220 protein-coding genes, 1 tRNA gene, 2 pseudogenes and 1 riboswitch (1 of these 224 running past the window's edge) are annotated in these 225,509 nt (G+C 71.5%); of the genes and pseudogenes, 136 read left to right on the forward strand and 87 right to left on the reverse strand.

Annotation, left to right across the window (positions count from 1 at the left end; translation table 11 throughout):
- Positions 1–93: pseudogene (locus tag ABZ215_RS00005) on the reverse strand (ion transporter); the annotation flags it as partial.
- 106 nt (positions 94–199) lie between these two features.
- On the opposite strand from ABZ215_RS00005, the gene ABZ215_RS00010 reads away from it, so the two are divergent.
- The 4 genes from ABZ215_RS00010 (at position 200) to ABZ215_RS00025 (ending at position 2,692) form a co-directional block, all read left to right on the forward strand.
- Positions 200–301 (forward strand): AURKAIP1/COX24 domain-containing protein, encoded by a 102-nt coding sequence (locus ABZ215_RS00010; RefSeq protein WP_017986394.1) that lies wholly within the window; start codon positions 200–202, stop codon positions 299–301.
- A gap of 191 nt (positions 302–492) precedes the next feature.
- Positions 493–1,518: an NAD-dependent epimerase/dehydratase family protein gene (locus tag ABZ215_RS00015; protein ID WP_020417372.1), complete on the forward strand. Its 1,026-nt coding sequence runs from the start codon at positions 493–495 to the stop codon at positions 1,516–1,518.
- 28 nt (positions 1,519–1,546) lie between these two features.
- The gene (locus tag ABZ215_RS00020; protein WP_354946622.1) at positions 1,547–2,536 is read left to right on the forward strand and encodes a lysophospholipid acyltransferase family protein; all 990 of its coding nucleotides are present in this window, start codon (positions 1,547–1,549) and stop codon (positions 2,534–2,536) included.
- 24 nt (positions 2,537–2,560) lie between these two features.
- Positions 2,561–2,692 (forward strand): hypothetical protein, encoded by a 132-nt coding sequence (locus ABZ215_RS00025; protein WP_354946624.1) that lies wholly within the window; start codon positions 2,561–2,563, stop codon positions 2,690–2,692.
- A gap of 52 nt (positions 2,693–2,744) precedes the next feature.
- Here ABZ215_RS00025 and ABZ215_RS00030 read toward each other — a convergent pair whose 3' ends face one another.
- On the reverse strand, positions 2,745–3,581 hold the full coding sequence (locus ABZ215_RS00030; RefSeq protein ID WP_223843283.1) for an HAD-IB family hydrolase: 837 nt from the start codon (positions 3,579–3,581) through the stop codon (positions 2,745–2,747).
- A gap of 182 nt (positions 3,582–3,763) precedes the next feature.
- Here ABZ215_RS00030 and ABZ215_RS00035 point away from each other — a divergent pair, with 182 nt between their 5' ends.
- Both ABZ215_RS00035 and ABZ215_RS00040 read left to right on the forward strand, forming a co-directional pair.
- Positions 3,764–5,719: an AarF/UbiB family protein gene (locus ABZ215_RS00035; protein WP_354946626.1), complete on the forward strand. Its 1,956-nt coding sequence runs from the start codon at positions 3,764–3,766 to the stop codon at positions 5,717–5,719.
- A gap of 2 nt (positions 5,720–5,721) precedes the next feature.
- Positions 5,722–5,784, forward strand: a riboswitch (guanidine-III (ykkC-III) riboswitch).
- A gap of 33 nt (positions 5,785–5,817) precedes the next feature.
- Positions 5,818–6,132: an SMR family transporter gene (locus ABZ215_RS00040; RefSeq protein WP_020417376.1), complete on the forward strand. Its 315-nt coding sequence runs from the start codon at positions 5,818–5,820 to the stop codon at positions 6,130–6,132.
- Here the strand turns inward: ABZ215_RS00040 and ABZ215_RS00045 are convergent.
- Positions 6,129–7,127, reverse strand: a complete 999-nt coding sequence (locus ABZ215_RS00045) for a DUF5667 domain-containing protein (protein WP_354946628.1) — start codon at positions 7,125–7,127, stop codon at positions 6,129–6,131. The two genes, ABZ215_RS00040 and ABZ215_RS00045, sit on opposite strands and share 4 nt — an antisense overlap.
- A 39-nt stretch (positions 7,128–7,166) precedes the next feature.
- Complete coding sequence (locus ABZ215_RS00050) at positions 7,167–7,757, reverse strand: sigma-70 family RNA polymerase sigma factor (protein WP_237336279.1); 591 nt, start codon at positions 7,755–7,757, stop codon at positions 7,167–7,169.
- 212 nt (positions 7,758–7,969) lie between these two features.
- Here ABZ215_RS00050 and ABZ215_RS00055 point away from each other — a divergent pair, with 212 nt between their 5' ends.
- From ABZ215_RS00055 to ABZ215_RS00120, 14 genes are all read left to right on the forward strand, one after another.
- A complete protein-coding gene (locus tag ABZ215_RS00055) occupies positions 7,970–9,463 on the forward strand; it encodes an AMP-binding protein (RefSeq protein WP_354710032.1) in 1,494 nt (497 codons plus the stop codon).
- Between the two features lie 7 nt (positions 9,464–9,470).
- Complete coding sequence (locus ABZ215_RS00060) at positions 9,471–9,707, forward strand: glutaredoxin family protein (protein WP_020417380.1); 237 nt, start codon at positions 9,471–9,473, stop codon at positions 9,705–9,707.
- Between the two features lie 47 nt (positions 9,708–9,754).
- Positions 9,755–11,269: a molybdopterin-dependent oxidoreductase gene (locus tag ABZ215_RS00065; RefSeq protein ID WP_354946630.1), complete on the forward strand. Its 1,515-nt coding sequence runs from the start codon at positions 9,755–9,757 to the stop codon at positions 11,267–11,269.
- A 165-nt stretch (positions 11,270–11,434) separates the two neighbouring features.
- Positions 11,435–12,217, forward strand: coding sequence for a redox-sensing transcriptional repressor Rex (locus ABZ215_RS00070; RefSeq protein WP_354946632.1), 783 nt, complete (start codon positions 11,435–11,437; stop codon positions 12,215–12,217).
- On the forward strand, positions 12,218–13,543 hold the full coding sequence (locus ABZ215_RS00075; protein WP_020417383.1) for a glutamyl-tRNA reductase: 1,326 nt from the start codon (positions 12,218–12,220) through the stop codon (positions 13,541–13,543).
- Complete coding sequence (hemC, locus tag ABZ215_RS00080; RefSeq protein WP_354946634.1) at positions 13,540–14,496, forward strand: hydroxymethylbilane synthase; 957 nt, start codon at positions 13,540–13,542, stop codon at positions 14,494–14,496. Before ABZ215_RS00075 ends, hemC begins: the two co-directional genes overlap by 4 nt.
- Before the next feature lie 55 nt (positions 14,497–14,551).
- Positions 14,552–16,087, forward strand: coding sequence for a bifunctional uroporphyrinogen-III C-methyltransferase/uroporphyrinogen-III synthase (locus tag ABZ215_RS00085; RefSeq protein ID WP_017986409.1), 1,536 nt, complete (start codon positions 14,552–14,554; stop codon positions 16,085–16,087).
- Between the two features lie 79 nt (positions 16,088–16,166).
- Positions 16,167–17,138, forward strand: coding sequence for a porphobilinogen synthase (gene hemB, locus ABZ215_RS00090; RefSeq protein WP_354946636.1), 972 nt, complete (start codon positions 16,167–16,169; stop codon positions 17,136–17,138).
- 48 nt (positions 17,139–17,186) lie between these two features.
- The gene (locus ABZ215_RS00095; protein ID WP_354946638.1) at positions 17,187–17,705 is read left to right on the forward strand and encodes a hypothetical protein; all 519 of its coding nucleotides are present in this window, start codon (positions 17,187–17,189) and stop codon (positions 17,703–17,705) included.
- Between the two features lie 3 nt (positions 17,706–17,708).
- On the forward strand, positions 17,709–18,131 hold the full coding sequence (locus ABZ215_RS00100; RefSeq protein WP_237336233.1) for a DUF3093 family protein: 423 nt from the start codon (positions 17,709–17,711) through the stop codon (positions 18,129–18,131).
- A 12-nt stretch (positions 18,132–18,143) separates the two neighbouring features.
- The gene (locus ABZ215_RS00105) at positions 18,144–18,488 is read left to right on the forward strand and encodes a hypothetical protein (protein WP_354946640.1); all 345 of its coding nucleotides are present in this window, start codon (positions 18,144–18,146) and stop codon (positions 18,486–18,488) included.
- A 25-nt stretch (positions 18,489–18,513) separates the two neighbouring features.
- On the forward strand, positions 18,514–19,815 hold the full coding sequence (gene hemL / locus ABZ215_RS00110; protein ID WP_354946642.1) for a glutamate-1-semialdehyde 2,1-aminomutase: 1,302 nt from the start codon (positions 18,514–18,516) through the stop codon (positions 19,813–19,815).
- Positions 19,812–20,438: a histidine phosphatase family protein gene (locus ABZ215_RS00115; RefSeq protein WP_354946644.1), complete on the forward strand. Its 627-nt coding sequence runs from the start codon at positions 19,812–19,814 to the stop codon at positions 20,436–20,438. The genes hemL and ABZ215_RS00115 overlap by 4 nt, the downstream gene beginning before the upstream one ends.
- Positions 20,435–21,010, forward strand: a complete 576-nt coding sequence (locus tag ABZ215_RS00120; protein ID WP_020417391.1) for a TlpA disulfide reductase family protein — start codon at positions 20,435–20,437, stop codon at positions 21,008–21,010. Before ABZ215_RS00115 ends, ABZ215_RS00120 begins: the two co-directional genes overlap by 4 nt.
- Here the strand turns inward: ABZ215_RS00120 and ABZ215_RS00125 are convergent.
- Positions 20,947–21,513: a hypothetical protein gene (locus ABZ215_RS00125; RefSeq protein WP_354946646.1), complete on the reverse strand. Its 567-nt coding sequence runs from the start codon at positions 21,511–21,513 to the stop codon at positions 20,947–20,949. The two genes, ABZ215_RS00120 and ABZ215_RS00125, sit on opposite strands and share 64 nt — an antisense overlap.
- 121 nt (positions 21,514–21,634) lie before the next feature.
- Between ABZ215_RS00125 and ABZ215_RS00130 the strand changes: the two genes are divergently transcribed.
- From ABZ215_RS00130 to ABZ215_RS00145, 4 genes are read left to right on the forward strand one after another with little or no spacing between them, the layout of a single operon-like run.
- The gene (locus ABZ215_RS00130; RefSeq protein ID WP_354946648.1) at positions 21,635–22,408 is read left to right on the forward strand and encodes a cytochrome c biogenesis CcdA family protein; all 774 of its coding nucleotides are present in this window, start codon (positions 21,635–21,637) and stop codon (positions 22,406–22,408) included.
- Complete coding sequence (locus tag ABZ215_RS00135) at positions 22,405–24,006, forward strand: cytochrome c biogenesis protein ResB (RefSeq protein ID WP_354946650.1); 1,602 nt, start codon at positions 22,405–22,407, stop codon at positions 24,004–24,006. Before ABZ215_RS00130 ends, ABZ215_RS00135 begins: the two co-directional genes overlap by 4 nt.
- Before the next feature lie 3 nt (positions 24,007–24,009).
- Positions 24,010–24,999, forward strand: coding sequence for a c-type cytochrome biogenesis protein CcsB (gene ccsB / locus ABZ215_RS00140; RefSeq protein WP_354946652.1), 990 nt, complete (start codon positions 24,010–24,012; stop codon positions 24,997–24,999).
- Positions 24,999–26,099 carry a MinD/ParA family protein gene (locus ABZ215_RS00145; protein WP_020417395.1) on the forward strand — a complete coding sequence of 367 codons (1,101 nt, stop codon included), beginning with the start codon at positions 24,999–25,001 and terminating at the stop codon, positions 26,097–26,099. Before ccsB ends, ABZ215_RS00145 begins: the two co-directional genes overlap by 1 nt.
- Position 26,100: 1 nt before the next feature.
- Here the strand turns inward: ABZ215_RS00145 and ABZ215_RS00150 are convergent, their stop codons facing one another.
- Together ABZ215_RS00150 and ABZ215_RS00155 are read right to left on the reverse strand one after the other, a co-directional pair.
- Complete coding sequence (locus ABZ215_RS00150) at positions 26,101–26,274, reverse strand: hypothetical protein (RefSeq protein WP_017986422.1); 174 nt, start codon at positions 26,272–26,274, stop codon at positions 26,101–26,103.
- Positions 26,275–26,405: 131 nt separating this feature from the next.
- Entirely contained in the window at positions 26,406–26,615 is a 210-nt protein-coding gene (locus tag ABZ215_RS00155; protein WP_020417396.1) for a BldC family transcriptional regulator, read from the reverse strand.
- 212 nt (positions 26,616–26,827) lie between these two features.
- On the opposite strand from ABZ215_RS00155, the gene ABZ215_RS00160 reads away from it, so the two are divergent.
- From ABZ215_RS00160 to ABZ215_RS00170, 3 genes are read left to right on the forward strand one after another with little or no spacing between them, the layout of a single operon-like run.
- Positions 26,828–27,301, forward strand: a complete 474-nt coding sequence (locus tag ABZ215_RS00160; protein WP_237336227.1) for an Lrp/AsnC family transcriptional regulator — start codon at positions 26,828–26,830, stop codon at positions 27,299–27,301.
- A gap of 11 nt (positions 27,302–27,312) precedes the next feature.
- Complete coding sequence (locus ABZ215_RS00165; RefSeq protein WP_354946654.1) at positions 27,313–27,594, forward strand: DUF4229 domain-containing protein; 282 nt, start codon at positions 27,313–27,315, stop codon at positions 27,592–27,594.
- Entirely contained in the window at positions 27,578–28,651 is a 1,074-nt protein-coding gene (locus tag ABZ215_RS00170; protein ID WP_354946656.1) for a PLP-dependent cysteine synthase family protein, read from the forward strand. Before ABZ215_RS00165 ends, ABZ215_RS00170 begins: the two co-directional genes overlap by 17 nt.
- Here ABZ215_RS00170 and ABZ215_RS00175 read toward each other — a convergent pair.
- From ABZ215_RS00175 to ABZ215_RS00190, 4 genes are read right to left on the reverse strand one after another with little or no spacing between them, the layout of a single operon-like run.
- Positions 28,644–29,516, reverse strand: coding sequence for a 1,4-dihydroxy-2-naphthoate polyprenyltransferase (locus ABZ215_RS00175; protein WP_354946658.1), 873 nt, complete (start codon positions 29,514–29,516; stop codon positions 28,644–28,646). The two genes, ABZ215_RS00170 and ABZ215_RS00175, sit on opposite strands and share 8 nt — an antisense overlap.
- A 23-nt stretch (positions 29,517–29,539) precedes the next feature.
- On the reverse strand, positions 29,540–29,680 hold the full coding sequence (locus ABZ215_RS00180; protein ID WP_020417401.1) for a hypothetical protein: 141 nt from the start codon (positions 29,678–29,680) through the stop codon (positions 29,540–29,542).
- Between the two features lie 31 nt (positions 29,681–29,711).
- Positions 29,712–30,860, reverse strand: a complete 1,149-nt coding sequence (menE, locus tag ABZ215_RS00185) for an o-succinylbenzoate--CoA ligase (RefSeq protein WP_354946660.1) — start codon at positions 30,858–30,860, stop codon at positions 29,712–29,714.
- A 7-nt stretch (positions 30,861–30,867) separates the two neighbouring features.
- Positions 30,868–31,791 carry a 1,4-dihydroxy-2-naphthoyl-CoA synthase gene (locus ABZ215_RS00190; RefSeq protein ID WP_020417403.1) on the reverse strand — a complete coding sequence of 308 codons (924 nt, stop codon included), beginning with the start codon at positions 31,789–31,791 and terminating at the stop codon, positions 30,868–30,870.
- Positions 31,792–31,848: 57 nt separating this feature from the next.
- On the opposite strand from ABZ215_RS00190, the gene menD reads away from it, so the two are divergent.
- The 4 genes from menD to ABZ215_RS00210 are packed head-to-tail and all read left to right on the forward strand — an operon-like array spanning position 31,849 to position 36,166.
- The gene (menD, locus tag ABZ215_RS00195) at positions 31,849–33,513 is read left to right on the forward strand and encodes a 2-succinyl-5-enolpyruvyl-6-hydroxy-3-cyclohexene-1-carboxylic-acid synthase (RefSeq protein WP_020417404.1); all 1,665 of its coding nucleotides are present in this window, start codon (positions 31,849–31,851) and stop codon (positions 33,511–33,513) included.
- 56 nt (positions 33,514–33,569) lie between these two features.
- Positions 33,570–35,069, forward strand: coding sequence for a M1 family metallopeptidase (locus ABZ215_RS00200; protein WP_354946662.1), 1,500 nt, complete (start codon positions 33,570–33,572; stop codon positions 35,067–35,069).
- Between the two features lie 24 nt (positions 35,070–35,093).
- The gene (locus tag ABZ215_RS00205; RefSeq protein ID WP_237336222.1) at positions 35,094–35,579 is read left to right on the forward strand and encodes a DUF3592 domain-containing protein; all 486 of its coding nucleotides are present in this window, start codon (positions 35,094–35,096) and stop codon (positions 35,577–35,579) included.
- A 23-nt stretch (positions 35,580–35,602) separates the two neighbouring features.
- Positions 35,603–36,166, forward strand: a complete 564-nt coding sequence (locus tag ABZ215_RS00210; protein WP_354946664.1) for a dihydrofolate reductase family protein — start codon at positions 35,603–35,605, stop codon at positions 36,164–36,166.
- On the opposite strand, the gene ABZ215_RS00215 is transcribed toward ABZ215_RS00210, so the two are convergent.
- A complete protein-coding gene (locus ABZ215_RS00215; RefSeq protein ID WP_354946666.1) occupies positions 36,163–36,558 on the reverse strand; it encodes a zinc-ribbon domain-containing protein in 396 nt (131 codons plus the stop codon). The genes ABZ215_RS00210 and ABZ215_RS00215 overlap by 4 nt on opposite strands.
- A gap of 35 nt (positions 36,559–36,593) precedes the next feature.
- On the reverse strand, positions 36,594–37,439 hold the full coding sequence (locus tag ABZ215_RS00220; protein ID WP_027932757.1) for an inositol monophosphatase: 846 nt from the start codon (positions 37,437–37,439) through the stop codon (positions 36,594–36,596).
- Positions 37,440–37,582: 143 nt separating this feature from the next.
- On the opposite strand from ABZ215_RS00220, the gene ABZ215_RS00225 reads away from it, so the two are divergent.
- The 19 genes from ABZ215_RS00225 to nuoN all read left to right on the forward strand — a co-directional run bounded on the left by ABZ215_RS00225 (position 37,583) and on the right by nuoN (position 59,315).
- The gene (locus ABZ215_RS00225) at positions 37,583–38,704 is read left to right on the forward strand and encodes a glycosyltransferase family 1 protein (protein WP_354946668.1); all 1,122 of its coding nucleotides are present in this window, start codon (positions 37,583–37,585) and stop codon (positions 38,702–38,704) included.
- Between the two features lie 4 nt (positions 38,705–38,708).
- Positions 38,709–39,815, forward strand: a complete 1,107-nt coding sequence (locus tag ABZ215_RS00230; RefSeq protein ID WP_354946670.1) for a glycosyltransferase family 1 protein — start codon at positions 38,709–38,711, stop codon at positions 39,813–39,815.
- A 1-nt stretch (position 39,816) separates the two neighbouring features.
- Positions 39,817–40,527, forward strand: a complete 711-nt coding sequence (locus ABZ215_RS00235) for a demethylmenaquinone methyltransferase (RefSeq protein WP_354946672.1) — start codon at positions 39,817–39,819, stop codon at positions 40,525–40,527.
- A 42-nt stretch (positions 40,528–40,569) separates the two neighbouring features.
- Positions 40,570–41,841 carry a geranylgeranyl reductase family protein gene (locus tag ABZ215_RS00240; protein ID WP_354946674.1) on the forward strand — a complete coding sequence of 424 codons (1,272 nt, stop codon included), beginning with the start codon at positions 40,570–40,572 and terminating at the stop codon, positions 41,839–41,841.
- A 411-nt stretch (positions 41,842–42,252) separates the two neighbouring features.
- On the forward strand, positions 42,253–43,263 hold the full coding sequence (locus ABZ215_RS00245; protein ID WP_237336219.1) for an acyl-CoA desaturase: 1,011 nt from the start codon (positions 42,253–42,255) through the stop codon (positions 43,261–43,263).
- Positions 43,264–43,585: 322 nt separating this feature from the next.
- The gene (locus tag ABZ215_RS00250) at positions 43,586–43,990 is read left to right on the forward strand and encodes an NADH-quinone oxidoreductase subunit A (protein WP_051079579.1); all 405 of its coding nucleotides are present in this window, start codon (positions 43,586–43,588) and stop codon (positions 43,988–43,990) included.
- Positions 43,991–44,002: 12 nt separating this feature from the next.
- Entirely contained in the window at positions 44,003–44,545 is a 543-nt protein-coding gene (locus ABZ215_RS00255; protein WP_020417415.1) for an NADH-quinone oxidoreductase subunit B, read from the forward strand.
- Between the two features lie 7 nt (positions 44,546–44,552).
- Complete coding sequence (locus ABZ215_RS00260) at positions 44,553–45,305, forward strand: NADH-quinone oxidoreductase subunit C (RefSeq protein WP_020417416.1); 753 nt, start codon at positions 44,553–44,555, stop codon at positions 45,303–45,305.
- Positions 45,302–46,684 (forward strand): NADH-quinone oxidoreductase subunit D, encoded by a 1,383-nt coding sequence (locus ABZ215_RS00265; RefSeq protein ID WP_020417417.1) that lies wholly within the window; start codon positions 45,302–45,304, stop codon positions 46,682–46,684. Before ABZ215_RS00260 ends, ABZ215_RS00265 begins: the two co-directional genes overlap by 4 nt.
- Complete coding sequence (gene nuoE, locus ABZ215_RS00270; RefSeq protein ID WP_354946676.1) at positions 46,681–47,415, forward strand: NADH-quinone oxidoreductase subunit NuoE; 735 nt, start codon at positions 46,681–46,683, stop codon at positions 47,413–47,415. Before ABZ215_RS00265 ends, nuoE begins: the two co-directional genes overlap by 4 nt.
- Positions 47,415–48,695 (forward strand): NADH-quinone oxidoreductase subunit NuoF, encoded by a 1,281-nt coding sequence (gene nuoF, locus ABZ215_RS00275; protein WP_020417419.1) that lies wholly within the window; start codon positions 47,415–47,417, stop codon positions 48,693–48,695. Before nuoE ends, nuoF begins: the two co-directional genes overlap by 1 nt.
- Positions 48,692–51,160 (forward strand): NADH-quinone oxidoreductase subunit G, encoded by a 2,469-nt coding sequence (locus tag ABZ215_RS00280; protein ID WP_354946678.1) that lies wholly within the window; start codon positions 48,692–48,694, stop codon positions 51,158–51,160. Before nuoF ends, ABZ215_RS00280 begins: the two co-directional genes overlap by 4 nt.
- A complete protein-coding gene (gene nuoH / locus ABZ215_RS00285; RefSeq protein WP_020417421.1) occupies positions 51,157–52,497 on the forward strand; it encodes an NADH-quinone oxidoreductase subunit NuoH in 1,341 nt (446 codons plus the stop codon). The genes ABZ215_RS00280 and nuoH overlap by 4 nt, the downstream gene beginning before the upstream one ends.
- A complete protein-coding gene (gene nuoI / locus ABZ215_RS00290) occupies positions 52,484–53,050 on the forward strand; it encodes an NADH-quinone oxidoreductase subunit NuoI (protein ID WP_017986450.1) in 567 nt (188 codons plus the stop codon). Before nuoH ends, nuoI begins: the two co-directional genes overlap by 14 nt.
- A gap of 154 nt (positions 53,051–53,204) precedes the next feature.
- Positions 53,205–54,002 carry an NADH-quinone oxidoreductase subunit J gene (locus ABZ215_RS00295; RefSeq protein WP_020417423.1) on the forward strand — a complete coding sequence of 266 codons (798 nt, stop codon included), beginning with the start codon at positions 53,205–53,207 and terminating at the stop codon, positions 54,000–54,002.
- The gene (gene nuoK / locus ABZ215_RS00300) at positions 53,999–54,298 is read left to right on the forward strand and encodes an NADH-quinone oxidoreductase subunit NuoK (RefSeq protein WP_094003768.1); all 300 of its coding nucleotides are present in this window, start codon (positions 53,999–54,001) and stop codon (positions 54,296–54,298) included. The genes ABZ215_RS00295 and nuoK overlap by 4 nt, the downstream gene beginning before the upstream one ends.
- A gap of 10 nt (positions 54,299–54,308) precedes the next feature.
- Complete coding sequence (gene nuoL, locus ABZ215_RS00305; RefSeq protein ID WP_354946681.1) at positions 54,309–56,204, forward strand: NADH-quinone oxidoreductase subunit L; 1,896 nt, start codon at positions 54,309–54,311, stop codon at positions 56,202–56,204.
- Positions 56,201–57,751: an NADH-quinone oxidoreductase subunit M gene (locus ABZ215_RS00310; protein ID WP_354946683.1), complete on the forward strand. Its 1,551-nt coding sequence runs from the start codon at positions 56,201–56,203 to the stop codon at positions 57,749–57,751. The genes nuoL and ABZ215_RS00310 overlap by 4 nt, the downstream gene beginning before the upstream one ends.
- A 1-nt stretch (position 57,752) precedes the next feature.
- Positions 57,753–59,315, forward strand: coding sequence for an NADH-quinone oxidoreductase subunit NuoN (gene nuoN, locus ABZ215_RS00315; RefSeq protein ID WP_020417427.1), 1,563 nt, complete (start codon positions 57,753–57,755; stop codon positions 59,313–59,315).
- 61 nt (positions 59,316–59,376) lie between these two features.
- On the opposite strand, the gene ABZ215_RS00320 is transcribed toward nuoN, so the two are convergent.
- A complete protein-coding gene (locus ABZ215_RS00320; protein WP_354946685.1) occupies positions 59,377–59,580 on the reverse strand; it encodes a hypothetical protein in 204 nt (67 codons plus the stop codon).
- A 151-nt stretch (positions 59,581–59,731) separates the two neighbouring features.
- Positions 59,732–61,600 (reverse strand): MDR family MFS transporter, encoded by a 1,869-nt coding sequence (locus ABZ215_RS00325; protein WP_354946897.1) that lies wholly within the window; start codon positions 61,598–61,600, stop codon positions 59,732–59,734.
- Positions 61,601–61,820: 220 nt separating this feature from the next.
- On the opposite strand from ABZ215_RS00325, the gene ABZ215_RS00330 reads away from it, so the two are divergent.
- Both ABZ215_RS00330 and ABZ215_RS00335 read left to right on the forward strand, forming a co-directional pair.
- Positions 61,821–62,840 (forward strand): polyprenyl synthetase family protein, encoded by a 1,020-nt coding sequence (locus ABZ215_RS00330; protein WP_020417430.1) that lies wholly within the window; start codon positions 61,821–61,823, stop codon positions 62,838–62,840.
- 76 nt (positions 62,841–62,916) lie between these two features.
- Positions 62,917–64,464 (forward strand): hypothetical protein, encoded by a 1,548-nt coding sequence (locus ABZ215_RS00335; RefSeq protein ID WP_354946687.1) that lies wholly within the window; start codon positions 62,917–62,919, stop codon positions 64,462–64,464.
- Positions 64,465–64,515: 51 nt separating this feature from the next.
- Here ABZ215_RS00335 and ABZ215_RS00340 read toward each other — a convergent pair whose 3' ends face one another.
- The 4 genes from ABZ215_RS00340 to ABZ215_RS00355 form a co-directional block, all read right to left on the reverse strand.
- Positions 64,516–65,580, reverse strand: coding sequence for a 2-oxoacid:ferredoxin oxidoreductase subunit beta (locus ABZ215_RS00340; protein ID WP_354946689.1), 1,065 nt, complete (start codon positions 65,578–65,580; stop codon positions 64,516–64,518).
- Positions 65,577–67,478: a 2-oxoacid:acceptor oxidoreductase subunit alpha gene (locus ABZ215_RS00345; protein ID WP_354946691.1), complete on the reverse strand. Its 1,902-nt coding sequence runs from the start codon at positions 67,476–67,478 to the stop codon at positions 65,577–65,579. Before ABZ215_RS00345 ends, ABZ215_RS00340 begins: the two co-directional genes overlap by 4 nt.
- A 141-nt stretch (positions 67,479–67,619) precedes the next feature.
- Positions 67,620–68,384, reverse strand: a complete 765-nt coding sequence (locus tag ABZ215_RS00350; RefSeq protein ID WP_354946692.1) for an enoyl-CoA hydratase — start codon at positions 68,382–68,384, stop codon at positions 67,620–67,622.
- A gap of 8 nt (positions 68,385–68,392) precedes the next feature.
- Entirely contained in the window at positions 68,393–68,839 is a 447-nt protein-coding gene (locus ABZ215_RS00355; RefSeq protein WP_354946694.1) for an Lrp/AsnC family transcriptional regulator, read from the reverse strand.
- A 73-nt stretch (positions 68,840–68,912) separates the two neighbouring features.
- Between ABZ215_RS00355 and ddaH the strand changes: the two genes are divergently transcribed.
- The 11 genes from ddaH (at position 68,913) to ABZ215_RS00410 (ending at position 79,952) form a co-directional block, all read left to right on the forward strand.
- Entirely contained in the window at positions 68,913–69,743 is an 831-nt protein-coding gene (gene ddaH / locus ABZ215_RS00360; RefSeq protein ID WP_354946696.1) for a dimethylargininase, read from the forward strand.
- An 84-nt stretch (positions 69,744–69,827) separates the two neighbouring features.
- The gene (locus ABZ215_RS00365) at positions 69,828–71,066 is read left to right on the forward strand and encodes a class I SAM-dependent methyltransferase (RefSeq protein WP_354946698.1); all 1,239 of its coding nucleotides are present in this window, start codon (positions 69,828–69,830) and stop codon (positions 71,064–71,066) included.
- Entirely contained in the window at positions 71,063–71,851 is a 789-nt protein-coding gene (locus ABZ215_RS00370) for a sugar phosphate nucleotidyltransferase (RefSeq protein ID WP_354946700.1), read from the forward strand. The genes ABZ215_RS00365 and ABZ215_RS00370 overlap by 4 nt, the downstream gene beginning before the upstream one ends.
- Positions 71,848–72,489, forward strand: coding sequence for a PIG-L deacetylase family protein (locus ABZ215_RS00375; RefSeq protein ID WP_020417440.1), 642 nt, complete (start codon positions 71,848–71,850; stop codon positions 72,487–72,489). Before ABZ215_RS00370 ends, ABZ215_RS00375 begins: the two co-directional genes overlap by 4 nt.
- 3 nt (positions 72,490–72,492) lie before the next feature.
- Positions 72,493–73,515, forward strand: coding sequence for an NAD(P)-dependent oxidoreductase (locus ABZ215_RS00380; protein WP_354946702.1), 1,023 nt, complete (start codon positions 72,493–72,495; stop codon positions 73,513–73,515).
- Entirely contained in the window at positions 73,515–74,768 is a 1,254-nt protein-coding gene (locus ABZ215_RS00385) for a DUF4910 domain-containing protein (protein ID WP_354946704.1), read from the forward strand. Before ABZ215_RS00380 ends, ABZ215_RS00385 begins: the two co-directional genes overlap by 1 nt.
- A gap of 4 nt (positions 74,769–74,772) precedes the next feature.
- Positions 74,773–76,059: a hypothetical protein gene (locus ABZ215_RS00390; protein ID WP_237336207.1), complete on the forward strand. Its 1,287-nt coding sequence runs from the start codon at positions 74,773–74,775 to the stop codon at positions 76,057–76,059.
- On the forward strand, positions 76,056–76,913 hold the full coding sequence (locus tag ABZ215_RS00395) for a glycosyltransferase family 2 protein (RefSeq protein ID WP_354710067.1): 858 nt from the start codon (positions 76,056–76,058) through the stop codon (positions 76,911–76,913). The genes ABZ215_RS00390 and ABZ215_RS00395 overlap by 4 nt, the downstream gene beginning before the upstream one ends.
- On the forward strand, positions 76,910–78,088 hold the full coding sequence (locus ABZ215_RS00400; protein WP_354946706.1) for a polysaccharide pyruvyl transferase family protein: 1,179 nt from the start codon (positions 76,910–76,912) through the stop codon (positions 78,086–78,088). The genes ABZ215_RS00395 and ABZ215_RS00400 overlap by 4 nt, the downstream gene beginning before the upstream one ends.
- Positions 78,085–78,633, forward strand: coding sequence for a dTDP-4-dehydrorhamnose 3,5-epimerase family protein (locus ABZ215_RS00405; protein WP_020417446.1), 549 nt, complete (start codon positions 78,085–78,087; stop codon positions 78,631–78,633). The genes ABZ215_RS00400 and ABZ215_RS00405 overlap by 4 nt, the downstream gene beginning before the upstream one ends.
- Before the next feature lie 5 nt (positions 78,634–78,638).
- On the forward strand, positions 78,639–79,952 hold the full coding sequence (locus ABZ215_RS00410) for a glutamate-1-semialdehyde 2,1-aminomutase (RefSeq protein ID WP_354946708.1): 1,314 nt from the start codon (positions 78,639–78,641) through the stop codon (positions 79,950–79,952).
- Here ABZ215_RS00410 and ABZ215_RS00415 read toward each other — a convergent pair.
- On the reverse strand, positions 79,924–80,592 hold the full coding sequence (locus ABZ215_RS00415) for a phosphatase PAP2 family protein (RefSeq protein WP_020417448.1): 669 nt from the start codon (positions 80,590–80,592) through the stop codon (positions 79,924–79,926). The two genes, ABZ215_RS00410 and ABZ215_RS00415, sit on opposite strands and share 29 nt — an antisense overlap.
- A gap of 98 nt (positions 80,593–80,690) precedes the next feature.
- Here ABZ215_RS00415 and ABZ215_RS00420 point away from each other — a divergent pair, with 98 nt between their 5' ends.
- The 4 genes from ABZ215_RS00420 to ABZ215_RS00435 are packed head-to-tail and all read left to right on the forward strand — an operon-like array spanning position 80,691 to position 83,365.
- Complete coding sequence (locus ABZ215_RS00420) at positions 80,691–80,942, forward strand: PqqD family protein (RefSeq protein ID WP_237336203.1); 252 nt, start codon at positions 80,691–80,693, stop codon at positions 80,940–80,942.
- Positions 80,943–80,976: 34 nt separating this feature from the next.
- On the forward strand, positions 80,977–82,035 hold the full coding sequence (locus ABZ215_RS00425) for an asparagine synthase-related protein (protein WP_354946710.1): 1,059 nt from the start codon (positions 80,977–80,979) through the stop codon (positions 82,033–82,035).
- Complete coding sequence (locus ABZ215_RS00430; RefSeq protein ID WP_354946712.1) at positions 82,032–82,442, forward strand: lasso peptide biosynthesis B2 protein; 411 nt, start codon at positions 82,032–82,034, stop codon at positions 82,440–82,442. The genes ABZ215_RS00425 and ABZ215_RS00430 overlap by 4 nt, the downstream gene beginning before the upstream one ends.
- A gap of 5 nt (positions 82,443–82,447) precedes the next feature.
- On the forward strand, positions 82,448–83,365 hold the full coding sequence (locus ABZ215_RS00435; RefSeq protein ID WP_039791374.1) for a hypothetical protein: 918 nt from the start codon (positions 82,448–82,450) through the stop codon (positions 83,363–83,365).
- Here ABZ215_RS00435 and ABZ215_RS00440 read toward each other — a convergent pair.
- Entirely contained in the window at positions 83,348–85,126 is a 1,779-nt protein-coding gene (locus tag ABZ215_RS00440) for an ATP-binding cassette domain-containing protein (RefSeq protein ID WP_354946714.1), read from the reverse strand. The genes ABZ215_RS00435 and ABZ215_RS00440 overlap by 18 nt on opposite strands.
- A 168-nt stretch (positions 85,127–85,294) precedes the next feature.
- On the opposite strand from ABZ215_RS00440, the gene ABZ215_RS00445 reads away from it, so the two are divergent.
- The 5 genes from ABZ215_RS00445 to ABZ215_RS00465 all read left to right on the forward strand — a co-directional run bounded on the left by ABZ215_RS00445 (position 85,295) and on the right by ABZ215_RS00465 (position 88,970).
- Positions 85,295–85,432, forward strand: a complete 138-nt coding sequence (locus ABZ215_RS00445; protein WP_020417455.1) for a lasso RiPP family leader peptide-containing protein — start codon at positions 85,295–85,297, stop codon at positions 85,430–85,432.
- 44 nt (positions 85,433–85,476) lie between these two features.
- The gene (locus tag ABZ215_RS00450; RefSeq protein ID WP_354946716.1) at positions 85,477–85,617 is read left to right on the forward strand and encodes a hypothetical protein; all 141 of its coding nucleotides are present in this window, start codon (positions 85,477–85,479) and stop codon (positions 85,615–85,617) included.
- Between the two features lie 103 nt (positions 85,618–85,720).
- Complete coding sequence (locus ABZ215_RS00455) at positions 85,721–86,836, forward strand: asparagine synthase-related protein (RefSeq protein ID WP_354946717.1); 1,116 nt, start codon at positions 85,721–85,723, stop codon at positions 86,834–86,836.
- A gap of 359 nt (positions 86,837–87,195) precedes the next feature.
- Positions 87,196–88,047 carry a helix-turn-helix transcriptional regulator gene (locus ABZ215_RS00460; RefSeq protein ID WP_354946719.1) on the forward strand — a complete coding sequence of 284 codons (852 nt, stop codon included), beginning with the start codon at positions 87,196–87,198 and terminating at the stop codon, positions 88,045–88,047.
- Positions 88,044–88,970, forward strand: coding sequence for a hypothetical protein (locus ABZ215_RS00465; RefSeq protein WP_354946721.1), 927 nt, complete (start codon positions 88,044–88,046; stop codon positions 88,968–88,970). Before ABZ215_RS00460 ends, ABZ215_RS00465 begins: the two co-directional genes overlap by 4 nt.
- Before the next feature lie 3 nt (positions 88,971–88,973).
- On the opposite strand, the gene ABZ215_RS00470 is transcribed toward ABZ215_RS00465, so the two are convergent.
- Genes ABZ215_RS00470 through ABZ215_RS00480 form a run of 3 tightly spaced genes read right to left on the reverse strand, consistent with a single transcriptional unit; the run spans position 88,974 to position 92,373 of the window.
- Positions 88,974–90,101: a nucleotidyltransferase family protein gene (locus ABZ215_RS00470; protein WP_354946723.1), complete on the reverse strand. Its 1,128-nt coding sequence runs from the start codon at positions 90,099–90,101 to the stop codon at positions 88,974–88,976.
- 11 nt (positions 90,102–90,112) lie between these two features.
- Positions 90,113–91,645 carry a right-handed parallel beta-helix repeat-containing protein gene (locus tag ABZ215_RS00475; protein ID WP_354946725.1) on the reverse strand — a complete coding sequence of 511 codons (1,533 nt, stop codon included), beginning with the start codon at positions 91,643–91,645 and terminating at the stop codon, positions 90,113–90,115.
- Positions 91,646–91,704: 59 nt separating this feature from the next.
- Positions 91,705–92,373 (reverse strand): phosphatase PAP2 family protein, encoded by a 669-nt coding sequence (locus ABZ215_RS00480; RefSeq protein WP_354946727.1) that lies wholly within the window; start codon positions 92,371–92,373, stop codon positions 91,705–91,707.
- 393 nt (positions 92,374–92,766) lie between these two features.
- On the opposite strand from ABZ215_RS00480, the gene ABZ215_RS00485 reads away from it, so the two are divergent.
- Positions 92,767–93,573, forward strand: coding sequence for a hypothetical protein (locus ABZ215_RS00485; protein ID WP_354946729.1), 807 nt, complete (start codon positions 92,767–92,769; stop codon positions 93,571–93,573).
- Here ABZ215_RS00485 and ABZ215_RS00490 read toward each other — a convergent pair.
- From ABZ215_RS00490 to ABZ215_RS00565, 16 genes are all read right to left on the reverse strand, one after another.
- A complete protein-coding gene (locus ABZ215_RS00490; protein WP_020417462.1) occupies positions 93,545–94,534 on the reverse strand; it encodes a GHMP kinase in 990 nt (329 codons plus the stop codon). The genes ABZ215_RS00485 and ABZ215_RS00490 overlap by 29 nt on opposite strands.
- On the reverse strand, positions 94,531–95,229 hold the full coding sequence (locus tag ABZ215_RS00495) for a nucleotidyltransferase family protein (RefSeq protein ID WP_354946731.1): 699 nt from the start codon (positions 95,227–95,229) through the stop codon (positions 94,531–94,533). The genes ABZ215_RS00490 and ABZ215_RS00495 overlap by 4 nt, the downstream gene beginning before the upstream one ends.
- Positions 95,226–96,338 (reverse strand): SDR family NAD(P)-dependent oxidoreductase, encoded by a 1,113-nt coding sequence (locus tag ABZ215_RS00500; RefSeq protein WP_354946733.1) that lies wholly within the window; start codon positions 96,336–96,338, stop codon positions 95,226–95,228. Before ABZ215_RS00500 ends, ABZ215_RS00495 begins: the two co-directional genes overlap by 4 nt.
- Entirely contained in the window at positions 96,335–97,465 is a 1,131-nt protein-coding gene (locus ABZ215_RS00505; RefSeq protein WP_354946735.1) for a glycosyltransferase family 1 protein, read from the reverse strand. The genes ABZ215_RS00500 and ABZ215_RS00505 overlap by 4 nt, the downstream gene beginning before the upstream one ends.
- A 4-nt stretch (positions 97,466–97,469) precedes the next feature.
- Positions 97,470–98,657 carry an HAD-IIIA family hydrolase gene (locus ABZ215_RS00510; protein WP_237336190.1) on the reverse strand — a complete coding sequence of 396 codons (1,188 nt, stop codon included), beginning with the start codon at positions 98,655–98,657 and terminating at the stop codon, positions 97,470–97,472.
- 67 nt (positions 98,658–98,724) lie between these two features.
- Positions 98,725–99,948 carry a membrane protein gene (locus ABZ215_RS00515; RefSeq protein ID WP_020417467.1) on the reverse strand — a complete coding sequence of 408 codons (1,224 nt, stop codon included), beginning with the start codon at positions 99,946–99,948 and terminating at the stop codon, positions 98,725–98,727.
- Entirely contained in the window at positions 99,948–101,429 is a 1,482-nt protein-coding gene (locus ABZ215_RS00520) for a right-handed parallel beta-helix repeat-containing protein (RefSeq protein WP_237336277.1), read from the reverse strand. The genes ABZ215_RS00515 and ABZ215_RS00520 overlap by 1 nt, the downstream gene beginning before the upstream one ends.
- Before the next feature lie 50 nt (positions 101,430–101,479).
- Positions 101,480–103,417, reverse strand: coding sequence for an alginate lyase family protein (locus ABZ215_RS00525; protein WP_354946899.1), 1,938 nt, complete (start codon positions 103,415–103,417; stop codon positions 101,480–101,482).
- Positions 103,417–105,588: a bi-domain-containing oxidoreductase gene (locus ABZ215_RS00530; RefSeq protein WP_354946737.1), complete on the reverse strand. Its 2,172-nt coding sequence runs from the start codon at positions 105,586–105,588 to the stop codon at positions 103,417–103,419. The genes ABZ215_RS00525 and ABZ215_RS00530 overlap by 1 nt, the downstream gene beginning before the upstream one ends.
- A gap of 9 nt (positions 105,589–105,597) precedes the next feature.
- Positions 105,598–107,499, reverse strand: a complete 1,902-nt coding sequence (asnB, locus tag ABZ215_RS00535; RefSeq protein ID WP_354946739.1) for an asparagine synthase (glutamine-hydrolyzing) — start codon at positions 107,497–107,499, stop codon at positions 105,598–105,600.
- Between the two features lie 2 nt (positions 107,500–107,501).
- Positions 107,502–109,103, reverse strand: a complete 1,602-nt coding sequence (locus ABZ215_RS00540) for a Wzz/FepE/Etk N-terminal domain-containing protein (RefSeq protein WP_354946741.1) — start codon at positions 109,101–109,103, stop codon at positions 107,502–107,504.
- On the reverse strand, positions 109,100–110,413 hold the full coding sequence (locus tag ABZ215_RS00545; protein ID WP_354946743.1) for an exopolysaccharide biosynthesis protein: 1,314 nt from the start codon (positions 110,411–110,413) through the stop codon (positions 109,100–109,102). The genes ABZ215_RS00540 and ABZ215_RS00545 overlap by 4 nt, the downstream gene beginning before the upstream one ends.
- 178 nt (positions 110,414–110,591) lie before the next feature.
- Positions 110,592–111,770, reverse strand: a complete 1,179-nt coding sequence (locus tag ABZ215_RS00550; protein ID WP_354712114.1) for a glycosyltransferase family 4 protein — start codon at positions 111,768–111,770, stop codon at positions 110,592–110,594.
- Positions 111,760–113,076, reverse strand: a complete 1,317-nt coding sequence (locus ABZ215_RS00555) for a nucleotide sugar dehydrogenase (protein WP_354946745.1) — start codon at positions 113,074–113,076, stop codon at positions 111,760–111,762. Before ABZ215_RS00555 ends, ABZ215_RS00550 begins: the two co-directional genes overlap by 11 nt.
- Positions 113,077–113,210: 134 nt before the next feature.
- The gene (locus ABZ215_RS00560) at positions 113,211–114,083 is read right to left on the reverse strand and encodes an LLM class F420-dependent oxidoreductase (protein WP_354946747.1); all 873 of its coding nucleotides are present in this window, start codon (positions 114,081–114,083) and stop codon (positions 113,211–113,213) included.
- Positions 114,084–114,110: 27 nt separating this feature from the next.
- On the reverse strand, positions 114,111–115,052 hold the full coding sequence (locus ABZ215_RS00565) for a hypothetical protein (protein ID WP_354946749.1): 942 nt from the start codon (positions 115,050–115,052) through the stop codon (positions 114,111–114,113).
- Positions 115,053–115,194: 142 nt separating this feature from the next.
- On the opposite strand from ABZ215_RS00565, the gene htpX reads away from it, so the two are divergent.
- Complete coding sequence (gene htpX, locus ABZ215_RS00570; protein ID WP_354946751.1) at positions 115,195–116,061, forward strand: zinc metalloprotease HtpX; 867 nt, start codon at positions 115,195–115,197, stop codon at positions 116,059–116,061.
- A 160-nt stretch (positions 116,062–116,221) separates the two neighbouring features.
- Here the strand turns inward: htpX and ABZ215_RS00575 are convergent, their stop codons facing one another.
- Both ABZ215_RS00575 and rfbA read right to left on the reverse strand, forming a co-directional pair.
- Positions 116,222–116,719, reverse strand: coding sequence for a hypothetical protein (locus tag ABZ215_RS00575; RefSeq protein ID WP_354946753.1), 498 nt, complete (start codon positions 116,717–116,719; stop codon positions 116,222–116,224).
- Positions 116,719–117,600 carry a glucose-1-phosphate thymidylyltransferase RfbA gene (gene rfbA / locus ABZ215_RS00580; protein ID WP_020417480.1) on the reverse strand — a complete coding sequence of 294 codons (882 nt, stop codon included), beginning with the start codon at positions 117,598–117,600 and terminating at the stop codon, positions 116,719–116,721. The genes ABZ215_RS00575 and rfbA overlap by 1 nt, the downstream gene beginning before the upstream one ends.
- Before the next feature lie 87 nt (positions 117,601–117,687).
- Here rfbA and ABZ215_RS00585 point away from each other — a divergent pair, with 87 nt between their 5' ends.
- The 3 genes from ABZ215_RS00585 to ABZ215_RS00595 are packed head-to-tail and all read left to right on the forward strand — an operon-like array spanning position 117,688 to position 119,826.
- Positions 117,688–118,554, forward strand: a complete 867-nt coding sequence (locus ABZ215_RS00585) for an alpha/beta hydrolase (protein WP_354946755.1) — start codon at positions 117,688–117,690, stop codon at positions 118,552–118,554.
- A gap of 4 nt (positions 118,555–118,558) precedes the next feature.
- Positions 118,559–119,149 (forward strand): TetR/AcrR family transcriptional regulator, encoded by a 591-nt coding sequence (locus ABZ215_RS00590; protein ID WP_027935781.1) that lies wholly within the window; start codon positions 118,559–118,561, stop codon positions 119,147–119,149.
- Between the two features lie 11 nt (positions 119,150–119,160).
- Positions 119,161–119,826, forward strand: coding sequence for a DsbA family oxidoreductase (locus tag ABZ215_RS00595; RefSeq protein WP_237336178.1), 666 nt, complete (start codon positions 119,161–119,163; stop codon positions 119,824–119,826).
- Here ABZ215_RS00595 and ABZ215_RS00600 read toward each other — a convergent pair.
- Complete coding sequence (locus tag ABZ215_RS00600) at positions 119,799–120,935, reverse strand: sialidase family protein (protein ID WP_237336177.1); 1,137 nt, start codon at positions 120,933–120,935, stop codon at positions 119,799–119,801. The two genes, ABZ215_RS00595 and ABZ215_RS00600, sit on opposite strands and share 28 nt — an antisense overlap.
- A 197-nt stretch (positions 120,936–121,132) precedes the next feature.
- Between ABZ215_RS00600 and ABZ215_RS00605 the strand changes: the two genes are divergently transcribed.
- From ABZ215_RS00605 to ABZ215_RS00615, 3 genes are all read left to right on the forward strand, one after another.
- Entirely contained in the window at positions 121,133–121,261 is a 129-nt protein-coding gene (locus ABZ215_RS00605) for a hypothetical protein (protein ID WP_020417485.1), read from the forward strand.
- 63 nt (positions 121,262–121,324) lie between these two features.
- Positions 121,325–124,177, forward strand: a complete 2,853-nt coding sequence (locus ABZ215_RS00610) for a lantibiotic dehydratase (RefSeq protein WP_354946757.1) — start codon at positions 121,325–121,327, stop codon at positions 124,175–124,177.
- A 148-nt stretch (positions 124,178–124,325) separates the two neighbouring features.
- Positions 124,326–125,477 carry a lanthionine synthetase C family protein gene (locus ABZ215_RS00615; protein ID WP_354946759.1) on the forward strand — a complete coding sequence of 384 codons (1,152 nt, stop codon included), beginning with the start codon at positions 124,326–124,328 and terminating at the stop codon, positions 125,475–125,477.
- A gap of 3 nt (positions 125,478–125,480) precedes the next feature.
- On the opposite strand, the gene ABZ215_RS00620 is transcribed toward ABZ215_RS00615, so the two are convergent.
- Positions 125,481–125,972: a YajQ family cyclic di-GMP-binding protein gene (locus ABZ215_RS00620; RefSeq protein WP_354946761.1), complete on the reverse strand. Its 492-nt coding sequence runs from the start codon at positions 125,970–125,972 to the stop codon at positions 125,481–125,483.
- 116 nt (positions 125,973–126,088) lie between these two features.
- Here ABZ215_RS00620 and ABZ215_RS00625 point away from each other — a divergent pair.
- Positions 126,089–126,170: transfer RNA gene (locus ABZ215_RS00625), tRNA-Tyr, on the forward strand.
- 330 nt (positions 126,171–126,500) lie between these two features.
- On the opposite strand, the gene ABZ215_RS00630 is transcribed toward ABZ215_RS00625, so the two are convergent.
- Complete coding sequence (locus ABZ215_RS00630) at positions 126,501–127,478, reverse strand: hypothetical protein (RefSeq protein ID WP_354946763.1); 978 nt, start codon at positions 127,476–127,478, stop codon at positions 126,501–126,503.
- A gap of 163 nt (positions 127,479–127,641) precedes the next feature.
- Here ABZ215_RS00630 and ABZ215_RS00635 point away from each other — a divergent pair, with 163 nt between their 5' ends.
- The 6 genes and pseudogenes from ABZ215_RS00635 to ABZ215_RS00660 all read left to right on the forward strand — a co-directional run bounded on the left by ABZ215_RS00635 (position 127,642) and on the right by ABZ215_RS00660 (position 132,569).
- Positions 127,642–127,911: a hypothetical protein gene (locus ABZ215_RS00635; RefSeq protein ID WP_354946765.1), complete on the forward strand. Its 270-nt coding sequence runs from the start codon at positions 127,642–127,644 to the stop codon at positions 127,909–127,911.
- Between the two features lie 393 nt (positions 127,912–128,304).
- Complete coding sequence (locus tag ABZ215_RS00640; protein WP_354946767.1) at positions 128,305–128,481, forward strand: hypothetical protein; 177 nt, start codon at positions 128,305–128,307, stop codon at positions 128,479–128,481.
- Positions 128,482–128,579: 98 nt separating this feature from the next.
- Complete coding sequence (locus ABZ215_RS00645) at positions 128,580–129,464, forward strand: bifunctional DNA primase/polymerase (RefSeq protein ID WP_354946769.1); 885 nt, start codon at positions 128,580–128,582, stop codon at positions 129,462–129,464.
- A pseudogene (locus ABZ215_RS00650) lies at positions 129,464–130,833 on the forward strand (DUF3631 domain-containing protein). Before ABZ215_RS00645 ends, ABZ215_RS00650 begins: the two are co-directional and overlap by 1 nt.
- A 171-nt stretch (positions 130,834–131,004) precedes the next feature.
- Positions 131,005–131,196, forward strand: a complete 192-nt coding sequence (locus tag ABZ215_RS00655; protein WP_354946771.1) for a helix-turn-helix domain-containing protein — start codon at positions 131,005–131,007, stop codon at positions 131,194–131,196.
- A complete protein-coding gene (locus ABZ215_RS00660) occupies positions 131,196–132,569 on the forward strand; it encodes a tyrosine-type recombinase/integrase (protein WP_354946773.1) in 1,374 nt (457 codons plus the stop codon). The genes ABZ215_RS00655 and ABZ215_RS00660 overlap by 1 nt, the downstream gene beginning before the upstream one ends.
- Positions 132,570–132,669: 100 nt before the next feature.
- On the opposite strand, the gene ABZ215_RS00665 is transcribed toward ABZ215_RS00660, so the two are convergent.
- Complete coding sequence (locus ABZ215_RS00665) at positions 132,670–133,572, reverse strand: hypothetical protein (RefSeq protein WP_354946775.1); 903 nt, start codon at positions 133,570–133,572, stop codon at positions 132,670–132,672.
- A 579-nt stretch (positions 133,573–134,151) separates the two neighbouring features.
- On the opposite strand from ABZ215_RS00665, the gene ABZ215_RS00670 reads away from it, so the two are divergent.
- The 3 genes from ABZ215_RS00670 to ABZ215_RS00680 all read left to right on the forward strand — a co-directional run bounded on the left by ABZ215_RS00670 (position 134,152) and on the right by ABZ215_RS00680 (position 136,992).
- Positions 134,152–135,669 (forward strand): molybdopterin-dependent oxidoreductase, encoded by a 1,518-nt coding sequence (locus ABZ215_RS00670; RefSeq protein WP_354946777.1) that lies wholly within the window; start codon positions 134,152–134,154, stop codon positions 135,667–135,669.
- A 69-nt stretch (positions 135,670–135,738) separates the two neighbouring features.
- Positions 135,739–136,398, forward strand: coding sequence for a fasciclin domain-containing protein (locus ABZ215_RS00675; protein ID WP_039791379.1), 660 nt, complete (start codon positions 135,739–135,741; stop codon positions 136,396–136,398).
- Positions 136,399–136,479: 81 nt separating this feature from the next.
- Complete coding sequence (locus ABZ215_RS00680) at positions 136,480–136,992, forward strand: F0F1 ATP synthase subunit B (RefSeq protein ID WP_354946779.1); 513 nt, start codon at positions 136,480–136,482, stop codon at positions 136,990–136,992.
- Between the two features lie 570 nt (positions 136,993–137,562).
- Here ABZ215_RS00680 and ABZ215_RS00685 read toward each other — a convergent pair.
- From ABZ215_RS00685 to ABZ215_RS00695, 3 genes are read right to left on the reverse strand one after another with little or no spacing between them, the layout of a single operon-like run.
- Positions 137,563–138,150 carry a DUF3618 domain-containing protein gene (locus ABZ215_RS00685; RefSeq protein ID WP_237336169.1) on the reverse strand — a complete coding sequence of 196 codons (588 nt, stop codon included), beginning with the start codon at positions 138,148–138,150 and terminating at the stop codon, positions 137,563–137,565.
- Positions 138,147–138,560: a phage holin family protein gene (locus tag ABZ215_RS00690; RefSeq protein ID WP_020417492.1), complete on the reverse strand. Its 414-nt coding sequence runs from the start codon at positions 138,558–138,560 to the stop codon at positions 138,147–138,149. Before ABZ215_RS00690 ends, ABZ215_RS00685 begins: the two co-directional genes overlap by 4 nt.
- Positions 138,557–139,195 (reverse strand): hypothetical protein, encoded by a 639-nt coding sequence (locus ABZ215_RS00695; protein ID WP_354946781.1) that lies wholly within the window; start codon positions 139,193–139,195, stop codon positions 138,557–138,559. Before ABZ215_RS00695 ends, ABZ215_RS00690 begins: the two co-directional genes overlap by 4 nt.
- A 123-nt stretch (positions 139,196–139,318) precedes the next feature.
- On the opposite strand from ABZ215_RS00695, the gene ABZ215_RS00700 reads away from it, so the two are divergent.
- The 3 genes from ABZ215_RS00700 to ABZ215_RS00710 all read left to right on the forward strand — a co-directional run bounded on the left by ABZ215_RS00700 (position 139,319) and on the right by ABZ215_RS00710 (position 143,881).
- The gene (locus tag ABZ215_RS00700; protein ID WP_354946783.1) at positions 139,319–140,506 is read left to right on the forward strand and encodes an MFS transporter; all 1,188 of its coding nucleotides are present in this window, start codon (positions 139,319–139,321) and stop codon (positions 140,504–140,506) included.
- A 640-nt stretch (positions 140,507–141,146) separates the two neighbouring features.
- Positions 141,147–141,845, forward strand: coding sequence for a hypothetical protein (locus tag ABZ215_RS00705; RefSeq protein ID WP_354712088.1), 699 nt, complete (start codon positions 141,147–141,149; stop codon positions 141,843–141,845).
- Positions 141,842–143,881, forward strand: coding sequence for a DUF2156 domain-containing protein (locus ABZ215_RS00710; RefSeq protein WP_354946785.1), 2,040 nt, complete (start codon positions 141,842–141,844; stop codon positions 143,879–143,881). The genes ABZ215_RS00705 and ABZ215_RS00710 overlap by 4 nt, the downstream gene beginning before the upstream one ends.
- Here the strand turns inward: ABZ215_RS00710 and ABZ215_RS00715 are convergent.
- Both ABZ215_RS00715 and ABZ215_RS00720 read right to left on the reverse strand, forming a co-directional pair.
- Positions 143,830–145,068, reverse strand: coding sequence for a HAMP domain-containing sensor histidine kinase (locus ABZ215_RS00715; RefSeq protein WP_354946787.1), 1,239 nt, complete (start codon positions 145,066–145,068; stop codon positions 143,830–143,832). The genes ABZ215_RS00710 and ABZ215_RS00715 overlap by 52 nt on opposite strands.
- Positions 145,065–145,721, reverse strand: coding sequence for a response regulator (locus tag ABZ215_RS00720; protein WP_020417498.1), 657 nt, complete (start codon positions 145,719–145,721; stop codon positions 145,065–145,067). The genes ABZ215_RS00715 and ABZ215_RS00720 overlap by 4 nt, the downstream gene beginning before the upstream one ends.
- A 117-nt stretch (positions 145,722–145,838) precedes the next feature.
- Between ABZ215_RS00720 and ABZ215_RS00725 the strand changes: the two genes are divergently transcribed.
- Genes ABZ215_RS00725 through ABZ215_RS00740 form a run of 4 tightly spaced genes read left to right on the forward strand, consistent with a single transcriptional unit; the run spans position 145,839 to position 149,270 of the window.
- The gene (locus tag ABZ215_RS00725; protein WP_354946789.1) at positions 145,839–146,345 is read left to right on the forward strand and encodes a hypothetical protein; all 507 of its coding nucleotides are present in this window, start codon (positions 145,839–145,841) and stop codon (positions 146,343–146,345) included.
- On the forward strand, positions 146,342–147,412 hold the full coding sequence (locus ABZ215_RS00730) for a peptidoglycan-binding domain-containing protein (protein WP_354946791.1): 1,071 nt from the start codon (positions 146,342–146,344) through the stop codon (positions 147,410–147,412). Before ABZ215_RS00725 ends, ABZ215_RS00730 begins: the two co-directional genes overlap by 4 nt.
- Entirely contained in the window at positions 147,409–148,071 is a 663-nt protein-coding gene (locus ABZ215_RS00735; protein ID WP_237336161.1) for an ABC transporter ATP-binding protein, read from the forward strand. Before ABZ215_RS00730 ends, ABZ215_RS00735 begins: the two co-directional genes overlap by 4 nt.
- On the forward strand, positions 148,068–149,270 hold the full coding sequence (locus ABZ215_RS00740) for an ABC transporter permease (RefSeq protein ID WP_354946794.1): 1,203 nt from the start codon (positions 148,068–148,070) through the stop codon (positions 149,268–149,270). The genes ABZ215_RS00735 and ABZ215_RS00740 overlap by 4 nt, the downstream gene beginning before the upstream one ends.
- A gap of 45 nt (positions 149,271–149,315) precedes the next feature.
- Here the strand turns inward: ABZ215_RS00740 and ABZ215_RS00745 are convergent, their stop codons facing one another.
- Positions 149,316–150,257 carry a pyridoxal-phosphate dependent enzyme gene (locus ABZ215_RS00745; protein ID WP_354712081.1) on the reverse strand — a complete coding sequence of 314 codons (942 nt, stop codon included), beginning with the start codon at positions 150,255–150,257 and terminating at the stop codon, positions 149,316–149,318.
- Positions 150,258–150,635: 378 nt separating this feature from the next.
- Between ABZ215_RS00745 and ABZ215_RS00750 the strand changes: the two genes are divergently transcribed.
- The gene (locus ABZ215_RS00750; RefSeq protein ID WP_354946901.1) at positions 150,636–151,571 is read left to right on the forward strand and encodes a hydroxymethylglutaryl-CoA lyase; all 936 of its coding nucleotides are present in this window, start codon (positions 150,636–150,638) and stop codon (positions 151,569–151,571) included.
- Positions 151,572–152,207: 636 nt separating this feature from the next.
- Here the strand turns inward: ABZ215_RS00750 and ABZ215_RS00755 are convergent.
- Together ABZ215_RS00755 and ABZ215_RS00760 are read right to left on the reverse strand one after the other, a co-directional pair.
- Positions 152,208–153,800, reverse strand: coding sequence for a long-chain-fatty-acid--CoA ligase (locus ABZ215_RS00755; protein WP_354946796.1), 1,593 nt, complete (start codon positions 153,798–153,800; stop codon positions 152,208–152,210).
- A 64-nt stretch (positions 153,801–153,864) separates the two neighbouring features.
- Positions 153,865–154,494, reverse strand: a complete 630-nt coding sequence (locus ABZ215_RS00760) for a TetR/AcrR family transcriptional regulator (protein WP_354946798.1) — start codon at positions 154,492–154,494, stop codon at positions 153,865–153,867.
- Positions 154,495–154,588: 94 nt separating this feature from the next.
- On the opposite strand from ABZ215_RS00760, the gene ABZ215_RS00765 reads away from it, so the two are divergent.
- From ABZ215_RS00765 to ABZ215_RS00790, 6 genes are read left to right on the forward strand one after another with little or no spacing between them, the layout of a single operon-like run.
- Positions 154,589–156,136: an acyl-CoA synthetase gene (locus ABZ215_RS00765; RefSeq protein ID WP_354946800.1), complete on the forward strand. Its 1,548-nt coding sequence runs from the start codon at positions 154,589–154,591 to the stop codon at positions 156,134–156,136.
- 11 nt (positions 156,137–156,147) lie between these two features.
- The gene (locus ABZ215_RS00770) at positions 156,148–157,281 is read left to right on the forward strand and encodes an acetyl-CoA C-acyltransferase (protein WP_354946802.1); all 1,134 of its coding nucleotides are present in this window, start codon (positions 156,148–156,150) and stop codon (positions 157,279–157,281) included.
- Entirely contained in the window at positions 157,278–158,450 is a 1,173-nt protein-coding gene (locus ABZ215_RS00775; protein WP_354946804.1) for an acyl-CoA dehydrogenase family protein, read from the forward strand. Before ABZ215_RS00770 ends, ABZ215_RS00775 begins: the two co-directional genes overlap by 4 nt.
- A gap of 13 nt (positions 158,451–158,463) precedes the next feature.
- Complete coding sequence (locus ABZ215_RS00780; RefSeq protein WP_354946806.1) at positions 158,464–159,519, forward strand: acyl-CoA dehydrogenase family protein; 1,056 nt, start codon at positions 158,464–158,466, stop codon at positions 159,517–159,519.
- On the forward strand, positions 159,516–160,298 hold the full coding sequence (locus ABZ215_RS00785) for an enoyl-CoA hydratase-related protein (protein ID WP_354946808.1): 783 nt from the start codon (positions 159,516–159,518) through the stop codon (positions 160,296–160,298). The genes ABZ215_RS00780 and ABZ215_RS00785 overlap by 4 nt, the downstream gene beginning before the upstream one ends.
- Positions 160,283–161,161: a crotonase/enoyl-CoA hydratase family protein gene (locus tag ABZ215_RS00790; RefSeq protein WP_354946810.1), complete on the forward strand. Its 879-nt coding sequence runs from the start codon at positions 160,283–160,285 to the stop codon at positions 161,159–161,161. Before ABZ215_RS00785 ends, ABZ215_RS00790 begins: the two co-directional genes overlap by 16 nt.
- 13 nt (positions 161,162–161,174) lie before the next feature.
- Here the strand turns inward: ABZ215_RS00790 and ABZ215_RS00795 are convergent, their stop codons facing one another.
- Complete coding sequence (locus ABZ215_RS00795) at positions 161,175–161,942, reverse strand: SDR family oxidoreductase (RefSeq protein WP_354946812.1); 768 nt, start codon at positions 161,940–161,942, stop codon at positions 161,175–161,177.
- A gap of 47 nt (positions 161,943–161,989) precedes the next feature.
- On the opposite strand from ABZ215_RS00795, the gene ABZ215_RS00800 reads away from it, so the two are divergent.
- The 3 genes from ABZ215_RS00800 to ABZ215_RS00810 are packed head-to-tail and all read left to right on the forward strand — an operon-like array spanning position 161,990 to position 165,506.
- Positions 161,990–163,243, forward strand: a complete 1,254-nt coding sequence (locus ABZ215_RS00800) for an acyl-CoA dehydrogenase family protein (RefSeq protein WP_354946814.1) — start codon at positions 161,990–161,992, stop codon at positions 163,241–163,243.
- Complete coding sequence (locus tag ABZ215_RS00805) at positions 163,240–164,535, forward strand: phosphotransferase family protein (RefSeq protein ID WP_354946816.1); 1,296 nt, start codon at positions 163,240–163,242, stop codon at positions 164,533–164,535. The genes ABZ215_RS00800 and ABZ215_RS00805 overlap by 4 nt, the downstream gene beginning before the upstream one ends.
- Positions 164,532–165,506 (forward strand): SMP-30/gluconolactonase/LRE family protein, encoded by a 975-nt coding sequence (locus ABZ215_RS00810; RefSeq protein ID WP_354946818.1) that lies wholly within the window; start codon positions 164,532–164,534, stop codon positions 165,504–165,506. The genes ABZ215_RS00805 and ABZ215_RS00810 overlap by 4 nt, the downstream gene beginning before the upstream one ends.
- A gap of 412 nt (positions 165,507–165,918) precedes the next feature.
- On the opposite strand, the gene ABZ215_RS00815 is transcribed toward ABZ215_RS00810, so the two are convergent.
- The 3 genes from ABZ215_RS00815 to ABZ215_RS00825 all read right to left on the reverse strand — a co-directional run bounded on the left by ABZ215_RS00815 (position 165,919) and on the right by ABZ215_RS00825 (position 167,428).
- Positions 165,919–166,599 (reverse strand): hypothetical protein, encoded by a 681-nt coding sequence (locus ABZ215_RS00815; RefSeq protein ID WP_354946820.1) that lies wholly within the window; start codon positions 166,597–166,599, stop codon positions 165,919–165,921.
- 3 nt (positions 166,600–166,602) lie between these two features.
- Positions 166,603–166,740, reverse strand: a complete 138-nt coding sequence (locus tag ABZ215_RS00820) for a hypothetical protein (RefSeq protein WP_157358430.1) — start codon at positions 166,738–166,740, stop codon at positions 166,603–166,605.
- Positions 166,741–166,807: 67 nt separating this feature from the next.
- Positions 166,808–167,428, reverse strand: a complete 621-nt coding sequence (locus ABZ215_RS00825; RefSeq protein ID WP_354946822.1) for an L-threonylcarbamoyladenylate synthase — start codon at positions 167,426–167,428, stop codon at positions 166,808–166,810.
- A gap of 121 nt (positions 167,429–167,549) precedes the next feature.
- Here ABZ215_RS00825 and ABZ215_RS00830 point away from each other — a divergent pair, with 121 nt between their 5' ends.
- Positions 167,550–168,248: an SDR family oxidoreductase gene (locus ABZ215_RS00830; protein WP_027935665.1), complete on the forward strand. Its 699-nt coding sequence runs from the start codon at positions 167,550–167,552 to the stop codon at positions 168,246–168,248.
- A 266-nt stretch (positions 168,249–168,514) separates the two neighbouring features.
- On the opposite strand, the gene ABZ215_RS00835 is transcribed toward ABZ215_RS00830, so the two are convergent.
- Positions 168,515–169,186, reverse strand: a complete 672-nt coding sequence (locus tag ABZ215_RS00835; RefSeq protein ID WP_354946824.1) for a helix-turn-helix domain-containing protein — start codon at positions 169,184–169,186, stop codon at positions 168,515–168,517.
- Between the two features lie 114 nt (positions 169,187–169,300).
- Between ABZ215_RS00835 and ABZ215_RS00840 the strand changes: the two genes are divergently transcribed.
- The 9 genes from ABZ215_RS00840 (at position 169,301) to fahA (ending at position 177,857) form a co-directional block, all read left to right on the forward strand.
- A complete protein-coding gene (locus ABZ215_RS00840) occupies positions 169,301–169,708 on the forward strand; it encodes a nuclear transport factor 2 family protein (protein ID WP_354946826.1) in 408 nt (135 codons plus the stop codon).
- Positions 169,705–170,511, forward strand: coding sequence for an SDR family NAD(P)-dependent oxidoreductase (locus ABZ215_RS00845; RefSeq protein ID WP_020416731.1), 807 nt, complete (start codon positions 169,705–169,707; stop codon positions 170,509–170,511). The genes ABZ215_RS00840 and ABZ215_RS00845 overlap by 4 nt, the downstream gene beginning before the upstream one ends.
- Positions 170,504–171,280 (forward strand): SDR family NAD(P)-dependent oxidoreductase, encoded by a 777-nt coding sequence (locus ABZ215_RS00850; protein ID WP_354946828.1) that lies wholly within the window; start codon positions 170,504–170,506, stop codon positions 171,278–171,280. Before ABZ215_RS00845 ends, ABZ215_RS00850 begins: the two co-directional genes overlap by 8 nt.
- Positions 171,277–172,683 (forward strand): FAD-dependent oxidoreductase, encoded by a 1,407-nt coding sequence (locus ABZ215_RS00855; protein WP_354946830.1) that lies wholly within the window; start codon positions 171,277–171,279, stop codon positions 172,681–172,683. The genes ABZ215_RS00850 and ABZ215_RS00855 overlap by 4 nt, the downstream gene beginning before the upstream one ends.
- A gap of 28 nt (positions 172,684–172,711) precedes the next feature.
- Positions 172,712–174,034 carry an MFS transporter gene (locus tag ABZ215_RS00860; protein ID WP_354946832.1) on the forward strand — a complete coding sequence of 441 codons (1,323 nt, stop codon included), beginning with the start codon at positions 172,712–172,714 and terminating at the stop codon, positions 174,032–174,034.
- A 36-nt stretch (positions 174,035–174,070) separates the two neighbouring features.
- On the forward strand, positions 174,071–174,604 hold the full coding sequence (locus ABZ215_RS00865) for a MarR family winged helix-turn-helix transcriptional regulator (RefSeq protein ID WP_020416735.1): 534 nt from the start codon (positions 174,071–174,073) through the stop codon (positions 174,602–174,604).
- A 63-nt stretch (positions 174,605–174,667) separates the two neighbouring features.
- Positions 174,668–175,858: a homogentisate 1,2-dioxygenase domain-containing protein gene (locus ABZ215_RS00870; protein WP_020416736.1), complete on the forward strand. Its 1,191-nt coding sequence runs from the start codon at positions 174,668–174,670 to the stop codon at positions 175,856–175,858.
- Positions 175,828–176,679, forward strand: coding sequence for a hypothetical protein (locus ABZ215_RS00875; RefSeq protein ID WP_354946834.1), 852 nt, complete (start codon positions 175,828–175,830; stop codon positions 176,677–176,679). Before ABZ215_RS00870 ends, ABZ215_RS00875 begins: the two co-directional genes overlap by 31 nt.
- The gene (fahA, locus tag ABZ215_RS00880; RefSeq protein ID WP_354946836.1) at positions 176,676–177,857 is read left to right on the forward strand and encodes a fumarylacetoacetase; all 1,182 of its coding nucleotides are present in this window, start codon (positions 176,676–176,678) and stop codon (positions 177,855–177,857) included. Before ABZ215_RS00875 ends, fahA begins: the two co-directional genes overlap by 4 nt.
- 49 nt (positions 177,858–177,906) lie before the next feature.
- On the opposite strand, the gene ABZ215_RS00885 is transcribed toward fahA, so the two are convergent.
- The 9 genes from ABZ215_RS00885 to ABZ215_RS00925 form a co-directional block, all read right to left on the reverse strand.
- A complete protein-coding gene (locus ABZ215_RS00885) occupies positions 177,907–178,848 on the reverse strand; it encodes an ABC transporter permease (protein WP_354946838.1) in 942 nt (313 codons plus the stop codon).
- Positions 178,845–179,717: an ABC transporter ATP-binding protein gene (locus tag ABZ215_RS00890; protein WP_354946840.1), complete on the reverse strand. Its 873-nt coding sequence runs from the start codon at positions 179,715–179,717 to the stop codon at positions 178,845–178,847. Before ABZ215_RS00890 ends, ABZ215_RS00885 begins: the two co-directional genes overlap by 4 nt.
- A gap of 10 nt (positions 179,718–179,727) precedes the next feature.
- Complete coding sequence (locus tag ABZ215_RS00895) at positions 179,728–180,111, reverse strand: GntR family transcriptional regulator (RefSeq protein ID WP_020416741.1); 384 nt, start codon at positions 180,109–180,111, stop codon at positions 179,728–179,730.
- A 72-nt stretch (positions 180,112–180,183) separates the two neighbouring features.
- Entirely contained in the window at positions 180,184–180,948 is a 765-nt protein-coding gene (locus ABZ215_RS00900) for an enoyl-CoA hydratase/isomerase family protein (protein WP_354946903.1), read from the reverse strand.
- Positions 180,949–180,965: 17 nt separating this feature from the next.
- Positions 180,966–181,508, reverse strand: coding sequence for a histidine phosphatase family protein (locus tag ABZ215_RS00905; protein WP_354946843.1), 543 nt, complete (start codon positions 181,506–181,508; stop codon positions 180,966–180,968).
- Complete coding sequence (locus ABZ215_RS00910; RefSeq protein ID WP_354946844.1) at positions 181,508–181,906, reverse strand: VOC family protein; 399 nt, start codon at positions 181,904–181,906, stop codon at positions 181,508–181,510. The genes ABZ215_RS00905 and ABZ215_RS00910 overlap by 1 nt, the downstream gene beginning before the upstream one ends.
- Positions 181,899–182,642, reverse strand: coding sequence for a phosphosulfolactate synthase (locus ABZ215_RS00915; protein WP_354946846.1), 744 nt, complete (start codon positions 182,640–182,642; stop codon positions 181,899–181,901). The genes ABZ215_RS00910 and ABZ215_RS00915 overlap by 8 nt, the downstream gene beginning before the upstream one ends.
- Positions 182,639–183,760, reverse strand: a complete 1,122-nt coding sequence (locus tag ABZ215_RS00920) for an acyltransferase (protein WP_354946848.1) — start codon at positions 183,758–183,760, stop codon at positions 182,639–182,641. Before ABZ215_RS00920 ends, ABZ215_RS00915 begins: the two co-directional genes overlap by 4 nt.
- The gene (locus ABZ215_RS00925) at positions 183,757–185,226 is read right to left on the reverse strand and encodes an AMP-binding protein (RefSeq protein ID WP_354946850.1); all 1,470 of its coding nucleotides are present in this window, start codon (positions 185,224–185,226) and stop codon (positions 183,757–183,759) included. The genes ABZ215_RS00920 and ABZ215_RS00925 overlap by 4 nt, the downstream gene beginning before the upstream one ends.
- 127 nt (positions 185,227–185,353) lie before the next feature.
- Between ABZ215_RS00925 and ABZ215_RS00930 the strand changes: the two genes are divergently transcribed.
- The gene (locus ABZ215_RS00930) at positions 185,354–186,190 is read left to right on the forward strand and encodes a PHB depolymerase family esterase (protein ID WP_354946852.1); all 837 of its coding nucleotides are present in this window, start codon (positions 185,354–185,356) and stop codon (positions 186,188–186,190) included.
- 66 nt (positions 186,191–186,256) lie between these two features.
- A complete protein-coding gene (locus ABZ215_RS00935; RefSeq protein ID WP_354946854.1) occupies positions 186,257–187,603 on the forward strand; it encodes a serine hydrolase domain-containing protein in 1,347 nt (448 codons plus the stop codon).
- A gap of 28 nt (positions 187,604–187,631) precedes the next feature.
- Here the strand turns inward: ABZ215_RS00935 and ABZ215_RS00940 are convergent, their stop codons facing one another.
- Together ABZ215_RS00940 and ABZ215_RS00945 are read right to left on the reverse strand one after the other, a co-directional pair.
- Positions 187,632–188,798, reverse strand: a complete 1,167-nt coding sequence (locus ABZ215_RS00940) for an MFS transporter (RefSeq protein WP_354946856.1) — start codon at positions 188,796–188,798, stop codon at positions 187,632–187,634.
- A 58-nt stretch (positions 188,799–188,856) separates the two neighbouring features.
- Positions 188,857–189,435, reverse strand: coding sequence for a TetR/AcrR family transcriptional regulator (locus ABZ215_RS00945; protein WP_354713207.1), 579 nt, complete (start codon positions 189,433–189,435; stop codon positions 188,857–188,859).
- Positions 189,436–189,608: 173 nt separating this feature from the next.
- Here ABZ215_RS00945 and ABZ215_RS00950 point away from each other — a divergent pair, with 173 nt between their 5' ends.
- The gene (locus ABZ215_RS00950) at positions 189,609–190,490 is read left to right on the forward strand and encodes a MerR family transcriptional regulator (protein WP_354946858.1); all 882 of its coding nucleotides are present in this window, start codon (positions 189,609–189,611) and stop codon (positions 190,488–190,490) included.
- Positions 190,491–190,493: 3 nt separating this feature from the next.
- Here the strand turns inward: ABZ215_RS00950 and folE are convergent, their stop codons facing one another.
- Together folE and ABZ215_RS00960 are read right to left on the reverse strand one after the other, a co-directional pair.
- Positions 190,494–191,093 carry a GTP cyclohydrolase I FolE gene (gene folE, locus ABZ215_RS00955; RefSeq protein ID WP_020416753.1) on the reverse strand — a complete coding sequence of 200 codons (600 nt, stop codon included), beginning with the start codon at positions 191,091–191,093 and terminating at the stop codon, positions 190,494–190,496.
- 23 nt (positions 191,094–191,116) lie between these two features.
- On the reverse strand, positions 191,117–191,641 hold the full coding sequence (locus tag ABZ215_RS00960) for a DUF2231 domain-containing protein (RefSeq protein ID WP_354713201.1): 525 nt from the start codon (positions 191,639–191,641) through the stop codon (positions 191,117–191,119).
- 106 nt (positions 191,642–191,747) lie between these two features.
- On the opposite strand from ABZ215_RS00960, the gene ABZ215_RS00965 reads away from it, so the two are divergent.
- From ABZ215_RS00965 to ABZ215_RS00975, 3 genes are all read left to right on the forward strand, one after another.
- Entirely contained in the window at positions 191,748–192,437 is a 690-nt protein-coding gene (locus ABZ215_RS00965; protein WP_354946860.1) for a transcriptional regulator, read from the forward strand.
- A gap of 130 nt (positions 192,438–192,567) precedes the next feature.
- A complete protein-coding gene (locus ABZ215_RS00970) occupies positions 192,568–192,756 on the forward strand; it encodes a hypothetical protein (RefSeq protein WP_354946862.1) in 189 nt (62 codons plus the stop codon).
- 35 nt (positions 192,757–192,791) lie between these two features.
- The gene (locus tag ABZ215_RS00975) at positions 192,792–193,562 is read left to right on the forward strand and encodes a crotonase/enoyl-CoA hydratase family protein (RefSeq protein WP_020416757.1); all 771 of its coding nucleotides are present in this window, start codon (positions 192,792–192,794) and stop codon (positions 193,560–193,562) included.
- A 50-nt stretch (positions 193,563–193,612) separates the two neighbouring features.
- Here ABZ215_RS00975 and ABZ215_RS00980 read toward each other — a convergent pair whose 3' ends face one another.
- The 5 genes from ABZ215_RS00980 to ABZ215_RS01000 form a co-directional block, all read right to left on the reverse strand.
- Entirely contained in the window at positions 193,613–194,353 is a 741-nt protein-coding gene (locus ABZ215_RS00980; RefSeq protein ID WP_354946864.1) for a GAF and ANTAR domain-containing protein, read from the reverse strand.
- Positions 194,354–194,405: 52 nt separating this feature from the next.
- Positions 194,406–194,612: a hypothetical protein gene (locus ABZ215_RS00985; protein WP_354946865.1), complete on the reverse strand. Its 207-nt coding sequence runs from the start codon at positions 194,610–194,612 to the stop codon at positions 194,406–194,408.
- Between the two features lie 65 nt (positions 194,613–194,677).
- Entirely contained in the window at positions 194,678–195,655 is a 978-nt protein-coding gene (locus ABZ215_RS00990; RefSeq protein ID WP_354946905.1) for a GTP-binding protein, read from the reverse strand.
- A gap of 134 nt (positions 195,656–195,789) precedes the next feature.
- Positions 195,790–196,467, reverse strand: coding sequence for a response regulator (locus ABZ215_RS00995; RefSeq protein WP_354946867.1), 678 nt, complete (start codon positions 196,465–196,467; stop codon positions 195,790–195,792).
- Entirely contained in the window at positions 196,464–198,023 is a 1,560-nt protein-coding gene (locus ABZ215_RS01000) for a sensor histidine kinase (RefSeq protein WP_354946869.1), read from the reverse strand. Before ABZ215_RS01000 ends, ABZ215_RS00995 begins: the two co-directional genes overlap by 4 nt.
- Positions 198,024–198,163: 140 nt before the next feature.
- On the opposite strand from ABZ215_RS01000, the gene ABZ215_RS01005 reads away from it, so the two are divergent.
- From ABZ215_RS01005 to ABZ215_RS01015, 3 genes are read left to right on the forward strand one after another with little or no spacing between them, the layout of a single operon-like run.
- Entirely contained in the window at positions 198,164–199,150 is a 987-nt protein-coding gene (locus ABZ215_RS01005; protein WP_354946871.1) for a tripartite tricarboxylate transporter substrate binding protein, read from the forward strand.
- Entirely contained in the window at positions 199,147–199,674 is a 528-nt protein-coding gene (locus ABZ215_RS01010; protein WP_354946872.1) for a tripartite tricarboxylate transporter TctB family protein, read from the forward strand. Before ABZ215_RS01005 ends, ABZ215_RS01010 begins: the two co-directional genes overlap by 4 nt.
- A 3-nt stretch (positions 199,675–199,677) precedes the next feature.
- Positions 199,678–201,171, forward strand: coding sequence for a tripartite tricarboxylate transporter permease (locus ABZ215_RS01015; RefSeq protein WP_354946874.1), 1,494 nt, complete (start codon positions 199,678–199,680; stop codon positions 201,169–201,171).
- A gap of 42 nt (positions 201,172–201,213) precedes the next feature.
- On the opposite strand, the gene ABZ215_RS01020 is transcribed toward ABZ215_RS01015, so the two are convergent.
- Positions 201,214–201,693 (reverse strand): carboxymuconolactone decarboxylase family protein, encoded by a 480-nt coding sequence (locus ABZ215_RS01020; RefSeq protein WP_354946876.1) that lies wholly within the window; start codon positions 201,691–201,693, stop codon positions 201,214–201,216.
- 61 nt (positions 201,694–201,754) lie between these two features.
- Complete coding sequence (locus ABZ215_RS01025; protein WP_354946878.1) at positions 201,755–202,606, reverse strand: virginiamycin B lyase; 852 nt, start codon at positions 202,604–202,606, stop codon at positions 201,755–201,757.
- Between the two features lie 44 nt (positions 202,607–202,650).
- Here ABZ215_RS01025 and ABZ215_RS01030 point away from each other — a divergent pair, with 44 nt between their 5' ends.
- Positions 202,651–203,280 (forward strand): TetR/AcrR family transcriptional regulator, encoded by a 630-nt coding sequence (locus tag ABZ215_RS01030; protein ID WP_354946880.1) that lies wholly within the window; start codon positions 202,651–202,653, stop codon positions 203,278–203,280.
- Here ABZ215_RS01030 and ABZ215_RS01035 read toward each other — a convergent pair.
- The 3 genes from ABZ215_RS01035 to ABZ215_RS01045 form a co-directional block, all read right to left on the reverse strand.
- Entirely contained in the window at positions 203,256–203,687 is a 432-nt protein-coding gene (locus ABZ215_RS01035) for a C40 family peptidase (protein WP_237336820.1), read from the reverse strand. The two genes, ABZ215_RS01030 and ABZ215_RS01035, sit on opposite strands and share 25 nt — an antisense overlap.
- Positions 203,688–204,082: 395 nt before the next feature.
- On the reverse strand, positions 204,083–204,958 hold the full coding sequence (locus ABZ215_RS01040; RefSeq protein ID WP_020416769.1) for a biotin-dependent carboxyltransferase family protein: 876 nt from the start codon (positions 204,956–204,958) through the stop codon (positions 204,083–204,085).
- A gap of 417 nt (positions 204,959–205,375) precedes the next feature.
- A complete protein-coding gene (locus tag ABZ215_RS01045; protein ID WP_020416771.1) occupies positions 205,376–206,296 on the reverse strand; it encodes a sigma-70 family RNA polymerase sigma factor in 921 nt (306 codons plus the stop codon).
- 231 nt (positions 206,297–206,527) lie between these two features.
- Here ABZ215_RS01045 and ABZ215_RS01050 point away from each other — a divergent pair, with 231 nt between their 5' ends.
- Together ABZ215_RS01050 and ABZ215_RS01055 are read left to right on the forward strand one after the other, a co-directional pair.
- Entirely contained in the window at positions 206,528–207,727 is a 1,200-nt protein-coding gene (locus tag ABZ215_RS01050) for a type VII secretion protein EccE (RefSeq protein ID WP_235716065.1), read from the forward strand.
- Positions 207,724–208,779 carry a hypothetical protein gene (locus ABZ215_RS01055; protein WP_354709573.1) on the forward strand — a complete coding sequence of 352 codons (1,056 nt, stop codon included), beginning with the start codon at positions 207,724–207,726 and terminating at the stop codon, positions 208,777–208,779. Before ABZ215_RS01050 ends, ABZ215_RS01055 begins: the two co-directional genes overlap by 4 nt.
- Before the next feature lie 255 nt (positions 208,780–209,034).
- On the opposite strand, the gene ABZ215_RS01060 is transcribed toward ABZ215_RS01055, so the two are convergent.
- The 4 genes from ABZ215_RS01060 to eccCa all read right to left on the reverse strand — a co-directional run bounded on the left by ABZ215_RS01060 (position 209,035) and on the right by eccCa (position 216,964).
- Complete coding sequence (locus tag ABZ215_RS01060) at positions 209,035–209,643, reverse strand: hypothetical protein (RefSeq protein ID WP_237336817.1); 609 nt, start codon at positions 209,641–209,643, stop codon at positions 209,035–209,037.
- Positions 209,644–209,729: 86 nt separating this feature from the next.
- Positions 209,730–211,874 (reverse strand): hypothetical protein, encoded by a 2,145-nt coding sequence (locus ABZ215_RS01065; protein WP_354946883.1) that lies wholly within the window; start codon positions 211,872–211,874, stop codon positions 209,730–209,732.
- A 6-nt stretch (positions 211,875–211,880) separates the two neighbouring features.
- Positions 211,881–212,879 (reverse strand): hypothetical protein, encoded by a 999-nt coding sequence (locus ABZ215_RS01070; protein ID WP_020416776.1) that lies wholly within the window; start codon positions 212,877–212,879, stop codon positions 211,881–211,883.
- A gap of 125 nt (positions 212,880–213,004) precedes the next feature.
- Positions 213,005–216,964, reverse strand: a complete 3,960-nt coding sequence (gene eccCa, locus ABZ215_RS01075) for a type VII secretion protein EccCa (RefSeq protein WP_354946885.1) — start codon at positions 216,962–216,964, stop codon at positions 213,005–213,007.
- A 120-nt stretch (positions 216,965–217,084) separates the two neighbouring features.
- Here eccCa and eccD point away from each other — a divergent pair, with 120 nt between their 5' ends.
- The 4 genes from eccD to ABZ215_RS01095 all read left to right on the forward strand — a co-directional run bounded on the left by eccD (position 217,085) and on the right by ABZ215_RS01095 (position 220,712).
- The gene (gene eccD / locus ABZ215_RS01080; protein ID WP_020416778.1) at positions 217,085–218,485 is read left to right on the forward strand and encodes a type VII secretion integral membrane protein EccD; all 1,401 of its coding nucleotides are present in this window, start codon (positions 217,085–217,087) and stop codon (positions 218,483–218,485) included.
- A gap of 9 nt (positions 218,486–218,494) precedes the next feature.
- Positions 218,495–219,895: a type VII secretion protein EccB gene (gene eccB / locus ABZ215_RS01085; RefSeq protein WP_354946887.1), complete on the forward strand. Its 1,401-nt coding sequence runs from the start codon at positions 218,495–218,497 to the stop codon at positions 219,893–219,895.
- A gap of 149 nt (positions 219,896–220,044) precedes the next feature.
- Entirely contained in the window at positions 220,045–220,395 is a 351-nt protein-coding gene (locus ABZ215_RS01090; RefSeq protein ID WP_020416780.1) for a hypothetical protein, read from the forward strand.
- A gap of 29 nt (positions 220,396–220,424) precedes the next feature.
- Positions 220,425–220,712, forward strand: a complete 288-nt coding sequence (locus ABZ215_RS01095; protein ID WP_020416781.1) for a WXG100 family type VII secretion target — start codon at positions 220,425–220,427, stop codon at positions 220,710–220,712.
- Between the two features lie 101 nt (positions 220,713–220,813).
- On the opposite strand, the gene ABZ215_RS01100 is transcribed toward ABZ215_RS01095, so the two are convergent.
- On the reverse strand, positions 220,814–222,088 hold the full coding sequence (locus ABZ215_RS01100) for a S8 family serine peptidase (RefSeq protein WP_354946889.1): 1,275 nt from the start codon (positions 222,086–222,088) through the stop codon (positions 220,814–220,816).
- Positions 222,089–222,168: 80 nt separating this feature from the next.
- Between ABZ215_RS01100 and ABZ215_RS01105 the strand changes: the two genes are divergently transcribed.
- The 3 genes in view from ABZ215_RS01105 to ABZ215_RS01115 are tightly spaced (at most 52 nt apart) and all read left to right on the forward strand, a layout consistent with a single transcriptional unit that may run on beyond the window.
- A complete protein-coding gene (locus ABZ215_RS01105) occupies positions 222,169–222,588 on the forward strand; it encodes a YbaB/EbfC family nucleoid-associated protein (RefSeq protein WP_027935672.1) in 420 nt (139 codons plus the stop codon).
- On the forward strand, positions 222,585–222,923 hold the full coding sequence (locus tag ABZ215_RS01110; protein WP_020416784.1) for a hypothetical protein: 339 nt from the start codon (positions 222,585–222,587) through the stop codon (positions 222,921–222,923). The genes ABZ215_RS01105 and ABZ215_RS01110 overlap by 4 nt, the downstream gene beginning before the upstream one ends.
- Positions 222,924–222,975: 52 nt before the next feature.
- Positions 222,976–225,509, forward strand: the start of a protein-coding gene (locus tag ABZ215_RS01115) for a hypothetical protein (RefSeq protein WP_354946891.1). 50,329 nt of this gene lie beyond the right edge of the window; 2,534 of the gene's 52,863 nt are visible here — the first part of the coding sequence; its start codon is at positions 222,976–222,978; the stop codon falls past the right edge of the window.

Here is a 225,509-nt window from a genome sequence, read left to right on the forward strand (position 1 = left end):
GTTTTCCGGGTAGTTGCCGGTCTCGATGACCTTGACGACCTCGTCGAGCACCGCGATGGTGATCGGTTTCTTGATGGCCAGCACGATCGGCCGGGGGCCCGCCCGGTAACCTTAAAGGCCGCTCGTGCCTGTAGCGCTTCAACTCTTTGGACGTTGCGCTGGGCAGCGTGTGAAGCAGACGAAACGTGAAGGAGCACCTGTGGGCTCGGTGATCAAGAAGCGCCGCAAGCGCATGTCCAAGAAGAAGCACCGCAAGCTGCTGCGCCGGACGCGGATGCAGCGCCGCAAGCAGGGCAAGTAAATCCTGCGCGAACGCCTCTTCACGCGGCCCGTCCAGATCCTGGGCGGGCCGTGCGCTTTTTCCGGCGATCAGTGACCAAAGTCCCTGACCTGGGTTAATAGCGTGTTAGGCCTCCTGACTCCGGCCCGGGTCCGGGGTAGCATCGGCCACTGCCGCGAACACCACATCCCACACCCTTGTCAGGGGGTTTCATGGCGTCCAACGTCGTGCTGGTCACCGGGGTCGGCGGCGAACTCGGAGGCAGGCTGCTGGTACGGCTTGGCAACAACCCGGACCTGGAGCGGGTCATCGGCGTCGACACAGCGCCACCGCCCCGCAAGGTCCTGCAGCGCCTCGGCCACGCCGAGTTCGTCCGGGCCGACATCCGCAACCCGCTGATCGCCAAGGTCATCGACTCCGCGGGCGTCGACACGGTCGTGCACTGCTCGACCACCGTGCACCCGGCAGGCCCGGCCCGTCGCACGGCGATCAAGGAAGTCAACGTCATCGGCACGATGCGCCTGCTCGCCGCCTGCCAGCGCGCGCCCCGGGTGCGCAAGCTCGTCGTGAAGTCCACCGCCGCCGTCTACGGCGCCGGGCCCCGCTCCCCGGCCGTCTTCACCGAGGACTCCGAGCTGATCCCGACCTCGTCCAGTGGCTACGCCAAGGACGCCGTCGAGATGGAGGGCTACGTGCGCGGCCTGGCCCGCCGTAGGCCCGACCTCACCATCACCACCACGCGCTTCACCAACGTCATCGGGCCGGACGTCGACACCGTGCTGGCCCGCTACTTCGCGCTCCCGGTCGTGCCGACCGTGCTCGGCTACGACGCGCGCTTGCAGTTGCTCCATTCGTCGGACGCGCTGGCGATCCTGGAAAAGGCGACCCTGGAAGACAAACCGGGCGTGTTCAACGCCGGCGGCGACGGGGTACTCACACTGTCTCAAGCGATCCGGCGCGCGGGCCGGGTCGAGCTGCCGGTGCCGCGAACCATGGTGGGCACGGTGGCCAAGATGCTGCGTGGCGCGAGGGTCGACTTCTCGCCGGACCAGGTGCGCCTGCTGAACTACGGGCGGGTCGTCGACACGACGCGGCTGACCGACGTGTTCGGTTACCGGCCGCGGTGGTCCACCGAGGCGGCCTTCGACGACTACGTCACCGGGCGCGGTCTGCGGCCCGTGCTGGACGGTGAGCAGCTGGCCGGAGCGGCCGGCAAGGTGCTGGCGGCAGTCCGATGACCGAAGAGAGGAAAGCGGGGCAAGAGAAGTGACGACCAGCGCGCAAGCCCAGGTCATCCCCCTGCACGCACCCGGACGAGAGAAGCCGGCGGACGTCGAGGCGCGCGCCGGGGAAACCCCCGCCGACGCGCCCGTCGTGGCGTTCCCGACGAGGATCGCGCCGGAGGAGCCGCCCGCACCGGAACCGGACGCGCTGAGCAGGTTCCTCGGGTTCCTGCGGCACCGGCTGACCGGCGACTACGAAGTCGACGAGTTCGGGTTCGACCCGGAGCTGACCGACAACCTGCTGCTGCCGCCGTTGCGGCTGCTGTACGAGAAGTACTTCCGGGTGACCACGCACGGCGCAGAGAACCTGCCCGCCGACGGTGGCGCGCTCATCGTGTGCAACCACTCCGGCACGGTGCCGCTGGACGCAGTTATGACGGCGGTCGCCGTGCACGAAGAGACGCCGGGGCACCGGCACCTGCGCATGCTCGGCGCGGACCTGGTGTTCCAGACGCCGCTGCTCGGGGCGCTGGCCCGCAAGACCGGGCAGACGCTGGCGTGCACGTCCGACGCCGAGCGGCTGCTGTGCTCGGGCGAGCTGGTCGGGGTGTGGCCGGAGGGTTACAAGGGCATCGGCAAGCCGTTCTCGGCGCGGTACCGGCTGCAGCGGTTCGGGCGCGGCGGGTTCGTGTCGGCGGCGCTGCGGACGCGGGTGCCGATCATCCCGTGCTCGATCGTCGGGGCGGAGGAGATCTACCCGAAGATCGGCGACCTGAAGCCGCTGGCGCGGTTGCTCGGGCTGCCGTACTTCCCGGTGACGCCGTTCTTCCCGCTGCTCGGGCCGCTGGGCGCGATCCCGCTGCCGACGAAGTGGCACATCGAGTTCGGGGAGCCCATCAGGACCGACGGTTTCGCCGAGGAGGACCTCGACGACCCGATGCTGGTGTTCTCGCTGACCGACCAGGTGCGCGAGTCGATCCAGACGACGCTGTACCGGAGGCTGGCGCACCGGCGGAGCGCGTTCAAGGACTGAGCGGATCCGTGCCATCCTGGTGGCATGGGGTTGATCAAGCGGATCGGGTACGTGGTGGGCCGCGCCGTCGGCGAGGTGCTGAAGCTGGCGAACCTGGTCACCGGCATCCCAGCCGGTGAGTCGACGCGGAACCGGCGACCGCAACGGCGGCCGTAGGTTCGCCGCGCCCGCCGCGGCGAGCCGCCGGAGCGGTGGTCGCGGGCTGGGGTCAGCGGCGGCGGTAGGCCATTCCGGCCGCCACCGCGCCGGCCAGCGCGCCCGCGCCCAGCACCGACGGCACCCCGATCTTCGCGGCCTTCCGGCCGGTCCGGAAGTCGCGGATTTCCCAGCCGCGGGCGCGTGCCACCTCGCGCAGGCCGGCGTCCGGGTTGACCGCCACCGCCGTGCCGCACACCGACAGCATCGGGATGTCATTCGACGAGTCCGAGTACGCCGTGCAACGCCGCAGGTTCAGGCCCTCCCGCGCGGCCAGCGCCCGCACCGCGTGCGCCTTCGCCCGGCCGTGCAGCAGGTCCCCGACCAACCGGCCGGTGTAGACGCCGTCCACGTGCTCCGCGACCGTGCCCAGCGCGCCGGTCAGCCCGAGCCGCCGGGAGATGATCGCCGCCAGTTCGACCGGCGTCGCCGTCACCAGCCACACCCGCTGGCCCGCGTTGAGGTGCATCTCGGCCAGCGCGCGCGTGCCCGACCAGATCTTGTCGGCCATCAGCTCGTCGTAGATCTCTTCGCCGACCTGGTTCATCTCGGCGACCGTCTTGCCCGCGACGAACGACAACGCCTGCTCACGGCTGGACTGCACGCCGCTGTGCGACTCGCGCCCGCCGACCCGGAACTTGATCTGCTGCCACGCGAACCCGGCCAGGTCGGAGGTCGTGAAGTACTTGCGCGCGGCGAGACCGCGGGCGAAGTGGAAGATCGACGCGCCCATCATCATCGTGTTGTCGACGTCGAAGAACGCGGCCGCGGTCAGGTCCGGCGGGGCGGGCGGCACGTCGAGCTGGGACTCCATGGCCACGGCGGCGTCGGCCGACGCCTCGCCGGCCATCTCGGCGAGCCGCTCGCGTTCCGGGCCGTCACCCCTGCTGCGCCACACGCACACCGCCTCCTGCGCTCGTCCCTGGGGTCAGCGTAGCGAGCACGTCACGGATCCGGATCAGGCGATCCCTCCGCGCCTGGCGCCGATGTGCTTCGATTCGGGGCAGTGACTGCGACCCCGGGGGAATCGTCATGTCGACCGTGCTGCTGGGGCTGCTCAGCGTGCCCGTCTACGTCCTGATGCTGTGGCCGCTCGTGGTCGCTTCGCGCCGCGTGCTGGGGGTGCGGATCGGGGCGTTGCGGGCGTTGCTCGGCGCGGCCGCCGGGTGGGCCGTCGCCGGGGGCCTCGCCGTCCGGATCGCGCCCCTCACCCGCGACTCCGACCCCGTCTACCTGGGCTTCCTCATCCCACTCGCCGGGTGCGCGTTCCTGGCGACGCTGATCTTCCTGTTCCTCGCCGAGATGGCGGTCCCCAGCGGCGGCGGGCTCGGGCTGCTCGGCCGTCTCCGGTCGCTGCGCGCGCGGTTCGCCCGGACCCGCCGGTACTCGCAGATCATGCGGATCGCGGTGAAGCACGGCATCGGGCCGTACCTGACCGGCCGTCGCGTCACCGACTCCGGCAGGCACGCCACCCTGGCCCGCTCGCTGCGGCGCGCGCTGGAGGACGGCGGCGCGACGTTCGTCAAGCTCGGCCAGGTCCTGTCGACGCGGCCGGACGTGTTGCCGCAGGTGTTCGTCGACGAGCTGAGCCTGCTGCAGGACCGCGTCGCGCCCGCCCCGTTCGCCGACATCGAGCGCGAGCTGGAGGCCGAGCTGGGCCGCCCGACCGCCGAGGTGTTCGCCGAGTTCGACCCCGAACCGCTCGGCGCCGCGTCGATCGCGCAGGTGTACCGGGCCCGGCTGCACAGCGGCGAGGACGTGGTCGTCAAGGTGCGGCGGCCGGGCATCGACCGGATCGTGGAGCGCGACCTGGACATCGTCTTCCGCGTCGCGCGCTCGTTGCAGCTGCGCGCGGCCTGGGCCCGGTCGCTGGGCGTCCTCGACCTCGCCGAGGGGTTCCGCGCCGCGCTCACCGAGGAGCTGGACTTCCGGGTCGAGGCCCGCAACCTCACCGCGGTCGCCGCCGCGGAGAACGGCACGGGGCTCGCGCTGCCCGCCGTGCACGCCAAGCTGTCCGGCGAACGTGTGCTGGTCATGCGGCGGCTGGACGGCGTGCCGGTGCGGGAGGGCATCGGCGACGTCCCGGCCGAGCGGCGCGCGGTGCTGGCCCGCGGCCTGCTCGACTCGCTGCTGCGGCAGGTCCTGCTGCACGGCGTCTTCCACGCCGACCCGCACCCGGGCAACGTCCTGCTCCTCGCCGACGGCAACCTCGGGCTCCTCGACTTCGGTTCGGTGGGCCGGCTCGACTCGTCACTGCGCGGCGGGCTGGCGAACCTGTTCGCCGCCGTCGACCGCGGCGATCCGGAGGGGCTGCGGGACGGGCTCTTGGAGATCGTGGACCGGCCGGACGAGATCGACGAGCAGCGCCTGGAGCGGGCGCTGGGCGCGTTGATGGCCAAGCACCTGTCGCACGGGCGGTCGCCGGACGTGGACATGTTCACCGACCTGTTCCGGATCATCGCCGAGTTCCGGCTGTCGATCCCGCCCGCCATCGCGGCGGTGTTCCGCGCGCTGGCGACGGTGGAGGGCACGCTCGGGCTGCTGTCGCTGGGGTTCGACATCCTCGGCGAGTCCCGGAAGTTCGCCGGGTCCCTGGTGGGGGAGCGGCTGCAGCCGGGGTCCCTGCGCGGCGCGGCGACCGACGAGCTGCTCGCGCTGCTGCCGGTGCTGCGACGGCTGCCCCGCCGCGTGGATCGGCTGACGTCGGCGCTGGAGCAGGGCCGGCTGACGGTGAACGTCCGCACCTTCGCCGACGAACGGGACCGCGCGGTGGTCTTCGGCATGCTGCACGAGGTGCTGCTGGCCCTGACCGGCGCCGCGACCGGCCTGATGGCGGTGCTGCTGCTCGCGAGCACCGGCGGGCCGCGGGTGCTGCCGGAGCTGACGCTGAACCAGCTGTTCGGCTACAACCTGCTGGTGGTCAGCGCGTTGCTGGGGCTGCGGCTGCTGTTCGTGGTGTTCCGCGCCCAGCGACGCGGGCCGGGGTAACGTCGGCGGCGGTGGCGCGCCACCCCGGACGAGACGTCGTACCCGGCAGGACAAGACGACGTGGGAGGACGTCGGCTTTCGTTCGGAGGTGTCTCGTCGTGGCGTGGATCGTGCTCATCGTGTCCGGGATCCTGGAAACCGTCTGGGCCGCGGCGCTGAACGCGGCGCGCGGCTTCACCAGGGTGGGGCCCAGTGTGTTGTTCGTCGTCGCGCTGGTCGCCAGCATGGCCGGGCTTTCCTACGCGATGCGGTCGATCCCCATCGGCACCGGGTACGCCGTGTGGGTGGGCATCGGCGCGATCGGCACCGCCGTCTACGGCATGGTCGCGCTGGGCGAACCGGCCACCGCGGCCCGGCTGGTGTGCCTGGGGCTGATCGTGGCGGGGGTCGTGGGGTTGAAGGTCCTGCACTAGCCGATGCCGAGCCCCGGCAGGCCGGGGATCAGCGGTGGGATCGAGATCAGCGGCGGTGGCGTCGTGGTCGTCGGGGTGGGGAGCCGGGTGCTGGTCGGCGCGCTGATCGGCGGCGGCAGGACCGTCGGCGTCCATCCGCTGCTCGACGGGGGCACCGGACCGGTCGCGGTGGGCACGACCGGGGCGCTGCTGCCCGGCGCGGTGGGCGTCGTGGCGATTTCCACCGGCGGCGGGGACACCGTGCTCACCGGCGGCAGCGGCGCGCCTGACGGGATCCCGAGCAGCGCGTCCGGCGGCACGGCGCACTCGCCGGTGGCCGGGACCGCGCCGAGGTCGTCCGCCTCGCCGGTGGTGATGCGGTAGCAGGACAGCCGCCCGGCCAGCGCCGCCGCCCGCGCGTCGATGCGGTTGAGCAGCGTTCCGGCCTGCGTGAACCCGTTGCGGGCGCCGTCCGGCACGTCGAGGGCGGCGAGCTTGCCCGCCTGCTCGCTCGCCCACGTCCGCAGCTGGTCCAGCCGGGCCGTGTCGCCCTGCACACCGAGCACCGTGAGCTGCGCCGTCCCGGCCGTCGCCTCCGCGGCGAATGCCGACAACGTTGTCAGAAAAGCGCCGGTGTCCGCCGACGGCATCGCGGCGAGTTCGTCCAGCCGGTTCGACGCGAACTGCAGGTGCTTGGACCCGCGCGCGGCTTCGTCGAAGGTGAGCTGCAGCTCGGCGTCCTCGCTCGCCAGCTTCATGCCGTAGAGCGGGTCACCGGGCAGCGAGCCGCGGGAGAGCAGCAGGCCGACCCCGCCGACGAAGACGATCAGCGCGGCCGCGGCGGCGAGGACGGTCGCCAGCGCGCGGCGCCGCCTGCTGGGTTCCGCATCCAGCTTCCGCGAGATCTCGGCGCGGATCCGCGCCTTGGTGTCGTCGTCCGGTTCGACGGCGCGACCGAGCCCGCGGAGACCGGAGATGACTTCCAGCTCGCGCGCCGTCCACCGGTGCTCGTCCACACCTGCTGCAACGACGCAAACCGTCCGGTTGTTACGCGTTCAGCGCCACCCGTCCGGGAGGAGCTGGGCGAGCTTGCGCACCGCGCGGTGCTGCAACGCCTTGATGGCGCCCTCGTTGCGCTTCATGATCTGCGCCGTTTCGGCCAGCGACAGGCCCTGGATGAACCGCAGGACGATGCATTCCCGCTGGTCCTCGCCCAGCCCGGCGATCGCGGACAGCAGCGCGTCGCGCGTCGCGCTGGTGACCGCCTGCTGCTCCGGGCCCGGTTCCGCGCCCGAGGGCGCGGCGAACGGCGCGGTGCCCGAGTCGGCCACCTCGTCGGTGACCACCTCGAGCTTGTACCGGCTGGACTTGAGGTGGTCGAGCACGATGTTGCGGGCGATGGTGACGAACCAGGCGCCCACGTCGCGGCCCTGGTAGCTGACCGACGAGATGCGCCGCAGCGCCCGCAGGAACGTCTCGCTCGTGATGTCCTCGGCGAGCTCGCGGTCGCTGAGGCGGAAGTACACGTAGCGGTAGACGACGTCGACGTACTGGTCGTAGAGCGCGCCGAAGGCGGCGGTGTCACCCTGCTGGGCAGCGCGGACCAGGGCCCACGGCCCCGCCTGCTCGTCCGGCACCTCGTGCACGCGGGTGACCGTGCCGACGTGCAGACCCGCTGGGCGGGCGGCAAGCCAGTTCGTCACGGCGACTCCTTCGTCCGACCCGAGTGATCATCACCACTACGACGCGAGAAGCAGCATACGGGTAGTTACCCGGAAGTAGGTAGTGGCGGGGGTCTCGGAAGAGCGACGATCGCCGAGCTTCCCCATGACGGGTGAGCTGGTGCCACACTGACCCCATGAAAACCGGCAACATCGCCGACCTGCTCACCGGCGCCGCGGAGCAGTGGCCGGACGCCGTCGCGGTGATCGACACCGCCGCCGGCGTCAGCCTGACCTGGTCGCAGCTGGACGCGGCCGCCGGGGGGCTCGCGCAACGCCTTGCGGACCGGGGCGTGGGTGCCGGCGACCGGGTCGCGCTGCGGCTGCCCACCTCGGCGGACTTCGCCGTCACCCTCTTCGGCGTCACCCGGTGCGGTGCGATCGCGGTGCCGGTCTCGCCGCTGGCCCCGCGCCCCGAGCTGGACACCGTGCTCGCCCACAGCGGCGCGCGCCTGGTGATCAGCCGGAACCCCGACGACGGGACGGACGACGCGCCGGTGCTGCGGCCGGAAATCGGCCCCGGTGCGAATTTCCCCGTCCGCGGCGGCGGTGAGGACATCGCCGTGCTGTCCTACACCTCGGGCACCACCGGGCCGCCGCGCGGCGTGATGCTGTCGCACCGCGCGCTGCTGGCCAACCTCGAACAGCTGGGCCGGATCGACCCGGCGCCGGTCGGGCACCCGGACCGGGTGCTGATCGCCATCCCGCTGTTCCACGTCTACGGCCTCGGCCCCGGCCTGCTGCTGAGCACCGCGGTGGGCGCGACGGCGGTGCTGGCCGAGCGGTTCGACGCGCGGCAGGCGCTGCAGGCGTGCGCGGACCACCGCGTCACCGTGATCGGCGGGGTCCCCGCGATGTACGCCGAGCTGGCCCAGCTGGAGCCGGACGAGCTGGCCGCAGGCCTCGGCACGGTCCGCCTGCTCACCTCGGGCGCGGCGCCGCTGCACCCGAAGGTCCTCGCCGCGATCCGGGAGAAGACCGGGCTGGGCGTCTTCGAGGGCTACGGGCTCACCGAGACCGCGCCGGTGGTGACGTCGACGCTGGTCACCGGCTACCCGAAGCCCGGCTCGACGGGCCGCCCGCTGCCCGGCGTCGAGGTCCGGCTGGTCGGGCCGGACGGCTCCGGCGAGCCGGTGCCGCTCGACCCGGACGACCCGGAGGACGTGTTCGAGGAGGACGGCGACGGCACCGGTCTGGTCGCGATCCGCGGCGCCAACCTGTTCTCCGGCTACTGGCCGGACGGGGCGCACGGGCCGGACGCGGACGGCTGGTTCCGCACCGGCGACGTCGGGTTCCTGGACAGCGACGGCGACCTGCACCTGGTGGACCGCGCCAACGACCTGATCATCGTGAACGGCTTCAACGTGTACCCGCACGAGGTCGAAGAGGTCATCGCCGGTCTGCCGGGGGTCGCCGAGGCGGCCGTGGTGGGGGTGCTCGACGAGCGCAGCGGCGAGGCGGTCAAGGCGGTCGTGGTGCCCGCGCCCGGTGCGTCGCTGTCCGAGCAGCAGGTCGTCGAGCACTGCGCGGAGCGGCTGGCCGGGTACAAGGTGCCGCACACGGTCGAGTTCGCCGAGCGGCTGCCGCATTCGGCGACCGGGAAGCTGCGCCGGGTCCAGCTGCGGGGATGATTTCCCCATGGCCCACGAAGTGACCGTGATGACCCGCCAGGGCTGCTCGTCGTGCGTCCAGGCGGAGCGGGACGTCGAGCGGATCTGCGCCGAGCTGGGCGTGCCGTGGCGCGCCGAGGACGTCGACAGCGACCCGGAGTGGCAGGCCGAGTACGGCGACCGGGTGCCGGTGATCCTGGTCGACGGCGCCGAGCACGGCTACTGGAAGGTCGAGGAGGACCGGCTCCGGGCCGCGCTGGCGTAAGCGATCGGTAAGCCCTCGGGGGTGCCCCGCCGGGCCAGACTGGTGGCGTGAGCACGAACGTCGAGTCGCCGCGGCTGTCCGCGCCCGTCGCCGGGCTGATCGGCGTGATCGCCCTGGTCGCCGCGCTCGGGTCCGGGCACCTGGTGGCCGGGTTCGTCGGCGCGGGCGCGTCGCCGTTCTTCGCCGTCGGCAACGCGGCGATCGACCTGACCCCGGGCTGGCTCAAGGACTTCGCGGTGCGGGCGTTCGGCACCGCGGACAAGGCCGTGCTGCTGACCGGCATGGCCGTGGTCGCGCTGGCGCTCGCGGTGACCGCCGGGTTGGCCTCCCGCCGCCGGGCCGCGCCCGGGCTGGTGTTCGTGGCCGTGGTCGGCGTGCTCGGCGGAGCCGCCGTGTTCACCCGCCCCGACCTGGGGCAGATCGCGTTGCTCGCGCCGGTGGTCAGCCTGGTCGCCGGGCTCGCGGTGTTCTCGTGGCTGCACCGCACCGCGCTCGACGGGCAGCACTCGTCGGCCGCGCGGCGGAACTTCCTGATCGCCGTGGCGGGCGCCGGCGTGGCCGGGATCGCCGGGCAGCTGGTCGGCACGAGCAAGGACGCCGAAGGGTCCCGGGCGGCGGTCGGCCCGCTGGTCCCCGCGCGGACCGCGCCACCGGTCCCGGCCGGCGCGGACTTCGCGAAGTTCGGCACGCCGTCGTTCCTCACGCCCAACGCGGACTTCTACCGCATCGACACCGCGCTCGTGGTGCCCCAGGTGCGCACCGAGGACTGGTCGCTGCGGGTCCACGGCATGGTCGACCGCGAGATCACCTACTCCTGGTCCGACATCCGGAACCGGCCGCTGGTCGAGCGGATCGTGACCCTGTGCTGCGTGTCCAACCCGGTCGGCGGGCCCTACATCTCGACCGCGCGGTTCATCGGCGTCGACCTCGCCGAGCTGCTGGCCGAGGCCGGTGTCCGCCCGGGTGCCGAGCAGGTGTTCTCCACCAGCGCGGACGGCTGGACCGCGGGCACGCCGGTGGCCGCGATGGCCGATCCGTCCGTCGGCGCGATGCTCGCGATCGGCATGAACGGCGAGCCGCTGCCCATCGAGCACGGCTTCCCGGCGCGGCTGGTCGTGCCCGGGCTCTACGGCTACGTCTCGGCGACGAAGTGGGTCACCGACCTGGAACTCACCACCTGGGACGCGCGCACGCCGTACTGGCTGCAGCGCGGCTGGGCGCGGCAGGCGCCGGTGAAGACGGAGTCGCGGATCGACGCGCCGCGCGGCCCGGTCGCCGCCGGGCAGGTGCGGATCGCCGGGATCGCGTGGGCGCAGCACACCGGGATCGACCGGGTCGAGGTGAGCGTGGACGACGGCCCGTGGGCGACGGCGGAGCTGTCCACCGAGGTGACGGTGGACGCCTGGCGCATGTGGTGGGTGGACGTCCCGGTCGCGCGGGGTAGCCACGCCGTGCGGGTGCGGGCGACCGACCGCAGCGGCTACACGCAGACCGATCAGCTCGCCGACGTCGTCCCGGACGGCGCCACCGGCTGGCACACGATCACCTTCACCGCGCGCTAGATGTGCTTTCGGTCATGCCGTTGACCAGCCACTTTGTGCCTGCGTTCACAAGTGGCTACCGTATTGCCGGTACCCCTCACGGCGGCCGTGCATCAAACCCGACTTCGCGGCCCGGGTCAAGAGGGATTTCGAAGCTCATCGAGGGCGTGGAACGAGGAGGCCGGCGTGGTGTCACAGCGTGGCCGGCGAAACGGTTCGGCCGTCGCCCGGAAGCTGTCCACCCCGGACGCCGACAACGCCCCCACCGCGGAGATGCCCGCGGTCACCGAGAACGGCGCCGAGGAGGCCAGGGTCCGCGCGATCCCAGAGGCCGCCGTCGCCCGTCTCGCCGTGTACCTGCGCGTCCTGTCCGCCATGTCCGAGCAGGGCGCGACCACCGTGGCCAGCGAGGAGCTCGCCACCGCCGCCGGCGTGAACTCCGCCAAGCTGCGCAAGGACCTGTCCTACCTCGGCTCGTACGGCACCCGCGGCGTCGGCTACGAGGTCGCGGTGCTGGTGGCCCAGCTCGAGCGCATATTGGGACTCACGCGACAGCACAAGGTCGCCGTCGTCGGAATCGGTAACCTCGGTCATGCGTTGGCCAATTACGGAGGCTTTCCCGGCCGGGGGTTCCCGGTCGAGGCGCTGTTCGACATCGACCCCGACCTGATCGGCGTTCCGGTCGGCGGGATCCCGGTGTCGCACCTCAACGACATCCCCGAGGTGTGCTCGGAGCGGGGGATCTCGATCGGCGTCATCGCGACGCCGCCGCCCGCGGCCCAGACGGTCGCCGACCGGCTGGTGCAGGGCGGGGTGCAGTGCATCCTGAACTTCGCGCCGGTGGTCCTCCAGGTGCCCGACCATGTCGAGGTGCGCAAGGTCGACCTGGCCGTGGAGCTGCAGATCCTGTCGTTCCACGTCGCCCAGCGAGCGGAGAACGTGGGTGGTAACGGAATGGTGGTGCGCTAAGTGAGTGTCCTGGCCGTCGGGCTGTCGTACCGCACTGCCGATCTCCGGACGCTGGAGAAGGTCGCGGTGCCCGCGACCGAGCTGGAGAAGGTGCTGCACGAGCTCCAGCAGTCGCCGCACGTGAACGAGGTCATGCTCGTCTCGACGTGCAACCGCATCGAGGTCTACTCGGTGGTCGAGGCGTTCCACGGCGGTCTGGCCGACATCTCCGAGGTGCTCGCGCGCCAGGCCGGCTGCGACGCCGCCGACCTCTACGACAACTTCTACGTGCACTACGCGGGCGCCGCCGTCGAGCACATCTTCTCCGTGGCCTCCGGCCTGGACTCGATGGTCGTCGGCGAGACCCAGATCCTCGGCCAGGTGCGCAACTACTACGCCGCCGCGCGCGAGGCCGGCACCGTCGGCCGCACCCTGCACGAGCTGATCCAGACCACGCTGCGCGTCGGCAAGCGCGTGCACACCGAGACCGGTCTGGACCACCTCGGCGCGTCCGTGGTGTCCGAGGCCCTCGGCGAGGCGCCGGACCTGGCGGGCAAGCACGCGGTGATCGTCGGCGCCGGCTCGATGGGCGCGCTGTCCGCGAGCCAGCTGCGCAAGAGCGGCATCGGCCGCATCACGGTCGTCAACCGCACCCTGGCCAACGCCGAGCGGCTCGCGGCCAACGTGACCGAGCAGGGCGTGCCCGCCGTGGCCGCGGGCATGGACGAGCTGACCGCCCGCCTCGCCGACGCCGACGTCGTGGTCGCCTGCACCGGCGCGCAGGACGTCGTCATCACGCCCGCGCACCTGGCCGGCCGCGGCGAGCGCCCGGTGGTGGTGTGCGACCTCGGCCTGCCGCGGGACGTCCACCCCGACGTGGACAGCCTGCCCGGCGTCCGCCTCGTCGACCTGGAGACCGTCCGGAAGCGGATGGACTCGCTGGGCTCGGCGGGCAGCGCCAAGCAGATCGCCAAGGCCAATGGCATCGTGCTGGACGAGGTGCGCGAGTACCTCGCCGCCCAGCGCAGCGCCGCGGTCACCCCGACCGTCACCGCGCTGCGCAAGCGGGCCGCCGAGGTCGTCGACGCCGAGATGCTGCGGCTGGACAACCGGCTGCCCGGCCTCGACGCCGAGGTCCGCGACGAGTTCAACCGGACCGTGCGCCGGGTCGTGGACAAGCTGCTGCACGCGCCGACGGTGCGTGTGAAGCAGCTCGCCGCGGAAACCCAGGGCACGGACTACGCCAACGCGCTGCGGGAGCTGTTCGAGCTCGACCCGGCATCGCCTGCCGTCGTGTCGAGCCCGACCACCGAGCGCCTGCCCAGGACAGACGGTGAAAGCAAGTGACGAGGACCATTCGGATCGGGACGCGGGGCAGTGCCCTCGCCCTGACCCAGACCGGCACGGTCGCCGACGCGCTGCGCAAGGCGGGCCTGGAGGTCGAGATCGTCAAGGTCTCGACGCCCGGTGACCGCTCCAGCGCGCCGATCGCGGAGATCGGTGTCGGCGTGTTCACGTCCGCGCTGCGCGAGGCCCTGCTGAACAAGCAGGTCGACGTCGCGGTGCACTCGTACAAGGACCTGCCGACGGCGCCCGAGCGCGGCATCGTGCTGGCCGCCGTGCCGTCGCGGGAGGACCCGCGTGACGCGCTGATCGCCCGCGACGGGCTGACGCTGGGCGAGCTGCCCCCCGGCGCCCGCATCGGCACCGGTTCGCCGCGCCGCACGGCGCAGCTGCGCGCGCTCGGCCTCGGCTTCGAGGTCGTGCCCATCCGGGGCAACATCGACACCCGGCTGAACAAGGTCTTCGACGGCGAGCTGGACGCCGTCGTGCTCGCCCGCGCCGGCCTGGTCCGCCTCGGCAAGGCCGACGTGATCACCGAGACCCTGGACCCGATCCAGATGCTGCCCGCGCCCGCACAGGGCGCGCTGGCGGTGGAGTGCCGCGTCGACGACGTGGACATCGAACACCTTCTTCGGTCCATTGTGGACGACGAAGCGACACGGGCCGCGGTGACGGCGGAGCGGGCCATGCTGGCCGCGCTCGAAGCCGGCTGCAGCGCGCCCGTCGGCGCACTCGCCGAGGTGGTGGAGGATCTCGACGCGGACGGCTCGGTCATCGAGAACGTGTCGCTGCGCGGGGTCGCCGCCGCCGGCCTCGACGACGAGGGTGTGCAGCTGCTGCGCGCCTCGGCGGTCGCCGGCAAGAGCGAAGCGGAGCAACTCGGCCGCGACCTGGCCGCGGAGCTGCTCGACCTCGGAGCCGGCGCGCTGTCCGGCCCGGGCCGCGAATCACGGTGAAACAGTTCCTCGAACGGTTCGGCGCGCTCGCGCCGACTCATAGGAGAAAGACACGATGACCCCCGCGCGGACAACCGCTGGGCGCGTCGCCTTCGTGGGCTCCGGCCCCGGCGACGCCGGACTGCTGACCGTACGTGCCCAGGAGCTCCTGGCGAAGGCCGAGGTCGTGGTTACCGACCCGGACGTGCCCGCAGGCGTGCTCGCGGGCGCCAGCGCGGACGCCGAGGTCAGGCCCGCCGTCGGCGAGCCCGCCGAGGTCGCGAAGGACCTCGCCAACGAGGCCAAGGGCGGACGGCTCGTGCTGCGCCTGTCCAGCGGTGACCCGCTGACCAGCGCCGCCGCCGTCGCCGAGGTGCAGGCCGTCGCGAAGACCAGCGCGGTCTTCGAGGTCGTCCCCGGCATCACGCCGGGCTCGGCCGTGCCCGCCTACGCCGGCATCGCGCTCGGCGGCAGCTACACCGACGTGGACGTCCGCGGCGACGTCGACTGGGCGAAGGTGGCCGCGGCGCCGGGCCCGATCGTGCTGCACGCGACGTCCGGCCAGCTGGCCGAGGCCGCGGGCGCGCTGACCGAGCACGGCCTGGCAGGCACCACCCCGGTCGCCGTCACCGCCAACGGCACGATCAACACCCAGCGCACGGTCGACACCACGCTGGCGAGCCTGTCGCAGGACGCCGGTGAGCTGGTCGGCCCGCTCGTGGTGACCGTCGGCGAGCAGGCCGGGCAGCGGTCGAAGCTGTCCTGGTGGGAGTCGCGCGCCCTCTACGGCTGGAAGGTCCTGGTGCCGCGCACCAAGGAGCAGGCCGGTGAGATGGCCGAGCGGCTGCGCATCCACGGCGCCACCTCGCACGAGGTCCCGACCATCTCGGTCGAGCCGCCGCGCAGCCCCGCCCAGATGGAGCGCGCGGTCAAGGGCCTGGTCGACGGCCGCTACCAGTGGATCGTGTTCACCTCGGCCAACGCGGTGAAGGCGGTGTGGGAGAAGTTCGAGGAGTTCGGCCTCGACGCCCGCGCCTTCTCCGGCGTGAAGATCGCCTGCGTCGGCGAGGCCACCGCGGCCCGCGTGCGCGCGTTCGGCATCAACCCGGAGATGATCCCGCAGGGCGAGCAGTCCAGCGAGGGCCTGCTGGCCGAGTTCCCGCCGTACGACGACGTGCTGGACCCGGTGAACCGCGTGCTGCTGCCGCGGGCCGACATCGCCACCGAGACCCTGTCCGCCGGCCTGGTGGACCGCGGCTGGGAGGTCGACGACGTGACGGCCTACCGGACCGTCCGCGCCGCGCCGCCGCCGGCCGAGACCCGCGAGATGATCAAGACCGGCGGGTTCGACGCGGTGTGCTTCACCTCGTCGTCGACCGTGCGGAACCTGGTCGGCATCGCGGGCAAGCCGCACACCCGCACGCTGGTCGCGTGCATCGGGCCGAAGACCGCGGAGACCGCGGTCGAGTTCGGCCTGCGGGTGGACGTGCAGCCGGAGGTGGCCGACGTGCCGCACCTGGTCGACGCGCTCGCCGCGCACGCCGCCAAGCTGCGCGCGGAGGGCGCCCTGCCGCCGCCGCGGAAGGCGAAGCGCACCCGGCGTTCTTCCTGATCGTCAGCCCGTTGGGGCCGTCCGTGAGATCCCACGGGCGGCCCCGAGCGCGTTCCGCCGCCGGAGTACCGTCGATGGGGTGTTTCCCGAGCATCGTCCCCGCCGGTTGCGGAGCACGGCGGCGCTGCGGCGCCTCGTCAGTGAGACCACCCTCCGGCCGCGTCAGCTGATCCTGCCCATGTTCGTCGCCGAGGGCGCCACCGCGCCGCGGCCCATCTCGAGCATGCCGGGCGTCGTCCAGCACACCCGGGACACGCTGCGCAAGGCGGCCGTCGAAGCGGTGCAGGCCGGCGTCGGCGGGCTGATGCTCTTCGGCGTTCCCGCGAACCGCGACGCGACCGGCTCCGGCGCGGTCGACGAGAACGGCATCCTCAACGTCGCCCTGCGCGACCTGCGTGCGGAACTCGGCGACTCGACGGTCCTGATGGCCGACACCTGCCTGGACGAGTTCACCGACCACGGCCACTGCGGCGTGCTGGACGACCGCGGAGCCGTGGACAACGACGCGACGCTGGCGGTTTACGCGGAAATGGCCGTGGCTCAGGCCGAAGCCGGGGCGCACCTGCTCGGACCGAGCGGCATGATGGACGGCCAGGTCGGCGTGATCCGCCGGGCGCTCGACGAGGCCGGCCACACCGAGACCGGCATCCTGGCCTACTCCGCCAAGTACGCGAGCGCGTTCTACGGCCCGTTCCGCGAGGCGGTGGACTCCCAGCTCAAGGGCGACCGCAAGACGTACCAGCAGGACCCGGGCAACGCGCGCGAGGCGCTGCGTGAGATCGAGCTGGACGTCGAAGAGGGCGCCGACGCGATCATGGTCAAGCCGGCGCTGTCCTACCTGGACGTGATCCGCCTGGCGGCCGACGCGTCCCCGGTGCCGGTCGCGGCGTACAACATCTCCGGCGAGTACGCGATGGTCGAGGCGGCCGCGGCGAACGGCTGGCTGGACCGCGAGCGCACGATCCTCGAGGTGCTGACGTCCATCCGCCGGGCGGGCGCGGACATGATCCTCACGTACTGGGCGACGGAAGCGGCGGCCTGGCTGGACTGAGCAGCGGCCGCTGCCAGTGCCCTCCACGTGCGCAGTAGGCTCTTCAGGGTGACCGCAGGGAACGAATCGGACGACGAGCGCCGCGCCCAGGGCCTGCCCCCGGCGCCGAGCCTGCCGGGCGACGAGGTCGAACGGCCCGAGCCGCCGAAGCCGGTGCAAGTGTCGTTCTGGCTGTGGGTCGCCTCGGCGGTGGTCCTCGTCATCGCCTACCTGGTGGTGTTCCTGGCCCGCCAGCAGGTCATCGACACCCTGGTCAAGGCCAACACGAACACCCAGATCACCCCGGAGAAGATCGCGTCCGGCACCACGGTGCTGTTCGCGATGCTGCTGGTCGGCTCGGTGTCGTTCGCGGCCTTCTTCGTGCTGTTCGCCTGGAAGGCGCGCCAGGGCACCCGCTCCGCGCGCACCGTCCTGACGGTCCTGGTGGCGATCACGCTGGTGTTCCAGTTCGTGATGCAGGCCTACACCGGCATCTCGCTGATCGCGACGCTGCTCAGCCTGGTCGCGCTGGCGCTGATGTACATCCCGTCCGTGCAGCCGTTCTTCCCGAAGGTCGGCCGCCGGTAAGCCGTGGACCGGTACCTGGAGCGCGGAGCGAGCTGGACGGCCCTCGCGTACGGGCCCGGCTTCGCCCTGCTCGGGTTCCTGGCCGAGCTGCTCACCGGCGCCACGCACACCGTCGCGTGGGTGATCGTCGGCCTCGGGCTGGCCGCGATCACCGCGCCCTGGGTCTACGCGCGGCGGCGGTTCCTGACCGTGCGCGTCACCGGCGACGCGCTGTGGCAGGGCCGCGAACGCGTGCCGCTGACCGACATCGCCGAGGTCACCGACGTCGGCGCGCCGACCGGGGCGCGGGTCCTCGGCGGCGGCTGGACCACCCCGAACAAGTACGAGGCCCTGCCGATCCGGCTCACCGACGGCACCGTCGTGCTCGCCTGGGCCAAGGACGTCGAGGCGCTGCGGACCGCGCTGCGCCAGGCGCGGACGGCATGAGAGGCTGCTCACGTGACTGAACAGGCCCGCCTCAACCAGCCCGTCCGCGCGGTGGTCGCGCTGGCCGAGGTGCTGCTCGCGGCGGTCGCCGTGTGGGGTGCGTTCCAGCTGTGGCAGCAGGGCGTGCACACGGTCGTGGTGACCCTCACCGACGGCACCGTCCTGACCAGCACGCGCCGGGTCGGGAGCTGGATGTCCGGCGCGATCGGCCTCGGCGTGGTCGCCGGGGTCCTGCTGGTCGACGCCGTGCGCGAGGTCCTGCTCGCGGTGCGCGTCAAGCGCCGCCGCAAGAGCCGCGAGGCCGACCGCGGCGAGGATGACTTCGGCTACTTCACCGGACACCTGAACCAGGCCTGACGGGTCCTTTGCAAGACTGGGGTCTGTGACGCAAGCAGTCGACAAGTCCAGGGCATGGTTCGACCGGGCCGCCGCTGTGACACCGGGTGGGGTGAACTCCCCGGTGCGGGCGTTCAACTCGGTCGGCGGCACGCCGCGGTTCATGGTGCGCGGCGAGGGTCCGCACCTGTGGGACGCGGACGGCAACCGCTACGTGGACCTGGTGTCCTCGTGGGGGCCGATGATCCTCGGGCACGCGCACCCGGCGGTCGTCGAGGCGGCCCGCGCGGCCGCGAGCTCGGGCCTGTCGTTCGGCACGCCGACGATCGGCGAGGTCGAGCTGGCCGAGGAGATCATCGACCGGGTCGACCCGGTGCACCAGGTGCGGCTGGTCAACTCGGGCACCGAGGCGACGATGAGCGCGATCCGGCTGGCCCGCGGGTTCACCGGCCGCAGCAAGATCATCAAGTTCGCCGGCTGCTACCACGGGCACGTCGACGCGCTGCTCGCCCAGGCCGGGTCCGGCGTCGCCACGCTCGGCCTGCCGACCTCGCCCGGGGTGACCGGGGCGCAGGCCGCGGACACGATCGTGCTGCCCTACAACGACATCGAGGCCGTGCGGCAGTCGTTCGCGGAGAACCCGGACTCGATCGCGGCGATCATCACCGAGGCCGCCGCGGGCAACATGGGCGCGGTCGCGCCGGCCGGTGACTTCAACGCCCAGTTGCGCGACATCGCGCACCAGCACGGCGCGCTGCTGATCATGGACGAGGTCATGACCGGCTTCCGGGTGTCCCGGTCCGGCTGGTTCGGCATCGAAGGCGTGCCCGGCGACCTCTACACGTTCGGCAAGGTCATGTCCGGCGGGCTGCCCGCCGCGGCGTTCGGCGGACGTTCCGACGTGATGGCCCGGCTCGCCCCGACCGGCCCGGTCTACCAGGCCGGCACGCTGTCCGGGAACCCGGTCGCGGTGGCCACCGGCCTGGCGACCCTGCGCGCGGCCGACGACGAGGTGTACCGCCGCCTCGACGCCAACTCGCAGCGGCTCGGCGCGTTGTTCACCGAGGCGCTGACCAAGGCGAGCGTGCCGCACCACGTGGCCTACGCCGGGAACCTGCTCAGCGTGTTCTTCCGCGAGGAGCCGGTGCGCGACTACCACGACGCCACCAGCGCCGACACCTGGCGCTTCCCGCCGTTCTTCCACGCGCTGCTGGAACGCGGCGTGTACGGGCCGCCGAGTGCGTTCGAGGCCTGGTTCGTCAACTCCGCGATGGACGACGCGGCGTTCGAGGTCATCGAGGCCGCGCTGCCCGCGGCCGCGAAGGCCGCTGCGGAGGCCCGTCAGTGACGACCATCGTGCACCTCCTGCGGCACGGCGAAGTGCACAACCCGGAGGGGATCCTCTACGGCCGCCTGCCCGGCTTCCACCTGTCCGAGCGCGGCCGCCGCCAGGCGCTGACGGTCGCCGAGGCCGTCGCCGCCCACGACATCGTCCACGTGGTCGCCTCGCCGTTGCAGCGCGCGCAGGAGACCGCGGCCCCGATCGCCGCGGCGCACCGGCTCGACGTGCAGACCGACGAGCGGCTGATCGAGGCGGGCAACATGTTCGAGGGCCAGAAGGTCGCGGTCGGCGACGGCGCGCTGCGCCAGCCGCGGCACTGGTCGAAGCTGCGCAACCCGTTCCTGCCCTCGTGGGGCGAGCCGTACGTGGAGATCGCGCACCGGATGCTCGGCGCGGTCCTGCGGGCCCGCTCCAAGGCCGAGGGCCACGAGGCGCTGTGCGTGTCGCACCAGCTGCCGATCTGGACGCTGCGCCGGTTCCTGGAGGCCAAGCCGCTGTGGCACGACCCGCGCCGCCGACAGTGCTCGCTCGCGTCGCTGACCAGCCTGGTCTTCCACGGCGAGGAGCTGGTGAAGATCGTCTACAGCGAGCCGGCAGGCGCCACCGACCCGAAGGTGACCGGGGCATGAAGCGGATCCTCGCGGCCGTCCTGGCGAGCGTGTGCGTGCTCGCCGGGTGCAGCACCGGGAACGACGCGGTGTCGCAGGGCAGCAACTTCGAGTTCGTCGCGCCCGGCGGCAAGACCGACATCCTCTACGAGGGCGCCGACCGGCAGCCGATCCCGAACCTGTCCGGCGAGGACCTGATGACCGAGGGCAAGACGATCTCGGTCGCGGACTACGCGGGCAAGGTCGTCGTGATCAACATCTGGGGCCAGTGGTGCGCGCCGTGCCGCACCGAGGCGCCGGAGCTGGAGAAGCTCTACCTGGCACACCAGGCCAACGGCGTGCAGGTGCTCGGCCTCGACGTCCGGGACGACGACCGCTCGGCGCCGCAGGACTTCGTGCGCAACCGGCAGCTGACCTACCCGTCGATCTACGACCCGCCGGGCCGCAGCCTGCTGCAGCTGTCCGGCTACCCCCGCAACGTCGTGCCGTCCACGATCATCCTGGACAAGCAGCAGCGGGTGGCCGCGGTCTACCTGCGGTCCATCCTGGCCAGCGACATCGAGCCGGTGGTCCAGCGGCTCGCGGCCGAATAACCCGAGCGCAGGAAGACCCCGAGCGCCAGCGCGCCGCCGAACAGCAGGAACGCGGTCCCGGCGACCGTCGGCGGGTGCGGCGTCGCGAGCTGGTGCGAGACCCGCGCCCACTGCTGGACTCCGGCGACCGCCGCGGCGGTGGACAGCGTCAGTCCGGCCACGCCCAGCGGGGCGCCCCACTTCCCGGCGCCGCGCAGGACGATCACCAGCACCGCGAGCACGCCGGCGACCTGCACCGCGGGCAGGTTCATCACCTCGGGCCGGGCGACGAGGTGGTCCATCGCGAGCTGCGCCCCGGCCGAGCCGAGCACGCCCGCGGAAGCCATCAGCGCCCCGGCCCACCACCGCAGGTGCAGCGCGGCCCACGGCGCGGCGGCCGTCAGCGCGCAGCACAGCAGGAACGGGACCGAGCGCCAGTCGAGCTCGACGCGGGTGATTTCCCACACCAGCGGGGCTCCCACCAGCACGGACAGCGACGCGTGGACACGCAGCGGAATCGTCATGGGCGAAAAGGTATGGTGCGGACCACGGCGCCGGCTTCGGTCGAAGGGCTCGCCGTCCTCGGCCGATCGGCCGAGACCATCCCGGTGAACTCACACCGAACTCACTGCTTACCCTCGAACCGTGAACTCCGTGACCGAGCTGGCGACCTCCGGGCCGCTGCTGCTCGCCGCCGGGGTCGCGCTGCTCGCCGGCGCCATCTCGTTCGCCTCGCCGTGCGTCGTCCCGCTCGTGCCGGGTTACCTGGCCTACCTCGCCGCGCTGGTCGGCGCCGACGCGCCGGCCGTGACCGCGGACGAGGACCGCAAGAAGGGCCGCTACGCCGTCGTCGGCGCGGCCGGCCTGTTCGTGCTCGGCTTCACCGTCGTGTTCGCCGCGGGGGTCGGCAGCCTGGTGTGGCTCGCCGACGCCCTGCTGGTCAACCAGGACCTGCTGCAGCGCGTCGGCGGCGTGGTCACCATCGCGATGGGCCTGGTGTTCCTCGGCCTCATTCCGGCCTTGCAGCGCGACGTCCGCTCGCATCGCGTGCCGCGCGGCGGCCTGCTCGGCGCGCCGCTGCTGGGCGCGGTGTTCGGGCTCGGCTGGACGCCGTGCATCGGCCCGACGCTGTCCGGGGTGCTCGCGCTGGCCGCGGGCACCGGCTCCAGCGGCGCCCGCGGGTTCCTGCTGGTCCTGGTCTACTGCCTGGGCCTCGGCCTGCCGTTCCTGCTCATCGCGTTCGGCGCGCGCTGGGCCGTGCGCGCCACCGACTGGCTGCGCCGCAACGGCCGCCGGGTGCAGATCTTCGGCGGCGGGCTGCTCCTCGTCGTCGGGGTCCTGCTGGTCACCGGCCTGTGGGGCGAGCTGGTCAGCTGGCTGCGCGACGCCTTCGTCACGGACACGGTGCTGCCGCTGTGACCGCCACCGAAGCGCCCCCGGATCCCAAGCCGTACCGCGACTCGCCCGCCAAGCGCGTCCTGGCGTTCCTGCGCAACACCTGGCGCGGGCTCACCGCGATGCGCACCGCGCTGATCCTGCTCTTCCTGCTCGCGCTCGCCGCGCTGCCCGGCGCCCTGCTGCCGCAGCGCACGCTGAATGCCCCGAAGACCGAGCAGTACATCGCCGACCACGGCTGGTGGGGCACGCTGCTGGACCGCCTGCAGTTCTTCGGTGTCTACTCCAGCGTCTGGTTCTCGGCGATCTACCTGCTGCTGATGATCTCGCTCATCGGCTGCCTGCTGCCGCGCAGCGTCGAGTACCTGAAGTCGATGCGTGCCAAACCGGTGCTGACCCCGCGCAACCTGTCCCGGCTGCCGCACTTCGCCGAGGCCACCACGCCGCGCGAGCCGGACGAGGTCATCGCCGCCGCTCGCGCCCGCCTCAAGGGCTGGCGCAGTGTCGAGCGCGAGGAGGAGGGCGGCGCCCGGACGATCAGCGCCGAGCGCGGGTACCTCCGCGAGACCGGCAACCTGGTCTTCCACTTCGGGATGCTCGGGCTGATCATCGCCTTCGCGCTCGGCAAGATGTACACCTACGAGGGCCAGGTGATCGTCCAGGCCAACGGGTCCCAGTTCTGCAACTCCGGGATCTACGCCTACGACTCGTTCACCCCCGGCCTCCGCGTCGACGGCACCGACCTGAACCCGTTCTGCGTCAAGGTCAACGACTTCACCGCCGAGTTCACCGAGGCCGGCCAGCCCATCCAGTACAAGTCGAACGTCCAGTACCAGGCGGGCGCGGACCTGGAGACCGGCACCTGGCGCGACTACCTGCTCGAGGTCAACTCGCCGCTGCGCCTGGCAGGCGACCGCGTCTACCTGCTGGGCAACGGCTACTCGCCGATCTTCACGATCACCTGGCCGGACGGCACGACCCGCACGCAGGCGACGCAGTGGCGCCCGACCGACGGCACCGGGACGCTCAACGAGGGCGCGACCAAGTTCGACCCGCCGAACATCACCGACCCGTTCGAGCGGCGTACGAAGCAGCTCGCGATCACCGGCCTGTTCGCGCCGGACGGCCTGCTGCACGGTGGGGTGCTGACCGGCGGCGGCCCGGAGATGACGAACCCGATGGTCGCGGTCGACGTGATGCGCGGCGACCTCGGCCTCGACTCCGGTCAGAGCCAGTCGATCTTCTCCATCGACCAGTCCATGGTGGACGACGGCCGCCTCAGCCGCGTGGCCCGCTCGAACCTGAACGTGGGCCAGTCGATCACCCTCGACGACGGCACCGTGGTGCGGTTCGACGGGGTGCAGCGCTTCGTGTCGCTGCAGATCTCGCACGACCCGACCCAGACCTACGTGCTCGGGTTCGCGGTCGCGATGTTCCTCGGCCTCGGGTTGTCGTTGCTGATCAAACGTCGCAGGCTGTGGGTGCGGGTCGTCCCGGCCGGCGAGGGCGGGACGGGTACCGTGGTCGCGGTGGGCGGGCTCGCCCGCACCGACCAGGCGGGCTACGGCGAGGAGTTCACCCGGATCGCGGAAGAGCTGCTCACGGGCAAGAAGAAGAGGTAGGTAATGCCGGTCAACGAGACGTTGTCCCAGTACAGCGACTGGTCCTACACGACGGCGACGGCGATCTACGTCCTGGCGCTGGTCTTCTTCCTCATCGAACAATCCTTCGGCGCCAAGGGGCGCCGCGCGGCCGAGCGCACCCGGGAGCGGGCGCGTGAACTCGTCGGCGCCGGCGGCCCGGACAGCACCGAGACCGTCACCCCTCCGGCTGAAACTCCCGCGGCCCGCGCCGCCCGTGGCCGCGCCGAGCGCATCGGCCGCATGGGCGCCGCGCTGACCGTCCTGGGCGTGCTGCTGCACCTGGCCGCGCTGGTGCTGCGTGGTGTGGCGACCCACCGCGTGCCGTGGGGCAACATGTACGAATACATCATGGCGGTGACGTTCATCGCCGTGGTGACCTGGCTCGTGGTGATCCGCAAGTTCCCGGCGCGCCACCTGTCCGGGTTCCTGCTGCTGCCGGTCGTCATCCTGATGTTCGTCGGCGGCACGATGCTCTACACCGTCGCCGCGCCGGTCCAGCCCGCGCTGCAGTCGTACTGGCTGGTCATCCACGTCTCCGCGGCGGCCGCGTCGTCCGGCATCTTCCTGGTGCCCGGTGTCGCCAGCATCCTGTACCTGATCCGCTCGGCGCACGAGCGCGACCCGAAGCGCTTCGCCCGGTTCGGCTCGCGGCTGCCCGCCGCCGACGTGCTCGACCGCATCGCCTACCGGACCACCGTGTTCGCGTTCCCGCTGTTCACGTTCGGCGTGCTGTGCGGCGCGGTGTGGGCGGAGGCCGCGTGGGGCCGGTTCTGGGGCTGGGACCCGAAGGAGACCACCGCGTTCATCGCGTGGATCGTCTACGCCGCCTACCTGCACTCGCGGGCCACGGCGGGCTGGCGCGGCACCCGCGCGGCGGTCATCAACACCCTCGGCTTCGCGGTGACGGTGTTCAACCTGTTCTTCGTCAACCTCGTCACCACGGGCCTGCATTCCTACGCCGGGGTCGGCTGATGACCGAGCCGCGCGAACCCGAGTCCTACTTCTCCGACGAACGAACCGACTCCACCTCGCACCCGGCTCCTCCGCCGCCGCGGCACCAGCAGCCCGGCTACGACCCGAACCTGCCCCCGCTGCAACAGCAGCAGTACGGGCAGCCGCAGTACCCGTACCCGCCGTTGCCGCAGCCCTCGCGGCCCCGTCACGCGGCGCCTGACCGGCCGGTGCGGCCGCCGAAGCGCGTGCCCCAGTCGGGCTGGCGCAAGGCGGTCTACGTCGCCTCCGGCAAGCTGATCAACCCGGGGGAGAGCCCGCAGGAGCAGCGGCAGCGCGAGCTGGTCGCGCGGGTGAACCAGCCGTTGCGCGGCTGCTTCCGCATCGCGATGCTGAGCCTCAAGGGCGGGGTCGGCAAGACCACGATCACCACCACGCTCGGCTCGACGTTCGCGGCGCTGCGCGGTGATCGGGTGATCGCGGTGGACGCGAACCCGGACCGCGGCACGCTGTCGCAGAAGATCCCGATCGAGACCACGGCGACGGTGCGGCACCTGCTGCGGGACGCGGACAAGATCACGCGCTACAGCGACGTCCGGGCCTACACGTCACAGGGGTCGAGCCGGCTGGAGATCCTCGCCAGCGAGCAGGACCCGGCGGTGTCGGAGGCGTTCTCCGAGAGCGACTACCTGCGCACGGTCAACCTGCTGGAGCACTTCTACAACATCGTGCTCACCGACTGCGGCACCGGCTTGATGCACTCGGCGATGAAGGGTGTGCTGGACGCGGCCGACGCGCTGGTCGTGGTGTCGTCGGGTTCGGTCGACGGTTCGCGCAGCGCCTCGGCGACGCTGGACTGGCTGGACGCCCACGGCTACGGCGACCTGGTGAAGCGGTCGGTGACCGTGATCAACTCGGTCCGCCCGAAGGCCGGCTCGGTGGACCTGGACAAGCTGGCCGCGCACTTCGCGGCGCGGACCCGCGCGGTGTGCCGGATCCCGTTCGACCCGCACCTCGAAGAGGGCGCGGAGATCGAGCTGGAGCGCCTGACACCGGAGACCCGCATGGCGCTCCTGGAACTCGCCGCCACCATGGCCGACGCGTTCCCGGGTAAGCGGTAGGTCAGTCCTCCTCGGACTTCGGCGGCTTCTGCTCGCCGAGCTTGCGCAGGAATTCGGGGTCGTCGTCCGGCGGGACGGTCGCTCGCGAGGACACCCCGACGTGCTCGGGGCCGAAGGCTCGCCACAACAGGACAGCGATGGTGAGCGCTCCGATCGCTGCGAGCAGGTAGATCATCCCCGCTCCCTTCCGAGTGCGTTGGCGCGGAACTGCTGTACCGAGGGTAACCCCTCCGGCGTGAATTCCGGTTGACGCGCCCGGGCCCCGCGGGTCCGGCCGGGCCGGTCCGCGGGGTTCTCGCCACCTGCTCAGACGCGCGCGGGTTCGTTCGCGTCCGTGGTGAGCTCGGCCAGCAGGGCGTTGACCTCGGACTCCCGGAACCGCCGGTGCCCACCGGGGGTGCGGATCGAGCCGATGCGGCCCGCGGTCGCCCACCGGGTCACGGTCTTCGGGTCCACCCGGAACAACGCGGCGACTTCGCCGGGCGTCAGCAGGCGCCCTCCCGTGCTAGCGGTCATTTTCCGCCTCCTTCACGACCAAACTGCTAAACCGGAGGTCGAAGCCCCGGTTCGATCAACACGGCAATCGTGGCATCTCACCCGCCAGGTACTCGAACGGTTGTCGAACAGTAAAGGGTAAGTAATGGACAAAACGCCCAGCTTGTGGACGCTAAGCAACGGTGCCGGCAGCGGTCGCGGGCCGTTGGTAAAGGCCGCCTAGGCTGGTCCGCGTGGATGCCCTGGACCGCAAGATCATCGCCGCGTTGCGCTTGAACGGCCGTGCCACCTACGCGGAGCTGGGCAGAACCGTGGGCCTGTCCGCGTCGTCCGTGCATGAGCGCGTCGGCAAGCTGGAGGCGGCCGGGGTGATCACCGGGTACCACGCCACCGTCAACCCGAGCACGGTCGGTCTCGGCGTGACGGCGCTGGTCGGCATCCAGCCGACCGACACGGCCGAGGACAACGACGTGGCCGACGAGCTGGGGGCGCTGCCCGAGGTCGAGAGCTGCTACGCGGTCGCCGGGGACGAGGCGTTCGTGGTGAAGGTGCGGGTGCCGACGGTGGACGACCTGGAGCACACGCTGGGCAGGCTGCGCCGGATCGCCGGGGTGGCGCGCACGCGGACCACGGTGGTGCTGTCCACGCGGTTCGAGGGCAGGCCGAACAACACGGTGCTGGAAGACCCGCCGCAGACCGGCGCGTAGGCTCGTCAAACGTGAGCGAGACCCGTACTCATCTGGGCCGTGACCTGACGCTTTACCTGCTCGCGCGGTTCGGGCTGGTCGTCGTCGTGGCGGCCGTGCTCGTCCTGGTGAAGGTGCCGTTGCTGGTCGCCGTCGCCGTCGGTGTGGTGGTCGGCCTGCCGGTCGGGCTGCTCGTGTTCCGCAAGCTGAACGCGCGGGTCACCGCCGGTCTCGCGGTGCGCAACGAGCACCGGGCGCGGGAGCGGGCGAAGCTGCGGGCCCAGCTGCGGGGCGAGGATGCCGGCGACGAATAGGGCGTGGGTGCGCGAGGCGATCCGCCTCATCGAGGCCGACGCCAACCGCAGCGCCGACACGCACCTGCACTGCTTCCCGCTGCCGCCCGAGTGGGGCGTGGACCTGTACCTGAAGGACGAGTCGGTGCACCCGACCGGCTCGCTCAAGCACCGGCTGGCCCGGTCGCTGCTGCTCTATGCGCTGGTCAACGGGCAGATCGGCCCAGACACGACGTTGATCGAGGCGTCCAGCGGCTCGACGGCCGTGTCGGAGGCGTACTTCGCGCGGATGCTCGGGCTGGACTTCGTGACGGTGGTGCCGCGCAAGACCAGCCAGGAGAAGATCGAGCTGATCGAGTTCTACGGCGGCCGGTGCCACTTCGTGGACGTGCCGTCCGCGATGTACAGCGAGGCCGAGCGGCTGGCCGCGGAGTGCGGCGGGCACTACCTCGATCAGTTCACCTACGCCGAGCGGGCGACCGACTGGCGCGGCAACAACAACATCGCGGAGTCGGTGTTCGCGCAGATGCGCGCGGAACGGCATCCGGTGCCGTCGTGGATCGTGGTGGGCGCGGGCACCGGCGGGACGAGCGCGACGTTCGGCCGGTACGTGCGCTACCGGCGGCACACCACGAAGATCGCGGTGGCCGACCCGGAGAACTCGTCGTTCTACGGGGCGTGGCAGACCGGCGCGATGGACTACACCACGGGGATGCCGTCACGCATCGAAGGCATCGGCAGGCCGCGCGTGGAGCCGTCCTTCGTGCCGACGGTCATCGACCACATGATCCAGGTGCCGGACGCCGCGTCCATGGCGGCGATCAGGCTGCTGCGGGAGCGCACCGGCCACTGGGCGGGCGGCTCGACGGGCACCGCGCTGTACGCGGCGTTCGAGATCATCGCGGGCATGCTCGAAGCGGGCCAGGTGGGCAGCGTGGTAACCCTCATCTGCGACGGCGGCGAGCGATACGCGCACACCTACTACAACGACGAGTGGATCGCCGAGCAGGGCTTCGACCTGGCTCCGCACACAGCCCGCATGGAGCGGTTCCTGGCGACGGGCAAGTGGGTCAGCTGACCGCGAGTCCCACGGCGGTCAGCACCGACCAGGCCAGCATCGCCAACCCGGTGTCCTTCAGCACCGGGATCAGCCCCGGCCCGTTCCCCCCGCTCGTGATCACCCGCACCGGGGTCCGCAGCAGCGGCGCCGTCACCAGCGCGATCAGCAGCCAGGGGTGCCACACCGCCAGCAGCACCGTCACCACGTACGGCACCGCGATCAGCGCGAGGTAGAACCGCCGCGTGCCGGCGTCCCCGAGCCGCACCGCGAGGGTCACCTTCCCGGCCACCCGGTCGGTCGGGATGTCCCGCAGGTTGTTGGCCACCAGCACGGCCATCGAGAAGCACCCGACGGCCACCGCGGCCCCCAGCGCTTCCCAGCTGATCCGCCCGGCCTGCACGTACACGGTGCCCAGCACCGCGGCCAGGCCGAAGAAGATGAACACCGCGACCTCGCCGAGCCCCGCGTAGCCGTAGGGCTTCCGGCCGCCGGTGTAGAACCAGGCGCCGAGGATGCACGCGGCCCCCATCGCGAGCAGCCACCACCGCCCGGTGACCGCCACCAGCACCAGCCCGAGCACCCCGGCCACGCCGAAGCAGGTCAGCGCGGCGGTGAGCACGAGCTTCGGCGCCGCGGCACCGGAGCCGACCAGGCGGAGCGGCCCGACCCGGTCGGCGTCCGTGCCGCGGATGCCGTCGGAGTAGTCGTTGGCGAAGTTGACGCCGATGATCAGCGCGAGCGCCACGAGGAGCGCCAGCAACGACTGCCACCAGGTGAACGCCCCCAGCTGGATCGTCGCCCCCACGCCCGCCACCACGGGAGCCACCGCGTTGGGCAGCGTCCGCGGCCGGGCACCCTCGATCCACTCCGTCACAGTCGCCATGACTGCATTCTCGTCGAGCGCGCTTACTCCGCGGCGACCGGTACGGACCAGGTGAGCGTGCCGGAGTCCGGCAGGGGCGGATCGGCCGCCGCCGTGCCGGCCACCGCGAGGACGGCGAACGCGGCACCGACGGCCGCGACCAGGAGACGTTTCAGCGAGATCATTGGCTAACTGAAAAACGGCCCGCCCCGGATGTCAACCAACCGGGGGAAAAATCTGCTCCGCGACCGCTGTTCGGTCGATTTTGCCGGGCCCGCGCAGCGGGAGTGTGGTAACGAACTCGACCCGCTTCGGCACGGCCGCCGCACCCGCCGCCGAACGCACCGCCGCCCGCAGCTCGTCCACGTCCGGCGCCTCGCCCTCGGGCACGACCGCGGCCGCCACGACCTGGCCCCACTCCGCGTCCGGCAGCCCGACGACGCACGTCTCCCGCACCCCGGGCAGGGCCGTGATCAGGCGTTCCACCGCCGCCGCGGACACCTTCACCCCGCCGGTGTTGATCACGTCGTCGAGGCGGCCGAGGACTTCCAGGCGCCCGTCGCGCAGCTGCCCGCGGTCCCCGGTGCGGAACCAGCCGCCGTCGAACGCCGCCGCGGTGAGGTCGGGCCGCAGCCGGTAGCCGTGGGTGAGCACCGGCCCGGCGATGAGGATCCGGCCGTCGTCGGCGATCCGCACGTCGACCCCGTCCAGCGGCACCCCGTCGTAGACGCAGCCGCTCGCGGTCTCGCTCATCCCGTAGGACGGGACGATCCGCACCCCGGCCTCCTTGGCGCGGGCGCGTAAGGCCGGGGTGGTCGCGGCGGCGCCGAGGATGATCGCGTCGAACGCCTTTGCCGCGTCCAGGCCGGGGCCGCCGGCGTCGAGCAGCCGGGTCAGCTGGGTCGGGACCATCGCGGTGTAGCGCGGCCCGTCCCCGGCGAGCACCGGCCGCGCGGCCTCGGCGAAGCGTTCCGCCCGGAACGGCCCGGGCGGCAGCACCGCGAACGGCTGTCCGGCCAGCATCGACCGGACCAGCACCTGCAGGCCGCCGATGTAGTTCGCGGGCGTGGCGAGCAGCCAGCGGCCCGGCCCGCCGAGCCGCGCGTGCGTGGCCGCCGCGGAGGCCTGCAGCGCCTCGGCGGACAGCAGCACGCCCTTGGGCTCGCCGGTGGACCCGGAGGTCGCGATGATCACCGCGGTGCCCGGCTCCACCGGCTCGTCCGGCCGCATGCCCGCCAGCAGCCCGGCGGACTTGGGGTCGCCGCCGTCCAGCGGCAGCACCGCCTCGCCCCCGTCGAGCGCCGCGGCCAGTGCCCCGGCCAGCTCGTCGACCGACTCCGGACCCCGCAGCCAGACCTCGCGCACGCGCACCTCAGTAGTAGTAGGGGAAGGCGGACCAGTCGGGGTCCCGCTTCTGCAGGAACGCGTCCCGCCCCTCGACGGCCTCGTCCTGCATGTAGGCCAGGCGGGTGGTCTCGCCCGCGAAGACCTGCTGCCCGACGAGTCCGTCGTCGATCAGGTTGAACGAGTACTTCAGCATCCGCTGGGCCGTCGGCGACTTGCCGAGGATCTCCCAGCCCCACTGCAGCGCCTCGGCCTCCAGCTCCGCGTGCGGGACGACCGCGTTGACCGCGCCCATCCGGTGCATCTGCTCGGCGGTGTACTCGCGGCCGAGGAAGAAGATCTCCCGCGCGAACTTCTGCCCGACCTCGCGTGCCAGGTAGGCCGACCCGAACCCCCCGTCGAACGAGCCGACGTCGGCGTCCGTCTGCTTGAACCGCGCGTGCTCGGCCGAGGCGAGGGTGAGATCGCACACCACGTGCAGCGAGTGCCCGCCGCCCGCGGCCCAGCCAGGGACCACCGCGATCACGACCTTCGGCATGAACCTGATCAGCCGCTGGACCTCCAGGATGTGCAGACGGCCGGCCCGCGCGGGGTCCACCGTGTCGGAGGTCTCGCCGCTCGCGTACTGATACCCGGACCGCCCGCGAATACGCTGGTCACCACCGGAACAGAACGCCCACCCACCGTCCTTCGGCGAGGGACCGTTCCCCGTCAGGAGGACGCAGCCGACATCTGAGCTCATCCGCGCGTGGTCGAGAGCGCGGTACAGCTCGTCGACGGTGTGCGGGCGGAAGGCGTTGCGAACCTCGGGGCGGTCGAACGCGACGCGCACGACGCGTTTGCCGGAGCGGGCCTCGACGGAACGGTGATAGGTGATGTCGGTGAAACCGAAACCCTCGATTTCGGTCCAGGCGGACGGGTCGAACAGCTCGGAAACCTGGGCGTCATGCACGTTTGGGAGAATAGGCCGTGTGACTGTGGTGACGGGTGACACGCCGGGGGGTCCCCGGTGAATCCGTCGACCGCCCAGGCCAAGGTGATCGTGGACGAACTCGTCCGCAACACCGTCTCGCACGTGGTGCTTTGCCCCGGTTCGCGCAACGCGCCGCTGTCGCTGGCGCTGTACGACGCGGCCGCCGCCGGGCGCCTCCAGCTGCACGTCCGCATCGACGAGCGGGGCGCGGGCTTCCTCGCGCTGGGCATCGCGGCGCGCACCGGACGACCGGTCGCCGTGGTCTGCACCAGCGGCACCGCGGCGGCGAACTTCCACCCGGCCGTCCTGGAGGCCGACCGCGCCGGGGTCCCGCTGATCGTGCTCACCGCCGACCGCCCGCCGGAGCTGCGGGCCGCGGGCGCCAACCAGGTCATCGAGCAGCAGCGGCTCTACGGCGGCGCGGTGCGGTACTTCGACGAGCTGGCCGTCGCCGAGCGCCGCGGTGGCCAGAACGCGTACTGGCGCAGCCAGATCTGCCGGGCGTGGAACGCGGCGTACGGCGAATGGCGGTGCGGCCCGGTCCACCTGAACGTCCCGTTCCGCGAGCCGCTGGTGCCCGACGGCGACGACGAGTGGTTCGAGTCGCTGGAGGGCCGCCCGGGCGGGGAGCGCTGGACCGAGCTGCCGGACTTCGGCGCGCTGCCGTCGTTCGTGGTCCCGTCGGCGCGCTGCGGTCTGGTCATCGCGTGCGACAGCGGGGTGCGGGCGGCCGGTGAGTGGGGTGAGCAGCACGGCTGGCCGGTGATCTCGGAGACCGGCGGGCTCGGCCTGCTCGGGACGTCGGCGATCTCGTCGGGCGTGTGGCTGCTCGGCGCCGAGGAGTTCATCCGGCGGCACAAGCCGGAGCAGGTGCTGTGCCTGGGCAGGCCGACGGTGTTCCGCCAGATCCAGCAACTGCTGTCGGACTCCGACGTCGAGGTGCTGCTGGTCCGCCCGGACTCGGACTGGCCCGCGCCCGCCCACAACGTGCGGCAGGTCGGGCAGTGGTTCGACTCGCCGACCAAGCCGGCCGATCCGGAGTGGCTGGCCGCGTGGCAGCGGGCGGACGCGCTGGCGAACGAGGCGGTCGGCACGGCGTTGCGGCGCGAGCAGTGGCCGAGCGGGCTGCGGCTGGCGTCCGAGCTGGTCGACGCCCTGCCGCCGGACGCGCTGCTGGTGGTGGGCTCGTCCAACCCGGCGCGCGACGTGGCGCTGGCCGGCCGGATGCGGCCGGACGTGCTCGTGCACCGCAACCGCGGCGTGGCGGGCATCGACGGCACGGTGTCGACGGCGATCGGCGCGGCGTCGGTGCACCGCGGGCAGTCGTACGCGCTGCTCGGCGACCTGACGTTCCTGCACGACGTGAACGGCCTGCTGGCCGGCCCGCCGGAGACGCGCCCGGACCTGACGATCGTGGTGCTCAACGACGACGGCGGCGGGATCTTCTCGCTGCTGGAGCAGGGGGCGCCCGAGCACCGGGACGCGTTCGAGCACGTGTTCGGCACCCCGCACGGCGCGGACCTCTCGGCGCTGTGCGCCGGGTTCGGCATCCCGCACGTGCGGGCCGGGACGATCGAGGAGTTCCGCGAGGCGCTGCGCCCGGCGCCCGGTCTGCGGGTGGTCGAGGTGCAGGTGGACCGGTCGCGCCACCGCGACCTGCACGCCCGCATCCGCTCGGCGGTGTCCACCGCTCTCAGTTAGCGGGAACCATCTTTCGGACGTGTCCGGTGGGAAGTTTTCCCGCTAGCGTCCCCGCCATGCGTCTGCGAACTCGCGCCGGCCTGGGGGCCGTGACCACCGGAATCGCGATTGTGCTCCTCGCTTCGACCGCCTCCGCCGCGCCCGCCCCGGGCGCTCCCGGAGCCGGTGACCCCTACTACCCGTACGCCGGCAACGGCGGCTACGACGTCGCCCACTACGACATCCGCCTCACCTACCAGCCGGCGACCGACCAGCTCGCCGGCACCACGACGATCCTCGCCACGACCACGCAGGAGCTGTCCAGCTTCGACCTGGACTTCGGGCTTCACGTGAGCGGCATCCGGGTCAACAACGTGCCCGCCGCCTTCCGGACCGTCCGCGAGGGCGAGCTGGAGGTCACCCCGGCCAAGCCGCTCGCGAAGAACCAGCCGGTCACCGTCGTCGTCACCTACGCGGACACCCCGTCGAAGGTCGTCATCGACGGCTACACCGCGTGGAAGAAGACCCCGGACGGCGCGCTCGCCGTCGACGAGCCCCAGAACTCGCAGTGGTGGTACCCGGCCAGCGACCACCCGACCGACAAGGCCACCTACGACGTCTCGGTCGAGGTGCCCGACGACGTCGCCGCCCTGTCCAACGGCACGCTCGTCCGCAAGACCAAGCAGCGGGCCGGCTGGACGCGCTGGAACTGGCGCAGCACCCGGCCGCAGAACACCTACGCCACCACCCTCGAAGTCGGGAAGTTCGAGGTCAACCAGGCCACCACCCCCGGCGGGCAGCCGTTCGTCACCGCCTACGACCCGGCCACCGGCGATTCGCTGGGCGCGGCGAAGGCCAGCGTCGAGCGCACCCCGGAGATCGTCGAGTTCCTCGCGAGCCAGTTCGGCGAGTACCCGTTCGAGGCCCAGGGCGGGGTCGTCAGCACCGGCCTGACCTTCGCGCTGGAGGCCCAGACGCGGCCGGTGTACAGCAACAAGTTCTTCGTCTCCGGGACGAACACCTCGGTCGTCGCGCACGAGAACGCGCACCAGTGGTTCGGCGACTCCGTCTCGCTGGGCCGCTGGAGCGACATCTGGCTCAACGAGGGCTTCGCCAGTTACGCCGAGTACCTGTGGTCGGAGCACCAGGGCGAGGGCACCGCGGCCGAGCTCGCCCAGTACGTCTACGACTCCTACCCGGCCGACGACCCGTTCTGGCAGGTCCTGCCCGGCGACCCGGGCGCGGCCAACCAGTTCGACGACGCCGTGTACGACCGCGGCGCCCTGGCCGTGCAGGCCCTGCGGACCGCCGTCGGCGACGACGCGTTCTTCACGATCCTGCGCACCTGGGTCGCCCGGCACCGGGGTGACGACGCCCGCATCAGCGACTTCGTCGCGCTGGCCGAGGAGGTCTCCGGCAAGCCGCTGCAGCAGCTGTTCCAGACCTGGCTGTTCACCGCGGGCAAGCCGGCCACCGGTCCGAACGGCGCGGCGACCCTGCGTGCCGCCGCTCAGCCGCGGTCCTACCCCGCCATCCAGCGCACCCACCAGCTGCTGGCGGCCGGAGACAGCCGTTAACCCGCACCTTCTATGCTCGGTGGAGTGACGGCGAGGACTCTGTGGTGGCTGAAGATCGGCCGTCGCTGCGTGCTCGCCGTCGCCGTCGTGATCACCGTGCTGTGCGCCGGGCTGCTGCTCGCCGCGATCCGCAACGACCAGGCGATCACCGGCAACCTGGGCACGGCGACGGCCGAGGTGGACGCGGTGGCCTGGGACCGGACGATCATCCGGTTCGAGACGCCGGACGGCATCGTGCACAGCCCGTCCAACGGCGTGCTCTACCCGGGCGGCCTGGTCGCGGGCGACCTGGTGCGCATCGAGTACGACGCGACCGACCCGGACCTGGCCCGCGTCGCGGGCCGCACGGCCACGTTGACGCTGCTGCCGCTGGGCACCACGATCCTGATCACCTGGGTGGTCGCGGGCGCGGTGGCCTGGCTGATCCGCCAGCGACTGCGCCGCGAGCCGGCGGTGACCGAGCCGGAGGTCGCCCTCGCCGAGGCCGAGACCCCGGTGAAGTCCGGCTGACCTCCGGCAGCGAGGGGGCTCCCGTGCGCAGCGTCACCTACTCCATGTCCGTCTCGCTGGACGGCTACATCGTCGGGCCGGACGGCCGGTTCGACTGGTCGGCGCCCACCGAGGAGGTCTTCCGCCTCGCCATCGAGGAGGTGCGCGGCGTCGACGTCCACCTGATGGGGCGGCGGCTGTACGAGACGATGCTGTTCTGGGAAACCGCCGAACAGGAGCAGACCCTGGACGACGCGGAGCTCGAGTTCGCCGCGATCTGGAAGGCGATGCCCAAGGTCGTGTTCTCCACCACGCTGTCCGCGGTGGAGGGCAACGCGCGGCTGGCTTCCGGCAGCCCGGCCGAGGAGATCGAGCGGCTGCGCGCCGAGCCGGGGGACGGCGACATCGCGATCGGCGGCGCGACCCTCGCCGCCGAGGTCGCCGCGGCCGGGCTGATCGACGAGTACCTCGTGCGGGTCCACCCGGTGCTCGTCGGCGGTGGCACCCCGTTCTTCGCCCACCGGGAGCGCCGGGTGGACCTCGAACTCGTCGAAAACCGCACCCTCAGCGGGAAGGTCGCCTTCCTCCGCTACCGCGTGGCGCGTTAGAACCCCTGGCGCGGCGGCTGGATCTGCTGCTGCGGGTACTGCTGCACGTGCTGCTGCGGCGCGTGACCCGGCTGCGGGTACCCGGCCTGCGGGTGTCCGGCCTGCGGGTAACCGGCTCGCGGCACGGGCGGCTGCTGCGGCACGGGCTGCGGCGCCTGCTGCTGCATGGCCTGGACCTGCTGCGCCTCGTCCTTGGTCAGCTTGTTCGTCATGCCGCAGAAGGTGCACACGGTGAAGTACTTCGAGCTGATCGGGAACAGCGGGATGAAGAACAGCGTGAACTTCGTGACGGCGCGGCGCAGCGCGTGCGCGCTCGGGTTCTGGCAGTTCCCGCACAGGTAGGTCGCGGTGGCCAGCTCCTGGACGCTCTTGCGCCAGCCGTAGATCAGCATGTGGTGTTCTCCCGGGTCCGTGATCTTGTGCGGACCTAGGACGCGCGGATGCCCCGTTCGGTTTCCTGCCACCACGACAGGACTTCCTCGGCGACGCTGGGCGCGGCGACGAGCAGGCCGTCGGTGGGCAGCGGGCTGTCCGACCCGCGCCGGTCGAGCACGACGGCGCCGGCCTCGATGGCCAGCGCGACCGACCCGGCGACGTCCCACTCGTGGTAGCTGTGCAGCACCGCGGCGATGGCGTGCCCGAGCGCGACCTGCGCGATCGACAACGCGGCCGAGCCGAGCACGCGGACCCCGGCGTGCGCCTCTGCGGCGCGTTCGATGAACGAGCCCATGCCCGGCCACGGCCCCTTGCGGGCCAGCTCGGTGCACACGATCGACCCGGCGATGCGGTCCCGGTCGACCAGCTTGACCGGCTTGCCGTTGGCGCGCGTGCCGCGACCGCGGGCGGCGGCGTAGATCTGGGCGCGGTAGGGGTCGGCGACCACGCCGACGACGGGTCCGGACGCGTCGACCAGCGCGAGGCTGTAGGCGCACCACGGCACCCCGGCGACGTAGTTGGCCGTCCCGTCGACCGGGTCCACCACCCAGCGGTAGGCCGCCGAGTCCGCGCCGGTGTCGGCCCCGAACTCGCCGCCGACGACGGGGATGCCGGGGAACTCCGCGGTCAGCACGCGGCGGGTGTGCCGCTCCAGGATGCGGTCGGTGTCGGTGACCCAGTCGAACGGCGAGTCCGCCACGTCCGGGTGGGCGCCCCGGCCCGCGGTCGCCGTGATCACGTCGGTGGCGTCGTTGGCCAGCCGCCCGGCGACCTCGAGCGCACGCGACAGCAAGCCCGGTTCGACCGGGTGGGGTGGACGGGCGGAGAGGAGGGTCACGCCAGCCGAGTGTGGCGGCAGCAGATGTCCGGGACGCGACACCCAGGTGAAGCGGAGAAAGCTTCGTGAAGTTCGGGCACCGTTGGTCCCGTGGTCACGCGGGCTTTTCTCCGCGAACCGGACCGGCTGCCACGGTGGGGATCGTGCGCGTCGCCATCGTCACCGAAAGCTTCCTCCCGCAGGTGAACGGCGTGACCAACTCCGTGCTGCGGATCATCGAGCACCTCACCGGCACCGGCCACGACGTGATGGTGGTCGCGCCCGGCCTCACCGGGCCGACCCACTACCGGGGCGCGCCCGTGGTGCGGATCCCCGCGCTGGACCTGCCGGTGGTGAACTCGCTGCCGATCGGCCTGCCCACCCGCACGGTGCTGACCGCGCTGACCGCGTTCGGGCCGGACGTGGTGCACCTGGCCTCGCCGTTCGTGGTCGGCGCCCGCGGGCTGGCCGCGGCCCGGCGGCTGCGGGTGCCCTCGATCGCGGTGTTCCAGACCGACATCGCCGGGTTCGCCACGGCGTACGGACTCGGCCTCGGCGCGCGGGCCGCGTGGCGGTGGGTGCGCCGGCTGCACACCAAGGCCGACCGGACACTCGCGCCGTCCACCCAGTCCGTGCAGGACCTGCGCGCGCACGGCGTGCCCCGCGTGCACCGGTGGGGCCGGGGGGTGGACGTCGAGCGGTTCTCGCCGGAGCACGCGGACCCGGACCTGCGTGCCCGCCTCGCCCCGAACGGGGAGCTGCTGGTCGGGTTCGTCGGGCGGCTGGCGCCGGAGAAGGAGGTCGGCAGGCTCGCCGCGCTGGCCGGGGTGGACGGTGTGCGGCTGGTGGTGGTCGGCGACGGGCCGGACCGCGAGGAGCTGGCCGAACGCCTGCCCGGCGCCGCCTTCCTCGGCGCCCGCTACGGCGACGAGCTGTCCGCGGCATACGCGAGCCTCGACGTGTTCGTCCACACCGGCCCGCACGAGACGTTCTGCCAGGCGGTGCAGGAGGCGATGGCGTCCGGGCTGCCGGTGCTGGCGCCGGACGCGGGCGGCCCGCGGGACCTCGTCCTGCCCGGTCGCACCGGCTACCTGCTGCCGCCCGACCCGGGCGGGTTCGCCGAGGAGCTGGTGCGGCGCGTGCGCGACCTGCGTGACCCGGCGCTGCGGGAACGGCTGGGGACCAAGGCCCGCAAGGTCGTGCTCGGCCGGACGTGGCCCGCGGTGTGCGCGGAGCTGGTGGGCCACTACGAGGTGGTCACCGGCCGCGTGGCGCGAGCCGCCTGATGCCATGCACATCGTCCAGCTGGCGAACTTCTACGGGCCCCGGTCCGGCGGTCTGCGCACGGCGCTGCACCACCTGGGCGCCGGTTACGTGGCGAGCGGCCACCGCGTGACGCTGGTCGTGCCGGGGCCCCGGTACGCCGAGGAGCGGCTGCCGACCGGGGTGCGGCGGATCAGCCTGCCCGCGCCGAAGATCCCCGGCACCGGCGGTTATCGCGCTGTCGACCCGTACCGGGTGCGGGCGTTGCTGTCGGCGCTGCGCCCGGACCGGCTGGAGGTGTCGGACCGGCTGACCCTGCGCGGGATGGGGGTGTGGGCGCACCGGCGCGACGTGCCCAGCGTGGTGATCTCGCACGAGCGGCTGGACCGGCTGCTGGAGCAGTTCCTGGTGCCCGGCCCGCTGGCCCGCCGCGTCGCCGACGCCGCCAACCGGCGCATGGCGGGCAACTACGACACGGTCGTCTGCACCACGTCGTTCGCCCGCGAGGAGTTCGACCGGATCGGCGTCCCCAACGTCCGCCAGGTCCCGCTCGGAGTGGATCTCGCGACTTTCCGCCCCACCCACCATGATCCGGGCCTGCGGCACGAGCTGGCCTCCGGCGCGGACGCGTTGCTGGTCCACTGTGGACGGCTGTCGCCGGAGAAGCACGTGGAGCGCAGCGTGGACACGGTCGCCGAGCTGACCGAGTCGGGGGACCGGGTGCGGCTGGTGATCGCCGGGGACGGGCCGCGACGCCGGGCGCTGGAACGGCGGGCACGCGGGCTGCCGGTGACGTTCCTCGGGTTCGTGTCCGACCGGACCGCTGTGGCCCGGCTGCTCGCCAGCGCCGACGTCTCGCTCGCGCCCGGCCCGCACGAGACGTTCGGGCTCGCCGCGCTGGAGGCGCTGGCGTCCGGGACGCCGGTGGTGGTGTCGCAGTCCTCGGCGCTGCGGGAGATCGTCCGGCCCGGATGCGGGGCGGCGGTGCCGGACGTGCCGCGGGCGTTCGCGTCCGCCGTGACCGGCCTGCTGGAGAGCCCGGAGGACCTGCGACGTGCGGCTTCGCGGGCTCGGGCGGAGGAATTCGCGTGGCCCGCGAGCGTGGAGGGGATGTTATCTGCTTTAGGCTCCTGACATGTCACGTGCGAGCCTCGACAAAGATCCGCACGAGGTCGCCGCCATGTTCGACGGCGTCTCGGAGGGCTACGACCGGGCGAACTCGGTCATGACGTTCGGGTTCGACCGGCGATGGCGCACGACGACGTCCCGCGTCCTGGACGCCCGCCGTGGCGAGCGGGTGCTCGACCTCGCCGCCGGCACCGGGGTGTCCACGGCCGAGTACGCGCGCGGCGGCGCGTGGTGCCTCGCCGCGGACTTCTCGCTCGGCATGCTGCGCAGCGGCAAGCACCGCCGCGTCCCGATGGTCGCCGCCGACGCGCTGCACCTGCCCTTCGCCGACGGCAGCTTCGACGCCGCGACGATCAGCTTCGGCATCCGCAACTTCGTCGACACCAAGGCCGCGCTCGAAGAGATCGCGCGCGTGGTCAAGCCGGGCGGCCGGCTGGTCATCTGCGAGGTGTCGACGCCCACATTCCCGCCGATCCGGTTCGTCTACAAGAAGTTCATCCTGCGGGCCATGACGCTGCTCGGCCGGTTCTCCTCGACCAACCCCGAGGCCTACTCCTACCTGGCCGAATCGATGGCCGCGTGGCACGACCAGCGCACCCTGGCGCAGATCATCGCGAGCGCGGGCTGGTCGAAGGTGGAGTGGCTGAACCTGACCTTCGGCGTCGTCGCGATACATCGTGCCGTGAAGCCCTCCCGCCAGCCCGACCACCACCCCTGATGGAGACGCTTCGCGTCGCAGTGCTCCCGTAAACTCGCCTGCATGACCCAGGACGCTCAGGTAATCGTCGTCGGCGCGGGCCCGGCCGGATCCACCGTCGCGACGTACCTGGCGCGCGCCGGGATCGACGTCCTGGTGCTGGAGAAGACCGAGTTCCCGCGCGAGAAGGTGTGCGGCGACGGCCTCACCCCGCGCGGCGTGAAGCAGCTCATCGACCTGGGCATCGACACCAGCGAGGAAGCCGGCTGGGTGCACAGCCGCGGCCTGCGGATCCTCACCGCGGAGCTGACGCTGGAGCTGGACTGGCCGGAGCTGACCAGCTACCCGCCCTACGGCGTCTCGCGCACCCGCCAGGACTTCGACGACCTGCTGGCCAAGACCGCGGTCAAGGCCGGGGCGCGGCTGCTGGAGCGGACCACCGTGACCGGCGCGATCACCGACGAGCGCACCGGCCGCGTGATCGGCGTCGAAGGCAAGCAGGGGCCGGACAAAACCCCGGTGCGCTACCACGCCCCGCTGGTGCTCGCGTGTGACGGCGTGTCCGCGCGGCTGGCCCGCTCGATCGGCATCGAGACCGACGAGAAGCGCCCGATGGGTGTCGCCGTGCGGCGGTACTACAAGAGCCCGCGGCACGACGACCCGTTCATCGAGGGCCACCTGGAGCTGTGGGACCGCAAGGACCCGCGCAACCCGCAGCTGCTGCCCGGGTACGGCTGGGCGTTCCCGCTCGGCGACGGCACGGTGAACGTCGGTCTCGGGATGCTGTCCACGTCGAAGTCGTTCCGGAACATGGACTACCGCGCCCTGATGCGGCAGTGGCTGGACTCGACGCCGGAGGAGTGGGGCTACCGCGAGGAGAACGCGATCGGCCGGATCGGCGGCGCCGGTCTGCCGATGGGCTTCAACCGCACCCCGCACTACCGCGACGGCCTGCTGCTGCTCGGCGACGCGGGCGGCATGGTGAGCCCGTTCAACGGCGAGGGCATCTCGGCGGCGATGGAGTCGGCGCAGCTCGCGGCGGAGTTCGTGGTGCAGGCGCTGGCCCGGCCCGAGGGCTCGTCGCGGGAGCGCGCGCTGTGTGGCTACCCGCTGGCGCTGAAGGAGCTGATGGGCGGCTACTACCGCCTGGGCAACGTCTTCGCGAAGGCGATCGGCAACCCGAAGGTCATGCGCGCGGCGACCAAGTACGGGCTGCGGATCAACCCGCTGATCCCGCTGATCTACAAGGGCCTGTCCGGCTGCTACGACGCCAAGGGCGGCGACGCGGTGGACCGGATGATCTCCCTCGCCGCGCGGTTGACGCCCAGCGCCTGAGGAATGCCAGGCGTTGGTTGTCTCGTCGAGCGACGACATGGAACCTCCAGCAGACAGTCGCTGACTCAAGCGGCGAGTGTCCGCCGCTCTGAGCTGGTGATTCCAGTGTTCCTGCTGATCAGGCCAGTTGATCAGAACGGTTCGCGAGGGGCAGAAGGTGGCTTCCCCTGGGGCGACTTGGTCCCACCGCTCGTCGACGGTGATGGCTTCCATCGGCCTTCGCACTTCGAGAACGACCGTGACCTGTGGAACCGAACCTTCGAGACCCCGCCGATGGCTTTCTCGACGAAGCCCCGTTCTGACTCCCTCGCCGCGCGGTTGACGCCCAGCGCCTGAGGTGGGGTCTGCCCCACCGCGGACCCGGGTGCGCACCGGCTGCCGGATCTTCGTGCCGCGCAACAGACTCGGTGCGTGCCCACGACACAAGCCGAAACCGGCAGCGACTTCGCCCACCTCGCCCGCCGCGTCAAGCAGGCCGGTCTGCTGAACCGGCGCCCCGGCTACTACGCCCTGCGCGCCGGCCTGGTCACCGTCCTGTTCGCCTACGCCTGGGCGTTGTTCGCCTGGATCGGCGACTCCTGGGCGACCCTGGTCGTCGCCGTGCTGCTGGCCGTCCTGTTCGGCCAGATCGCCCTGCTGTCGCACGACCTCGCGCACCGGCAGGTGTTCCGCACCCGCCGCCCCAGCGAGGTCGCCGGCCGGATCGCGGGCAACCTCGGCATCGGCCTGAGCTACGGCTGGTGGATGGACAAGCACACGCGCCACCACGCCAACCCCAACCACGAGGAACTCGACCCGGACGTCGCGCCGGACATCCTGGTGTGGTCGCAGGGCCAGGCGCGGGCCAGCCGCGGCCTGCCCCGGTTCATCGGGCGCCACCAGGCGGTCCTGTTCTTCCCGCTGCTCACGCTGGAGGGCCTGAACCTGCACTGGTCGAGCATCCGCGCGGTGCTCAAGCCGGGGCTGAAGCAGCGGTGGCTGGAAGCCGCGCTGCTGTTCACGCACTTCGCGGTCTACCTCGGCGCGGTGTTCCTCGTGCTGTCGCCGGTCAAGGCGCTGGTGTTCATCGCCGTGCACCAAGGCCTGTGGGGCGTGTACCTGGGCTCGATCTTCGCGCCGAACCACAAGGGCATGCCGACCCTCACCGGCGGCGAGCGGCCGGACTTCCTGCGTCGGCAGGTGCTGACCTCCCGCAACGTCCGCGGCGGCCGGTTCGTCGACGTCGCGATGGGCGGCCTGAACTACCAGATCGAGCACCACCTGTTCCCCAGCATGCCGACCCCGCACCTGCGCCTGGCGCGGCCGATCGTGCGGCGGTACTGCGCCGAGATCGGGGTGCCGTACTCGGAGACCGGTCTGGTCGACTCCTGGGCGCGGGCGCTGCGGCACCTCCACGAGGCCGGTGAGCCGCTGCGCGGATGACTTCCGTCACACCTCCGTCGGCGTGATCTTGGGCGCAACCGGCGAAGGTTGGTCGCGCTCACCGTGGGTTACGTCACACCAGTTCTGCGTTGCGTGATCGGGATGATCCTTTTCGTGCTGGTCTCGGGCTTATGGCCGTCCACCAGGGCATCCTTTGGTTAGGTTCGCCTTACCCGAAACACCCCGCGACAACAATGTGAGCCACGTCCTACACTGCCCCTATGCTTTGTGAACCGCTTCACAACCCCGCAAGGGAGATTGTGAACAGTTTCACAAGCGGCACGTTCGCAACGGCGCGGAAAGGACGGCATTCACCGTGCTGATGTCGCAGTTCCACCTCGCGCAGGCCGCCTCGGGGCCCGGCCTCGAGATGTACCTGCCGCTGGTCCTCCTGTTCGTCCTCGCCGCGGCCTTCGCGGTGTTCTCCGTGCTGCTCGGCCCGCTGGTGGGCCCGCGCCGGTACAACCGGGCGAAGCAGATGGCCTACGAGTGCGGGATCGAACCGTCCCCGCAGCCGCTGGTGGGCGGCGGCCGGATGCCGGTCGCCTACTACATCACCGCGATGCTGTTCATCCTGTTCGACATCGAAATGGTCTTCCTCTACCCGTTCGCCGTCTCGGCGGACGCGCTCGGCCTGTTCGGCCTGGTGGAGATCGTCTTGTTCATCGCGACCGTCGGCTTCGCCTACGCCTACGTCTGGCGTCGCGGCGGGCTCGACTGGAACTAGGGGAGGGACGTCATGGGACTCGAAGAGCAGCTCCCCAACGGCATCCTGCTGGCCAGCCTGGAGAAGCTGGTCAACTGGGCGCGCAAGAACTCGCTGTGGCCGGCCACCTTCGGGCTCGCCTGCTGCGCGATCGAGATGATGACCGTCGGCGGCTCGCGCTACGACATCGCGCGCTTCGGCATGGAGCGGTTCTCCGCCACCCCGCGCCAGGCCGACCTGATGATCGTCGCGGGCCGGGTCACGCAGAAGATGGCCCCGGTCCTGCGTCAGATCTACGACCAGATGGCCGAGCCGAAGTGGGTGCTGGCCATGGGTGTCTGCGCCTCCTCCGGCGGCATGTTCAACAACTACGCCGTGGTGCAGGGCGTGGACCACATCGTGCCGGTCGACATGTACCTGCCGGGCTGCCCGCCGCGCCCGGAGATGCTCCTCGACGCGATCCTCAAGCTGCACGCCAAGATCCAGGACGAGCCGCTGGGGCCGCGCCGCGCCGCCGCGCTGGCCGGGCACCAGACCGAGCTGATCCCGTCGTCGATCAAGTACGCGAAGAAGTGATGCGCTCATGACCGAGGAAAAGCCCGAACCCGGCGGGGAACAGTCCAGCGCCCAGCGCCCGGACACCGGCCTGGAGCCGCGTGGGCCGCGCCCGGCGCAGCCGATCGTCGCGGGCCGTGAGCGCCGCGGGATGTTCGGTGTCTCCGACAGCGGGGACACCTCCGGTTACGGCGGCCTGCGGCTGCCCGCCTACCTGCCGCCACCCGCGGAACGGCCCTACGGCGGCTGGTTCGACGAGTTCGCCGACCAGTTCTTCGCCGCGCTGGCCGAGAACGACGTGCCCGCCGACGCGGTGCACCAGGTGACCGTCGACCGCGGCGAGATCACGCTCTACGTCGACCGCGCGCACCTCGTCGCGATGTGCCGCATCCTGCGCGACGACGCCGGGCTGCGGTTCGAGCTGTGCAGCTCGGTGTCCGGTGTGGACTACGGGCCGGACGTGCCGCAGCGGTTGCACTCGGTCTACCACCTGACGTCGATGACCTACCGGCGGCGCATCCGGCTGGAGGTCGCCGTCGACGTCGAGGACGCGCACATCCCGTCCATCGTGGAGGTCTACCCGACGGCCGACTGGCAGGAACGCGAGGCGTGGGACCTGTTCGGCATCGTCTACGACGGCCACCCGGCCCTGACGCGGATCCTCATGCCGGACGACTGGGACGGCCACCCGCAGCGCAAGGACTACCCGCTCGGCGGGATCCCGGTGGAGTACAAGGGCGCGGAGATCCCGCCCCCCGATCAGCGGAGGTCGTACTCGTGACTACCGATCGACTCGCGGACGTCAGCACCGGCACCGACACGAGCGACGCCGGCCGCGACAGCGCCGACAGCACCGCCGAATACGCCGAATCGCGCGACACCACCGAAGGCCGCATCTACCACGTCAGCGGCGGTGACTGGGACGACGTGCTGGAGGACGCCCAGCACGACGAGCGGATCGTCATCAACATGGGCCCGCAGCACCCGTCGACGCACGGCGTGCTCCGGCTCGTGCTGGAGCTGGAGGGCGAGACCGTCACCCAGCTCCGCTCGGTCATCGGCTACCTGCACACCGGCATCGAGAAGAACTGCGAGTACCGGACCTGGACCCAGGGCGTCACGTTCGTGACGCGCATGGACTACCTGTCCCCGCTGTTCAACGAGCTGGGCTACTGCCTCGGCGTGGAGAAGCTGCTCGGCATCCGCGCGCCGCGCCGGGCCGAGCTGATCCGCGTCATGCTGTGCGAGATCAACCGCATCGGCTCGCACCTGGTCTACATCGCCACCGGCGGCATGGAGCTGGGCGCCACCACCGCGATGACCTTCGGGTTCCGCGAGCGGGAAGAGGTCCTGCACCTGCTGGAGTACCTGACCGGGCTGCGCATGAACCACGCGTTCATCCGCCCCGGCGGTGTGGCGCAGGACCTGCCGACGGACTGGAAGGAGAAGGTGAGCGAGTTCGTCAAGACGATGGACGAGCGCCTTCCCCTGTACGACAAGCTGTTCACCGGTCAGCCGATCTGGCGCAACCGGCTCAAGGGCGTCGGGTACCTGCCGGTCGACGCGTGCCTCGCGCTCGGCGTCACCGGGCCGGTGCTGCGGTCCGCGGGCCTGCCGTGGGACCTGCGCAAGATCGAGCCGTACTCGCGCTACGACGAGTTCGAGTTCGACGTGCCGACCTCGACCGAGGCCGACTGCTGGGGCCGGTACCTGTGCCGGGTCGAGGAGATGCACCAGTCGCTGCGGATCATCCGGCAGTGCCTGAAGAAGATCGAGCCGGGCCCGGTGATGGTGGAGGACCGCAAGATCGCGTGGCCCGCGCAGCTGTCGATCTCCAGCGACGGCATGGGCAACTCGCTCGAGCACGTCCGCAAGATCATGGGCCAGTCGATGGAGTCCCTGATCCACCACTTCAAGCTGGTCACCGAGGGCTTCAAGGTGCCGGCGGGCCAGGTGTACTCGCCGATCGAGTCGCCGCGCGGCGAGCTGGGCTTCCACCTCGTCTCCGACGGCGGCACCCGTCCGGTGCGGGTGCACGTGCGGGAACCGAGTTTCGTCAACCTGCAGTCCCTGCCGGCGATGTCCGAGGGCGGTCTGGTGGCGGACGTGATCGCGGCGGTCGCGTCCGTGGACCCGGTGATGGGCGGAGTGGATCGATGACTACTGCGAAGGAACTGTTCGACGCGGACACCGTGGCCAAGGCGCAGGAGCTGATGGCCCGCTACCCGCAGTCCCGGTCGGCGCTGCTGCCGATGCTGCACCTGGTCCAGTCGGTGCAGGGGTTCGTCAGCCAGGAGGGCGTGACGTTCTGCGCGCAGCAGCTGGGACTGTCCGAGGCCGAGGTCAGCGCGGTCGTCACGTTCTACACCATGTACAAGCGCAAGCCGTGCGGTGAGCACCTGGTGAGCGTGTGCACGAACACGCTGTGCGCGGCGCTGGGCGGGGACGCGATCTACCGCACCCTGCAGGAGCACCTCGGCGAGGACGGGAAACCGCTGGGGCACGAGGAAACCGCGGGCACCCCAGGCGAGCCGGGGTCGATCACGCTGGAGCACGCCGAGTGCCTGGCGGCCTGCGACCTCGCGCCGGTGCTGCAGGTCAACTACGAGTACTACGACAAGCAGACGCCGGACAGCGCGGTCGAACTGGTCGACGCCCTGCGGCGCGGCGAGAAGCCGCAGCCGACGCGCGGGGCGCCGCTGGGCGACTTCAAGAGCGCCGAGCTGCAGCTGGCCGGGTTCTTCCCGGAGGACGAGGAGACCTACCGGTCCCTGGTGGACGGACCGTCCCAGGCCCCGGAGACCCTGATGGGCGCGCGGATCGCGCAGGAGCGGGGCTGGACGGCCCCGGCCATGGCGGACGCCCCGTTGCCGGAAGTGGAGAAGAAGTAATGGCTGATCCCATCACCCCGGTGCTCACCAAACGCTGGCTGTCCCCCAACTCCTGGCGGCTGTCCACCTACGAGCAGCTGGAGGGCTACACCGCGCTGCGCAAGGCGCTGAGCGGCACGCCCGAGCAGCTCGTGCAGCTGGTCAAGGACTCGGGCCTGCGCGGCCGGGGCGGCGCGGGTTTCCCGGCCGGCGTGAAGTGGTCGTTCATGCCGCCCAACGAGGACAAGCCGCACTATCTCGTCATCAACGCCGACGAGGGCGAACCGGGAACCTGCAAGGACATCCCGCTGATGATGGCCGACCCGCACTCGCTCATCGAGGGCTGCATCATCGCCGCCTACGCGATGCGGTCGCACCACTGCTTCATCTACGTGCGCGGCGAGGCGCTGCACCCGTACCGGCGGCTCAACGCGGCGGTGCGCGAGGCCTACCGCGCCGGGTATCTCGGCAAGGACATCCTGGGCTCCGGGTTCGACCTGGACATCACGGTGCACGCCGGGGCGGGCGCGTACATCTGCGGTGAGGAAACCGCGCTGCTCGACTCGCTCGAAGGCCGCCGTGGCCAGCCGCGGCTCAAGCCGCCGTTCCCCGCGGCCGCCGGTCTCTACGCGGCGCCGACCACGGTGAACAACGTGGAGACCATCGCGAGCGTTCCGTTCATCGTCAACGGCGGCGCGGACTGGTTCCGCAAGATGGGCCGGGAGAAGTCGCCCGGCCCGAAGATCTACTCGATCTCCGGGCACGTCGAGAAGCCCGGCCAGTACGAGGCGCCGCTCGGCACGACCCTGCGTGAGCTGCTGGAACTGTGCGGCGGCATGAAGGACGGCATCCCGCTCAAGTTCTGGACGCCGGGCGGGTCGTCGACGCCGATGTTCACCGCCGAGCACCTGGACATCCCGCTCGACTTCGAGGGCGCCGCGGAGGCCGGGTCGATGCTCGGCACCACCGCGGTCCAGGTGTTCAACGAAACCGTGTCGGTGCCGTGGGCCGTGATGAAGTGGACCCAGTTCTACGAGCACGAGTCGTGCGGCAAGTGCACGCCGTGCCGCGAGGGCACGTACTGGCTGGCGCAGATCCTGGAGCGGATGGTCGACGGGCGGGGCACGGCCGAGGACATCGACACGCTGCTGGACGTCTGCGACAACATCCTCGGCCGGTCGTTCTGCGCACTCGGTGACGGCGCGGTCAGCCCGATCACCAGCGGGATCAAGTACTTCCGCGACGAATTCCTCGCCCTGTGCGAGAGCAACAAGCGCGAGTTGGTGGGAGCACAGGCATGACGATCGCGCCAGAGAACCCCAAGACCGAGACGCCGGTCCCGGAAGGTCACGTGAAGCTGACCATCGACGGCGAAGAGGTCATCGCGCCCAAGGGCGAGCTGCTGATCCGCACCGCGGAGCGGCTCGGCACCGTGATCCCGCGGTTCTGCGACCACCCGCTGCTCGACCCGGCCGGGGCCTGCCGCCAGTGCCTCGTCGAGGTCGAGATGGGCGGGCGGCCGATGCCGAAACCGCAGGCGTCGTGCACGATGACCGTCGCCGACGGGATGGTGGTCAAGACGCAGCTGACCTCGCCGGTCGCGGACAAGGCCCAGCAGGGTGTGATGGAGCTGCTGCTCATCAACCACCCGCTGGACTGCCCGGTGTGCGACAAGGGCGGCGAGTGCCCGCTGCAGAACCAGGCGATGGCCCACGGCCGCGCCGACTCGCGGTTCCGCGACACCAAGCGCACCTTCCCGAAGCCGCTGCCGATCTCCACGCAGGTGCTGCTCGACCGCGAGCGGTGCGTGCTGTGCCAGCGCTGCACGCGGTTCTCCGCGCAGATCGCCGGCGACCCGTTCATCGACCTGCTGGAGCGCGGCGCGCACCAGCAGATCGGGACGGCCGAGACGGCGGACGTGTTCGACCTCGCCTCGCGCACGTCGTCGGGAGCGCCGTTCCAGTCGTACTTCTCCGGCAACACCATCCAGATCTGCCCGGTGGGCGCGCTGACCAGCGCGCAGTACCGGTTCCGGTCGCGGCCGTTCGACCTGGTGTCCGCGCCGAGCGTGTGCGAGCACTGCTCGTCCGGCTGCGCCGAGCGCACCGACTACCGGCGCGGCAAGGTGATGCGCAAGCTCGCCGCCAACGACCCCGAGGTCAACGAGGAGTGGATCTGCGACAAGGGCCGCTTCGCGTTCCGGTACGCCACGGCGGCGGACCGGATCCGGCGGCCGCTGGTCCGCGACGCCTCCGGCGAGCTGCGGGAGGCGCCGTGGACGGAGGCGCTGCGCGTCGCCGCGGAGGGGCTGGCCAAGGCCCGCGACAGCCGCGGCGCCGCGGTGCTCGCGGGTGGCCGGCTGACGCTGGAGGACGCCTACGCCTACGCGAAGTTCGCGCGCGTCGCGTTGCGCACCAACGACGTCGACTTCCGGGCGCGGGCGCATTCGCCGGAGGAGCTGGACTTCCTCGCCGCCGAGGTGGCAGGCACGACGCCGGAGCACGGCGTCACGTTCGGCGCGATCGAGAACGCGCCGACGGTGCTGTGCGTGGCGTTCGAGCCCGAGGAGGAGGCGCCGATCGTCTTCCTCCGGCTGCGCAAGGCCGCCCGCAAGAAGCGGACCCGGGTGGTCCACTTGGGACAGTGGACGACGCCGTCGGTGCGCAAGACCTTCGGCGAGCTGCTGGCCTGCGTGCCAGGGTCGGAGGCCGCGGCGCTGGACGGGATCCCCGAGCACGCGCCGGACGTCGAGTCGGCGCTGGGCGCGGACGGCGCGGTCGTGCTGGTCGGCGAGCGGGCGGCCGAGGTGCCGGGCCTGTTCGCCGCGGTGCGGCGGCTGGCCGCGCGCACCGGCGCGAAGGTGGCCTGGATCCCGCGCCGGGCCGGCGAGCGCGGCGCGCTGGAGGCCGGTGCGGCCCCGACGCTGCTGCCCGGCGGACGGCCGGTGACCGACGAGGCCGCCCGCGCCGAGGTCGAGGCGGTGTGGGGCGTGCCCGTGCCGGCCGAACCGGGCCGCGACACCAACGACATCATCGGCGCGCTGGCAGGCGGGTACCTGTCCGGCGTGGTGGTCGGCGGCGTCGACCTGGACGACCTGCCCGACCCGGCGCTGGCGCGGCAGGCGCTGGAGCGGGCCGAGTTCGTGGTCAGCCTGGAGATGCGGGCGAGCACGGTCACCGAGCACGCCGACGTGGTCCTGCCGATCGCGCCGGTGGTCGAGAAGTCCGGCAGCTTCGTCAACTGGGAGGGCAGGCGCCGCGAGTTCGACGCGACGCTCGAAGGCACCGGCGCGCTGCCGGACTGCCGGGTCCTGGACACGCTGGCCGTGGAGATGGACGCGGACCTGTTCACCCAGACCCCGGCCGCCGCGTACGGCGACTTCGCCCGGCTGGGCACGTCGGGCGCGTCGCACGGCAGGTTCTGGGAGTCGGGCGCCGCGCGGGCCGCCGCCGAGGTCGGGCCGGGGCAGGCGCGGCTGGCGAGCTGGCGGCAGCTGCTCGACGAGGGCTCGCTGCAGGTGGACGAGCCGCACCTGGCAGGCACCGCGCGGCGCGTGGTGGCCAGGGTGTCGGCGAAGACCGCGGCGGAGCTCGGTGACGAGGTGACCGTGTCGACCGAGCGGGGCGCGATCACGCTGCCCGTCGAGGTCGCCGACCTGCCCGACGACGTCGTGTGGCTGCCCGGAAACTCCGAGGGCTCGCGGCTGCGCAGAACGCTCGCCGCCGGGCACGGGGCGGTCGTCAACATCGAGGGAGCGCGGCGATGACACCGTTTTTCGCGCAGCAGGCCGCGGATCAGATGACGCGGGCCGAGCTGCTGGCGGACGACCCGTGGTGGCTGATCCTGCTCAAGACCGTCGTGGTGCTGCTGATCGGGCCGCTCCTGACGATCTTCCTCATCGTGTGGGAGCGCAAGGCGATCGGCCGGATGCAGAACCGGCCCGGCCCGAACCGCGTCGGCCCCGGCGGCTACTTCCAGTCGCTGGCGGACGCGATCAAGCTCCCGTTCAAGGAGCAGATCATCCCGGACGGCGCGGACCGGAAGGTGTATTTCCTGGCGCCGGTGCTGTCCGCGGTGCCCGCGTTGATCGCGCTGGCCGCGATCCCGTTCGGGCCGCGGGTGTCGATCTTCGGTGAGCAGACCGTGCTGCAGCTGGTCGACCTGCCGGTCGGCGTGCTGGTGATCCTGGCCTGCTCGTCGGTCGGGGTGTACGGGATCGTGCTGGCCGGGTGGTCGTCCGGGTCGCCGTACCCGCTGCTCGGCGGGCTGCGGTCGGCGGCGCAGGTGATCTCGTACGAGATCGCGATGGGCCTGTCGATCGTCGGGGTGGTGCTGTACTCGCAGTCGATGGCGACCGGCGCGATCGTCGACGCGCAGGCCCGCGGCTGGTACTTCTACCTGCTGCTGCCGAGCTTCGTGATCTACCTGATCTCGATGGTCGGCGAGACGAACCGGGCGCCGTTCGACCTGCCGGAGGCCGAGTCGGAGCTGGTCGGCGGGTTCCACACCGAGTACTCGTCGATGAAGTTCGCGATGTTCTTCCTCGCCGAGTACGTGAACATGGTTATCGTCTCGGCGTTCGCGACGACGTTGTTCCTCGGCGGCTGGATGTTCCCGTTCGTCGGGCTGGACTCGCCGCTGAACCAGGGGTGGCTGCCGCTGATCTGGTTCGCGGTGAAGCTGTTCGCGTTGCTGTTCGGGTTCATCTGGCTGCGCGGGACGCTGCCGCGGTTCCGGTACGACCAGTTCATGAAGCTGGGCTGGAAGGTCCTGGTGCCGGCCAACCTGGTGTGGATCGTGATCATCTCGTCGATCCGCGCGATCCGGAACAACGGTGGCCTGACGACGGGCCAGATCCTGATCGGCGGTGCGGTCGTGGTGGTGGTCGCGGTGGCGATCGCGTTGCTGGTGCCGGAGAAGAAGCAGGCCGACAGCGATTCGGTGCCGGTCACCGGCGGCGGTTTCCCGTTGCCGCCGCTGGATCTGCGCGTGCCCGAGGTGCCCGAGCGGGGCGCCGGGAAGCGCCGTCGCCGGGTGGCGGGACGTACTTCGGAGCCTGCCCAGGTGGGCGCCGGGAAGGAGGGTTCCGATGGGACTGTTTGACCCCATCAAGGGTTTCGGCGTCACTTTCGGCACGATGTTCAAGAAGGTGGCGACGGAGGAGTACCCGGAGATCGGCGCCCCCGCCGCGCCCCGGTACCACGGGCGGCACCAGCTCAACCGGCACCCGGACGGGCTGGAGAAGTGCGTCGGCTGCGAGTTGTGCGCGTGGGCCTGCCCGGCGGACGCGATCTTCGTCGAGGGCGGCGACAACACCGAGGACGCCCGGTACTCGCCGGGTGAGCGGTACGGCAAGGACTACCAGATCAACTACCTGAGGTGCATCGGCTGCGGCCTGTGCGTCGAAGCCTGCCCCACCCGCTCCCTGACGATGATCAACTTCTACGAAATGGCGGACGACGACCGCCAGAAGCTGATCTGGACCAAGGAGGACCTGCTGGCGCCGCTGCTGCCGGGCATGGAGCAACCCCCGCACCCGATGCGCCTGGGCGACGACGAGCAGGACTACTACGTGCACGGCCCCGAACTGGCCCGCGGCCGCGGCATCCCGGCAGGCGAAACGGTGGAAACCTCCCGCGAGGAGGCAATCCAATGAGGACGCTGACGTTGCCGGACTTCGGTGACCAGCTGCCACATCTGACCGCACCGGGTCACACGGAGGATCTCCACAGGGTGGTGGCGGTCCGGACGACATCCTCATCCGCAAGCCTCGGCCAGGGTCCGGGGTCCGTTCGAGGGGAGGTGCGGTGATGGTGCTGGCACAGGCCGCCGAGGCGGTGTCCACCGGGGAGGCCATCGCGTTCTGGATCCTCGGTCCGATCGCCCTGCTGGGCGCCCTCGGGCTGATCTTCGCCCGCAACGCCGTCCACTCGGCGCTCTTCCTGGCCCTCACGATGTTCTCGCTGGGCATCCTCTACATGGTCCAGCAGGCGCCGTTCCTCGGGTTCACCCAGATCATCGTCTACACCGGCGCGATCATGATGCTGTTCCTGTTCGTGCTGATGCTCGTCGGGCGGGAGAGTTCCGACTCGGTCGTCGAGGTGCTGCGCGGGCAGCGCCTGTGGGGCGGCATCCTCGGCATCGGCATCGCCGGGCTGATGGCCACCGCGCTCACCCGGGCGCTCGCCAACGTCACACCGGCTCCCGCGCCGGACGGGACCGCCGGCGGGCTCGGGCGCCTCATCTTCACCGACTACCTGTTCCCGTTCGAGCTCACCTCGGCGCTGCTGATCACCGCCGCGCTCGGGGCGATGGTGCTGGCCTTCACCGAGAAACGCGGCCGCCGCACGCAGAAGGAACTCGTCGAAGCCCGGTTCCGCGGCGAGTACGAACGCATCTCGCCCAAGCCGGGGCCCGGCGTGTTCGCCACGTCCCACTCGGTCACGACCCCCGCGATCCTGCCCGACGGCACGGTCGCGCCCGAGTCGCTGTCCACCATCATCGAGTCCACGCCCACGGCGCGGCTCGAAGCCGAGCGCAAGCAGGTCGAGGGCACCGAGCCGCAGCCCGACGCCCACGCGCTCGTCGGGAAGGGTGACGAGGAATGACCCCCACCTACTACCTGCTGCTGTCGGCCCTGCTGTTCGCCATCGGCGCGGTCGGCGTGCTGGTGCGGCGCAACGCCATCGTCGTGTTCATGTGCATCGAGCTGATGCTCAACGCCGTGAACCTCTCCCTGGTCACCTTCTCCCGCATCAACGGCGGGCTCGACGGCCAGGTCATGGCGTTCTTCGTGATGGTCGTCGCCGCCGCCGAGGTCGTCGTCGGCCTGGCGATCATCATGGCCATCTTCCGCACCCGCCGCTCGGCCTCGGTCGACGACACCAACCTGCTCAAGTACTAGGAGCTCGAGAGTGATCGCATCATCGTGGCTGCTGGTCGCGTTCCCGGCCCTCGGCGCGCTCGTCCTGCTGGCCGGGGGACGGCGCACCGACCGCTGGGGTCACCTCCTCGGGTGTGCGACGGTCATCGCGTCGTTCGTGTACGGCCTGGTGCTGTTCTTCGGCAGCGACGGGCACGTGACCGACACCAGGATGTTCACCTGGATCGGCGTCGGTGACCTCCAGATCGACTTCGGACTCCGCATCGACGCGCTCTCGCTCGTCTTCATCCTGCTGATCACCGGTGTGGGCGCGCTGATCCACATCTACTCGATCGGCTACATGGCGGAGGACCGCAACCGGCGGCGATTCTTCGGGTACCTGAACCTCTTCGTGGCCTCCATGCTGGTTCTGGTGCTGGGCAACAACTTCGTGACGCTCTACCTCGGCTGGGAGGGCGTCGGCCTGGCCTCGTACCTGCTCATCGGCTGGTACTCGGACCGCCCGTCCGCGGCGACCGCCGCGAAGAAGGCGTTCCTGATGAACCGCGTCGGCGACGTCGGCCTCGCGCTCGCGATCTTCCTGATGTTCAAGTACCTCGGCACGGTCACCTACGCGGGCGTGTTCGACCGCATCGGCGACGCCCCGCCCGCCGTGATCACCGCGATCGCGATCCTGCTGCTGCTCGGCGCGTGCGGTAAGTCCGGCCAGTTCCCGCTGCAGGCATGGCTCCCGGACGCGATGGAAGGCCCCACCCCGGTGTCGGCCCTCATCCACGCGGCCACCATGGTCACCGCCGGCGTGTACCTGGTGGCGCGCGCCAACCCGATCTACAACGAGACCGAGACGGGCAGGCTGATCGTCACCCTCGTCGGCGCGATAACCCTGCTGATCGGGTGCATCATCGGCTGCGCCTACGACGACATCAAGAAGGTGCTCGCGTACTCGACGGTCAGCCAGATCGGCTACATGATGCTCGCCGTCGGGCTCGGCCCGTTCGGCTACGCGCTCGGCGTCATGCACCTCCTCACGCACGGCTTCTTCAAGGCCGGGCTGTTCCTCGGCGCCGGTTCGGTCATGCACGGCATGAACGACGAGGTCGACATGCGCAAGTTCGGCGGCCTGTACCGGCACATGCCGATCACGTTCGTCACCTTCGGGCTCGGCTACCTGGCGCTCATCGGGTTCCCCTTCCTGTCGGGCTACTTCTCCAAGGACGCGATCATCGAGGCCGCCTTCGGCCAGGAGGGCTGGCGTGGCTGGGTGTTCGGCCTCGCCGCCATGCTCGGCGCCGCGCTGACCGCCTTCTACATGACCCGCCTGATGCTGCTCACCTTCTTCGGCAAGGAACGCTGGCGGGACCTGCGCACCGCTGAGGGCAAGGAGTTCCACCCGCACGAGTCGCCGCCGGTGATGACCGCGCCGATGATCGTGCTGGCCATCGGCTCGCTCGGCGCCGGCGCGTTCTTCGCCCTCGGCGACCGCCTGTCCGAGTGGCTCGCCCCGGCGCTGGGTGAGCTCGGCGAGGCCGAGCACACCGCGATCCCGCACTCGCTGATCCCGTGGATCACGGTCGCCCTGTCCGCGCTCGGCGTGCTGCTCGCCTGGCTCGTCGTCGGGCGACGGGACACCCCGGTCGAGCGGCCGGAGAACGTCTCCGCCGTCGTCAAGGCGGCCCGCAAGGACCTGTACGGCAACGCGGTCAACGAGGCACTGGTCGCGACCCCGGGCATGTGGCTCACCCGGTTCTCGGTCTACCTCGACAGCCGTGGTGTCGACGGCGCGGTCAACGGACTGGCCGCCGCCCTCGGTGGCGGATCCGGGCGGTTGCGCAGACTGCAGACCGGCTTCGTCCGCTCGTACGCCCTGTCGATGCTGGCCGGCTCGTTCGTCCTCGTCGCCGCACTGCTGATGGTGAGGTTCTCATGACCTGGGTACTGGCCCTCATCCTCTGGCCGCTGGTCGGCGCGTGCGTCGTCACCGGGCTGCGCCGCAACGACCGGCTCGCCACCCTCGCCGCGGTGGCGTTCGCCCTCGTCGAGCTGGCGATGATCATCCCGACGTGGGCGACCTACGAACCGAACGGCGCCCGCCTGCAGCACACCAGCTCGATGGACTGGATCCCGAGCTTCGGCGTGCACATCTCCTTCGGCATCGACGGCATCGCGCTGGTGATGATCGCCGTGATCGCGTTCCTGGTGCCGATCGTCATCGGCGCACTGGGCGCGGCGGACAAGCTGCCGCAGGACCGCAGCGCGGGTGGTTTTCTCGCGTTGATCCTGGTGCAGGAGGCCATCACCATCGCGGTGTTCGCCGCGACCGACGTGTTCCTGTTCTACGTGCTGTTCGAGATCATGCTGATCCCGATGTACTTCCTCATCGGCGGCTACGGCGGCGCGAACCGGCAGTACGCGGCGGTCAAGTTCTTCCTGTACTCCTTCCTCGGCGGTCTGATCATGCTGGCCTCGGCGATCGGGGCCTACTCGCTCGCCGCCGACGAGCTGGGCAACGGCACCTTCGACTGGGCGACGCTGGTCACGGTGGTCCGGGACGCGCCGGCGAGCACCCAGATCTGGCTGTTCCTCGGGTTCTTCCTCGCGTTCGCCATCAAGGCGCCGCTCGTGCCGTTCCACACCTGGCTGCCCGACGCCGCCGGCGAGGCGCCCATCGGCGTCGCCGTGCTGCTGGTCGGCGTGCTGGACAAGGTCGGCACGTTCGGGTTCCTGCGCTACTGCCTGCCGATGTTCCCGGAAGCCAGCAAGGACCTGGCACCGCTGGTGCTGGTGCTGGCGGTGATCGGCGTGCTCTACGGCTCGATCCTCGCCGCCGGGCAACAGGACATGAAACGGTTCGTCGCCTACGTCTCGATCGCGCACTTCGGGTTCATCGCGCTGGGCATCTTCGCCTTCACCCAGCAGGCCGGGGTCGGCGCGGTGACCTACATGCTCAACCACAGCCTCGCGACCGGCATGCTGATCGTGGTGCTGGGCCTGGTGATCGCGCGCGGCGGCTCCACGCGGATCTCCGACTACGGCGGCATGTTCAAGCTGACGCCGCTGCTCGGCGGGATGCTGCTCATCGCCGGTCTGTCCACTTTGTCCCTCCCGGGTACCAACTCGTTCGTCAGTGAGTTCCTGGTGCTGCTGGGCGCTTTCGCGACCCAGCCGGTGTACGCGATCCTCGCCACCGTCGGCATGGTGCTCGCCGCGGCCTACGTGCTGTGGCTGTACCAGCGCCTGATGACCGGCCCGGTGCGGGGGACCGCGCTGGTCGGCGCCGGGGGCGGCCCGGGCACCGCGATCGCCCCCGAGCTGGGCGCCCGCAAGACGATCCGGGACCTGGGCGGCCGGGAGCTGGCGATCCTGGTGCCCATGGTGGTGCTGATCATCGGGCTCGGCTTCTACCCCCAACCCGTGCTGGACACGGTGACCCCGTCGGTCGACGCGACGCTTTCCGCACTCAACGGAGGCCAGTGAAATGCTCGGGATTCTGGCCCAGCAAGGGCAAATCTCCGCACCGGAGATCGCGTACGACGCGATCCTGCCGGTGCTGATCGTGCTCGGCGCGGCGTGCGTCAGCGTGTTGTTCGAGGCGTTCCTGCCCCGGCACATGCGGTGGCCGTCGCAGGTGCTGCTCAGCCTGACCGGTCTGGCCGCCGCCGGTGTCGCGCTGGCCGTGTACGTCAGCGGTTCGCCGGTCAAGGGCCTGACCACCCTCAGCGGCGCCGTGTCGGTGGACAAGCCCGCCCTGTTCCTGTGGGGCACGCTCCTCGCTCTCGCGCTGCCCGCGATCCTGCTGATCGCGGACCGCTCGGTCGAGCCGGGTGGCGCCTTCGTCGCGCAGGCCGCGATCCGGCCGGGCACCGTGCAGGACCGGGCCCAGGTCGGCTCGACGGGCATGCAGACCGAGGTCTTCCCGCTGGCGCTGTTCGCGCTGGGCGGGATGATGACGTTCTGCGCGGCCAACGACCTGCTCACCATGTTCATCGCGCTCGAGGTGCTGAGCCTGCCGCTGTACCTGATGTGCGGCCTGGCCCGGCGCCGGCGCCTGCTGTCGCAAGAGGCGGCGGTCAAGTACTTCCTCCTCGGGGCCTTCTCGTCGGCGTTCTTCCTCTACGGTCTGGCGCTGCTCTACGGCTACGCGGGCTCGGTCAAGCTGGCCGACATCGCGGGCGCCGCGGCCGGCTCGGACCGGTCGGACATGCTGTTGTTCGCGGGCATGGGCCTCCTCGTGGTCGGGTTGCTGTTCAAGGGTTCGGTCGGCCCGTTCCACACCTGGACGCCGGACGTCTACCAGGGCGCGCCGACCCCGGTCACCGGGTTCATGGCGGCCTGCACCAAGGTCGCCGCGTTCGGCGGCATCCTGCGGGTGCTGACCGTCGGGTTCGAGTCGACCAGCTGGGAGTGGCGCGGCGTGCTGTGGGCCGTCGCGATCATCTCCATGGCGATCGGCGCCGTGCTCGGCCTGACCCAGACCGACGTCAAGCGCATGATCGCCTACTCGTCCGTCGCGCACGCCGGCTTCCTGCTCGTCGGCACGCTCGCGATGACCGATCAGGGCCTGTCCGGGACCCTGTTCTACCTGCTGGCCTATGGCTTCACGACGCTCGCCGCGTTCGGCGTGGTCTCGCTCGTGCGTGACGCCAAGGGCGAGGCCACGCACCTGTCGGCGTGGGCAGGCCTGGCCAAGCGGTCGCCCGTGCTGGCCGGGGTGTTCACCTTCCTCCTGCTCGCTCTGGCCGGGATCCCGCTCACCAGCGGGTTCGTCGGCAAGTTCGTCGTGTTCTCGGCGGCGCTGCGGGACGGCATGGCGCCGCTGGTGGTGATCGCGCTGGTGTTCAGCGCCGTCGCGGCGTTCTTCTACCTGCGGGTGGTCGTGCTCATGTACTTCTCCAAGCCGGCTCCCGAGGGCCCGACCGTGACGGTGCCTGGCGCGTTCACCACGGCGGCGATCACGCTCGGCGTGATCATCACCCTGCTGCTCGGCGTCGCCCCCGCCTTCGCCCTCGACTGGGCGGGAGCGGGCGCCTTCGCCTTCTGACGACCGCGCCACCCGAAGTGCCCTCCGCCCGCCAGGGCGGGGGGCACTTTCGCGTCCGGGGTCAGGTCGGATCGAGCGCGCGCACCACGTCGGGATAGGCACACGCGTGCCGGTGCACGTCGCCGCACCGGCAGGGCTGCTCGCGCGCCAGCCGCATCAGCTTGCGCAGGTGCCGCTGGGCGAGCCCGCGCTCGCGCGCCTCGGCCATGACGGGCCGGAGGGCCTGGTTGCGGGTGCGGCGGCCGGGGAGGGTCTGCTCGGTCATTTCTCGAGGCTCCTTTCGGAAGGGATGTCTCGAGCATGCCCGGTGTGGCGGCGGAGTGGGAAACAGAACGGGATTCTGTGGATGGCTGAGGGCGATGTGGACAAGTCGCGCCGTTTCGCCGGTGTGGCGCCGTTTTTGTCGGTCGGGTGTGCTAGCCGACCGGCGTCGCGTGCCTGCCCGACGGCGTCAGCGCTCGGCTGTTGCTGATCAGCTGCGTCGCGATCTCGTCCACGCAGGCCGTGAAATCCCGGCCCGCCGCTGCCTCCGAGCCCGTCACGTTGTCCAGCACCCACAACCGCCACGCGCCGACCAGCCGGGCGAACGTGTCGCTGCCGTGCCCGGTGAACGTGAAGTGCCCGTCGGCCTCGGCGAGCTGCCCGGCCGCCACCAGCTGCCGCGCGGTGGGTTCGAAGATGCCCGCCGGAACACCTGTCTGCACGGCGATTTCCTGCAGGGTGGCGTCGCCGTCGTCGACGCTGTTGCGGTAGATCTGCGCGATCAGCCACGCCTGCGCGTAGCTCAGCGGCACGCCGGAGTGGGCCAGGATCTCCGGCCCCGGATCGGTCTTCTGCTTCGACCACACCGTCGCCACGACCTTCTCCAGCTCCTGCCGCGAATCCCCGGAGCCCGGCACCGCGAAGCCCTCGCCGACCCCGCTGTTGCCCGACGCCAGCGCCTTCGACGTGTCCCGCAGCGGAACCTCCTTGAGGAACAACGCGACCACCAGCGCGAGCAACCCGATCGGCGAGGCGATCAGGAACATCGTCCCGATGGCGTCCACATAGGACTCCGTGGACGGCTGCGGTGGCAGGTTGTTCGCGTAGATGGAGCCGAACACCGCGACCCCGAAGGAACTCCCCAGAGTGCGCAGGAAACTCACGCCGGACGTCGCCACCCCGAGGTCGGCGTAGTCCGCGGTGTTCTGCACGACGATCGTGGGCACCTGCATGGTGCAGCCGAGCCCGAGGCCCAGCACGACCATGTACGCCGAGGTGACCCAGAAGCTCGTGGTGGCGTCCAGGTGCGACAGCAGGTACAGCCCCAGCGCCAGCACGAGCGAACCGGCGATCGGGAAGACCCGGTACCGCCCGGTGCGGCTGATCATCACGCCGCTGACCAGCGAGGTGATCATGATCCCGACCACCAGCGGCAGCATCCGCAGTCCGGACTCGGTCGCGCTCGCGCCCTGCACGCGCTGCAGGTACGTCGGCAGGTAGGTGATGCCGCCGAGCATCGCGAACCCGACGACGAAGCTCAGGATGCCCGCCACCGAGAACACGCGGCCGCGGAACAGCCGCATCGGCAGCATCGGCTCCGCGGCCCGCAGCTCGACCAGCACGAACGCCACCAGCAGCACGACCGAGCCGACGGCCATCGTGATGATCACCGGCGACGCCCAGGGGTACTCGGTGCCGCCCCAGCTGGTCACCAGGGTCAGCCCGGTCGAGGCGAGCGCGATGAGGACGATGCCGAGGTAGTCGATGCGTGGTTTCACCGCCGACTTGACCGTGGGCAGCGCGAACAACGCCACGAGGACCACCAGCACCCCGAGCGGCACGTTCACGTAGAACGCCCACCGCCAGCTCAGGTGGTCCACGAACAGGCCGCCGAGCAGCGGCCCGGCCACCGTCGAGACGCCGAACACCGCCCCGATCGCGCCCTGGTACTTGCCGCGTTCGCGCAGCGGCACGACGTCGGCGATGACCGCGGCCGAGGTCACCATCAACCCGCCCGCGCCGAGGCCCTGCAGCGCGCGGAACGCGACGAGCATGGCCATCGAGTCGGCCCACCCGCACAGGAACGACCCGGCGAGGAACAGGACCACGCTGGCCAGGAACGCCCGCTTGCGCCCGTACAGGTCGCCGAACTTGCCGATCAGCACCGTCATGATCGTCTCGGCGAGCAGGTACGACGTGACCACCCACGACAGGTGGTTCGCGCCGCCGAGGTCCGCCACGATGGTGGGCAGGGCGGTGGACACGATCGTCTGGTCCAGCGCCGCCAGCAGCATCCCGAGCATGATCGCCGCGACGATGGTGTTCTGCGCCCTCCTGCTGGTCACTTCGCGAACGTTAGTGCTGGTCAGAAGGGCCTGCGGGGCAGCTCACCCGATGGTGTGGGCACCCGTTGTCACGCGCATCACCAGGGTGGTTCGCAGAGGGCCCACGAACACCCCGGGTGCAGCCATTACGCTGGTGAGGACCGGTCAGTGAAGTGCGGAGAGGGCGGACAACGTGTCAGTGCGGCACCGGGGTAGCACGATCGAGGAGCTGCGCGGGAGCGTGGGCCTGCGGATCGCCGACGAGCAGCTGCTGCGCACGCTGGCCGCTGGACTGGACGACGTCGAAAAGCTGCTGCGCGACACCGCGCGCAGCGAGGTGCAGGCCGTCCACGACGCCGCGTCGCACCTGGTCGAGGCGGGTGGCAAACGTTTTCGCCCGCTGATGACCCTGCTGGCGGGTGAGTTCGGCGAAGGCAACCACTCCGACGTCGTGATCGCCGCGGCGGCCGTCGAGCTGGTCCACCTGGCCACCCTGTACCACGACGACGTGATGGACGAGGCGACGATGCGGCGCGGCGCGCCCAGCGTCAACGCCCGCTGGACCAACAGCATCGCGATCCTCACCGGCGACTTCCTGTTCGCGCACGCCTCCCGGCTGGTGTCCGACCTGGGCACCGACGCCGCCCGCATCCTCGCCGAGACGTTCAGCGAACTGGTCACCGGCCAGATGCGGGAGACCGTCGGGCCGGGCGAGGGCGAGGACCCGGTCGACCACTACCTCACCGTCATCGCGCAGAAGACCGGCTCGCTGATCGCCACCTCCGGCCGGTTCGGCGCCATGGTCTCCGGCGCCAAGCCGGACGCGATCCGGGCGATGCAGCGGTTCGGCGAGATCATCGGCACCGCGTTCCAGATCTCCGACGACATCATCGACATCGCCTCGCCGTCGCACGAGTCCGGCAAGACGCCGGGCACCGACCTGCGGGAAGGCGTGCGCACGCTGCCGATGCTGTACGCGCTGGCCGACCCGGACACCGACCCGCGGCTGGTCGAGCTGCTGGCGGGTCCGATCACCGACGACGAGCTGGTCGAGGAGGCCCTGACCCTGCTGCGGGCATCCACCGGGCTGGACCGCGCCATGGTCACCCTGTCGGACTACGCTCAGCGGGCGAGGACGGAGCTGGCCCCCCTGCCGGCCGGGCCCGCGAGGGACGCGTGCGAGTCCGTCGCGGACTACCTCGTCGCGCGGACCAGGTAGATCGCGCGTCATGCGTGAGCCGCTGCGGCGTCACTGTGAGTGGTAACCGCGCGGTAGGAAAGGAAGGGCAGCACGGATGTCCATTTTCGGACAGGTCTGGCTGTGGAGCGCGGCGGCATTCGTGGTCGGGGTGCTGCTGACCTGGTTGTTCCTGGCCCGGCCCGCTCAGGCGAGAAGCCGGCACCTGGAGCGCAGACTCCTCGCCGCGCAGAGCGCGCCCGCCGCGCAGCCGACCCGCACGATCGAGCGGGACCCGGTGTCCGCGCCGGTCGCGCGGAAGGAACCGATCGCCGCGGAGACGCCCGAGGCGGAGGAGCAGCACGCCACGCCGTCCTGGCTGGAGCGCGACAGCCTCGCCGGACGGTCGCCCGGGTACCAGCCGGGCTCCGAGATCGACGACGATTCGCTGTTCGAGCCGGAGGAGCCGCAGGCCGACGCGACGACGGTCTTCGACGCGTTCGGCCGCGAGCGGGACGACGCCGCCGAGCGGGGTGCGCTGCACGTGGGCGACGCGGGGCTCGGCCGGGAGCAGGTCGCGGGGTACGGGCGTGAAGAGGCTGAGCGCGGCGCGCTGTTCGAGCCGGGCGAGGCCGGGTACGAGCGGGAGTCGCGCCACGGGCAGGGCGATGCTGCCTACGGCCGCGAAGAGGCTGAGCGCGGCGCGCTGTTCGAGCCGGCCGAGGCCGGGTACGAGCAGGAGTCGCGCCATGGGCAGGGCGACGCCGCTGGGTATGTGGCTGAGCAGGACCAAGCCGGGGCCGAGCGGGAGCCGCGCCACGGGCAGGGCGGCGGCCAGGTTGCTGCACAGGATGACGCCGGGGCTGGGCGGAAGCCGCGCCATGGGCAAGAGGAGCCGCCTGCCGGCCGGGGTTCGCTGTTCGAGCAGGATCAGGCTGGGCAGTCCGGGTTCGACCAGGCCGGGCAGGCCGCGTTCGAGCAGGAGCGGCCTGCCGGGTCGTTGTTCCAGCGGGACGAGTCGCCCGCGGAGGCGACCACGTTGTTCCAGCCGGATCCGGCTCTTCGGGGTGAGGAGCGCCAGGCGGTCCGGGGTGAGGAGCGCGGCTCGCTGTTCGGGCGGGAGCGGGCTCCGGAGCCGGAGCGCGGGTCGCTGTTCGACCCCGACCACGCGCCCGAACCGGCGCGCGCGGAGGAGTCGGCCTTCACGCCGTTCGCCGCGCCGGAGCCCGAGCCGCCGGCCTACGCGTTCGAGGACCAGCCGCAGCCCCCGGCCGAGGAGACGGCCACCGAGACCACCCAGGTCCTGCCCAAGCGGCAGCCGCGGCGGTCGGCGCACGCCTTCGACCCGCCGAAGCCGGTCCAGCCGTCCATGCGGACCGTCGAGCGGCGCGAGCCCCGGCCCGAGGAGGGCGGCCGCAGCGGCTCCCTGTTCGAGCCGACCCCGCGCACGCGCGCGGACGGTTCGGTGCCGCCGGGCCCGTTCGGCCCCGGCTCGGCGATGCCGCGGCCCGGCGGTGGGAAGCCGTCCGAGGAGTTCACGGTCAAGGCCAGCGTCACCGCGCTGCGCTACTGCACCGAGGACTCGCCGCAGTACGACCGCATGATCGCCGAGGTGTGGTTCCGCACCGCCGACGACGCCGAGCGGGTCGGGTTCCGGCCGCTCTGAACCAACAAAGAAGCCCCGCACGAACGATTCGTGCGGGGCTTCTTCGTGCGGTCAGTCGACCGTCCAGGTGTCCTTGCCCGTCAGCAGCGCCTGCAGGTCGGCCGGCTTCGCGGAGCGGGCCTGCTCGACCTGGGCGCGGGCCTGGTCGTCGTAGGTGGGACGAGAGACCTGGCGGAAGATGCCCGTCGGCGTGTGGTTGAGGTGCTGGTCGCCGATGCGGGACAACCCGAAGGCGTACGCGGTGTCCTCGATGGCCGGGTCGTGGACGATCAGCTCGGATTCGCCGACCTCCGCCACCTTGGCGATCTCGAACCCGCCCCAGCGGTTGGGCACCACGCCGTACTCGGCCTCCGGGCCGAAGCGGATCGGCTCGCCCGCCCGCAGCGGGATGATCCGGTGCGCGGCCTCGTCCTTGTCCTTCAGGACATCGAACGCGCCGTCGTTGAAGATCGGGCAGTTCTGGTAGATCTCCACCAGCGCCGAGCCGCGGTGCTGGGCCGCCGCGGTGAGCACCTCGGTCAGGCCCTTCTTGTCGGAGTCCAGCGCCCGGCCGACGAAGGTGGCCTCCGCGCCCAGCGCCAGCGAGATCGGGTTGAACGGCGTGTCCACCGAACCCATCGGGGTCGACTTGGTGATCGTGCCCGGATCGGACGTCGGCGAGTACTGGCCCTTCGTCAGGCCGTAGATCCGGTTGTTGAACAGCAGGATCTTGATGTTGACGTTGCGGCGCAGCGCGTGGATCAGGTGGTTGCCGCCGATGGACAGCGCGTCGCCGTCACCGGTGACCACCCACACCGACAGGTCCGGCCGCGTGGTCGCCAGCCCGGTCGCGATCGCCGGCGCGCGGCCGTGGATCGAGTGCATCCCGTAGGTGTTGAGGTAGTACGGGAACCGCGACGAGCAGCCGATGCCGGAGACGAACACGATGTTCTCGCGCTTCAACCCGAGCGTGGGCAGGAACGACTGCACCGTGTTGAGCACGACGTAGTCCCCGCAGCCCGGGCACCAGCGCACTTCCTGGTCGGACTTGAAGTCCTTCGCCTTCTGGGTCTCGTCCGTGGTCGGCACCAGGTCCAGACCGCCCAGGGTGGGCAGGCCCAAGTCGGTGGCGGTCATCGGGTCAGCGCTCCTTCGATGATGTCGGTGAAGACGTGCTGGAGTTCCTCGGCCTTGAACGGCAGGCCGGCGACCTTCGTGTAGGAGTGCACGTCCACGAGGTACTTGGCGCGCAGCAGCAGGGCGAGCTGCCCCAGGTTCATCTCCGGCACGACCACGCGGTCGTAGCGGGCCAGTACCTCGCCCAGGTTCTTCGGGAACGGGTTCAGGTGCCGCAGGTGCGCCTGCGCGATCGGCATGCCCTGCTTGCGCACGCGGCGGGCCGCGGCGCCGATCGGGCCGAACGTCGACCCCCAGCCGAGCGCCAGCACCCGCGCCTCGCCGGACGGGTCGTCGACCTCCAGGTCCGGCACGTCGACGCCGTCGATCTTGGCCTGCCGCAGCCGGACCATGTGGTCGTGGTTGTCCGGGTCGTAGGAGATGTTGCCCTTGCCGTCCTGCTTCTCCAGACCACCGATGCGGTGCTCCAGACCCGGCGTGCCGGGCACGGCCCACGCGCGGGCCAGCGTCTCCGGGTCGCGCACGTACGGCCAGAACTCGCCGGACCCGTCGGCCGCGTTCGGCTCCGACGCGAACTCCACCGACAGATCGGGCAGGTCCTCGACGTTCGGGATCAGCCACGGCTCCGAGCCGTTGGCGTTCGCGCCGTCGGACAGGATCATCACCGGCGTCCGGTACTTCAACGCGATCCGCACCGCCTCGATGGCCGCCGCGAAGCAGTCGCCGGGGGACTGCGGCGCGATGACTGGCAGCGGCGATTCGCTGTTGCGGCCGAACATCGCCTGCAGCAGGTCGGCCTGCTCGGTCTTGGTCGGCAGACCGGTCGACGGGCCGCCGCGCTGCACGTCGATCACGACCAGCGGCAGCTCCAGCATCACGCCGAGGCCGATGGTCTCCGACTTCAGCGCCACCCCGGGCCCGGACGTCGAGGTCACGCCGAGCGCACCGCCGTAGGAGGCGCCCAGCGCGGCGCCGATGCCGGCGATCTCGTCCTCGGCCTGGAAGGTCAGCACGCCGAAGTTCTTGTGCCGGGACAGCTCGTGCAGGATGTCCGAGGCCGGCGTGATCGGGTACGTGCCCAGCAGGACCGGCAGCCCGGCGCGCTGCCCGGCGGCGACGATGCCGTAGGCGAGCGCCGTGTTGCCGGTGATCTGCCGGTAGGTGCCCTTGTCCAGCTTCGCCGGCGCCACCTCGTAGGTGGTGGCGAACGACTCGGTGGTCTCGCCGTAGTTCCAGCCCGCGCGGAAGGCCAGGATGTTGGCCTCGGCGATGTCCGGCTTCTTGGCGAACTTCTCGCGCAGGAACGCCTCGGTGCCCTCGGTCGGCCGGTGGTACATCCACGACAGCAGCCCGAGCGCGAACATGTTCTTGCACCGCTCGGCGTCCTTCTTGCCCAGCCCGGTGCCCTCCAGCGCGCCCTGGGTCAGGGTCGACATGGCGACCTTGTGCACCTGGAACGCCGACAGCGTGTCGTCGGACAGCGGGTCGCTGTCGTAGCCGACCTTGGTGAGGTTGCGCTTGGTGAACTCGTCGGTGTTGACGATGATCGTGCCGCCGTTGGGCACGTCGCGCAGGTTGGCCTTGAGCGCGGCGGGGTTCATCACGACGAGGACGTCCGGCCGGTCGCCGGGGGTGAGGATGTCGTAGTCGGCGAAGTGCACCTGGAACGACGAGACACCCGGGATGGTGCCCTGTGGCGCCCGGATCTCGGCGGGGAAGTTCGGCAGGGTGGCCAGGTCGTTGCCGAAGGCCGCGGCCTCCGAGGTGAAGCGGTCGCCGGTGAGCTGCATACCGTCGCCGGAGTCACCCGCGAACCGGATGACCACGCGGTCCAGCTTGGCGACTTCAGTGGGCCGGCTCGCCGACAGCACACCGTTGCCGTTCGTGCTCGTGCTCATGGGTCAGAGAATCCCTCTCTCCCGACAGGCCGCGTCCTCGTGGGCCGGTGGGCACACTTCCGCCGATACCTCCACCTTACTTGTCGTTCTGTGACGAGAATCGGCGGTGTGATACCGGTTACCTGTAACTTACGGTAGCGTCTACTTCCGCGTAGTGATCGTGGCCTGCATCGACGCGAGCCGTTCTGCGAAGTCGGGGGAATTCAGGGACTTCAGCTGCGGCTCGATCTCGGTGTCCACTACGCGGGAATGCTCGGCCATGGTCGAGGTTTGCCGCATCGACAGCTTCGTCGCGAGGACGATCTCGCGCGGTGCGTTCGCCGCCGGTTCCGCCAGTTCCAGTGCCGCCTCCAGCAGGTCGTCGTGGTCGCCGTCCACGGTGCGCAACACCAGCCCGGCCGCCTCCGCCGCCGCGGCGTCGAGGGACTGGCCGAACAACGTCATCGCCCGTGCCCGCTGGATACCCACCGCGCGCTGCAACATCCAGGTGAAACCGCCGCCGGGGTGCAGGCCGAGTTCGAGGAACCGCGGGATGAACTTCGCGCGCGGGCCGGCGAGGCGGACGTCCGCGGCCAGTGCGAGGTTCAGCCCGGCGCCGACGGCCGCGCCGCCGACCGCCGCGATCGTCGGCAGCGGCGACCTGGCCACGGCGAGGAAGCCCTCGTACACCGCGCGCAGGCCCTCCTCCTGCGCGCTGCCCAGCGTCGTGAGGTCGGCCCCGGCGCAGAACGCGGGCGGGGTGCCGGTGACGACCAGCGCGTGCACGCCCTGGTCCTGCTCGGCTTCGGCCACGGCCGCGGCGAGGTCGGTGGAAAGCGCCAGGGTCAGCGAGTTCCGCCGCTGCGGGGCGTCGACGGTGATCACCGCGACCCTGCCGTGCCGCTCGGTCACGATGCGTTCGGTCATGCCCGCCATCATGTCGCGGGGTTGGGCGGGCGCTCAAGGAGCCGGGACAGCACGACCGTGGACACCGTGCGGTCGACGATCTCCAGCCCGCGCAGCCGCTCCAGCGCGGTTTCGAGCTGGTGGATGTCGGCGGCGCGCAGGTGCACGATGGCGTCCGCCGCGCCGGTCACCGTGTAGGCGGCGACGACCTCGGGCAGCGGTTCCAGCCGCGCGCGGATGCGGGCAGGGGAGATGTTGCCGCGGCAGTGCACCTCGACGAACGCCTCGGTGCCCCGGCCCAGCGCCTCCGGGTCGACCACCGCGGTGAAGCCACGCAGCACCCCGGTTTCCAGCAGCCGGTCCACGCGGCGTTTGACCGCCGGCGCGGACAGCCCGACGACCTTCCCGATCTCGGCGTAGCTGGCGCGCGCGTTCGTCACGAGGCACGAAACGATCTGCTGGTCGAGCGTGTTCACACGCAATGTTTAGCAGGTGGATGAGCAAGAAACAGCGATTGATTGTCCCTGAATCGAGACATACCGTGAACTCATGACGACTCGGGTTCCGACCACCCGCCGGTACCTCATGTGCCCGCCCCGGTTCTTCGCCGTCGACTACGCGATCAACCCGTGGATGGACCCGACGCGACCGGTCAGCGCCGAGCGGGCGATGACGCAGTGGCGCGAGCTGCGGGACACCTACCGCCGCCTCGGCCACACCGTCGAGGAGATCGAGCCGCAACCGGGGCTGCCGGACATGGTCTTCGCCGCGAACTCCGGGACCGTGATCGACGGCCGGGTGCTCGGCGCCCGCTTCCGCGCCCCGCAGCGCGCCGCCGAGGCCGAGCACTTCCGCCGCTGGTTCACCGAGCACGGTTACCGCGACGTCGTCATGCCGTCCTACGTCAACGAGGCCGAGGGCGACTTCGCCTGGACCGGGCGGATGCTGCTCGCCGGCACCGGGTTCCGCACCGACCCCGCCGCGCACGCCGAGGCGCAGGAGGTGCTCGGGGTGCCGGTGCTGTCCCTGCGGCTGACCGACCCGCGCTTCTACCACCTGGACACCGCGTTGTTCGTGCTCAGCGAGGCCACCGACACGACGCCGGCGCACATCGCCTACTACCCGGAGGCGTTCTCGGCCGGATCGCGCCGCGTCCTGGCGCGCCTGTTCCCGGACGCCGTGCTCGCCACCGCGGCGGACGCGGAGTGCTTCGGCCTCAACGGGGTTTCGGACGGGCGCAACGTCGTGCTGCCGCTGGAAGCCACGGACCTCGCCGAGCGGCTCGTGGTGCGCGGCTACGAACCGGTGCTCGTCGACATCTCCGAATTGCGCAAGGCGGGCGGCGGTCCGAAGTGCTGCACGCTGGAGATCCGCAAGTAGTTCCCGTGTCTCATTTCGAGATCGGTGGGCGGAACCGGCCGCGGTGTCTGTAACAGGTCCTTCTCGTCTCCCGAATCAGGGGGCATGACCACCTGCCGACTCTGTGGCTCGACCCGGCTGGCGAGTGTCGTCGATCTCGGTGCGACTCCGCCGTGTGAGCTGTTCCTGACCGAAGCCCAACTCGACGAGTCGGAAAATACCTTTCCGTTGCACCTGCGGGTGTGCACGGATTGCTGGCTCGCGCAGATCCCGCCGTTGATCACGCCGGAGGAGACATTCACCGAATACGCGTATTTCTCGTCGTATTCGGAATCCTGGGTGGACCACGCGGGCAGGTTCGTCGCGGGCGCGGTGGACCGGCTGGGGTTGGACGGCGACTCGTTCGTCGTCGAGGTCGCCAGCAACGACGGGTATCTGCTCAAACACGTTGTGGCACAGGGTATCCGGTGCCTCGGCGTGGAGCCTTCGGTGAACGTCGGCCAAGCCGCCAGGGACGCGGGCGTGCCGACCCTGACCGCGTTCCTCGGGCCGGAGACCGGCGCGGCGGTGCGGGCCGAGCACGGGCCGGCGGATCTCGTGGTGGCGAACAACGTTTACGCGCACATCCCGGACGTCATCGGCTTCACGAAGGGCGTGCGAGCGCTGGTCGCCGACGACGGCTGGGTGTCCATCGAGGTGCAGCACCTGCTGACGCTCATCGAGAAGACCCAGTACGACACGATCTACCACGAGCACTTCCAGTACTACACGGTGGCTTCGGCGCAGCGGGCGCTCGCGTCCGGCGGACTGTCCCTTGTGGACGTCGAGCTGCTGCCGACGCACGGCGGGTCGATCCGGCTGTGGGCCCGGCCCGCGGAGACCGCCGGTGAGCCGAGCCGGCGCATGGTCGACGTCCTGGCCAGGGAAAAAGCCGCCGGGCTGCACGAGCTCTCCGGCTACACCGAGTTCGCGGCCCGGGTCGCCAAGGTGCGCCGCGACCTGCTGCGCTTCCTCGTCGACGCGGCCGACGACGGCCGGACCGTGGTCGGCTACGGCGCGCCGGGCAAGGGCAACACGCTGCTCAACCACTGCGGCATCCGGCCGGACCTGCTCGCCTACACGGTCGACCGCAACCCGTACAAGCACGGCCGGTTCACGCCCGGCACGCGCATCCCGATCCTGCCGCCGGAGCGCATCGCCGCGGACCGGCCCGACTACGTACTGGTCCTGCCGTGGAACCTGCGGGACGAACTGACCCAGCAGCTGTCCTACGTCGGGGAGTGGGGCGGCAAGCTCGTCTTCCCCATCCCCCGCCTGGAAATCGTCGAGGTGAACCCAACGTGAAGGTCGTCCTGTTCTGCGGCGGGTACGGGATGCGGATGCGCAACGGCACCGCCTCCGACGTGCCCAAGCCCATGGCCATGGTCGGTCCCCGGCCCCTGATCTGGCACGTCATGCGCTACTACGCGCACTTCGGGCACACCGAGTTCATCCTGTGCCTCGGCTACGGCGCCCACCACATCAAGGACTTCTTCCTCAACTACGAGGAGACCACGTCCAACGACTTCGTGCTGCGCGGCGGCAAGGCGGAACTGCTGTCCACGGACATCGCCGACTGGACGATCTCGTTCGTGCAGACCGGGATCGAGTCGCCGATCGGGGAACGGCTGCGCCGCGTGCGGAAGCACCTCGACGGTGACGAGATGTTCCTCGCCAACTACGCCGACGTGCTCACCGACGCGCCGCTGCCGTCGATGATCGAGCGGTTCGCGAAGTCCGACGCGGGCGCGTCGATGATGGTCGTGCCGCCGCAGTCGTCGTTCCACTGCGTGGAGATGGACGAGGGCGGCCTGGTCGGTTCGATCACCGCGGTGAGCGAGATGCCGCTGTGGGAGAACGGCGGGTACTTCGTGCTGCGCCAGGAGGTGTTCGACCACATCCCGGAGAACGGCGACCTGGTCGCCGACGGGTGCGCCGAACTGGCCAAGCGCGGCCGCCTGCTGGCCTACCCCTACCGCGGCTTCTGGAAGCCGACGGACACCGTCAAGGAGCGCTACGCGCTCGACGAGGCCTACACGCGCGGGGTGCGCCCGTGGGCGCTGTGGGAGACGGACCGAGTGCCGGCGTGATCGGACTGGTTCCGGAGCGGCTCGAGCGGATCGTGGTGCTCGGCGCCCACTGCGACGACATCGCGATCGGCGCGGGCGGCACGCTGCTCACGCTGAGCCGCCCCGGACTGCGAGTGGACGCCCTGGTGCTCTCCGGCGGCGGCACCGAGCGCGAGGACGAGGAACGGGCCGCGCTCGCGGCGTTCTGCCCCGGCGCGGATCTCGGCGTCACCGTGCTGAAGCTGCCGGACGGCCGGCTGCCCGCGCACTGGGACGAGGCCAAGAACGCGCTCGAGGAGCTGCGGGCGCGCACCGATCCGGACCTGATCCTCGCGCCCCGCACCGGCGACGCGCACCAGGACCACCGCGGCCTGGCCGAGCTCGTGACCACCGCGTTCCGCGGTCACCTCACCCTCGGCTACGAGATCGTCAAGTGGGACGGCGACCTGACCACGCCGTCGGCCTACGTCCCGCTGCGGGACGAACTCGCCGAGAAAAAAGTCGAATTGCTGCAACAGCACTACGCCTCGCAGCGACATCGTCCTTGGTACGACCGGGAGGCGTTCCTCGGGCTGGCCCGCATTCGGGGGATCGAGTGCCAGGCGCGGTACGCGGAGGCCTTCCACGTCAGGAAGCTGTGTCTCCGGCTGGAGGGTTGAGTCATGCGTGTGCTGCTGACCGGGCACAAGGGGTATCTGGGCACGGTGATGGCGCCGGTGCTCGCCGCCGCCGGCCACGAGGTGACCGGGCTCGACTCCGGTCTGTTCGACGAGTGCGTGCTCGGCCCGGCGCCGCAGGACCCGCCGGGGCACCGGGTGGACCTGCGGGACGTGACGCCGGAACAGGTGTCCGGTGTGGACGCCGTGATCCACCTGGCGGCGCTGTCCAACGACCCGCTGGGCGCGCTCGCCCCCGAGCTGACCTACGAGATCAACCACAAGGCGGCCGTCCGGCTGGCGCGGCTGGCCAAGGACGCCGGGGTGTCCCGCTTCCTGTACGCGTCGACATGCTCGGTGTACGGCGCCTCCGGCGGCGCGGACCTGGTCAACGAGGACGCGCCGCTGCGGCCGGTGACGCCGTACGCGGAGTCGAAGGTGCTGGTCGAGGACGACCTGCACGAGCTGGCCGACGACGACTTCTCCCCGGTGTACCTGCGCAACGCCACCGCGTTCGGCTTCTCCCCGCGGCTGCGCGCGGACATCGTGCTGAACAACCTGGTCGGGCACGCGTGCCTGTCCGGTGAGGTGCTGGTGCTCTCCGACGGCACGCCGTGGCGGCCGCTGGTGCACGCGAAGGACATCGCGCGGGCCTTCGCCGCCGCACTCGTCGCGCCCCGGCAAGCCGTGCACGACAAGGCCTTCAACATCGGCACCGAGCGGAACAACGTGACCGTCGCGGAGATCGCCGAGCAGGTCGTCGAGGCCGTGCCCGGCTCGCGGCTGCGGATCACCGGCGAGGCCGGCGCCGACCCGCGCTCCTACCGGGTCGACTTCTCCCGGTTCCGCGCCGCGATCCCCGGCTTCGCCTGCGAGTGGTCGGTCAAGGACGGCGCGGTCGAGCTGGTCGAGGCCTACCAGCGGCACGGGCTCACCCACCGCTCGTTCGAGCAGAGCTTCACCCGGCTCGCCCGGCTCAAGCAGCACCGCGAGGCCGGTGCGGTCGACGACACCCTGCGGTTCGTGTGATGCTTGACGGGGCCTGGATGCACGCGCTGGTGGAGCGGTTGTACCCGCTCTGCCGCAGCATCACGGGCGACGGCGTCCGGGCCACGCTGGACGTCATCGGGGAGCACGTCCCGCTGGAGCGGCACGAGGTGCCCACAGGCACGCAGGTCTTCGACTGGACCGTGCCGCAGGAGTGGAACATCCGGGACGCCTGGATCGCCGACGCCGACGGCAAGCGCGTGGTCGACTTCGCCGAGTCGAACCTGCACGTGGTCGGCTACAGCGTGCCGGTGTCGGCGACGATGAGCCTGGCGGAGCTGCGGCCGCACCTGCACACCCTGCCGGACCGCCCGTCCTGGGTCCCGTACCGCACCAGCTACTACTCGCCGGCGTGGGGTTTCTGCCTCGCGCAGGAGACGCTGGACGCGCTGCCGGAGGGCGACTACGAGGTCCGGATCGACTCCACGCTGGCCGACGGGCACCTCAGCTACGGCGAGCACGTGGTGCCGGGGCAGATCGCCGACGAGGTGATCGTGTCCTGCCACATCTGCCACCCGTCGCTGGCCAACGACAACCTGGCCGGCGTGGCGGTCGCGATCGCGCTCGCCAAGGCGCTGGTGAACCCCTGGTACACCTACCGGTTCCTGTTCATGCCGGGCACGATCGGCGCGATCACCTGGCTGGCTCACAACGACGTCGCGCGGGTCAAGCACGGTGTCGTGCTCGCCTGCGCGGGCGACCGGGGCGACCTGACGTACAAGCGGTCGCGGCGCGGGGACGCGGAGATCGACCGGGTGCTGGCGCACGTGCTGCGCGACCGTCCACACCGGATCTTGGACTTCTCGCCGTACGGCTACGACGAGCGGCAGTTCTGCTCGCCGGGGTTCGACCTCGGCGTCGGCTCGCTCACCCGCACCCCGTACGCCGGCTACCCGGAGTACCACACCTCGGCGGACAACCCGGACTTCGTGTCACCGGTGGCGCTGGAGGACACGCTCGCCGTGCTGCGCGAGGCGTTCGCCGTGCTGGACCGCAACCGCCGCTACACGAACCTGAGCCCGTACGGCGAGCCGCAGCTGGGCAAGCGCGGGCTCTACGACTCGCTCGGCGGCCGCAGCGACGCCAAGCAGGCTCAGATGGCGATGCTGTGGGTGCTGAGCCTCTCCGACGGCGACCACGACCTGCTCGACATCACCCGCCGGTCCGGCCTGGAGTTCGCCGCGGTCGCCGCGGCCGCCGACGCCCTCCGGGACGCCGGCCTGGTGGCGGGGTGATCGCATGACCACCACCGGCCGCCACCGCAAACCCGCCGCGAAGCCCTCCGGGCTGCGCGCGATGGCCGGGCGGCTGTCCTGGGGCCTCGGCGACCAGGCCGTGTCGAGCCTGACGAACTTCGCCGTCGGCATCTACGTCGCGCGTGAGCTGGGCGTCACCGCGTTCGGCATCTTCAGTCTCGCCTGGGTCACCTACGGCGTGCTGATCAACATCTCGCGTGGCCTGGCGACCGATCCGCTGATGGTGCGCTTCAGCGGCGTGGACACCGGCGTGTGGCGGGCAGCGGTGGCCCGGTCGTCGGCGACCGCGCTGGCCGTGGGCGCGCTGGCCGGCCTGCTGAGCGTGGTGTTCGGGATCGTGGTGGGTGGGAGCCTCGGGCCCGCGTTCGTCGCGCTCGGCGTCATCCTGCCCGCGCTGCTGCTGCAGGACAGCTGGCGGTTCGCGTTCTTCGCCTCCGGCGAGGGGCGGAAGGCGTTCGTCAACGACGCGCTGTGGGGCGTCGCGATGATCCCCGCGATGGTGCTGGCCGACCTGCACGGCAGCGTCGTCGCGTTCCTGCTGGCCTGGGGCGGCGCGGCCGCGGTCGCCGCAGGCTACGGTTACCTGCAGACGGGTTTGCGGCCGAGCCTCGACGGGGTGCGGTCGTGGCTGCACGACCAGCGTGACCTCGGCCCGCGCTACCTGGTGGAGAACGTCAGCAACAGCGGTGGCTCGCAGATCCGCATGTACGGCCTCGGCGCGATCGCCGGGGTGGCGGCGGTCGGCACCGTGCGCGGCGGGGAGCTGCTGCTCGGGCCGTTCGTCGCGGTCCTGATGGGACTGGCGTTCGTCGCGGTGCCCGAGGCCGCCAGGGTGGTGCGCCGCAACGTGCGGCGGCTGCCGACGTTCGCCCTGCTCCTCGGCGGGAGCCAAGCGCTCGGCGCGCTGCTGTGGGGCGGCGCGCTGCTGCTCGTGCTGAACGACCGGCTCGGCGAGCTCGTGCTCGGCGACGTCTGGCACACCGCCGAGGCGCTGATCATTCCGGCCACCCTGTCCGTCTTCAACGCGAGCTTCATCGGCGGCGCCGCGACCGGCCTGCGGGCGCTCGGCGCGGCCAAGCGCAGCATGCGGTGCCAGCTCGTCGCGTCCGCGCTCTACGTGATCGGCGGCCTGTCCGGCGCGGCGATCGGCGGCGCCGTCGGGTCCGGCTGGGGCGTCGCGTGCGCCACCTTCGCCGGCGCGTTCGTGTGGTGGAGCCAGTTGCACGTAGCCGTCCGCGAGCACGTTCCCGAGGAAGCGAGGACCCCATGACGACCGCACCGAGGCTGAGCGTCGGCCTGCCCGTCTACAACGGGGAGAACTACGTCGCCGAAGCCATCGACAACCTGCTCGCCCAGACCTTCACCGACTTCGAGCTGATCATCTCCGACAACGCCTCCACCGACGGCACCCAGGAGATCTGCGAGAAGTACGCCGCGAAGGACGAGCGGATCCGCTACCTGCGGCAGCCGCGCAACATCGGCGCCGCGCCCAACCACAACTTCGTGGTGCAGGCCGCGCGGGGTGAGTTCGTCAAGTGGGCGGCGCACGACGACCTGTTCGCGCCGGAGCTGCTGGCGAAGTGCGTCCAGGCGCTCGACCGGCACCCGGAAGCGGTGCTCGCGCACTCGTACATGGCGATCGTGGACGAGCGGGGCGAGGTCATCGAGAACTACGACTACGGCCTGGACACCGATTCGCCGGACGCGGCGGTCCGGTTCCGCAGCCTGATGTTCACCGAGGGCGGCGACGACTTCTACGGCGTGATCCGCACCTCGGTGATGCGGCGGATCGCGCCGCACGACAGCTACCACAACGCCGGACGGAAGCTGGTCGGCGAGCTCGCCCTGCACGGCACGTTCGTGCAGGTCCCGGAGGTCATGTTCTTCCGCCGCGAGCACCCCGGCCGCGGCGACAACCTGGGCTCGGTGCAGAAGGTGTGCGCGAACCTGGACCCGCGCCGGACGGGGCAGTCGAAGGCGCGGCTGTTCGCCGAGTACCTGGCCGGGTACGTCACCGCGATCCGCCGCGCGCCGTTGTCGTCGAGCGAGCGGATGCGCTGCTACGGCGTCCTCGGCGAGTGGCTCGGCGGCAAGCCGCTGCGGAAGGCAGGTCTGCTTTCGTGACGCGCATCGGGTTCTTCGGCATCCTCGGTTCGGGCAACCTGGGCAACGACGGATCGCTCGACGCCGTATTGAGTTACGTGCGAGAGCGATATCCGGACGCCGAGCTGGGCTTCCTGGCGATGGGCCCCGAGCAGCTCACCGCGCGGTACGGCGCGCCGGCGACGCACCTGCAGTGGTACGAGCCGCACGCGGGTGACGCGACCGGGCTGCCGGCCGCGGGGCTGAAGGTGCTCGGCAAGCTGCTGGACCCGTTCCGGACCTGGGCCTGGGTGCGGAACTACGACGTGGTGATCGTGCCCGGAATGGGCGTGCTGGAGGCCACGCTGCCGCTGCGGCCGTGGGCGCTGCCGTACTCGCTGTTCTGGCTCGGCGTCACCGCGCGGCTCACCGGGACCCGGGTCGCGCTCGTCAGCGTCGGCGCCGACGTGGTGCGCAAACGCGCCACCCGGTGGGTCATCACGCGCGCCGCGCGGTTGGCGCACTACCGCTCTTACCGGGACGAGCACTCCCGCCAGGCCATGGCGCGCATGGGCGTCGACGTGGGTTCGGACGCCGTCTTCCCCGACCTCGCGTTCGGGCTGGCCGATCCGGAGCCGCGGCCCTCGACCGGCGCCGTCGGTGTCGGGGTGATGGCCTTCCGCGGCGGCAACGACGACCGGGCCCGCGCGGACGAGATCAACCGCGCCTACCTGGACACCGTGAAGCGGTTCGTGCGGCTGCTGGCCGACGAGGGCCGTCCGATCCGGTTGTTCACCGGCGACGTCGCCGACGACGAGGTGCTCGCGGAGGTCATCGCCGCCGCGCCGGGCGCGGACATCACCGCCGAGCCGCTGACCTCGCTGCAGGACCTCATGCGTCAGATGGCCGAGGTCGACGTCGTCGTCGCCACCCGCTACCACAACGTGTTGTGCGCGCTGAAGACCGCGAAGCCGACGCTCTCGCTGGGCTACGCGCGCAAGAACGACGTGCTCATGTCGGCGATGGGCCTGGGCGAGTTCTGCCAGTCCGCGCGGGAGCCCGACTTCGACCGGCTCGTGGCGCAGTTCCGCGAACTGGAGGACCGGCGCGAGGAGCTGACCGCGATCCTCAAGGAACGCAATCGTGTGATGAGCGAGCGGCTGGAGCGCCAGTTCGCCATCATGTCCGAATCCGTCGTCGAAGGGAGCCGGACGTGAAGGCCGTTCCGGTAGCCGGCATCGCCGGGGCCTGGTTGTTCGAACCGACACCGCACGTGGACGCGCGCGGGTTCTTCTCGCGCACGTTCGACCGCGAGGTCGTCGCGTCCGTCGGCATCGACCCGGACGGCTTCGCGCAGGACAGCCTGTCCCGGTCGGTCAAGGGCGTGATCCGCGGCATGCACCTGCGCTCCGGCGCCGGCGAGTCCAAACTGGTCCGCTGCTCCTACGGCGAGGTGTTCGACGTCGTGGTCGACCTGCGGCCGGACTCGCCGACCTTCCGCAACACCGAGTACTTCCGGCTCTCCGGCGACACCCAGGTCACCGTGTACGTGCCGGCGGGCTGCGCGCACGGCTTCCAGGCGCTCACCGAACCCGCCGACGTCTCCTACCGCATCGACCGGCCGCACGACCCGTCCGAGGACGTCACCATCGCGTTCGACGACCCCGACCTGGCCATCCCGTGGCCGCTGCCGGTGACCCTGACCTCCGACCGCGACCGAAGCGCGCCCTCGCTCGCCGAAGTCCTGAGAACCCTGAGGTGACAGTCATGGACGCGCAGATCCTGCCCCGCTCCACGGAGGTCAACGAGCGCCTGCACCAGCTCGTCCCCGGCGGCGCGCACACCTACGCCAAGGGGGAGGACCAGTACCCCGAAGGGCTGGCGCCGGTGATCTCGCACGGCCGCGGCGCGCACGTGTGGGACATCGACGGCAACTCCTACATCGAGTACGGCTCCGGCCTGCGTTCGGTGAGCCTCGGGCACGCCCACCCGCGGGTGGTCGAGGCCGTGCGGCGCGAGCTGGACCGCGGCAGCAACTTCGTGCGGCCGTCCGTCGTCGAGCTGTCCGCCGCGGAGAAGTTCCTGGCGACCGTGCCGACCGCGGAGATGGTCAAGTTCGCCAAGAACGGCTCGGACGTCACCACCGCGGCGGTGCGGCTGGCGCGCGCGGCGACCGGGCGCCCGGTGGTCGCGATCTGCGCCGACCACCCGTTCTTCTCCACCGACGACTGGTTCATCGGCACCACCGGCATGCCGGCCGGGATCCCGCCGCAGATCACCGGCCTGACCGTGCGCTTCTCGTACGGCGACCTGGCCGCGACCGAGGAGATCCTGCGCAACCACGACGTCGCCTGCCTGATCATGGAGGCCGCGACCGCGGTCGAGCCGCCGCCGGGGTACCTGGAGGGGATGCGCGCGCTGGCCGACCGGTACGGCGTGGTGCTGGTCTTCGACGAGATGATCACCGGTTTCCGCTGGTCGGAGGCGGGCGCGCAGGGCTACTACGGGGTGACGCCGGACCTGTCCACGTTCGGCAAGGCGCTGGGCAACGGGTTCGCGGTGTCGGCGCTGGCCGGCAAGCGGGAGCTGATGGAGCTGGGCGGGCTGCGGCACTCACGCGAGCGGGTGTTCCTGCTGTCCACCACGCACGGCGCGGAGACGCACTCGCTGGCCGCCGCGATGGCCGTGATGGACACCTACGTCGAGGAGGGCATCTCGGCCCGGTTGCACGCACTCGGCGAGCGGCTCGCGTCCGGCGTCCGGGACGTGGCGGCGGCGATGGGCGTCGGCGAGCACGTCGTGGTGCGCGGCCGGGCGAGCAACCTGGTGTTCGGCACGCTCGACGAGCAGCTGCGGCCGTCCCAGCCGTACCGGACGCTGTTCCTGCGCCAGCTGGTGGCCGGTGGCGTGCTCGGGCCGTCGTTCGTGGTGAGCAGCGCGCTCACCGAGGCCGACATCGACCGGACGGTGGACGTGGTGGCGCAGGCCTGCGCCGTCTACCGGAAGGCGCTGGACGTCGAGGACCCGACGCCGTGGATCGGCGGGCGGTCGGTCAAGCCGGTGTTCCGGCCCTACGCCTGACGCGGTCGAGGAGCCACGCCGTCACGGGCACGACGACGAGCGCGACGCAGAAGCCGCCGAGCGTGTCCGTCGGGTAGTGCACGACCATGCCGAACTGCGCCCAGGCCTCGGCGGCGCCCGCGGTGACCGCGGCGTAGAGCACCACCGCCGTGGCCGCGGGCGGGCGCAGCCGCAGCCGGTCGGCCAGGACGAACGCGAACACCAGGACCATCGCGGTCACCACCGCGGTGTGCCCGCTGGGGAACGACAGGTGCGGGCCGTTGATCGTCCGCCCCACCACGGGTTTCAGCAGCGTCGTCACGGCCACCGACAGACCGGGCCCGAGCACGGCGAGCAGCGCGGTGCGCCGGTGCCCGAGCACCAGGCACAGCGTGACCAGCGCGGCCACCAGCAGGCCCGCGCCCGCCGGTTCGCCAGCGAAGTCCAGGCCCTTGGCGGTCACCCGCTGCGCCGACGGGTACGGGATCGCGCCGCCAGAGGCGTCCAGGATCCAGCGGTCGAGAGCGCTCGCCGAGCCGGCGCCCGCGACGCGGACGGCCAGCACCGCGACGGTCACCGCGGCCGGGATCGCGAGCACCAGCAGCGGGCGCCGCACGGCGTCGGGCAGGGCGGTTCGCGTGGGCAGCACGGCGGTGGTCACCGTTGGGAGTCGGTCCCGCGGCGGGGTTCGTTTCGCCGTAACGGGGGAATGATCATCGGCGACTGGCAGGTGAAGCCGCCAGTTCCGGGAGGGCCGCCATGCGCGTACGGGCATCCGACATCTCGGCTCGCACCATCGGTGACGAGACGATCGTGCTCAGCCTGTCGACCTCGAAGTACTTCACCATCACCGGTGTCGGCACGCGACTGTTCGAACTGCTCGCCGAGGACCGCTCGCTCGACGACCTGGTCGGCGCGATCACCAGCGAGTACGACATCGACGCGGACACCGCGCGCCGCGACATCGAGGCGTTCCTCGGCCGGCTCCGCGATGCCGAGCTCCTCCACTGAGGCGCCGCCGCGACTGTCCACACTGGACGTCGCGGTGGGACGCCCGCTCGGATCCGCGCCGTTCCCGCTCGGCTCGCCGATGGACCCGGTGCTCGCGCTGCGGAACGCGTTGCGCCCCGCGTTGCTGCGTGAGCCGTGCGTCATCGCCTTCTCCGGTGGGCGGGACTCCTCGGTGCTGCTGGCGGTCGCCGCGGACCTCGCCGCGCGCGAAGGGCTCGCGCCGCCGATCGCGCTCACCTTCCGCTACCCCGGCGACCCGGCCGCGGACGAGTCGGCCTGGCAGGAGTCGGTGATCCGGCACGTCGGCGTCGAAAGCTGGGTGCGCCGCGACATCGGCGACGAGCTGGACCTGATCGGGCCGCTCGTGCAGCCGGTGCTGCGTGCCCGCGGCCCGGTCTACCCGGCCGCGCTGGGCAACACGGTGCTGCTCGCGTCGCACGCGCCCGGCGGCAGCCTGGTGACCGGCAACGCCGGGGACGAGGTGCTCGGCGGGCACCGGCTCGGGACGCTGCGCGCGGTGGCGCGCCGTCGCGGCCGCGGGATGACCGGGGCGGACTGGGCGCGGTTCGCGGTGTGCGCGGCGCCCGGGTTCGCCCGCCGCGAGGTGGCCCGCCGGTCCGTCCCGATGCCGTGGCTGCGGCCGGACCTGCGGCGCGTGGTCTGGCGCGAGGCCGCGGACCGCCCGTTGCGGTGGGAGACCAGCGTGCGGACCGCCCTGGCGACCCGGGCCTACGCGGTGGGTTTCCGGACGCGGGCCGACGCCGCGTGGGGGTACGACTGCGAGCTGGTCGAGCCGTTCGCCGACCCGTCGTTCGTGGCGTCCTACGCGGCCGGGCGGCCGATGACCCGCACGGCGGGCACCCGGCTGGTCGCGGACGGGGTGCTGCCGGAGGCGGTTCTCCAGCGGCGGGACAAGGCGCGGTTCAACGCGTCCCGGTTCGGCGCGCGGTCGCGAGAGTTCGCGCGGAACTGGGACGGCAGCGGCGTCGACGGCTCGCTGGTCGACCCGGACGCGCTGCGGGCCGCGTGGCTCGCCGACGAGCCGCCCGCGTCCACGGCGATGCTGCTGCAACAGGCCTGGCTGGCGACATGAGGAGGCGGCGGCTGGCGTGGGAGGTGCTGCGGGCGCTCCCGCCGATGGTGCGGATCGAGCTCAGCCTGCGGCGCGCCGACCTGCGGGAGACCTGCCGTCGCCTCGGTGTGCGGTGCGACCTGACCAGCGCCGCGCCGCCCGCCGACGAGTTGCCCGTGCTGCCGCGGTGGTCGCGCGCGCCGATCCGGGCCTCGTACTTCGTGGTGTCGCGGTGGCCCGCCGGGGACACCTGCCTGCGGCAGTGCCTGCTGATCGGCCACCGGTTGCGGGCACTGGAGCCGGTGCTGCGGATCGGCGTGCGGCGCGAGGCGGACGGCCGGTTCTCCGCGCACTCCTGGCTGGAGATCGACGGCAAGGCGCTCGACCCCACGGCGGGTCGGTACGCGGTACTCGGATCGGCGGGGTGACCACGATGGACTTCACGTACCGGGCGCACGGGCTGACCGTGTGGAGCGACGTCGAGCTGGCGCTGCCCGCCGGGGACGGCGGCGAGCCGGACCTGGTGCTGCGGCGGGGCGCCGACCGGGAGGTGCCACGCGCGGAGCTGCCCGGGCGGTGCCTGGCCGAGCTGGCGAAACCGGACGGGCGGGTGTTCTACACGCTCGCCACGGACGGCGACCGGACCGTGCTGCGGTATCCGGGACTGTGCGAGTTCGCCGGCGATCCGTTGCTGCGTGAGGTGACCTACCACCTGGACCCGGCGGCCGACCACGGGTTGCTGACCGTGCTCGCGACGGGCGCGCTGCTGGCCGTGCACCTGACGCTGAACTCGCACCTCGTGCTGCACGCGAGCGCGGTGCGGGTGGACGGGCGGGCGCTGGCGTTCGTGGGCGCGTCCGGGATGGGGAAGTCCACCCTGGCCGCGGCCCTGTGCGGGCACGGGTGCGACCTGGTGGCCGACGACGTGCTGCGGGTGGACCCCGGTGGGCTCGTGCACCCGGGGAGCACGGAGAACCGGCTGCGGATGGCGGCGCGGGGCCTCGCGGACGGAGCGGCCGCGGCGGACGTGCGGCCGACCGCGGACGGGCGGCTGGCCCTGCGGTCGCCGGTGACCGCGGACGCGCTGCCGCTGGCGGCGTGCGTGATCCCGCGGCCGAGCCGGTCCGCTGTGGACGTTTCCGTCGAGCGGCTCACCGGGACGCGGGCGTTCCTGCGGATGAGCCAGTTCCCGCGCGTGCTCGGCTGGCGCGACCCGGCCGTGATGGACTTCGCGTTCCAGGGGCTGGCCGACCTCGTCGCGCAGGTCCCGGTGTTCGAGGCGACCGTGCCGTGGGGACCGCCGTTCCGCGACGAGGTGCTCACGGACCTGCTGTCAGCGGTAAGCAGCTGACTGGAGCCGGTACAGCTCGGCGTACTGGCCGGCGCGTGCCATCAGCTCGTCGTGCGTGCCGCACTCCACCACGCGGCCCGCGTCCAGCACGTAGATCCGGTCGGCCATGCGGGTGCTGGAAAAGCGGTGCGAGATCAGCAGCGCGGCGCGTCCGCCCAGCATCGCGCGGACGTCGGTGAACAGCTCGTGCTCCGCGCGCGGGTCGAGCGCCGCGGCGGGTTCGTCCAGCACCACCAGCGACGTGTCCCGGTAGAGCGCCCGCGCCAGCGCCACCCGCTGCCACTGCCCGCCGGACAGGTCGAAACCCTCGTCCAGGTCCCGGCCGAGCATCGTGTCCAGGCCGTGCGGCAGCTCGCGCGTCACCCCGAGGACACCCGCGCGCCGGGCCGCGTCGTGCACCGACTCCTCGTCGCCCGGCCGGTCGCCGTCGCTGATCGTGATGTTGTCGCGCAGCGTCATCTGGTACCGCACGAAGTCCTGGAAGATCACCGTGACCGAGGCGCGGATGTCGGCGGGCTGGGCGTCCGCGCCGTCCCAGCGGCGGGTGCCGAGGTCCGGGTCGTACAGCCCGGCGACGATCTTGGCCAGCGTCGTCTTGCCGGACCCGTTCTCGCCGACCAGCGCGACCACCTCGCCCGCGCCGATCTCGATGTCCACCGCGTCGACCGCGGGCCGCTCCTGCTCGGGGTAGCGGAAGCTGATGTCCCGCAACACGACTCCCTGCCGCAGCGGCCGCTTCTCCCCGGCGGCGGTCGACGGCGGGGCGGAGGCGACGAACCGCTCCAGGTCGGCCAGGAACGGCGCCGATTCGAGCAGCCCGCCGATCGAGGTGAACAGCGTGCCGAGCTGGCTGCTCAGCAACCGCACCGCGATCGCGGCCGCGCCCGCGGCGGGCAGGTCGATCCGGCCGCTGCGCACCAGGCCGATGATCGCCAGCAGCGCGGCCGTCAGCGACAGCGCGACGCCGATCGTGGTGAGACCGGCGATCAGCTGCCGACGCCGGACCTGTTGCCGCAGCTGGACGTTGATGCCGGCGTTCAGCTCGCGGTGGCGCTCGCGCAGCGGCTTCGTCGAGTGGAACGCACGCAGCTCCGCCGCGTACGGGCGCTGGGTGAGCAGCTGCCGCAGGTAGTTGCGGCGGCGGAACAGCGGGGTCAGCCGGTGGGCGAACGCGAACTCGGTGCGGCTGGCCCACCGCGCGAGCAGCACCGCGGGCAGACCGGCGGCGAGCAGGATCGGCACCAGCAGCGGTTCGACGCCGATCAGCACCGCTGACATCGTGAGCACGCCCAGCAGGCTGCCGGTCAGGCCGAGCAGCGCGGTGGTCACCGCGAACGGGCGGGTGAGTGCGTTCTGCTGGACGCGCTCCAGCGACGTGGCGAAGCCGGCGGACTCGTAGGTCACCAGGTCCGCGCGCGCCGTGGTGTCCAGCACCCGGTCCCACACCCGCTGCGACACGCGCTCGCCGAGCAGCCGGTGCTGCTGGGTCTGCAGGGCGCCGACCGAACCGGTCAGCGCCGTCATCAACGCCAGCGCCAGCAACGAAACGGTGAGGCCGAAGCGCGCGCGCTCCGGTTGCAGCAACGCGTCGAAGGTGAGCTTGCTCGCCGCGACCACGCCGAGCGCACCGACGGCGCCGATGATCTGGTAGACCGCCGCGGTCACGGTGCCGAACCGGTCGGCGGCCGCGACCTCGCGCGCCGCGGCCGCGATCAGCCGTGGCGTGGCCACCGAAGCCCGCGCGATGCGTGTGATCCCCACCGTCGAATCGTACCGCCGGGAAAACGTATTCCAGGAATTGTCCGGGTACCGGTTGGACAACGTCACCAGCACATTCGGCGAGTGGCTGTAACGGTCTGCCGCATTCAGGCGAATCCCGGTCGAGGTCCTTGGGCTCTGTCACGTCGACGATTAACGGAAAGGAGTGACATGAAGAAAGAGTACGCCGCCCCCGGCATCGAGGACATCGGCTCGTTGTCCGAGCTCACGCTCGGTCAGTCGTCGGGAAGCCGGCTCGACGCCGATTTCGCCGCGGGCACCCTCTTCGGAGATCTGACGTTTTCGTGACCCCGGTTTTCCCGTTCCTGCCAGTGGCGGGGGGAGGTGAACACATGCGCGAGCCCTACACCACTCCGGAAATCACCCTGTTGGGTTCGGTGACGGACTTGACACAGGCGAACCTGTTTGGTTCTTCGCCGGACAACCTCACGTGGATGATCCCGATTCTCGGCGACAACGACGCCTACTCGTGATGCGTTGCCCGGTCACGGGGCCGGCGGTCGCCCGCCGGTCCCGTGACCACCTGTCCCCGTCCGCCGACTGTCCGGAAGTGAGCACCCGGTGGCGCTGTACACAATGGACCGACTGGAGATCGCGGGTGGCTGGATCAACGGGTACGACCTCCTCCCGCTGCCGCTTGGCGATCCCGGCGAGCCGCGGCGGGTGCTGGACCGGATCCTGCTCGGCCACCTGAGCCGCACACCGTGCCTGGTCGCCTTCTCCGGTGGCCGGGACTCCTCCGCGCTGCTGGCCGCGGCGGTGGCGCTGGCGCGGCGCGAAGGGCTGCCGCTGCCGGTGCCGATCACGTTGCGTTATCCGGCCGCGCCGGAGTCGGACGAGACCGCGTGGCAGGACGCCGTGCTCACGCACCTCGGGGTCACCGAACGGATCGTGCTGACCGTGGACGACGAGCACGACCCGGTCGGGCCCATCGCGACCGCGGTGCTGCGGCGGCACGGGCTGGTGTGGCCGCCGAACTTCGCGCCGACCTGGCGGATGATGGACGCGGCCCGCGGCGGGGTGCTGCTGACCGGCGAGGGCGGCGACGAGGTGTTCGGGCTGAAGCGGATCACGCCGTTGACGAAGGTGCTCAAGGCGCGGGGCCGGGTGCGGGCGAGCGTGTTCCCGGACGCGGTGCGCGCGCTGGCCCCGGCGCGGGTGCGGCGGCGGGCGGCGCTGCGCAACCGGCACCAGCGGCCGTGGCTGCGGCCCGCCGCGGCCGAGTTGCTCGCCGAACGGGACGCGGCGGACGCGGCGGCGTACGAGCTGCACGCCGGCCGTCACGCGTGGCAGTTCACGACGCGGCGGTGCGCGCGGCTGGGCTACCAGAGCGTGCGCGCGCTGGGGTCCGAACTGGACTGCCGGTACGTGCAGACGTTCGCGGAGCCGGACTTCGTGGCGGCGATCGCGCGGGCCGCCGGGTTCTGGGGGTGGAGCGGGCGGACGGCCACGATGCGCGACGTGTTCGGCGACCTGCTGCCCCGGGAGGTCCTGGAACGCACGACGAAGGCGACCTTCACCGGCGCGGTGTTCACGGAACGGACGAGGGCGTTCGCGCGGGAGTGGACCGGCCGCGGGGTGGACCACGACTTGGTGGACGCGCAGGCGCTGCGGGACGGCTGGCTGTCGGCGAAGCCGCACGCGGCGTCGATGACGTTGCTGCAGCAGGCGTGGCTGGCGGCGGTCCGGTAGGTGGTTCGGCGGTGGGTTGCTGTGCGGCGCGGCGCGGCTTGGCGGGACGGTGGGGCGGCAGGGTTGGCTGGCGGCGGTCCGGTAGGTGGTTCGGCGGTGGGTTGTTGTGCGGGGGCGGCGCGGCTTGGCGGGACGGTGGGGCGGCAGGGTTGGCTGGCGGCGGTCGGGTAGGTGGTTCGGCGGTGGGTTGCTGCAGCGGGCCTGCCTGGCCACCGCTCGGTAGGAGTCCGGCGGTTCCTGGTTGTCGGCACTAGGCCGCGGATCGTGTCGCCGCCGCAGCGGGCGCGGCTGGCCACCGCCCGTTGGGTGGTATCCGCAAGTCCTGGTTGTCCCCACCCCACGCGGATCATGCTGGGGACGTGGAACGGAACGAACTCGCGGACTTCCTCCGGCGTCGCCGGGCGGTGCTCCAGCCTGGGGACGTCGGGGTGCCCGCCGGCGGGCGGCGCCGGACGCCGGGGCTCCGCCGCTTCGAGGTCGCCCAGCTCGCCGGCATGTCGCCGGACTACTACGCCCGCCTGGAGCAGGGCCGCGGCCCGCGACCATCAGTCTCCGTGCTCACCGCGCTGACCCGCGCCCTGCGGCTGACCGTCGACGAACGCGACCACCTCTTCCGGCTCGCCGGCCACCAGGCCCCGCCGCGCACCGGCGGTGACGAACACGTCAGCCGCGGCCTCCTCCGGCTCCTGGACGGGCTCACCGGCCTCCCCGCGCTGATCGCCACCGACCTGAACGTCGTGCTCGCCCAGAACGCCATGGCGGACGCGCTGCTCGGCGAGCAGACCCGCTTCCACGGCCTGGCCCGCAGCTGCACCTACCGGTGGTTCACCGACCCGGCGATGCGCGAGCGCCACCCCGCCGAGGACCACGACCACGAAAGCCACGCGCAGGTCGAGGACCTGCGCGCCACCCTGGCCGCCCGCCCGGACGATCCGGCGGCACGCGAACTGGTCGAGGCGCTCCGGGCGGAGAGCGCCGAGTTCGCCGGGCTCTGGGCGCGGCACGACGTCGCCGTCCGCCGCAGTGACCGCAAGCGCATCCGGCACCCCGCGATCGGGCTCGTCGAGCTGGACTTCGACGTGCTGGCAACCGCCCGCCAGGACCAGCGCTTGATCGTCTACTCACCCGCGCCGGGCAGCGCCGCGGTGTCCCAGCTGGAGCTGCTGGCCGTGCTCGGCCAGGAGACCTTCACCACCGGAGGAGAAGCATGACGCCCCACCGGATCACCGCCCTCTTCGCCGCCACCCTGCTCGCCGCGGGTGTCCCGGCCACCGCGGACGCCGGCACCCGCCTGGCCGACGTGCGCGCCCTCGCCCACTTCGACCGGGCCGCGGGGCAGGCCGCCGAGAGCATCGCCCCGGAACCCGGCGGCGGTGCGGTCGTCGGCATGATCCCCGCCCGCCAGGTGGTGCGGGTCGCGCCGGACGGGACCGTCCGGGTGCTCGTCACGATGCCGCTCCCACCGGACGGCGGCGGCACCACGCCGGTCGTCGGGACCCCGGTGGTCACCGGGGTGGCCCGCTCCGACCGCGGCGACGTGTACTTCCTCTACTCCGCCGGACAGGGCGGGCTGACCGGGATCTGGCAGATTCGCGCCGGGACGCCACGGCTCGTCGTGCCGCTGCCCGCCGACACCATGCCGAACGCCCTGGTCATCGACGGCGACCGCTTCCTGGTGACCGACTCCGCGGGCGGGCGCATCTGGCAGGCGCCGCTGCGTGGTGGCGCGGCCTCCGTGTGGTCGGCCGACCCGGCACTGGCGCCCGACGGCTTCTTCGGCGCGAACGGCTTGAAGGTCCACGACGGCGCCGTGTGGGCGAGCAACTCCGACCGGGGCACGATCGTCCGCATCCCGCTGACCGGCGGCCCCGCCGAGGTCCGGGCCACCGGGCTCGCGGGCATCGACGACTTCGACTTCACCGGCCGCGGCGACGAGATCCTCGCGGCGATCAACCAGGACAGCAAGCTCGTGCGGGTGGCTCCGGACGGCGCCGCGGAGACCCTCCTCGACGCCGGGGTCGGCATGCAGGGCACCACGGCGGTCGTCGTGCGGGGGAGCCGGGTCTACGTGACCAACGGCGCCAACCTGGTGGGCGACGACTCGAACCTGCTGGTCGCCCGGCTGCGGCGCTGACCCTCAGCGCGTCCCGGTCGGCGAGCCCTTCCGCACCTCGCGCAGCGCGTAGGTGAAGCGGCTCAACGGGTTCCGGTGCCGGTCCGCCGTGTAGTCCGCGTCCGGGAAGACCAGCGCGCGCAGGTAGGCCGGCTTGTCGCGCCACGGCAGGACCCGCAGGGTGGCCACGGCCTGCGCCGCGAACGTCTTGTCCGGCGTCGTGTGCAACCCCAGCCACGACTCGTCCCGCGGCGACGGCACGTAGGCCACCGCCCAGCGCGCCAGCGGGCCGGGGACCTTGATCCCGAGCAGGCGCACCGTGTCGGCCACCGCGGCGGCGACCACGGCCTCCGCGCCCCACGACCCGGCCAGCGCCAGCACCGGACCCGGATCCACCACCCGCAGCATCTCCGCCACGTCCCGCAGCGACCCGAGCCGCAGCGGCCAGTCGCCGAGGGCCGCGTGGTAGCAGGCGTGCAGGAACCGGTTCGGCGGCGACAGCGCCCGCACCGCTCGGCCGCCGATGGCGAACTCCTGCCCGGCGTCCCACACCGCGTCCAGGTCGACCCGCCGCCCCCACGGCCCGAGGACGAAGGTGCGGTGCAGGTCCAGCTCGTACCCGGCGGGCGGGCGCAACGTCATGCCCTTGTCGAAGCGCCGGTCGAACCCCGGCCGCGGCTCGGCGAGCGTGCGCTGGAACCCGGCCGTCCCCAGCACCGCGACGGTCCGGTCGATGTCCGCCGCGCGCACCATCACGTCCAGGTCGTTGAAGGACCGCAGCGCCGGATCGGGGTAGTCCAGGTGGGCCACCGCCGTGCCCTTGAGCACCCGTGCCTCGATGCCCGCCCCGTCGAGCAGGTCCAGGATCCGCAGCAGCTCGTGCTCCAGCACCAGCACGCGCATCTGGTTGGTGGCGTGCGCGGACTTCACCTCGCGTGCCTGCTCGCCGGTGGCCGGGAACGCGCCCGCGGTGATCGCCGCGGTCAGCAGCCCGGTCATCCGGTGCTTCCGCGCCGCCGTGAGCAGCCTCGGCCACTCCTCGGGGGCCACCGGTTCCGCCGGGAACGCCCGGTCACTCCCCGGCAGGCGGTACCCCGCCACGGCGAGCAGCGCCGCCGGGTACTCGCTCTCCGCGCACAACCTGCGTCCCATCCGCCCTCCGCTCATCCGAACGTGCTGCCCGCGTCCTGGTGGTACGGCGCCCCGGTCCACTGCGGGACCGGCACCGTCGTGCTCATGTCCGGGACCGTGAACCGCCACGGCCCGGTGTAGGTGTTGTCGTGCCAGCGGTTGCCCGCCGCGAACACGATGTGCCGCTGGATCACGTCGCCCTGGTACGGCGACCACTCCGGCGAGCTGCCGTAGTTGGACAGCAGCGCCATCCGCCCGCAGAACTCGACCGGGCATCCGCCGTCGACCGCGGCCGGGTCGAACCGGAAGGTGTTGCCGTGGATCTCCAGGTCCGAGGTCCACCAGCGGCAGTCGGTGTACAGCGGCTCGCGGGCGATCGCGGGCGGCGAGCAGACCGAGGTGTTCTCCGGGCCGACGATCAACGTGCAGTCGGCGGTGGTCGACGCGGACGAGTTGCAGAACCGGTCCGCGTTGGCCCAGGCCACGACGCCGCCCCAGTTGTTCTCCAGCAGGTTCCCGGTGACCTCGATCTTCGCGGTGCGGGCCGGGATCCGGGCGTCGCCGTCGGTCTCGGACAGGTAGATCGCGCCGGTCGGGAACGGGTCGCGCTCGCCGGCGAACTCGCGGCCGGTGCGCCACGCGTTGTTCCGCAACGTGTTGCCGCGGATCACCGCGTTGTAGGAGATCTCGTAGAAGACGCCGGTGCCGTCGTTGTCCTCGATGAGGTTGCCCTCGATGAGGAAGTCGTTGTTGTTCGTGTCGGCCCACACGGCGGTGCCGCGGTTGCCGTGGATCCAGTTGTCGCGCACGTCGGCGCCGTTGACCGCCCAGAACTTCATCGCGCCGGTGCAGCCGCAGCCGGGCAGCTGCGCCTCCCAGTCCTCGGTGTTGTTGCCGGTGAACTCGTTGCCCTCGACGACGAGACCGGTGATGCGGTTGCCGGACTGGTAGGCGTTCAGGCCGTACTGGCCGTTGTCCGCCAGGCAGTTCCCGGCGATGCGGTTGCGCGCGCCCGCCATCAGCGCCGCGCCGCGGTTGCGGGTCAGGGTGTTGTGCTCGACGGTCCAGCCGTCGCCGGAGTCGTGGTTCACCACGCCCTCGTCGCGGGGCGCGACGAAGTTGCGGATCGTCAGGTGCCGGATCGTGACGCCGGTGGCGCGGCCGGTGATGGCGTACCGGTTGTCGCGGTTGCCGTCCAGCACCGCGCCGGGCCCGCCGAGCAGCGTCGCGCCCGCGCCGGGGCTGATCTGCGAGTACTCGCCGGGCGCGAGCGTGTGGACCCCGGGCGCGAACCAGTACGTCGCGCCCGGCGTGCTGAAGTCGAAGCCCGCGTTGCTGCCTGCCGGGACGACCACCGCGCCGGGCGGTGGCGAAGCCGGCCCGGCCAGCGCCGGGCTGCCGCAGACCGCGGCGGGCGGCGCGGGGGGAGCGGCCGGGGCGCCCTGCGCGGTCGGAACCACGGCCGGCGGGGCGGGATCGGTCGCGACGGCCGCGACGACGCCGGCGAGCGCGAGGACAGCCGCGGCGCCGAGCGCGAGCGGGATCGCCCGGCTCCTCGTGGTCATCACCCGCCCCCGTCCGTGAAGGTGTTCGTCTACGGAAGTCGCCGGGGCGAAAAGCGCCGTTACCCTCCGGCGTTCACACGATCGGCTACTCGATCGATCGCCAGCGCGGCGGCGACCACCACGGCCAGGGACGTGCAGAACCCGCCGACGGTGTCGGTGAGGTAGTGGACCCGGGACGCGGTCTGCGACCACGACATCGCCGCGCCGCACAGCACCGCCAGGCCGAGCACCAGCGGCAGCCCCGCGCGGCCGAGCCGGAACCGGTCGGCGAGCAGCAGCCCGACGACGATCCCGAGCGAGGTGACCAGCGCGGTGTGCCCGCTGGGGTAGGACAGGTGGTCACCGTTGATCGTCCGGTCCACCATGGGTTTCACCACCGTGGTGAGCACCCCGGTCGCGGCGGGCCCGGCGACGGCGAGCAGCGCGAGACGACGGCGTCGCGCGGCGAAGCAGATCACGGCGAGGACCACGACCAGCCCGGCGGCCCACCCCGGATCCCCCGCGGTGCCGACGGCCCACGAGACGTCGAACGACAACGACGGTTCGCGCACGCTGTCCCGCAACGCCTCGTACGCGCGCTGGTCGAGCGCGGTGCCGGTGACGTCACCGGCGAAGAGCACGCCGAGCACGAGCGCCACGACCCCCGCGACGGCGGCGGCAGCCGCGAGCGGAACCCGCAGCGCGGGTGGGACGGCGGGCCGTGGGGCCTGCACGTTCGTCTGGTCCACGTGGGGAAGTCGCCGCCGATCGGCGGATTGTTTCCACCCGGCAGGCGGAAATGGGGAGCCGAATGCATCACACGCCATTGTCGTAACGTGGTTCAACGACCTTCCGACTTCTCCGCCGGGGAATGCGGAAAGCCTTCCGGGGCGCGGAGGGGTACTTCCTCGACTTCCGCGACACGGTCTGGACCCCTGGCCGTGACCTGCTCAGCGGCGGGAACCCGTACGATCCCGGCACCTACCTCGCGACGTACCCGTGGGCGCTGCCGATGTCGCTCTACATGCCGGCCTGGCTGACCCTCGCGGTTCCACTCGCGCCACTCCCTTACTTTTTTCGGTCGCCCTTTTCCAACTGCTGTCGATCGGTGTCGCCATTGTGATGCTGCGGATTCTGGCGAAATGGGCGCTGCCACACTTGGCTGGTATCCGGGTCGCGGCGCGATTTCCGGGCAACTGGGCAGCCTGCTCGGCGTGCTCGGCGCGGTGCTGATCCTCCGCTCACTGGCGACCGCGAAGCCCGGGGCAGGCTGGGGTGTCGCACTGGTCCTGATCAAGGTGCAGTTCGGCGTGTTCGCCCTGGCCGCGGCCGTCGGCGGGCGGCTGCGATCGGCCTGGCGCGGCGTGCTGTGGCTGGCCGTGGCATCGGTTCCGGTGGTGGTCGCGTGCACCATCGCCGCCGGCGGTCCCGCCGGGTTCGTGCGGTCGGTCCTGCGTGACGTCGCGGTGCTCAGTTCCGATGCGGCGCCGACCGGGCTGAGCAACCCCGCCCAGCGGCGGTTCGACCTGCTCGGGCAGCTCGCGCGCTGGGGGCTGACCGAGCCGCCCGCGTGGTTGCAGATCGCGATTCCGCTGCTGGCGGTCGTGGCCGTCGTGTTCGTGGTGCGCGGCGCCAGGCAGCCGTTGACGGTGGCCGCGGGGACCACGACGGCGATGCTCATCGGCTTCTACCACGCGCCGTACGACCTGCTGGTGCTCTTCGTGCCGGTTGCGCTGGGCATCGGCATGGCTGTGCGCGGTGAGCTGACCCGCGCGGCGGACCGCGTCGCGGTGGGCGCGCTCACCCTCGTCGTGCTGCACCTGCACACCGTTTCGACGAAGCTGATCCCCGGCTTCGACGTGCGGCTCGCGGACGCCGTCGATCTGCTGCTCGTCGCTGTCGGTCTTGTCGCGGCCCTGGTCAGCTCCAGATGTCGCGGTGCACGTTGAAGATGATGCGGGACCCCAGCCGCTCCAGTTTGATCGGCAGTTCCTTCATCGTGGTGAGCCGGGCGCGCACCGCGTGCTGGTGTTCCAGCGGGCAGCTCACCAGCAGGAACCCGCCGCCGCCCGCGCCGGTCACCTTCGCCCCGGTCGCGCCCGCCGACAGCGCCGCGTCGACGGCCTCGTCGATCTGCTGGTTGGACACCCCGGACGCGAGCGAGCGCTTGGCCTCCCAGCTCTTGCGCAGCGCGGTGCCCAGCGCGGACAGCTCGCCGCCGCGCAGGCCGTCCGCCGCTTCGCCCGCCAGGTCGCGCAGCTGCCCCAGCTGGGTGAGCTTGTTGCCGACGTTCGCGTTCTGCTCGCCCAGGATCGTGTTGGCGCTGCGCGTGATGCCGGTGAAGAACAACATCAGCTCGTCCTGCAACTTCCGCCAGTCCGCGCGCGGTAGGTCGATCTGCTCGACCCCGACCGCGTCGCCCGGCCCGAACTGCAGGTCGCACAACCCGCCGAAGGCGGCCGCGTACTGGTCCTGCTTGCCGATCGGCTTGCGGCACCGGTCGATCTCGATCGCGCACGCCCGCTCGGCCAGCTCCTCGGCCGTCACCTGCCTGCCCTGGTAGGCGAACAACGCGTGCAGCAGCCCCACCGTCACCGACGACGACGACCCGAGCCCCGACCCGGCCGACGGGATGTCGGCGAGCGTGGTGATCTCCACGCCACTGCGCACCCCGGTCATGTGCATGGCCTCGCGCACCAGCTCGTGCTCGAGGTCCTCGACGCGGGAGACGATCTCCTTGCGCGAGTAGTTGACGTAGATCTCGTCGTCGAAGCGCTGCTTGACCACGACGTAGACGTACTTGTCGATGGCCGCGTTGAGCACCCGGCCGCCGTGTTCGCGGTAGTAGCTGGGCAGATCGGTCCCGCCACCGACGAGCCCGATGCGCAGCGGGGTCTGGGTGATGATCACGATGCTCGCCTGCCTTGCCAGACTTCGCGCGCCCTGGACAGGGCCGCGGGGGTGCCGATGTCGAGGAACCACGAGTCGCCGAGGGAGACCGCGCGGGCGCGCCCGACGAGCGCGGGCAGCAGGTCGTAGCCAATGTCCCGGGGCGGCGGGCCGATCAGGTCGAGCACGGCGGGGGAGAACGCGTACATCCCCGCGTTGGCCAGGTCGCCCGGCGGGTCGGCGGGTTTTTCCACGAACCCCGTCACCAGCCCGTCGGAAACCGTGAGGATCCCGCACTGCGTCGGATCGGGCGCCCGGAACACCGACAACGTCGCGATCGCCCCGCCCGCGCGGTGCGCGCCGACCAGCCCCCGCAGGTCGAAGTCGGTGAGATTGTCGGCGTTGAGCGCCAGGAACATCTCCTCGCCGGCGACGAACTCCCGGTTGGCCCGCAGCGTGCCCGCGCTGCCGAGCAGTTCCGGCTCCTCGACGGTGTGCACGACCGGACCGCCGTCGCGCCCGGCCAGGTGCCGCCGGACCAGCGGCGCGAGGTGGTGCAAGTTGACCAGCACCTCGTCCACCCCGGCGGCCGCGAGCGCGTCCAGCCAGATGTCCAGCATCGGCCGCCCGCCGATCTCGATGAGGCACTTGGGGGTGTGGTCGGTCAGGGGCCGCAGCCGCGTCCCCAGCCCGGCCGCGAGCAGGAACGCCTTCACGACCCCGCCTTGCGCACCACGCCGAGCGAGCGCATCTTGGCGTCCGCCTCGGCGAGGATTTCCTCCAGGCCCGGCATGTCCCGCAGCCACGCGGCGTACTCGGCGACCGAGTCCGCCGGGGTCCGCTTCGGGGACCAGCCCAGCTGCTTGAGCGCGTCGACGTCGGAGAGGATGTGCCGGGTGTCGCCGAAGCGGTACTCGCCGCTGATCCGCCCCGGCCGGTCCGATCCGTACTGCCGGCGTACCACCTCGGCGAACTCCTGCGTGGTGTATCCGGTCCCACCGCCGACGTTGAACACGCGCCCTGCCGCGCGGTCGTCGGCGAGCACCAGCACGTTCGCGTCGACGACGTCGTGGATGTTGACGTAGTCGCGGATGTTCTGCCCGTCCTCGTACAGGGTCGGCGCGCCGCCGAGCAGGTAGTGCAGGTTGAAGATGCGGCACGCGCCGGAGTAGGCGTTGTAGACCGACTGCCGCGGGCCCTGCACGATGCTGTAGCGCAGGGCGACGGTCGGGATGCCGTAGCGGCGCCCGAGGTTGACCGCCACGACCTCCTCGCCGTGCTTGGACATGCCGTAGGCGTTCTGGGGGTTGGCGACGCGTTCCGGTGTCGCCAGCACCTCGATCGGCTCGCCGCACACCGCGCAGCCGATGTCCCAGCGCGCGGCCCGCAGCGCGGACTCCGGGCGCATGTCCGGCGTCTGCTCGCCGTGCGCCGCGCACCGGTACAGCCCTTCGCCCATCGCGGCCTGCGAGGACGCCACGACGATCCGCTGCAGGTCGAGTTTCTCGGCGACCACGATCTCGTAGATCATCGCGGTCGAGGTGACGTTGACGTCGGTGAACTTGGCGAAGTCCGGCAGGTAGTCCTGGTAGGCGGCGAAGTGGTAGACCGCGTCCACCCGGCGCAGCAGGTTGCGCACCAGGTCGCGGTTGCGCACGTCGCCTTCGTAGAACTCCACGCCGGACGTGAGGTGGTTCGGCTTGCCGTCGCGGTGCACCGGCGCGGCCAGGACGTCCAGCACGATCACCTCGTGTCCCAGCTCGACGAGCCGGTCGCAGGTGTGCGAGCCGATGAACCCGGCGCCGCCGGTGACCAGGATCCTCATCGTGCGTGCACCTCGCGGTACACGTCGAGCGTCCGCGCCGCGGTGGCCGCCCAGGTGAACTCGCCGGCGCGTTCCGGTCCGCGGGCCCGCAGCCGCTCGCCCTCCGGGCCGCACGCCTTGACGATCTGGTCGGCGATCGAGTCCGCGTCCTTAGGGGCGGCCAGCAGCGCCGCCCCGCCCGCGGTCTCCGGCATCGCTGTCACGTTCGAGGTGACCACCGGGCACGCCGACGCCATGGCCTCCAGGATCGGCAGGCCGAACGTCTCGTTGTGCGACGGGTACACGAACACGTCCGCGGCGCGGTAGAAGTGCACCGTCTCCTCCAGCGGCACCCCGCCCACCCACACGATGTCGTCCGCCACGCCGAGCCGCGCGGCCAGCGCCTTGAGCTCGCCGACGTACTCGACGTCCCGGCCGGGTCCGACGACGACCAGCTGCCTGCCGCCGAGGTCGGACTTCGCCGCGGCGAACGCGCGGATCAGGCCCTCGCAGTTCTTGTACGGCCACAGCGACGACACGAACAACACGAAGTTCTCGCGCACCCCGTACCGCTTCGCGACGTGCGCGAACGCCTCGTCCCGGTCGCCGGGGTTGAACAGCTCGTGGTCGACCGCCTCCGGGATGAGCCGGATCTTCGCCGGATCGACCTTCAGGTACTGCTGCACCTCGTCGACCAGGCTGCGCGAGTTGAGGATGATGGCGTCGGCCAGGCGGGCGGTGCGCGGGTAACTCAGCTGGCGGTACAGCCGCGCGGGCGGCGAGATCGCGTGCGGCGTCGTGTACGCGTGCAGTGTCTTGATGTGCACCACGAGTTTCGGCGCGGACTTCACGATCGGCGCCATCAACGTGTTCAGCACGTCGATCCCGCTCAGCGGCAGCCGCAGAGGCGAGTACAGGTGCTCCGACAGCGTGCGCAGGTTGCGCTTCTCGTTGGACCACGGGTAGGTGATGTAGCCGACGCTGCGGCCGTAATCGTGCGTCGGCCGCGACTTCGGGCTCACCATCAGGTGGAACGACTCGCCGTCGCGGAGCAGCCTGGTCATCTCGGGGATGACGCGGGTCCAGAACCAGTGCGCGCCCGACGGGTTGAACGGGTCGTCGGTGAGCAGGTTGATCGCGACGCGCATGCGGTCAGAATGTCTGCGAGACAACGGCATCTGGGGTCATCCTCGACTGTCGGACGTACTGGGCCAGCAGGTGCATGCACGCCTGGTGGGCGTCTTCGACGACGCCGTAGTTGGCGGAGTCGACGTGGATGGAGACCTCGGCCCGGCGGCGGGCGGGCCCACCGGCGAAACCGGTGAGCGCGATGGTCGGCATTTCGTGCGCCGCCGCCCAGTCCAGCGCCCGCACGATGTTCGGCGAGCGGCCCGAGGACGAGATGACGATCAGCACGTCACCCGGCCGCGCCTGGGACTGCAGCTGGTACTCGAAGACGTGTTCGTAGCCGAGGTCGTTGGCGATCGCGCTGAACAGCTCCACGTTGGTGCTCAGGCTCTGCACGCGCGTGGTGACACCGGTGCCGTTGCGCACGCCCTTCACGTGGTCGCACTGCAGGTGGTTGGCGATCGACGCGGATCCGCCGTTGCCGCAGGCGAACACGGCCGAATCGCGGTCGTAGGCGGCGTTCAGGATCTTCGCCGCGCGGCTGACCTGCTCCAGGTCCACGGTGGCGAAGGCGCGCGCCAGCTCGGCGACGTAGGCGCCGCCGTAGGAGTCGGCCCGGTGGAACTTCGCGGCCGGGAACTTCGGCGCCTTCTGCTGCTCCGGCGCGGGTGCGGTGTCGCCGCCGAGGATGAACCGCACGGCGGCGGCGAGGTCGGGGAACGTGTCCACGCCCATCACGGCCGAGCCGGGCGGCCCGACGTGCAGCGGTTTCGCGCCGACGGCCCGCGCTAGCCCGACGTCGGCGGGGCTGTCCCCGACCACCCAGGACGCGGACAGGTCCAGGTCGAGCGCTTCCGCGGCGGCCAGCGCCATGCCCGGCCCCGGCTTGCGGTCGGCGCTGCGGCGGGCGAACGCCTCCACGATGCCGTCGGGGTGGTAGGGGCAGAACAACCACAGGTCGACGTGCGCGCCGTGCCGCGCCATCTCGGCGATCATGTGCTTGTGGACCTGCTCCACGTCGGCGATGCCGTAGTACCCGCGGGCGACGCCGGCCTGGTTGGTGACCACGGCGACCGGGATGCCGGCCCGGTTGAGCGCGGCGATCGCCGCGATGGACCCGTCGATGAACTCGACCCGGTCGACGGAGCCGACATACCCGCTGTCGACGATGATCGTGCCGTCGCGATCGAGCAGAACCCCTGGCTGGCTCACGGTTCGACCACCTCTCTGCGATGTCTTGAGGTCGCGCGCGGGCGCTGGTCCGTTACGGGTTCGCCGCTCACCGCGGTACCGTCCTTTGTGGAGTGCCGGCGAGCAGGCCCGCCGCGACCGCCAGGTGCAGCAGGTACGGGGAGGCGTCCCCGAGCCCGGCTTCGGTGTAGGAGGCCGCGAGGCAGTACGTGATCAGGAACAACGCGCACGCCCGCCCCGGCGACGGCGGGCGGGCGATGGCCACCACGACGAGGGTCACCAGGAACAACACGACGATCGTGGCGCCCAGGTAGCCCTGCTCGTGGTAGACGGCCAGCCAGCTGTTGTCGATGGGCAGGCCGTCGAAGGACTTGTTGGACAGCCCGGTCCCGAAGATCTCCTCGAACCAGGTGCGCGGGGTGGCCAGCAGCCGTTCCCACACCTTCGCGCGGCCGGTGAGGTTGCCGAAGTTCTCCGCGTCCTGACCGCGCAGGACCCAGGTCTGCAGCAGCGGCCCGAGCAGGACGGCGCCGATCCCGGCCACGGCGATGCCCCAGGCGAACGCCTTGCGGGCGCGGCCGCTGGTGAGCCACATCGACAGCATCGCGATGACGAGCCCGGCGACCAGGCCGAGGGTCGCCGTGCGGGTGTGGGTCAGCACGAGCAGGACGATCGCCGGGCCGGCGACCATGACCACGCTGCGCGTGTCGGTGAGCTTGTTGATCCACAGCAGCACGGCCAGCCCGGCGGCGATCGCGGCGTACTGCCCGATCTGCGTCGGCGTCAGCGGCCACAGCACGCCGGTGAGCCGGCCGTCGTTGAGTTCCGGCATCGCCAGGCCGGGGGAGATCACCAGGCCGACGGCGACGGAGACCAGCAGCACGGTCAGCACCCTGATGTGCTGGCGGACGAACCAGATCGAGCCGTTCATCCACGGGCTGATCAGCCACAACGTCCCGACGAACAGCCCGAGCCGGGCGCACCGGAACAGCGAGCCGAGGCCGGACTCCATCCGCACGCTGCTCGCGAAGCTCGCCACCAGCAGCAGGCTGAGCAGCACCAGGAACGCGCTGGGCCGGATCTTCAGGCGCGGGTTGAGGATCAGGGCGAGCGCGAACGCAATGCCGACCGCGCTCATCGTGAGGGCCTGCGTGACCGGGCGCGGGATCGGGATGAGCGCCGAGACGCCCTGGGTGGCGAGGGTGTTGAAGATCAGCAGCGCCCAGATCGCGCCGAGGATCCGGAAGGTGCGCGGGCCGCGGGCGACGTCGTCCTCGTCGAGTGTCCGCGGCCGGATGCCGGTGAGGCTCATCAGTTGCCGCCCCCTGCCGCGAAGGTGCTGCCGGCGTCCTGCCGGTAGGCCGGGCCCTGCCACTCGATCTGCTCGACCAGCCTGCTCGCGTCGTGCGCGACGAAGGTCCACGGCCCGACGTAGGTGTTGCCGGACCAGCGGTTGTTCTGGTCGAAGGTGATCGCCTGCGGGACCACGTCGCCCTGGTACGGCGACCAGTCCGGCGAGCTGCCGTAGTTGGACAGCAGCGCCATCCGCGCGCACATCGCCTGGCAGCCGATGTTGCGCGGGTTCACCTCGAACCGGTTGCCGTGGACCTGCACGTTCTGGGTCTTCCAGCGGCAGTCGGCGTGCAGCGGGTCCGTGTTGATGCCCGGCGGCGCGCACTTCGCGACGTCCCCGACGACGAGCGTGCAGGTGCCGGTCGACGTGTTGGCGGGGCTGTTGCAGAAGCGGTCCGCGTTCTCCCACAGCGTGACCCCGCCCCAGTTGTCCACCAAGTCGTTGTCGTAGATGTCGATCTTGTCGGTGCGGGCGGGCACGCGCGCGTCGCCGCCGGACTCGGAGATGTAGACGGCCGCGGCCGGGAAGTTGTCGTCGCGGTCGACGAACTCGCGCCCGCTGACCAGGTTGTTGCGCTTCAGCGTGTTGCCGCGGATGGTCGCGTTGTAGCTGGTCTCGTAGAAGATCGCGGTGCCGTCGTTGTTCTCGATGAGGTTGTTCTCGATCAGGAAGTCGTTGTTGTTGGTGTCGGCCCAGATGCCCGGTCCGCGGTTGTCGTGGATCCAGTTGCCGCGGATGTCGGCGCCGTCGACCTCCCAGAACTTCATCGCGCCGGTGCAGCCGCAGCCGTCGGGGTACTTGCTCTCCACGTCGTCGGCGTTGTTGCCGACGAACTCGTTGCCCTCCAGCACGAGATCGGTGACGTCGCCGCAGCAGGCGTTGAGCCCGTACTGCCCGTTGTCCTTGAGGCAGTTGCCCGTCATGACCTGGCGCGCGCCCGCCATCATCGCGGCGCCGCGGTTGTCGGTGAGCAGGTTCGACCGGATGACCCAGCCCGCGCCGGAGTCGTGGTTGACCACGCCCTCGTTGTCCGGCGCGTCGAACCCGGTCACCGTGAGGTGCTGGACGGTCACCCCGCTCGCCTTGCCGCTGAAGGCGTACCGGTTGGTGTGGCGCCCGTCGACGACCGCTCCCGGGGCGCCGGTGTAGGTGTTGCCGTCCTTCGGCGCGACCTGGTCGAACTCGTCGGTGCCGAGGGTGTGCGTGCCGGGCTGCAGCCAGAACGTGGTGCCCGGCGGGCTGGCCTTCGTCTTGGCCTGGAGGTCGCCGGGCACGGCGGCGTCGACGACGACCGCGCCGGCCGGCGGCTCCGCGGGGCCGGGCGGCAGGTTGCCGCACGCCCCGGAACCCGCGATTGCCGCGGTGGTGTCCGCCGGTTCCGGGGTGGGGGTGCACGCGAGCGCGGCCAGTGGCGCCAGGACGCCGAGGAACACCGCCACCCAGCGGGCTCGGGTCGTCGTTGGTGCGGGCACGGCGGGCAACCTCCCGGCTAGTCGGCGAAGCGCAGCAGTGTGGTGAGCGGGCCGGCGCGGCCGGTGAGCCCACTGCCGATCAGGGTCGCGGCCGGTTCGCGGCGGCCGTAGCCGGGCGAGTACCAGCCGAGCGGCGGGTCGGTCTGGCCGCGGTGCGCGGTCCAGGTGAGCGCCGCGGGAAGGTCGAGGATCGCCGCCCGGTCGCGGCCGCCCGCGGTCCACGTCAGCACCGCCGCGTTGCCGGTCAGCTCGACGCTCACCCGCGGGCCGAGGTGGAACGCGAGCCGCGCCGGGTGGTGCCGGTCGTCGGTGATCTCGTCGGTGATCCGCAGTTCCCGTTCGGCCGGGTCGAGTTCGACGGTGCGCCGGTGCACGGCGGGCCGGTAGCCGTCGTGCTCGGCGGACCACCGCGCCACCCCGCCGCCGGGGCGGGCCAGCACGCGGGTGCGCGCGTGCCGCGTCCACAGGAACGGGCCGCCCGAAGTGGACTGGTCGGTGTCGTCCAGCTGCACCGTGTTGTGGCCGAGCGTGGACCGGAAGTACGCCCGCCACCCGGGTTCGCCGTGGTAGCAGTAGGTTCCCGGGTCGGCGAGAACGTCGACGCCGTCGTGCCGCACCTCGACCGACAACGCGTCGGCGTGCGCGTGCGCGGCGATGGACAGGAACCCGTGCGGGCCGCCGTCGCAGCGGCACCAGATCTCGCCGCGGCCGTCCCCGGCCGGGGTGCGCAGCAGGGTCAGCCCGGCGTCGGCGAAGTGGTCCGGTCGCGTGCGTGGCCGGTTCGCGGCCTCGAAGCGACGGGCGAGCGCGGTGAGCAGCGGCGTCCGGGCGTCCCCGCCGCGCGGGCTCGGCCACCAGTCCAGCCGTCCGAACAGGACGTCCCCGGTCGCCAGCAGCGACGACCACCGGTTGGCCCCGGCGCCGTCGAGCACGAGCCCGTGCCCGTCGTCGCTGTCGCCCTGGCGCGGCGGGTGCAGCCGCACGTCGACGACGGCCGCGAGCGCATCGGTCATCCGCAGCAGCGTCCGCCACAGCGAGTCCGGCGCCGCCGGGCCGGCCTCGATCGCCGCGGCCAGGCCCAGTTCCAGGACCAGGCCGTGGTACTCGGTGGCCAGCTCCCGGTTCAGGCCCGAGCCGAACGTGTTGGCCGCCAGGTGCTCGTCCAGCGAGCGCAGCGCCGCCGCCCGCCAGCCGGCCGATTCGGGGAACCACGGGAACGCGCAGGACGCGGCAAGCTGCCCGGCCGCCTCGGCGATGACGTGGTTGTTCGCCGATGACCCCCGGCTCGGGAAGGTGGCGAGCCACCGCTGGTGGTGCCAGATCTGGTGCAGCGCCTCGGGGTTGTCCTCGAACAGCCCGGGCGCGCCGGGCCAGCCGTCGAGCAGCCGCCGCACCCACACCCAGGACAGCAGCCGGATGCCCAGCTCGATCCCGCTGACCCAGTGCACGCTCGTCAGCGGCGCGTTCGCCGCCCACCACGACTTGAGGTGGTCGGCGACGCGCTCGGCGTAGCGGTCCTCACCGGTCAGCGCGTACGCGGTGGCCAGCACGGTGAGGTGCTGGTGCCGCGACGGCTCCCAGATCTGCTTGATGTCGCCGACGACGTCCTCGTGCCGGTAGGGGATGTCGAAGGCGAAGGTGTCGGCGGGCGCGTGCCGCCCGGTCTTCGGGTCGAACGACCAGTCCGGGCTCACCATGTCGTGCCGCCGCAGGCCGAAGTACTCGGCGCGGCCGTCGAGCAGCCGGTCCGCGGTCTCCAGCACGCGGGCCCGCGCGTCCGCCGGGACTTGCACGCCGTCGGGCAGCACCGCGGTGAACCGGCGGCCGGGCAGCGGCGCGGACGCCTCGGGCAGCGCGCGGCGCAGCCTGCGCCGGTTCAGCACGTCCGCCGCGCGCCCGGCGACCTCGCGCGGGCCCATCCGCGACAGCCGCCGCAGGTACCAGGCGGGGTCCATCATGACGTGGTTCCGATCTTGACCGGCACGCCGGTGGCCAGGCTGGTCTGCACCGCGAGCGTCGCGAGCGTGGTCGCGACCAGCGACTCCAGCGGCACCGGCATCGGCCCGCCTGAGGTGACCGCGGTGACGAACGCGTCCAGCTCGGCGTGCTGCCCCTTGTCGCGGCCCTTCGGCAGGCGCGAGCTGGTCCACCGCTTGCGCCCGTACACCGAGGCGCGCGCGAAGTCGTCGAACTTCAGCACCTTGCCATCGGCGACGACGTCCAGCGTCTCCTTGGGGAAGCTCGTCGAACCGCTGGTGGCGTAGCTGATGGTCGCGGTCGAGCCGTCCGGGTACCGCAGCACGACCTGCAGGTCCTGCTGGTCCGGCGTGGCGCAGGCGTAGACCGACACCGGGTCCGCGCCGAGCAGCCAGCTCACCGTGTCGATGAAGTGCCCGCCCTCGCCGGCGAACCGGGTGCCCTCGGAACCGGCCTGGTTGTACCAGCTGCCGTGCTCCAGGCGGCCCGCGTTCACCAGGTACCGCACCGACGCCGCGCCGATGCGCCTGCCGAACCGGCCGGTGGCCTCGTGCAGCAGCGGCGCGAACCGCCGGTTGAACCCGACCTGCAGCCGGTCGTTGCCGGACTCCTCGATCGCGCCGAGCACCTTGCCCAGCTCGGCTTCGCTGAGCGCCAGCGGCTTCTCCACGAACACCGCCTTGCCCGCCAGCAGCGCGCGGCGGGTCAGTTCGGCGTGCGAGCTGTGCCGGGTCACCACGAACACCGCGTCGATATCCGGGTCGGCGAGTGTGGCGTCCACATCGGTCGTGGCCTCGGCGAACCCGAACTTCCGCTTGGCGTTCGCGCCCGACAGCGCCGACGTGGTGACGACGCGGCGCAGCTCGACGTCCTCCCGTTCGGCCAGGTGCGGCAGCAGCATCGAGGACGCGTAGTTGCCCGCGCCGATGAACGCGGTCCGCACCTTGCCCATCCGCTGCGATGTGCGGATCGGCTCGCGCCGGGGGACTTCCGCGACGAGTGCGGGCTCCTCGGCGTCCTTGGCCACGTCGGGGTATCGGAAGAGAACGGCGACGGCCTTCAGCTCGCCCTCGTTGAGCCTGCGGTAGGTCTCCACGGCGGTCGAGAAGTCCGCGACGTGCGAGACCAGCGGCTCGACGTCGACCCGTCCGCGGGCGATCAGGTCGAGGAAGCACTCCAGGTTGCGGCGCTCGGTCCAGCGCACGTAACCGATCGGGTAGTCGCGGCCGTCCAGTTCGTACTCCGGGTCGTACCGGCCGGGGCCGTACGAGCGGGAGAACCGGACGTCGAGTTCCTTTTCGTAGTAGGCGTTCCACGGCAGGTCGAGGCGGCACTTGCCGATGTCGACCACCCGGCCGCGGTCGCGCGCCAGCTTCGCGGCCAGCTCGACCGGCTCGTTCGTGCTGCCGCCCGCGGCGAGGTACACCTGGTCGACGCCGTGCCCGCCGGTCAGCTCGCCGACCGCGATCTCCACGTCCCCGGAGCCGGGGTGGCCGCACACCGACGCGCCCAGCCGTACGGCCAGCTTGCACCGCTCCTGGTCCGGATCCACGCCGACCACCCGCACGCCGGACGCGGCCAGCAGCTGCACGACCAGCTGCCCGATCAGGCCGAGCCCGATGACCAGCGCGACGTCGCCGAGCTGCGGCTCCCCGCGCCGGACGCCCTGCATGGCGATCGCGCCGACGGTCGCGAAGGACGCGTGCCGCGGCGCGACCCCGGCGGGCACCCGCGTGTAGAGGTTCTTCGGCACCCAGTTCAGCTCGGAGTGCAGCGCGTGCTCGTTGCCCGCACAGGCGACGAAATCCCCGACGGCGACGTCATCGATTCCGGGCCCGACCTCCTCGACCACACCGCACAGCGAGTAGCCGAGCGGGGTGTAGGAGTCGAGCCGGTTCATCACCTTGCGGTAGGTGGCGCCGACGCCGTTGGTCGCGACGCTCTGCACGACCTTCGCGACCTGGTCCGGCCGCGACCGCGCCTTGCCCAGCATGGACATGCTCGCCTCGGACACCTTCATCATCTCGGTGCCGGTGGAGATCAACGAGAACGCGGTCCGCACGAGCACGCCGCCCGGCTTGCACGCCGGCGCCTCGACGTCCAGCAGCGCCAGCTCGCCGCTCTTGTAGTTCTGTACGACCTGCTTCACCAGGGCTCCTTACGCTGCTCGCTCGGCCGCGCCGGCTTCGGTCGCGCTGCGGTACCAGTACTCCAGGGTCAAGACGTGCCAGAGGTGCTTGGACCGGTCCTCGCGGCCGGCGGCGTCCTCGTCGACCAGCCGCTGCAAGGCCTCGCGCCGCAGGAACCCGGACTTGACGAGGACACCGTCGTGCACGACCTCGCGCACCAGCGGCGCCAGATCGCGGCTCATCCACGCCCGCAGCGGGGCGCTGAACAGGCCCTTCGGCCGGTAGACGATCTCCTTCGGCAGGATCGACAGCGCGGCTTCCTTGAGCGCGGCCTTGCCCTGCCGCCCGGCGATCTTGCGGTTGCCGGGCAGGCTGAACGCGGCCTTGACCACCTCGACGTCCACGAACGGCACCCGCACCTCGGTGGAGGCGGCCATGGTGGAGCGGTCGGTGTAGGTCAGGTTCAGCCCCGGCAGGAACATCCGCGCGTCGGCGAGGCACATGCGGTTGACGAAGTCGTCGAGCAGGTTGTCGTGGTAGGTGTCGGCGTGCTCGGTGAGCACGTCGTCCACCGCGCCGGCGAGGTCGGGCGCGACCAGGCCGGCGAGCTCGTCCCGGTCGTACATCGTGTAGCTGCGCCGGAACGCGGTCTCCTCCGGCAGGGTCGCGAACGACAGGAACCGCTTCGCGAAGCGGACCGACCGGAAGCCCCGCTTCGAGGTCGCCACCGGCAGCCGGTCCACAACGGACTCCAGCGGCGTGCGCACCGCGCCGGGGATCTTCTGGTAGCGCAACGCGATCAGGTTTGCCAGGTGCTTGCGGTAGCCGGCGAACAGCTCGTCCGCGCCCATCCCGGACAACATCACCTTCACGCCGGCCTCCCGCGCGGCCAGGCAGATCAGGTAGCTGTTGATGGCCGCCGGGTCGCCGATCGGCTCGTCCAGGTGGTAGGTCAGGTGCGGCAGCAGGTCCTGCACGTTCGGCGCGATCTCGATCTCGTGCAGGTCGACGCCGAAGCGGTCGGCCACGATCCGCGCGTACCGCAGGTCGTCCGGCATGGCCTCGAACTTCGCGTCCTCGGCGCGGAAACCGATGGTGTAGGCGGAGATCCCGGGGGAGTACTTGGCCGCCAGCGCGGTCAGGTAGCTGGAGTCCAGGCCGCCGGACAGGAACGTCGCCACCGGCACGTCGGAGAGCAGGTGCTTGCGGGTGGAGTCCTCGACGACCGCGGCCAGGTCGGCGGGCGGGCCGTGCCGGGCCTCGGTCGCGACGTCCCGCAGGATCCAGTAGCGGCCGGTGTCCACCCGGCCGTTCGGGCGCACGCGCAGCCACGAGCCCGGCGGCAGCTTGCGCGCCTCGCGGAACGCGCACCGGCTGTCCGGCACCCAGTAGTAGAGCAGCGACGCGACCAGCGCGGTCTCGTCCACGTGCAGCCCGCCGATCTCGCCGGCGAGAGCTTTCAGCTCGGAGGAGAACGCGATCCCGTCGCCGCGGCGCACGTAGAACAGCGGCTTGATGCCGAGCTGGTCGCGGGCGAGGAACAGCTCACCGGTGCGCTCGTCGAAGATCCCGAAGGCGAACATGCCGCGCAGCCGCGGCAGGCACTCGACGCCCCAGCGCCGCCACGCCTCCAGCAGGACCTCGGTGTCGGAGGTGCCGCGGAACCGCACGCCCTTGCTCATCAGCTCGGCCCGCAGCTCGGGCGCGTTGTACAGCTCCCCGTTGTAGGTCAGCGCCAGCCCGCCGGAGACCATCGGCTGCGCGCCCGTCTCGGACAGGTCGATGATCGACAACCGGCGGTGGCCCAGGTGCACGTCACCGTGGTCGTAGCGGCCCTCGCCGTCCGGCCCGCGGTGGGCCAGGCGCTTGGTGAGCCGGTCGGTCAGCGGGCCACCGTCGGGCCAGCGGTAGGTTCCTGCGACACCGCACATGGTCAGCCTTCGCGATCGAGGGGCAGCTTGCCGTTCACGTGTGCCTCCGGGGCGTCGACCGGCGTGAACTGCTTCGTCGGCAGGTCGGCGTGCACCGGCTGGAGCGTCACGGTCTGCTCGCCCTTCCCGGCGGAGGAGGGGATCGGCGCGAACCACTTCGTCGGGTGGTCGTCGACGTTGGCGCTGCCGTTGGCGGGCCGCGCCTCGGCGAACGCGGCGCGGCCGCGCAGCGCGGTGTGCAGCCCGTCCCACAGCGTGCCGTCCGTGCGGTCCCGCGGATCCGGCGCGACGAGCACGATGCCGATGACCGGGATGCCCAGGTCGGCCAGCTGCCGCGCGACGGTGTGCAGCCACGCCGCGTCCGCCTTGCCCGCGCGGACCACCAGCACGGTTTCCGCGCCCAGCCGGCGCAGGTCGGTCCACGCCGTGCCCGGCGACACCGAGCCGACCCCGATGCGGGCCTTCTCGGCCGCGCTGCCGTCGACGACCCGCACGCCCTCACCCGCCTCGCCGGACAGCGCGGTGACCTGACGGTGCGGCAGGTCGTCCACGACCACCACCGGACCGTCCAGGTGCCGGGCCATGTCCAGCGCGAGCGTGGCGGCCACCCGCGGGCAGCCGAGTTCGAGGACGGACACGCTGCCGCTCTCGCCGACCGCGCGGGCCAGCGTCGCCGCGACCCGCTCCCGCTGCGCGGCGGCGCCTCCCCACGGCCCCCGCCGGGGCTTCGGCAGCTGCGCGATGACGGACGCGCCGAGGTGCGCGGCGATCTCCCGCCGCAGCAGCGGCCGGTCCCGCACCACGCTCATCACGGCGGCCAGGCCCAGCCCGGCGACGAGCCCGAACCCGAGCCCGATGCCCGCGTTGGTGACCAGCGGGGCGAGCGGGGATTCGACGACCGGACGTGGCGCGTCGACGATCTGCGTGCCCGCGGCCAGCTGCGGTGTGCCGATCTTCGCCTCGTTGGCCTGGTTGGTGAAGTCGGAGACCCGCGAGGTCAGGTCGGCGCGCCGGGCGTAGAGCGACTGCAGCTCGGCCGGGCCGATCTGGCTGTTGCGGCTCGCCGACGCGGCGATCTGCCGGTCGACCTCGGTCAGCTCGGTCTGGATCTGGTCGCGTTGCCCGAGCAGGGCCTGCGCTTCCGCGTCCGCCGCGGCCTGCATGCGCTGGCCGTGGTCGGCGATGAACGCGTCCGCCAGCGCCTGCGCCTTCGCGACCGCCTCGCCGTAGCTGCGGGCCGTGACCTGGAGTTCCAGCACGTTGTTGGTCAGCCCGGTGCCGGTGTAGGACTTGACGAACTTCTCCGGCGGCTCGGACGAGCCCAGCCGCTGCAGCGCAGCCCCGGCGATCCGGGTGGTCTCCAGGATGGCCACGTCGGTCTTGATGAGCGTGCCGCTGTCGTTCGGCGCGTCCTCGGCGTGCAGCACGAGCAGCCGGGTCACCGCGGTCGGCGGGGTCGGCGACACGACCGCCAGCGCCGCGCCGGCGAGCAGCCCCAGCACCGCGGCCGAGAGCCACAGGCGGCGCCGCCGGCGAATCGCGATCAGCACCCGCTGCAGGTCGAGCAGTGGCTGCGTGTTCTGGTTGCTGTCCGGTGTCGTCACGCTGAACCTGCCAATGCTTCGTCGCCTGCGGTCTTCGTGCCGCCCGGCTCGGGAACCGCGGCCGTGCGCTGGGCGACGACGACGCCGAGCACCCGCTGCCCGGCGTCGGCGGCGGCCTCGGTGATCGCGACGAGCTCCCAGCCCGTCCTGGTCCCGCTGGACACCACCACGAGGACGCCGGCGGACTCGCGGCCGTCCGGCACCGTCGGCCGCTCGGGGTCGATCAGCGCCACACGCAGTTCGGGGCGTCCGCCGTGGCCGGCTGCGGCCAGCTGCGCGACCGCGGTCCTGGCCACCGGGTCGTCCTGCGCGGCCAGCACCAGCACCCGCGAGAACACGCCGGAGCCGTCACCGAGGCGGGAGAGCACGCGGCGGTACCGGATCTCGCGGCTGGCCGCGTCCGCGGAGGCGTTGAGCTCCGGCAGGTTCCACGGCTCGTCGGTCTTGAGCAGCCGGGCCCACCAGCGCCCCTCGTCGCCTGCCTGCGCGTGGTCCGGCGTCTCCGGCACGTCCACGCTGCCCAGCAGCGGCGCGCCGACCGCCGCCGCGATCTCGGCCTCGTTGCGCAACCGCCGGTCGGTGCGCGCGCCGACGAGGTGACCGAGCACGCCGAGCAGGAAGAACACGAGCGCGCCGCCCGCAACGAAGTGGATCATCGTCGGCGGCGCGGGGGAGGACGGCCGCTCGGCGGAGCCCATCACGACCACCTGCGCCTGGCGACCGCCGCCGTCGAGCTGGTCGAGCTTGGCCATCGCCTCGGTCAGCGCCGTCCGCAGCGTCTCCAGCTGGGTGCGCACCTCGACGCTCTCGACCGTCACGCCCTGCACACGGCGGGACAGGTCGGTGATGCGGTCGTTGGTCTCCTGCACCTGGCGGCGCAGCGCGTCCTCCTGCTCCTGGCGGATCTGGCTGGCCGCGTCCGCGGTGCTGCCGATCAGCTGGGCGGAGTAGTTGACGTACTCCTTGGCGACCTGGTCGGCCAGCAGCTGCGCGTTTTCCGGCGTCTCCGCCTCGGCCGTGATCGCCACGATGTTGCCGTCGGCCGCGGTCGCGCTCACCGAGTCGTGCAGCTCGGATCCGGACACGCCCCAGGCGAGTGCCTGCGCGGTGCGGTCCAGCACCACCGAGCTGGTCGCGATCTGCGTTTCGGTCATCAGCTCGCTGGAATCGGGCGCGCCCTGCAACAACACGTGCGAAGTCGTTTGGTAGCCGGGGGAGAAGATCAGCGACGCGCCGGCCCCCACCAGCGCGCCGAGGACGGCGAGGGCGGCGAGGACCCGCCAGCGGCGGCGCACGATCCTGCCGATCATGGACAGACGGACGGTGTCGTCGTTCAACGCCCCGGGCCCCCTCTCGTAAACATCGCCCGCCCGCGAACGGATGGGCTTTCACAAACCACGTCGCGGCGATTCCCGGATTGGTTACCGGCTTGTTCAAAACGCGACCAGGCGTTTTTCCGACGAGGATTCCGTTGTCCCGGTCGGGAATTCACCGACCGGTCGCGGCGTACGCCGCGAGCAACGCTTTCGCCGAATTGGCCCAGGACAACGGTCCCGCGACGCGTGCCGCGCCCAGCTCGCCCATGCGCTTCCGCTCGGCCGGGTCGTCCATCAGCCTCGCGGTCAGCTTGGCGAATTCCAGCTCGTCGTTGGCCGGCGCGTAAACCGCCGCCTCGCCCGCGGAAACCCGTGCCTCACGCAGGTCGAACGACACGATCGGACGGCTCATCGCCATGTACTCCATGATCTTGTTCATGGTCGACACGTCGTTGAGCGGGTTCAGCGGATCCGGCGCGAGGCAGACGTCCGCTGTGGACAGATAACGGACCAGGTCGGCGTCCGGTATGCGGCCGGTGAACTCGACCTGGTCGTCCAGGCGGAGATCTTTCGACAACGCGACCATCGCGTCGAACGCGTCCCCGGAGCCGACGAACACCGCGTGCCAGTCGGTGCGGCCCAGGTCGTCACGCAGTTTCGCGAGCGCGCGGAGGGCGTAGTCGACCCCGTCCTGCGGGCCCATCACGCCCAGATAGCACAGCATGTTCGGCTTGCCGCGCTTGAGTTCCGGCTCCGGCGGCACCTGCCGGAACCGGTCCACGACCGGGGCGCTGCGGACCACGAACACGTCCTCGGGCCGTTTGCCGCCGCGGGTGAGCGCCACGTCGCGGTAGCTCTCGTTCGTCGCGATCACCACGTCCGCGGCCCGGTAGGTGGCCCGCTCCAGCGCGCACACGCCCCGGTAGAGGAGGTCCTTCCCGCGGTCGAAGCGCGACAGGTACAGCTCGGGCACCAGGTCGTGCTGGTCGAAGACGAACTTCGCGCCCCGCCGCTTGAGCATCCGCGCGACGAGGAAGAGCAGGTCGGGCGGGTTGCACGCGTGCACGACGTCGACCGGGCCGATCTTGCGGGCCAGCCGGAACGTGTGCCACAGCGCGGATCCGTACTCCTGCAGGTAACCGGCCGGCCCGCCGGTCGCCGCTTTCAGCGGGTAGCGGTGGATGCGCACGCCGTCGATGACGGCTTCCGGCTCGGTGTCCCGCTTCGTCCCTTGTGGACAGATGACGTGCACCTCCCACCCGGCGTCGCGCAGGGTGGTGCTTTCCTGCCAGACACGCCGGTCGAAGGGCACGGACAGGTTCTCGACGAGGATCAGGGCTTTACCAGGCAAGGCCGACGTATCCTTCTTCGGTGCGGCGCACGGCGGCGTCGGGCAGGCGGACGAGGTCGATCAGCGTGCGGCCGCCCGCCCTGGGCAGCGCCGCGAGCACGGCCGGGTCGGTGCTGCCGACGAGGCACACCTCGGCGTGGTCGAGCACCTCGTCGACGGTGCCGGCGAGCAGCTGGCCGAGGTGCGGCAGGCGGCTCTCGATGTACTCGCGGTTGGCGCCCATCAGCCGCGACAGGCTGACGTTCGCGTCGTAGATCTTGAGGTCGTAGCCCTTGCCCAGCAGGCGTTCGGCGAGTTCGACGAGCGGGCTCTCGCGCAGGTCGTCGGTGCCCGGTTTGAAGGACAGGCCGAACAGGCCGATGCGGCGCTTGCCGGTGCGCGCGACCAGGTCGAACGCGCGGCGCAGGTGCTCCTCGTTGGAGGGCAGCACGTGCGACAGCAGTGGCACCGAAACGTCGGCGCGGTGCGCGGCGTAGACCAGGCCGCGCAGGTCCTTGGGCAGGCACGAGCCGCCGAACGCGAAGCCGGGCCGCAGGTAGGCGGGGCTGACGTTGAGCTTGCGGTCGGCGAGGAACACGTCCATCACCCGGTGCGAGTCCAGGCCGAGCGCGCGGCAGATCGCGCCGAGCTCGTTGGCGAACCCGATCTTGAGGCCGTGGAAGGCGTTGTCGGCGTACTTGGTCATCTCCGCGACCGGGATGGGCACGCGGAAGACGTCGCCGGGCAGGCCCTCGTACAGCTTGGCGACGGCGTCGCCGCTGGCGGTGTCCAGCTCGCCGATCACCGTCTTGGGCGGGTCGAAGAAGTCCTTGACGCTGCTGCCTTCCCGCAGGAACTCGGGGTTCACCGCGACGCCGAAGTGCACGCCCGCGGTCAGCCCGGAGGCCTTCTCCAGGATCGGCACCAGCAGGTCGAGGCAGGTGCCGGGCAACATCGTGCTGCGGAATACGACCGTATGCCGACCGGTTTTGCCCGCGAGCGCGCCGCCGATCTCCTCGGTGACGCGTTCCAGGAAGGCGGTGGACAGGCTGCCGTTGGGCGCCGACGGGGTGCCGACGCAGACCAGCGAGATCTCGCTGCCCGCGATCGCCTCCGCGACGTTCGTCGTGGCCCGCAACGCGCCGCTGGCCACGACCGCGGCGGTGAGTTCGCCGATGCGTTCCTCGACCACCGGCGCTTTCCCTTGCCGGACAAGATCGATCTTCACGGGGTTGATGTCGACCCCGATCACCTGGTGCCCCTCGCCGGCGAGGCACGCGGCCGACACGCATCCGACGTAGCCGAGCCCGAAGACACTGATCCTCATGGAAATCCTCCCGCCGCCACCGGCTTGCCCCAGAGGTCGGCGAGCGGGCGGAGATCGTTACGGCGCCGGGCAGCTGGAAAACCGCTTACCCGGTGCGGTATCCGCGGGGAAGAAACCGCCCGGCGCGGCGCCGTTCACAGCGCTTCGGCGTAGGGGATGACGTCCTCGGCGAAGACGTCGATCAGGCGGAGGTCCGGAATTCCCGGTACCGAGCCGATCACGCCGTCGATCCCCAGCTCGGCCAACCGGCTCAGTTCGGCCTTGAGGTCCCCGCTCTTCTCGCCGGCTGGACCGACGTCGAGCGGGTGGTAGACGGTTTTGGTGATCTCGTCGTAATCGCGTCCTTCGGTTTCGCAATGCGCGCGCAGGACGTCGAGTTTGTGTTCGAGTTCCGGCCCGTTGAAGATGTTGCAGGCGTCGGCGTACTTCGCGACGAACCGCAGGGTCTTCTTCTCTCCGCTGCCGCCGACCATGATCGGCGGGTGCGGTGTGGACAGCGCCTGCGGGACGTTGAGCAGCCGCTCGGCCTCGATGTGCGCGCTGGAGAACGGGCCGTCGTCGTCCGACCACATCCGCAGCACGTACTGCAGGGTCTCTTCGAGCATCTGGAAGCGTTCCGCGGTCGGCGGGAACGGGAAGCCGAGGCCGCGGGACTCCTCCTCGTTCCAGCCCGCGCCGATGCCGAGCATGGCCCGGCCGCCGGAGAGGACGTCGAGGGTGGTGACGGCCTTGGCCAGCACGCCGGGCTGGCGGTAGAGGACGCCGGTGATGACGGTGAGCAGCTTGGCGCTCCGGGTGTGCGCGGCGAGGTAGCCGAGGGTCGTGTAGGCCTCGAGCATGTCGTTCTCGGTGGGGCCGACGCCGCGGATCTGGAAGAAGTGGTCCATCACGGCGAGGTATCCGAACCCGGCGTCGTCAGCGGCGCGAGCGACCTCGGCGAGTTCGCGGCCCAGAGCGGTGGGTCCGTTCGGCCAGGTGAAGTCGGGGATCTGCAATCCGAGTTTCATGGACTCCTGGTACCCGGTGCCGGGAATTCAGAATCCGGTGATCACGTGCAGGCGGTCGTGCAGTGGGTCGGTGACGTGCACGGCGCCGGTGCGCTGGTCGACGGCGACCTGCCCGGGGTTGATGCCGAGCGCGAGTTCGCCGGTGATCTCGCCGCGGGCGCCGTCGATGCGGACGAGCCCGTCCGGGCCGCCGTTGGCGTAGACGGTGTGGGTGGCCTGGTGAACCGCGACCGAGGACGCCTCGCTGCGCAGCAGGATCGTGCGGATCTGCTCGCCGTCGATCACCGTCATGTGGTGGATGCCGGAGTTCGCGACGTACACCGTGCCGGTGCCGTGGTGGACGGCGAGCCCGGCCGGCCCGTCCCCGACCGGGATGCTGGCGGTGAACTCGCCCGCGTCCAGGTCGAGGACCTCGACGGTGCCGGTGTGGAGGCCGGCGAAGTACCCGGTGCGCCCATCGATCGCCGCGCTGCTGAACCCCTGACCGGGTGCTTCGATGGTCGCCGCGAGTGCGCCCTGGAAGAGGTCGAGCACGCGGACGGCGCCGGCCTCGCCGGAGGCGACATACAGTCGGTATGTATCCGCGTCGAGGGCGAGAGCCGCGGGTTCGGACCCGGACGCGACGACGTTGGTGACCCGCCCGCTGTCGAGGACCGCGGTGGTGCCCGGCGTGCGGTTGGCGACGTAGACCAGACCGGTGCGCTCGTCGACGGCGAGGTCGGCCGGGACACCCCCGGTAGGCACGGTCGCTACGGTGCGCCCCTGGTCGATCACCGAAACCGTCCGGTCCGCCGTGTTCGCGACGTGGCAGACGCCGGTGACCGGGTTCACCGCGACCGCCTGCGGGCGCCTCCCGACCGGGATCGACGTCAGCAGGGGCGCCGCGCGGGCCGGGGACGGCAGCGCGAGCAGCGCCGCGGTCGTGACCAGGCCGAACACCGTGCGGCGGCTGACCCCGGCGGCGCCCATGACCGACCTCCCCGCGATGTTTGGGGTACGCGGGTCGAACGGTAACCCGGAGTGCTCGCCGGCGCGCGCGGAGATCATGAAGGAACTTCACTTCCGTTTCGTGCGTTGGGAAAGCGAGTGTTGGTAAGGAGGCGCAGGGCACGTGCACAAGCATCAGAACGGGCTGAAGACCGCGCTGTTGCTCGGGTTGCTGAGTGCCATCATCATCGCGATCAGTTCACTGTTCGGGCGTGGCGCGTTGTTCGTGGGGCTCGCGCTCGCGCTGGGGATGAACGCCTACGCCTACTTCAAGTCGGACACGCTGGCGCTGCGCGCGATGCGAGCGCGGCCGGTGTCGGAGCCCGAGCAGCCGGTGATGTACCGGATCGTGCGGGAGCTGGCCACGTCGGCGCGCCAGCCGATGCCGCGCCTCTACGTGAGCCCGACCCCCGCGCCGAACGCATTCGCGACCGGCCGCAACCCGCGGCACGCCGCCGTGTGCTGCACCACCGGCATCCTGGAGCTGCTGGACGAGCGTGAGCTGCGGGCGGTGCTCGGGCACGAGCTGTCGCACGTCTACAACCGCGACATCCTGATCTCGTGCGTCGCCGGTGCGCTCGCGAGCATGGTCAGCGTGCTGGCGAACCTGGCGATGTTCGCCGGCGTGTTCGGCGGCAACGACCGCGAGGGCAACAACCCGCTGGTGTCGCTGCTGATCATCCTGATCGGCCCGATCGCGGCCGGCATCATCCGGATGGGGGTCAGCCGCTCGCGCGAGTACCAGGCGGATGCGTCGGGCGCCGCGCTGACCGGCGACCCGCTCGGCCTGGCCTCCGCGCTGCGCAAGCTGGAGTACGGCACCCGCCGGGCGCCGCTGGTGCCGGAGCCGCAGCTGGTCTCGCAGTCGCACCTGATGATCGCGAACCCGTTCCGCCCCGGCGAGTCGTTCTCCCGGTTGTTCTCCACCCACCCGCCGATCGAGGACCGCATCCGCCGCCTGGAGGAGATGGCCCGCCGCGGCCCGTTCTGATCGGCGAGCCGCCCCGTCGCGGTAAGCGGCCGAGTCCCCGCTGTGGGGTCGCGGCACCCGAGATCCCTCGGATCGAGGGCATCGTTCCAATGCCGGGCCGTGGCTTCGAGCGTCCCGGTCCTGACGCTCGAAGCCACGGCACCGCCGCGCGCAGCCCGCCCTAGCGGCGCTTCCGCTTGATCCGCTTCTCCAGCCCCATCGCGTGGTAACCGCTGCGCGGCTGGTCCGGATCCACGGTCCACAGGATGTCCCGCGCGGTCTCGGCCTCGTGCTCGTAACCCACCTGCAGGATGGTCCACAGCCCGTTGCGCGCCTTGAGCCGGCAGTGCTCCCCGAGGTCGGCGGGCTGCCCGGCGTAGGAATCGCCGGACACGAGCACCGCCAGCATGTCCAGCAACTCCACCCGCGCGAAGTCCGGCAGCGGACCGGCCAGCGCGGCCAGGATGACCTCGACCGCCGGGACCGCCACCTCGAACAGGTTCCCGCTGATCTCCAGGTGGTTGTCCAGCCGCGCGCCGAGGGCTTCGCCTGGCTCGGCCGCCTCCAGGATCGTCTCGAACGTGCCCGGCAGGTGCGCCCCGCTCTGCCCGCAGCCGCACCGCAGCCGGCCCCAGTCGTGCCGCGCCAGCTCGGCGCGCACGAGCCTGCTGACCGCCACTAACCCACGGCCCCCGCGGCACGGGCGCACGCGACCACGTAGTCCCCGTACCCGGACTTCGACAGCTTCAGCCCGAGCGCGAGGCACTCCTCCGGATCGATGTACCCCATCCGCAGCGCGACCTCCTCCAGGCACGCGATCCGCACGCCGGTCCGGTGCTCGAGCACCTGCACGAACTGCCCGGCCTCCAGCAGCGAGTCGTGCGTGCCGGTGTCCAGCCACGCGAACCCGCGGCCCAGCTCGACCAGCTTCGCGCGCCCCTGCCGCAGGTACGTCAGGTTCACGTCGGTGATCTCCAGCTCGCCCCGCTTCGACGGGGTGAGGCCGCGCGCGATCTCGACGACCTGGTTGTCGTAGAAGTACAGCCCGGTGATCGCCTGGTTGGACTTCGGCCGCTCGGGCTTCTCCTCGATCGACACGAGCCTGCCGTCCGCGTCCAGCTCGCCGACGCCGTAGCGCTGCGGGTCCTTCACCGGGTAGCCGAACAGGACGCACCCGTCGAGCGCGGCGACCTCCTGCTGCATCCGCCCGGAGAAGCCCTGCCCGTAGAAGATGTTGTCGCCGAGGATCAGCGCCACGTCGTCGTCGCCGATGAAGTCCGCGCCGATGACGAACGCCTCGGCGAGGCCGTTCGGGCTCGGCTGCTCCGCGTAGCTGAGCCGCAGCCCGAACTGGTCGCCGGAGCCGAGCAGGCGCTGGAAGTTGGGCAGGTCGGCCGGCGTCGAGATGATCAGGATCTCCCGGATCCCGGCGAGCATCAGCACCGAGATCGGGTAGTAGATCATCGGCTTGTCGTACACCGGCAACAGCTGCTTCGACACCGCCTGGGTGATCGGGTGCAGACGCGTCCCGCTGCCGCCCGCCAGCACGATGCCCTTCATGTCCCCAGCTCCTTCCGGATCGATCCGGAACCACCCTAGCGTGTCTCTCACTTCACATACATACTGTCTGTATGTATCTTCGGGGGCATGACTCGCTCACCAGCACTCGGGCCGGAAAAGCGCGTGACCCTCCGCCACGGTGACGTCCGCTACTTCGAACGCGGCGAGGGGCGGCCGGTCGTGTTCATCCACGGCGCCGTGGTCAACGCCGATCTCTGGCGGCACGTCGTCCCTGATCTCGCCGAAGCCGGCTTCCGGTGCCTCAGCCTCGACCTGCCGCTCGGCGCGCACGAGGTCCCGCTCCGCCCGGACGCCGACCTCAGCCCGACCGGCATCGCCGACCTGATCGCGGACTTCCTCGACGCTCTCGACCTGCGGGACGTCCTCCTGGTCGCGAACGACACGGGCGGCGCCCTCACCCAGATCATGCTGTCGCGCCGCCCCGAGCGGGTCGGCAGCGTCGTGCTGACGCCGTGCGACTGCTTCGACCACTTCCTCCCGCCCCTGTTCCAACCGCTCGTCCCGCTCGCCCACATTCCCGGCTCGATGCGCCCGGTCGCCGCGTTGCTGCAGGTCAAGGCCCTGCACCGGTTGCCGTTCGTGTTCGGGTGGGTGACCAAGTACCCGATCCCGGCAGCGATCGTGGAGTCCTACGTCCAGCCGGCCCACCGAAACGCCGCCATCCGTCGCGACCTGCGCAAGTTCCTCCGCGGCGTGCGCCCGAAGTACACGGTGGAAGCCGCGGAGAAGCTGCGTGCGTTCGACAAGCCGGTGCTGCTCGTGTGGGCGGACGAGGACCGGACCTTCCCGCTGCGCCTCGGCAAGCGCCTCGCCGCGACCCTGCCGAACGCGCGCCTGGTCGAGGTTCCCGACTCGTACGCCTTCGTGCCGGAGGACCAGCCGGCCGAGCTGGTGCGGCACATCCTGGCGTTCGCGGGTGTCATGGCAGATTAGGGGCGTGCGCCGTACGCAGGAAGAGCGATCCCAGAGCACCCGGGCCGCGTTGGTGGCGGCCGCCCGCGAGCTGTTCGCCGAGCGCGGCTACCAGGCCGTGCCCGCGGACGAGATCGTGCGCGCCGCCGGGGTGACGCGGGGCGCGCTCTACCACCACTACGGCGACAAACAGGGCCTGTTCCGCGCCGTGTTCGAGCAAGTCGAGCTGGAGGTCACGGCCGAGGTCGAAGCCGCCACGAAGAACGCGCCGGACCTCGCCACCGGGCTGCTCTTCGCGCTCAAGGCCTTCCTCGACGCGTGCGAGCGCGCCGAGATCAGGCAGATCTCGCTGATCGACGCCCCGGCCGTGCTGGGCTGGACCACGTGGCGCGAGATCGAGGCGGAACACGGCCTCGGGCTGGTCATCGGCGTGCTGCGGGAGGCGGTCGAGCAGGGGCTGATCAAGCCGCTGCCGGTCGACGTGCTGGCCCAGCTCGTGCTCAGCGCCGTGAACGAGGCGGCGCTGATGATCACCCACGCGGACAACCCCGCCCAGGCCCGGTCGGATGCCGAGCAGGTACTCGCGACGTGGTTGATCGGCCTCCTCGCGGAATAACGCCGGGCCGCGTGGCGTTCGCCGGGATCGTGCAGGTGGAGATCTGGTCCGATGTCGTGTGCCCGTGGTGCTACCTCGGCAAGCGGCGCTTCGAGCGCGCGCTGGCCGGGTTCGAGCACCGTGACCAGGTCGAGGTGACCTTCCGGTCCTTCGAACTGGACCCGCGCGCACCGCGTGAGCCCCAGCCGAAGGCGGCGCTGATCGCCGCGAAGTACGGGATCAGCGAGGCGGAGTTCGCCGCGAACGAGGAGCGCCTGACGCAGCTCGCCGCGGCGGAGGGGCTGGAGTACCACCTGGACGGTGGTGTCATCGGCAACACGTTCGACGCCCACCGCGTGCTGCAGCTCGCCCGTGAGCGCGGCGTGCAGGACGCCGTCGCCGAGCGGTTGTTCCGCGCCTACTTCACCGAGCGGCGTTCGGTCTTCGACGAGGAGTCGCTCGTCGAGCTGGCCGCGGAGTCCGGGTTGGACGCCGACGAGGTCCGCCGGGCGCTGGCCGACGGCGCGTACGCCGACGAGGTCCGCGCGGACATCGACCAGGCCCGCGCGCTCGGCGCGAACGGCGTGCCGTTCTTCGTCTTCGACCGCCGTTACGGGGTGTCCGGCGCCCAGTCCACCGAGACCTTCGCGGCCGCGCTGGACAAGGCGTATCAGGACGCCGAGCCCTTGCCGAAGTAGATCTTGCAGACGTCGCCGTCGTAGTCGGCGGCCAGTTCGAGGACGTTGCGGCCGTCGTCCACCGGCAACAGCGACGAGCTGTAGTTCGGGCAGAAGTTGTTGTAGGCGCGCGGAACGTGTACCGGGGCGGGCAGTTCGTACCAGTTGCCCGCGCCGAAGTCGTCGTTGGCGAGCAGCACCTGGCCGTTGGACGGCAGCGGAGCGCCGGCGCGGTCGGTGTAGATCTGGCCGACCATCAGGAGCCGAACGCCGTTCGGTCCGCCGGGGAACACCGCGACGTTGTGGGCGTGCTGGAAGTAGTTGCCGTTCGCCGTCACGACGCGGGTGCCCGGGTCGGCGGGGTCGCCGTAGTTGGCGCCGTCGGGTGAGATCTTGAAGTACGGGTCGCAGTAGCGCTCACCGTAGTTGCAGATCTCGTAGCCGAAGTAGTAGCGGCCGTCGGGCAGTTTCCGCACGATCGGCATGCCGGGGCGGACGCGGTCGGGCGAGATCGCGACCGTGCTCTGCTTGGTGCCCCAGGTGACGCCGTCGGTGGACGCGACGCGGTTGAGCACCTGGCTGTGGCGTGGCGCCTCGGTTTCGTCGGCGTAGTGCATCCACAGTGTTCCGCCGGAGTCCACTGTGAACTCCGGCTCGAACACGCCGTCGTGGTTGTGCGAGCGGGCGGCTTCGGACAGGAAGCTCCAGTTCCGGCCACCGTCCGAACTGGACCAGATCCGGATCGACATGCGACGGCCCGCGCCGCCGTTCTGGCCGTAGGACGCCGCCCACAGCAGCGTGCCCGCCCGCAGCCGGCCGACTCGTCGCGGCAGTTCGTAGATGCTGCCGCAGCACTCGCCCTGCGCGCCCGCCGGATCGCGGACCTCGCCGATCTGTCGGAACGACGCGCCTTCGTCGGTGCTCTCGTAGATCCGCGCGAACGCGCCGCCGCCGTCCCAGCTGTTCACGGACGCGACGATCCGGCCACGCCGGAACGGCGCGTGTTCCAGGCGGATGACCCGGGGGTAGGCCCCGACACCGAGTTCGGTGCGCTGCGCCGCGTGCGCCGGAACCGTCAGCACGCCCGTCGTGGCCAGCAGCGTGAGCATCAGCGCGGCCATCCGGCGCATTGGTGCCTCCCCTTCACTCTCAGCAGCGGAATTAGACCACAGGGTGATCACCGGCCGGGCGGTGAAGGTGGGCAAAAGGCAACTTTGTAGCGCAATAGCACGTTAGAATCAACCTCTTGCTGGATCGTTGAACGATCCCCTACGTTCGGAAGGCAGTGGCACAAGCCACAGTTCACGACGAAGGAGAGGCAAATCCCGTGGAAAACCTTGCTCCCGAGGACTTCGACCTGGACCTCCGCATCTCGACTCCGGCGCAGGACGGGGACCTGCTGACGAACAAGTCGGGCTTCAGCGACATCTGCGCCACCCTGTGGCCGTCCTGCTGACCTGATCCCCGGGTGGCGGGTCCTGCGGGGGACCCGCCACCCGTCCAGCCGGGAGGCGAAGCGATGTTCACGTGTGCCGGCCCGGCCCTGCTGCGAGCGGCGGTGCGACCGCGCACGACAGGGCCGATCCCGCCGCTGGAGGTGCTCGCGGCGGACGAAACCCTGATGGAGGCGGTCGAAGCGGCCAGCCCCAGCCTGGCCCGCGACGTCCTCCGCGTGGTGCGCGGCGAGCCGGTCAAGGACAAGGTCCGCCGGCGCAGCGCGCTCGCCCTCGCCAAGTACCACCTGCGCCTGACCGGCAGGCCGACGCCGTTCGGGCTGTTCGCCGGCGTCGCGCCCGTGCGTCTCGGCGACCGGCCGGAGTTGCGGATCGGGCGGCAGCACCGTCCGACCAGCCGGACGGATGCCGAGTGGCTGGACGGGGTGCTGCGGCGGCTGCGGACCGATCCGGTGGTCCTGCCGCGGACGGTCCTGGTCGCCAACAACGTCAGCGTCGTCCGCGGCGATCGCCTCGTGCTGCCCGAACGGTACGAAGACGCGCATCGCCGGGAAGCTTCGATCCGGTTCACGCCGCTGGTGCGCGCGGTGCGGGAGATGACGCGCACGCCGGTTCCGTGGCCCGACCTGGTGGCGCAGTTGTGCCGCCGCTTCCGGCGCACCGGGTTCGAAGGCGTGCTGCGGCAGCTCGTCGAGGTCGGGGTGCTGCTCACGGACCTGGACCCGCCGCCGGACTGCGTCGACCCGCTCGCCCACGTGCTCGGCCGGGTGCCTGACGGGCATCCGGTGCACGCGGAGTTGAGTGCGATCCGGCGCGAGTTGCGGGCCGCGGATGCGGCAGTGCCGGACCGTCGGGCGCGCCGGCGTGCGGTGGTGGCCCGGATGCGGGCGCTGCACGACACGGACGACGTCATCCAGACCGACCTACGCGTGGACGTCTCGGCGACGTTGCCCGCCGAGCTCGGTGCGGAAGCCGCGCGAGCCGCGGATGCGTTGTGGCGACTGGGCTCCACGGCCGGACCGTCCTGGTCGGACTCTTACCGAGAGCGCTTTCTGGAGCGGTACGGCAGCGACCGCCTGGTCCCGGTGCTGGAACTGCTCGACGACACCCGCGGCCTCGGGCTGCCGTCGTTTTCGCCGGGTCCGTCGCGTCCCGGGCCCCGTGGTCTGATCGAGCACCTGCTCGCCGCGGTGCGCGAGGGGCGTGACGAGATCGCACTCGACGACGAACTGGTCGATTCGCTCGCCGAGGACCCGCCCGCGCGGCGGCCGGTGTCGATGGAGTTGTGCGCGGAGGTGCTCGCGCCCAGCTGGGACGCCTTGTGCGCGGGCGAGTTCCGGCTGGTCGTCGGTGAGAACCTGGGGTCGCCGCAGGCCGGGTCGACGATCGCGCGGTTCGCGCACCTCATGCCCGAGCTCGACGACGAGCTGACCGAGCTGGTCCGCGACGGTGCGCCGGCCGGTGCCGCGCAGGTGGCCTGCCGCCCGCGGACGATCCGGTCGGCGAACGTCGCGTCGGTGCCGCAGCAGCTTCCGGCGCGCATCCCGGTGAGCTGCGGCCCGGCGTACGCGGACGTTCCCGACCTGCGGCTGGACGAGCTGGCCGTGGGCGCGACGCAGGACGAGTTGTACGTCGTCGACCTGGCGTCGGGGCGGCGCGTGGTCCCGGTCTCCGGGTCGATGCTGAACCCGCGCAGCGGGCACGTCCCGCCGGTGGCGCGGTTCCTGCTCGAGCTGGGGGAGCAGGAGAACCCGTCGTGCCTGCCGTGGCGGTGGGGCGACTTGTCGACAGCTCCGGCGCTGCCGCGGGTCCGGTACGGCCGGACCGTGCTCGCGCCGGCCCGGTGGCTGCCCAGCCGGGAGATGCTGGACCCCTCGTCCTACTGGCCGGACGCCGTCCGGAGGTGGCGACAGCGGTGGGACGTGCCCAGACGGGTGCAGCTGACCAGTTCGGACAACCGGATCCCGATCGACCTGACGGACGACGGGCACCTCGCGGTGTTCCGCGCCGAGCTGCGGAAGACGCCGCGGCTGGTGGTGCAGGAGGTCCTGGCGCAGGGCGATGGCTGGCTGGGCGGCCATCCGTGCGAGGTCGTGTTCCAACTGTTCGGGGAGCGCCCCGCGGCCCGTCCGGCGCCGGCCACGCGGACCCGGTCCGAAATACTGGACCTGCCGGGTGGCGACTGGTTGTACGCCAAGCTCTACGCCGGGGATGCCGCGCAGCGCCAGATCCTGCGGTCGTACCTGGCCGATCTCGTGGCGGATGTGGAGGACTGGCACTTCGTCCGGTATGCCGATCCCGATCCGCATATCCGGATCCGGTTCGCGGGCAAGCCGGACACGCTGTGGACGACGTTGTTGCCCCGCCTGCACGCGTGGGCGGCCGGGCTGTGTGGGGACGGGTTGGCGTCCCGGCTGGTGCTGGACAGCTACGACCCCGAGGTCGAGCGGTACGGCGGTCCGGACGCGATCGCCGCGGCGGAGCGGGTCTTCCACGCCGACTCGCTGGTCGCGCTGGGGATGCTGGAGCGGGAGGCGGACGACCTGGCGGTGGCGTCGAGCGTGCTGGACCTGGTCCGGCATTTCGGACAGCCGCCGGAGATTCTGGACTGGCTGGCGGCCGCAGTGCCACTCGACCTGCGGCGACGCGTGCCCCGCGACCGGCGCGAGTCCCTCGCCGCGGCGATCGATGCCACCGGCCGTCCGTCACTGGACCAACCGTGGAGACACCGGAGCCTGGCTGTCGCGGACTACCTGAAGCGCCTGTCGCCGGAGCGGTACGGCCGGGTGGCGCTGAGCCTGGCGCACATGCACTGCAACCGCCTGTTCGGGATCGACCGGGCGCGGGAGCAGGAGGTGTACGCGCTGGTCCACGGGGCGCTGACGCTGCGACTGGACCGCGGGAAGCACGGCCGATGAGGGCCGCGAAGAGCGGTCAGCGCTGGTGGCCCGGCGGTCCCAGGGACCACGACTTCCGAGGAGGAGCGGTGAGCACTGCTGTCGCGATCCGGCGGGCGCGGCCCCAGGGGATCAACCGTCACCATCGCACGACTTCCGAGGAGGAGCGGTGAGCACAGCTGTCGTCACGCGGCGGGCGAGGGCCCAGGAGATCGCGTTGGAGGTGGGCGATCGCCTGCGCTCGGTGCGTGATCGCGGCCCTGGCCTGCTCGACGGCCACCCCGGCCTCGCGGTTCTGCACGCCGCACTGTCCGCCTGGGACCCTGCGCGGGCGGCGGTCGCTCATGCTCACCTGGCCGCGTCGGGTGAGGTCGCGCCGGAGGCGGTCGTGCCCGCGGTCCTGGTGCACCGGGCCGTGCACGGCGGCGGGTACGACGGGCTGCTGCGCAAGGCCGGCGCGGCGCTCGCGGAGGTGTGCGAGTCCTGGCCGCAGCGCGACCGGCCGGCCGCCGCGGACTACGACGTGATCACCGGGCTCGCCGGCAAGGGACGGTTGTTGCTCGCGCTCGGCGGCGACCGGTGCCTGACCGCGCTGGAGGGCGTGCTGGAGCGCCTGGTCGCGTTGACGCGGCCGGTGCTGGTGGACGGTCACGAGGTGCCCGGGTGGTGGTGCGCGCCGGAGCGGTACGCGGTGGACGCGGACCGCGAGCGCTACCCGCGGGGCGACTTCGACGCCGGCCTGGCGCACGGCATCAGTGGTCCACTCGCGCTGTTGTCACTGGCCCACCGGCACGGCCTCCGGGTGGCCGGGATGATCGACGCGATGCGGGTGGTCGTCGACTGGTTGTTGCGGTGGTCGTGGACGGACGAGTCCGGGGTGGGCTGGCCGTCGCGGGTGGGGTTCGACGCGCAGGTGCGGGGCTCGGCGGTGCCGGCGTCGCGGTCGGCGTGGTGTTACGGCACGGCCGGGGTGGCGCACGCGCTGCACCTGGCGGCCACCGAGCTGGGCGATGCGGGCGCGGCCGGGCTGGCGGTGGCCGCGATGCGCAGGCCGGGCCCGGCGGAGGGCCCGACCGTGTGCCACGGGGACGCCGGGTTGCTGCAGGTCAGCGCGCGGATGGGGGTCCCGGCCGACCGGATCGCCGACCGGGTCCTGGCCGCGTTCGACCCGTCGGCGCCGTTCGGTTTCCGGCACCGCCTGCACACCGGCGGGTGGGCGGACGAGCCCGGGTTGTTGCAGGGCGCCGCCGGGGTGGCGTTGGCGCTGGCGAGCTACGCAGGCAACCCGGCCCCGTGGGATGTCGCGCTGTTGCTGGCCTGAGGGTCAGCGGTAGTTGGTGAACTGCAGCGCGATGCCGAAGTCCTTGTCCTTCAGCATGGCGATGACGTCCTGCAGGTGGTCCTTCTTCTTGCCGGAGACGCGGAGCTGGTCGCCCTGGATCTGCGCCTGGACGCCCTTGGGGCCCTCGTCGCGGATCACCTTGGCGATCTGCTTGGCCTTGTCGGAGGCGATGCCCTGGAGGATCTTGCCGTTCACCTTGTAGGTCTTGCCGGACACCGCGGGCTCGTCGGCCTCGAACGCCTTCAGCGAGATGCCCCGCTTGATCAGCTTCTCCTTGAACACCTCGACCGCGGCCTTCACGCGCTCCTCGGTGTCGGCCTCGATCGTCACGGCTTCCTCGCCGGCCCAGGAGACCTTGGCGTTGACGCCGCGGAAGTCGAAGCGGGTGGAAAGCTCCTTGACCGCCTGGTTCAGGGCGTTGTCGACCTCCTGCCGGTCGACCTTGCTCACCACGTCGAATGACGGATCCGCCACGTGTCCTACCTCGTCGTTTCGCTTGTCGGCTGACCACACCATAGCGCCGCCCCCACCCCCGTCGGAGGCCCGCCGGAGGGTTGGTAAGCTAGTCCCCGACCGGGACGCCCGGTCATGGCGGGTTGCCCGAGCGGCCAAAGGGATCTGACTGTAAATCAGACGGCACTGCCTTCGGGGGTTCGAATCCCTCACCCGCCACACCAGCCGAAACGCCCCGCTGACCTGGGAAAACAGGTCAGCGGGGCGTTCGTCTTTTGTGCGGCTGTGTGCAGACCGGTGCGGGCGTATGCGGGTGGTCGTGGGCCATTTGTGGGCCAGTTGGCCCGGTGTCGCAACGCCTCGACGACCACGTTCGGTGCGCTCTGTGGGCTTTGGGTCAGCGGTCGAGGCGTGCTTGTCGCACGGCGCGCCACTGGTCCCGCCTCCGGCGGATGGACCCAGACGCGCAACTCTGTCCTTAGAGTGCGCACGTCGCCAGCCCGACGGCACCATGCCTGAGCTTGCTGCCATGTCGCTTGTCCCCGGGGGCTACACGAAGATGGCGAGGGGAATCACCTGAAGGCAAGGCCCCTTGATGAATGGATCTGGCACAGAGAGCTGGATGTTGTGATCTTCAAAGTTCTGGCGCATAAGCTCTAACATCGGAACGACTCCGGTGTTGATAACGGTGCTCATTGCGCCCCGACGTATGACTGGTGTCTCCGCATCCTGGCGTGGATTGACAGCCGCCACCTTGCCTACGAGAGAGAATGTGCCACCGAGAAGCGCGGCAGCAACTTCGGTTCCGAAAAACTCGCGACTGGCGGTGATCAGGCCGGAAACGCGTTCATTTCTGAGTACAAGGTCAACTATGGGCGAAGATTCGAGATCGCTCTTCATCATATCTACGAGCTTCATCGTCTGTTGTTGCTCTTCGAATGCCTCCTTTGCTAGCGCCTGCTGAACTTCGAGAGCTTCCAGTTCGGCTCGGCGCTCGGGAGACATGTTCCGCCGCTGAGTGCGCTTCACGGCTGGTAGTACTTGCGTTTTCTCGTGCTCACCCTCAATGAATGGCCAGAGGCTCTGGAAAAAGTCGATGATGGTCCGCATGGGGTCGGTCTCGATAGTGCCGGTTACTTCTATGAGGGCACCTGGACGTACTTCCGCGATATCCACGTCGGGACTAATGATCTGAACTAGGCCGTCAGAGTGGAGACGTGAACGCAGTCGGTTGAAAAGTGATGCCGATGTGTGCTCTCGTACAAATTTGCTCTCGACATTCTGATCTTCGGCACCTTGTCGAGAGTACTTTCCGCTTGCAGAAAGGTTGAGTCCGAGGAGTGATGCAAGGCTTGGCAACTTCGCTGCCCCAGAAATTTCGCCATCCGACTTGCGGGTCTTGCCGAGCTTTTCGGCAACCTCGCTGCTGTAGTAGACTCCATCGTCTAGTGCGGCAAGAAAGCTGACCAGCATCGGAGTGTCTAGATAGATTGGATGCGCCAGTTCGAAGGAGTCCTGGTCGGGCATTTAAGGCTCGCATTCTCAATGTGTGAAGCTGTCAGACGTTGATCGTGGTTCACTGCTGATGCGTTACTCCCGATCCGACGCCAGTTACGATTCCATGGGTTTCCAGATTTCACGGGTATGTTCTTCCGGTTCGTCGTCCCTCCCGGTGGCGGGTGACCGGCCGATGCCGCAGATCGAGAACGACCGCGACCTGCTCGCCGACCTGGACACGGTGCTCGACGACGAGCGCCTGCCCGCCGGGGACGTGCTCGGCGCACTGCGCAGCCTGGCCCCCGGCTGGAAGCCCTACCGGGACTACACCGTGCCCCGCTTCGTCGCCGCGGTGAAGAAGCTCGGCGTCAAGGTCGCCTCCACCGGCAACAAGCACTACGTCGACCCCGTCACCGTCCGTGAAACCCTCGCGCGTCGCGCCACCGCCGACCTAGACGAGTGAGTTAGCCCGACGCGAACCAGCCACCACCCCCGAATCCGGGCCCATTCCAGCCCGATTGGATCCGCAGCTAACTCGCTAACTCGCTAACTTTGCCCAGCTCGCAGTCCAGTTTGTCGCTCCGGCGGTCGGAGTTAGAAATCTAACTCGCCGCGCCCGTTCTAACTGTCCCGCTAACTCGAATCGAGCCCCTCAGGAGGTGCTCGCCGTGACCTCTCACGCCCTCACGTCATCACTCACAGTGACTCTCGGAGGACCGTTGAAGACCCGCTTCGCTCGCCTGATCGCCCGGTTCGTCGCCACCTGCAGCCAGTGCGGCGCCCGCATCCCCGACAACCAAGTCATGTGCTCCATCTGCGCCAACAAGTAGGCCCACCGTCTCGAAAGGACCCCCTGATGGTCAAGCAGCTCACGCATGAGGGCACCACCTCCTGGTGGCACGGCACCTTCACCGCCTGGTGCGGCATCACCGTCCCCACCAGCCAGACCACCAACAAGTGGTTCGCCTCCAACGTGCCGACCTGCCCCGGCTGCCGCGCCGAGTACCAACGCCGCCACGGCAAGCGCAAGTAGCCACCCATCGACCCTGCCGGGCCGTCCGTGACACCGCCTCCGGGCGGCCCGGCAGCCCCCAGCCCATCCGCGCTTTCGTTGCTAGGAGAGGTTGTTCGATGAGCACCGCGACCACCGCCGACCGGAACCCGTTGCAGGAGTGGGCACTGTTCCTCGCCGAGCAGGGTTGGCCCGTCTTCCCGCTCCGTCCGCTGACCAAACGGCAGCCTGCCGTGAAGGACTGGGAGAACCGCGCCACCGCCGACCCCGCCCGTATCCGCCGCTGCTGGACGGCCGACCGGTGGAACATCGGCCTCGCCACCGGCCCGGCCGGTCTGGTCGTGGTGGACCTCGACCTGCCCAAGGAGGGGGCGTCCGGTCCGGACGGCGTGACCGCGCTCGCCGAGCTGGCCGCCGAACGTGGCGGCCCGGTGCCGGACACGTTCACCGTCGCCACACCGTCAGGCGGTCGGCACCTGTACTACCAGGCACCGGCAGGTGTGCGGCTGCGCAACAGTCAGGGCCAGCTCTGCCCGTGCGTGGACACCCGGGCAGGAGGCGGATACGTGGTGGGGCCTGGGTCGGTCACTCCGGAGGGCGGTTACGAACTGCTCGATGAGCGCGCCCCTGCCGAACTGCCGGGGTGGTTGGTCCAGGTGTGCGCCGAAAAGGCGTCACCGGCGATCTCAGCGCCCGTTCAGATCCGCTCCGCCAACCCGACCGCGTACGGGTCGGCCGCACTCCGGGGCGAGTGCCAGCGCGTGCGAGACGCCACACCAGGCACCTACAACGGCGTGCTCTCCTCCGCTGCCTACACCGTCGGCCGCAAGGTCGGGGCCGGGCTGATCGACCACGCCACCGCCCGCGCCGAGCTGATCGCGGCCGGGGAAACCCTCATCGGCTCAGGGCACTGGCCGCCCAACGCCCGCGAGGTCGCCCGCGTCGTGGACGCCGGACTGGCCAAGGGCGCCACGAATCCCGTCCGCAGGAAGGAGGTCGCCTGATGACGCATCCCACCGACGCCACGTCGCACGCGATCGACGACGCCATCGGCACCGACGAGACCGGGACGCGCGGGACGTGCAGCCAGTGCGGCCGGCCGCTGGGGGACTCGCCCTCGGACGACTTCTGCTCGGAGAACTGCCAGGCCGTCTGGCGCACCGCGAACGCGACCGTCCTGCCCGGACACGAGGTGCTGGACCGGGTGCGGGCCATCGTGGCCCGGTTCAACGTGTTCCCCTCCGAGCACTGCGCCCCCATGCTCGCGCTCTGGTACGCCCACACCCACGCCGCCGACCACTTCTACGTCACACCCCGCCTGATCCTGTCCTCAGTAGAGCCGGGCTCGGGCAAGACCCGCGTGCTTGAGGTGGCGCAGTACCTCGTGCGGGCTCCGGAGATGACGTTCTCCGCCACCACCGCCGCCCTGTTCCGCATGGTCTCGGAAGGCCCGATCACGATCCTGTTCGACGAAGTGGACACCATCTTCAACGCCAGGGCGGCAACAACGAAGACCTCCGCGGCCTGCTCAACGCCGGATACAAGCGCGGCGCCACCGTCGCGCGCTGCGTCGGTGACGCCAAGGCCATGAAGGTTCAACGGTTCCCGGTGTTCGCCCCGGCCGCACTCGCCGGGATCGCCGGGAACATGCCCGACACCATCACCACCCGCGCCATCACCATCCACATGAAGCGGCGCCGCACCGACGAAGAGGTCGAAGAGTTCTGGGAGGAGGAAGTCGAGCGCGAAGCCGCGCCGCTGCGCGAGGCGCTCGCCACCTGGGTGGAGTCCGTTACGGACAAGATCAGCCGGGGTCGCCCGACCATGCCCCCGGGTGTGCGGGACCGCGCGGCGGAGATCTGGCGCCCGCTCATCGCCATCGCCGACGCCGCGGGCGGGCACTGGCCCGACACCGCCCGCGCCGCGTGCCTGCACTTCATCGAGGTCGCCAACGCCGACCACAACGGCGGCGGCCAGCGCATGCAACTGCTCGCCGACCTCCGCGACCTGTTCACCGCTCGCAACGCCGACAAGCTCACCACCGACGAGATCCTCGCTGCCCTGCACGAGCTGGACGAAGCGCCGTGGGGTGACCTCGATGGCAAGCCCCTCGATCCCCGGCGACTGGCCGCGTTCCTCAAGCCCTACGGCGTCCGGGCCAAGGACATCAAGCTCCCCGGCGGCGGGGTGCGCAAGGGCTACCGCGCCACCGGCCAGGACGGGCTCGCCGACGCGTGGCAGCGCTACCTGCCTACAAGCGCTACCTCCGCTACCTCCGCTACCGCCCAGGTCAGGACGGTCGCGGATACAGGAGGGGTAGCGGATACAAGCGCTACCTCCGGAGCGTCACCGCCCATGACGGACGGTAGGTAGCGGATCTAAGCGCTACCACCCCCGTACCCGCTACCCCTCTGACCTGCGAAGTAGCGCAGGTAGCGCAGGTAGCGGCGAAACCCCGACCTGCCCATCCGCTACCCCCGCAGGAGGACCGATGACGCGACCCGCCGACCACGCCGAGCACGTCCGCGAGGAGCACCGCCAAGCATGGGCACCCAGCGCCAGCATCTGACCATCGCCGCCTTCTGCGAAGAACTCGAAATCTCGCGCCGGACCTTCTACGAGTGGCGCGCGAAGAACCGCGCGCCGCGTTGCATCAAGCTCCCGAACGGCGAGCTTCGAATCCGGCTCCGCGACCTGAATGACTGGCTCGAATCGCGCTATGAGGAGGCCGCCTGATGGCGACCAGCTACAAGGTCAAGGTCTGGGCCATCCAGACCCGCTACCGGACAGACTCCAAGGGGAAGAGGGTACCGGCCCGGTACATCGTCCGGTGGATGGTTGAGAAGGAACGGTTTGACCAGACCTTCCGGGTCTTTCCGCAGGCCGACAGTTTCCGCTCCGACTTGATGTCAGCCGCGAAGCGTGGTGAGCCGTTCGACATCGAGACAGGGCGGCCCGTGCAGGCGAAGGCGAAGGCCGAGCGGGCGCGCTGGTTCCAGTTCTCATGCGACTACGTGGACATGAAATGGGGCGACAGTTCGCCGAAGTACCGGTCGAGTATCGCCGACTCGATGACCGCGATCACGCTTGCGATGCTCCGTCCTGATGCCGACGCGCCATCGGTCAATGAACTGTCACTCGCACTGCGCCGGGCGTACAACAAGAACGTCCGGGGGAGAGTTCACCCTGAGGCGATCGCTCGGTCGATGCGCTGGCTGGAACGAAACACGCGCGAAGTTCGCGAGATCGAGAAGCCGGACGTGTTCCGCGCCGTCGTCGCGAGCCTGGAGAAGCGAAAGGACGGGAAGCGGGCGGCTCACGACACGGTCCGGCTCCGTCGAATCGCCCTGAGCAACTCGCTGGAGTACGCCATCGAAAAGAAGCTCATCGCCGAGAATCCGATGCGACAGATCAAAGTCAAGAAGCACAAATCGGTCCTGAAGGAAGTTGATAAGCGGAGCGTGGTCAACCCCGTGCAGGGCCGCACGCTCTTGCAGGCGGTCAAGGACCAGACGCCTCGGCTCTACGCGTTCTTTGCCGTGATGTACTTCGCCGCCCTGCGTCCTGAGGAAGCTGTGAACCTGCGCAAGGGCAACCTGCTGCTACCAGAGAAAGGCTGGGGTGAATTGCACCTGGAGAAGGCCGTTCCCGAAATCGGCGCGGCCTGGACGGACTCTGGCAAGCGTGGCGAAGAACGCGGGCTCAAGCATCGTGTAGCCGACGATGGCAGGACCGTGCCGTGTTCGGACGAACTCACTGACGTCCTGCACTGGCACCTGAGTGAGTACGGCACCGCGCCGGACGGGCGATTGTTCCGGGGTGTGCGCGGGGACAGTCACCTGTCGAGCAGCACGTACGGGAGGGCATGGGCGAAAGCGCGGGCAGCGACGTTCACGCCGGACGTGCTCGCCTCGCCCTTGGCGAAGCGGCCGTACGACCTGCGCCACGCGGCTGTGTCCACCTGGCTCAACGCGACCGGTGACCCGACCCGAGTGGCGGCGTGGGCAGGGCACAGCGTCGGCGTGCTCCTGCGGGTCTACGCGAAGTGTCTGGACGGGGGAGAGCAGCAGGCGCGGGAGATGGTTGCGAGGCGCATGAAGGGATTTTAGTTTCGAGAACCAACGAATAGGCTTCTCTCGCGAGCGTTTGAGCGCAGGAGTTGAACGAGCTGACGGGCCAGTGACCGGTGCAGCGGTTCTGGCCCGTCAGCTAATCGAGGCGTCCGAGTGCCTCGCGAAGGGCGCCAACGGCCTTGCGAAGCTCAATAAGCTGCTCAAGCTTCTCGGCCGCAACATCGAGTGCCCGCTCGGACGTCATTCCGTATCCGATTCCATATGGATATCCGATGCTTGGGGCCGTGAGGCTGGAGCGCACGCTGTCGACCTTTTTCTCTAGTTCCTCGCGAGATATAATGTCATGGCGACGGTATGAGAGAACCTTATACGCATGGACAGGTATCCAGTCGGGACCATGATTCTGGGCGATTGTTGGGCGGATCACTCTATCGATCGTTTGCCAATCTGCATTGAACTGGATGCTAGCAACATCCGCACTTTCTGCGGGTAGTAGCATTCTCTCGCCTAGATCTGAAATCTCGTTCAGCTGCATAAATAGGTCCGCGATGACGTTCTTATAAGCAGCTCGGACGCGATCGGGGTCGGGGCTAACGCTGTTCGCGCCGTTCCAACGCGCAAGTTTCAGAGAGCTAGCTTTTCCGTTGAACTCCAGAACCCGTCTATCTAAATTGTGTAGGCGCAAGCTTAGTGCAGCGAGTTGTCGTCCAACGCCTTGGTAGTCGTCCCCGGGCCAGAGGCTTCGCTCTAACGACGTGACCAGCTGTTCTGCATAACGCTTCGTGGCGCTCCATTGAGCTTCTTCATCCTGGTTGCGTGCAAACCAATTCAGGACCGTCAGCGCGAAGGGTACCGCAACCGTTGCCCCTGTGAGGGCGGTGAAGAGATTCGTCTGAAATGGTCGCGACGTCCAAAACTGGTTAGAGTCTCCCAGGCTGCCAAGATAGAACAGGATCAAGAATAAGGGGACGCCGATTGCCCAGGCTATCGGGACAAGGCGGCCCCGGCGGACCAGGCGCTTCAGTCTGCTGCCTGCCATCTACCACCTTCCGCAATCGCTTAGAACGCTCTCGTATCTTCCCTCGGTGTAGATCAAGCTGACGGGCAGGGCTCGGTCGGCAAGCCAGGGAGGCCACAGCAGGTAGGGGAACCAGAGGTTACGGCGCTGCTGGCCAGCGCCTCGGCTGAGTGTTGGACTCCAACTCCGAGGGCCGCGATCAAGCGGTCGAGCGTCAATCCGAGGCGGGTAGGGCTGGTCCCCAGGGGCTTCGCTACGTTGCTACGTGTGGGCCATCCGTGGGCCGATGTTTCGGCGCACATCCACCTTAGGCGGTGTTTGCCCAGGTAGAAGGCGCATTCTGAGGGCCCGGGATGTTCCCCTGTAAATCAGACGGCACTGCCTTCAGAGGTTCGAATCCTCTACCCGCCACACAGGGCAAACACCCCCGTGACCTGCAAGAACAGGACGCGGGGGTGTTTTCGTGCGTCCGGCACTGCACGTGGACGGGGAGGCGTGTGGCGCGCGTCGGCCGCTGTCGGTGCCGGCACCGATTGGTAGCGCGGCATCGAGCCCGCAGAACCCACCAATACCCGTCCCCGGTGGCTGCGAATCGGGGGTATGGCTACTGCGACCACGAACACCCGGCCCGAGCGGCTGTCCCTCGTTCGCGCGGCGCTTTGTGGCGTGCTCGCGCTGGCTGCGGCCCTCGCGGCTGGGCATCTCGTCGCTGGGCTCGTCAACGGCAACGCGTCGCCGTACCTCGCGGTCGGGAACACCGCGATCGACCTGACTCCGTTGTCCCTCAAGGACTTTGCGGTACGTACATTCGGTACGTATGACAAGCTCGTCCTGCTCGTGGGGATGGGCATCGTCCTCCTGGTGGTCGCCGCGGGGGCTGGGGTCGCGTCGCGGCGGTCGGTTTGGCCGGGGGGCCTCGTCATCGTGCTGTTCGGGCTCGTCGGCGTCGCGGCGGTGGCCGCGCGGCCCGATCTGAACACGGCAGCGCTCGCCGCGCCCCTGGTCAGCCTCGTCGTCGGCGTCGGGGTGTTCCGCCTCCTGCACCGCGGCGCGCGCCACGACGCGTCGCGGCGGTCGTTCCTGCTCGTCGCGGGCGGGGCGGTCCTCGCGGGGGTCGGGGGACAACTGCTGGGCCGCACCCGCGACGCGGCGAGCTCCCGGGCCGCGGTTGGGCCTCTCGTGCCCGCCCGCACCGCGCCGGCCATCCCGCTCGACGCCGACTTCGCGCGCTTCGGCACACCGCCCTTCCTCACCCCCAACCGCGACTTCTACCGCGTCGACACCGCGCTCACCGTCCCGCAAATGCGCGCCGAGGACTGGTCGTTGCGCCTCCACGGCTTGGTCCGCGCCGAACAGCGCTACACCTACGCCGACATCCGCGACCGCCCGCTCGTCGAGCGCACCATCACCATGACCTGCGTCTCCAACGAGGTCGGCGGCCCCTACACCTCCACCGCGAACTTCACCGGCGTCGACCTCGCCGACCTGCTAGACGAAGCCGGCATCCAGCCGGGCGCCGAGCAGCTGTTCGCCACTAGCGTCGACGGCTGGACCTCCGGCACGCCCGTCGCCGCCGCGGCCGACCGCACCCGCGGTGCCATGCTCGCCCTCGGGATGAACGGCGAGCCACTGCCGCTGGAACACGGCTTCCCGGCCCGCCTCGTCATCCCCGGCCTCTACGGCTACGTCTCCGCCACCAAATGGGTCGTCGACCTCGAAGTCACCACCTGGCAGGCCCGCCAGGCGTACTGGCTGCGGCGCGGATGGGCCGAACAGGCGCCGATCAAAACGCAGTCCCGCATCGACTTCCCCAAGGGCTTCGCGACCGTGCCGGCCGGGACGGTGCGCGTCGCCGGGATCGCGTGGGCTCAGCACATCGGCGTCGACCGGGTCGAGGTGCGGCTGGACAACGGCGCCTGGCAGGACGCGCGACTGTCCACTGAGGTCAACCCCGACACGTGGCGCATGTGGTACGCGGATCTGCCGGTCTCCCCGGGATTCCACCAGGTCACCTGCCGCGCCACCGACCGCTCCGGTTACACCCAGACCCAGGACCGCGCGGACACCGTGCCCGACGGCGCGACGGGCTGGCACGGAATTTCATTTACTGCCAACTGAACCCAATCCGGCGCGGAACCGGCCACGAATCCCGTGCACAAGCAGGAAACCCCGAATGGAGTGATTCTCGTGAAGACTGTTCGCATCGCCGGAGCCGGTTTCGCCGTCGCGGCAATGTTCTCGCTGGCGGCCTGCGGCACGGACAGCGAAAGCGCTTCCAGCGCGGCAGGCGCGTCCATGGCGCCGTCGAGCGCGATGCCCGCCCCGATGTCCAGCAGTAACGGCGTCACCACCAATGCCGACGTGTTCGGCCCCGCGTGCGGCCAGCTGCCACAGGGCAACGCGCCGGGCAGCCTGGACTCGATGGGCCCACAGCCGGTCGCCACCGCCGCGAGTACGAACCCGCTGCTCACCAAGCTGGTCGCCGCTGTCCAGGCCACCAACCTGGTCGACACGCTGAACAGCCAGGAAGCCATCACCGTGTTCGCCCCGGCCGACCCCGCCTTCGACGCGCTGGGCGAGGCCAAGTTCACCGAGCTGGCCCAGAACCCGAGCCAGCTGGCGCCGATCCTGCAGTACCACGTCGTCCCGCAGCGCTATGACGCTTCCGGGCTGGAAGCCGCGGGCAGCGTGCAGACGCTCAACACCGCAGGCGGCCCGGTGAAGATCGAGGGTTCCGGCGGGAACATGACCGTCAACGGCGCCAAGGTGCTGTGCGGCAACATCCCGACCGAGAACGCGACCGTGTTCGTCATCGACAGCGTGCTCACCCCAGGCACCAACAAGTAAACGGGGAACGGGCCCGGCGGAATTCCACCGGGCCCGTTCGTCGGTTAGCGTGGAGGCCTGTCATCAACACTGGGGGTGGAGATGGGCATTCTCGACTCGGACCTGCCGGTCGCGCCGGACATCTTCGAATTGGCGCTCGGCCTGGTCGCGTTCCTCGTCCTGCTGTTCCTCCTCGCGAAGTTCGCGGTGCCGCGCTTCGAGGCGTTGTTCGCGGCGCGGGCGGAGAAGATCGAGGGCGGCATCGAGAACGCCGAGCAGGCGCAGAAGGCGGCGGCCGAGGCACTCGACCGCTACCGGGTCCAGCTCGCCGACGCGCGTGCCGAGGCGGCGCGGATCCGAGAGGAGGCCCGCGCGGAAGGCGAGCGGCTGCGTGCGGAACTCCGGGCGGAGGCGCAGGACGAGGCCCGGCGGCTGATCGCGCAAGGCGAGGCGGACCTGACCGAGCAGCGGGGCCGCGTCGTGGCCGAGATGCGGCCCGAGCTCAGGCGGCTCGCGGTGGAGCTGGCGGAGCGGATCGTCGGCGAACCGCTGGCGGACGAGGCGCAGCGGCGGGGGACGGTGGAAAGGTTCCTGGCGGAGCTGGAGCGGCGGTAGGCCCTGGGCGGCTCGCGTTTGGTGGCGTTGGAGTGGCGGTGGGCGCCGGGCGGCACGGTGTCTGGCGCGTGGAGTGGCGGTAGGCCCTGGGTGGCACGGTGCGTGGTGGAGCTGGGGCGGCGGTAGGCCCTGGGCGGGACGGTGGCTGGCGGAGTTGGAGTGGCGGTGGACGCCGGGCAGCACGTGCGTGGTGGAGCTGGGGCGACGGTAGGCCTTGGGCGGCAGGGTGTCTGGTGGACTTGGCGCGGCCGGACCCGGGCGGCATGGTTCCTGGCGGAGCTGTAGTGGCGGTAGGTCCCGGGCGGCATGATGACCGGTGGAGTTCGCGCGGCGTGGGCCCGGGCGGGCGCGATGCCTGGCGGAGCTGTAGTGGCGGTGGGCCGGGCGGCATGGTTCCTGGCCGAGCTGGCGCGGCGGTAGGCCCTGGGCGGCAGGGTGTCTGGTGGAGTTGGCGCGGCCGGACCCGGGCGGCATGGTTCCTGGCGGAGCTGGCGCGGCGGTAGGCGCCGCACAGCCCTGGACAGCACGGTGCCTGGTGGCCCCCGCCCACCAGGCACCGATCATGCCGGTCTACCGGTTCTGCGCCGTCTGCTTGACGTCCTGCGCCGCGGACTTGGTCTCGTCCGCGACGGTCGACGCGGCGTCCGTCGCGGTCGACCGCACCGACTGGACCGCTTCCTGCGCCGGCTCGCGCAGGTTCTCCTTCATGTCCTGCGCCACCGAGCCCATCTGACCCGCCATGCCCTGCGCCGACTCCTTGACCTGGCCGGCCAGTTCCCGCTCCGGCCTGCTCGCCGGGATCAGCGACGACACCAGCCACCCGGCCCCGAACGCGATCAGGCCCGCGGCCAGCGGGTTGCCTTCGGTCTGACGCCGCACGGTCTGCGGCGCTTCCTGGACCTGTTCGGCGACGGTCGAAGCAGCTGTCGACGCGTTGTCCGCCGCCTGGTGCGCCCGGTCGGTGACCGACTGCACGCCGCTGGATGCGCTTCCCATGACCCGCTCCTTGAGGTTCTGCGCGAGACCCCGCGCGCGGTGCACCCGGCGGTGCACGATCCGGCTGGGATTGACCTTTTCGGCGAGCGCGTCCACGTCGCTGCCGAGATTCCGTTGCGTGCCCTCGATCTCCTGGCGAAGGCGGTCGGGGTCCGTGGTCACGTTGTCCTCCTCATCTGGTCGGGCATCTGCTTGAGGCTGTCGACGGTCCGCTCGGGCACCGGATCGACCCGGCGCATCCGGTTGCGGCCCATGGCGTACAGCACGGCCGCGATCACGGCCCACACGCCGGCGACGATGAGCGCCGCCCAGCCCTGGTCCATCACGTTGGCCAGCGCCCACCACAGCGCGATCGACAGGAACAGCGCCACCATGTAACCGCCGAACCCGGCGCCGCCGAGCATGCCCGCGCCCTTGCCCGCCTGCTTGGCCTCGGCCTTCACCTCGGCCTTCGCGAGCTCCAGCTCCTGCCGCATCAACGTCGACAGGTCCTGCGAGATGTTGCTCATCAGCTGGCCGACCGACGCGTCGGCGACGTCCGGCCGCTGCCCGGGCGGTTGCGAATACGTCATGACGGCTCCAACCGGTGCTGCCCGCCGTAGCCGCCCTGCGTCTCCGGCATGGGAGTTCCGGCGGGGTAGGCGCTCTCTGTGGGATAAGCGGTGGTCGGTGGGTACGCGGTCGTTTCGGCCGGCGTGCCGGTCGTTTCCGTCGAGGCGCGCGGTTGCGGCGCTCCACCGCTGCTCTGCTCACTCATGCTGGCGGCGACGCCCCTGGTCAGCCGGCCGGCGAGCAGTCCCGCGGCCGCCGCGCCGGCGAGGAACAGGCCGGGCTTGCGCCGCGCGAAGTTCCGCAGCTCGTCGACGAGGTCGCCCGGCTCGCGCGAATCGAGCCACGACGCCACTTTCTTCGCCCGCTGGGAAACCTCGCGGACGAGGTCCTGCGCCATTCCGGAATCCGACTGTTCCGACATCCGGTCCAGCTGATCGGCGATCGAGTTCAGATTTCCGGCCGCTTTCTGCTGGCCGGTGCGGGCCTGTTCGCGCAATTGATCGACGCCCTGGTCCTTCAGGTTCCGCGCCTGCCGCTGCGCCTCGGATGCCACCTCTCTTGCTTGCTCGGCGGCGGTTCCGGTCACCTGACTGCCCGAATCCGCGGCTTGTTCGCGCACGGCCTGCGGGGTCGAACTGCTGGTCTGCTGGGTCATTCCTCCTCCTCCACACTCGGTGCCGCGCGACTACCCGGAGCGATTCCCGGTAAACGAGGAAAACAATTCCGCTTCTCGGCGGGGATCGTAAAAGTAAATCTCCGGAGCGGTAGCGTCGTGATCATGACGGAGGAGCTGGTCCGTGCCCGGCGCGCGGTGTCCGTGGTGTTCGCGACGTGCGGGGCGGCGTTCGGGACGTGGCTCGCTCGGGTGCCCGCGGTGCAGGACCGGCTGGGACTCACGACGGGACAGCTCGCCGCGGGGTTGTTCGGGCTCGCGGCCGGATCGGTCGTCGCGTTGCTGCTGGCGGGCGCGGTGATCACGCGGATCGGCAGCCGGGCGGCGGCGGTCGTGGGGGCGGTCGTGTTGTGCGGCGGGCTGCCGCTCGTCGCGGTCGCGCCGGGAGTGCCGGCCTTCGTCGCGGCGCTGGTGGTGCTCGGCGTCGGCAACAGCACGCTCGACGTGGCGATGAACGCCCACGCGGCGCGCGTGGAGGACGGGTACGGGCGGCCGATCTTCGCCGGGTTCCACGCGTTCTGGAACATCGGCGGGCTGGCCGGTTCCGGTGCCGACGCGCTGGCGGAGGCTTGGCACCTGCCGGTGGCGGTGCATTTCCCGGTGGCGGGCGGGGTGCTGCTGGCGGTCGCGCTGACGGCGGTGCTCGGCGGGTTCCTCCGCGGGCCGGACCGCGGTCAGGGCGGGCCGGCTTTCGCGTGGCCGGGGCGGGCGCTGGTGCCGCTGGGGGTGATCGCGTTCTGCGGGTTCGTCGCCGAAGGGGCGGTGAACAGCTGGGGCGCGGTGTACCTGAGCGAGGTGACGGCGGCCGGGCCCGCGGTCGCTTCGCTGGGGTACTTCGCGTTCTCGGTGACGATGATCGTCGTGCGGCTGGCGACGGACCGTGTGGTGGGGCGGATCGGGGCGGTGGTGTTCCTGAGGCTGGCTTCGGTGGTGGCGGTGGGTGGGTTCGCGGTCGTGCTCGTGGCGCCGGTGCCGGTGGTGGGGGTGCTCGGGTTCGCGGTGGTCGGGGTGGGGGTCGCGGGGATCGTGCCGGTGGCGTGGAGCGCGGCGGGGCGGGCGGCGCCGGCGGCGCCGGGGCGGGCGGTCGCGGCGGTGGCGGCGTGCGGCTACGCGGGATTCCTGGTGGAGCCGGTGGTGATCGGAGCGATCGCCACCTGGGGCGGGCTGCGGTGGGGGCTGGTGTCGGCGGTGGTGGTGACCGCGGTGGTGGCGGTGCTGGCGCGTGGGGTCGGTGGGCGTGAGTGGGGTAGGGGGTGGGAGTGGTGGCTGCGGGCGGTTGGTGGGGTGGGTTGAGGGTGCGGGGTGGTGGTGCGGCGCGGGCGCGGTTGGGGGAGCCGGATCGCGGGTGGGGATGCGGAGTGGTGGCTGTGGAGTGGGCTGGGGCTGAGGGCGGGGCGGGAGGTGCGCGGCGGTGGGGTGGTCGGCGGAGTGGGGTGAGCTGAGTTGGCCGCGGAGTGGGGGCGGTTGCCGAGCGGAGTGAGGTGGGGCTGAGGGTGCGGGGTGGCGGCCGCGGATTGGAGGCGGTCGGCGGAGTGGGGTGAGCCGAGTTGGCTGCGGAGTGGGGTGAGCCGAGTTGGCTGCGGAGTGGGGGCGGTTGCCGAGCGGAGTGAGGTGGGGCTGAGGGTGCGGGGTGGCGGCCGCGGATTGGAGGCGGCGGCGGAGTGGGGTGAGCCGAGTTGCCCGCGGAGTGGGGGCGGTTTGCAAGGGGAGTGGGGTGGCGCTGCGGGGCGGAGCGGGTGAGGGTGGTTGCGATGGCGGCGCCCGCCCGCTCCCCGGCGCGGCGGCGCAGCCGGTTCGGTCCCTCGCGGGCCTCGTCGCGCGTTGGGAACTGCCCTCCCCAGCCGCCAGCCCGGTAGGTCTTTCGGCCCTAGTTGGCTCCTCCGCGCGGCCCCAGGCTGGGACTTCGGAGCGCCATGGGGAAGGGGTGGCGGCCGTGACCGTCGAGTTGTTCGCCGGCGCCTCCACCGGCCTCGTGCTGTGGGTGGTCGCCGCGTTTGTCGTGACCTTTGTGGTCACCCGCGTGGTCGTGCGGATGATCCGTGCCGGGCGGGGGCCCTTCCGCGACACCAGCGTCGGGGACGTGCACGTCCACCACCACGTCTACGGCATCTTCCTCATGCTCCTCAGCGGCGCCGGCGAGTTCGTGTACCGGCCGGGGTCGCCGTGGGCGGAGGTCCTCGCCGTGGTCTTCGGCGCCGGTGCGGCCCTCACGCTCGACGAGTTCGCCCTCTGGCTGCACCTGGACGACGTCTACTGGGCCCGCGAGGGACGCAAATCCGTCGACGCGGTGCTCGTCGCGGCCGTCATCGGCGCCTTGCTCGTCCTCGGGGCGCGCCCGTTCGAGGACACGGCCGACGAGGGGCGCGTGGCGTTCGCCGTCACCGTTCTCGCCCACCTCGTGCTCGCCGGCATCGCCATCTTCAAGGGCAAGATCGCCTCCGGGCTGATCGGGATCGTGGTGCCGTTCGTCGCGGTCGTCGCCGCCGTGCGGCTCGCCCGTCCGGGCTCGCCGTGGGCCCGCGCCCGCTACGACGCGGCACGCCTCGCCCGAGCCGAAACCCGCTTCCGCCGCAACCGCTGGGACGGCGTCAAGGACCTGTTGGCCGGAGCCCCCACGGAGGGCCGGACATGACACCACTCCGCCGCCTCCCCTTCACGCTCGCCTTCCTCGCGGCACTCCTGGTCACCGCCGTCGCCACCGGGAGCCTGTGGTCCTCGGTCGAGGACCGCGCCTGGTTCCCCGACGTCGCGTTCGGCCTGCCCGCCTTCGAGGCCGGCCGCTGGTGGACGCCCCTCACCGGGCCGTTCTTCGCGCTCACCCCGCTCTACTACCTGCCGGTCTTCCTCAGCTTCGCGTTGTTCACCGGCTTCGCCGAACTCCGGCTCGGCACGAGACGCACCATCGGCACCTTCGTGACTGGACACCTCGTCGCGGTTCTGGGCGCCGCCGGGGTTCTCCTCGCTCTCCGGGACGTCTCGTCGTGGGCGGCGGCCGTCGCCGCGGTCCGCGACGTCGGACCGTCCGCCGGCGCCTTCGCCGCCATCACCGCAGCCACCGCGACCCTCCGCGCCCCCTGGCGTCTGCGCCTGCGGATCCTGCTGGTCGGCTACGCCGGGATCGCCCTGCTCTACAGCGGCACCCTGGCCGACGTCGAGCACTTCCTCGCCGTCGCGATCACCCTGCCGCTGTCGCCGCGGATCGCCGGGCCGAACCGCGTCCGGAATACCGGACAGCCCAGCCGTCGCGAATGGCGGCTGCTCGCCGCGTCCGGGCTGCTGGTCGTGGCCGCCGTCCGGATCGTCACGTGGTTCTTCCCCACGACCGGTCCACTCGGACCCACCGGCACCGACGACTCGTCCGCCGTCGAGGTCGTCGTCGTGATCGTGCTGGCCCTCCTCGTGATGCGCGGGCTCAGCCACGGCCGCCGGGTCGCGTGGTGGGCCGTGGTCGTCATCGCCGGGCTCGACATCCTGCTCACCGCGCTGGCCGGGGTCGCGCTGCTGGTCGCCACCGTCCTCGACGCCGTTGAAGCGGTCGACAACGTCCCGCTGGTGGTCACCGACAGCGTCTTCTGGCTCGGCTACCTGGTGCTGCTCGTCGCCGGGCGGCACGCCTTCCGCGTCCCGTGGCGGCCGCGCACGGCCGACGGCGACCGGCAGCACGCCATCGAACTCGTCCAGCGCAACGGCGGCGGCACCCTGTCCTGGATGACCACCTGGCCGGAGAACCGCTACTTCCCGATCGCGCACGACGCCGGTTACGTCGCTTACCGCAAGCACGCCGGGGTGGCCGTCGCGCTCGGTGACCCGATCTGCCCGCGCTCCGACGGGGACGGCGCGGTCGCCGAGTTCGCCGAGAACTGCGACCGCGCCGGGCTCGTGCCGTGCCTGTTCTCCGCGACCGAACCGTCGGTCCGCGGCGCCGAGCGGCTGGGCTGGCGGTACCTGCAGGTCGCCGAGGACACCCTGATCGACCTGCCCGGCCTGGAGTTCAAGGGCAAGCAGTGGCAGCCGGCCCGCAGCGCGCTCAACCGCGCCGTCAAGGAGGGCATCACGTTCCGCCTGGTCCACCTCGCCGACGAGCCGCGCGCGGTGCTGCAGCAGGTGCGGGCGATCTCCGAGGAGTGGGTCGGTGACAAGGGCCTGCCGGAGATGGGTTTCACGCTCGGCGGGGTGGACGAGGCGCTGGACCGGCACGTGCGGGTCGGGCTCGCGGTCGACGACGACGGGCGCGTGCACGGCGTCACCTCGTGGATCCCGGTCTACGCCGGGGACGGCGAGATCGAGGGCTGGACGCTGGACGTGATGCGCCGCCGCTCGGACGGGTTCAAGCACGTCGTGGAGTTCCTGATCGCCTCCGCCTGCCAGGTCTTCCGCGACGAGGGCGCCCGTTACCTGTCGCTGTCCGGCGCGCCGCTCGCCCGCGCCGGAACCGAGGGGGACACGCGGATCCTCGACGCGCTGCTGGACAAGCTCGGCGCGGCGCTCGAGCCGTACTACGGCTTCCGCTCGCTGCACGCGTTCAAGGCGAAGTTCCGCCCCCGGTACGCGCCCATGTACCTGATCTACCGCGACGAGGCCGACCTGCCGCGCATCGGCGTCGCGATCGCCCGCGCCTACCTGCCGGACGCCGGCCTGCGCGACATCCCGAAACTCGTCCGGTCCTGAGTGGACACTCGGACCGGCAGGCGCACGGTGACCACGAGCCCGCCGCCGTCCCGCGGCCGGGCGGTCACTTCGCCGTCGTGCGCGCTCGCCACCGAGCGCACGATCGACAGCCCGAGCCCGGCGCCCTTCGCCGAGTCCAGCCGCGGCGCGGCGCGGCGGCGGAACGGTTCGAACAGCGCTGGGATCTCCGCGTCGGCCACCACCGGCCCGGTGTTGCTCACCTCGATCTCGACCACGTCGCCACGGGTGTGCGTGCCGACGTGGACCCAGCCGCCCGGCTCGTTGTGCCGGATGCCGTTCTCCACGAGGTTGTGCACCAGCCGTTCGAGCAGCAGCGCGTCGCCGAGCGTGGGGGCTTCCGCGGGCGCGTCGGTCACCGTCACGTCCGCGGCTTTCGCCTGGTCGGCGGTCTGCGCGACGACGTGCGTGACGACGTTGGCGAGGTCGAGCGGGAACCGCTCCACGACGTTCTCCGACTTCGCCAGCACCAGCAGCCCGCTGATGAGCCGTTCGTGCCGCGAGTTGATCTGCAGCAGCTTCTCGCCCAGCTCCTTGACGTCCGGCGACGCCGACCGGCGGTGCATCGCGACCTCGACCAGCGACCGGTTCAGCGTCAGCGGGGTGCGCAGCTCGTGCGAGGCGTTGGCGACGAACCGCCGCTGGCCGTCGAACGAGCGGTCCAGTCGCTCGACCATCGTGTTGAACGCCTCGGCCAGGTCCTTGACCTCGTCGTCCGGGCCGCGCAGCGTGATCCGCCGGTGCTGGCGCGGATCGGCCGACGCCGCGATCCGGCGCGCCGAGCCGGTGACGCCGTGCAGCGGCGCCAGCACCCGGCCCGCGACCAGCCAGCCGAAGCCGATCGCCAGCGCGCCGACCACGACCAGCGCGATCGTGCCCTGCACCAGCAGGGAATGCGCGGCGGCCTCGCGCAGCAGAGCGGCCTGCTCCCGTGCGACGCGCTCGGCTTCGGAGCCGATGAGCAGGTCGTTCAGGTCGTTAGTCGTAATCACCGTGTCCGTCCCGGGCACCGGGCCGACGCGGGTGAGCAGTTTGATCGTGCCGCGCCCCACCTGGGAGTTGAACAACGCGTAGGTGACCCCGAGCAGCACCACGCCGCCGGCCAGGAACAGCCCGCCGTAGATCAGGGTGAGCCGGGCGCGCAGGGTGATCCGCCGCGGCCGCCTCACGGGATCCGGTACCCGACGCCGGTCACGGTCTCGACCACCGGCGGGTCGCCGAGTTTGCGGCGCAGCTTGAGGATCGTGAGCCGGACCGCGCCGGTGAACGGGTCCGCGTTCTCGTCCCACGCCTTCTCCAGCAGGAACTCCGCGGACACGGTCGCGCCGTCGGCGCGCAGCAGCTCGGCCAGCACGGCGAACTCCTTTTTGGACAGCGGGACGTACCGGCCGTCGCGGAAGACCTCGTGGCGCGCCGGGTCGAGCGTGATCCCGGCGCGGCTGAGCACCGGGGGCGCGGCCGGGCGGGCGCGGCGGCCCAGCGACAGGATCCGCGCGGCCAGTTCCGGGAACGCGAACGGTTTCGCGAGGTAGTCGTCGGCGCCGATGGTCAGCCCGGCGACCCGGTCGGTGACCTCCGCGGCGGCGGTCAGCATCAGCACGCGCGTCGGGGACGACGAGGACACCAGCTCGCGGCACACGTCGTCGCCGTGCACCCCGGGCAGGTCCCGGTCCAGGACCACGACGTCGTAGTCGTTGACCGCCAGCCGGTCCAGCGCGCCGCCGCCGTCGTGCGCGACGTCGACCGCGTGCGCGTCCTCACGCAGCCACTCCGCGATCGCCTCGGCGAGCATCGGCTCGTCCTCCACCACCAGAACCCGCACCGGTCCAGCGTGACCGGCGCGGTGTTTCCTCGGCGTTAGCGATGTCGGAAACGCCCGGGAAATGCCGCGCCCCGTTTCATTCCCCTCCGTTCGTCCTCGAATGCGAAGGAGATCCTGATGCGCAAAATCCTGGCCGCGGTTCCCGTGGCCCTCGCACTGGCACTCGCCGGGTGCGGTTCCGACGGCGACGGCGGGGCCGGGGTGGCTTCCGCGGGTGGCGCCGCGAGCACCACCGCGGGCAGCACACCCACCATGGGCAACGGGGACATGGGGCTCAAATACGCGCAGTGCATGCGGGAGAACGGCGTCCCGATGGAGGATCCGGTGGACGGCCGGATCACGCTCAAGCTCGACGGGTCGGTGCCCAAGGAGACCGTCGACAAGGCGCAGGAGGCCTGCCGCCAGTACAACCCGCAGGAGAACGGCGCCGCCAAGTCCGACCCGAAGATGGAGCAGGCCGCGCGTGACTTCGCGGTCTGCATGCGGGAGAACGGCGTCGAAGCCTTCCCCGACCCCGAGCCCGGCCAGAAGGGCATCCGCATCGACGGCCGCATGTCGCAGGACCCGGACTTCGAGCAGGCGTCGCAGAAGTGCCAGGAAGTGCTCGCGGGGGCGCGCGGATGACCGACGCGAGAACTCGCGGACGCGGGCGGCTGTACGCGGTCGTCTTCGTGCTGGTGGTGGCCGTCGCGGGCGGTGGGTACGTCGTCCTCGCGCGCGGCGACGACGGCACCGCGCCCGCCGCGGTGGAGCTGCCGCCGAGCACGGCGAAGGTCCAGCGGCAGACGCTCGACGACACCCAGACCGAGGACGGCGAACTCGGCTACGGCGCCTCGTCCACACTGGCCAACCGCCTGCCGGGCACCCTCACCTCGGTGCCGGACAGCGGCGCCGTGATCAGCCGCGGCCAGCCCGTTCTCCGCGTCGACGACAAGCCGGTGACGTTGATGTACGGCGCGATGCCTGCCTACCGGGCGCTCGCCGAGGGCACCGAGGGCGCCGACGTGCGGCAGCTGGAGGAGAACCTCAGCGCCCTGGGCTACACCGGGTTCACGATCGACGACGAGTACAGCTCGGCCACCGCGGACGCCGTCCGGGAGTGGCAGGAAGACCTCGGTCTCGACGAGACCGGGGTCGTGGAGCTGGGGCGGGTCGTGTTCACGCCCGCCGAGATCCGGGTCGAGACCGTCGACGCGAGCGCCGGGCAGCCCGCCTCGCCGGGGCAGAAGGTGCTGTCCTACACCGGCACGGCGAAGGCGGTCACGGTCGAGCTGGACCCGTCGGACCAGCGGCTGGCCCAGGAGGGCGTCGCTGTGCAGGTCACGCTGCCCGACGACCGGAAGCTGGCCGGGAAGATCACCGACGTCAGCACCGTGATCCAGCCGGCGAGCGGGCAGGAGGAGGCGCAGACCAAGGTCGAGGTCGAGATCGCGTTCGACGACCAGCAGGCCGCGGCGAGCTACGCCCTCGCGTCCGTCGACGTCACCTTCACCGCCGAGAAGCGCGAGAACGTGCTCACCGTGCCGGTCGCCGCGCTCGTCGCGTTGGCCGAAGGCGGGTTCGGCGTCGAGGTCGTGGACGGCGCCAGCACGCGGTACGTGCCGGTGAAGACCGGGTTGTTCGCCGAGGGCAAGGTCGAGATCTCCGGCGACGGGATCGCCGAGGGCATGGTCGTTGGGATGCCGAAATGATCTCGCTGACCGACGTGACCAAGCGCTATTCGGGCGTGACCGCGCTGGCCGGGGTGTCGTTGCGGATCGAGCCGGGGGAGCTGGTCGCGATCGTGGGGCCGTCCGGCTCGGGCAAGTCGACGATGCTCAACGTGCTCGGCACGCTCGACCGGCCCACCTCGGGCAGCGTGCACATCGACGGCCACGACGTCGCGGCGCTGTCCGACGCGAAGCTGTCGGCGTTGCGGGCGCGGCGGATCGGGTTCGTGTTCCAGCAGTTCCACCTCGCCGCGGGCACCTCGGCGCTGGAGAACGTCGCCGACGGCCTGCTCTACACGGGCCTGCGCGCGGGGGAGCGGCGGCGCCGGGCGGCGGCCGCGCTGGAGCGGGTCGGGCTCGGGCACCGGATGGACCACGAGCCGCACGAGCTGTCCGGCGGGGAACGGCAGCGGGTCGCGATCGCGCGAGCGGTCGCGGGTGATCCGCCGTTGCTGCTCGCCGACGAGCCGACCGGCGCGCTCGACTCGGCGTCCGGTGCCGGGGTGATGACGTTGATGCGGGAGCTGAACGAATCCGGCACCACGGTCGTGATCATCACGCACGACCGGGACATCGCGGCGTCGCTGCCGCGGCAGGTGCGGATGCGGGACGGCCGGGTCGTCGAGGAGGTGACGCGATGACCACCGCGTTGTCGCCGGCCCGGATGTGGCCGCGGGACGTCGTCAAGGTCGGCGCGGTCGGCCTGCGGACACGTCCGACGCGTGCGTTCCTGTCCGCGCTGGGGATCGCGATCGGCATCGCGGCGATGGTCGCGGTGGTCGGGATCTCGTCGTCGTCGCGGGCCGAGCTGGACCGGACGCTGGCGGCGCTCGGCACCAACCTGCTCACCGTGTCACCGGGCACCACGCTGACCGGTGAGGAGGCGCAGCTGCCGGGGACGGCGGAGGCGATGGTCGCGCGGATCGGGCCGGTCGAGTCGGTGTCGGCGATCGCGCGGCTCGGTGAGGCGAAGGTCTACCGGACGGACAAGATCCCCGAGGCGCAGACCAACGGGCTCGCCGCCTACGCGGCCCGGCTGGACCTCCCGGCGACGACCGGTGCGCGGGTGCGCAGCGGAACCTGGCTCAACGAAGCCACGAGCGGTTATCCGGCGGTCGTGCTCGGTTCGTCCGCGGCCGAGCGGCTGGGCATCTCGCGCGCCGGACCGGACGTGCAGGTGCTGGTAGGCGGGCGCTGGTTCACGGTCGTCGGGATCCTCGAACCGGCCCCGCTGGCGCCCGAGCTGGACTCGGCCGCGCTGGTCGGCTGGGAGGTGGCGGCGAGCGAGCTGCGGTTCGACGGGCTGCCCACCACGATCTACACGCGGTCGCAGGACGCGCAGGTCCCGGCGGTGCAGTCGGTGCTCGGCGCTACCGCGAACCCGGCCGCGCCGAACGAGGTGGAGGTGTCGCGACCGTCCGACGCGCTCGCCGCGCAGCAGGCGGCGGGCGAGGCCTTCACCGGGCTGCTGCTCGGGCTGGGCGCGGTGGCGCTGCTCGTCGGCGGGGTCGGGGTGGCGAACACGATGGTGATCTCGGTGCTGGAGCGGCGCGCGGAGATCGGCCTGCGGCGCTCGCTGGGTGCGACGCGCGGGCAGATCCGCACCCAGTTCCTGGCGGAGTCGCTGTTGTTGTCCGCGCTCGGGGGGCTCGGTGGCGCGGTGCTGGGGAGCCTGGTGACGGTGGGCTACGCGGTGTACCAGTCGTGGCCGGTGGTGGTGCCGCTGTGGGGGGTGGCCGGCGGCGCCGCTGCGACGCTGGTGATCGGCGGGATCGCGGGGTTGTACCCGGCGATCCGCGCGTCGCGGCTATCGCCGACGGAGGCGCTGGCGACGCCGTGAGCGGGCCGGGTGCCGTCCGTCGGGGGCGGCACCCGGCTGTCTCGTTCAGCCGAGGAGTTCGCGGAAGCGCTCGACGCCGATGTTGCCCCCGGAGAGGATGACGCCGACCCGGCCGGTGAAGCCGCCTTTGAGCAGCCCCGCGAGGGAGGTGGCGCCACTGGGTTCGAGCACGATCTTGAGTCGCTCGAACGCGAACCGCATCGCCTCGCGGATCTCGTCGTCGCTGACCAGGACGATGTCGTCGACCAGGCGCTGGTTGACGGAGAAGGTCAGCTCGCCGGGGGTGTCGGCGGCGAGCCCGTCGGCGATGGTGCGCGCGACGGGGATCCGGACGCGTTCGCCCCGCTGGAGGGACTGGCGGGTGTCGTCGGCCTGCTCGGGCTCGACGCCGACCACCCGGATGCCGGGGTGCAGGCCCTTGGCCGCGGTGGCGCTGCCGGCCATCAGCCCGCCGCCGCCGATCGGGGCGATGAGGGTGTCCAGCTCGCCGGTCTCGTCGAGGAGTTCCAGCGCGGCGGTGCCCTGACCAGCCATGATGTGCGGGTGCTCGTAGGGCGGGATGAGGGTCAGGCCCCGCTCCTCGGCGAGCTGGTTGCCCATCGCGACGCGGTCGCCGGTGTAGCGGTCGTAGGTCAGGACCTCGGCGCCGTAGCCGCGGGTGGCGTCCATCTTGGACGACGGGGTGTCCTCGGGCATCAGGATGACGGCCTTGCTGCCGGCCAGTTTGGCCGCGAGGGCGACCGCCTGGGCGTGATTACCGGACGAGTAGGCCGCCACGCCCTTGCCGAGCTGCTCGGGCGTCAGGTGGGAGATCGCGTGGTAGGCGCCGCGGAACTTGAAGGCGCCGATGCGCTGGAAGTTCTCGGCCTTGAGGAACGCGGTGGTGCCGGTCCGCCGGTCGAGGGTGGAGGACGTCAGGACAGGAGTCCGATGAGCGACACCGTCGATCCGCTTGGCGGCGCTCCTGATGGCTTCGAGATCGAGCATGGACCCATCTTATACGAGCTGTCCAGCGATTAGACGGTTCGTCAATAGCGACCCGGCAACGCAACGCCACCGACCACCCCAACCAGACCTCCCCCGCCCCCGATCCACAGCCGATCTTTAGTCGCCGACCAGGGTTGTCAAGGCACGCTTTCCCGCCTTGACAAGCCTGCTCGGCGACTGAAACACAATCAGGCATCGGGGGCGGGGGTGGTCGGAAGGTGACCTCTCGAGCGCCGTAAGGCGCTTTTCCCGCGCGTCAGCGCGGCTCTAAAGATCAAAGAGTCCTCGCCGGACGGCAGGCTCCGGGATGACCACCCAGCACGGGTGGGGTGGGGCCCACTGGACGGCTGCGTTAGTCAGCGTTAACCTGGAGTCGTGGTGAGTGTGCGTGAGCTGGGGCTGCCCCAGCGGGAGGCGTCCAGCGGGGACCTGCCGGAGCGGGTGACGATCTGGGAGGTCGGCCCGCGTGACGGGCTGCAGAACGAGCAGACGGTCGTCGGCCTGGAGACGAAGCTCGAGTTCCTCCGGCGGCTCGCCGGGGCGGGTCTGACGACCCTCGAAGCGACCAGTTTCGTCCACCCGAAGTGGGTTCCGCAGCTCGCCGACGCCGATGACCTCCTCGCCAAGCTCGACCGGCGCCCGGGCGTGAAGTACCCCGTGCTGGTGCCCAACGAGCGCGGACTCGACCGGGCGCTCGCTCTGGGTGTGGAGTCGATCGCCATCTTCGGCAGCGCCACCGAGACCTTCGCGCGCAAGAACCTCAACCGCTCCTACGACGAGCAGTTCGCGATGTTCGAGCCGGTCGTGCGGCGGGCCCGGCACGAAGGGCTCGAGGTGCGCGCCTACCTCTCGATGTGCTTCGGCGACCCGTGGGAGGGCGCCGTGCCCGTCGAGCAGGTCGCGAACGCCGGCCGCAGGCTGCTCGACATGGGCTGCTTCCAGCTCTCCCTGGGCGACACGATCGGTGTCGCCAGCCCGGGGCACGTCGAGGCGGTCGTCGGCGCGTTCGGCGACGTCACCAAGCTCGCCGTGCACTTCCACGACACCTACGGCCAGGCGCTGTCGAACACGCTGGCCGCGCTCAGGGCCGGAGTGACCACAGTGGACTCCTCGGCGGGCGGCCTCGGCGGGTGCCCGTACGCGAAGGCGGCCACCGGCAACCTGGCGACCGAGGACCTGGTGTGGATGCTCGACGGCTTGGGCATCGAGCACGGCGTGGACCTGGACGCGCTGGTGCGGACGAGCGCCTGGATGGCGCAGCAGCTCGGCCGCCCCAGCCCGTCGCGCGTGGTGAAGGCCCTGACCGGCGGCTGAGTTTCTCGGTCGACGGCCAGGCCGCCGCGATCGGTCGCCCGTCGCGGGTGGTGGCCGTGACGGACGGCTGGGTTCCTCGGCGGCTGGCTAGGCGTCTGTGGTCGGCCGGTTCCCGGTCGCCCCGGCCCGTCGTGCATGGTCAAGGCCCCGCCTGGCGGTCAGGCTTCCTCCGTCGGCCAACTTGCTGCCCGCTCCGGCCCGTCGCGGGTGGTTGCCGTGACCGACGGCCGCGTTCCTCGGCGGCTGGCTAGGTCTCGTGGTCGGCCGGTTCCCGGTCGCCCCGGCTCGTCGCGCGTGGTCAAGGCCCCGCCTGGCGGTCAGGCTTCCTCCGTCGGCCAACTTGCTGCCCGCTCCGGCCCGTCGCGGGTGGTGGCCGTGACGGACGGCTGGGTTCCTCGGCGGCTGGCTAGGCGTCTGTGGTCGGCCGGTTCCCGGTCGCCCCGGCTCGTCGCGCGTGGTGAAGGCACCGACCGGCGGTGGGCTGCTCGGCTCGCGGCCAGGCTTCCTTCATCGGCAACTTGCCGGCCGCCGGGCCCGTCGCGGGTGGTGGCCCTGACCGGAGGTCAGGTTCCTCGGTCGGCGGCCAAGCCGCAGCTCCCCGGCCGCCGCGGCCCGTCGCGCGTCGAGAACCGGCGGTCAGGCCTCCTCGATCGGGAGCTTCCCGGCCGCCCGGTCGGCGCGCAGCTGCGTCTTCAGCACCTTGCCGCTCGGGTTCCGGGGCAGCGCGGGCACCACCGCGATCTTCCGCGGCCGCTTGTACCGCGCCAGCCGGTCGAGGCACCACTCCTCCAGCTCCGCCGCCGTGGGCGCATCGCCGGGCGAACGCGGTGAGATCACCGCCAGCGGCGTCTCGCCCCACTTCTCGTCCGGCACGCCGATCAACGCGACCTCGCCGATCTTCGGGTGCGCCGCCAGCACGTTCTCCACCTCGGCGCAGTAGATGTTCTCGCCACCGGAGATGATCATGTCCTTCTTGCGGTCCACCACGAAGTAGTAGCCGTCCTCGTCCTGCCGCACCAGGTCCCCGGAGTGGAACCAGCCGCCGCGGAAGGCCTCCGCCGTCTCGGCCGGCTTGTTCCAGTACTCCTTCATCACCATCGGGCTGCGGTAGACGATCTCGCCTACCTCACCGGGCTCGACGTCGTTCATGTCGTCGTCCACCACGCGCACCTCGACGTTGAGCATCGGCGTGCCGACCGAACCGATCTTGCGGATCGAGTCCTCCCCGCGCAACAACGTGGTCACCGGGCTGCACTCGGTCTGCCCGAACGCCGTCGTCACCTCCGCCTGCGGGAACGTGTCGATCATCGTGCGCAGCAACGTCGTCGACGCGGGCGCCGCGCCCCACGAGATCTTCGACAGCGACGACAAGTCCCGCGCAGCGATGTCCGGCACGTTCACGATCGCCTGCCACTGCGCCGGCACCAGGAACACCGACGACACCCGCTCGCGCTCCATCAGGTCCACCACGGCCACCGGGTCGAACCGGCCGCTCGGCAGCAGCACCGTCCGCCCGCCGAGCAGCAGGTTCGGCAGCATCCCGGACAGCCCGGCGATGTGGAACAGCGGCGCCGCGGCCAGCCACACCTTGTCGCCCGGCCCGGTGTCCAGCGAGGCCATGTTGCTGAAGGCGTGCATGAGCAGGTTGTGGTGCGTGAGCACCGCGCCCTTCGGCCGCCCGGTGGTGCCCGAGGTGTACATGATGAACGCGGCGTCCTGCTCGTCCACCGCGATCTCGTCGAACTCCGGCGACGCCGCGGCCAGCGCCTCCTCGTAGTCCTCCATGCCGTCGAACGCGCCGCCGAACACCAGGCACGGGCCCGGCTCGTCGACCTGCTCGCGTGCCTTGGCCAGCGCCGGGGCGAGCGGGGCGTGCACCACGCTGGCGCGCGCCCCGCTGTCGCTCAGCACGTAGGCGATCTCGTCGGCCACGAGCCGGAAGTTCACCGGCACGCAGATCGCGCCGAGGCGCGTCGACGCGAAGTAGACCTCGAGCACTTCCAGCGTGTTCAGGCCGAGCACCACGACCCGGTCGCCGTAGTGCACGCCCCGGTCCCGCAGCGCGTTCGCCAGCCGGCTCACACGCTGGTCGAACCGGCGGTAGGTGAGGGTGGTGCCCTCGAACGAGAAGGCGGGCTCGTCGCCCTGCTTGCGTGCGTGGCGGGCGAGCTGGTCGCCCATGGTCATCCCGCGCCCGAGGAGGCGGGGCACTTCGACAGCTCCGGACATCGGCAACCTCGGCGATCCGGTGGGTCAGGGTAACCGCGTTTCTACCGTGCGCCGAGGGAAACAGTCAACACTGACCGTCAGCGAAGAGCAGCCGGTGCGCCAGCGACTTCCACAGCGCGACGTGCGGGTCGTTCGACGGCTGCCGCCGCCGTTCGAACGTGTAGGGCAGTGCCGCGCCGCGCATGCTCGTGAACAACAGTTCCCGCAGCTCCGGGTAGTTCGGGTGCGTGCACACGGCCGGGCCCCAGATCCGGTCGCCGACCCGGCGGATCGCGTCACGCAGCGCCCGCTCCTCCGGTCGCAGCGCCGCGGCCAGCGCCTCGTTCGTGCGCGCCGCGGTCCACAGCTCGACGGCCGCCCAGAACACGGGCTCGTGGAAGGTCGTCCACAGCAGCTCGATGCACCGCTCGACCCGCCGCGGCCCCTCCGGTTCGCCGGCCAGCTGCTCCGCGACCTGGTCCTCGATCTGCGCGAGCCGGGTCGCGGTGAGGTGCTGCGTCGCCGCGACCAGCAGTTCGTCCCGCGACGGGAAGTGGTGCAGCAGGCGGCCACGCGACACCCCCGCCTTGGCCTGGATGGCCAAAGTGGACGCGCCCGCGTAGCCGAGTTCGACCAGGCACTCGACGGCCGAGTCCAGGATCAACGTGCGCGTGCTCGCTGCGCGGTCCTGCCGGGTCCGGGTTTCGGTCACCACGCCGATCACCATAACCCGATAACAGTCGGTGTTGACTGTTACGCCGAATCCTTGCACTCTCGCAGGGGAGTTCAACGGTTCGAGGAGGAGCCGCATGTACCCGGGTACCCACGCCGACACCGACCCCGACAAACCGGCCGTGATCATGGCGGGCTCGGGGGAGCGGCTGACCTACGGCGAGCTCGACGAGCGGTCCACCCGCCTCGCCGACGCCCTGACCAGCGCCGGACTCGGCGTGGGCGACACCGTCGCCCTGCTCAGCGACAACTCGGTCCGCGCCTACGAGGTTTACTGGGCCGCCATGCGCTCCGGCCGCTACGTGGCCGCGGTGAACAGCCACCTGTCGCCCGCCGAGGTCGCCTACATCGTCACCGACTCCGGCGCGAAGGCACTGGTCGTCTCCGCCGCGCTCGGCCCGCTCGCCACCGCGGTGGCCGAGCTGCTCCCGGACGTCCCGGTCAAGCTGGTCTACGGCGGCGCGGCCGACGGCTACCGCGACTTCGACGAGTTCCTCGCCATCGGCTCGCCCGAGCGGCCGGCGGACCAGCCCGCGGGCGCCGACATGCTCTACTCGTCCGGCACCACGGGCCGTCCGAAGGGCATCAAGGTCGACCTGCCCGACCGCCAGGTGGACGAGCCCGGCGACGTGCTCACCCCCGTGCTGCAGCACATGTACGGCTTCGGCCCGGACACGGTGTACCTGTCCCCGGCGCCGGTGTACCACGCCGCGCCGCTGCGGTTCGGCGCGACCGCGCAGCGCCTCGGCGGCACCGTGGTGATGTTGGAGCGCTTCGACGCCGAGGCCGCGTTGCGCGCGATCGAGACCTACCGCGTCACGCACAGCCAGTGGGTGCCGACGATGTTCGTGCGGATGCTCAAGCTGCCGGAGGAGGTGCGCGGCCGCTACGACCTGTCCAGCCACCGGGTCGCTGTGCACGCCGCCGCGCCCTGCCCGGTCGAGGTCAAGCAGGCGATGATCGGCTGGTGGGGGCCGGTCCTCTACGAGTACTACGCGTCCACCGAGGGCGCCGGGATGACGTTCATCGACAGCGAGCAGTGGCTCGCCAAGCCCGGCTCGGTGGGCCGTGCGGTGGTCGGGGTCGCGCACATCTGCGACGACGCGGGCAAGGAGCTGCCGACGGGCGAGGTCGGCACCGTCTACTTCGAACGCGACGAGGTCCCGTTCACCTACCACAACGACCCGGACAAGACCCGCGAGGCGCAGCACCCCGAGCACGAGACCTGGACGACCACCGGCGACGTCGGCTACCTCGACGAGGACGGCTTCCTCTACCTGACCGACCGCAAGGCGTTCATGATCATCTCCGGCGGGGTGAACATCTACCCGCAGGAGGTCGAGGACGCGCTCGCCCTGCACCCGGCGGTGTTCGACGTCGGCGTGATCGGCGTGCCGGACGAGGAGATGGGGGAGGCGGTCAAGGCCGTCGTCCAGCCCGCGCCCGGCGTCACGCCCGGCCCGGAGCTCGAAGCCGAGCTGCTGGCCTACGTCCGCGAGCGGATCGCCCACTACAAGGCACCGCGCAGCGTGGACTTCGTCGACGAACTTCCCCGCACGCCCACCGGCAAATTGGTGAAGCGGCGGCTCAAGGAACGTTACGCGGCTCCGGCCGCGGCCAAGTAGGAGGAGGAGCCGTGCGAGACGCGGTGATCGTGGAAGCGGTGCGCACCCCCGTGGGCAAGCGTGAGGGCGGCCTGTCCGGCGTGCACCCGGTGGACCTGTCGGCGCACGTGCTGCGCGGCCTCGCCGAGCGGGCCGGGATCGACCCGGCCGCCGTCGACGACGTCGTGTGGGGGTGCGTGAGCCAGGCCGGTGAGCAGACCGGCGACGTCGGCCGCAACGCCGTGCTGGCGGCGGGCTGGCCGGAGAGCGTGACCGGCGTGACCGTCGACCGGCAGTGCGGCTCGTCGCAGCAGAGCGTGCACTTCGCCGCCGCCGGGCTGATCGCGGGCCACTACGACGTGGTGGTGGCCGGTGGCGTCGAGTCGATGAGCCGGGTGCCGATGGGTTTCTCGGCGCAGGGCAAGAACCCGCTGGGCGACCAGGTGCTGGCCCGCTACGGCGGGGTGCGGCCCAACCAGGGCATCGGCGCGGAGATGATCGTCGAGCGGTGGGGCTTCAGCCGCACCCAGGTCGACGAGTTCTCCCTCGCCTCGCACGAAAAGGCCGCCGCCGCGCAGGACGCGGGCGCGTTCGACGAGCAGCTGCTGCCGGTCGCGGACGTCACCGCGGACGAGGGCGTGCGGCGGGGCGGGTCGCTGGAGAAGCTGGCCGGGCTCAAGCCCGCGTTCCGCGAGGACGGCGTCATCACCGCGGGCAACAGCTCGCAGATCAGCGACGGCGCCGCCGCCCTGCTGATGACGACCAGCGAGAAGGCCGCCGAGCTCGGCCTGCGGCCGATCGCGCGCGTGCACACCGCCGTGCTCGCCGGCGACGATCCGGTGATCATGCTGACCGCGCCCATCCCGGCCACGCGGAAAGCCCTGCAGCGCAGCGGGTTGTCGATCTCCGACATCGGCGTGTTCGAGGTCAACGAGGCGTTCGCCCCGGTGCCGATGGCCTGGCTGGCCGAGACCGGCGCGGACGCCAAGACCCTCAACCCGCACGGCGGCGCGATCGCGCTCGGCCACCCGCTCGGCGCGAGCGGCGCGCGCATCATGACCACCCTCGTGCACCACATGCGCGCCACGGGCATCCGCTACGGCCTGCAGACCATGTGCGAGGGCGGCGGGCAGGCCAACGCCACGATCCTGGAGCTGATCGCATGACCGAGTTCCGCGAGAAGGTCCGCGCCTGGCTCGCCGAGAACGTGCCGGGCGACGAGGAGCTGGCGACCGCCAAGCGGTTCCAGGCCGCGTTGTACGACGCCGGGCTGGCCGGAATCACCTGGCCGAAGGAGTTCGGCGGGCAGGGCCTCACCGCGGCCGAGCAGCAGGTCTTCGACCAGGAGTCGGCCCGCTACGACCTGCCCAACTCGGTGTTCCGGATCGGCATGGGCATGTGCGGGCCGACGATCCTCGACCTGGGCACGCCGGAGCAGAAGGCGCGCTACATCCCGCCGCTGCTGCGTGGCGACGAGATCTGGTGCCAGCTGTTCTCCGAACCGGGCGCCGGGTCCGACGTCGCGAGCCTGCAGACCCGCGCGGTGCGCGACGGGGACCAGTGGGTGATCAACGGGCAGAAGGTGTGGACGACGGTCGCGCACCTGGCCGACTTCGGCGCGCTGCTCGCCCGCACCGACCCGGACGTGCCCAAGCACCAGGGCCTGACCATGTTCCTCATCGACATGCACGCCCCGGCGGTCACCGTGCGGCCGCTGAAGGACATGACCGGGCGGGCGCCGTTCAACGAGGTGTACTTCGAGAACCTGCGCCTGCCCGCGGACGCGGTGCTCGGCCAGGTCGGCCAGGGCTGGCTCGCCGCGGTCACCATGCTCGGCCACGAGCGCGTGTCGATTGGCGGGTTCGTGCGCAAGCGGCACGACCCGCTGGCGCACGCGAACCTCGCCGAGACCGCCCGCCGTTACGGCCGCGACGCCGATCCCGTGGTGCGCGCCGAACTCGCGAAGCTCTACGCGGCGGAACGGGCGCTGGCCCTGTTCAACGTGCGGCTGCGGCAAGAGGCCGAGGCCGGGTCGCCGCCGGGCGCGCGCGGGTCGGTCGCCAAGCTCGCCGGCGCCCAGCTGCAGCAGCAGGCCGTCGCCGTCGCCGGGCTGATCGCCGGGCCGCGCGCGACGGCGTGGGAACCGGGCGACCCGGCAGGCGAGGAACTGGCGCTGGCGATCAACCAGACGCCGTCGTCGAGCATCGCCGGCGGCACCGACCAGATCCAGCGCACCATCATCGGGGACCGGATCCTCGGACTGCCCCGCGAACCCGTCGTCGACCGCGACGTGCCCTTCCGCGAGCTGCGGGTGGGCACGCAGCGACCCGCCTGAGAGGAGAGGGATCGTGCAGCTGGTGCTCGACACCGAACAGCAGCAACTGCGGTCGACGGTGCGCAAACTGCTCGCCGACCACAACCACGTCCGGTCCGTCGTGGACGGTGACGACCGTTACGACGCCGCGCTGTGGCGGCACCTGGCGGAGCTCGGCCTGACCGGGCTCGTCGTGCCCGAGGAGCTCGGCGGCGCGGGCGCGGGTCACGTGGAACGGGCCGTGGTGCTCGAAGAGCTGGGCCGCGCGCTCGCGCCGGTGCCGTTCTTCGCCTCCGCGGTGCTGGCGGTCGACGCGCTGGTGGCGCTGGGGGACACCGAGGTGCTGCCCGCGCTGGCGGCGGGGGAGAAGATCGGCGCGCTGGCGGTTTCGCCGGAGTGGGGGCCCGCCCCGGTGAGCGCCACCGAACGCGACGGCGGCTGGGTGCTCGACGGGCATGCGCCGTTCGTCATCTCCGGTGACGTCGCCGACGTCTTCGTGGTCTACACCGCCGACGGGTGGTTCGTGGCCGAGGACGCGCAGCGGACGACACTGACCACTTTGGACCCCACGCGCGGGCAGGCGAAGCTGGAGTTCGCCGCGACCCCGGCCCGCAGGCTGGACACCGCGGACCCGGCCGCCGTGCTGGAGGAGGTGCGGGACCTCGCGTCCGTGGCGCTGACCGCCGAGCAGGTCGGCGGCATCGCGAAGGTGCTGGAAACCACGGTCGAGTACGCGAAGGTGCGGGTGCAGTTCGGCCGCGCGATCGGCTCGTACCAGGCGGTCAAGCACGCCTGCGCGGACCTCTACAGCACCAGCGAACGCGCGGAATCCCTGCTGCGGCACGCCGCGTGGGCCGCGGACCACGACCGGGAGGCGCTGCCGCTGGCCGCGGCCACCACGCAGGTGTTCACCGGGCCGGCCTACTTCGCGGCGGCGGCGTCCGGCCTGCAGCTGCACGGCGGCATCGGCTACACGTGGGAGCACGACGCGCACCTCTACTACAAGCGGGCCAAGAGCAGCGAGCTGTTGTTCGGCGGCCACGACGCGCAGCTGGCTCGCCTCGCCGGGCGACTGGACGGTGCTCAGTGACGGACCAGCCGGTGCTGCTCGACCGGGCGGGCGCGGTGCTGACCGTGACCCTTAACCGGCCGCACCGCAAGAACGCGATCGACCAGCCGATGTGGGACGGGTTGTACGACGCGTTCCGCGACGCCGAACGGGACGACGACGTGCGCGTGGTCGTCGTCACCGGCGCGGGCGGCGACTTCTGCGCCGGCGCCGACCTGTCCGCGGCTCGGAAGGACCACCCGCTGACGCGGATGCACCGGGTCAACGACGTCGCGCTGGCCCTGAACGAGATCTCCAAGCCGACGATCGCGAAGGTCGACGGCGTCGCGGTCGGCGCGGGCTGGAACCTCGCGCTCGGCTGCGACCTCGTGGTGGCCACCGAGCGGGCGCGGTTCAGTCAGATCTTCGCCAGGCGTGGGCTGTCGCTGGACTTCGGCGGCTCGTGGCTGCTGCCCCGGCTCGTCGGGCTGCAGCAGGCGAAACGGCTCGCGCTGCGCGCCGAGATGATCGGCGCGGCCGAGGCACACGACCTCGGTCTGGTCACCTGGATCAAGACGGCCGCCGAGCTGGATTCCTTTGTGGACGATCTGACCGCCGAGCTGGCCGCGGCGCCGCCGGTCGCGCTGGCGCTGAGCAAGCGGCTGCTCGAAGAGGGCGCGAGCCGGACCCTGCGCGAAGCCTTGGAGGGCGAGGCGCGGGCGCAGACGGTGAACTTCGCGACCGAGGACGCGCCCGCCGCGTTCGAGGCGTTCCTCACCAAGACGGAAGCGGAATACACGGGACGATGGGCGGTGCGGTGAGCTACGACGAAATCACCTACGAGGTCTCCGACGGGATCGCCACGATCACGCTGAACCGGCCGGCGCGGCTGAACGCGTTCACGCTGGAGATGGCGCACGAGCTGGTCGCGGCGTTCGACGAGGTGGACGCCGACGACTCGGTACGGGTGGTCGTGGTGACCGGCGCCGGGCGCGGGTTCTGCGCGGGCGCGGACCTCGAACGCGGCGCGGGCACGTTCGACAAGAACGCGATCGGCGACGTGAAGGGGTTCGGCGAGATCGACGGCGTGCCGCGCGACGCCGGCGGCGCGGTGGCGCTGCGGATCGCGGCGTGCAAGAAGGTCGTCATCGGCGCGTTCAACGGGCCCGCGGTCGGCGTCGGCGTGACCATGTCGCTGCCGATGGACATCCGGATCGCCAGTGAGAACGCCAAGTTCGGGTTCGTGTTCGCGCGGCGCGGGATCCTGCTGGAGGCCGCGTCGTCGTGGTTCCTGCCGCGGGTCGTCGGCATCTCGCAGGCGATGGAGTGGGTCGCGACCGGGCGGGTGTTCGACGCCGCCGAGGCCCGCGCGGGCGGGCTGGTCTCGCGGGTCGTGCCGCCGGACGAGCTGATCCCCGCGGCGACGGCGATCGCCCGTGAGGTCGCGGACAACACGTCGGCGGTGTCGGTCGCGGTGTCCCGGCAGCTGCTGTGGGGCATGCTCGGATCGCCGACGCCGTGGGACGCCCACCGCGCGGACTCCAGCGCGCTGCTGCAGCTCGGTGCGGGCAAGGACGCGATGGAGGGCGTGATGGCGTTCCTGGAGAAGCGCGCGCCGGACTTCCCCGGCCGCGTCAGCACCGACTACCCGGACGGGGTCCCGCCCTTCCCCGGGACCCCGTGAGCCGGTGGCCCGGTCAGAAGCTGAGGTAGCCGCCGTCGACGGTGATCGTGTCGGCGGTGTGGAACGCGCTGGCCGGGCTCGCCAGGTACACGGCGAGCGCGCCGAAGTCGTCGGGTTTGCCCCAGCGGCCGACCGGCATCCGTGGCAGCACCCGGCGCTGGAACCCTTCCGAGTCGAGCGCCGGGGCCGCCAGCGGCGTGTGCACCCAGCCGGGCAGGACCGCGTTGGCGCGGATGCCGTGCCGGGCCAGCTCGACCGCGATCGACTTGATCATCGCGGTGAGCCCGGCCTTGCTCGCCGCGTACGCCTGCCCGCGTGGCTGGCCCTGCACCGCCGCGACGCTCGACGTGCCGACCAGGCTCCCGCCGGTGCCCTGCGCCAGCATCACCCTTGCCGCGGCGCGCAGGGTCAGGAACGCGCCGTCCAGGTCGACGCGGGTGACGCGGCGGAACTCCGCCAGCGACGTCTCGGTGAACCGGCTGCCGACCCCGCCGACACCGGCGTTGACGAAGCAGGAATCCAGGCGCCCCAGCGCCTCCACGCTGCGCGTCATCGCGGACTCCACCTGGTCCTCGTCGCCGACGTCGCAGCGCACGGCGAGGACCTTGGTGCCGTGCCGGGACAGCTCGGCGACGGCTTCCTCGTTGCGCTCGGTGTTGGTGCCCCAGATCGCGACGTCGGCCCCGGCGGCGGCGAGTGCGCCGGCCATCGCGAGGCCGATCCCCGAATTGCCGCCGGTGATGACGGATGCGTGCCCGGTGAGGTCGAACGGGTTGGTCATCCGCGGATAGTGCCCCAGTTTTCCCCCGCCACGCAAGGAGTTGCCCCATGGACTTCGAGTTGCCCGCGGCGTTGCGGCAGCTGCTCGCCGACCTGGACCGGTTTCTCGAAGACGAGATCTGGCCGCTGCAACGGGAAGACGACAACGAGCGCTTCTTCGACCACCGCCGTGAGTTCGCCCGCACCGACTTCGAGGCGGGCGGCACCCCGCGCCGCGAATGGGAGGAGCTGCTGAGGGAGATGTTCCGGCGCGCCGACCGCGCGGGCTGGCTCCGGTACGGGCTGCCGAAGTCCGTCGGCGGCAGCGACGGCAGCAACCTCGACATGGCCGTGATCCGCGAGCACCTCGCCGCGAAGGGCCTCGGCCTCCACAACGACCTGCAGAACGAGTCATCGGTCGTCGGCAACTTCCCGTTCGTGCACATGTTCCTCGCCGCGGGCACGCCGGAGCAGCAGAGCGAGTTCGTCGAGGACATGATCACCGGCCGCAAACGGGTCGCGTTCGGACTGACCGAGCCGGACCACGGCAGCGACGCGACCTGGCTGGAGACCACCGCGGTGCCGGACGGCGACGGCTGGATCCTCAACGGCGCCAAGCGGTTCAACTCCGGCCTGCACTCGGCGACCCACGACGTGATCTTCGCTCGCACCTCCGGCGACGGCGGCGATCCTCGCGGCATCACCGCGTTCATCGTGCCCACCGACACGCCCGGGTTCTCCGTCGATTTCCACTGGTGGACGTTCAACATGCCCACCGACCACGCCGAGGTCACGCTGTCCGGCGTCCGCGTGCCCGCCGCCGCGGTGTTTGGCGAGGTGGGCAAGGGACTCGCGCTGGCACAGCACTTCGTGCACGAGAACCGGATCCGGCAAGCCGCCTCCGGCGTCGGCGCGGCGCAGTACTGCATCGACCGCAGCGTGGCGTACGCGCGGGAACGGCGGACGTTCGGCCGCCCGCTCGCCGAACGGCAGGCCATCCAGTGGCCGCTGGTCGAGCTGCAGACCGAGGCCGAGCTGGTGCGCACCCTCGTGCGCAAGACGGCGTGGGAGCTCGACCGCACCGACCACATGCTGATCAGCGACAAGGTGTCGATGTGCAACTACCGCGCCAACCGGCTGGTGTGCGACGCGGCCGACCGCGCGATGCAGGTGCACGGCGGGCTCGGCTACACGCGGCACACCCCGTTCGAGCACATCTACCGGCACCACCGCCGCTATCGGATCACCGAGGGCGCCGAGGAGATCCAGATGCGCAAGATCGCCGGCTACCTGTTCGGGTTCGCGGGGCCGGACAAGCGATGAGCGAGCTGGCGGAGGCGCTCGGGCGGCGGCTGGGCGCGGAGATCACCGGGCTGCGGCGGCTGAGCGGCGGGGCGAGCCGGGAGACCTGGGCGTTCACCGCCGAGCCGGGCGGGCGGCTGGTGCTGCGGCGGGACCCGCCGGGAGAGTGCCGCCCGGCGGAGATGGCGCGGGAGGCGGCGTTGATCCGGGCCGCGCGCGAGGCCGGGGTGCCGGTGCCTCGGCTGGTGGATCACGGGCCGGACGTGCTCGGCTCGCCGTACCTGATCACCGAGCACGTCGACGGCGAGACGATCCCCCGGCGGTTGCTGCGGGACCCGGAGTTCGCGGACGTGCGGCCGAAGCTCGCCGCGGAGCTGGGGCGGGTCGCGGCGCGCATCCACGCCATGCCGGACGTGCCCGGGCTGCCCTCGGCGGACCCGCTGGAGTCGCTGGTGGAGTTGTACGACGAGCTGGACCAGCCGTTGCCGTCGCTGGAGATCGGGTTGCGCTGGTTGCGGGACCACCGCCCGGAGCCGGCGGGGGACACCGTGGTGCACGGCGACTTCCGCACCGGCAATCTGATCATCGGCCCGGACGGGCTCGCCGCGGTGCTGGACTGGGAACTGGCGCACCGCGGTGACCCGCTGGAGGACCTCGGCTGGTTGTGCGTCAAGGCGTGGCGGTTCTCCTCGCCGCTGCCCGCGGGTGGGTTCGGCACGCGGGAGGAGCTGCTCGACGGGTACGCCGAGGTCGCCGGGTTCCGCCCGGATCCCGCGGCGGTGCACTGGTGGGAGGTGTTCGGCACGTTCCGGTGGGCGGTGCTCTGCCTGCGGCAGGCCGACCGGCACCTGAGCGGGCGGATCCGGTCGGTGGAGCTGGCGGCGGTCGGGCGGCGGGTGTGCGAGCAGGAGCACGACCTGCTGACGGCGCTCGGCACGCCTGCCGTCCCGGTGGACGCGGTGCCGGATCCGGCGCCGGACCTGCACGGCAGGCCGACCGCGGCGGAGCTGGTGGAGGCGGTGGCGGAGTTCCTGCGGGCCGACGTCATGCCGGGCACCGAGGGGCGGGTGTCGTTCCAGGCGCGGGTGGCGGCGAACGTGCTGGGCATCGTGTCGCGCGAGTTGCGCTTGGGCGCTGGGCAGGAGCGGCGGCACGTGGACCGGCTCGCGGCGCTGGGGTTCGCGACGCACGCGGAGCTGGCGCGGGCGGTGCGGTCGGGCGCCGTGGCGGTGGCGGACGTGGTCGCCGCGGTGCGGGCCGACGTGACGGACCGGTTGCTGGTGGCGAACCCGAAGTACCTGGAGACGGCGTGAAGGACATCGCGAGCGGGCTGCGGTTCCCGGAGGGGCCGGTCGCGCTGGACGACGGTTCGGTGCTCGTGGTGGAGGTCGAGCGCGGCACGGTGTCGCGGGTGTGGCCGGACGGGTCGGTCACGGTGGTCGCCGACTGCGGTGGCGGTCCGAACGGCGCGGCGATCGGGCCGGACGGGGTGATCTATGTCTGCAACAACGGCGGCTTCACCTGGCACCGGCGCGACGGGCTGACGATGCCCGGCGGTCAGCCGCCGGACTACCGCGGCGGGAGCATCCAGCGCGTGTCCTGGGACGGCTCGGTGACGGTGCTGTACAAGTCGGTGGACGGCAGGCCGTTGCGCGGGCCGAACGACCTGGTGTTCGACGCGCACGGCGGGTTCTACTTCACCGACCTGGGCAAACAGCGGGAGCGGGACAGCGACCGCGGCGGGCTGTACTACGCGCGGGCGGACGGCTCGCTGGTCGAGGAGATCGCGTATGGCTTCACCGGGCTCAACGGGGTGGGCCTGTCACCGGACGGTTCGCGGGTGTACGCGGCGGAGACCGTGACCGGCCGGGTGTGGTTCTGGGATGTGGACGGGCCGGGCCGGATCTCGCGTGCGCGGGGTGGGGTGCGCGGCCTGGCGGGTGGGGTGCGCGGTCCGGCGGGTGGGGCGCGCGGCCCGTCGGGCGCCACGCTGCTGCATGGCTTCGGCGGCTACCAATTGCTGGACTCGCTCGCGGTGGATTCGGCGGGCAACATCTGCGTGGCGACGATCATGACGGGCGGGATCAGCGTGCTCAGCCCGTCGGGTGAGCTGCTGGACGTGGTGCGCCCACCGGAGCCGGACCCATTCGTGACGAACATCTGCTTCGGCGGCCCCGACCTGAGGACGGCGTACATCACCGCGTCCGGCACCGGCAAGCTCTGGGCCGCGGACTGGCCACGCCCCGGCCTGCGGCTCAACTACGCGGGCGCCGCGCCGCGGTGACGGCCACGCGCAAACCACCCGCCCGGGGTGGCCATTTCCGAGCACCGGCGCGGGGCGGCCGTTCCGGAGCCACCCGCCTGGGGTGCTGTCCCGGAGCCACCTGGCCTGGGTCGCGGCTCGACTGCGTGCGCGTCGGGCGGCGTTGGACGGTGTGAGCTCCTCGCCGAGGGTGGCCTTTTCCGGGTTCACCCACTCGGTTTGCGGCTCGACTACGCCGGTGCCGCGCCGCAGTGACGGCCCGGGACAGTGCGCAAGCCCTTCGCCCGGGGGGTGGCCTTTCCGGGGTCACCCACTCGGTTGCGGCTCAACCACGCGGGCGCCGCGCCGCCACGCGCGAGCCATCGCCCGGGGTGGTCATTTCCGAGCACCGGCGCGGGGCGGCCGTTCGGAGCCACCCGCCCCGGGCTGCGGCTCAACTGCCCTTCGTGAGCTTGTCCAGCTGGGTCTGCAGCTCGTCGAGCCGCGCGTGCAGCAGCGCGACCTCCGCCGACAGCAGCGGCACCAGCTCCGGCGCCGACGTCGTCGCGCCGGTCGTGAAGGCGACCGCCCGGTCGTCCCGGTGCACCGGCACCCCGGCCAGGCGGCTGAAGTGCTCCAGCGTGAGCGGCGGGCGGTTGCCCGCGCACGTCGAGCACACCGGCAGCAGCTTGCGCCACCCCACGACCCCGGTGCCGGTCGCCACGAACACCTGCGCCGGCCACCCGCACGCGCACAACCCGGCGTGCACGGCCGTCACCGTCTGCTTCGAGTACCGCACGCCCCGCTCGTACAGGAAGTAGCGCCCCGCGGCGTCCACCTCCAGCAGCACGCTCTGCTGGTACTGCGGATCGCAGGCCAGTGCGCGGGCGTCGGCGAGTTCGTGGAAGCAGTAGAACCCGCAGTCGCACAGGCGGGACGGGCTCTGGTGACGGCTGCTCTGCCCGCACTTCGCCTCGGCTGTCACCCGGTAGGCGTGCGTGCGGCCGAGCGACACCCCGGTGAACCCGGCCTCGGTGCCGTCGGCGGAGAGCATCGGGTAGGCGAGCTTGTAGCCGCGCAGCGGGACATCGCGCCGTTCCTGGGGCGTGCGGCGCAACGACAGCCTGCCCGCCATGGCTCAGCGGTCGGCGGTGACGGGGGCGGGGCGCTCCGGTTCGGGGGTTTCGGCGGTTTCGCGCGGCTCCTCGACCGGGATGACCTCTTCGGCCTTGGATTCCTCGACGACGCCCACGGCAAGCTTCCGGCCCAGTCTCATCGCAGCCTCCTCGCGGATCACGGGTGCGTTTTTCCAGCGTGACCCGTGAACGCGGCGATGTCCAGAGCTATTCGAACCGCGCGGTGTCCCCAGCACCCTTTCGGACGATCTCCGGCTCGCCGCTGGAGAAGTCGATCACCGTGGTGGGCTCGGTGCCGCAGTCGCCGGAGTCGATCACCGCGTCGACCACGTGGTCCAGCTCGTCCTTGATCTCCCAGCCCTGGGTGAGCGGTTCCTCGTGGTCGGGCAGCAGCAGGGTGCTGGAGACCAGTGGCTCGCCCAGCTCGTCGAGCAGCGCCTGCGCGACGACGTGGTCCGGGATGCGCACGCCGACGGTCTTCTTCTTCGGATGCAGCAGCCGGCGCGGTACCTCCTTCGTGGCGGGCAGGATGAACGTGTAGCTGCCCGGGGTGGCGGCCTTGATCGCGCGGAAGACGGTGTTGTCGACGTGCGCGAACTGGCCGAGCTGGGCGAAGTCGCGGCAGACGAGCGTGAAGTGGTGCCGGTCGTCGAGGTGCCGGATGGCGCGGATGCGGTCCAGCCCGTCGCGGTTGCCGAGCTGGCAGCCCAGGGCGTAGGCGGAGTCGGTCGGGTAGACGATCAGGCCGTCCTGCCGCAGCAGGTCGACGATCTGGCCGATCGACCGGCGCTGGGGGTTGTCCGGGTGCACGTCGAAGTACTTCGCCATGGGTAGAGCTTAGGATCACGCCGCCGCCGCGGCTGCCTGGGTGCGCTGCGCCCAGGAACGTCGCGGCCTGGTCGCCGTCCGGCCGTCTCCCGAAACTGAGTGTGACGGAAGGGAGAACACCATGTCGGTTGTGGTCATCACCGGGGCGAGCAGCGGGATCGGCGCGGCCACCGCGGAGGCGCTGGCGGCGGCGGGGCACCAGGTCGTGCTGGGCGCGCGCCGGGAAGAGCGGTTGAAGGAGCTGGCCGCGCGCATCGGCGGCTCGTACCGGAGGCTGGACGTGACGGATGCGGAGGACGTGCGGTCCTTCGTGGACTGGGCGGTGGCCGAGCATGGCCGGGTCGACGTGATCGTCAACAACGCCGGCGTGATGCCACTGTCCGCTTTGGACCGGCTGAAGCTGGACGAGTGGAACCGGATGATCGATGTGAACATCCGGGGCGTGCTGCACGGCATCGCGGCGGGGCTGCCGGTGATGCGGCGGCAGGGTGGCGGCCACTTCGTGAACGTGGCGTCGATCGGGGCGCACGAGGTGGTGCCGACGGCGGCGGTCTACTGCGCGACGAAGTACGCGGTGTGGGCGCTGTCGGAGGGGCTGCGCCAGGAGACGGGCCCGGACATCCGGGTGACGACGATCTCGCCCGGCGTGACGGAGTCGGAGCTGGCGGACAGCATCACGGACGCGGAGGCCGCCGAGGGCATGCGGACGTACCGCGCGGGGGCGATCCCGGCCGCGGCGATCGCCCGGGCGATCACGTTCGCGATCGAGCAGCCCGCGGAGGTGGACGTGAACGAGATCATCGTCCGCCCGGCGGCTTAAGCGAGCCGAGTCGCGTCGAGAAGTCGGCGAACTCGGGAACAGTCCGGCGACCGGTCGCGCGGTCATGGAGCGTGCTCGCCGTCCGCGGGGACACCCCACGACCATCGTGGACTTGGTCCGCGCTGTGCACGAAGCTCAGCGCCGGCGCCGGGCCCGCAACGGCGGTAACTGGCCCGCTGCGCCGACGCCGCGGCTTCAACGAACTGAACCAGCCACCGCAGCGCGTCAGCCGCGCCCGGTGGCTGGTTCACGTGCCGGCACTTTCCCTACCGCAGCAAGGAACCCAGTCGCTGGGCCGCCTCGACCACCGTGCGGCCCAGCGACTCCTCGTCGGGTGCGGAGAACAGTGACAGGCCGATGCTGACCTCCCGCCCGGGCACCACCGCGGAGATCCCGATGATCGACGGTGCGATTTCCCCGTAGGACACGGCGAAACCACGCTTGCGGGCCAGCGCGACCTCCTCCCGCTCGCCCTCCGCCGCGGGCGCCGCGGCCAGCAGCGCCAGGCCCGCCGAACCGCGGTCGATCGGGTCCACCTGGCCGGGCCGGAAGCTCACGTGCATCCGCGCCTGCCGCGGCTCGACGATCATCAGCATCCGCACCTCGTCCGCGCCCTCCCGCACCACCAGGTGCGCCGTCGCCTGGGTGAGGTCCGTCAGCTCCTCCAGCACGGGCCGCGCGAGCGTCCGCAGGTCCTGCTCCACCGGCTCGGCCAGCCGCACCAGGCCCGTCCCCAGCGAGATCCGCTTGAACCGGTCCCGCCGGCACAACCGGTGCGCCTCCAGCGTCCGCACGAGCCGGTGCGCCACCGTCCGGTGCACGCCCACCCCTTCGGCGATCTCCGTCAGCGTCATCCCCTGCGGGTGCGCGACGAGCAGCTCGAGGATCTGCAACCCGTTGTGCAGCGTTTTCGACATCCCCGAGTCGACTTCGGACACGCGGGCACCCCCTTGACGACGAACCGGACCGCGACCTACTGTTTCCGTAGTTCGCACGCTGCGTGCGATAATAGCACGCGAATCGCAGCGCGCAAGCCCCCGGAGGAGGTCGTCGTGGACGTGGAGACGCTCGTGCTCGTGCACCAGCTGTACGGCGCGCAGAGCCACTACATCGACGAGGGCCGGGCCACCGAGTGGGCGCACACCTTCACCCCGGACGGCGAGTTCCACTCACCCAGCTATCCGGCTTCGGTGACCGGCACCGCCGAGCTCACCAGGTTCGCCGAGGACTTCGCCGCGCACCAAGGCGTCACCCGGCACGTCCTCACCAACCTGCACGTCACGCCCGCGGACGACGGCCTCACCGCGCGCGCCTACCTGCAGATCGTGCGCACCCTCCCGGACAGCCCGCCCGAACTCCTCCGCCTGACCACGATCACCGACCACCTGGTCCGCCACGCGGGCACGTGGCGCATCCGCCGCCGGACGGTGCGCCGCGACGACACGAAGGAGAACCGATGACCGACACACGCGCCCAGCACGAGCCGACGACGGCCGTCTACCCGGAATTCGCGGGCAAGGTCGCGGTCGTCACCGGCGCGGCCCGCGGCATGGGCGCGCGCTTCACCGCCGCCCTGGCCACCCGCGGCGTGCACGTCGTCGGCGCCGACATCAACGAAGAGCAGATGCTGGAGACCGCGAACGAACTCACCGCGGAAGTCGCGAGCAGCGACAAGCCCGGCCAGATCATCGGCGCCCGCATCGACGTCACCAAGCCCGAGGACCACGAAACCGTGGCACAGCTGGCGCTGGAGCGGTTCGGGCGCATCGACTTCTGGGTCAACAACGCCGGCATCTTCCCGTTCGCCCTCGCCGACGAGATCACGCCGGAGCAGATCAACGCGACCCTGTCGGTCAACGTCGAGGGCGTCCTCTACGGCGCGCAGACCGCCGCCCGGCACATGGAGCCCGGCAGCGCGATCGTGAACATGTCGTCGGTGTCCGCCGTGCGCGTCCGCCGCGGCCGGGCCGCCTACTGCACCTCCAAGGCCGCCGTCGCGCACCTCACCGAATCGCTCGCCGTCGAGTTCGGCGACCGCGGCATCCGGGTCAACGCGATCGCCCCCGGCTACATCGACACCGAGATGACCCGCTGGGTCAAGGAGGACCCGGCCGCGCTGCGGCACGCGCTCGACGTCGTCCCGCTGCACCGGCTCGGCTCGCCCGAGGAGGTCGTCGGCCCGCTGCTGTTCCTGCTCTCCGACAGCGCCCGCTACGTGACCGGCCACAGCATCGCCGTCGACGGCGGGTCGCGGCATGTCTGAGTACCCGGACACGGTGCTCGTCACCGGCGCCGCCGCCGGCATGGGCGCCAGCCACGCCCGGGCCCTGGCGAAGCTCGGCACGCACGTGTGCCTGGCCGACATCGCCGACGCCACCCCGGTCGTCGAGGAGATCGAGAACGACGGCGGCTCGGCGTCCGCGCACGCACTGGACGTCACCGACCCCCGGGCGTGGGCCCGCGTCGTCGAGGAAATCCGGAAAACTCGCGGCCGTCTCACGGGCCTCGTCAACAACGCCGGCATCTCGCGCCGCCTGGAGTTCCTGGACACCACCGACGAGGTCTGGGAACAGGTCCTCCACATCAACCTGTCCGGCCCGTTCTACGGCATGAAGGCCGTCGCCGGACTGATGCGCGACTCCGGCGGCGGCTCGATCGTCAACATCTCCTCGATCTCCGGTCAGATCGGCTACTTCTCGCCCGCCTACAGCTCCAGCAAGTGGGGGCTGACCGGACTGTCCAAATCGGCCGCGGGCAACTTCGCCAAGTGGGGCATCCGGGTCAACTCCGTCCACCCCGGACTCGTCGAGACCGCGCTGCTCGCCGGTGCGGACTCGTTCGTCGAATCCGCGGTGGCCAGCATCCCCGCTGGGCGCATGGCGCAGCCCGCGGAGATCACTGAGGCCGTGTTATTCCTGCTCTCGGACAGGTCCAGCTACATGACCGGCAGCGAGGTCACCGTGGACGGCGGCCTGGTGTCCAACGGCCTCTACCACCGCATTCTCACCGAGACCGGAGGAGACCTGGCATGAACGACGACTGGGACGTGGTGGTCGTCGGCGGTGGCGGCGCCGGGCTCGCCGCGGCCACCTCCGCCGCCGAGCGGGGTGCGTCGGTGCTGTTGTTCGAGTCCGAGACCGAGCTCGGCGGCTCGACGCAGCTGTCCGCCGGCATGTTCACCGCCGCCGGCACGAGCGTGCAGGCCGCGCTGGGCGTCGAGGACTCCGCGGAGCGGTTCTTCCAGCACTACATGGACCTCAACTCCTGGCAGCTCAACCCCGGGCTGATCGAGGCGTTCTGCCGCCACTCGGGCCCGACGCTGGAATGGCTGATCGGCCTCGGCGTCGAGATCCCGGCGAAGGTTTCCGGCAACGCGCACACGCCGGGCCTGTGCCAGGCCGGGGTCGAGGACGTGTGGCGCGGCCACGTGCCGAAGGACCAGGGCTACGGCGTCGTGCAGGTGCTCGCCAAGGCCGCCCGCGCCCGGGGCGTCGAGATCGTCCTCAACACCCGTGTCGAGCGGCTCATCGAAGACGACGGCCGGGTCCGCGGCGTCGTCGCCGACGGCATCGAGGTGCGGGCGGGCGCGGTGGTGGTCGCCAGCGGCGGCTTCGCCCGGGACCCGGAGCTGCTGGCCCGCTACTACCCGGCGGCGCTGCGGGCGGGCGAGGACCTGTTCGTCGTCGCCGCCGAGGGCAGCCGTGGTGACCACCTGCGCTTCGGCGAGCAGGTCGGCGCGGGCGTCACCGGCGACGGCTGGGGCCTGCTGCTGCCCACCGCCTACTTCCAGCGGCTGCACCACTGGCAGTCCGGGTTCCCGCCGAAGTCGCGGATCTACGTCAACGCCGCAGGCCGCCGGTTCATGGACGAGGACGCCTCCTACGCGGTGTCCAGCGGCATCATCGAGCGGCAGGGCGGCGCCGCGTGGGTGATCTTCGACGAGCGCGCCCGCCGCAGCCTGCCCGCCGGGTACGCGCACTGGGACGCCGGCCACGTGCTGGCCGAGGCGGAAGCCGGGCGCACGCTGCGCGCCGGTAGCCTCGAAGAACTGGCCGGCAAGGCCGGGATCCCCGCCGACGCGCTGGTCGCGACCGTGCGCCGGTGGAACGAGCAGCTGCCGTCCGGCCACGACCCGGAGTTCCTGCGGCACCGCACGCTCGCCAACAAGGGCTCGGCCGGCCACCCGGACCCAATCGGCGAACCTCCGTTCTACGCGGCGCGCCTGCTGCCCGCGGAGCTGGTGTGCACGCACGCCGGACTGGAGATCGACGCGCGCGCCGCGGTGCGCGACGAACGTGGCGAGGCCATCGCGGGCCTGTTCGCCGCGGGCGAGGCCGGAGCCGGCGTGCTCGGGCAGCGCTACGTCGGCGGCGGCAACGCGGTCGCCAACGCCCTGACCATGGGCCGCCTCGCCGGCGTCAACGCCGCGGCCTGACTTCGCGAGACACTCAACGAGGAGAGACATGAGCGAAACCACCGCTGCCGGGGAACTCGGCAGCCGGACGATCCGCAAGGTCAGCAAGAGAGTCCTGCCACTGGTCGCGCTGCTGTACGTGTTCAACTACATGGACCGGTCGAACATCAGCTACGCCCAGCTGGGCATGCAGCACGAGCTGCTGATCACCACGGCCGTGTTCGGCACCGCGTCGGCGATCTTCTTCCTCGCCTACGTGGTGTTCGAGATCCCCAGCAACATGATCATGAAGAAGATCGGCGCGCGGATCTGGCTCGCGCGCATCGCGATCAGCTGGGGCATCGTCACCGCCGTCACCGGGTTCGTGCAGAACATCCCGCAGCTCTACATCGCGCGGATCGTGCTCGGCGTCGCCGAGGCGGGGCTCTACCCGGGCCTGCTGCTGTACCTGACGCTGTGGTTCCGTCCGAAGGAACGCGGCCGCGCCATCGCGACGCTGGCGATCGCGCAACCGATCGCGATGATCCTCGGCAGCCTCACCGGCGGCCTGATCCTCGACCACATCAGCTGGTTCGGCCTGTCCGGCTGGCGCTGGGTGTTCATCCTGCAGGGCCTGCCCGCGGTGCTGGTCGGCCTGATCGTCCTGGTCTACCTGCCGAACAAGCCCAGCCAGGCGCGTTTCCTCTCGCGCGAGGAGAGCGAGTGGCTGGAGACCGAGATCAACTCCGACTACGCACCCGAGCAGAAGGAGACCTTCCTCGGCCAGCTGCGGGTCATGAAGGACCGCAAGGTGCTCTACATGGCCTTCGCGAACCTGTTCGCCGCGTGCGGCCTGTACGGGTTCACCTTCTTCCTGCCGCAGATCGTCAAGCAGATGGACCCGTCCTACTCGGCGACCAACATCGGGTTCCTCGGCGTGATCCCGTGGATCGTCGGCGCGGCCGGCATGCTGCTGGTGGCCCGCAACTCCGACCGGACGGGGGAGCGGCGCGGGCACGTCGTCGCGATGATGCTGCTGGCCGCGATCGGCCTGTTCGGCACGATCCAGTTCCGGCACACCCCGGTGGCGGCGCTGATCTGCCTGTCGCTGGTCGCGATCGGCGTGCTCGGCTACCTCGCGCCGTACTGGGCGCTGGCCTCGCGGGTGCTGTCCAAGGAGCACACCGCGGTCGGGCTGGCCGCGATCAACTCGATCGCCGCGCTGGGCGGGTTCTTCGGGCCGTACGTGATCGGCAAGAACGCCACCGCCGACGACGTGTCGGTGGGCCTGTACTTCCCGATCGCGTGCCTGGTCGTCTGCGCGGTGATGCTGTCCTTCGTCAAGGTGACGAGGGAACGGCGTGGCGCCGCGGCGGCCCGCGAGGTAGTTTAGATATTAACTACTTCCTCCGGCGATAGGGTTGCGGTCATGGCGGACGGTGGTGTTGGTGAGCTCGACTTCTGGTCCTTCGTCGAGCTCGCCAACCGCAGGCTCGCCGAGGAGTTCGGCTTCCGGCACCAGCTCGCCACCGAGGTGCTGCTGACGCTGAACCGGGCCTCCAACATCGTCACCTACGACCTGGAGGCCAGCGTCCACCGGCCGCGCGGCCAGTCCTGGTCCGGGTTCCGGCTGCTGTTCGTCACCTGGCTGGCCGGTCCGCTGGAGGCGAAGAAGGCCGCCGAGCTGACCGGCATGAGCCGCGCGGCGGTGTCCAACCTGTCGAAGACACTGGTGGCCGACGGGCTGCTGGAGCGCACGCCCGGCGAGCACGACGGCCGCTCGGTGCTGCTGTCGCTGTCCGAGCGCGGCCGCGCCGAGATGGTCGAGGTGTTCCGCGAGCACAACGAGCGGGAGCACGAGTGGACCAGCGTGCTCACCGAGGCCGAGCAGCGCATTCTCGTGATGCTGCTGGACAAGCTGATCACCAACCGCGACCAGTTCGACGTGCGCGGCCGCAACTGACCCTTGCGCGTCGACGAAGTAGTACATACATTTACTACATCGGACCGGCAAGGAGGCGAGGTCATGGCGTACTACCGGCAGGTCGGTGCGGTTCCGCCGAAGCGGCACACGCAGCACCGCACGCCCGAGGGTGGCCTGTACTACGAGGAGCTGATGGGGGAGGAGGGCTTCTCCAGCGACTCGTCGCTGCTCTACCACCGCAACATCCCGTCGGCGATCGTCGACTCGACGGTCTGGGAGCTCCCGGACCTGACCACCGAGGCCAACCACCCGCTCCGGCCGCGGCACCTCAAGCTGCACGAGCTGTTCCCCGGCGAGGAGTGGAAGTCCAACGACGTCGTCACCGGGCGCCGGCTCGTGCTCGGCAACGGAGACGTGCGCATCTCCTACGTCGTGGCGGGCGAAGCTTCTCCGCTGTACCGCAACTCGATCGGTGACGAGTGCGTCTACATCGAGTCCGGTGAGGGCGTCGTCGAGACCGTGTTCGGCGTGCTGCCGTTCCGCCAGGGCGACTACGTGATCCTGCCGCGCGCCACCACCCACCGCTGGGTGCCGGACGGCCCGGTGCGGGCGTACGCGATCGAGGCGAACTCGCACATCACGCCGCCGAAGCGGTACCTGTCCAAGTACGGCCAGCTGCTGGAGCACTCGCCCTACTGCGAGCGCGACCTGCACGGGCCCACCGAGCCGCTGCTGGTCGAGGGCACCGACGTCGAGGTGCTGATCAAGCACCGCGGCAGCAGTGGGATCGTCGGCACCCGGTTCGTGTACCCGCAGCACCCGTTCGACGTGGTCGGCTGGGACGGCTGCCTGTACCCGTACACGTTCAACGTCAGCGACTTCGAGCCGATCACCGGCCGTGTGCACCAGCCGCCGCCGGTGCACCAGGTGTTCGAGGGCGACAACTTCGTCATCTGCAACTTCGTGCCGCGCAAGGTGGACTACCACCCGCTGTCCATCCCGGTGCCGTACTACCACTCCAATGTGGACTCCGACGAGGTCATGTTCTACTGCGGCGGCGACTACGAGGCGCGCAAGGGCTCGGGCATCGGGCAGGGCTCGATCTCGCTGCACCCGGGCGGCCACTCGCACGGCCCGCAGCCGGGCGCCTACGAGCGCAGCATCGGCGTGGAGTACTTCGACGAGCTCGCCGTCATGGTCGACACGTTCCGCCCGCTGGAGCTGGGTGAGGGCGGCCGCGCGGCCGAGGACCCGAACTACGCGTGGACCTGGGCCGGGCGGGGGCCGAAGTGAGCGTGTTCGCCGGGTTCCTCGACGACGCGGCGGTGTTCCCGCCCGGTCTGAAGCCCCTGCCGCGGGCGGTGCCGGACCACGCCGCGCACCTCGCGTCGGGCTACGGCGACCTGGTCGGCCCGCTGGTCCTGGCCGCGCCCGCGCTCGCGGAGCTCGGCGCGGTCGCTGCGGAGCCGCTCGACCTGTCGGTGACCGCGCCGGGCGGCCCGGCCCAGCTGCCGGACGCTCTGGGCCGGGCCGCCGACCTGCCGGTGCGGCTGGCCGGGTTCGAGGTCGCGGTGCCCGCGGAATCGTCGGTGCCGGAGTTCTTCCGCGCGCTGGAGGTGGCCGGTGACGTGCCGGTGTTCGTCGAGGTGCCGCGGGACTCCCGCCGCGCCGAGGTGATCGCGACCTGCGCGAAGACCGGGCACGCCGCGAAGTTCCGGACCGGCGGGGTGAAAGCGGAGCTGTACCCGGACGAGGCGGAGCTGGCCGCGGCCGTGCACGCCGTGGTGCGGGCGGGGGTGCCGTTCAAGGCGACCGCCGGGCTGCACCACGCGGTGCGGAACACGGACCCGTCGACCGGGTTCGAGCAGCACGGGTTCCTGAACCTGCTGCTGGCGACGGCGGCGGCCCGCTCCGGTGCGGGCGAGGACGAGCTGGTCGCGTTGCTCGCGGAGCGGGACGGCGCGCGGGTGGCCGAACTGGTGTCCGAAGTGGATTTCTCGGCGCGGGAGTCGTTCCGGTCGTTCGGGACCTGCAGCATCGACGAACCGGTGGCCGAGCTGGTGGACCTGGAACTGGTCCCGGCTTCGGTGCTGGAAGGAGGAGTGACGGCGTGACCACGATCGACATCCCCGAGGGGTCGCTGTTCGGGCTGGACAACCTGCCCTACGGCGTGTTCTCCACGCCGGGGACGCAGCCGCGGGTCGGCGTGCGGGTGGGCGACTCGGTGGTCGACCTGGCGGTGGCGCTGGGCGACGACGTGTTCGCGCGGCCGTCGTTGAACGCGTTCATGGCGCAGGGCTACGACCGGTGGGCCGAGGTCCGGGCGCGTGTTTCGGACCTCGTGCGGGGAGAGGTGCCCGCCGGTGCGGTCTTCCCGGTGTCCGAAGTGGAGCTGCACCTGCCCGTCGAGGTCGCGGACTACGTGGACTTCTACGCGTCCGAGCACCACGCGTCCAACCTGGGACGGCTGTTCCGGCCGGACGCCGAGCCGCTGATGCCGAACTGGAAGCACCTGCCGGTGGGCTACCACGGGCGGTCCGGGACGGTCGTGGTGTCCGGGACGGACATCGTGCGGCCGTGCGGGCAGCGCAAGGCGCCGGACGAGGCCGCGCCGACGTTCGGCGAGTGCCGCAGGCTGGACATCGAGGCCGAGCTGGGATTCATCGTCGGGGTGCCGTCGCCGCTCGGTTCACCGGTGTCCACGGAGGACTTCCCGCGGCACGTGTTCGGCGCGGTGCTGGTGAACGACTGGTCGGCGCGGGACATCCAGGCCTGGGAGTACGTGCCGCTGGGCCCGTTCCTGGGCAAGAGCTTCGCGACGTCGATCTCGCCGTGGGTGGTGCCGCTGCTGGCGCTGGAGGCCGCGCGGGTCCCGACGCCGGAGCAGTCGCCGGAGCCGCTGCCGTACCTGCGGGAGTCGTCGCCGTGGGGGCTGGACATCGCGTTGTCGGTTTCGTGGAACGGGCAGGAGGTCAGCCGCCCGCCGTACCGGGAGATGTACTGGTCGCCGGCGCAGATGCTGGCGCACATGACGGTCAACGGGGCGTCCTCGCGCACGGGCGACCTGTACGCGTCCGGCACGATCTCCGGCCCGGAGAAGAACCAGCGCGGCGCGTTCATCGAGCTGACCTGGGGCGGCAAGGAGCCGATGGAGGTCAACGGCGAGCCACGAACATTCCTCCTGGACGGCGACGAGGTGGTCATCTCGGCGACCGCCCCGGGCACGGAAGGCCGCATCGGTTTCGGCGAGGTGCGGGGGAGGATCCTGCCGGCCACCGAAGCCAAGCGCTGAGCCTTCCTGCTCCGGCCTGGTGCGGGTGGCCAGGCCGGAGCCGGCGGCGTCACAAGACCCGCCGCCGCACCCGCCACAGGCCGGCTGCCAGGAGCAGAGCGCCCAGCACCACGTGGATCCCGCTCTCGATCCCCTGGAAAAGCCAGAACCGGTCGGCCGGGTGGAACGCGGCCCGTTGCGCCGCCACTCCCTGGTTCTCCAGGCAACTCCGCGCGGTGTCGGCGGACGTGCAGGCGGACGGTTCGAAGGCGACCTCGTGGCCGCTTGCGTCGTAGTACGCCGCCCCGAGCCGCCACGCGTCATACGGGACGGGGTTCTCCGCGGTGACGGGGGCCGTGGCCAGGGCGGGCGCGGCGTAATCGGCCCTCGCGAGGTTCGCGACCCCGATCACGACCACCAGGTAGACGAGCAGCGTCGCGGCCATCGCGGCGAGCGTGCTGCGGAAGAATAGCCCCGCCGTCGCGCCGATGGCGAACGCGAGTGCGGTGTAGGCGCCCAGGACCGGCCCCTGCGTTTCGAAACCCGGTGTCATGATCGCTCCGCGGGTCACGTAGTGCAGCGGTTCGAAGGCCCACGCGCTCACCAGGCCGAGCGCGAACATGCCGAGCAGGACCGGCGTGCCCACCACGAGCACCTTGCTCGCCCACCAGCGGAACCGGCTCACCGACTGCGTCAGCCCGAGGATGTGGGTCCCCTGCTCGAACTCGCGCGCGAACAGTGGCGCACCGGTGAACATGCCGAGCAGCACGGGGAGGCCGAGCAGCACCATCGGGAAGTTGCGCGCGAAGCTCTGGAACGCGTCCTCGAACGCCGCCATCGCCGGGGCGGTGCACCGTCCACTGTCGACCACATGGCACCCCTCGATGCCGTGGGCCGCCAGGTAACCGGTCGCTTGCGCGTGCTCGACGACCAGCACCGCCGCGACGGCAGCGATCAGCCCGAGACCGAGCAGCAGCTGGAGGCGGTGCAGCCGCCAGGTCACCCAGGTCACGCGGCCACCTCCCGCGCGCGTGCCGCGGCGCTGCCCGCCCGCAGGTGCGCCATCACCAGTTCCTCCAACGTGGGTTCGTGTGATTCCCAGCCGGGAGCGGGCGAGTGCCCCCGCACCAGGGCCGTGACCTGGCGTGCCGTCGTGCGCCGCTCGACCACCGTGTCCGCGGCGAGGTCGCCGTCCGCGGGGCCGACCAGCAGCCGGTGCCCGGCGAGCAGGTCCGCCACGTCGCCGCACAGCCGTGTCCGCCCGTCGGCGAGCAGCACCAGGTGATCGCACACGTTTTCCAGGTCCGACAGCACGTGCGAGGAGAGCAGCACGGTCATTCCGGTGTCGGCGGCTTCGGCCATCAAGGTCCGCATCACCTCGTCCCTGGCGATCGGGTCCAGATCCGCGAGCGGTTCGTCGAGCATGAGCACGCGCGGCCGCCGGCCGAGTGTCACCGCGAGCGCCACCCGCGTGCGCTGGCCGCCCGACAACGTGCCGATGCGCGCCGTGCGCGGGACACCGGCCTCGGAGACGAGCCGCTCCGCGTACGCCTGGTCCCACGTGGTGTTGAGCGCCCGGCCCGCGCGCAGCATGTCCGCGACCGTGAATCCGCGGTACAACGGCTTGTCCTGAGCCAGGAAGGCCAGGTCCGCGGGAATCCCGCGCCTGTCCGGCGCTCGGCCCATCACCCGCACCTGCCCCTCGGTCGGCTCCAGCAGGCCGGCGGCGAGCGCCATCAACGTCGTCTTGCCCGCGCCGTTGGGGCCGACCAGTGCGCTGATCCGGCCGTGTGGCACGGAAAAGTCGCAGTCCCGTAGCGCCCAGCCCCGGCGGTAGCGCTTGCCGAGGCCGGTCGCCGTCAACGCGTCACTGCTCGCCATGCCCCCTCCTTCACGTCCAGTGGTGTTCGTCGAGTACCGACTTGACCAGCGCTTCGACGTCCTCCCGCTCCAGCCCGGCCGCGCGGGACTCCCGGATCCAGCTCTCCAGCTTCTGGCGCAGCACGGCGCCGTCCACCGCGTCGCCGTGCCCGAGCGAACGCCGGACGAAGGTGCCGAGCCCGCGCCGCGCTTCGACGAGCCCTTCGCGTTCGAGTTCGCGGTACGCCTTGAGCACCGTGTTCGGGTTGATGGCGATGCTGCTCACCACCTCCTTGGCGGTGGGCAACCGGTCGCCCGGCCGGAGCCGGCCGAGCCGCAACGCCTGTTCGACCTGCTGCACCAACTGCAGGTAGGTGGCCACGCCGCTGCGCCGGTCGATCCGGAACTCGATCACAAGAACCCTTTCACTAATCAAGTAGTGAAAGGGTAGTACACGACGGCTCCGCCGAGCCACCGGTGTGCCCGGTCAGCGACCGGTGAACTTCGCCTTCCCCGGACCTTCCTCCAGAAACGACCGCACCGCGTTGCGCAGGTCCTCTGTGCGGTACAGGTCCGCCGCGATGGACGTGATGTGCTTGTTCGCCTCGGCGACGCCGCCGTTCGCGAAGTGTGACAGCACCTTCTTCGTCGCCGCGTGGGCGCGGGTCGGGCCCTCCGCCAGCGATGCCGCGAAGGACCGCGCGGCCTCGTCGAAACCGGCGTCCGGCAGCACCCGGTTCACCACGCCCCACCGCGCCAGCTCCGCCGCCGGGTATCGGTCGCCCGTCATCACGAACTCCGCGGCCCGCCCGACGCCCGCCCGCGCGGCCAGGCGCTGCGTGCCGCCCATCGTCGGGGTCAGGCCGACGACCTTCTCCACCAGCCCGAACGACGCCCGCTCCGCCGCGAGGATCAGGTCACACGCCACCGCGACCTCGAACGCCCACGTCAGGCACAACGCGTGCGCCGCGAACACCGTCGGGATCTCCAGCGCCGCGATCCGGTCCGGCAGCGCCAGCATCCGGTCGAACAGCTCCTTCGCCTGCCCGGGCGTCTCCTGCGCGGCGAACAGCGACACGTCGACGCCGCCGCTGACGACCTTGCCCTCGGCGCGGATCAGCAGCGCCCGCGCGTCCCCGAGGCGGTCCAGCGCGGCGTCGAAGTCCGCGTGCAGCTCCAGCGTGTACAGGTTGAGCGGCCCGGCGTCGACCGTCAGCACGGCCAGTCCGGTGGGCTCGAGGTCCAGGCGCACAGTCACAAGGCCGCAGACTAGACGGCCGCGCCCGGACGCACAGTGATCACCGCCGCATTGCCGACCGCCGCCCGCGGCACGGCGGCCCCCGACATCGGGTCCACCCCGGCGGTCGCCACCCGGATCGGGCCGCCGTGCGTCACCACGACCAGCTCCTCCCCGGCGTGCCGCGCCGCCAGCCTGCCCAGCGTCCGCCGCACCCGCAGGTGCATGTCGGCCACGCTCTCCCCGCCACCGGGCGGCAGCCGCAGCGGGTGCGCCCACAGGCCGTCGATCACCGGCTGCACCTCGGCGAACCGCCTGCCCTCCAGCGCGCCCAGCCGCTGCTCCCGCAACCCGGCGTCGACGAGCACCGGCAGCCCTAGCCGGGCCGCGATGATCTCCGCCGTCTCCCGCGCCCTGGGCAGATCGCTCGACACGAGCACCGTCCCGGTCACGTCCAGGGCGGCCGCCTGCGCCCGCCCCGCCGCCGTCAGCGAACCCGCCCGCGGCGACTGCCCCTGCACGCGGCCGGCGACGTTCCACGCGCTCTGCCCGTGCCGCACCAGGTGCACGGCCATCAGTACTGCAACCGCGGGTCGTCGTAGTTCTTGAACTCCAGGACGTTGTTCGACGGGTCCGCCAGGAACAACGTCCGGTGCTGCTCGGCCGTCCCCTCGAACCGCAGCGACGGCCCGGACAGCACCGTCAGCTTCCGGTGCTCGACCACCCGCACCAGCCGGTCGAAGTCCTCGGCCCGCGCGAAGCTCACCCCGAAGTGCCGCGGGTAGGCCACCGCCTCCGCCGGCACGGTCTCCGACAGGTGGCACACGAGCTGGTCGCCGAAGAAGTCGAACGTCACGCGGTCGTCGTAGCGGCGCGCCAGTTTCGCGCCGAGGCCGAACACGTAGAACTCGACGGCCTCGTCGAGGTCACGGGCGGGAATCGCGACGTGGCAGGCGTCCCTGGGGTCACGCATGGACGGTCCTTTCGAGAGTGGGGGTGAGCTGGATCAGGGTGTCGGCGCGCAGCCCGCGCCGCAGGGTTTCCACGCCGAGCACGTCGGTGGTGGCGATGTTGCCGAGGTTCACCGACGGCCCGAGCGCCTGGATCAGTTCGACCTGCAGGTCCTTGGTCGGCGCCTCGAACAGCAGGCGCCGGTGGTCGACCGCGGAGATCACCGCGTGCAGCACGTCCTCGCGCACGTGCCCGTCCGCCCGGGCCAGGCCGCTGCGGCCGCTCTCGCGTGTCTCGGTGATCACGAAGTCCGCGCCCGCGGCGAGGTCCTCGGCGATCGCGGCGACCCAGTCGCCCGGCCCGAGGCTCGCCGAACGGCCCGCGTCCTTGTAACCGACCTCGGCGAGCACCGGCCGGTACCGGGTCATCCGCTCGACGTAGAACGCCTTGTCGTGCTGCGACAACGGGATCGTGCCGTTGGACACCTCGATGTGGGTCGCCCCGGCGTCGTCGACGAACGCCAGGTAGTCGTCCAGCCGGTCGCGCACCAGGTAGTGCTCGAACAGCGTGCCGCCGAAGTAGCAGCCGATCCCGGCTTCCCGCAGCACGGCGATCTTGCGGTGCAGGTCCCTGGTCACCAGCGCGGTGCCCCAGCCGAACTTGAGCAGGTCGATGTGGTCGCCGTGGCTGGCCACCAGGTCGGTGAACGTGCCGGTCGGCAGACCGGGGTCGATCACCATGGTCACACCGGTGTTCATCGGGTTCCTCCTGTGGGGACGAGGGCGGGCGCGGGCACGCGAGCGCGCGGCCGGGGCCGCCCGGTGAGGGCGAGGCTGGCCGGGGTGCGCCGCGCCAGTGCGGTGACCAGGCCGGATGCGGAGTAGACGAGCGGGACGACCACCAGCACCAGCACGGGCAGCAGCACCGCGTCCGGCGGCTGCGCGGGTCCGGCGGCGACGACCGCGAGGAGCAGGCCCTGCAGCAGCAGCGGGTGGACCAGGTAGACGCCGAACGACGCGTCGGAGGCCGCCCGGACCAGACCGCGCCACGGCGTCCCGCGCTCCGCCCACACCAGACCGAGCGCGAGGAACGCCAAGGCCACGGCGAAACTCTCCACCACGACGACGGGCTGGAACACGATGCTGGCCACCAGCGGCGGTGTCCCGGCCGAGTAGACCTGTCCCAAGTAGACACCCACACCGAGCGCCAGCGCCGCCACGCAGCCGCCGAGGACCAGCGGAACGTGCGCGCGGGTCCACGCCACGAGCCGTTCCCGGTGCGTCCCGGCCAGCGCGCCGGCCAGCACGTAGCCGAGGTAGCTGGGCAGCCAGGCGTCCGGCGCGTGCACCCACCCGGACAGCCCGCCGAGGTCCCACTGCTGCTGCACGGCGAGCGAGAACACCAGCTGGAACGCCACCGCGAAGGCCAGCAGCGCCCAGTGGTACCGCCGGGTCACCGCGATCAGCGCCCGGACGAGCGGCCACACCAGGTAGATCTGCATCGACACGAGCAGGAAGTACAGGTGGTAGCGCGCGGTGCCGGTGAGCAGCTCGGGGACGAACGCCGCCGCCGAGTACGGTCCGCCGTTCGCCAGGAAGTAGACGACCGTCCACAGCAGATACGGCACGACCACGAACAGGTAGCGCCGTCGCCAGAACTCCCGCCACCGCGGCCTGCGGACCGTGCTGTAGGTGAGCACGAACGCGGTCAGCAGGAAGAACACCTCGCGGCTGACGTGGAAGACGATGATCAGCCCGCCGATCGGCACGCCCGGCGCGAACGGCGCCAGCGCCAGCACGTGCAGGCCGATCACCAGCCCGACGGTCAGGACCCGCACCAGGTCGACGTAGTGCAGGTGCGCGCCGCCCCGGCTCACCGGCCGCCCGCCGCGGCGCGCAGTTCACGGCGCAGCACCTTCCCGGTCGGGCCGAGCGGCAGGGCCGTCGTCACCTCGATCACCGACGGCCGCTTGTAGCGGGCCAGCCGCTGTTCGCACCAGCCGTGCAAAGCCCGCGCCAGCCCGGGGTCCGGCCGTCCGGTCACGAACGCGACGGGAACCTGGCCGAGGCGCTCGTCCGGCGCGCCGACGACCGCGACCGCGGTGACCGCCGGGTGCGCGAGCAGCACGTCCTCGATCTCCTGCGGGTAGATCTTCTCGCCGCCGCGGTTGATGACGTCGTCCACGCGCCCGGCGAGCGTCAGGTACCCGTGCTCGTCGAGCACGCCCACGTCACCGGTCGGCAGCCACCCGTCCGGCGTCCGGGCCGGGCGGATCCGTTCGCTGAGACCGTCCAGTTCGAGGTACTGGCTCACCACTTGACGACCGCGCAGCCGAACCTCGCCGCGTTCGCCCGGCGGCAGCACCGCGCCGTCCGGCCCGGCCACCACGACACCGACCCCGACGGGCAGGCCGACCGAGCCGGCGCGGCGCAGCCGGGGTTCGAGCGGGTTCGCGGTGATCTGGCCGGCGGCCTCGGACATCCCGTAGGTCTCCAGCACACCGACGCCGGTGCGCGCTGTGAAGCGCCGCGCGATCTCCGGTGACAACGGCGCCGACGCTGACCGTGCGAACCGGATGCGGCGGACGACGTGGTCCGGCGGCGCGGGCTGCCCAGCGAGCGAGGCGAGGATCGCGGGGACGGTGTTGAGCCAGGTCGGTGACCAGCGCTCGACGCGGTTCCAGTGGTCGACGGCGCTGAACCTCCGGTCGAGGACCAGCGAGCCGCCGCTGACCACGGTCGCCAGCAGGCCCATCACCTGCGCGTTCACGTGGAAGAGGGGGAGTGGCGTGTACCCGCGCTCGCCGGGGCCGAACCGGTGGTGCCGGGCGACGCGGCGAGCGGCGCGCACGAGCTGCCACTCGCTGAGCGGGATCCCCTTGGGCGCGCCGGTGGTGCCGGAACTGGTGAGCAGCACCGCGGGCCGCAGCGCGGTGCCGTCGGCGCGGATGCGACCGGTCCGGACGGGACGCGGGCCGTCGCGGTCGAGCGCCCAGGTCGGGTGTCCGGGCACCAGGTCCGGCTGGTCGGTCGCGACGACCGCGGCGCGCAGCCGGTCGAGGGCGGTGCCGAGTTCGGCGGCGGTGAGGCGGGGATCGACCGGCGCGGCGGTCAGGCCCGCGGCGAGGCAGCCGAGGTAGGCGGCGGTGAAGGCCAGCGGATCCGCTGCCACCAGGCCGATCCGGGTGCGAGGCGGCAGATCGCGGGCGAGTTCGCGCCAGCGCCGCGCGGTGGCCGCGACCGAACGCCAGGTCAGCTCGCGCCCGTCCGCGCCGTCGAGGAAGGCCACCTCGTCCGGCCGGTCCTGGGCGCGCACCTCCAGCATCCGGGAAATCACGGCCATCTGCACTCCTCTGGTTCGGCGAACGACCCGGCCGAGTGTCGTCCCCCTTTCTGGGCGGCCGGTGAGAACCGCCTGAGAAAACGCTGTGCTCACCCGCGCCCCACGGAATTCCGGTCAAACTGATTCCGTGCGGTGGTGGAAAGCGTTCCTGGTGAGCGTCCTGTGCGTGCTGCTCGTCGGCGGTTCGGTGTCCGCTGTGGCGCAAGGGGTTTCGATGACGACCCGGGTGGTGGCGGGACGGACTTATCTGGCGGTGCGGGCGGAATCCGCCCATTCCGGACTGCCGTTGCTGGTGGTGTTGCACGGTCGCGGAATGGATGTCCGGAATATGGCGACCCGGACCGGTTTTCTGCGGTTCGCGGAAAACGGGCTCGCCGATGTCGTGTATCCGGCGGGAATCGGGCAGTCGTGGAACGCGGGCAGCGGTTGCTGTGGTCTGGCGGCCCGTCGGCACGTCGACGACACGGCGTTCCTGCAGGCGGTGGTCGCGGACGCCACGCGGGCGTTCGGCACCGATCCGCGGCGGATCTACCTCGTCGGTTACAGCAACGGCGGGCGGCTCGCGTTCCACCTCGCGTGCGTCTCGCCGGCCACCTTCGCCGCGTTCGCGACCTACGGCGCCGCCCCGCCCACGACGTGCGCGAACCGGGCGGCGGCAGGGTTGTCCGCGCTCGTCGCCGCCGGGACCGCGGACCGGATCCTCCAGCACGGCGCCCAGGTGGTGCAGCACGCGACCACGACCTGGCGGGCACTGAACTTCTGTCCGGCACACTCCTCGACGCGGCGGACCGGCCCGGCGGTGGTGACGACGTGGCGCGGCTGCCACGGCGGCGCCGCCGTGCAGTCCATCGTATTCCCCGGGCTCACCCACGCCTGGCCGTCCTCCGTGGCCGGGCTGATGTGGAACTTCCTGTCCCGTCAGGTCAGGCGCGGCACCGGTGTCAGCGCGATGTCAGCGCAGTGACCGGCCGCCCGGCGACGGTGGACGCATCGGATTCCGGGACACGGAACAACACGGAGGAGATGTGTCATGCCTGCTTCCACCTCACCGGAGCACGGGCGCCTGACGCGCCGAACCGTTCTGCAGGGCGCCGGTGGCGCCGCCGCGCTCACCCTCGCCGGGGCCGGAACCGCCTCCGCGGAAAGCCACGAAGGCGACCGCGGTGAGCGTGGCGTCGCCCGCGGCTGGGGCAAGGTCGCCGACGCGTTCCGCGCGAACTTCGACGGCCCTGGCGAGGTCGGCGCGGCGTGCAGCGTCTACGTGGACGGCCGCCTCGTGGTCGACCTCTGGGACGGCCTCGCCGATCGCGAGGCGAACCGGCCGTGGCGCGCGAACACCATCGCCCAGGTCGCCTCGACGACGAAGGGCGCCACCGCGATCTGCGCGCACCTGCTGGTGCAACGCGGTCTGCTGGACCCGGACGCGCCAGTGGTCCGGTACTGGCCGGAGTTCGGCGCGCGCGGCAAGGACACGATCCCGGTGCGCCGGCTGCTGTCCCACCAGGCCGGCCTGCCGGTTGTGGACGGGCCGCTGACCTTCGCGGACGCGTGCGCCTGGCACCCGGTCATCCGGGCGCTCGAAGCGCAGCCGCCGCTGTGGCAGCCCGGCACCGAGCACATCTACCACGCCCACACCTTCGGGTTCCTGGTCGGCGAGGTGGTGCGCCGGATCACCGGCAAGTCGCTCGGCACCTTCTTCGCCGAGGAGGTGGCCCGCCCGCTCGGGCTCGACGCGTGGATCGGCCTGCCGGAGAAGCACGAACGGCGGGTCGCGCGGATCCACGACGCCGCCCCGTTCACCGTGGACGAGCTGCTCGCCGGGTTGATCAAGGTGACCGGGCTCGACGCCGACACGGTCACCGCGTGGGTGAACGCCCAGTACAGCCCGGGTTCCGTCGCCATCCGCGCGGGCGAGCTCGGCGGCGCCTTCGACAACACGACCAGCCACTTCACCACGCGTGCCTGGCGTGCGGCGGAGTTCCCGGCCGCGAACATGGTCGCCGACGCGCACTCGATCGCCCGGATGTACGCCGCCACCGTCAGCCGCGTCGACGGTGTGCGGCTGCTCAAGCCGTCGACCGTCGGCACGGCGACCGAGATCCAGACCGACCGCACGCGCATGCACGGGCTGCCGCCGGGGCTGAGCCTCCCGGCCGACCGCTCCTTCAACATGTCGCTGGGGTTCTGGCGGGCCTGCCCGCCGTACCCGATGCTCGGACCGCGGTCGTTCGGCCACCCGGGCTCGGGTGGATCGGTGGGTTTCGCCGACCCCGACGCCCGTGTCGGGTTCGGCTACGTCCCCAACCTGTGGAACTACCGCCCGGACGACCCGCGGGCGACGAACCTGGCCGACGCCGTCCGGGCCTGCCTCGGGTGACGCTCCCGCCGCCCGGGTGCCCGGCCGGTCAGGCGCACGGCTGCAGAGCCGGCGCGGGCACCCGGCGGCGCAGCAGTTCGGGCAGCACGGTCAGCAGCCCGAGCGCCGCGAGACCGGCGCCGAGCCACAGCGGCGCGCGCAGCCCGGACGTCTCGATCACCAGCCCGCCGAGCGACGACCCGAGGATGACGCCGAGCGTGATGAACGACGAGTGCACGGTGTTGACCAGCGGACGGGCGTTGCCGGCGCGCTGTACGCGGGTCACCATCGCCGGGTTCATCGTGACGCCGACCAGCCCGATGCCGAGCATCGCCACCACCGCGGGCGCGGGCAGGTCGGCGAGCACGGCGAACGCGGCGAGGAAGACCAGGTTCAACGCGAGGCCGGCCACCAGCACGTGCAGGGTGTGCCGGTCGGCGAGACGCCCGACGACGACGTTGCCCACGACCGTGGCCGCGCCGTAGGCGACGAGCAGCAGCGGCACGGTGCCGCCGTCGAACCCGGTGACCTCGGTGAGGATCGGCGTGAAGTAGCTGAACGCGGAGAACGTGGCCCCGATGATGAGCGTGCTGGTGGACAGCGCCAGCCACAATCGCGGGGCGCGGAACACGCCCAGTTCTTCCCGGAACGTGCCGCCCTCGGTGGACGCGGCGAGCGCGGGCACGCCGGCGAGCGTGGCCAGCGCCGCGACCACGGCCAGCACGCCGATCGCCCAGAACGCCGCGCGCCAGCCGAGGTTCTCGCCGACGACCGTGGCGAGCGGCAGGCCGAGCAGGGTGCCGAGCATCAGGCCGTTCATCACCACGGCGATCGCGCGGCCGCGGACCTCCGGGCGGGTGAGCTGCGCGGTCAGCGAGATGCCGATGCCGAAGAACGCCTGCGCGGCGACGCCGGTGACGACGCGGGCGACCAGCATCGTGCCGTAGCCGCTCGCGGTCGCGGCCAGGACGTTGCCCGCCAGGAAGACCGCGAACAACAGCATCAGCGCGGTCTTCGGCGCGAGCCGCAGCAGGGCGACGGTGAGGACCGGGCCGCCCGCCGCCATCGCGACCGCGAACGCGGTGATCAGGTAGCCGATCTGCGGCACCGTGACGCCGAGCCCGTCGGCCAGCTGGGGCATCAGCCCGGCGACGACGAACTCGCTCGTGACCATCGCGAACACGCCGAGGCTCAGCACGTAGATCGCGCGTGGCATGCGCACTCCTCTCATAGACAACCGTACGTTCCAGAATTGGGTCAAGCCGCGAGGGCTTTCAGGCGAGCAGCGACAAGGCCTGGTCGACGGCTTCGTCCAGGCGGCGGATGTCGTCGGTCTTGCCGACCACCCGGATGCCCTGGATGAACGTGACGAGGAAGCGGGCCAGCGCCCGCGGGTCCTTGTCCGGCGGGAGGTCGCCCTCCTGCTGGGCGCGGGAGAGGGTGCCGGCCAGTGCGGCCTCCAGTTCCCCGAAGGCGATGTCCACCCGTCGGGCCGCCTTCACGTCGCGTGGCAGCAGCTCGGTCGCGGTGTTGGTGACCAGGCAGCCCTTGCGCTCCGCGTCCTCGCGGCACTCGGTGACGTAGGAGTGGACGAAGTCGCGGACCGCGTCGAGCGCGGGGCCGGGCCGGTTGAGCGCGGTCATCGTCTCGGTGCCGCGCAGTTCGCAGTACCGGTCCAGCGCGCGCAGGTACAGGTCGTGCTTGCTGCCGTAGGTGGCGTACAGGCTGGCGCGGTTGACGCCGACGTGGTCGACCAGGTCCTGCATCGAGGTGGCCTCGTAGCCCTGTCGCCAGAACAGCTCCAGCGCCGCGTGCAACGCGGCGTCCGGATCGAACTCCTTGGTCCTCGCCATGATCGCAGCGTAGCGCATTGCCAACCGATCGTTCCAATACCCTGGTCTGTCTGCGCTCCTGCTGCCCGATTATCGAGTTGATCGTCAACCAAGGGAGGCGGGAATGTTGCACAATCGAATGATGGATCCGCCCGGGTGGGCGGTGACCGGAAGTCATCGGGAGGCGTGAACTGATGAGCCGCACGGGGCAGGCCGCGCGCGAAGCGGTACCGCCCGAAGCGGTGCTGACCCCTGCCGCGGTGGCGAGCAGGCTCGGTGTCGCGGTCGCGACACTGCGCAGCTGGGACCGCAGGCACGGGCTGGGGCCGAGCTCCCGCGAACCGGGGCGGCACCGCCGGTACACGGTCGGCGACCTGCGACGGCTGGAGCGCGTGGTGCACCTGGTGCGCCAGGGCGTGCCGGTGGCGAGCGCGGCCGCGAGCGTGAGCGCGGGTGCGGCGCCGCCGATCGCCCCACCCGGTCAGGTGCCCGACCGGGTGGCGAGCCGCCGGCGGCGGTCACTGCGCGGAGCCGCCGAGAAGCTCGACCCGGACGCGTTCCGCCGCATCGTGGTCGGCTTCCTCGACCGGCACGGCACCGTCGAAACCTGGCAGAAGCTGCTCGTCCCGTTCCTGCAGGAGCTGGGCGAGCGGTGCGCCGAGCCGGGCGGGCCCGTCGAGGTCGAGCACCTCGCCACCGACGGAATCATCGCCGCGCTGCACGCGGTCCCGCCGGGCGGCACCGGTTCGGCGTCCGTGCTGCTGGCGTGCGCGCCGGACGAACAGCACTCCCTGCCGCTGGAGGTCCTGCGGCACGCGCTCGCCGAACGCGGCCGCGGCACCATCTCGCTCGGCGCGCGCGTGCCGCCGCGGTCCCTGCTCACGACCGTGACGGTGCGCAAACCGGCGGCGACGGTCGTGTGGGCGCACACCCCCGAGCTGGCCAGTCAGGTCCCGGCGGGCGAGCTGACCGGCACGCGGCTGTTCGTGGCCGGCCCCGGCTGGGACGGCCTCGCCCTCCCCGACGGGACGCGGCACCTGCGCGATCTGGCCGAGGCGGTCGAGGCCCTGGCCTGAGCGTCAGGGGTTGACGCCGGTCAGCGCGAAGAACTCCTGGCGGGACCGGGCGTCTTCGCGCAGCGTGCCGAGCAGCGTCGAGGTGACGGTGCTCGAACCCGCGGCCTGCACGCCCCGCAGCGTCATGCAGGTGTGCTCGGCCTCGATCACCACCCCCACGCCCTTCGGGTGGACGTGTTCGGCGAGCCAGTCCGCCACCTGCTTGGTGAGCCGTTCCTGCACCTGCGGGCGCCGCGCGAAGTGCTCGACGATGCGGGCCAGTTTGGACAGTCCCAGGATGCGCTCGCCGGGCAGGTACCCGACGTGCGCGACGCCGACGAACGGCAGCAGGTGGTGCTCGCACACCGACCGCACCGGGATTCCCCGCGCCAGCACCAGTTCGTCGTACCCCTCGTCGTTGGGGAACGTGGTCAGGTCGAACGGCCGCGGCGAGAACAGCTCGGCGTAGGCGCGGGCCATCCGGCCGGGCGTCCCGCGGAGACTTTCCGACTCCAGCGACACCCCCAGTGCTTCGAGGAACTGGGCGGCGTGGAGCTCGGCGGCGGCGAGGTCCACTCCCTCGGCGGGCTCGTGGACGACTCGCAGGGCGGTTTCGGACTGCACGTGCTGCCTTTCGATCGGGTGGGTCAGTGGGCTGGGCGGGTGCGGTGGGCCGGCGGCGAGCGGTACCCCTCGGCCTGCACGTCCTCGGCGGCGACGCGGACGCCGAAGCGGTAGGCGAGCTTGCCGCCGAGGTAGCCGGACACCGCCAGGGCGGCGAGCGCGGCCGCGGACAGCACCAGCGGGCCGATGCCGACCCGCCCGTCGAGCTCGCCCTGCCGCCAGAAGAAGCCGGCGACGAACGCGCCGGTGACGGTGAGGTTGAGCCCCATGTGCGTGAGCCCGGTCCGGAAGGCCCGGGTGCCGCGCGGCACCGCCAGCAGGTCGAGCGCGCCGGTGGCCGCGGCCAGCACCGCGCCGATGACCCCGATGGCGATGAGCCAGACCGATCCCCGCGTCAGGAACCCCGGCCCGGCGACGATCCGGGACCCGATGTCGAACACCAGGCTGCTCACCCACGCCCCGATCGGCACCGTCACCAGGATCGGGTGGAACGGGTGACCGTAGGGCCCGGCGAGCACGGCGCTCGCCGGCCGTTTCGCGTCTGCCATGACGACCTCCGGCTACTCGGTTTTCGCCAATGAAGTTTGGTCTTATCGCTCCGGAACGTCAAGAGTGCGCAATTGCGCATGTGAGATTGGGTGATATCGTGATCCGATGAGCGAGGGGCCGATCCGGGCGCTGGCCGCGCTCGACGACGAGCTGCGGCGCAGCATGTACGCCTTCATCCGCCAGGCCCGGCGCCCGGTCACGCGGGACGAGGCCGCCGCGTCCGCCGGCATCTCGCGCAAGCTCGCCGCGTTCCACCTCGACAAGCTCGTGGCGGCCGGGTTGCTGCGGGCGCGCTACGAGTTCGTCGGCGAGCGCCGGGGCGCGGGCCGCACCCCCAAGGTCTACGAGCCCTCCGGCGCGGAGGTGCGGGTCAGCATCCCACCCCGCCACCACGACCTGCTCGCGGACATCCTCCTCGGCGCGGTGCTGGACGAAGGCGAACACGAGACCGCCCGCGACGCCGCGCTTCGCGTCGCCCGTGAGCGGGGCCGCGCGGTCGGGACCGCTGAGCGCGAGCGGACGCGGCCGGGCCGCCTCGGCGCCGAGCGGGCGCTGACCGTCGCCGCGGAAGTCGTGGAACGGCACGGTTTCGAACCCAGCCGCGAGTCCCCGGTCTGCGTGCGGCTGCGCAACTGCCCGTTCCACCCGCTGGCCGCGCGCGAGCCGGCCGTGGTGTGCGGCATCAACCAGTCCTTCCTCGGCGGTCTGCTGGACGGCCTCGACGCGACGAGCGTGGAGGCGGCTTTGGAACCACGGGCGGGGGAGTGCTGCGTGGAACTGCGCGCCAGGTCCTGAGCACCGAGCCGGCGCCCCGCCGGTGACGAACCACCCGGTGATTCGGCGTGGTGTCCTGTCGGTCATGGCAGTTTGGGGGCGCTGCGCCGGGGTGCTCCACGCCAGGAATCCTGTGTTCACGCAGCGCCGGATGTTGTTCATCGTCGCGGTGCACGCGTGCTTGCTGACCGCGTTCCAGCGGCTGACCCCGGCGAGCGGCCGCTTCCTGCGGCACGTGCCGCTGTGCGGGGTGGGTGGCGCTGGCATGGTGATCGTCGTCGTCACGGTCGGCCTGCGCCTAGCCCGCGGTGGCCGGCAGGCGCGCGTGACGCTCGGCTGAGTGACAACTCCGGGGTGTTGTGACAGCGTGGTGGCATGGTCGAACCTGCCGTCCGGGTCGAGCGCAGCGGCCCCGTCTGCACCGTGATCCTGTCGCGCCCGCACGCGCGCAACGCCGTCGACGGCCCGACCGCGCAGGCGCTGCTGGAGGCTTTCGAGGCGTTCGACGCCGACGACTCCGCCGCGGTCGCCGTGCTGTGGGGCGAGGGCGGCACGTTCTGCGCGGGCGCCGACCTCAAGGCGATCGGCACCGAGCGCGGCAACCGGCTGGGCGAGGACGGCCCCGGCCCGATGGGACCGACGCGGCTGCGGCTGGGCAAGCCGGTGATCGCCGCGATCGCCGGGCACGCCGTCGCGGGCGGGCTGGAACTCGCGCTGTGGTGCGATCTGCGGGTCGCGGCCGAGGACGCGGTGTTCGGGGTGTTCTGCCGGCGCTGGGGAGTGCCGCTGATCGACGGCGGCACCGTGCGGCTGCCGCGGCTGATCGGGGTGAGCCAGGCGATGGACCTGGTGCTGACCGGTCGCCCGGTGCCCGCGGAGGAGGCGCTGCGGATGGGCCTGGCGAACCGGGTCGTCCCGGCGGGCACTGAACGCGCCGCCGCGGAGGAACTGGCCGCGGCGATCGCCGGTTTCCCGCAGACGTGCCTCCGCGAGGACCGGCTGTCACTGCTGGAGCAGGACGGCATGGACGAGCAGGCCGCGATGGCGAACGAATGGCGGCACGGCCTTACCTCACTGGCCGCCGACGCGGTGCGAGGAGCACAACGCTTCGCGGCGGGCGCCGGGCGGGGTGGCTCGTTCGACTAGCGCTGCCGCCCGGAGCACCACCAGCGCGGCGTCCGCGGCGGCTCGATCGGCTAGCCGTTCTCGTTGTTCTCGTTGTTCTCGTTGTTCTCGTTGATCGCGTTGTTCGTGCCGGTCACGAGCCAGCGCGCGACCTCGTGCAGCTTCCGGTTCGTGTTCTGCGACGCGCGGACCAGCAGGTCGAACGCCTGGTCGTCGGTCACCTGGTGGCGTTCCATCAGGATGCCCTTGGCCATCGAGATGACGTCGCGCGACTCCAGCGCGCTGCGCAGCTGCGCCTGCGCCCGCGAACCGGCCAGCGCGACGGCCGCGTGCGCGGCGAACAGGCCGCACACGTGCTCGGAGGACTCGTCGAACGCGTCCCGCTGGGTGGAGAACAGGTTGAGCGCGCCGAGCAGCGTCTTGCCGGTGAACAGGCGCACCGCGAGCATCGAGTTGATCCCCAGCTCGGCGGCGGCGTAGCCGAACTTGGGCCAGCGCTCGTCGGCGGCGATGTCGGGGGTGCGGTACACGATGTCGGTGAACACCGCGTCCACGCAGGGGCCCTCGCCCAGCTTGTGCTGCAGCTCGTCGAGGCGCGCGACCCGCTCGCTGGACGGTGCGACGGACCTCAGGCTGCCCGACTCCAGCAGGGAGACGCCGGCGTCCTCGGTGCCCGGGACCGTCGCCGCGACGGCCTGCACGATGTTCGCGACCGTCTGCTCGACGTCCGGCTCCGGTTCGAGCGTGCGCACGACCGCGCTGAGCGCGTCCGCGAGCTCGAGGTCGGCCGGCTTGATGAGTTCGTCCGTCACCTGGACAGTCTTATCCATGGGGCTGGGCAGCGACAGAGGCTGCCCTCGCGTTTCAGATTCCGGGGTCCCTCGGTGGGCTGACGCGGTCCCGCCGGAAGGCCGCCGCGGTGCAGGCCGCGGACGCGAGCACGAGCAGCCCGGCCAGCACCCACGCCCATGCCGCGCCCATGGTGACGGCCAGGTAGACCTCGGCGGCGGCGGTGCCCGCGAACGCGAGCGCCACGAGCAGCCAGAACCACCGGATGGCGGATGCGCGCATGGGAACCACTCCTTGCCGGGTTGCTTCGCCTATCGCGCCCCGGCGGTGCAGGGTTACCTGCGTCGCTATTCGCAGTACTTGAGCAGCGGCAGGATCGCCCGTTCCGGCAGCTCCGCCGGTTCCGCACAGGCCGCCAGCCGCGCCAGCAGGTCGTCCTCGTCGAGACCGGTCCCGATCAGCACCAGCCGCGTCACCGGGGCCTCCGCGCCCCACGGCGACCGGTGGAACCGCAGGTAGGGGCCGACGGTCTGCAGCAGGAACCGGTCGTCGTAGCCGGGCACGGCGAACCGCACCGGCCCCTTCATCCGGTACAGCCCGGCCGGCCGCTCGGTCAGGAACGCCAGCAGGCGCCGCGGGTGGAGCGGCGTGCCGGAGGAGAACTCGACGCTGCGGTAGGCGTCGTGCAGGTGCTCGTGGACCCCGCCGTCGGAGTGCCGCAGGTCGTCGAACGACAGCTGCCGCGCCACCGGCTTCCGCTCACGCGCGTCGAACAGCAGCCCGGGGTCGATCGCGCCGAACGCGGACCGCACCACCGGGCGTCCGTTGCTCACCTTGCGCACCAGCTCGACCAGGCCGGGGTCGGCGCGCCGGTCGGTCTTGTTCAGCACCACCAGGTCGGCGAAGCGCAGGTGCTCGTCCAGCTCGGGGTGGCGCACCCGGTTGGCCTCGAACTCGACCGCGTCCACCACCTCGACGAGCCCGCCGTAGGCGACGCGCGGGTTCTCACTGGACAGCAGCATCCGCACCAGGTCGCGCGGCTCGGCCAGGCCGCTGGCCTCGATGACGATCGCGTCGATGCCCAGCTCCGGCTCGGCGAGCCGCTCCAGCATCCGGTCCAGGCCCGCGGTGTCGACCGCGCAGCACAGGCAGCCGTTGCCCATCGGCAGCATGGCGTCGACCTGCCCGGCGACGGCCAGGGCGTCCACGTTGACGCGGCCGAAGTCGTTGACGATCACGCCGATGCGGTGGTCGCGGGCGTGCGTCAGGAGGTGGTTGACCAGTGTCGTCTTGCCCGAGCCCAGGTAACCGGCGACCAGGACCACGGGAATCGCCTCGGAAGTGCTCACCGCGCGACACCCTAGCGCGCGGTGGGCCACGCCAGTGGGATCGCCGCCCCGGCCGGTCGCCCTGTGTGTGGGCGCACGGCGCTGCCGAGCGGGCGGGATGCGGCGGGAGCTCACCCGCGCCAGTGGTACTGCCTCTCCGGCCGCCCGGTGCCGCCGTAGCGCAGCCGCACCTCGGCCCGTCCGGCGGCCACGAAGTGCTCCAGGTACCGTCGCGCACTGGGTCGCGACAGGTCGGTCACCCCGGCGCACTCGCTCGCCGACAGCCCGTCCGGGTGCGCCTGCAGCGCCTGCCGCACCAGTTCGGCCGTCTGCTCGGTCAGCCCCTTCGGCAGCGCTTTCGGCGTGCGGGCCCCGAAGACCGCGTCCACGTCCTCCTGCCCGGCCGTGCTGCGCTGCGCCAGCCGGTGCAGCTTCCGCCGCAGCGTGGCGAACTCCTCCAGCTGCGCCTGCAACGCCGACGACGGGAACGGCTTGATCAGGTAGTGCAGCGCGCCGCCACGCAGGGCGCCGCGCACGGTCTCCACGTCCCGCGCGGCCGTGATGATCAGGACGTCGATGTCCTGCGTCGCCGGGTCGGCCCGCAGCTGCCGCAGCACCGACAGGCCGTCCACGTCGGGCAGGTAGATGTCCAGCAGCACCAGGTCCGGGTGCAGCTCCCGCGCCGCGCGCAGCGCCTCGGCGCCGGTGTGCGCCACCCCGGCGACGGTGAACCCGGGCGAGCGCGACACGTATCCACTGTGGACCTTCGCGACCATGAAGTCGTCGTCCACCACCAGAACCCGCATCACCGGGACACCTCCGCTCGCGTCGGCAGGACGGCGGTGAACACCGCGCCGTCGGCGTTGTGCACGGCCACCGAACCGCCGCGGCGCAGGCAGGTCTGCCGCGTCAGCGCCAGCCCGAGCCCGCGCCTGCCGCCGTGCTCGGCGGCCTTCGTGGTGAACCCGTGCGTGAACACCTCGGTCGCGATCTCCGGCGCCACTCCCGGCCCGGAGTCCCGCACCACCACCGAAACCGCGTCCGCGTCCTGCCGGATCTCGACCTCGATCCAGTCGCCGTCCCGGCCGGCCAGCGCGTCCAGGGCGTTGTCGACGAGGTTGCCGACCACGGTCACCAGGTCGGCCGACAACCGGTCGTCCACATCGTCCAGACCGGTCCCGGGCGCAAGCCGCAGTCCGACGCCCCGTTCGGCGGCCAGGCTGGCCTTCGCGATCAGCAGCGCCGCCACCGCCGAGTCCGCGATGTGCGCGGTGACCTCCTCCTGCCACTTCGTCTGCGCCTCGCTGACCAGGTCGACGTAGTGCCGCACCTCGTCGTACTCGCCCAGCTCGATCAGCCCGGCGATGGTGTGCAGGCGGTTGCTGAACTCGTGGGCCTGCGCCCGCAGCGTGTCCGTGGCCCGCGACGTGGCCTCCAGCTCCTCGCGCAGCGCGGCCAGCTCGGTGCGGTCCCGCAGCGTCACGACGGCGCCGCGCGCGATCGGCATCCGGTTGAGCGCCAGCACCCGCCCCGCCCGCAGGCCGATCTGGTCGACGCCGTGCGCGCGCCCGGTGAGCACGTCGGTGAGCCGCTCGTTGAGCCCGAGCTCCGCGACCGGCCGTCCGACGCAGTCCGCGGGCAGCGCCAGCAGGTCGCGGGCCTGGTCGTTGACGAGCGTGACCCGGTGCTGCGAGTCCAGGCCGAGCACGCCCTCCTTGATGCCGTGCAGCAGCGCTTCCCGGTGCTCGGCCAGCGCGGTGATCTCCCGCGGCTCCATGCCCAGCGTCTGCCGCTTCACCCGCCAGGTGAGCAGCAGCGACCCGGCGACTCCGACCACGGTCGCGATGCCCAGCATCGTCAGCGCCGCGCCGGGCGAGTTCGCCACGCCCTCGAAGAAACCGGGCGTCTCGGTGCCTGCCGCGACGATCCCGACGATCTGCCCGGCGTCCCCGATCACCGGCACGTGCGCGACCAGCTGCCCGGAGATCTCGCCGACCCACGCACGCCCCTGCAGCACCGTGCTCGCGCCCAGCGGCAGCTCCGTGCGCAGCTGGTTCGGGTCGGGGGAGGTGAGCACAATCCGGTCGGGCGCGGCGATGATCACCGAGTCCGCGCCGGACAGGGTCCGCGCGGACTCGGCGAAGGCGGGCAGCGCGTCCCGCCGGATCGGATCGGCGAGGCTCGCCCGCACCCCGGCGGTCGCCGCGACCTGCTCGGCGACGGCGAGCAGCTTGCGGCCCTGCGTGTCGGTGAACGTGCGGTCGGACTGCACGGCGGAGTAGCCGAACACGCACGCGAGCAGGGCGAACACGATGATCAGCTGCCAGCCCAGCAGCTGGCGGGCCAGCGATCCTTGCGCACCCACGCCCCTCACTATCGCATCCGCGGCGCCCGGTCGTGCCGTGACCACAATGACCACAACGACCGATAGGTGCCTAACGGGTGACAGCGGCGCGGCCCCGGTGCACGATGCCGGGCAACGAAGCTCCACAACGAGGTGTGCTGATGAAGAATCGCAAGGGCTGGCTCGCCGTTCTCGGCGCGGCCGTGGCTCTCCTCCTCGTCCCCCCGCTGGTGTCCGCGGGCGGCGAGGAGACCGGGCCCCAGATCAGGGGCCTGCGGATGATGGTCCCCAACTCGCCCGGCGGCGGCTACGACATCACGGCCCGCACGGCCGTGAAGGCGGTCGAGGACGCCGGGCTCAACGGCAACATCGAAGTGTTCAACCTGCCCGGTGCGGGCGGCACGGTCGGCCTGGGCCGCCTGGTGAACGAGCGCGGCAACGGCAAGCTCGCCATGTCCATGGGGCTCGGCGTGGTCGGCTCGGTCTACACCAACAAGTCGCCGTCGTCGCTGCAGGACACCACGGCCATCGCGAAGCTGACCGAAGAGGCCGACATCGTCGTGGTGAGCAAGGACTCGCCGTACCAGACGATCCAGCAGCTGGTCGAGGCGTGGCGCGCCGATCCGGGCAGCGTCCCGGTCGGCGGCGGCTCGGCGCCCGGCGGGCCGGACCACCTGGCGCCGATGCTGATGGCGCAGGCGGCCGGAATCCCGCCGACGCGGGTCAACTACATCCCGTTCGACGGCGGTGGCGAGCTGATGGCGTCCGTGCTGGGCGGCAAGGTCGGGTTCGGCGTCTCCGGCATCGGCGAGACCCGCGACCAGATCGCCTCCGGCGCGCTGCGGGCGCTGGCGGTGACCAGCCCGCAACGGGTGCCGGGCATCGACGCGCCGACGCTCCAGGAGTCCGGTGTGGACGTCTCGTTCACCAACTGGCGCGGGATCGTCGCGCCGCCGGGCCTGTCCGGCAGCGACCGGGAACGGCTCATCGGCCTGTTCACCCGGCTGCAGGACACGCCGCAGTGGCGGGAAGCGTTGCAGCGCAACGGGTGGACGCCGGCGTTCCAGCCGGGTGACGACTTCGCCGCGTTCCTCAAGACGGAGAACGACCGGGTGGCCGCGGTGCTGAAGGAGCTGGGGCTGGCATGAGCGTGGTCGAGGAGAAGACGGCCGCCGCGCCGAAGTCCTGGTGGCGCACGCACTCCGAGCTGGGTGTCTGCGTGTTCCTGTTCGCCGTCGGCGTGCTCGTGCTCGTCGACGCGCTGAGCATCCCGACCGACTTCACGCAGCGCGGGCCGGTCGGCCCGAAGGCGGTGCCGATCCTCGTCGGCTCGCTGCTGCTGCTCGTGTCGCTGCTGCTGGCGCGCGACGTGCTGCGCGGCGGCCGCGGCGAGGCGGAGGCGGGGGAGGACGTCGACCTGGACGCCCCCGCGGACTGGCGCACGGTGCTGCTGTTGTCGGGCGCGTTCCTGGCGAACGCCGCGCTGATCGACACGCTCGGGTTCCCGCTGTCCTCGGCGATCATGTTCTGGGGCGCTGCCTACGCGCTGGGCAGCAGGCACCTGGTGCGGGATCCGCTGATCGCGGCCGGCGTCTCGCTGGTCACCTGGTTCGTGTTCACGGTGCTGCTGGGCGTTCCGCTGCCCGGCGGCCCGCTGATGGGGGTGCTGTAGCTCATGGACCTGTCCAACCTGTGGGCGGGCTTCGGCACCGCGCTGACCCCGTCGCACCTGATGTTCGCCGCGATCGGTGTCCTGCTGGGCACCGCGATCGGCGTGCTGCCGGGCATCGGCCCGGCGATGGCGGTGGCGCTGCTGCTGCCGGTGACCTACGGTCTCGACCCGACGGCGGCGTTCATCATGTTCGCCGGCATCTACTACGGCGGCATGTTCGGCGGCTCGACGACGTCGATCCTGCTGAACACGCCGGGGGAGAGCGCGGCGGTGGTCACCGCGATCGAGGGCAATCCCATGGCGCGCAAGGGCCGCGGCCCGCAGGCGCTGGCCGCGGCGGCGATCGGGCACTTCACCGGCGGCATCATCGGCACGATCGCGCTGGTGCTGCTCGCGCCGCTGATCGCCGACCTGGCCGTGGACATCGGGGCGCCGGACTACTTCGCGATCATGGTGCTGTCGTTCGTCGCGGTGACCTCGGTGCTGGGCAAGTCCCGCGTCCGCGGCTACGCGTCGCTGCTGATCGGGTTGACGATCGGCCTGGTCGGGCTCGACGAGATGACCGGCCAGTCGCGGCTGACGTTCGGCGCGCTGCACCTGGCGGACGGCATCGACGTGGTGATCGTCGCGGTCGGCCTGTTCGCCGTGGGCGAGTCGCTGTGGGTTGCCGCGCACCTGCGGCACAACCAGTCCGAGGCCATTCCGGTGGGGCGGCCCTGGCTGTCCCGATCGGACCTGCGGCGGACGTGGAAGCCGTGGCTGCGCGGGCCGGTGATCGGGTTCCCCTTCGGCGCGATCCCCGCCGGTGGCGCGGAAATCCCCACGTTCCTGTCGTACGTGACCGAAAAGCGGTTGTCCCGCAGGCAGGACGAGTTCGGCAAGGGCGCGATCGAGGGCGTCGCAGGGCCGGAGTCGACGGCGAGCGCGTCGGCGGCGGGCACACTGGTGTCGATGCTGACGCTGGGCCTGCCGACCACGGCGGTCGCCGCGGTGATGCTGGCGGCGTTCCAGCAGTACGGCATCCAGCCGGGGCCGCTGCTGTTCCAGCGCGAGTCCGCGCTGGTGTGGGCGCTGATCGCGAGCCTGTTCATCGGGCTGGTGCTGTTGCTGCTGATCAACCTGCCGATGGCGCCGGTGTGGGCGAAGCTGCTGCGGATCCCGCGGCCGTACCTGTACGCCGGGATCCTGTTCTTCGCCAGCGTCGGGGCCTACGCGGTCAGCGGCTCGGTGATCGACCTGATCCTGCTGTACGTGATCGGCGTGATCGGGTTCGCCATGCGGCGCTTCGGGTTGCCGGTGCTGCCCGCGATCATCGGGGTCATCCTGGGCCCGGCCGCGGAGCAGCAGATGCGGCGGGCGCTGCAGATCAGCGACGGCGACCTGACCGGGCTGGTGAACTCGCCGCTCGCGATCGGCGTGTACGTGCTGGTCGCGGTGCTGCTGGCCTGGCCGCTGGCGCGGAAGCTGGTGCGCCGCCGGGAACCGGCGAAGGTGTGAATCCCGGGAGGGCGGCCGCGGGTGCGGCCGCCCTCCTTCTTTTCAGCTGTAGTTCGCACCTGGTGCGGCGCCGGGGATCGGCTTGGCGATGAGCGCGACCGGGACGAAGAAGCAGATCTGGGCGATCACCAGGGTGAGCGTCCACAGTTCCCGCTCGTCGTAGTGGGCGGCGGCCCTGGCGAACAGTTCGTCGGGAACGCGCTCGCCGGACGGATTCGGGGTGAGCACGGCCTCGGTCAGCTCCAGCGCCACCCGCTCCCCGTCGGTGAAGTACGGCGCGTTCCGCCACGACGCCACCGCGGTGATGCGCTCCTCGGTCTCCCCGGCTTTGCGCAGCTCCTCGGTTTGCCGGACGGTCTGGTAGGTGCTGCCGACCAGCTGACCGGCGCGCAGTTGCACCAGGTGGATGGTGGTGTCCGGGATGGCCCCGTTGTGGATGGCCTGCTGCGTGGCGCCGGCCCTCGTGCCCACTTCGGGGATGTAGCGGGCCGGGTCGGGCAGGCGGGAGCGAAGAGTGGTCATCGGCTTCCTTTCTCGATGGTTGCTGGAAGTCCGACGACTCGGCGGCCGTGGATGTGAGGTGCTACGGGCGCAGGCGGGCCACCTTGCCGTTCTCGAGCGCGACCCACACCTTGCCGTCCAGGACGGTCAGACCGTGTGGTTCCGAGCCGGGTGTCGGCAGCGGGTAGTGGTCGAACTCGCCGTCGGCGGTGACGTGCCCGACGCGGTTCGCGCCCCATTCGGTGAACCAGCAACCGCTTTCGCCGTCCGGCACGATCGCGTGCGGGCGCGCTTCGCGGTCGGGCAGCGGGAATTCGGTGACCTCGCCGTCCGGCGTGACGCGGCCGACCTGTCCGGCGCCGATCTCGACGAACCACACCGCCTGGTCGTCCGCCGTGATGCCGACCGGGGCGGCCTTCTCGGTGGGCAGGGCGAAGTGGGTCACCGCGCCCCCGGTGGTGACGCGCGTGATCGTGTCCGCCTGGTTCAGCGTCACCCACAGCGCGCCGTCCGGACCGCTGACTATTGTGGACGGATAGGAACCCTTGGCACCCAGGGGAAATTCCTCGAGGGCGCCGTCATCGAGACGGCCGACGCGGTCGGTGTTCATCTCGGTGAACCACATCGCGCCGTCCGGGCCCGCGGTGATCCCGTACGGACCGCACTCCGGCGGGAGTTCCACGGAGGTCGCCGTCCCGTCGGTGGTGATCCGGCCGATGCGGTGGTCGTGCAGGCGGCTGAACCAGAGGGCGCCGTCCGGGCCGGGGGTGATGACGGCGGGCCCGCAGCCCGGGTCGAGGTCGAAAACCGTTGTGCCGCCGGAGATCCGAGCGATCTGGCCACTGTGGACGAGGGTGACCCACGCGGCGCCGTCCGGCCCGGCGGTGATCCCGTAGGGGCCCTTGCCCGGGACGGTGAGTTCGTCGATCTTCACATGCTGCCTCCCTAACGCGACGGTTGTCGCGCTAAGATGATGGCATGAGCGACTCGGCACCCGCAAGCGGATTGCGCAGGCCCGGCGGCCGCACTGCACGAACGCGCGCGCTCGTGCTCGACGCCGTGACGTCTTTGCTGGTGGAGGCCGGGTATGACGGGCTGAGCATCGACGCGGTGGCGGAGCGCTCGGGCGTGCACCGGGCCACGGTCTACCGGCGGTGGCGGGATGTCGGCGGGCTGCTGGCGGACGTGTTCGACGCGGCCGCGGGGGACGACTGGGTCCCGGCCGACACGGGTTCGCTGGTTGGCGACCTCATCGCGCTCAACCAGGAGGTTTTCGAGTCGTTGCGGGACGAGTCGTCGGTGACGCGGGCGCTGATCGCCGCGTCGTTCCGGTCCGCGCAGGCCGCCGCGGCGCTGCGCGGGTTCTGGCGGGACCGGTACCGGCGGTGCGAGGTGGTGGTCTCGCGGGCGCAGCGGCGCGGCGAAATCGCGGGCGAGGTGGACGCGCACCGGTTGCTGGTGGCCGCGACGGCGCCGCTTTACCACCGGCTCGTCCTGATGGGTGAACCGGCGCGGGTGGAAATGGCCGAACAGGCCGCGCGGGACGCGGCCTGTTCGGTTGTGCCGGTTGTCGGCGGGCGCGGTTACCAGGCCCGTCCGACGGTGTAGGAACTGGTCCAGATGTTCTGCAGCCGGACCACGTCGCCCGATTCGGGGGCGGCCCAGATCTTGTTGTTCCCGGCGTAGATCCCCACGTGGTAGACGCTGCCACCGCTGGAGAAGAACACCAGGTCACCGGGTCGCATGTCCGACTTGGACACACTGCGCACGGCGGCCCGCTGGTCGCGGGCGGTGCGCGGCAGGTCGATCCCGACCTGCTTGTGGGCGTACTGCGTCAGGCCGGAGCAGTCGAAGCCGCTGGGTGTCTCGCCGCCCGATCGGTAGGGCGTCCCGGCCTGCGCAGCGGCCGCGTTCACGATGCGATCGCCGGTGGAGAGCTGGGTCGCGCCGGCCGGCGCGGTGAGCCCCAGCAGGGCGGCGGTCGCGATGGCACAGGTGATCGGAATGGCGATCATCCTGCGTATTCGAGTGGGCACGGTGTGAACCCCTCCTTCAGTCCTTGAAGGCATTTCGGTTCTTCTTTCCGGAACTGACCCACCGGCCGGAGTCAGAACCAGCGACCGAATTCCCAGGGCGCCGATCACGAAACGGTATACACCCGGAATGGTGAATTAGAACACCATCGGCTTGTGGGTTTCGTGGGCATGCGTGCGGCTACGTGCTGTAGCAGGGGTTTCACTGGCGGTCTTCTGCCGATGGGCGCGTGCGGACTAGCGCCCGCCGGCCGTGCGGACTCGCGCCGCCAGGCGCGCGAACCCCGCCACCAGCGTGGGAACCCGCGAGCCATGCGCCTCCGCACCGCCGGCCGCGCAAACCCGCCCTCGCTACGAAACCAATCGCCGCCGAGCGCTCAAACCCGCGCCGGCTCCGCCAGGTCGAACCGCACCTGCAAGCCCGGCCTCGCCTGTGCCGCTTTGTCGACGTCCTCCGCCACCACCACCGCGATCACCGGGTAGCCGCCGGTCACCGGGTGGTCGGCCAGGAACAGCGTCGGCTTCCCGGACGGCGGCACCTGCAGCGCCCCGGTCACCATGCCCTCGCTCACCAGCTCGCCGTGCCGCGCCCGCGGCAGCACCGGGCCCTCCAAGCGAATGCCGATCCGGTTGCTCTCCGACGTCACCGCGTACGGCTGGGCCAGCAGCGTCCGCAACGCCGACTCCGTGAACCAGTCGTCCCGCGGCCCGGGCAGGATCCGCAGCGCCAACTCGTCCGACGGGGGTGCCGTAACGGGCGTGAAACGCGGCGGCGACACCGGCGCGACAGCCGAGCCCAACGGCAGCAACACCCCGCGCCGCAACGGGTCCGGGCCCAAGCCGGACAGCAGATCAGTCGCCCGGGAGCCGAGCACCGGCTCCACCGCGATGCCGCCCCGCACGGCCACGTAACTGCGCAACCCGGTCGCCGGCCAGCCCAGCCGGAACTCCGACCCGGCCGGGACCCGCACGGCCGCGTTCATCGGCGCGCCCATCCGGTCGATCGTGATCGGGCACGGCGCGCCGGTCACCGCGATCGTCACGTCGGCGGTCGCGCGCGCCGCGAATCCGCCGAAGGTCACCTCGATCCCGGCGGCGCCTTCGTCGTTGCCCGCCAAGCGGTTCGCCAACCGCAGCGAGGCCCGGTCAGCGGCGCCGGACTCCGTCACGCCGATGTCGGCGTACCCGGGCCGGCCCAGGTCCTGCACGGTCGACAACGGCCCGCTGTCGACGACCTCGAGCACGGCGGCCATGACAACTCCGATTCGTTTCGGGTGTCGTGACCGTACAGATTGTTGAACGATCCTGCAAGAGGAATCTGTGACAGATGGACCCGAAACGTCAAAAACCGAAGGGGTCGTCCTGCCTCCGCGAGGCCGGCCGGCACCGGGGGCACGGCGCCTCGCGCGAAGTGATCAGACCGGTCACCGGATCGACGTCGGTCTCCAGGATCCAGCCACCCGAGTCCCCGCACGTCCGGCAGAGGGTGCTCGTGTCAGCCATGGTCAGCCTGCCCATCTTCCCCCTCGATGGTCGTTGCCCGATCGAGTGTGCGCCGCCGCGCTGGCGGATCGAGCGCACCGGCCTGACCGCCCGCGAAGATCGAAACCGCAGGTCAGCCACTCCGGTACGGCGGGACCACGGCGGGACTGCGGTTGTCCACGACGGACTCAGGAGACGTAGGCCTGCAGCCGGGCGGTGCGCGATTCCTCCCGCAGCTTGCCCAGCGTGCGCCGCTCGATCTGGCGGATCCGCTCCCGCGTCACGCCCAGCTCGCGGCCGACCTCCTCGAGCGTGCGCTGACGGCCGTCGTCCAGACCGCAGCGCAGCCGGATCACCTGCTGCTCCCGCGGTTTCAGCGTCGACAGCAGCTCGTCGATCTCCCGGCGCAGCACGTGGTAGGACGCCGGCACGCCGGGCCGGTCCGGGTGGCACAACAGGTCCGCGAGAACGCTGCTGCCGTCCGTGCCGACGGTCTGGTCGAGGCTGATCGGCTCCTCGTTGTAGGAGAGCAGCTCGATCACCTGGAACGGCGTCAGGCTCAGCTCCGCGGCGATGTCCTCGTGACCCGGCTCCCGGCCCAGCCGCGCGGCCAGTTCCCGGCGCGCGGCCAGCACGCGGTTGACCTGCTCGGCCAGGTGCACCGGGATGCGGATGGTGCGGGACTGGTCAGCCAGCGCGCGGCTGATCGCCTGCCGGATCCACCACGTCGCGTAGGTGGAGAACTTGAAACCGGGCGTGTAGTCGTACTTCTCCACGGCGCGGATCAGCCCGAGGTTGCCCTCCTGGATGAGGTCCAGCAGCGACATGCCGCGGCCGGTGTAGCGCTTGGCGATGCTCACCACCAGCCGCAGGTTCGCCTCCAGCAGCCGGTTCTTCGCCTCCCGGCCCTCCTCGGCGATCGTGAGCAGGTCGGCGCGCCGCTGCGGGTCGAGCACCCGCGTGGTCGCGAGCAGGTGCTGGGCGTAGAGCCCGGCCTCGATCCGTTTGGCGAGCGTGACCTCCTCCTCGATGGTCAGGAGGCCGGCGCGGCTGATGCCGGTGAGGTACGCGCGGACCGGATCGGCCGGCTCGAAGAGCGGTGGAGTCACCTGCCGTTGCCTCCGACAAGCCAGGGGGAGTCTGCTACGCCTGACAGAGTGGCCGAACGCGCTGGCACGGAACCGACAGCCGGTCGACGTGCGTCGAAGCGGAAAAGGCCAGGTCATGGGAAACCCGGTCGCGCCGGAGTGCGGTACGGTGCGGGTCGGCTACGGGACCGCCGTGCGCACCGCGGATTTTCGCTGGGTGATCACGGCCGGGTCCGGGGATATCGTTGGCTGGTGGAAGGGGCTCCGCAGGTGATCACGACTGGCCAGCAGCCGCAGGCAGCCGCGCAGTTCGACGCGCGCGGCGGCGGCTCCGCCGAGCTGCGCGCCCAGGCCAGGGGGCAGGCGTGGTTCCGGCCGGTCCGTGGCCGTGGGCGGCTCGGTGTGGTGAGCCTCGCCCGGCTGCTGGCGTTCGAGATCGTGCTCATGGTCGTCGCCGCGGTCGGCGTGCAGGAACTGTGGGCGATGATCGCCGCCGGCGTGATCGGGCTCGCGGTGATCATCGGCATGTTCGGCCGCTCGAAGGGCCGCTGGTGGACCGAAAGCCTGATGCTGTGGATGGGTTTCCGGTCGCGCCGCGGCACCTCGGGGGAGAAGCGGGACGACCCGCGGCTGACCGCGTTGTGCGAGCTGGCGCCGGACCTCGTCGTCGAGGACATCGACGGGCCGGGGGAGACCAAGCTCGGCATGGGCAGCGACGAGGCGGGCTGGTTCGCCGTGCTCGAGGTGTCCGGCGGCGCGGACGTGGCGACCCCGCCGGTGCCGCTGGCCGCGCTGGCCCGCACCGCCGCCGACGCCGAGCAGGCCGGTGTCGTGATGCAGGTCGTCACGCACTCCGTGCCGGGCCGCGAACCCGGGACGCGGGACCGCGCACTGTGGGTCGCGGTGCGGCTGGACGCGCGGGCCGTCGCCGAGTCCATGATCGATTCGCCGGGCGGGCGTCTCGACGTGCCCGCCGTGCTGGCCGAGATCACCCGCCGCGCTGAGCGCGTGCTGCGCCGGCGCGGGCTGCGGGCGCGGATGCTCACCGCGGACGAGGTCGTCGACGCGCTCGCCCGCTCCTGCGACCTGCTGCCCGGCGGCGGCCCGGCGCGGGTGCACGAGGCCTGGGAGTCGTGGCACTCCACGCGCCTGACCCACGGGTGCTTCTGGATCCAGTCCTGGCCCGACCCCGACCGCGGCACCGGGCTGCTCGCCGCGCTGGCCGAGCTGCCCGCGGACCTGGTCAGCATCGCGCTGCTGCTGGAGCCGTCGTTCGACGGGACCACGCTGCGCTGCCTGGTCCGGGTCGGCGCGACCGCGCAGCGGTACCCGCAGGTGTGCGACCTGGTCAAGAAGCTGGCCGAGCGCAACGGCGCCCGGGTGTCGCGTTTGGACGGTCAGCACGGCCCGGCCGTGTATGCTTCGGCACCGAGCGGGGGAGGTGCACGATGAACGCGGGACAGTACCCACCGTCGCGGCCGCAGCCGCCGGCGCAGGCGATGCCGCGGCCCATGCCGCCGGCACAGGCCCAGCCCGGGCCGCCGCCCGCGCAGCAGCAACAACAGCACCAGCCCATGCCGCCCGGTCAGGCCGTGCTCGGGGCGCCCGCGATGCCGCAGGCGCCCGCCGTCGTCAACGTCGCGGCGCCCGCGCCGCAGACCCAGCAGGCAGGCTCGGCCGAGGCGGCCGCCGCGACGACGGTCGAGGTCGCCCGTCCCGCGCTGGCCATCGGTGTGCCGACGCCGACGCCGCCGCAACCGCCCGGTCCCGGCCCCGCCGGTCCGGTCGTGGGCGCGCCACGCGAGCACCGCGACTGGCGCACCCGGCGGCACCGCTCGATCCCGCGGCTGCGGATCGGGGCGCACCACGCGTCTGATGCCGCGCTGGAGTTGCTGCAGGTGTCCGCGTCGTCGGTGGGGCTGCCGCTCGGGCGGGACCAGAACGGGTTCCCGGTGGCGCTGACGTTGTTCCGCCCGGAGCCGGTGTCGGTGAGCCTGATCGGCGGCGCCTGGGCGGCGCGGCTGATGGCGTACCGCGCGTTGCGGGCCGGCGCGCGGCTGCTGGTGTTCTCGCAGCACCCGGCGGACTGGGTCCAGCTCGGACAGTCGGCGACCGGCCGCACCGACCGGGTCGCCGTGGTGGCGCCGGGTTCGCCGCCCGCGGTCACCGCCAGCGCCGACGCGCCCGTGCTGTGCCTGCACGACGCGCCCCAGTCGCAGAGCGAGCCCGAGGCGTGGCAGACACGGGTGCTGCTGCACCGGCGGCTCACGCCCGAGCGGGTGGGTGCCGTGCCGGGCTCGGACCTGGTGCTCATGCAGCGGCTCACGCCCAACGAGGCGTCACTGCTCGCCCCGGCGCTCCGGCTGGCCCAGCGGACCACCCAGCAGTTGCAGATGCTGCGCGACGACATGCTGGCCGTGCTCGCGGGCGAGACCAACCACTACGTGTGGGTGGACCCGGCGCCGGCCGAGCGAGCGCGCCTGGGACGGCCCGGGCGGTACTGACTCCGGGCGGGGAAGGCCGACCCGCCTGCCGGTCTTCCCCGCCCGGTCCCTTGTGATCCGGTGCTGCCGGCCTCCCGTGCGGTCCCTCGTGGCTGGGTCCGACCTCCCCGGCCCGGTCCCTGTGGCTGGGTCCGGCCACCCCCGCCCCCTCTCCCGCCCCGATGCCTTGCGGCGGGTCCCCTCTGCCGTTTCCGGACATGGCAGCGCGGCCGCACTCCACCCCCAGGTGAGTGCGGCCGCGCAGCTCGGGAAGGACTACTTGGTCCAGATCAGCGGGGCGTCGCTGTACTCGTCGTCGTCGAATTCGGCTCCGGCGATCTGCGCGCCGTCCTGGGTGGCGGACAGGTCGCAGGCCTCGTACTTGGCGCCGGCCGTCGTGAAGTCCTCCGGGGCGCCGTCGTCGGTGCAGCTGCCCAGCTCGCCCGTGATCACCACGCCGGTCGGGCCGCCGTCGGCCATGGCGAGGCCGAAGTTCGGCGACGAGGCGAAGGCGTGGTCCGCGCCGTCGACGTTCTCCACGGTGTACCGGATGTAGTACGGCGTCAGCCCCTTGGCACGGTCGCCGTACTGGCGCTCCATCGCGGCCTTGTCACCGGCCTCGACGGCGGTGACCGTGACCGCCGCGGTGCCCTTGTCCCACGAGATGACCGCGCGGTCGCCGACCTTGAGCTTGGTGCCCGGGGCGGTCTTCTCGGCCGCACCGGCGGGCGCCGCCTGCGCCGACGAGCTCGGGGCCGCCGAGGACGACGAAGCCGCCGCGGTGGTGGTGGCCGGGCTGCTGGGCTCCTCGTCGCCACCACAGGCCGACAGCGCCAGCACGGCGGCGGCGAGAACGGGCAAGGCGGCGATACGGGTGCTCTTCATGAAGGGGTACAACTCGCTTTCCGGTGCGTCAGTCCACTGAGGACGCGGTCAACGTCTTCTGTGGATCCGACGCACCGGAAAGCGGTTCAGTTCCGTCCGTCCAAGGCGGACGGTTCGGCCGGCCGGTACCGCTTGTCCGGCTCCCCGCCCGCGACGACCGGCCCACCAGGGGTTTCCACCTCGAAGACCGACTCGTCGGTGACGGGCGCCTTCTCGTCCTTGCGGGCGACCCGCTTGGCCTGATCGGCGTGCACGACCGGCTTGGCGTGCCGGTCCGGAACCGCGACCACGGGCGCCGGGCCCTGCAGGCCGAGCGGGATCTCCCCGAAGGAGGTGACGACCCGCTCCTCGGCGGACAGCCGCCCGTCGAACACCGGGCTCGTGCCTGCCGGGAGGTTCGCCGCGAACTCGGCTCCCGGCATTCCGGGCAGGACACGGCGCCTGGCGCGCTCACGCTGCTTCTCGGTGAACGTCTTCTCCGGCGGCTTGCGGTGCGGATTGGACAGCACTGGCGGGGCGCCGAGGCCGAGCCCACCAGGCGGGGTTGCCGGCGCCTCGGCACTGCTGCCACCACGCCGGGCTTGCTTGGCGTTGTTGTTCAGCACCGGGGGCGTGGTGGTCGGCGGCGGCGTGAAGGCAGGCGCCTGCTCGGTGTAGCCGCCATCGGCGAACGCCGATGCGGGTGCGGCCTTGTCCACCTCGCGTGTGTTCGGCATGGACGTGCCCGGCGGCAATGGTGGCGGCGGGGTGGCGGCGGCCGCCTCTTGGGCGATGGCCTTCGCCTCCATGTCCAGGTGGTCCGTGAACGACTGCGAGCCGTACGACGGGATCCCTGGCTGGTTCTCGCCAGGGGCCTTCTCCTGCGGGGTCTGCGGCGCCTGCCCGCCGGGCGGCGGCGTGATCGTCCCCGGCGGATAGAGGCTGCTCTGGTTGAACGACGGCGGAAGACCGCCAGGTGGCGCGCCCAGAGCCTTGTTCAGCGACGTGTCGCCCAGCGTCGGCGGTGTCGTGGCCGGCGTCCGTGAGCCGTCGAACAGCCCAGGCGCCAACGTGTTCGCCGAGAACGCGTTCGGCGCGACCTTGCCCCCGCCGCCGTTGAACGCGAACGGCGTCACCATGGGCGGCACCCCGCCAAAGGCGGCCGGCGGCACGCTCGTCGCGTCCGGCGGAGTGGCGCCGGGTGGCATGGCCGGTGGTGCGCCGGGCGGAGTCCCGGGCGGGGTGACTTCGGGCGCGCCCGGCGGCGTGGCCCCCGGCGGCGTGGCGGTGGTCGTGGGCGGGTTGACCGCGGGATCACCGGGTGGGGTGCCGGGCGGCTGGGTGGTCAGGGCGTTGGGGGTGTTCGGGTTGGGCGCGCCCGGTGGCGTCGCGCCGGGTGGCGTCGCGCCGGGCGTTCCCGGTGGCGTCCCGCCGGGAGCACCCGGGGGAGCCACCGGCGGCATCTTCGGGATGTCCTGGCCCAGCGCGGTGGGGTGGGCGATCGCGTCGAGCGGCGGGCTGAGCGCCTTCGCCCGCCCGGCCTGCAGCTTCGCGAGGTATGGCGCGTACTCCCCGATGTACCGGTTCGCGAGGGCCCGCGCCTCCTTGTCGTACTTCTCCTTCTCCTCGTCGACCTTGCGCTGGGGCATGGCCTTCGCCACGCCGACCGGGGTGCCGACCGGCGGCAGGTCGGCCAGGTACTGCAGCCCGCCCACGACGTAGGAGTACTCGAGGTACAGCTTCCTCATCTCGGCCTGGGCCTCGTACATGACGTTCGACAGGCCGTACAACGCGACCGAGTTCTTGATCGCCGCGTCCTGCCACACCCGCAAGTACGCCAGCGTCTCGCCGACCTTGCTCAGGAACACGTCCTTCGCGCCTGGCGACTCCCAGTTCTCCGCGAGGGCCTGGGTCTGCTCGCGCAGGGTGTCGGCGGTGTTCTGCAGCAGCTGTGCGATGTTGGTCCACTGCTGGGAGCGCTCGGCGGTGGTGCCGGGCTGCTCACCCATGATCCACTTGTTGATGACCTCGATGTCGGCCCCGTCGACCTGAGCGCTCGCATCCCCGCCGCCGTCGTCGCCCTGGGCGCCGGTCTGGCCGTTCTGGCTGTTCTCGATGTCGGAGTAGTAGAAGTTGCTGCCGAGGAGCGGGCCCTGCGGTGGCTGGTAGCCGGGGGCGTACGGGACGGGCATGTAGCCCGGCTCGAGCGAGTTCGTGTTGAACCCGAAGTACGGGTCGTTTTCGTCCGCCATCCCGCGTCACATCCCCCCGGTGGCCCGCCGCGTGGCCTCCATCCGCTTCTGTGCCAGCTCCGTCCAGTCCTGGCCGGTGACCGGATCGCCCTGCACCCCGATGTGCCGCGTCTCCGACTTGTTCCCCTTGTCGTCGACCGAGTAGTAGTCCCGCGTGTGCGTCCCGTCCTGGAACGTCGTGGTGACCGCGTGGTCGTACGTGGTGCTCACGACGTCGCCGTCCGCGTCGTACTCGGTGTTCGTCGTGACCTCGTCGGTCATCCCCCGCGCCCGTTGCACCGTCTGCGTGCTGGTCACGGTCTTGCCGACCGGCTTGCCGTCCCGGTAGTTGACGGTGGTCGTCTGCCCGCTCGGCGTGGTCGTCGAGGTGTAGACGGTGTTGTTGTCCTTGTCTGTCACGGTCTCGGTGATGCCGTCGGCCGTCCTCGTGATGCTGCGGGTGCCGCCGTCGCCGGTCCGGTAGAGCTCGACGTGCACGCCGGGCATGTTGTACGAGCCGATCAGCTCGTCCTCGCCCGGTTCGGCGGTCTTCTTGTCCTGCTCGGCGGCGAGGCTCTGGAGGGTGTTCTTCGGATCCAGGTAGGCCGGAGCGTTGTCCGGCCTCTTGGCGCCCGGCATGCCCAGCGCCCACTGGATCGCGTTGAGCATCTCGGCGTTGTCGCCGTCCATGCCCTCGAACACGTCGCCCATGATGCAGGCGACCGAGGAGATCGCCATGCAGTTCTGGCCGATGTTCGGCAGGAACTGCGCCACCTCACCGGCGTTGCGCGCGGCCAGCTGCGCCATCTGGGTGCCAGGGGGGAAGCCACCGGTGCTCATCGACGTGTCCTTGCCGACGCCCTGCAGCGAGGTCGAGGCGGGCAGCATGTCGCTCTGGAGGTTGCTCTGCAGCGTCGCGATGTTCTTGCCGTACCCGCGGAACGAGTTCGGCTCCATCTTCAGCGGCTTGCCCTCGGTGACCCACTTCGCGAGAGGGGTGCCCTCGCCCTCGTCGGGAATAGCCATCGTGTCCCTCCCTGACCTCGTGCTGCCTGACGAGCCTGGCAGCGGGTGCCGACCGGGGGTAGGGGTCGGACGGCACCCGCCTCTCTCAGGTAACCATCCGATGTCAACCCCGGTGGAAAACTGTCCTATTCATCCGCGGGCAGGTGCGCGAGCTGGACCAGCCGGGCGCCCGCGCCGCGGGTGATGAACCAGCCGCGGCCCGGTGGCAGCTTCTGCGGCTTGATGTTGCCCAGCAGCGGCCCCTCCTCGCGGCTGCCCGACATCAGGATCCCCGGCGAGGCCAGGTCCCGGATCCGGGCGATCACCGGGTCGTACATCGCCCGCGCGGCGCCACCGATGCGCCGGGTGACGATCAGGTGGAGCCCGATGTCCCGGCCCTGCGTCATGAACTCCAGCAGCTGGGTCAGCGGGTTGTCGTGCGGGTTCGGTGCGACCAGGTCGTAGTCGTCGACCAGGATGAACAGCTCCGGGCCGCTCCACCAGCTGCGGGAGCGGAGCTGCTCCGGCGTGATGTCACCCCCCGGAAGTCGTTTCTGCATCGCGTCGATGGTCAGACGCGTCATTTCCTGAACGGTTCCGCTCGTCGTCGCGTAACCGATCAAGTACTCGTCCGGAACCAGGCCGAGCATGCTGCGCCGGAAGTCGATCAGCGCGATCTGGGCCTCGTCGGGGGTGTAGCGAGCCATGATGCTCTTGGCCAGCGCCCGCAGGAACGTGCTCTTGCCGGACTCGACGTCGCCGAAGAGGACCAGGTGGGGTTCGGTGACGAAGTCCAGGTGGACCGGCTGCAGGTCGGTCTCGGAGATCCCGATCGGGATTCCCCTCTTCTCGTCCGGCGCGGGCAGCTCGGCGTACGGCAGCACGTCCGGGAGCAGGCGCACCCTGGGGGCGGGCTTGCCGGTCCAGACGCCGCTGATGGTCTCCACCAAGTGCTGGACGCCGTCGGCGAGCCCGTCGGCGGTCTCCTGCCCGTCGATGCGGGGCACCCCGGACAGGAAGTGCATGGCGTCCGGCGACAGGCCGCGTCCCGGGGACTGCTCCGGCACACCGGCGGCCTGGCGGCGGCCGATGACCGAGTCGACCGGGTCGCCGAGGCGCAGCTCGATACGGCTGCCGAACATGTCGCGCACGTTCATCCGCAGGTCCAGCCAGCGGTTGGAGCTGGCGATGACGTGGATGCCGAACGCCAGGCCACGGTTGAGCAGCTCGGTCACGCCCGGTTCCAGGTCCTCGAACTCCGCGCGCACCGTGGCCCAGCCGTCGATGACCAGGAACAGGTCGCCGAACCGGTCCTCGGGGAACCGGCCTTCGCGCAGCAGCTTGCGATAGGTCGCCATGCCGTCGATGCCGTGCTCGGCGAACCGCTGCTCGCGCTCGGCGAGCAGCGTCCTGGCCTCGGCGATGCTGCGCCGGACCCGGTCGACGTCGCGCCGCGTCGCCACCCCGCCGACGTGGGCGAGGTCGCGCATGGCGGTCAATCCACCGCCGCCGAAGTCGAGGCAGAAGAACTGCACCTCCGCGGGGGTGTGGGTGAGCGCGAGGCTGCCGATGATCGTGCGGATCACCGTGCTCTTGCCGCTCTGCGGGCCGCCGACGACGGCGATGTTGCCGCCCGCGCCGGACAGGTCGAGCCAGCACACGTCGCGGCGCTGATCCGCGGGCCGGTCGATGATGCCCGCCGCCGCGTGCAGCGCGCCGCGGTACTGCTCCTGGCCGGTCGTGATCCCGCGCTGCGGGTCGTGCACCAGTGGTTCCAGCAGCTTGTCCAGCGACGGGGGCTCCGCCAGCGGCGGCAGCCACACCTGGTGCGCCGGCACGCCCTGGCCTTCGAGCCGCTCCACCAGCACGTCCATCAGCGTCTCGCCCAGGTCGTCGGACTCGGCGGGCTGCGGCTGCTCCACCGGCTTCTCCGCCAGCCGCGGGCGCAGGTAGGCCGTCGAGTAGTCCTGCACCGGGTCGATCTGGCGGCCCTCGTCGTCGGTGCGCTGGATCGTGCCGCGCCGGTGCACCCCCGACACGTACGCGGCCTTGAAGCGGGTCAGCTCGTCGACACCGGTCTTGAGGAAGCCGTTGCCGGGGGAGCGGGGCAGCTGGAACGCGTCCGGCGTGCCGAGCACGACCCGGCTCTCCATCGCCGAGAACGTCCGCAACGCGATGCGATAGGACAGGTGCGAGTCCAGCCCGCGCAGCCTGCCCTCCTCCAGCCGCTGCGAGGCGAGCAGCAGGTGAACGCCGAGCGAACGGCCGACGCGTCCAATCTGGACGAACATGTCGATGAAGTCCGGCCGCGCGGTCAGCAACTCGGAGAACTCGTCGACCACGATCAGCAGCGCGGGCAGCGGGTCGAGCGGGGCGCCCGCGGTGCGGGCCTTCTCGTAGTCGCGCTGTGAACCGTAGTTGCCCGCCTTGCGCAGCAGCTCCTGCCGCCGCACCAGCTCGCCGCCGATCGCGTCCAGCATGCGGTCCACCAGGTGCAGCTCGTCGGCCAGGTTGGTGATCACCGCGCTGGTGTGCGGCAGCCGGTCCAGCTTGGTGAACGTGGCGCCACCCTTGAAGTCCACCAGCACGAAGTTGAGGATCTCCGAATCGTGCGTGACCGCCAGCGCCAGCACCAGCGTGCGCAGCAGCTCGGACTTGCCCGAGCCGGTGGCGCCGACGAGCAGGCCGTGCGGGCCCATGCCGTCCTGTGCCGACTCCTTGAGGTCCAGCTCCATCGGGCGGCCGTCGGCGGTGATGCCGATCGGCACGCGGAGCCGGTCCCGGTTGGACCGCGTCTCCCAGCTCTTCGCCAGGTCGAACTCGTACGGGTCGCCCAGGCCGAGCAGGTCGGTCAGCTCCAGCGACCCGGACAGCGGCTGCTCGCTCGCGGTCAGCGCGGACAGCCGCAGCGGCGCGAGCGTGCGCACCAACCCGCGCATCTCCTCGACGCCCAGCCCGTCGGCGGTGCCGATGTTGCCGGCGCCGTCCATGGTGCGGCTGGTCAGGTTGCCGTCGGGCGAGATGTCCAGTACCAGGGTGGCGGCGTCCAGCAGGCGCGGCGGCTCGCCGGAGAGGTCGATGACGGTGACGCCCTCGACGCCGCCCTCGATCATCAGGTGCTCGGACCCGCCGGTGTCGCCGCCGTCGACGAACACGACCACGTGCGTGGAGCCCTCGATCGGCTGTGTGCCCGGGTTGAAGCGCGGCCGGTTGGCCACCACGTCGTCGAGCATCGCCTCCAGCGCAGTCACGCTCGGCGCCACCAGCCGGATCTGGCCGACCGCGTCGGTCTTGGTCGGGTGCAGCGCGTGCGGCAGCCACTTGGCCCAGTCCCACAGCTCGCGCTCGCGCACGCAGAACGCGGTCAGCACGTCGCCCGGCGCGTGGAAGGTGCCCAGCTGCGCGACCAGCGCGCGGGCGATCGCGCGCTTGCGGTCGTCGTCGCCGGTCAGGTAGATCCGGGAGAACCCGCGCAGGGCGACCGCGACCGGCAGGTCGGGCACCGTCGAATAGGTGGTGACGAACTTCCGCAGCGCCATCGCGCACAGCGGTTCCAGCTCGTCGATCGGTTTGGTCTCGGGCGGCACGAGCGGCGTGGCCAGCTCCTGCGAGCCCAGCCCGATCCGGATGACGGTGAAGTCCCAGTCGCCGGGGCGGCGCTCCCACAGCCGCGCGCTCTGCGCGGTCGACCACAGCCGCGACGGGTCCGGGTGGCGGTAGAACATCGCCTTGCGCTGCTGGTCGATGGTGTCCCGCACCTGTGCGCGCAGCTGCGACAGCCGCCGCATGTACCGGCGGCGGTTGGCGATCATCTCCTGTTTGCTCGGCCCCTGCCCGTTCTGGCTGATGATCTGGAACAGGATCATGCCGAGCACCGCGACGCCGTACAGACCGCCGGCGACGTACATCAGGGGACCGGACCGGCCGGCGCCGATCAGCAGCGCCATGCCGCCGGTGCCGGCGAGCATGGGCAGGATCATCAGCACCCGCGTCCAGCTCTTGCCCGCGGGCGGCGGATTTTCCGGCGGGGGATCGAGCACCACGTCGCCTGAGGGCAGGTCAGGCGCGGGCCGCCGCAGTGGCCGCTTGACTATGATCGTTCCCAAGACCGAAAACCTCCCGAGCGCCCGGGTGCGCCAGCATAGAGCTTTCCGCCAGCCTAGTGTCGCGCTTTAATTGATACTCTCCCAGCCGGTCTCGGGGTCCAATTTGGAGGTAGGGGCAGCATGACGTCGGCGATGGGCACGACCCTCGCGAAGGTGAGCATCACCACGCCCAAGCGCGGGATCGACGTCGCGCTCCCGGAGAACGTGCCGGTCGCGGAACTGCTCCCCTACATCCTGCGCCACGCGGGCGAGGACGCGCCGGACACCGGCGAGCAGCACGGCGGCTGGTCGCTGCGGCGGCCCACCGGCGAGCGCCTCGACGGGCAGCAGACGCTCGCCGCGCAGCAGGTGCGCGACGGCGAGATCCTGCACCTGGTCCCCGGCCCGGTCGACTGGCCCGAGATCGAGTACGACGACCTGGTCGAGGCCATCGCCAGCGGGGCCCGGCGCTACGGCCGCAGCTGGGGTCGCGCGGCCACTCGGCGGGCCGGGCTGGTGATCGCGGCCGTGCTGCTGTGCGCGGGCAGCCTCGCCGCCCTGTTGTTCGAACCACCGTGGCTGAGCGCCGGCCTGATCACGCTGGGGGCCGCGGTGGTCCTGACCGCGCTGGGCATCGTGGTGGCGCGCGCGGTGCCGGACGCCTACGCGGGCGCGGTGTTCGCCGGATCGGCGCTGCCGTACGCCTTCCTCGGCGGTTACCTGCCGACCGCGCCGGACCACCTGGGACTGTTCTCCTTCGGGTCCGCGCAGTTGCTGCTGGGGACCATTTCACTGCTGGTCTTCGGCATCGTCGGCTACCTCGGCGTGGGCGCGATGAGCCGCGTGTTCGTCGCCGCGATCAGCACCGGATTCCTCGGCGCGCTGGGCGCGTTGTTCGGCGGCTGGATGGACCCGGACGCGGCCGGCGCGCTGGTCCTGACCATCGCGATCGGCCTGCTGCCCGGGTACCCGTGGCTGGCGCTGCGGCTGGGCCGGGTCCCGCTGCCCGCGCTGCCGCAGCGCTCGGCGGACCTGCTCAACGACGAACCGCACCCGGCCACCCCGGCGGTGTTCGACGCCGCCGCCCGTGCCGACGAACTGCTCACCGGCTTCCTCACCGGCGCCGCGCTGATCAGCGCGTTGTCGTCGATCCCCCTCGCCGCACACGGCGGCGGATCGCGGCTGATCATGCTGATCCTCGCGTGCGCGGCGCTGCTCCTGCGGGCCCGGTTGTTCCCGGTGCCGCGCCAGCGGATTCCGCTGCTGGTCGCCGGGCTGTGGGTGTTCGCGCTGCTGGCCGACTGGTGTTTTTCCACCGCGTCCGGCAACGGCGGGATCGGGCTGTTCCTGCTGGCGCTGGTGGTGCTCGCGCTGCTGGTCGCGGCCGCCGGGCTGGTCTATTCCCGCAAGAACCCGTCGCCGTGGTTCGGCCGGATCGCGGACATCGTGGACGTCATGGCTATCGTGGCCCTGATCCCGTTCGCGGGGTTCATCACCGGATTCTTCGCATACGTCCAGGGCCTGATGGCCTCGATCGGCTGAGGGATAGGCGTGCCCACTCGTCGCGACCAGCTGCAGGCCTACCAGTTCATGATGCAGCGCGTCACCTCCGCGCTCATCGTGCACGAGACCGATCCGGAGCTGACCCCGTTGCGGCGCGGAGTGGGCGCGGTGTTCGCCGGGGTGATGATCGCGGTGCTGGTCGCCGCGGGCTTCGGTGTTTACGGGGTGTTCACCGGAGTCGGTGGCACGTCCTGGAAAGCCGACGGCGCGGTGGTGATCGAGCGCGAGACGGGCGCGACGTTCGTGTACCAGTCCGGTGAGCTGCAGCCGACCCTGAACTACGCCTCGGCGCGGCTGCTGACCAGCGCGGACAAGGCCGGACCGCACCGCGTGGCCGGCAAGGACCTCGCCGGGCTGCCGCGCAGGCCGGCCGTGGGCATCCCCGGCGCGCCTGCCTCGCTGCCGCCCGCGAACCGCGCGACCGCGACGCCGTGGACGATGTGCTCGGTGCTGGGGCAGAACCTGGCCGGCGCACCGCTGACCACGACGACGCTGATGGTCGGGCAATCGATGCCGGGCGGCGCCCCGCTCGGCCAGCGCGCGATCCTGGCCCGCGACTCCACCGACGGCACCGTCTACCTGGTGTGGAACAACCACCGCTACCGGATCAGCGACGCCGCCGTGATCCGCTCGGTGTTCGGCGCGCAGGCCAGCCCCGTCGAGGCGGGCACGGCCTGGCTGAACGGGCTTCCGGTGGGGCAGGACCTCGGCCGCATCGACGTGCCCGGCCAGGGATCGCCGTCCACAGTGCTGAGTGGGTTCGCCGTCGGCGATGTCGTCTACTACCCGTTGTCCCGCGGCGTGCAGTACTACCTGGTCCGGCAGGAGGGGCTGGCCCCGCTGACCGAGCTGCAGGTGCGGATCATCTCCGGCCAGTACTCCATGCAGCCCAAGGAGATCCCCGCCGCGGCCGCGAATGCCGCGCCGACCAGCAACGCGCTGGTGCCAGCTGAGGGCGAGGCGGCCCCGCCGTCGCTGCCGCCGGAGCTGGCCACCGTGCCCGACCAGGGCCGTGCGGCCCTGTGCGCGGAGACGCACGACGCCCGCACCGACCCGGTGATCTCGATCGGCGGCGACCCGAACGCGATGTCCGCGGCCATCACGACCAGCGTGGAGAGCGGCACCGGCACGAAGCTGGCCGACCGCGTCCTGGTCCCGCCGGGCAGTGTCGCGGTGGTGCGGGTGCTGCCGTCGGCCACGGCGACCACGGGCGCGTACACGCTGGTCACCGACACCGGACTGCGCTACCCGGTGCCGTCCGAGGACGTGCTCGGGCAGCTGGGGTACGCCGCCTCCTCGGCGGTCGACATGCCGGCCGCGCTCGTGCAGCGCATCCCGGAGGGCCCGACGCTGAACCCGTCCGCGGCGATGGTGTCGGCGGTCCCGTAGTCGGCCCGCACCGGGCGTCCGTGAATCTCTGGCAGAAAGTCTTGACCAGCGGTTTTGCTTCGTGCCAGGGTGGTACGGGGCGACGGGGGGATGTCAGCCGCGCCGCCTATTCTGCTGATAAATGTCCCGTGATATGGGGGTGATCAGGCGTGGTCCTGAAACTCGATGAGACACAGACCCAGCACCTGAGGACGCTGCTCAGCGATGCCAAGGACCAGGGTGAGCAGCTCTGCTCGAGCATCCACAGCGACTACGCCGGCGTGGTCGGCGCCAGCTGGCTGGGCGGCGCTTCGACCGCCGCTCTCGGCAAGCAGGACGAGATGCTGAACTTCTGGAAGAGCCAGCTGGCTCCCATCCTCGACAACCTGGTGAACGGCATCCTCAGCACCACCAACCTGCTGACCAACCAGGACCAGGACAGCCAGAACGTCATCAACGCCATCGCGCCGGGCTCCGGCGGCATGAACTTCGGCCGGCTCGGCGGAACCGCCTCCGCCTGACGGCGCAGCAGCTTCGGAAGGGGACAGACATGGTTCTGCGTTACGACGGCACGGTCGGTGACACCGGCACCACGAACATCACGAAATCCGGCGAGCTGATCCAGCTGTTCGAACAGTTCAAGCAGAAGGCCAAGAACATCCTGGCCGAAGACTGGAACGGTGCGGCCGCCACGGCGTTCGACGAGGCCCAGGAGATCTGGAACCAGCGCGTCAACAACTTCGGCAGCACCCACCAGGACATGGGTAACGCCGTCATCAGGGCAGCCGAGAACGCGTTCGACAAGGACATGCAGGCGAGGGGCTACTTCAACATCTGAGAGCTCGACCGCCGAAGCCGGTCCCGGAGCGCGAACACGCTCCGGGACCGGCTTGTCTCACGCTGGGAACACCGGGGAGGGAATCGTTGTGCAGCAGGGGATCAGGACCGCTTGGGGCGGTCGCTGAACAGTTCGACGGGCGGCTCCGGACGCTCGTCCTCGGGCCGGTCCTGCGGAACCGGGGCGAGTCCGGCGCGCCAGCGGCGGCGGCCAAGCGGTCCGAACACGACGATCGCGGTCACCAGCAGCACGAGCGCGAAACCGGCGGCCGCCAGGATGAACGCCCAGTCGTCACTGCGGTTTTCGGCGGCCTGTCGCGCGGCGACCTCGGGGTCGACGGTGACCGGGGTGAGCGGTGGCAGCGTCACCGGGTTGCCGGCGGCGATGTCGTCGGACACGGCCTGGTACGAGTTCACGACACCGAAGCCGTAGTACGCGCTGCCCGTGCCTTCGGGAGCCGGGGACGCGGTGGCGTACAGCCGCTGCACGACGTCCGTGTTGGACAGTTGCGGCCGGTAGGAACGGACGAGCGCGACCGTGGCCGCCACGTACGCGGTGGCGAACTGTGTGCCAGAAGCGGTGCCAAGGCCGGCGTTCGGGAAGGTCGTCACCACGTTCGCGCCCGGCGCCACCAGATCCACGGCCGTGGGGCGCGAGTTCTGGGTCACGACGCCGTTTTCGGCGATCGCGCCCACACCGACGACGCCGTCGTAAGCCGCCGGGTAGGGGACCAGGCCGGGCGGTTCGTTGCTCGCGGTTTCGCCGACGGCAGCCACGACCACGATGCCGCGGGAGAGCGCCCGCTGCACGGCGCCGCGCAGGGCGGCGTTGTCGTCGTAGGTGATGGTCGGGACCGCGATCACCGTCGCGCCGCGGTCGACGGCCCAGTTGATCGCCGCGGTCAGCGTTTCCGGGGCGACGGTCTCGCGCGGGTTTCGGTTGGACGGGTACTGGTCGGCGACGACCTTCGCGGACAGGACCTGCGCTCCCGGCGCAATGCCGTGGAACCCCACCGCGCCGCTCGGCTGTGCGGCGATGATGCCGCTGACCCCGGTGCCGTTGCCCAGGCAGTCGGGCAGGCCGCTGGGCTGACCGGTGCCGGCCGGAGCGAAGTTCGCGCGCTCCGCGATGTGCCCGGCCAGGAGCGGGTTGTCGCTGATGCCGGTGCTGAGGACCGCCACGCGTTGCCCGGCCCCCGTGCTCAGCGGCCACACCCGATCGGGTGCGAGCATTTTCTGGGACCACGGAACGGGAACCAGGAGCTCCCCCGAAACGACACAGTTCTGCTGGGCCTGCGCGGCCTGCGGGGTCACCGTGACGACGGCGAGCCCGGTGACCGCGGCGGCCAGTGCCGATCGAAGACGCTTGGCTTGCACGCGCCGAATGCTATCGGAGTGCCCGCCGCATGTGGCAATGTCGCCGCTGTGCCGGGTGGACGAACGGATGGGAGACGGGCTTGAACTTCTCTTCCGACCGGGTGGACCCGGTTTTCGAGGAAATGCTGGACGAACTGCGGCAGGCGACCGCGAACCTCCCGGCGGCGCAGGAGCGGATGCTCGGCATGACCGGGGTTGCCTGGTCGCCGGACCGCACGGTCAAGGTGGTCGTGGGGCTGCGCGGCCAGCTCGTCGACCTGGAGATCGACCCGCGGGTGTTCCGCAAGCCGGACGCCGCCGCGCTTCAGGCCGCGATCCTGGAGGCGTCCGCCGAGGCCGTGGCCCAGGTGCAGGCTCAGATCAAGGAAGTGATGGCCGAGAACTTCTCGCCCGTGTTCACCGAGCTGCAGAACCAGGTGCAGCCCGAACGCGCCGGCGCCATGGACTACCTCCAGCGGACCGACGCCGAAATCTACGCCGAGCGGAAGGCAGAGCAATGAGCGGTGGTTTCGTCTCCATCAACACCAGCGCCCACGAGATCGCGTCCATGGGCGGTCAGCTGAGCGGCATCGGCACCGAGTTCAGCGGACAGGCCGCGGCCGCGAAGGCCGAACACGCGAAACTGGCCACACTCGACACCTTCGGCAACGACCGCATGGGAGAGGGCTTCTTCGCCAAGTACGGCGAGAACGACAACCCCGAAAAGGTCCTCAAGGCGCAGGGCACTCTCGGTGATCAACTGGCCGAGATCGGCGGTATGGTCAAGAAGGCTGCGATGACGCAGTACGAGGGGGAGCTGGAGAACCTCAAGATGGTGAACGACGTTCAGACCTAGTTCTTCCGCGCCAGCAACGTTTTTTCGTGTCGTCGATTCGGGGAGGTGATCGGTGAGCAGTCCCACGGATGACTGGACCGAAGCCTTCGCGAACGCGATGATGGATTTCGCCGGGCAGGTCGACGCCTACATCGACGCCTGGGAGAAGTTCCTCGGGGTCACCCTCGTCCCGGTCAAGACCACCACGCTCATCCGCGGGTTGTTCGGCGAGTACCCGAAGGGCGACCCGGACAAGATCGTCGAGGTCGTCAAGTTCTGGGCGGACCAGCAGCAGGCGACCTACGACTTCCAGATCGACGCGTCGAAGCTCACCGAGCGGATCCAGCAGCAGTACCACGGAGCCGCGCCGGCCGAGTTCGGCATGATGATGTCGCAGTTCAACACCACGGTGCTGCAGCTGGCCGAGGGCAGCCGTCAGATGATGGAGGCCAGCCAGCAGTTCCTGCAGACCGTGGTGCTGACGAAGAACAGCTACCAGCTCAACCTGGCGATGATGGCGTTCGAGCTGGGGCGAGCGCTGTTCCAGGCGCTGGCGACGTGGGGCGTCTCGCTGATCGAGATCCCGATCATCATCACCACGGTGTCGATCACCCTCCGGCGCCTGATCATGGAGGCGCTGGACGCGATCCGCAACATCGCGATCCGGGTCGCCCTCCGCGAGTTCACCTGGGCGGGCGCCCGGAGTGCGGCGATCCACGGGCTGATCGAGGGGCTCGAGCGCCTGGGCAGCGGCCTCGTCCACCTCGGGGCGGCGGCGGGACGGCGCGGGCTGGAAATCGTCACCCATCTCCCGCAGAACCTCAGGTTCACCAACATCGCCGGACGCCAGGCCGCCCGCGAGGTCCAGCAGAAGATCATCCGCCAGGCGCTGGAGAACGCGGCCGGCCGCCAGCTCGGTTTCCAGGAGCTCCGGCAGCTCGGCGGCGGTGCGGTGCAGCGGGAGATCGCCATCCAGCTCGGCCGCGGGTTCCGCGGCGAGGCGATCGCGGCGGGCGCTCGGGTGCCTGCCGCGATGCGCGGCGTGATCGACGACGCCGTCCGGCACACGCTCCGGGTCGAGGGCCTGACGGCCAGGCGGGTCGTCGGCGGCCGGGTGGTCGGTTACGGCCTGCGCAGCGCGGCGATCTACGGCGTCATCCCCGATGTGGTCGGGCAAGCCAAGACTTACTTCCAGCTGAAGGAGTACGGCAAGTTCGACAACGGCAAGCCGGTCAGCGGCGACTTCTCGTACAACGGCATGAGCACCCTGGGGGCGTTCGCCGGTGCCGCTCTCGGTGGTGCGCCACTGGGCCTGTCGACGAAACTGCCCGGCTACCTGGCCGCCGGCGCCCTCGGCGGGGCGGCCGGCCAGTTCGGCTCCGTGGCGTTCACCAACCCGGAAGCCTTCAAGGGGTTCGGCAAGAGCCTCGTGGAGTTCGCGAAGACCGGCGAGTGGAACGAATACGGGGTCGACAGCAAAGGGGACGTGGTGCCCGTCGGCGCGCAGCGCGGTGGCGCCGACAACCCGCTCGGCTGGGAGGCGATCAAACAGGCCGCGTGGGGTGGTGCGGTCGGTGGCGCCTGGGAGAAGTACATCGGCGAGGCGAGCTGGAAGGAAGCGGGGCTCAACCTCCAGGTCCTCAACACGAGTTTCCAGCACCTGACGACCCCCGACTTCACCCGGTTCGTCGCGCCGTCCCCCACGGCGACACCGTCGACGGTCGGCGCCTGGGGCGGGTACAGCGATCCCGGTGGCGCGGGCTCGGCCGGGGGCTCTGGTGGTTCCGGTTCCGCGGGGTCGCAGGGCGGCGGGAACACGGGCGCACGCGGCGGCGACACCGGGACGCGTGCGCAGACGTCGGGCCAGAGCGGCGGCACCACCCGGGGAGATTCCGGCAGTGGTCCGGGACGGCAGACCGACGGCGGCAACACGGCGCAGCGTTCCGGCGGTGCGGGTGCCGATGGCGGGCAACGTTCCGCGGGCGCGGGTGCCGACGGCGGGCGACGTTCCGGAGGTGAGGGTGCCGATGGCGGGCAGCGTTCCGGCGAGGCAGACAGCGGCCGCACCGCCAGTACCGCTGCGGACAACGGTTCCCAGGCGCAGCCAGGACGGCAGGTCGCCGCGGGCGCGGGCCCCGGCACGACGGCGCCCGAAGGCGCTTCCGCCGCGAACGCCAACGGCGACGGCCGTCCGGCGGACGCCGGCAGCCAGGGCGCGGATGCCGGCGGGCGGTCCGCCGACACCGGTGACCAGGCTGCGAACGCCGGCGGCCGGGACGGTGGGTCCGCGGATGCCGGCGGCCAGGGTTCCGGTGGCCGGGACGGCGGGTCAGCCGACAGCGGCAGTCAGGGCGCGAACGCCGGTGGTGAGGGCAGCGGGCCCGCGGACGCCAGCCGCCAGGGCGCGGACACGGGCGGTCAGAACGACGGCCGGTCCGGCGACAGTCAGGGCGTGAACACCGGCGGCCAGGACGAAACCGGGCGCCAGGGCGACGACCGCACCGCTCCGGATCACGGCCGCACCGCTGACGACCACCGCACGGCCGGCGAGGAGGAGACCGGCCTCAAGGTCACCGACCGGCGCGGGGCTGGCGACCACGTCCCCGG

Source organism: Amycolatopsis sp. NPDC006131 (assembly GCF_040614175.1).
Taxonomy (GTDB): Bacteria; Actinomycetota; Actinomycetes; order Mycobacteriales; family Pseudonocardiaceae; genus Amycolatopsis_E; species Amycolatopsis_E tucumanensis.

Excerpts from the sequence above, each read along its gene's own strand:
- ABZ215_RS00015 (WP_020417372.1), top strand. The coding sequence starts at position 493 with ATGGCGTCCAACGTCGTGCTGGTCACCGGGGTCGGCGGCGAACTCGGA.
- ABZ215_RS00025 (WP_354946624.1), top strand. The coding sequence starts at position 2,561 with ATGGGGTTGATCAAGCGGATCGGGTACGTGGTGGGCCGCGCCGTCGGC.
- ABZ215_RS00030 (WP_223843283.1), bottom strand. The coding sequence starts at position 3,581 with ATGGCCGGCGAGGCGTCGGCCGACGCCGCCGTGGCCATGGAGTCCCAG.
- ABZ215_RS00035 (WP_354946626.1), top strand. The coding sequence starts at position 3,764 with ATGTCGACCGTGCTGCTGGGGCTGCTCAGCGTGCCCGTCTACGTCCTG.
- ABZ215_RS00055 (WP_354710032.1), top strand. The coding sequence starts at position 7,970 with ATGAAAACCGGCAACATCGCCGACCTGCTCACCGGCGCCGCGGAGCAG.
- ABZ215_RS00060 (WP_020417380.1), top strand. The coding sequence starts at position 9,471 with ATGGCCCACGAAGTGACCGTGATGACCCGCCAGGGCTGCTCGTCGTGC.
- ABZ215_RS00085 (WP_017986409.1), top strand. The coding sequence starts at position 14,552 with ATGACCCCCGCGCGGACAACCGCTGGGCGCGTCGCCTTCGTGGGCTCC.
- ABZ215_RS00120 (WP_020417391.1), top strand. The coding sequence starts at position 20,435 with ATGAAGCGGATCCTCGCGGCCGTCCTGGCGAGCGTGTGCGTGCTCGCC.
- ABZ215_RS00125 (WP_354946646.1), bottom strand. The coding sequence starts at position 21,513 with ATGACGATTCCGCTGCGTGTCCACGCGTCGCTGTCCGTGCTGGTGGGA.
- ccsB (WP_354946652.1), top strand. The coding sequence starts at position 24,010 with ATGCCGGTCAACGAGACGTTGTCCCAGTACAGCGACTGGTCCTACACG.
- ABZ215_RS00145 (WP_020417395.1), top strand. The coding sequence starts at position 24,999 with ATGACCGAGCCGCGCGAACCCGAGTCCTACTTCTCCGACGAACGAACC.
- ABZ215_RS00150 (WP_017986422.1), bottom strand. The coding sequence starts at position 26,274 with ATGATCTACCTGCTCGCAGCGATCGGAGCGCTCACCATCGCTGTCCTG.
- ABZ215_RS00155 (WP_020417396.1), bottom strand. The coding sequence starts at position 26,615 with ATGACCGCTAGCACGGGAGGGCGCCTGCTGACGCCCGGCGAAGTCGCC.
- ABZ215_RS00170 (WP_354946656.1), top strand. The coding sequence starts at position 27,578 with ATGCCGGCGACGAATAGGGCGTGGGTGCGCGAGGCGATCCGCCTCATC.
- ABZ215_RS00175 (WP_354946658.1), bottom strand. The coding sequence starts at position 29,516 with ATGGCGACTGTGACGGAGTGGATCGAGGGTGCCCGGCCGCGGACGCTG.
- ABZ215_RS00180 (WP_020417401.1), bottom strand. The coding sequence starts at position 29,680 with ATGATCTCGCTGAAACGTCTCCTGGTCGCGGCCGTCGGTGCCGCGTTC.
- ABZ215_RS00200 (WP_354946662.1), top strand. The coding sequence starts at position 33,570 with ATGCGTCTGCGAACTCGCGCCGGCCTGGGGGCCGTGACCACCGGAATC.
- ABZ215_RS00215 (WP_354946666.1), bottom strand. The coding sequence starts at position 36,558 with ATGCTGATCTACGGCTGGCGCAAGAGCGTCCAGGAGCTGGCCACCGCG.
- ABZ215_RS00230 (WP_354946670.1), top strand. The coding sequence starts at position 38,709 with ATGCACATCGTCCAGCTGGCGAACTTCTACGGGCCCCGGTCCGGCGGT.
- ABZ215_RS00235 (WP_354946672.1), top strand. The coding sequence starts at position 39,817 with ATGTCACGTGCGAGCCTCGACAAAGATCCGCACGAGGTCGCCGCCATG.
- ABZ215_RS00240 (WP_354946674.1), top strand. The coding sequence starts at position 40,570 with ATGACCCAGGACGCTCAGGTAATCGTCGTCGGCGCGGGCCCGGCCGGA.
- ABZ215_RS00250 (WP_051079579.1), top strand. The coding sequence starts at position 43,586 with ATGTCGCAGTTCCACCTCGCGCAGGCCGCCTCGGGGCCCGGCCTCGAG.
- ABZ215_RS00255 (WP_020417415.1), top strand. The coding sequence starts at position 44,003 with ATGGGACTCGAAGAGCAGCTCCCCAACGGCATCCTGCTGGCCAGCCTG.
- ABZ215_RS00260 (WP_020417416.1), top strand. The coding sequence starts at position 44,553 with ATGACCGAGGAAAAGCCCGAACCCGGCGGGGAACAGTCCAGCGCCCAG.
- nuoE (WP_354946676.1), top strand. The coding sequence starts at position 46,681 with ATGACTACTGCGAAGGAACTGTTCGACGCGGACACCGTGGCCAAGGCG.
- nuoF (WP_020417419.1), top strand. The coding sequence starts at position 47,415 with ATGGCTGATCCCATCACCCCGGTGCTCACCAAACGCTGGCTGTCCCCC.
- ABZ215_RS00280 (WP_354946678.1), top strand. The coding sequence starts at position 48,692 with ATGACGATCGCGCCAGAGAACCCCAAGACCGAGACGCCGGTCCCGGAA.
- nuoH (WP_020417421.1), top strand. The coding sequence starts at position 51,157 with ATGACACCGTTTTTCGCGCAGCAGGCCGCGGATCAGATGACGCGGGCC.
- nuoI (WP_017986450.1), top strand. The coding sequence starts at position 52,484 with ATGGGACTGTTTGACCCCATCAAGGGTTTCGGCGTCACTTTCGGCACG.
- ABZ215_RS00295 (WP_020417423.1), top strand. The coding sequence starts at position 53,205 with ATGGTGCTGGCACAGGCCGCCGAGGCGGTGTCCACCGGGGAGGCCATC.
- nuoK (WP_094003768.1), top strand. The coding sequence starts at position 53,999 with ATGACCCCCACCTACTACCTGCTGCTGTCGGCCCTGCTGTTCGCCATC.
- ABZ215_RS00310 (WP_354946683.1), top strand. The coding sequence starts at position 56,201 with ATGACCTGGGTACTGGCCCTCATCCTCTGGCCGCTGGTCGGCGCGTGC.
- nuoN (WP_020417427.1), top strand. The coding sequence starts at position 57,753 with ATGCTCGGGATTCTGGCCCAGCAAGGGCAAATCTCCGCACCGGAGATC.
- ABZ215_RS00320 (WP_354946685.1), bottom strand. The coding sequence starts at position 59,580 with ATGACCGAGCAGACCCTCCCCGGCCGCCGCACCCGCAACCAGGCCCTC.
- ABZ215_RS00325 (WP_354946897.1), bottom strand. The coding sequence starts at position 61,600 with ATGCTCGGGATGCTGCTGGCGGCGCTGGACCAGACGATCGTGTCCACC.
- ABZ215_RS00335 (WP_354946687.1), top strand. The coding sequence starts at position 62,917 with ATGTCCATTTTCGGACAGGTCTGGCTGTGGAGCGCGGCGGCATTCGTG.
- ABZ215_RS00340 (WP_354946689.1), bottom strand. The coding sequence starts at position 65,580 with ATGACCGCCACCGACTTGGGCCTGCCCACCCTGGGCGGTCTGGACCTG.
- ABZ215_RS00345 (WP_354946691.1), bottom strand. The coding sequence starts at position 67,478 with ATGAGCACGAGCACGAACGGCAACGGTGTGCTGTCGGCGAGCCGGCCC.
- ABZ215_RS00350 (WP_354946692.1), bottom strand. The coding sequence starts at position 68,384 with ATGACCGAACGCATCGTGACCGAGCGGCACGGCAGGGTCGCGGTGATC.
- ddaH (WP_354946696.1), top strand. The coding sequence starts at position 68,913 with ATGACGACTCGGGTTCCGACCACCCGCCGGTACCTCATGTGCCCGCCC.
- ABZ215_RS00365 (WP_354946698.1), top strand. The coding sequence starts at position 69,828 with ATGACCACCTGCCGACTCTGTGGCTCGACCCGGCTGGCGAGTGTCGTC.
- ABZ215_RS00380 (WP_354946702.1), top strand. The coding sequence starts at position 72,493 with ATGCGTGTGCTGCTGACCGGGCACAAGGGGTATCTGGGCACGGTGATG.
- ABZ215_RS00385 (WP_354946704.1), top strand. The coding sequence starts at position 73,515 with ATGCTTGACGGGGCCTGGATGCACGCGCTGGTGGAGCGGTTGTACCCG.
- ABZ215_RS00390 (WP_237336207.1), top strand. The coding sequence starts at position 74,773 with ATGACCACCACCGGCCGCCACCGCAAACCCGCCGCGAAGCCCTCCGGG.
- ABZ215_RS00395 (WP_354710067.1), top strand. The coding sequence starts at position 76,056 with ATGACGACCGCACCGAGGCTGAGCGTCGGCCTGCCCGTCTACAACGGG.
- ABZ215_RS00410 (WP_354946708.1), top strand. The coding sequence starts at position 78,639 with ATGGACGCGCAGATCCTGCCCCGCTCCACGGAGGTCAACGAGCGCCTG.
- ABZ215_RS00420 (WP_237336203.1), top strand. The coding sequence starts at position 80,691 with ATGCGCGTACGGGCATCCGACATCTCGGCTCGCACCATCGGTGACGAG.
- ABZ215_RS00430 (WP_354946712.1), top strand. The coding sequence starts at position 82,032 with ATGAGGAGGCGGCGGCTGGCGTGGGAGGTGCTGCGGGCGCTCCCGCCG.
- ABZ215_RS00435 (WP_039791374.1), top strand. The coding sequence starts at position 82,448 with ATGGACTTCACGTACCGGGCGCACGGGCTGACCGTGTGGAGCGACGTC.
- ABZ215_RS00445 (WP_020417455.1), top strand. The coding sequence starts at position 85,295 with ATGAAGAAAGAGTACGCCGCCCCCGGCATCGAGGACATCGGCTCGTTG.
- ABZ215_RS00450 (WP_354946716.1), top strand. The coding sequence starts at position 85,477 with ATGCGCGAGCCCTACACCACTCCGGAAATCACCCTGTTGGGTTCGGTG.
- ABZ215_RS00455 (WP_354946717.1), top strand. The coding sequence starts at position 85,721 with ATGGACCGACTGGAGATCGCGGGTGGCTGGATCAACGGGTACGACCTC.
- ABZ215_RS00465 (WP_354946721.1), top strand. The coding sequence starts at position 88,044 with ATGACGCCCCACCGGATCACCGCCCTCTTCGCCGCCACCCTGCTCGCC.
- ABZ215_RS00470 (WP_354946723.1), bottom strand. The coding sequence starts at position 90,101 with ATGGGACGCAGGTTGTGCGCGGAGAGCGAGTACCCGGCGGCGCTGCTC.
- ABZ215_RS00475 (WP_354946725.1), bottom strand. The coding sequence starts at position 91,645 with ATGACCACGAGGAGCCGGGCGATCCCGCTCGCGCTCGGCGCCGCGGCT.
- ABZ215_RS00485 (WP_354946729.1), top strand. The coding sequence starts at position 92,767 with ATGGGCGCTGCCACACTTGGCTGGTATCCGGGTCGCGGCGCGATTTCC.
- ABZ215_RS00500 (WP_354946733.1), bottom strand. The coding sequence starts at position 96,338 with ATGAGGATCCTGGTCACCGGCGGCGCCGGGTTCATCGGCTCGCACACC.
- ABZ215_RS00505 (WP_354946735.1), bottom strand. The coding sequence starts at position 97,465 with ATGCGCGTCGCGATCAACCTGCTCACCGACGACCCGTTCAACCCGTCG.
- ABZ215_RS00515 (WP_020417467.1), bottom strand. The coding sequence starts at position 99,948 with ATGAGCCTCACCGGCATCCGGCCGCGGACACTCGACGAGGACGACGTC.
- ABZ215_RS00525 (WP_354946899.1), bottom strand. The coding sequence starts at position 103,417 with ATGGACCCCGCCTGGTACCTGCGGCGGCTGTCGCGGATGGGCCCGCGC.
- asnB (WP_354946739.1), bottom strand. The coding sequence starts at position 107,499 with ATGTGCGGTGTCGCAGGAACCTACCGCTGGCCCGACGGTGGCCCGCTG.
- ABZ215_RS00545 (WP_354946743.1), bottom strand. The coding sequence starts at position 110,413 with ATGATCGGCAGGATCGTGCGCCGCCGCTGGCGGGTCCTCGCCGCCCTC.
- ABZ215_RS00555 (WP_354946745.1), bottom strand. The coding sequence starts at position 113,076 with ATGAGGATCAGTGTCTTCGGGCTCGGCTACGTCGGATGCGTGTCGGCC.
- ABZ215_RS00560 (WP_354946747.1), bottom strand. The coding sequence starts at position 114,083 with ATGAAACTCGGATTGCAGATCCCCGACTTCACCTGGCCGAACGGACCC.
- ABZ215_RS00565 (WP_354946749.1), bottom strand. The coding sequence starts at position 115,052 with ATGGGCGCCGCCGGGGTCAGCCGCCGCACGGTGTTCGGCCTGGTCACG.
- rfbA (WP_020417480.1), bottom strand. The coding sequence starts at position 117,600 with ATGAAGGGCATCGTGCTGGCGGGCGGCAGCGGGACGCGTCTGCACCCG.
- ABZ215_RS00585 (WP_354946755.1), top strand. The coding sequence starts at position 117,688 with ATGACTCGCTCACCAGCACTCGGGCCGGAAAAGCGCGTGACCCTCCGC.
- ABZ215_RS00600 (WP_237336177.1), bottom strand. The coding sequence starts at position 120,935 with ATGCGCCGGATGGCCGCGCTGATGCTCACGCTGCTGGCCACGACGGGC.
- ABZ215_RS00610 (WP_354946757.1), top strand. The coding sequence starts at position 121,325 with ATGTTCACGTGTGCCGGCCCGGCCCTGCTGCGAGCGGCGGTGCGACCG.
- ABZ215_RS00630 (WP_354946763.1), bottom strand. The coding sequence starts at position 127,478 with ATGCCCGACCAGGACTCCTTCGAACTGGCGCATCCAATCTATCTAGAC.
- ABZ215_RS00635 (WP_354946765.1), top strand. The coding sequence starts at position 127,642 with ATGCCGCAGATCGAGAACGACCGCGACCTGCTCGCCGACCTGGACACG.
- ABZ215_RS00640 (WP_354946767.1), top strand. The coding sequence starts at position 128,305 with ATGGTCAAGCAGCTCACGCATGAGGGCACCACCTCCTGGTGGCACGGC.
- ABZ215_RS00645 (WP_354946769.1), top strand. The coding sequence starts at position 128,580 with ATGAGCACCGCGACCACCGCCGACCGGAACCCGTTGCAGGAGTGGGCA.
- ABZ215_RS00655 (WP_354946771.1), top strand. The coding sequence starts at position 131,005 with ATGGGCACCCAGCGCCAGCATCTGACCATCGCCGCCTTCTGCGAAGAA.
- ABZ215_RS00660 (WP_354946773.1), top strand. The coding sequence starts at position 131,196 with ATGGCGACCAGCTACAAGGTCAAGGTCTGGGCCATCCAGACCCGCTAC.
- ABZ215_RS00665 (WP_354946775.1), bottom strand. The coding sequence starts at position 133,572 with ATGGCAGGCAGCAGACTGAAGCGCCTGGTCCGCCGGGGCCGCCTTGTC.
- ABZ215_RS00670 (WP_354946777.1), top strand. The coding sequence starts at position 134,152 with ATGGCTACTGCGACCACGAACACCCGGCCCGAGCGGCTGTCCCTCGTT.
- ABZ215_RS00680 (WP_354946779.1), top strand. The coding sequence starts at position 136,480 with ATGGGCATTCTCGACTCGGACCTGCCGGTCGCGCCGGACATCTTCGAA.
- ABZ215_RS00690 (WP_020417492.1), bottom strand. The coding sequence starts at position 138,560 with ATGACGTATTCGCAACCGCCCGGGCAGCGGCCGGACGTCGCCGACGCG.
- ABZ215_RS00695 (WP_354946781.1), bottom strand. The coding sequence starts at position 139,195 with ATGACCCAGCAGACCAGCAGTTCGACCCCGCAGGCCGTGCGCGAACAA.
- ABZ215_RS00700 (WP_354946783.1), top strand. The coding sequence starts at position 139,319 with ATGACGGAGGAGCTGGTCCGTGCCCGGCGCGCGGTGTCCGTGGTGTTC.
- ABZ215_RS00710 (WP_354946785.1), top strand. The coding sequence starts at position 141,842 with ATGACACCACTCCGCCGCCTCCCCTTCACGCTCGCCTTCCTCGCGGCA.
- ABZ215_RS00725 (WP_354946789.1), top strand. The coding sequence starts at position 145,839 with ATGCGCAAAATCCTGGCCGCGGTTCCCGTGGCCCTCGCACTGGCACTC.
- ABZ215_RS00730 (WP_354946791.1), top strand. The coding sequence starts at position 146,342 with ATGACCGACGCGAGAACTCGCGGACGCGGGCGGCTGTACGCGGTCGTC.
- ABZ215_RS00735 (WP_237336161.1), top strand. The coding sequence starts at position 147,409 with ATGATCTCGCTGACCGACGTGACCAAGCGCTATTCGGGCGTGACCGCG.
- ABZ215_RS00740 (WP_354946794.1), top strand. The coding sequence starts at position 148,068 with ATGACCACCGCGTTGTCGCCGGCCCGGATGTGGCCGCGGGACGTCGTC.
- ABZ215_RS00745 (WP_354712081.1), bottom strand. The coding sequence starts at position 150,257 with ATGCTCGATCTCGAAGCCATCAGGAGCGCCGCCAAGCGGATCGACGGT.
- ABZ215_RS00755 (WP_354946796.1), bottom strand. The coding sequence starts at position 153,800 with ATGTCCGGAGCTGTCGAAGTGCCCCGCCTCCTCGGGCGCGGGATGACC.
- ABZ215_RS00765 (WP_354946800.1), top strand. The coding sequence starts at position 154,589 with ATGTACCCGGGTACCCACGCCGACACCGACCCCGACAAACCGGCCGTG.
- ABZ215_RS00775 (WP_354946804.1), top strand. The coding sequence starts at position 157,278 with ATGACCGAGTTCCGCGAGAAGGTCCGCGCCTGGCTCGCCGAGAACGTG.
- ABZ215_RS00790 (WP_354946810.1), top strand. The coding sequence starts at position 160,283 with ATGGGCGGTGCGGTGAGCTACGACGAAATCACCTACGAGGTCTCCGAC.
- ABZ215_RS00795 (WP_354946812.1), bottom strand. The coding sequence starts at position 161,942 with ATGACCAACCCGTTCGACCTCACCGGGCACGCATCCGTCATCACCGGC.
- ABZ215_RS00800 (WP_354946814.1), top strand. The coding sequence starts at position 161,990 with ATGGACTTCGAGTTGCCCGCGGCGTTGCGGCAGCTGCTCGCCGACCTG.
- ABZ215_RS00805 (WP_354946816.1), top strand. The coding sequence starts at position 163,240 with ATGAGCGAGCTGGCGGAGGCGCTCGGGCGGCGGCTGGGCGCGGAGATC.
- ABZ215_RS00815 (WP_354946820.1), bottom strand. The coding sequence starts at position 166,599 with ATGGCGGGCAGGCTGTCGTTGCGCCGCACGCCCCAGGAACGGCGCGAT.
- ABZ215_RS00820 (WP_157358430.1), bottom strand. The coding sequence starts at position 166,740 with ATGAGACTGGGCCGGAAGCTTGCCGTGGGCGTCGTCGAGGAATCCAAG.
- ABZ215_RS00825 (WP_354946822.1), bottom strand. The coding sequence starts at position 167,428 with ATGGCGAAGTACTTCGACGTGCACCCGGACAACCCCCAGCGCCGGTCG.
- ABZ215_RS00830 (WP_027935665.1), top strand. The coding sequence starts at position 167,550 with ATGTCGGTTGTGGTCATCACCGGGGCGAGCAGCGGGATCGGCGCGGCC.
- ABZ215_RS00845 (WP_020416731.1), top strand. The coding sequence starts at position 169,705 with ATGACCGACACACGCGCCCAGCACGAGCCGACGACGGCCGTCTACCCG.
- ABZ215_RS00850 (WP_354946828.1), top strand. The coding sequence starts at position 170,504 with ATGTCTGAGTACCCGGACACGGTGCTCGTCACCGGCGCCGCCGCCGGC.
- ABZ215_RS00855 (WP_354946830.1), top strand. The coding sequence starts at position 171,277 with ATGAACGACGACTGGGACGTGGTGGTCGTCGGCGGTGGCGGCGCCGGG.
- ABZ215_RS00860 (WP_354946832.1), top strand. The coding sequence starts at position 172,712 with ATGAGCGAAACCACCGCTGCCGGGGAACTCGGCAGCCGGACGATCCGC.
- ABZ215_RS00865 (WP_020416735.1), top strand. The coding sequence starts at position 174,071 with ATGGCGGACGGTGGTGTTGGTGAGCTCGACTTCTGGTCCTTCGTCGAG.
- ABZ215_RS00870 (WP_020416736.1), top strand. The coding sequence starts at position 174,668 with ATGGCGTACTACCGGCAGGTCGGTGCGGTTCCGCCGAAGCGGCACACG.
- ABZ215_RS00890 (WP_354946840.1), bottom strand. The coding sequence starts at position 179,717 with ATGGCGAGCAGTGACGCGTTGACGGCGACCGGCCTCGGCAAGCGCTAC.
- ABZ215_RS00905 (WP_354946843.1), bottom strand. The coding sequence starts at position 181,508 with ATGGCCGTGCACCTGGTGCGGCACGGGCAGAGCGCGTGGAACGTCGCC.
- ABZ215_RS00910 (WP_354946844.1), bottom strand. The coding sequence starts at position 181,906 with ATGCGTGACCCCAGGGACGCCTGCCACGTCGCGATTCCCGCCCGTGAC.
- ABZ215_RS00915 (WP_354946846.1), bottom strand. The coding sequence starts at position 182,642 with ATGAACACCGGTGTGACCATGGTGATCGACCCCGGTCTGCCGACCGGC.
- ABZ215_RS00925 (WP_354946850.1), bottom strand. The coding sequence starts at position 185,226 with ATGGCCGTGATTTCCCGGATGCTGGAGGTGCGCGCCCAGGACCGGCCG.
- ABZ215_RS00935 (WP_354946854.1), top strand. The coding sequence starts at position 186,257 with ATGCCTGCTTCCACCTCACCGGAGCACGGGCGCCTGACGCGCCGAACC.
- ABZ215_RS00940 (WP_354946856.1), bottom strand. The coding sequence starts at position 188,798 with ATGCCACGCGCGATCTACGTGCTGAGCCTCGGCGTGTTCGCGATGGTC.
- ABZ215_RS00945 (WP_354713207.1), bottom strand. The coding sequence starts at position 189,435 with ATGGCGAGGACCAAGGAGTTCGATCCGGACGCCGCGTTGCACGCGGCG.
- ABZ215_RS00950 (WP_354946858.1), top strand. The coding sequence starts at position 189,609 with ATGAGCCGCACGGGGCAGGCCGCGCGCGAAGCGGTACCGCCCGAAGCG.
- ABZ215_RS00960 (WP_354713201.1), bottom strand. The coding sequence starts at position 191,641 with ATGGCAGACGCGAAACGGCCGGCGAGCGCCGTGCTCGCCGGGCCCTAC.
- ABZ215_RS00965 (WP_354946860.1), top strand. The coding sequence starts at position 191,748 with ATGAGCGAGGGGCCGATCCGGGCGCTGGCCGCGCTCGACGACGAGCTG.
- ABZ215_RS00970 (WP_354946862.1), top strand. The coding sequence starts at position 192,568 with ATGTTGTTCATCGTCGCGGTGCACGCGTGCTTGCTGACCGCGTTCCAG.
- ABZ215_RS00975 (WP_020416757.1), top strand. The coding sequence starts at position 192,792 with ATGGTCGAACCTGCCGTCCGGGTCGAGCGCAGCGGCCCCGTCTGCACC.
- ABZ215_RS00985 (WP_354946865.1), bottom strand. The coding sequence starts at position 194,612 with ATGCGCGCATCCGCCATCCGGTGGTTCTGGCTGCTCGTGGCGCTCGCG.
- ABZ215_RS01005 (WP_354946871.1), top strand. The coding sequence starts at position 198,164 with ATGAAGAATCGCAAGGGCTGGCTCGCCGTTCTCGGCGCGGCCGTGGCT.
- ABZ215_RS01010 (WP_354946872.1), top strand. The coding sequence starts at position 199,147 with ATGAGCGTGGTCGAGGAGAAGACGGCCGCCGCGCCGAAGTCCTGGTGG.
- ABZ215_RS01015 (WP_354946874.1), top strand. The coding sequence starts at position 199,678 with ATGGACCTGTCCAACCTGTGGGCGGGCTTCGGCACCGCGCTGACCCCG.
- ABZ215_RS01020 (WP_354946876.1), bottom strand. The coding sequence starts at position 201,693 with ATGACCACTCTTCGCTCCCGCCTGCCCGACCCGGCCCGCTACATCCCC.
- ABZ215_RS01030 (WP_354946880.1), top strand. The coding sequence starts at position 202,651 with ATGAGCGACTCGGCACCCGCAAGCGGATTGCGCAGGCCCGGCGGCCGC.
- ABZ215_RS01035 (WP_237336820.1), bottom strand. The coding sequence starts at position 203,687 with ATGATCGCCATTCCGATCACCTGTGCCATCGCGACCGCCGCCCTGCTG.
- ABZ215_RS01040 (WP_020416769.1), bottom strand. The coding sequence starts at position 204,958 with ATGGCCGCCGTGCTCGAGGTCGTCGACAGCGGGCCGTTGTCGACCGTG.
- ABZ215_RS01055 (WP_354709573.1), top strand. The coding sequence starts at position 207,724 with ATGAACGCGGGACAGTACCCACCGTCGCGGCCGCAGCCGCCGGCGCAG.
- ABZ215_RS01060 (WP_237336817.1), bottom strand. The coding sequence starts at position 209,643 with ATGAAGAGCACCCGTATCGCCGCCTTGCCCGTTCTCGCCGCCGCCGTG.
- ABZ215_RS01065 (WP_354946883.1), bottom strand. The coding sequence starts at position 211,874 with ATGGCGGACGAAAACGACCCGTACTTCGGGTTCAACACGAACTCGCTC.
- ABZ215_RS01070 (WP_020416776.1), bottom strand. The coding sequence starts at position 212,879 with ATGGCTATTCCCGACGAGGGCGAGGGCACCCCTCTCGCGAAGTGGGTC.
- eccD (WP_020416778.1), top strand. The coding sequence starts at position 217,085 with ATGACGTCGGCGATGGGCACGACCCTCGCGAAGGTGAGCATCACCACG.
- ABZ215_RS01095 (WP_020416781.1), top strand. The coding sequence starts at position 220,425 with ATGGTTCTGCGTTACGACGGCACGGTCGGTGACACCGGCACCACGAAC.
- ABZ215_RS01110 (WP_020416784.1), top strand. The coding sequence starts at position 222,585 with ATGAGCGGTGGTTTCGTCTCCATCAACACCAGCGCCCACGAGATCGCG.